Annotated in this window: 198 protein-coding genes and 2 tRNA genes (2 of these 200 only partly in view); 117 read left to right on the forward strand and 83 right to left on the reverse strand. The window is 40.1% G+C overall.

Going from position 1 to position 230,686, the window contains the following annotated elements:
• The 4 genes from MR041_RS01790 to MR041_RS01805 form a co-directional block, all read right to left on the reverse strand.
• Positions 1 to 1,042 carry the 5' portion of a glycosyl hydrolase gene (locus MR041_RS01790; RefSeq protein ID WP_242091867.1) on the reverse strand. It extends 329 nt beyond the left edge of the window, so the window shows 1,042 of its 1,371 coding nt (coding positions 1-1,042); the start codon lies at positions 1,040 to 1,042; its stop codon lies beyond the left edge, outside the window.
• 22 nt (positions 1,043 to 1,064) lie between these two features.
• Positions 1,065 to 2,612: a RagB/SusD family nutrient uptake outer membrane protein gene (locus MR041_RS01795; protein WP_242091868.1), complete on the reverse strand. Its 1,548-nt coding sequence runs from the start codon at positions 2,610 to 2,612 to the stop codon at positions 1,065 to 1,067.
• 4 nt (positions 2,613 to 2,616) lie between these two features.
• Positions 2,617 to 5,700, reverse strand: a complete 3,084-nt coding sequence (locus tag MR041_RS01800) for a SusC/RagA family TonB-linked outer membrane protein (RefSeq protein WP_242091869.1) — start codon at positions 5,698 to 5,700, stop codon at positions 2,617 to 2,619.
• A 507-nt stretch (positions 5,701 to 6,207) separates the two neighbouring features.
• Positions 6,208 to 10,209, reverse strand: a complete 4,002-nt coding sequence (locus MR041_RS01805; protein WP_242091870.1) for a hybrid sensor histidine kinase/response regulator transcription factor — start codon at positions 10,207 to 10,209, stop codon at positions 6,208 to 6,210.
• A gap of 309 nt (positions 10,210 to 10,518) precedes the next feature.
• Between MR041_RS01805 and MR041_RS01810 the strand changes: the two genes are divergently transcribed.
• From MR041_RS01810 to MR041_RS01865, 12 genes are all read left to right on the forward strand, one after another.
• Positions 10,519 to 11,916 (forward strand): sulfatase-like hydrolase/transferase, encoded by a 1,398-nt coding sequence (locus tag MR041_RS01810; RefSeq protein ID WP_242091871.1) that lies wholly within the window; start codon positions 10,519 to 10,521, stop codon positions 11,914 to 11,916.
• Positions 11,917 to 11,935: 19 nt separating this feature from the next.
• Positions 11,936 to 13,504, forward strand: coding sequence for a sulfatase family protein (locus MR041_RS01815; RefSeq protein ID WP_242091872.1), 1,569 nt, complete (start codon positions 11,936 to 11,938; stop codon positions 13,502 to 13,504).
• Between the two features lie 101 nt (positions 13,505 to 13,605).
• A complete protein-coding gene (lacZ, locus tag MR041_RS01820; protein ID WP_242091873.1) occupies positions 13,606 to 16,782 on the forward strand; it encodes a beta-galactosidase, LacZ type in 3,177 nt (1,058 codons plus the stop codon).
• A gap of 199 nt (positions 16,783 to 16,981) precedes the next feature.
• On the forward strand, positions 16,982 to 18,910 hold the full coding sequence (acs, locus tag MR041_RS01825; protein WP_242091874.1) for an acetate--CoA ligase: 1,929 nt from the start codon (positions 16,982 to 16,984) through the stop codon (positions 18,908 to 18,910).
• A 175-nt stretch (positions 18,911 to 19,085) separates the two neighbouring features.
• Positions 19,086 to 19,421 carry an arsenosugar biosynthesis-associated peroxidase-like protein gene (locus MR041_RS01830; RefSeq protein ID WP_242091875.1) on the forward strand — a complete coding sequence of 112 codons (336 nt, stop codon included), beginning with the start codon at positions 19,086 to 19,088 and terminating at the stop codon, positions 19,419 to 19,421.
• 115 nt (positions 19,422 to 19,536) lie between these two features.
• Positions 19,537 to 20,592 (forward strand): arsenosugar biosynthesis radical SAM (seleno)protein ArsS, encoded by a 1,056-nt coding sequence (arsS, locus tag MR041_RS01835; protein WP_242091876.1) that lies wholly within the window; start codon positions 19,537 to 19,539, stop codon positions 20,590 to 20,592.
• Positions 20,593 to 20,602: 10 nt separating this feature from the next.
• Positions 20,603 to 21,160, forward strand: a complete 558-nt coding sequence (locus tag MR041_RS01840) for a rhodanese-like domain-containing protein (RefSeq protein ID WP_242091877.1) — start codon at positions 20,603 to 20,605, stop codon at positions 21,158 to 21,160.
• A complete protein-coding gene (locus MR041_RS01845) occupies positions 21,138 to 21,779 on the forward strand; it encodes a TIGR04282 family arsenosugar biosynthesis glycosyltransferase (RefSeq protein WP_242091878.1) in 642 nt (213 codons plus the stop codon). The genes MR041_RS01840 and MR041_RS01845 overlap by 23 nt, the downstream gene beginning before the upstream one ends.
• The gene (locus MR041_RS01850) at positions 21,776 to 22,588 is read left to right on the forward strand and encodes a purine-nucleoside phosphorylase (protein ID WP_242091879.1); all 813 of its coding nucleotides are present in this window, start codon (positions 21,776 to 21,778) and stop codon (positions 22,586 to 22,588) included. Before MR041_RS01845 ends, MR041_RS01850 begins: the two co-directional genes overlap by 4 nt.
• Before the next feature lie 87 nt (positions 22,589 to 22,675).
• Entirely contained in the window at positions 22,676 to 23,644 is a 969-nt protein-coding gene (gene arsM / locus MR041_RS01855) for an arsenosugar biosynthesis arsenite methyltransferase ArsM (RefSeq protein ID WP_242091880.1), read from the forward strand.
• An 82-nt stretch (positions 23,645 to 23,726) separates the two neighbouring features.
• Complete coding sequence (locus tag MR041_RS01860; RefSeq protein ID WP_242091881.1) at positions 23,727 to 24,605, forward strand: DUF547 domain-containing protein; 879 nt, start codon at positions 23,727 to 23,729, stop codon at positions 24,603 to 24,605.
• Positions 24,606 to 24,637: 32 nt separating this feature from the next.
• The gene (locus tag MR041_RS01865; protein ID WP_242091882.1) at positions 24,638 to 25,339 is read left to right on the forward strand and encodes a TIGR04283 family arsenosugar biosynthesis glycosyltransferase; all 702 of its coding nucleotides are present in this window, start codon (positions 24,638 to 24,640) and stop codon (positions 25,337 to 25,339) included.
• A 10-nt stretch (positions 25,340 to 25,349) separates the two neighbouring features.
• Here MR041_RS01865 and MR041_RS01870 read toward each other — a convergent pair whose 3' ends face one another.
• Positions 25,350 to 26,078, reverse strand: coding sequence for a metallophosphoesterase family protein (locus MR041_RS01870; protein WP_242092487.1), 729 nt, complete (start codon positions 26,076 to 26,078; stop codon positions 25,350 to 25,352).
• Positions 26,079 to 26,087: 9 nt separating this feature from the next.
• Complete coding sequence (locus tag MR041_RS01875) at positions 26,088 to 27,095, reverse strand: glycoside hydrolase family 113 (protein ID WP_242091883.1); 1,008 nt, start codon at positions 27,093 to 27,095, stop codon at positions 26,088 to 26,090.
• Positions 27,096 to 27,230: 135 nt separating this feature from the next.
• Here MR041_RS01875 and MR041_RS01880 point away from each other — a divergent pair, with 135 nt between their 5' ends.
• The 7 genes from MR041_RS01880 (at position 27,231) to MR041_RS01910 (ending at position 36,212) form a co-directional block, all read left to right on the forward strand.
• On the forward strand, positions 27,231 to 28,550 hold the full coding sequence (locus MR041_RS01880; RefSeq protein WP_242091884.1) for an NAD(P)/FAD-dependent oxidoreductase: 1,320 nt from the start codon (positions 27,231 to 27,233) through the stop codon (positions 28,548 to 28,550).
• Positions 28,551 to 28,552: 2 nt separating this feature from the next.
• A complete protein-coding gene (locus MR041_RS01885; protein WP_242091885.1) occupies positions 28,553 to 30,154 on the forward strand; it encodes a 4Fe-4S binding protein in 1,602 nt (533 codons plus the stop codon).
• 121 nt (positions 30,155 to 30,275) lie between these two features.
• Positions 30,276 to 32,075 carry a tetratricopeptide repeat protein gene (locus MR041_RS01890; RefSeq protein WP_242091886.1) on the forward strand — a complete coding sequence of 600 codons (1,800 nt, stop codon included), beginning with the start codon at positions 30,276 to 30,278 and terminating at the stop codon, positions 32,073 to 32,075.
• A 100-nt stretch (positions 32,076 to 32,175) separates the two neighbouring features.
• Complete coding sequence (locus tag MR041_RS01895) at positions 32,176 to 32,931, forward strand: sterol desaturase family protein (protein WP_242091887.1); 756 nt, start codon at positions 32,176 to 32,178, stop codon at positions 32,929 to 32,931.
• A 4-nt stretch (positions 32,932 to 32,935) separates the two neighbouring features.
• A complete protein-coding gene (locus MR041_RS01900) occupies positions 32,936 to 33,862 on the forward strand; it encodes a homocysteine S-methyltransferase family protein (protein WP_242091888.1) in 927 nt (308 codons plus the stop codon).
• A 170-nt stretch (positions 33,863 to 34,032) separates the two neighbouring features.
• Complete coding sequence (locus MR041_RS01905) at positions 34,033 to 34,725, forward strand: glycosyltransferase family 2 protein (protein ID WP_242091889.1); 693 nt, start codon at positions 34,033 to 34,035, stop codon at positions 34,723 to 34,725.
• Positions 34,722 to 36,212, forward strand: coding sequence for a cellulose synthase family protein (locus MR041_RS01910; RefSeq protein WP_242091890.1), 1,491 nt, complete (start codon positions 34,722 to 34,724; stop codon positions 36,210 to 36,212). Before MR041_RS01905 ends, MR041_RS01910 begins: the two co-directional genes overlap by 4 nt.
• A gap of 31 nt (positions 36,213 to 36,243) precedes the next feature.
• Here MR041_RS01910 and ggt read toward each other — a convergent pair whose 3' ends face one another.
• On the reverse strand, positions 36,244 to 37,929 hold the full coding sequence (gene ggt, locus MR041_RS01915) for a gamma-glutamyltransferase (protein ID WP_242091891.1): 1,686 nt from the start codon (positions 37,927 to 37,929) through the stop codon (positions 36,244 to 36,246).
• Between the two features lie 100 nt (positions 37,930 to 38,029).
• Between ggt and MR041_RS01920 the strand changes: the two genes are divergently transcribed.
• The gene (locus tag MR041_RS01920; protein ID WP_242091892.1) at positions 38,030 to 39,442 is read left to right on the forward strand and encodes an MptA/MptB family glycosyltransferase; all 1,413 of its coding nucleotides are present in this window, start codon (positions 38,030 to 38,032) and stop codon (positions 39,440 to 39,442) included.
• A gap of 28 nt (positions 39,443 to 39,470) precedes the next feature.
• Here MR041_RS01920 and MR041_RS01925 read toward each other — a convergent pair whose 3' ends face one another.
• The 14 genes from MR041_RS01925 to MR041_RS01990 all read right to left on the reverse strand — a co-directional run bounded on the left by MR041_RS01925 (position 39,471) and on the right by MR041_RS01990 (position 50,255).
• Positions 39,471 to 39,968, reverse strand: coding sequence for an RMD1 family protein (locus MR041_RS01925; protein WP_242091893.1), 498 nt, complete (start codon positions 39,966 to 39,968; stop codon positions 39,471 to 39,473).
• A complete protein-coding gene (locus tag MR041_RS01930; RefSeq protein WP_242091894.1) occupies positions 39,965 to 40,246 on the reverse strand; it encodes an RMD1 family protein in 282 nt (93 codons plus the stop codon). Before MR041_RS01930 ends, MR041_RS01925 begins: the two co-directional genes overlap by 4 nt.
• Complete coding sequence (locus MR041_RS01935; protein ID WP_242091895.1) at positions 40,247 to 40,657, reverse strand: VOC family protein; 411 nt, start codon at positions 40,655 to 40,657, stop codon at positions 40,247 to 40,249.
• Positions 40,658 to 40,668: 11 nt separating this feature from the next.
• A complete protein-coding gene (locus tag MR041_RS01940; RefSeq protein WP_242091896.1) occupies positions 40,669 to 40,890 on the reverse strand; it encodes a hypothetical protein in 222 nt (73 codons plus the stop codon).
• 14 nt (positions 40,891 to 40,904) lie between these two features.
• A complete protein-coding gene (locus tag MR041_RS01945; RefSeq protein ID WP_242091897.1) occupies positions 40,905 to 41,231 on the reverse strand; it encodes a hypothetical protein in 327 nt (108 codons plus the stop codon).
• A gap of 26 nt (positions 41,232 to 41,257) precedes the next feature.
• A complete protein-coding gene (locus MR041_RS01950; RefSeq protein WP_242091898.1) occupies positions 41,258 to 42,232 on the reverse strand; it encodes a deoxyhypusine synthase family protein in 975 nt (324 codons plus the stop codon).
• Positions 42,233 to 42,385: 153 nt separating this feature from the next.
• Positions 42,386 to 43,783: a type III PLP-dependent enzyme domain-containing protein gene (locus MR041_RS01955; protein WP_242091899.1), complete on the reverse strand. Its 1,398-nt coding sequence runs from the start codon at positions 43,781 to 43,783 to the stop codon at positions 42,386 to 42,388.
• A 324-nt stretch (positions 43,784 to 44,107) separates the two neighbouring features.
• A complete protein-coding gene (locus tag MR041_RS01960) occupies positions 44,108 to 44,947 on the reverse strand; it encodes a pseudouridine synthase (protein ID WP_242091900.1) in 840 nt (279 codons plus the stop codon).
• 129 nt (positions 44,948 to 45,076) lie between these two features.
• Entirely contained in the window at positions 45,077 to 45,979 is a 903-nt protein-coding gene (locus MR041_RS01965; protein WP_242091901.1) for a geranylgeranylglycerol-phosphate geranylgeranyltransferase, read from the reverse strand.
• 59 nt (positions 45,980 to 46,038) lie between these two features.
• Entirely contained in the window at positions 46,039 to 46,968 is a 930-nt protein-coding gene (locus MR041_RS01970) for a mevalonate kinase family protein (RefSeq protein WP_242091902.1), read from the reverse strand.
• A 61-nt stretch (positions 46,969 to 47,029) separates the two neighbouring features.
• A complete protein-coding gene (locus MR041_RS01975) occupies positions 47,030 to 48,163 on the reverse strand; it encodes a diphosphomevalonate decarboxylase (RefSeq protein ID WP_242091903.1) in 1,134 nt (377 codons plus the stop codon).
• A gap of 3 nt (positions 48,164 to 48,166) precedes the next feature.
• Positions 48,167 to 48,703, reverse strand: a complete 537-nt coding sequence (locus tag MR041_RS01980; protein WP_242091904.1) for a DUF1697 domain-containing protein — start codon at positions 48,701 to 48,703, stop codon at positions 48,167 to 48,169.
• Positions 48,700 to 49,389: a glycerophosphodiester phosphodiesterase gene (locus MR041_RS01985; RefSeq protein ID WP_242091905.1), complete on the reverse strand. Its 690-nt coding sequence runs from the start codon at positions 49,387 to 49,389 to the stop codon at positions 48,700 to 48,702. The genes MR041_RS01980 and MR041_RS01985 overlap by 4 nt, the downstream gene beginning before the upstream one ends.
• Complete coding sequence (locus MR041_RS01990) at positions 49,386 to 50,255, reverse strand: acyl-CoA thioesterase (RefSeq protein WP_242091906.1); 870 nt, start codon at positions 50,253 to 50,255, stop codon at positions 49,386 to 49,388. Before MR041_RS01990 ends, MR041_RS01985 begins: the two co-directional genes overlap by 4 nt.
• A gap of 131 nt (positions 50,256 to 50,386) precedes the next feature.
• On the opposite strand from MR041_RS01990, the gene MR041_RS01995 reads away from it, so the two are divergent.
• Complete coding sequence (locus MR041_RS01995) at positions 50,387 to 51,184, forward strand: hypothetical protein (protein WP_242091907.1); 798 nt, start codon at positions 50,387 to 50,389, stop codon at positions 51,182 to 51,184.
• On the opposite strand, the gene MR041_RS02000 is transcribed toward MR041_RS01995, so the two are convergent.
• The 3 genes from MR041_RS02000 to msrB form a co-directional block, all read right to left on the reverse strand.
• Positions 51,181 to 54,885, reverse strand: coding sequence for a metallophosphoesterase (locus tag MR041_RS02000; protein WP_242091908.1), 3,705 nt, complete (start codon positions 54,883 to 54,885; stop codon positions 51,181 to 51,183). The two genes, MR041_RS01995 and MR041_RS02000, sit on opposite strands and share 4 nt — an antisense overlap.
• A 382-nt stretch (positions 54,886 to 55,267) precedes the next feature.
• Complete coding sequence (gene msrA / locus MR041_RS02005) at positions 55,268 to 55,807, reverse strand: peptide-methionine (S)-S-oxide reductase MsrA (RefSeq protein ID WP_242091909.1); 540 nt, start codon at positions 55,805 to 55,807, stop codon at positions 55,268 to 55,270.
• Complete coding sequence (gene msrB / locus MR041_RS02010; protein ID WP_242092488.1) at positions 55,797 to 56,258, reverse strand: peptide-methionine (R)-S-oxide reductase MsrB; 462 nt, start codon at positions 56,256 to 56,258, stop codon at positions 55,797 to 55,799. The genes msrA and msrB overlap by 11 nt, the downstream gene beginning before the upstream one ends.
• Before the next feature lie 125 nt (positions 56,259 to 56,383).
• Between msrB and MR041_RS02015 the strand changes: the two genes are divergently transcribed.
• Positions 56,384 to 57,682: a Pycsar system effector family protein gene (locus MR041_RS02015; protein WP_242091910.1), complete on the forward strand. Its 1,299-nt coding sequence runs from the start codon at positions 56,384 to 56,386 to the stop codon at positions 57,680 to 57,682.
• Here the strand turns inward: MR041_RS02015 and MR041_RS02020 are convergent.
• A complete protein-coding gene (locus MR041_RS02020; protein WP_242091911.1) occupies positions 57,649 to 60,033 on the reverse strand; it encodes a GAF domain-containing protein in 2,385 nt (794 codons plus the stop codon). The two genes, MR041_RS02015 and MR041_RS02020, sit on opposite strands and share 34 nt — an antisense overlap.
• A 263-nt stretch (positions 60,034 to 60,296) precedes the next feature.
• Between MR041_RS02020 and MR041_RS02025 the strand changes: the two genes are divergently transcribed.
• The 37 genes from MR041_RS02025 to cysC all read left to right on the forward strand — a co-directional run bounded on the left by MR041_RS02025 (position 60,297) and on the right by cysC (position 116,063).
• Positions 60,297 to 62,549: a GH92 family glycosyl hydrolase gene (locus MR041_RS02025; protein ID WP_242091912.1), complete on the forward strand. Its 2,253-nt coding sequence runs from the start codon at positions 60,297 to 60,299 to the stop codon at positions 62,547 to 62,549.
• A 49-nt stretch (positions 62,550 to 62,598) separates the two neighbouring features.
• Positions 62,599 to 64,476 (forward strand): sodium:solute symporter family protein, encoded by a 1,878-nt coding sequence (locus MR041_RS02030; protein ID WP_242091913.1) that lies wholly within the window; start codon positions 62,599 to 62,601, stop codon positions 64,474 to 64,476.
• A 1-nt stretch (position 64,477) separates the two neighbouring features.
• Positions 64,478 to 65,449 carry a glycoside hydrolase family 130 protein gene (locus tag MR041_RS02035; protein WP_242091914.1) on the forward strand — a complete coding sequence of 324 codons (972 nt, stop codon included), beginning with the start codon at positions 64,478 to 64,480 and terminating at the stop codon, positions 65,447 to 65,449.
• A gap of 7 nt (positions 65,450 to 65,456) precedes the next feature.
• Positions 65,457 to 66,530, forward strand: a complete 1,074-nt coding sequence (locus MR041_RS02040) for a carbohydrate-binding family 9-like protein (RefSeq protein WP_242091915.1) — start codon at positions 65,457 to 65,459, stop codon at positions 66,528 to 66,530.
• 10 nt (positions 66,531 to 66,540) lie between these two features.
• Positions 66,541 to 67,707 (forward strand): glycoside hydrolase family 18 protein, encoded by a 1,167-nt coding sequence (locus MR041_RS02045; protein WP_242091916.1) that lies wholly within the window; start codon positions 66,541 to 66,543, stop codon positions 67,705 to 67,707.
• Positions 67,708 to 67,711: 4 nt separating this feature from the next.
• Complete coding sequence (locus MR041_RS02050; protein WP_242091917.1) at positions 67,712 to 68,854, forward strand: putative glycoside hydrolase; 1,143 nt, start codon at positions 67,712 to 67,714, stop codon at positions 68,852 to 68,854.
• Positions 68,855 to 68,964: 110 nt separating this feature from the next.
• The gene (locus MR041_RS02055; protein ID WP_242091918.1) at positions 68,965 to 71,205 is read left to right on the forward strand and encodes a GH92 family glycosyl hydrolase; all 2,241 of its coding nucleotides are present in this window, start codon (positions 68,965 to 68,967) and stop codon (positions 71,203 to 71,205) included.
• A gap of 4 nt (positions 71,206 to 71,209) precedes the next feature.
• Positions 71,210 to 72,232 (forward strand): isoaspartyl peptidase/L-asparaginase family protein, encoded by a 1,023-nt coding sequence (locus MR041_RS02060; RefSeq protein ID WP_242091919.1) that lies wholly within the window; start codon positions 71,210 to 71,212, stop codon positions 72,230 to 72,232.
• Positions 72,233 to 72,242: 10 nt separating this feature from the next.
• Positions 72,243 to 74,564, forward strand: a complete 2,322-nt coding sequence (locus tag MR041_RS02065) for a beta-N-acetylhexosaminidase (protein ID WP_242091920.1) — start codon at positions 72,243 to 72,245, stop codon at positions 74,562 to 74,564.
• Between the two features lie 159 nt (positions 74,565 to 74,723).
• Positions 74,724 to 77,075, forward strand: a complete 2,352-nt coding sequence (locus MR041_RS02070) for a PSD1 and planctomycete cytochrome C domain-containing protein (RefSeq protein WP_242091921.1) — start codon at positions 74,724 to 74,726, stop codon at positions 77,073 to 77,075.
• 3 nt (positions 77,076 to 77,078) lie between these two features.
• Positions 77,079 to 78,539, forward strand: a complete 1,461-nt coding sequence (locus tag MR041_RS02075; RefSeq protein ID WP_242091922.1) for a DUF1501 domain-containing protein — start codon at positions 77,079 to 77,081, stop codon at positions 78,537 to 78,539.
• 1 nt (position 78,540) lies between these two features.
• The gene (locus MR041_RS02080) at positions 78,541 to 79,584 is read left to right on the forward strand and encodes an NHL repeat-containing protein (RefSeq protein WP_242091923.1); all 1,044 of its coding nucleotides are present in this window, start codon (positions 78,541 to 78,543) and stop codon (positions 79,582 to 79,584) included.
• Positions 79,581 to 80,384 carry a chitobiase/beta-hexosaminidase C-terminal domain-containing protein gene (locus tag MR041_RS02085; RefSeq protein WP_242091924.1) on the forward strand — a complete coding sequence of 268 codons (804 nt, stop codon included), beginning with the start codon at positions 79,581 to 79,583 and terminating at the stop codon, positions 80,382 to 80,384. Before MR041_RS02080 ends, MR041_RS02085 begins: the two co-directional genes overlap by 4 nt.
• 9 nt (positions 80,385 to 80,393) lie before the next feature.
• Positions 80,394 to 82,508, forward strand: coding sequence for a c-type cytochrome domain-containing protein (locus MR041_RS02090; protein WP_242091925.1), 2,115 nt, complete (start codon positions 80,394 to 80,396; stop codon positions 82,506 to 82,508).
• 18 nt (positions 82,509 to 82,526) lie between these two features.
• The gene (locus tag MR041_RS02095; RefSeq protein WP_242091926.1) at positions 82,527 to 84,830 is read left to right on the forward strand and encodes a GH92 family glycosyl hydrolase; all 2,304 of its coding nucleotides are present in this window, start codon (positions 82,527 to 82,529) and stop codon (positions 84,828 to 84,830) included.
• 65 nt (positions 84,831 to 84,895) lie between these two features.
• Entirely contained in the window at positions 84,896 to 86,539 is a 1,644-nt protein-coding gene (locus MR041_RS02100) for a DUF4091 domain-containing protein (RefSeq protein WP_242091927.1), read from the forward strand.
• A gap of 13 nt (positions 86,540 to 86,552) precedes the next feature.
• The gene (locus tag MR041_RS02105) at positions 86,553 to 88,049 is read left to right on the forward strand and encodes an alpha-L-fucosidase (RefSeq protein ID WP_242091928.1); all 1,497 of its coding nucleotides are present in this window, start codon (positions 86,553 to 86,555) and stop codon (positions 88,047 to 88,049) included.
• Positions 88,050 to 88,079: 30 nt separating this feature from the next.
• Complete coding sequence (locus tag MR041_RS02110) at positions 88,080 to 90,527, forward strand: hypothetical protein (RefSeq protein WP_242091929.1); 2,448 nt, start codon at positions 88,080 to 88,082, stop codon at positions 90,525 to 90,527.
• 104 nt (positions 90,528 to 90,631) lie between these two features.
• Positions 90,632 to 92,797 (forward strand): GH92 family glycosyl hydrolase, encoded by a 2,166-nt coding sequence (locus MR041_RS02115; protein ID WP_242092489.1) that lies wholly within the window; start codon positions 90,632 to 90,634, stop codon positions 92,795 to 92,797.
• Positions 92,794 to 94,992, forward strand: a complete 2,199-nt coding sequence (locus MR041_RS02120) for a DUF4838 domain-containing protein (RefSeq protein ID WP_242091930.1) — start codon at positions 92,794 to 92,796, stop codon at positions 94,990 to 94,992. Before MR041_RS02115 ends, MR041_RS02120 begins: the two co-directional genes overlap by 4 nt.
• Positions 94,993 to 95,002: 10 nt before the next feature.
• Complete coding sequence (locus tag MR041_RS02125; RefSeq protein WP_242091931.1) at positions 95,003 to 95,845, forward strand: endonuclease/exonuclease/phosphatase family protein; 843 nt, start codon at positions 95,003 to 95,005, stop codon at positions 95,843 to 95,845.
• 79 nt (positions 95,846 to 95,924) lie between these two features.
• Entirely contained in the window at positions 95,925 to 97,721 is a 1,797-nt protein-coding gene (locus MR041_RS02130) for an alpha-L-fucosidase (RefSeq protein ID WP_242091932.1), read from the forward strand.
• Complete coding sequence (locus tag MR041_RS02135; RefSeq protein ID WP_242091933.1) at positions 97,721 to 99,820, forward strand: discoidin domain-containing protein; 2,100 nt, start codon at positions 97,721 to 97,723, stop codon at positions 99,818 to 99,820. The genes MR041_RS02130 and MR041_RS02135 overlap by 1 nt, the downstream gene beginning before the upstream one ends.
• 115 nt (positions 99,821 to 99,935) lie before the next feature.
• Positions 99,936 to 101,270, forward strand: coding sequence for an L-fucose:H+ symporter permease (gene fucP, locus MR041_RS02140; RefSeq protein ID WP_242091934.1), 1,335 nt, complete (start codon positions 99,936 to 99,938; stop codon positions 101,268 to 101,270).
• A gap of 90 nt (positions 101,271 to 101,360) precedes the next feature.
• On the forward strand, positions 101,361 to 102,983 hold the full coding sequence (locus tag MR041_RS02145; RefSeq protein ID WP_242091935.1) for a beta-N-acetylhexosaminidase: 1,623 nt from the start codon (positions 101,361 to 101,363) through the stop codon (positions 102,981 to 102,983).
• 127 nt (positions 102,984 to 103,110) lie between these two features.
• Positions 103,111 to 103,890 carry an SDR family NAD(P)-dependent oxidoreductase gene (locus MR041_RS02150; RefSeq protein ID WP_242091936.1) on the forward strand — a complete coding sequence of 260 codons (780 nt, stop codon included), beginning with the start codon at positions 103,111 to 103,113 and terminating at the stop codon, positions 103,888 to 103,890.
• A 21-nt stretch (positions 103,891 to 103,911) separates the two neighbouring features.
• Positions 103,912 to 104,769 carry a fumarylacetoacetate hydrolase family protein gene (locus tag MR041_RS02155; RefSeq protein ID WP_242091937.1) on the forward strand — a complete coding sequence of 286 codons (858 nt, stop codon included), beginning with the start codon at positions 103,912 to 103,914 and terminating at the stop codon, positions 104,767 to 104,769.
• A gap of 21 nt (positions 104,770 to 104,790) precedes the next feature.
• Positions 104,791 to 105,756, forward strand: coding sequence for a metallophosphoesterase family protein (locus MR041_RS02160; protein WP_242091938.1), 966 nt, complete (start codon positions 104,791 to 104,793; stop codon positions 105,754 to 105,756).
• A 3-nt stretch (positions 105,757 to 105,759) separates the two neighbouring features.
• On the forward strand, positions 105,760 to 107,220 hold the full coding sequence (locus MR041_RS02165; protein WP_242091939.1) for a sulfatase family protein: 1,461 nt from the start codon (positions 105,760 to 105,762) through the stop codon (positions 107,218 to 107,220).
• Positions 107,220 to 108,044: an amidohydrolase family protein gene (locus MR041_RS02170; RefSeq protein ID WP_242091940.1), complete on the forward strand. Its 825-nt coding sequence runs from the start codon at positions 107,220 to 107,222 to the stop codon at positions 108,042 to 108,044. Before MR041_RS02165 ends, MR041_RS02170 begins: the two co-directional genes overlap by 1 nt.
• 10 nt (positions 108,045 to 108,054) lie before the next feature.
• The gene (locus tag MR041_RS02175) at positions 108,055 to 109,488 is read left to right on the forward strand and encodes an alpha-L-fucosidase (protein ID WP_242091941.1); all 1,434 of its coding nucleotides are present in this window, start codon (positions 108,055 to 108,057) and stop codon (positions 109,486 to 109,488) included.
• Entirely contained in the window at positions 109,488 to 110,267 is a 780-nt protein-coding gene (locus MR041_RS02180) for an L-fucose dehydrogenase (RefSeq protein ID WP_242091942.1), read from the forward strand. The genes MR041_RS02175 and MR041_RS02180 overlap by 1 nt, the downstream gene beginning before the upstream one ends.
• Positions 110,268 to 110,275: 8 nt before the next feature.
• Complete coding sequence (locus MR041_RS02185) at positions 110,276 to 110,608, forward strand: L-rhamnose mutarotase (RefSeq protein WP_242091943.1); 333 nt, start codon at positions 110,276 to 110,278, stop codon at positions 110,606 to 110,608.
• A 474-nt stretch (positions 110,609 to 111,082) separates the two neighbouring features.
• Positions 111,083 to 114,094, forward strand: coding sequence for an aminotransferase class III-fold pyridoxal phosphate-dependent enzyme (locus MR041_RS02190; RefSeq protein WP_242091944.1), 3,012 nt, complete (start codon positions 111,083 to 111,085; stop codon positions 114,092 to 114,094).
• 159 nt (positions 114,095 to 114,253) lie between these two features.
• Positions 114,254 to 115,060: a 3'(2'),5'-bisphosphate nucleotidase CysQ gene (cysQ, locus tag MR041_RS02195; RefSeq protein ID WP_242091945.1), complete on the forward strand. Its 807-nt coding sequence runs from the start codon at positions 114,254 to 114,256 to the stop codon at positions 115,058 to 115,060.
• Positions 115,060 to 115,476 (forward strand): DUF2061 domain-containing protein, encoded by a 417-nt coding sequence (locus MR041_RS02200; RefSeq protein ID WP_242091946.1) that lies wholly within the window; start codon positions 115,060 to 115,062, stop codon positions 115,474 to 115,476. The genes cysQ and MR041_RS02200 overlap by 1 nt, the downstream gene beginning before the upstream one ends.
• Positions 115,473 to 116,063: an adenylyl-sulfate kinase gene (gene cysC, locus MR041_RS02205; RefSeq protein WP_242091947.1), complete on the forward strand. Its 591-nt coding sequence runs from the start codon at positions 115,473 to 115,475 to the stop codon at positions 116,061 to 116,063. Before MR041_RS02200 ends, cysC begins: the two co-directional genes overlap by 4 nt.
• A gap of 263 nt (positions 116,064 to 116,326) precedes the next feature.
• On the opposite strand, the gene MR041_RS02210 is transcribed toward cysC, so the two are convergent.
• Positions 116,327 to 116,408: transfer RNA gene (locus MR041_RS02210), tRNA-Leu, on the reverse strand.
• Between the two features lie 115 nt (positions 116,409 to 116,523).
• Here MR041_RS02210 and MR041_RS02215 point away from each other — a divergent pair.
• Together MR041_RS02215 and MR041_RS02220 are read left to right on the forward strand one after the other, a co-directional pair.
• Positions 116,524 to 117,915, forward strand: coding sequence for a dipeptidase (locus tag MR041_RS02215; RefSeq protein ID WP_242091948.1), 1,392 nt, complete (start codon positions 116,524 to 116,526; stop codon positions 117,913 to 117,915).
• A 39-nt stretch (positions 117,916 to 117,954) separates the two neighbouring features.
• Entirely contained in the window at positions 117,955 to 118,839 is an 885-nt protein-coding gene (locus MR041_RS02220) for a DMT family transporter (RefSeq protein WP_242091949.1), read from the forward strand.
• Positions 118,840 to 118,882: 43 nt separating this feature from the next.
• On the opposite strand, the gene MR041_RS02225 is transcribed toward MR041_RS02220, so the two are convergent.
• Positions 118,883 to 120,085: an NAD(P)/FAD-dependent oxidoreductase gene (locus MR041_RS02225; RefSeq protein WP_242091950.1), complete on the reverse strand. Its 1,203-nt coding sequence runs from the start codon at positions 120,083 to 120,085 to the stop codon at positions 118,883 to 118,885.
• Positions 120,086 to 120,337: 252 nt separating this feature from the next.
• Between MR041_RS02225 and MR041_RS02230 the strand changes: the two genes are divergently transcribed.
• Positions 120,338 to 121,438 carry a DUF4407 domain-containing protein gene (locus tag MR041_RS02230; protein ID WP_242091951.1) on the forward strand — a complete coding sequence of 367 codons (1,101 nt, stop codon included), beginning with the start codon at positions 120,338 to 120,340 and terminating at the stop codon, positions 121,436 to 121,438.
• Between the two features lies 1 nt (position 121,439).
• On the opposite strand, the gene MR041_RS02235 is transcribed toward MR041_RS02230, so the two are convergent.
• Positions 121,440 to 121,718, reverse strand: coding sequence for an STAS domain-containing protein (locus MR041_RS02235; RefSeq protein ID WP_242091952.1), 279 nt, complete (start codon positions 121,716 to 121,718; stop codon positions 121,440 to 121,442).
• A 193-nt stretch (positions 121,719 to 121,911) separates the two neighbouring features.
• On the opposite strand from MR041_RS02235, the gene MR041_RS02240 reads away from it, so the two are divergent.
• A complete protein-coding gene (locus tag MR041_RS02240; protein ID WP_242091953.1) occupies positions 121,912 to 122,343 on the forward strand; it encodes a YybH family protein in 432 nt (143 codons plus the stop codon).
• Positions 122,344 to 122,466: 123 nt separating this feature from the next.
• Complete coding sequence (locus tag MR041_RS02245; RefSeq protein WP_242091954.1) at positions 122,467 to 122,604, forward strand: hypothetical protein; 138 nt, start codon at positions 122,467 to 122,469, stop codon at positions 122,602 to 122,604.
• A gap of 148 nt (positions 122,605 to 122,752) precedes the next feature.
• On the opposite strand, the gene MR041_RS02250 is transcribed toward MR041_RS02245, so the two are convergent.
• From MR041_RS02250 to MR041_RS02280, 7 genes are all read right to left on the reverse strand, one after another.
• Positions 122,753 to 123,553, reverse strand: a complete 801-nt coding sequence (locus MR041_RS02250; protein WP_242091955.1) for a hypothetical protein — start codon at positions 123,551 to 123,553, stop codon at positions 122,753 to 122,755.
• 169 nt (positions 123,554 to 123,722) lie between these two features.
• The gene (locus tag MR041_RS02255; protein WP_242091956.1) at positions 123,723 to 124,091 is read right to left on the reverse strand and encodes an MmcQ/YjbR family DNA-binding protein; all 369 of its coding nucleotides are present in this window, start codon (positions 124,089 to 124,091) and stop codon (positions 123,723 to 123,725) included.
• A gap of 4 nt (positions 124,092 to 124,095) precedes the next feature.
• Positions 124,096 to 124,452 carry a DUF4260 domain-containing protein gene (locus MR041_RS02260; RefSeq protein WP_242091957.1) on the reverse strand — a complete coding sequence of 119 codons (357 nt, stop codon included), beginning with the start codon at positions 124,450 to 124,452 and terminating at the stop codon, positions 124,096 to 124,098.
• The gene (locus tag MR041_RS02265; RefSeq protein WP_242091958.1) at positions 124,449 to 125,201 is read right to left on the reverse strand and encodes a cyclase family protein; all 753 of its coding nucleotides are present in this window, start codon (positions 125,199 to 125,201) and stop codon (positions 124,449 to 124,451) included. The genes MR041_RS02260 and MR041_RS02265 overlap by 4 nt, the downstream gene beginning before the upstream one ends.
• Positions 125,202 to 125,371: 170 nt before the next feature.
• The gene (gene hemW / locus MR041_RS02270; protein ID WP_242092490.1) at positions 125,372 to 126,568 is read right to left on the reverse strand and encodes a radical SAM family heme chaperone HemW; all 1,197 of its coding nucleotides are present in this window, start codon (positions 126,566 to 126,568) and stop codon (positions 125,372 to 125,374) included.
• Between the two features lie 82 nt (positions 126,569 to 126,650).
• Positions 126,651 to 127,211: a crossover junction endodeoxyribonuclease RuvC gene (gene ruvC, locus MR041_RS02275; protein ID WP_242091959.1), complete on the reverse strand. Its 561-nt coding sequence runs from the start codon at positions 127,209 to 127,211 to the stop codon at positions 126,651 to 126,653.
• Between the two features lies 1 nt (position 127,212).
• The gene (locus MR041_RS02280; RefSeq protein ID WP_242091960.1) at positions 127,213 to 127,851 is read right to left on the reverse strand and encodes a cell envelope biogenesis protein OmpA; all 639 of its coding nucleotides are present in this window, start codon (positions 127,849 to 127,851) and stop codon (positions 127,213 to 127,215) included.
• A 132-nt stretch (positions 127,852 to 127,983) separates the two neighbouring features.
• Between MR041_RS02280 and MR041_RS02285 the strand changes: the two genes are divergently transcribed.
• Together MR041_RS02285 and MR041_RS02290 are read left to right on the forward strand one after the other, a co-directional pair.
• A complete protein-coding gene (locus tag MR041_RS02285) occupies positions 127,984 to 129,108 on the forward strand; it encodes a glycosyltransferase (protein ID WP_242091961.1) in 1,125 nt (374 codons plus the stop codon).
• Positions 129,109 to 129,159: 51 nt separating this feature from the next.
• Positions 129,160 to 130,029: a hypothetical protein gene (locus MR041_RS02290; RefSeq protein WP_242091962.1), complete on the forward strand. Its 870-nt coding sequence runs from the start codon at positions 129,160 to 129,162 to the stop codon at positions 130,027 to 130,029.
• Here MR041_RS02290 and MR041_RS02295 read toward each other — a convergent pair.
• The gene (locus MR041_RS02295) at positions 130,026 to 130,448 is read right to left on the reverse strand and encodes a hypothetical protein (protein ID WP_242091963.1); all 423 of its coding nucleotides are present in this window, start codon (positions 130,446 to 130,448) and stop codon (positions 130,026 to 130,028) included. The genes MR041_RS02290 and MR041_RS02295 overlap by 4 nt on opposite strands.
• Before the next feature lie 177 nt (positions 130,449 to 130,625).
• Here MR041_RS02295 and MR041_RS02300 point away from each other — a divergent pair, with 177 nt between their 5' ends.
• Positions 130,626 to 131,123, forward strand: coding sequence for a DUF456 domain-containing protein (locus tag MR041_RS02300; protein ID WP_242091964.1), 498 nt, complete (start codon positions 130,626 to 130,628; stop codon positions 131,121 to 131,123).
• Positions 131,124 to 131,340: 217 nt separating this feature from the next.
• On the opposite strand, the gene MR041_RS02305 is transcribed toward MR041_RS02300, so the two are convergent.
• The 5 genes from MR041_RS02305 to glgP all read right to left on the reverse strand — a co-directional run bounded on the left by MR041_RS02305 (position 131,341) and on the right by glgP (position 137,414).
• Positions 131,341 to 132,015 carry a response regulator gene (locus tag MR041_RS02305; protein WP_242091965.1) on the reverse strand — a complete coding sequence of 225 codons (675 nt, stop codon included), beginning with the start codon at positions 132,013 to 132,015 and terminating at the stop codon, positions 131,341 to 131,343.
• 8 nt (positions 132,016 to 132,023) lie between these two features.
• Complete coding sequence (locus MR041_RS02310; RefSeq protein WP_242091966.1) at positions 132,024 to 133,856, reverse strand: tetratricopeptide repeat-containing sensor histidine kinase; 1,833 nt, start codon at positions 133,854 to 133,856, stop codon at positions 132,024 to 132,026.
• Between the two features lie 118 nt (positions 133,857 to 133,974).
• Positions 133,975 to 134,121 carry a hypothetical protein gene (locus MR041_RS02315; protein WP_242091967.1) on the reverse strand — a complete coding sequence of 49 codons (147 nt, stop codon included), beginning with the start codon at positions 134,119 to 134,121 and terminating at the stop codon, positions 133,975 to 133,977.
• A 348-nt stretch (positions 134,122 to 134,469) separates the two neighbouring features.
• Positions 134,470 to 135,489, reverse strand: coding sequence for a LacI family DNA-binding transcriptional regulator (locus MR041_RS02320; RefSeq protein WP_242091968.1), 1,020 nt, complete (start codon positions 135,487 to 135,489; stop codon positions 134,470 to 134,472).
• Between the two features lie 284 nt (positions 135,490 to 135,773).
• A complete protein-coding gene (gene glgP / locus MR041_RS02325; RefSeq protein WP_242091969.1) occupies positions 135,774 to 137,414 on the reverse strand; it encodes an alpha-glucan family phosphorylase in 1,641 nt (546 codons plus the stop codon).
• Positions 137,415 to 137,837: 423 nt separating this feature from the next.
• Between glgP and MR041_RS02330 the strand changes: the two genes are divergently transcribed.
• From MR041_RS02330 to MR041_RS02345, 4 genes are all read left to right on the forward strand, one after another.
• The gene (locus tag MR041_RS02330) at positions 137,838 to 138,191 is read left to right on the forward strand and encodes a DoxX family protein (RefSeq protein ID WP_242091970.1); all 354 of its coding nucleotides are present in this window, start codon (positions 137,838 to 137,840) and stop codon (positions 138,189 to 138,191) included.
• Between the two features lie 7 nt (positions 138,192 to 138,198).
• Positions 138,199 to 138,501 (forward strand): hypothetical protein, encoded by a 303-nt coding sequence (locus tag MR041_RS02335; protein WP_242091971.1) that lies wholly within the window; start codon positions 138,199 to 138,201, stop codon positions 138,499 to 138,501.
• A gap of 108 nt (positions 138,502 to 138,609) precedes the next feature.
• Positions 138,610 to 139,035 carry a nuclear transport factor 2 family protein gene (locus MR041_RS02340; protein ID WP_242091972.1) on the forward strand — a complete coding sequence of 142 codons (426 nt, stop codon included), beginning with the start codon at positions 138,610 to 138,612 and terminating at the stop codon, positions 139,033 to 139,035.
• Positions 139,036 to 139,317: 282 nt separating this feature from the next.
• The gene (locus MR041_RS02345) at positions 139,318 to 140,724 is read left to right on the forward strand and encodes a S1 family peptidase (protein WP_242091973.1); all 1,407 of its coding nucleotides are present in this window, start codon (positions 139,318 to 139,320) and stop codon (positions 140,722 to 140,724) included.
• 97 nt (positions 140,725 to 140,821) lie between these two features.
• Here MR041_RS02345 and MR041_RS02350 read toward each other — a convergent pair whose 3' ends face one another.
• Entirely contained in the window at positions 140,822 to 141,634 is an 813-nt protein-coding gene (locus MR041_RS02350; RefSeq protein ID WP_242091974.1) for a T9SS type A sorting domain-containing protein, read from the reverse strand.
• A 374-nt stretch (positions 141,635 to 142,008) separates the two neighbouring features.
• On the opposite strand from MR041_RS02350, the gene MR041_RS02355 reads away from it, so the two are divergent.
• Together MR041_RS02355 and MR041_RS02360 are read left to right on the forward strand one after the other, a co-directional pair.
• Complete coding sequence (locus tag MR041_RS02355) at positions 142,009 to 142,389, forward strand: cupin domain-containing protein (protein WP_242091975.1); 381 nt, start codon at positions 142,009 to 142,011, stop codon at positions 142,387 to 142,389.
• A gap of 87 nt (positions 142,390 to 142,476) precedes the next feature.
• Positions 142,477 to 142,980 carry a VOC family protein gene (locus MR041_RS02360; RefSeq protein ID WP_242091976.1) on the forward strand — a complete coding sequence of 168 codons (504 nt, stop codon included), beginning with the start codon at positions 142,477 to 142,479 and terminating at the stop codon, positions 142,978 to 142,980.
• 148 nt (positions 142,981 to 143,128) lie between these two features.
• On the opposite strand, the gene MR041_RS02365 is transcribed toward MR041_RS02360, so the two are convergent.
• The 3 genes from MR041_RS02365 to MR041_RS02375 form a co-directional block, all read right to left on the reverse strand.
• Complete coding sequence (locus tag MR041_RS02365) at positions 143,129 to 145,345, reverse strand: APC family permease (RefSeq protein WP_242091977.1); 2,217 nt, start codon at positions 145,343 to 145,345, stop codon at positions 143,129 to 143,131.
• A 249-nt stretch (positions 145,346 to 145,594) separates the two neighbouring features.
• Positions 145,595 to 146,848: a hypothetical protein gene (locus MR041_RS02370; protein WP_242091978.1), complete on the reverse strand. Its 1,254-nt coding sequence runs from the start codon at positions 146,846 to 146,848 to the stop codon at positions 145,595 to 145,597.
• Between the two features lie 378 nt (positions 146,849 to 147,226).
• The gene (locus MR041_RS02375) at positions 147,227 to 147,676 is read right to left on the reverse strand and encodes a YybH family protein (RefSeq protein ID WP_242091979.1); all 450 of its coding nucleotides are present in this window, start codon (positions 147,674 to 147,676) and stop codon (positions 147,227 to 147,229) included.
• Positions 147,677 to 147,980: 304 nt separating this feature from the next.
• Between MR041_RS02375 and MR041_RS02380 the strand changes: the two genes are divergently transcribed.
• Positions 147,981 to 148,433: a hypothetical protein gene (locus MR041_RS02380; RefSeq protein WP_242091980.1), complete on the forward strand. Its 453-nt coding sequence runs from the start codon at positions 147,981 to 147,983 to the stop codon at positions 148,431 to 148,433.
• 1 nt (position 148,434) lies between these two features.
• A complete protein-coding gene (locus MR041_RS02385; protein WP_242091981.1) occupies positions 148,435 to 149,967 on the forward strand; it encodes an FAD-dependent oxidoreductase in 1,533 nt (510 codons plus the stop codon).
• A gap of 27 nt (positions 149,968 to 149,994) precedes the next feature.
• Here MR041_RS02385 and MR041_RS02390 read toward each other — a convergent pair whose 3' ends face one another.
• Positions 149,995 to 150,813, reverse strand: a complete 819-nt coding sequence (locus MR041_RS02390) for a hypothetical protein (RefSeq protein WP_242091982.1) — start codon at positions 150,811 to 150,813, stop codon at positions 149,995 to 149,997.
• 389 nt (positions 150,814 to 151,202) lie between these two features.
• Between MR041_RS02390 and MR041_RS02395 the strand changes: the two genes are divergently transcribed.
• The 6 genes from MR041_RS02395 (at position 151,203) to MR041_RS02420 (ending at position 156,641) form a co-directional block, all read left to right on the forward strand.
• Entirely contained in the window at positions 151,203 to 151,487 is a 285-nt protein-coding gene (locus tag MR041_RS02395) for a hypothetical protein (protein WP_242091983.1), read from the forward strand.
• 269 nt (positions 151,488 to 151,756) lie between these two features.
• Positions 151,757 to 152,914: an alpha-hydroxy acid oxidase gene (locus MR041_RS02400; protein WP_242091984.1), complete on the forward strand. Its 1,158-nt coding sequence runs from the start codon at positions 151,757 to 151,759 to the stop codon at positions 152,912 to 152,914.
• A 39-nt stretch (positions 152,915 to 152,953) separates the two neighbouring features.
• Entirely contained in the window at positions 152,954 to 154,687 is a 1,734-nt protein-coding gene (locus MR041_RS02405) for a thiamine pyrophosphate-binding protein (RefSeq protein ID WP_242091985.1), read from the forward strand.
• 241 nt (positions 154,688 to 154,928) lie between these two features.
• A complete protein-coding gene (locus tag MR041_RS02410) occupies positions 154,929 to 155,351 on the forward strand; it encodes a hypothetical protein (protein ID WP_242091986.1) in 423 nt (140 codons plus the stop codon).
• A 442-nt stretch (positions 155,352 to 155,793) separates the two neighbouring features.
• Entirely contained in the window at positions 155,794 to 156,174 is a 381-nt protein-coding gene (locus tag MR041_RS02415) for a DUF2784 domain-containing protein (RefSeq protein WP_242091987.1), read from the forward strand.
• A 119-nt stretch (positions 156,175 to 156,293) separates the two neighbouring features.
• Positions 156,294 to 156,641 carry a hypothetical protein gene (locus MR041_RS02420; RefSeq protein ID WP_242091988.1) on the forward strand — a complete coding sequence of 116 codons (348 nt, stop codon included), beginning with the start codon at positions 156,294 to 156,296 and terminating at the stop codon, positions 156,639 to 156,641.
• Between the two features lie 178 nt (positions 156,642 to 156,819).
• Here MR041_RS02420 and MR041_RS02425 read toward each other — a convergent pair whose 3' ends face one another.
• Both MR041_RS02425 and MR041_RS02430 read right to left on the reverse strand, forming a co-directional pair.
• Complete coding sequence (locus MR041_RS02425; RefSeq protein ID WP_242091989.1) at positions 156,820 to 158,163, reverse strand: lysophospholipid acyltransferase family protein; 1,344 nt, start codon at positions 158,161 to 158,163, stop codon at positions 156,820 to 156,822.
• Between the two features lie 212 nt (positions 158,164 to 158,375).
• A complete protein-coding gene (locus MR041_RS02430; RefSeq protein WP_242091990.1) occupies positions 158,376 to 159,227 on the reverse strand; it encodes a choice-of-anchor V domain-containing protein in 852 nt (283 codons plus the stop codon).
• A gap of 392 nt (positions 159,228 to 159,619) precedes the next feature.
• On the opposite strand from MR041_RS02430, the gene MR041_RS02435 reads away from it, so the two are divergent.
• From MR041_RS02435 to MR041_RS02445, 3 genes are all read left to right on the forward strand, one after another.
• Positions 159,620 to 161,893 (forward strand): T9SS type A sorting domain-containing protein, encoded by a 2,274-nt coding sequence (locus MR041_RS02435; RefSeq protein WP_242091991.1) that lies wholly within the window; start codon positions 159,620 to 159,622, stop codon positions 161,891 to 161,893.
• A 413-nt stretch (positions 161,894 to 162,306) separates the two neighbouring features.
• Entirely contained in the window at positions 162,307 to 163,995 is a 1,689-nt protein-coding gene (locus MR041_RS02440) for a BspA family leucine-rich repeat surface protein (RefSeq protein ID WP_242091992.1), read from the forward strand.
• A 417-nt stretch (positions 163,996 to 164,412) separates the two neighbouring features.
• On the forward strand, positions 164,413 to 165,174 hold the full coding sequence (locus MR041_RS02445) for a M23 family metallopeptidase (protein WP_242091993.1): 762 nt from the start codon (positions 164,413 to 164,415) through the stop codon (positions 165,172 to 165,174).
• Between the two features lie 16 nt (positions 165,175 to 165,190).
• Here the strand turns inward: MR041_RS02445 and MR041_RS02450 are convergent, their stop codons facing one another.
• Positions 165,191 to 165,727, reverse strand: coding sequence for a hypothetical protein (locus MR041_RS02450; RefSeq protein ID WP_242091994.1), 537 nt, complete (start codon positions 165,725 to 165,727; stop codon positions 165,191 to 165,193).
• A 474-nt stretch (positions 165,728 to 166,201) separates the two neighbouring features.
• On the opposite strand from MR041_RS02450, the gene MR041_RS02455 reads away from it, so the two are divergent.
• From MR041_RS02455 to MR041_RS02465, 3 genes are all read left to right on the forward strand, one after another.
• A complete protein-coding gene (locus MR041_RS02455) occupies positions 166,202 to 168,367 on the forward strand; it encodes an ATP-binding protein (RefSeq protein ID WP_242091995.1) in 2,166 nt (721 codons plus the stop codon).
• Between the two features lie 134 nt (positions 168,368 to 168,501).
• Entirely contained in the window at positions 168,502 to 169,068 is a 567-nt protein-coding gene (locus MR041_RS02460; RefSeq protein WP_242091996.1) for a hypothetical protein, read from the forward strand.
• Between the two features lie 413 nt (positions 169,069 to 169,481).
• A complete protein-coding gene (locus MR041_RS02465; protein ID WP_242091997.1) occupies positions 169,482 to 170,093 on the forward strand; it encodes a hypothetical protein in 612 nt (203 codons plus the stop codon).
• A gap of 195 nt (positions 170,094 to 170,288) precedes the next feature.
• Here the strand turns inward: MR041_RS02465 and MR041_RS02470 are convergent.
• From MR041_RS02470 to trxA, 5 genes are all read right to left on the reverse strand, one after another.
• Positions 170,289 to 170,362, reverse strand: a tRNA-Asp gene (locus MR041_RS02470).
• A complete protein-coding gene (locus MR041_RS02475) occupies positions 170,340 to 170,606 on the reverse strand; it encodes a GIY-YIG nuclease family protein (RefSeq protein ID WP_242091998.1) in 267 nt (88 codons plus the stop codon). Before MR041_RS02475 ends, MR041_RS02470 begins: the two co-directional genes overlap by 23 nt.
• A 215-nt stretch (positions 170,607 to 170,821) precedes the next feature.
• Positions 170,822 to 171,751 carry a DUF58 domain-containing protein gene (locus tag MR041_RS02480; protein WP_242091999.1) on the reverse strand — a complete coding sequence of 310 codons (930 nt, stop codon included), beginning with the start codon at positions 171,749 to 171,751 and terminating at the stop codon, positions 170,822 to 170,824.
• A 23-nt stretch (positions 171,752 to 171,774) separates the two neighbouring features.
• Positions 171,775 to 172,320, reverse strand: coding sequence for a ClpP family protease (locus tag MR041_RS02485; RefSeq protein ID WP_242092000.1), 546 nt, complete (start codon positions 172,318 to 172,320; stop codon positions 171,775 to 171,777).
• Positions 172,321 to 172,513: 193 nt separating this feature from the next.
• Entirely contained in the window at positions 172,514 to 172,831 is a 318-nt protein-coding gene (trxA, locus tag MR041_RS02490) for a thioredoxin (RefSeq protein ID WP_242092001.1), read from the reverse strand.
• A gap of 364 nt (positions 172,832 to 173,195) precedes the next feature.
• Between trxA and MR041_RS02495 the strand changes: the two genes are divergently transcribed.
• Together MR041_RS02495 and MR041_RS02500 are read left to right on the forward strand one after the other, a co-directional pair.
• A complete protein-coding gene (locus MR041_RS02495; RefSeq protein ID WP_242092002.1) occupies positions 173,196 to 173,624 on the forward strand; it encodes an SRPBCC family protein in 429 nt (142 codons plus the stop codon).
• Positions 173,614 to 173,937 (forward strand): ArsR/SmtB family transcription factor, encoded by a 324-nt coding sequence (locus MR041_RS02500; protein WP_242092003.1) that lies wholly within the window; start codon positions 173,614 to 173,616, stop codon positions 173,935 to 173,937. The genes MR041_RS02495 and MR041_RS02500 overlap by 11 nt, the downstream gene beginning before the upstream one ends.
• On the opposite strand, the gene dnaE is transcribed toward MR041_RS02500, so the two are convergent.
• Positions 173,934 to 178,322, reverse strand: a complete 4,389-nt coding sequence (gene dnaE / locus MR041_RS02505) for a DNA polymerase III subunit alpha (protein WP_242092004.1) — start codon at positions 178,320 to 178,322, stop codon at positions 173,934 to 173,936. The genes MR041_RS02500 and dnaE overlap by 4 nt on opposite strands.
• Positions 178,323 to 178,734: 412 nt before the next feature.
• Here dnaE and MR041_RS02510 point away from each other — a divergent pair, with 412 nt between their 5' ends.
• From MR041_RS02510 to rimM, 14 genes are all read left to right on the forward strand, one after another.
• Positions 178,735 to 179,913: a hypothetical protein gene (locus tag MR041_RS02510; RefSeq protein ID WP_242092005.1), complete on the forward strand. Its 1,179-nt coding sequence runs from the start codon at positions 178,735 to 178,737 to the stop codon at positions 179,911 to 179,913.
• A gap of 92 nt (positions 179,914 to 180,005) precedes the next feature.
• Positions 180,006 to 180,383, forward strand: coding sequence for a hypothetical protein (locus tag MR041_RS02515; RefSeq protein ID WP_242092006.1), 378 nt, complete (start codon positions 180,006 to 180,008; stop codon positions 180,381 to 180,383).
• A 16-nt stretch (positions 180,384 to 180,399) separates the two neighbouring features.
• Positions 180,400 to 181,293, forward strand: coding sequence for a DUF5777 family beta-barrel protein (locus MR041_RS02520; protein WP_242092007.1), 894 nt, complete (start codon positions 180,400 to 180,402; stop codon positions 181,291 to 181,293).
• A 6-nt stretch (positions 181,294 to 181,299) separates the two neighbouring features.
• Positions 181,300 to 181,566 (forward strand): hypothetical protein, encoded by a 267-nt coding sequence (locus MR041_RS02525; protein WP_242092008.1) that lies wholly within the window; start codon positions 181,300 to 181,302, stop codon positions 181,564 to 181,566.
• Between the two features lie 21 nt (positions 181,567 to 181,587).
• Complete coding sequence (locus tag MR041_RS02530) at positions 181,588 to 182,589, forward strand: 4Fe-4S dicluster domain-containing protein (protein WP_242092009.1); 1,002 nt, start codon at positions 181,588 to 181,590, stop codon at positions 182,587 to 182,589.
• Positions 182,590 to 182,591: 2 nt separating this feature from the next.
• On the forward strand, positions 182,592 to 183,908 hold the full coding sequence (nrfD, locus tag MR041_RS02535; protein WP_242092010.1) for an NrfD/PsrC family molybdoenzyme membrane anchor subunit: 1,317 nt from the start codon (positions 182,592 to 182,594) through the stop codon (positions 183,906 to 183,908).
• Between the two features lie 134 nt (positions 183,909 to 184,042).
• On the forward strand, positions 184,043 to 184,777 hold the full coding sequence (locus MR041_RS02540; protein ID WP_242092011.1) for a hypothetical protein: 735 nt from the start codon (positions 184,043 to 184,045) through the stop codon (positions 184,775 to 184,777).
• Positions 184,778 to 184,787: 10 nt separating this feature from the next.
• Complete coding sequence (locus tag MR041_RS02545; protein ID WP_242092012.1) at positions 184,788 to 185,186, forward strand: c-type cytochrome; 399 nt, start codon at positions 184,788 to 184,790, stop codon at positions 185,184 to 185,186.
• Between the two features lie 192 nt (positions 185,187 to 185,378).
• A complete protein-coding gene (locus MR041_RS02550) occupies positions 185,379 to 186,293 on the forward strand; it encodes a 4Fe-4S dicluster domain-containing protein (protein WP_242092013.1) in 915 nt (304 codons plus the stop codon).
• Positions 186,290 to 187,627 carry an NrfD/PsrC family molybdoenzyme membrane anchor subunit gene (nrfD, locus tag MR041_RS02555; protein ID WP_242092014.1) on the forward strand — a complete coding sequence of 446 codons (1,338 nt, stop codon included), beginning with the start codon at positions 186,290 to 186,292 and terminating at the stop codon, positions 187,625 to 187,627. Before MR041_RS02550 ends, nrfD (MR041_RS02555) begins: the two co-directional genes overlap by 4 nt.
• Positions 187,628 to 187,630: 3 nt before the next feature.
• The gene (locus MR041_RS02560; protein ID WP_242092015.1) at positions 187,631 to 188,227 is read left to right on the forward strand and encodes a hypothetical protein; all 597 of its coding nucleotides are present in this window, start codon (positions 187,631 to 187,633) and stop codon (positions 188,225 to 188,227) included.
• Positions 188,228 to 188,646: 419 nt separating this feature from the next.
• Complete coding sequence (locus tag MR041_RS02565; protein ID WP_242092016.1) at positions 188,647 to 189,708, forward strand: lactonase family protein; 1,062 nt, start codon at positions 188,647 to 188,649, stop codon at positions 189,706 to 189,708.
• 108 nt (positions 189,709 to 189,816) lie between these two features.
• Positions 189,817 to 190,335, forward strand: coding sequence for a 30S ribosomal protein S16 (locus tag MR041_RS02570; RefSeq protein ID WP_242092017.1), 519 nt, complete (start codon positions 189,817 to 189,819; stop codon positions 190,333 to 190,335).
• 131 nt (positions 190,336 to 190,466) lie between these two features.
• On the forward strand, positions 190,467 to 190,991 hold the full coding sequence (gene rimM / locus MR041_RS02575) for a ribosome maturation factor RimM (protein ID WP_242092018.1): 525 nt from the start codon (positions 190,467 to 190,469) through the stop codon (positions 190,989 to 190,991).
• Here the strand turns inward: rimM and MR041_RS02580 are convergent.
• A complete protein-coding gene (locus tag MR041_RS02580) occupies positions 190,980 to 191,453 on the reverse strand; it encodes a DUF2383 domain-containing protein (protein WP_242092019.1) in 474 nt (157 codons plus the stop codon). The genes rimM and MR041_RS02580 overlap by 12 nt on opposite strands.
• 224 nt (positions 191,454 to 191,677) lie before the next feature.
• Between MR041_RS02580 and MR041_RS02585 the strand changes: the two genes are divergently transcribed.
• The 5 genes from MR041_RS02585 (at position 191,678) to MR041_RS02605 (ending at position 196,310) form a co-directional block, all read left to right on the forward strand.
• Positions 191,678 to 192,358: a tRNA1(Val) (adenine(37)-N6)-methyltransferase gene (locus MR041_RS02585; protein WP_242092020.1), complete on the forward strand. Its 681-nt coding sequence runs from the start codon at positions 191,678 to 191,680 to the stop codon at positions 192,356 to 192,358.
• A 91-nt stretch (positions 192,359 to 192,449) separates the two neighbouring features.
• On the forward strand, positions 192,450 to 193,628 hold the full coding sequence (locus MR041_RS02590) for an acyl-CoA dehydrogenase family protein (RefSeq protein WP_242092021.1): 1,179 nt from the start codon (positions 192,450 to 192,452) through the stop codon (positions 193,626 to 193,628).
• A 96-nt stretch (positions 193,629 to 193,724) separates the two neighbouring features.
• Positions 193,725 to 194,456, forward strand: coding sequence for an SGNH/GDSL hydrolase family protein (locus MR041_RS02595; protein WP_242092022.1), 732 nt, complete (start codon positions 193,725 to 193,727; stop codon positions 194,454 to 194,456).
• Between the two features lie 246 nt (positions 194,457 to 194,702).
• Positions 194,703 to 195,404, forward strand: coding sequence for a formylglycine-generating enzyme family protein (locus MR041_RS02600; protein ID WP_242092023.1), 702 nt, complete (start codon positions 194,703 to 194,705; stop codon positions 195,402 to 195,404).
• 6 nt (positions 195,405 to 195,410) lie between these two features.
• Entirely contained in the window at positions 195,411 to 196,310 is a 900-nt protein-coding gene (locus tag MR041_RS02605; protein ID WP_242092024.1) for a metallophosphoesterase family protein, read from the forward strand.
• On the opposite strand, the gene MR041_RS02610 is transcribed toward MR041_RS02605, so the two are convergent.
• From MR041_RS02610 to MR041_RS02675, 14 genes are read right to left on the reverse strand one after another with little or no spacing between them, the layout of a single operon-like run.
• A complete protein-coding gene (locus tag MR041_RS02610) occupies positions 196,307 to 196,648 on the reverse strand; it encodes a hypothetical protein (RefSeq protein WP_242092025.1) in 342 nt (113 codons plus the stop codon). The two genes, MR041_RS02605 and MR041_RS02610, sit on opposite strands and share 4 nt — an antisense overlap.
• Before the next feature lie 3 nt (positions 196,649 to 196,651).
• Positions 196,652 to 198,079 carry an NADH-quinone oxidoreductase subunit N gene (locus tag MR041_RS02615; protein WP_242092026.1) on the reverse strand — a complete coding sequence of 476 codons (1,428 nt, stop codon included), beginning with the start codon at positions 198,077 to 198,079 and terminating at the stop codon, positions 196,652 to 196,654.
• Between the two features lie 21 nt (positions 198,080 to 198,100).
• The gene (locus tag MR041_RS02620) at positions 198,101 to 199,588 is read right to left on the reverse strand and encodes a complex I subunit 4 family protein (RefSeq protein ID WP_242092027.1); all 1,488 of its coding nucleotides are present in this window, start codon (positions 199,586 to 199,588) and stop codon (positions 198,101 to 198,103) included.
• 12 nt (positions 199,589 to 199,600) lie between these two features.
• Positions 199,601 to 201,517, reverse strand: a complete 1,917-nt coding sequence (nuoL, locus tag MR041_RS02625; protein WP_242092028.1) for an NADH-quinone oxidoreductase subunit L — start codon at positions 201,515 to 201,517, stop codon at positions 199,601 to 199,603.
• Between the two features lie 10 nt (positions 201,518 to 201,527).
• Entirely contained in the window at positions 201,528 to 201,845 is a 318-nt protein-coding gene (nuoK, locus tag MR041_RS02630) for an NADH-quinone oxidoreductase subunit NuoK (protein ID WP_242092029.1), read from the reverse strand.
• Complete coding sequence (locus MR041_RS02635) at positions 201,842 to 202,366, reverse strand: NADH-quinone oxidoreductase subunit J family protein (RefSeq protein ID WP_242092030.1); 525 nt, start codon at positions 202,364 to 202,366, stop codon at positions 201,842 to 201,844. Before MR041_RS02635 ends, nuoK begins: the two co-directional genes overlap by 4 nt.
• A 6-nt stretch (positions 202,367 to 202,372) precedes the next feature.
• Positions 202,373 to 202,849 (reverse strand): 4Fe-4S binding protein, encoded by a 477-nt coding sequence (locus MR041_RS02640; RefSeq protein WP_242092031.1) that lies wholly within the window; start codon positions 202,847 to 202,849, stop codon positions 202,373 to 202,375.
• A 2-nt stretch (positions 202,850 to 202,851) separates the two neighbouring features.
• Positions 202,852 to 203,910 carry an NADH-quinone oxidoreductase subunit NuoH gene (gene nuoH / locus MR041_RS02645; RefSeq protein ID WP_242092032.1) on the reverse strand — a complete coding sequence of 353 codons (1,059 nt, stop codon included), beginning with the start codon at positions 203,908 to 203,910 and terminating at the stop codon, positions 202,852 to 202,854.
• A 15-nt stretch (positions 203,911 to 203,925) separates the two neighbouring features.
• On the reverse strand, positions 203,926 to 205,047 hold the full coding sequence (locus MR041_RS02650; protein WP_242092033.1) for an NADH-quinone oxidoreductase subunit D: 1,122 nt from the start codon (positions 205,045 to 205,047) through the stop codon (positions 203,926 to 203,928).
• A 4-nt stretch (positions 205,048 to 205,051) separates the two neighbouring features.
• A complete protein-coding gene (locus MR041_RS02655; RefSeq protein ID WP_242092034.1) occupies positions 205,052 to 205,594 on the reverse strand; it encodes an NADH-quinone oxidoreductase subunit C in 543 nt (180 codons plus the stop codon).
• A gap of 2 nt (positions 205,595 to 205,596) precedes the next feature.
• Positions 205,597 to 206,166, reverse strand: coding sequence for an NADH-quinone oxidoreductase subunit B (locus MR041_RS02660; RefSeq protein ID WP_242092035.1), 570 nt, complete (start codon positions 206,164 to 206,166; stop codon positions 205,597 to 205,599).
• Positions 206,157 to 206,507, reverse strand: a complete 351-nt coding sequence (locus MR041_RS02665; protein WP_242092036.1) for an NADH-quinone oxidoreductase subunit A — start codon at positions 206,505 to 206,507, stop codon at positions 206,157 to 206,159. Before MR041_RS02665 ends, MR041_RS02660 begins: the two co-directional genes overlap by 10 nt.
• 10 nt (positions 206,508 to 206,517) lie before the next feature.
• Positions 206,518 to 207,528 (reverse strand): 2-oxoacid:ferredoxin oxidoreductase subunit beta, encoded by a 1,011-nt coding sequence (locus tag MR041_RS02670; protein WP_242092037.1) that lies wholly within the window; start codon positions 207,526 to 207,528, stop codon positions 206,518 to 206,520.
• Between the two features lies 1 nt (position 207,529).
• Positions 207,530 to 209,386, reverse strand: a complete 1,857-nt coding sequence (locus MR041_RS02675) for a 2-oxoacid:acceptor oxidoreductase subunit alpha (protein ID WP_242092038.1) — start codon at positions 209,384 to 209,386, stop codon at positions 207,530 to 207,532.
• Between the two features lie 168 nt (positions 209,387 to 209,554).
• Between MR041_RS02675 and MR041_RS02680 the strand changes: the two genes are divergently transcribed.
• The 3 genes from MR041_RS02680 (at position 209,555) to MR041_RS02690 (ending at position 214,304) form a co-directional block, all read left to right on the forward strand.
• On the forward strand, positions 209,555 to 209,905 hold the full coding sequence (locus tag MR041_RS02680; RefSeq protein ID WP_242092039.1) for a 4Fe-4S binding protein: 351 nt from the start codon (positions 209,555 to 209,557) through the stop codon (positions 209,903 to 209,905).
• Between the two features lie 382 nt (positions 209,906 to 210,287).
• On the forward strand, positions 210,288 to 213,818 hold the full coding sequence (gene nifJ, locus MR041_RS02685) for a pyruvate:ferredoxin (flavodoxin) oxidoreductase (RefSeq protein ID WP_242092040.1): 3,531 nt from the start codon (positions 210,288 to 210,290) through the stop codon (positions 213,816 to 213,818).
• Between the two features lie 105 nt (positions 213,819 to 213,923).
• Positions 213,924 to 214,304: a HEPN domain-containing protein gene (locus MR041_RS02690; protein ID WP_242092041.1), complete on the forward strand. Its 381-nt coding sequence runs from the start codon at positions 213,924 to 213,926 to the stop codon at positions 214,302 to 214,304.
• Here the strand turns inward: MR041_RS02690 and MR041_RS02695 are convergent.
• The 5 genes from MR041_RS02695 to trmB all read right to left on the reverse strand — a co-directional run bounded on the left by MR041_RS02695 (position 214,301) and on the right by trmB (position 217,440).
• Positions 214,301 to 214,543 (reverse strand): NifU family protein, encoded by a 243-nt coding sequence (locus tag MR041_RS02695; RefSeq protein ID WP_242092042.1) that lies wholly within the window; start codon positions 214,541 to 214,543, stop codon positions 214,301 to 214,303. The genes MR041_RS02690 and MR041_RS02695 overlap by 4 nt on opposite strands.
• Positions 214,544 to 214,546: 3 nt before the next feature.
• Positions 214,547 to 215,683, reverse strand: coding sequence for an Mrp/NBP35 family ATP-binding protein (locus MR041_RS02700; protein ID WP_242092043.1), 1,137 nt, complete (start codon positions 215,681 to 215,683; stop codon positions 214,547 to 214,549).
• A 116-nt stretch (positions 215,684 to 215,799) separates the two neighbouring features.
• The gene (locus MR041_RS02705; RefSeq protein ID WP_242092044.1) at positions 215,800 to 216,132 is read right to left on the reverse strand and encodes an MGMT family protein; all 333 of its coding nucleotides are present in this window, start codon (positions 216,130 to 216,132) and stop codon (positions 215,800 to 215,802) included.
• Positions 216,129 to 216,764, reverse strand: coding sequence for a lysine transporter LysE (locus MR041_RS02710; RefSeq protein WP_242092045.1), 636 nt, complete (start codon positions 216,762 to 216,764; stop codon positions 216,129 to 216,131). Before MR041_RS02710 ends, MR041_RS02705 begins: the two co-directional genes overlap by 4 nt.
• Position 216,765: 1 nt before the next feature.
• Positions 216,766 to 217,440 (reverse strand): tRNA (guanosine(46)-N7)-methyltransferase TrmB, encoded by a 675-nt coding sequence (gene trmB, locus MR041_RS02715; protein WP_242092046.1) that lies wholly within the window; start codon positions 217,438 to 217,440, stop codon positions 216,766 to 216,768.
• A 181-nt stretch (positions 217,441 to 217,621) separates the two neighbouring features.
• On the opposite strand from trmB, the gene MR041_RS02720 reads away from it, so the two are divergent.
• Positions 217,622 to 218,668 (forward strand): glycosyltransferase, encoded by a 1,047-nt coding sequence (locus MR041_RS02720; protein ID WP_242092047.1) that lies wholly within the window; start codon positions 217,622 to 217,624, stop codon positions 218,666 to 218,668.
• On the opposite strand, the gene MR041_RS02725 is transcribed toward MR041_RS02720, so the two are convergent.
• Entirely contained in the window at positions 218,648 to 219,694 is a 1,047-nt protein-coding gene (locus MR041_RS02725) for a sensor histidine kinase (RefSeq protein WP_242092048.1), read from the reverse strand. The two genes, MR041_RS02720 and MR041_RS02725, sit on opposite strands and share 21 nt — an antisense overlap.
• A complete protein-coding gene (locus tag MR041_RS02730; RefSeq protein WP_242092049.1) occupies positions 219,694 to 220,374 on the reverse strand; it encodes a response regulator transcription factor in 681 nt (226 codons plus the stop codon). The genes MR041_RS02725 and MR041_RS02730 overlap by 1 nt, the downstream gene beginning before the upstream one ends.
• A gap of 204 nt (positions 220,375 to 220,578) precedes the next feature.
• Here MR041_RS02730 and MR041_RS02735 point away from each other — a divergent pair, with 204 nt between their 5' ends.
• Both MR041_RS02735 and MR041_RS02740 read left to right on the forward strand, forming a co-directional pair.
• Entirely contained in the window at positions 220,579 to 220,905 is a 327-nt protein-coding gene (locus MR041_RS02735) for a T9SS type A sorting domain-containing protein (protein WP_242092050.1), read from the forward strand.
• Positions 220,906 to 220,996: 91 nt separating this feature from the next.
• A complete protein-coding gene (locus MR041_RS02740; protein WP_242092051.1) occupies positions 220,997 to 221,977 on the forward strand; it encodes a LuxE/PaaK family acyltransferase in 981 nt (326 codons plus the stop codon).
• A 306-nt stretch (positions 221,978 to 222,283) separates the two neighbouring features.
• Here the strand turns inward: MR041_RS02740 and tyrS are convergent, their stop codons facing one another.
• A complete protein-coding gene (gene tyrS, locus MR041_RS02745; RefSeq protein ID WP_242092491.1) occupies positions 222,284 to 223,585 on the reverse strand; it encodes a tyrosine--tRNA ligase in 1,302 nt (433 codons plus the stop codon).
• 87 nt (positions 223,586 to 223,672) lie between these two features.
• On the opposite strand from tyrS, the gene MR041_RS02750 reads away from it, so the two are divergent.
• Positions 223,673 to 224,683 carry an NAD-dependent epimerase/dehydratase family protein gene (locus MR041_RS02750; protein WP_242092052.1) on the forward strand — a complete coding sequence of 337 codons (1,011 nt, stop codon included), beginning with the start codon at positions 223,673 to 223,675 and terminating at the stop codon, positions 224,681 to 224,683.
• Here MR041_RS02750 and MR041_RS02755 read toward each other — a convergent pair.
• The 3 genes from MR041_RS02755 to MR041_RS02765 are packed head-to-tail and all read right to left on the reverse strand — an operon-like array spanning position 224,649 to position 227,273.
• Positions 224,649 to 225,200, reverse strand: coding sequence for a DUF4296 domain-containing protein (locus MR041_RS02755; RefSeq protein ID WP_242092053.1), 552 nt, complete (start codon positions 225,198 to 225,200; stop codon positions 224,649 to 224,651). The genes MR041_RS02750 and MR041_RS02755 overlap by 35 nt on opposite strands.
• Entirely contained in the window at positions 225,197 to 226,537 is a 1,341-nt protein-coding gene (locus tag MR041_RS02760; RefSeq protein ID WP_242092054.1) for a dihydroorotase, read from the reverse strand. The genes MR041_RS02755 and MR041_RS02760 overlap by 4 nt, the downstream gene beginning before the upstream one ends.
• 13 nt (positions 226,538 to 226,550) lie before the next feature.
• Complete coding sequence (locus tag MR041_RS02765; RefSeq protein ID WP_242092492.1) at positions 226,551 to 227,273, reverse strand: polyprenol monophosphomannose synthase; 723 nt, start codon at positions 227,271 to 227,273, stop codon at positions 226,551 to 226,553.
• Between the two features lie 109 nt (positions 227,274 to 227,382).
• Between MR041_RS02765 and MR041_RS02770 the strand changes: the two genes are divergently transcribed.
• Positions 227,383 to 228,030, forward strand: coding sequence for a DUF4271 domain-containing protein (locus MR041_RS02770; protein WP_242092055.1), 648 nt, complete (start codon positions 227,383 to 227,385; stop codon positions 228,028 to 228,030).
• A gap of 22 nt (positions 228,031 to 228,052) precedes the next feature.
• Positions 228,053 to 228,802, forward strand: a complete 750-nt coding sequence (locus tag MR041_RS02775) for a uroporphyrinogen-III synthase (RefSeq protein ID WP_242092056.1) — start codon at positions 228,053 to 228,055, stop codon at positions 228,800 to 228,802.
• Positions 228,803 to 228,858: 56 nt separating this feature from the next.
• On the opposite strand, the gene pckA is transcribed toward MR041_RS02775, so the two are convergent.
• Positions 228,859 to 230,475, reverse strand: a complete 1,617-nt coding sequence (gene pckA / locus MR041_RS02780; RefSeq protein WP_242092057.1) for a phosphoenolpyruvate carboxykinase (ATP) — start codon at positions 230,473 to 230,475, stop codon at positions 228,859 to 228,861.
• 58 nt (positions 230,476 to 230,533) lie between these two features.
• On the reverse strand, positions 230,534 to 230,686 hold the end of the coding sequence (locus MR041_RS02785; protein ID WP_242092058.1) for a DUF423 domain-containing protein. The gene runs 249 nt beyond the window's last position; the window shows 153 of its 402 coding nt (coding positions 250-402); its start codon lies beyond the right edge, outside the window — the gene reads right to left on this strand; the stop codon is at positions 230,534 to 230,536.

Here is a 230,686-nt window from a genome sequence, read left to right on the forward strand (position 1 = left end):
TGCCCGCAAAATTACCGGTATGGGTATCGGCCGTGTACAGTCCGTTTTTAAAGCCTTGCCATGGCGTGATCTGTCCGGTTTCGAAACCGCCGTTGACGATGAGTTCGTCCTCATCAATGGGCGGGATATATTCCGTGTCCTGACCCGGACCAATGTCAGCGTTGGGCTTATTGTCGGCATACAATTGACCCAGTGAAGTGATCTCATCCTCTTCCTCATCAAACAAGGCCGAGGTGTATAGGGGATTTCTACCGGAGCCATCGAACCAGGCATAGCGGTGCACCCAATCGATATCATCCAAGGCTTTCAATACTTCTGTCATAAAATCCATCACCTGGGCCTCACTGTACCTGTTGGATTCAGGAGATGTCGCGCTCCAATCCGCCACAGCGAATTCAGTGATCCATAGAGGCTTTTCGTAGGTATTGTATACCCCTTTGATATTGTTTATAAAACTCAACACATTGGCGCCGCCGTAACTGTGTACTGTAATAAAATCGACCCGCAATCCCTGGGCGTCGGCCTTTTCCATGAACTCGGTGAGCCATGAGTTGTTAAAGCCCACCACCGCAGGTGATCCAAGAGGTACGCCAAGGGTTTCCAGTTGTGGCCAAAGGGCAATCGCCTCATCGACCGTCATATTCGCCTGATCGGCCCCGTCGGGCTCGTTAAAGCCCAGTACGTATTTTACCTTTCCTTCGTCTATGTATTGCTTTACTCTGGCCAGATTCTCTTCAGAAACTGAACCTTTGCCCCAAAACATGGGGACGTATTCGACATTTTCAGGGATTTCCTCGCGTAACTGGTTCCCCCAGCTGTACATCCAATGTACATTCAACGCACTGGTTTTATGCGACCATGCCCTCGTTCTGTTGGCATAAGCCGCTCCCTTTTTTGTCAATTTCGCTTCTTCAGATATGAGTTCACCGCCATCCCCGGATGTTACCGGATCGGCTGCAACCCCTTCAAAATCGCCTATAATGTTCTTTTCACAACTCGTAAAGGCTAATACGAGCAGGAATAAGGTGATATACTTTTTCATTGTTTTCATTTTTAAAGGTTAATTATTGCCAATCCGGATGTTGTACCAGGTTAGGGTTGACATCCAATTCATCCTGTGGGATTGGAAAAACTTCCGATTTCCCTCCTCTATAAGTAGGGTTATATCCACTGGCATTATCTAAACTCGCCCTGTTAAAGGCCGCTTCAATCTCGCCCCAACGTTTTAAATCAAAGAAACGCAGCCCCTCAAAGGCCAGTTCCACACGTCGCTCATGACGTACGATTGCTATCATTTCCTGTTGGTTAACGGCACCCTCAACATCCTCTACATGCGGCATATTCACCCGATCCCTGATCTGATTAATCAAGGCCGTCGCACCTCCAATATCACCCGTCTCGGCCATAGCCTCGGCGCGCATCAACAGAATATCGGCATAGCGAATCACATAAAAATCCTGTGAGCCTTCACCAAACACGGCATTACCCTCTGCATCCGGACCCGTTCTGATGTATTTCTTTTGTCCGTAAGTAGTTGGTCCGTTACTTCTAAAGGTTCTAAGAGGTTCTGTTAAATACACCTCACCACCATAGTAAATCGATGCTGTGGCTCTGGGATCTCTGTTAGCTCCTCTGTCTCCCGGATCGAATAAAGGTGATTCCGTAATGGGCAGACCATCGGTACAGTAGTAGTCCTCAGCGAGGTTTTTCATAGGCCTGACATCGCCCTTTGGAAATCCATTAAAGGTCCCTGAAAATATTTCGCCATTGCTGGTATCCGCACCCCTTAAAAAGCGTACTGAGAATACAATTTCAGGAGACATTTCATTATCAGGTGTAAACAATGCGGCATAATCAGGATGCAGGCTGTAACCCAGACCCATAGCCTGTTGGGTAAGGTTCAACACGCCAAATTCGCCATCATACACCTTATTGTATAACTGTACGCGAGCAAACAGACCTAAGGCAGCTCCTTTAGTAGCATACCCGTACAGGTCACTGGGGTGACTCGTTGGCAGATAATCTACCGCCAATTTCAGATCCTCCCGAATCTGCTCTGTAATTTCGGCATAGGTATTTTTAGGTACATAGGCGTCTTCCAGGGTTTGCGGTTGCGTAATTAGCGGGGCATCTTCCCAGTAAACGGCCAAATTAAAATACAATAGGGCTCTTAAAAAATAAGCCTGGCCAGACAAGGCCTGCTTCGTCTCCTGTGGTACCAAATCTTCAGAAATCACTTCAACATTCTTGATCACGGAGTTGACGCGGGCGATACCCCGATACAAATCATTCCAGATGGCTTCAATGGGGCCGTTGGACGGATCGACATTACCTTCCATAAAATTACCCAGGCCCTCCCATTTGAAATTGTTAAAGGAGTTGTCTCCCAGTCCGTCGAAACAGGGAAAGCCCTGCCATCCGTTAAGGTTACCGCCGTACATGGATCTGCCCTGAAGCGCTGAATACACCCCGTTCAATGCTAAAAAGGCATCTTGTTCACTCTGCCAAAAGTTGTCCTCTGCAATTTGGGTCAGGGAGGAACGGGAAATATAGTCGTCCGTGCAACTGTTTATTGTAAATGCTATACAAACTAATATTAATATCTTTTTCATAGTCCTATAATTTTGCGTTTATACCAAAGGTGATTGTTTTATACAGAGGTACATTTCTGTTACTCTGATTACCGATACCTCCCTCGGGATCGAAATATTCCAATCCAGTAAAAGTCAAGAGGTTCTGAGCACCCAAATACACTCTGAGCTTGGTCATTCCTATTTTATCCAGTACAGCTGTGGGAACTGAATAGCCCAACTCTACAGATTTTAACCGCAGGTAAGATGCATCCTGGATATAAAATGAGGAGACCCTGTCGTTGTTCTGACCTCCCACCCGGGGTAGATTGATACTCGGGTTTTCCGGGGTCCATCGGTTGATCCAATACTTTAGAACATTACTGCGGTCGTCTCTCATCGGTAAATTACCATTTCCCATCAGCAACCGATCTACACCACTGACCCCCTGGAACATAAAGTTAAAATCAAAACCGTATAATTCCAACGATCCATTAAAATTAACTAACAGATCGGGATTGGGGTTACCGATAATGGTTCTGTCATCATCATCGACCACGCCATCAGGCACACCATCCGGGCCGGAAACATCAGCATATCTGAGATCGCCAGGTGCCGTATTGATATTTCCAAATTGTGTGGGGGCATTGGCGATCTCCTCCAAGCTCTGAAACACACCAATGGCCTTTAGTCCGTAATACGAACGGAAAGGTTCACCAATTCGAATGATGGTCGTATTGGTAATGGTTTCCTCGCCTCCGTCGCCTAAGCCTGTGACCTCGTTCTTTAAAAATTTGGTCATGTTGGCACCAACGCTAAATTTTACATTGTCGCTCAGGTTACCGCGATAATTTAAAGCCATTTCCAATCCTCTGTTAATCATGGATGCGGCATTAATGGCACCTAAATTGGTAACCCCCAGAGTATTGGGTATAGGGAAATTGTCGTAGAGTATATCCTGACTGTCCCTGTTGAAATAGTCGGCAACGAATTCTACCTTGTTCTTAAAGAGGCTCAGATCCAAACCGATATCATACTGTTCTGTTTCCTCCCATCTGATATTGGGGTTTGCAATACCCGTTACGGCGACACCGACAACATTAACATCGGCACCCAACACATAATCCTGATCCGGATTATAGGTTTGTTCATAAATGTAACGGCCTATTCTGTTATTACCACTGATACCCCAGCTTGCTCGTAATTTAAGGTTGTTAACCACATCGGCCTTGTCCATGAACTTCTCTTCTGAGATCCTCCAACCTACAGAGGCCGATGGAAAATTACCGTACAAATTGCTCAGCCCAAATCTGGAAGTACCATCTCGCCTGAAACTAAACTGCGCAAAGTACTTGCCTTCATAGTCGTAGTTCAATCGACCAAAAAAGGATTGCAACACATCTTCGGCAGCACCACCCTGTACGGCTGGATTAACGATACCCCCGCCATTGAATTCCTCTATGTTATTGGTAGGAAATCCACTTAGGGTACCGGCAAAATTATCCGTTCTAAAGTAAGACGCCGAATGCCCGATTAATGCCCCTATATTATGTTTGTCACTGAAGGTTTTATTGTACTTCAATACATTTTCATTCAGGAGGGTGTAGTCCAGATCGGTACCGTTATCCAGATTGTTCAAAGTTCCGACAATAACAGGTGTCCCATCGAAAGAAAACAGGGTTTCCACGGGTGTGAAGTCTGAGGTATTGGTATACACGATATTGGCACTGCCACTGGTTTCAAAGGACAGGTTTTCAGATAATTGAAAGGTCATCCCTATACGCTGACTGATGTTTACCTGATCATTTATATAGTTCCCCAAATAGCCTCTTCGCAGCGGGTTTTGAGTTAAGAATGAGGCATTGGAGTTTTCCCAGGCCCCATCGACCACACCGTATTGCCCATTGCTGTAGAACAGTGGAATGGTAGGTGCCGATCTCTGGAAGTTATAAATAATCCCGTTATCACCGCTAAAGGCATTCTGACCTCCGGTAGGACCCTCAATACGTCTCCAAAAGGTGTTGGTTACGCTGCTCAGCGTAAACCACTCCTTCAATTTCGAGTTGATGTTAAAGCTTATGTTATAGCGTTCGTTCTTAAATTTACTTTTCACAATGGCATCCTGTCCCAGATACCCCAAAGAAACTCTGAAAGTGGTTTTTGCACTTCCCCCTGAAAAGGACAGGTTATGACTTGTTATGGAAGCTGTTCTTAATACCTCATCCGCCCAATTGGTATTGGCGAACTGATCAGGTAAGGATCCTGTCCTTATGGCTTCCAGTTGCTCCGTGGTATATCTGGGGAGAAACCCGGGACCATCTTCATTTCTGAATTTCTCATTCATCAGAATGGCATAGTCATAGGATTCCAAAAATTCCGGGGTCACTGTAGCCTCCTGGAACCCGTAATAGGAATTGTAGTTGATTTCAAATTTGTCCTCGGTGCCTCGTCTGGTAGTTACAAGGATCACACCATTAGCGCCTCGCGCACCGTAAATGGCTCCGGCTGAGGCATCCTTCAATACCGATATGCTTTCAATATCGGCAGGAGACAGGCTGTTAAAGGCCGCTAAGTCGTCGTATTGAATATTATCTATAACGATCAAGGGCAATGTCCCTCCAAAGGTTCCGATACCTCTGATCACGATCGAGGAACCATCGGCCCCAGGGTTACCACTTGTCTGATTCAGCTGGACTCCGGAAAACCGACCGTACAAAAGCTGACCGGAATTGGTAACCGGTTGATTGACTTCTTCCCTGAAGGATACCGACTGAACGGAAGAGGTTAAATCGACCTTCTTCTGCGTTCCATATCCTACAACAACCACCTCATCAAGGGAGGCTATATCTTCCTGTAAGACAATGTTAATTGTGGTTTGATTGCTTACTGCTACCTCTTTTGTGAGATAGCCTAAATAAGAAACCACCAGTACGGCATTATTGGAAACGGTCAAGGCGTAGTTCCCGTCGAAATCGGTCTGGGCCCCATTTGAAGTTCCTTTTTCAATTATGTTTGCACCGGCTAGCGGAAAACCACTTTCGTCTGTTACCGTTCCGGAGATAGCATTTTGTGCAAATGCCATTGGCCCGAGTGGAATGAGTAACAGAACATAAACGAGTAATGTTTTCATAAAATTAAAGCGTTAGTTATTAGTTTGAGTTAAAAGTTTAAGAGGTTATTTGGCCTCTATACAAAGGTGTTGAGAATTCTACTTATTTAGTAGGTGATATAAATCATTTAGGGGTTTAAATAATGCAATCCCAGTAAAAATGGGCTTTTACGGGGCAAAGTTACAGATACCTGCGATTGTCGAGGCTGGTAATTTATAAAGCGCCGTATAAAAAATAATGCGCCTGGTTTTGGCTGGAATGGAGAAGCAGGTTTATAGAGAGTTCTCGATACGATCCCTCCCAAACTGACAAACAATCCTATAAATTTAATAAGGACCGATATGTCACTTCGAGTGAATTTGTGAAGCAAAGCGGAACAAATTATTATCGAGAAGCATCCCAAACCAAAAGTTCTCGATACGACCCCTCCCGAATCCTCGGGATCGGGGTCACTCGAACTGACAGTGCTTTCAATAATTTAAAACAGTAACGCATTTGTCACTCGAAGTGACAAAAAATCACCAAGCCTATGACTTACTTATCAAAGCCTTATATTTAGAAGGCACACAGTTGAATTGTTTTTTAAAGGAGTTTTTGAAGTACTTATAGTCATTAAATCCAACCTCGTAGGCGATTTGATTCAGGTTCAAATCTGAGGACAATATGAGCTGGGCCGATTTCTTTAAACGTATGGAGCGTATGAAGGCCGTTAACGATAATCCGGTTAATGACTTTATCTTCCTGTATAAGGTGGATTGACTCATGCACAGTTCGTCAACCATCTGATCGATACCAAACCTGGGATTATCCAAATTATTTTCAACCAGTAGAATAGCCTGATGAATAAAGGTGTTCTCAGTATCCGCGTCGTGTTCTATTGATGCCGCTGTTGGCTCGAAGCGCACCTTATTCAGAAAATGAGCCCTAATTTTTTCCCGGTTTTCCAACAGACTCTCAATTCGGGCCCTGATGACCTTTGCATTAAAAGGTTTGCTGACATAATCATCGGCTCCGGTTTTGAGTCCTTCAATTTCAAATACCGTCGAAGTCCTTGCGGTCAATAAAATAATTGGAATATGTGAGGTCGTTAACTGGGATTTTAATTCTTTGCACAGGGTAATACCATCCTTTCCGGGCATCATAATATCACTAACAATCAAATCCGGGATATCACTGGAGGCCTTCTGATAGCCCAGATCACCATTATCCGCCTGGATGATATTATAATCGTCCGATAAAATGTCCTTTAAATAGGCCAGGATCTCTACATTGTCATCAATAACAAGAATGGTGTGTTCCTTGGCTTCCAGGCTCAAATTTTCCACTTTCTCAGGCAATTCAATGGTGTTATACCCATTCATGTTGTCCGAGGTCATAAAATGCTCATTGAAAAATCCCCTGTAAAGTTTTGGATCCATTGCTAACTTGATGATAAATGTCGATCCCTCGCCCGGTTTACTCTCAACTGAGATACTGCCATGATGCAACTCAATAATTTTTTTTGAAAATGACAAACCGATACCGCTGCCTACCATCCTGGCGGAGTTGGCCGATTTTATCTGAAAGAACCGATCGAATATCTTTTCCATATCCTCAGCACGTATCCCAATACCCGTATCCATTATGGCAATAACACAAAACTCAGCATCCTTATCGATCTCCATGACTATGGCATCTCCGGATTCTGTATACTTTATGGCGTTCGACAATATATTGCACAGGACGATTTCCATCTTGTTCCTGTCAAATGGAAACAGGATGTCATCATGGTAAGACTTAAAATCATAGGCAACACCTTTGGCCTTGGCAGCTTCCTTAAAATATAAGAAGACCTCCCTGGAAAATCGAACAAAATTGCCCTGGGACACACTAAGTTTAAGCAAGCCATGGTCCGCTTTTCGGAAGTCTAAAAGTTGATTGATAAGGTTGAGCAGCCTGTTCGTGTTCTTATCGATATAATGCAAATTCTTGTTGACCTTGGCCGGAAGGTTCTGGATGTCCAACAATTCTTTAATCGGACCTACTATCAAGGACAGCGGACTCCTGAATTCATGGGAAATATTGGTAAAAAAGTTCAGTTTGGCTTCGGTAAGTTCCATTTCCTTCTCCCGATCTATCCTGACAATTTCCAACTTGTTCTGGAGTCGTAATTTGTAGTTATTCGATTGCACCAAATAGACGATAATTGCCACTAATACAACCACATAAAAAATTAAAGCCCAGGCACTTAACCATGGTGATCCCGATAAGGTGATCGTTAAGGCCTTAGGTTCACTCCAGTGCTGGTTATCTCTTGATGCTATGACCTTTAGGGTGTAGGTCCCGGGCGACAAGGCTGCGAAATTAATTTCATTTCTGTTTTGAAGTTCGATCCATTCGTCCTGATGGCCTTCTAAAATATATTTATACTTCACATTGAGTTTCCCGAGAAAATCGTTTGAAACGAACTGGGTTGAAAAGAAATCTTCCCTGTGGGTTAATTTTATACTGCTGGCATAATTGAAATTTTCATCGAGGATGGGATTACCCGTCTTGTACTGAATGACCTCATTATTTACTCTTAGCGTTGTGAATATAATTTCGGGAACCGTATTAAAATCCTTTATATCACCGGGATTAAAAAACGTAATGTTATCAATGCCACCGAAATAAATCTCCTCATTCTTATAGTTAAAAAAGCTTTTGTTATTGAAGGAGGTCGACCGCACCCCGTTGATATCGCCATAGCTAATGATGATCTTCTCGTAAGGATTATATCGCACAATCTCGGTGTGCGTACTTAACCATAGATTCGATTTTTCATCGAAGGTCAGGGAACAGATAAAATCACTGTTCAAACCGTCATTTTGCGTTATAATGTCCTCTATTATAAGTTGGTTGCCGTTATAGTTTAATTTAATTAAACCATTTGGAGTGGCAAGCCATATATTACTCCCTTTTATCTCTGTGGCATTTATAATGACACTGGGTAATTTGCCCTCCAATATCCTGGACTGGTGGATGAATGTTTTACTGTCTCTGTCGTACAAATGCAAGCCGTTATAGGAACTCACCCAAATATTGCCAAAATCATCCTTCTTTATGGAGGTAATCCTGTTGCTTTCAATTTTATTGGCATTCTCCAGTTGTTCCGAGTAGATGGTATAACGGTCTTCATCATCCAATTGGTTTAAATTCACAACAGCCAGCCCCAATTGCTGAGATCCGATATAAAGCGTACTGTTTTCAATCAAAAAAGAAGTGACCTTATTCAATCTGCCCTTGGAGTTGTAGATAAGGATGTCATTATCCAGATCGTATATGTGGAAACCATCTGCTGTGCCGATATACAACTTTCTTTGGTGCTCATATAAGACGTTCACCTTAACAATACCGATCCCCTCAATTAAAGTCAAGTCGGAAAAATGCTTCCCGTGATATAAACCATAAAAGGTTCCCACAAAAAGGGAGGCTTCATTCTTATAAATACTGGTACAATTTAAATTGCTCTTTAAATTTTTATCCGTAATAAGCTGATCTGCATTTTCAAATCCATTTCCTTCCAATAATTTCACAACCCCGCCATTGGCAGTTGCCAGCCAAGTCACGTTATTTCTGTCGTGATGAATGCTTAAAATGGTATTGTAATTGGCACTTATCTTATCTGAACTGCTTGAAATCAAATCAATCTTGCTGAAGGCTGTCATCGTTTCATTGCTCCTGTAGACGCCTCTTCCCCAGGTTCCGATCCATAATCTATCGTACTTGTCCAGGGATAATTTCCTTGAAAAATTGCTGGGAACATGAGTCTCTAAAGTATCTATGGATGTTGTACTGCAGTCATAGCTGTAAAGTTTGGTATCATCTCCGGCCACGGCAATCCAAATCCTATTGCGACTTTCATCTGAAAGGACATCCGTAACCTGCTTTCTCAGATTATGGGATACAATGGTTTTCTTCTTCCAGTCGAACATGTGAACCCTGTTTCCGCTACAAAACCACATGTTATCATGAAAATCACGTTCTATGCTGTACACCGCCTGATAAAACTGATATTGGTTCACCAGAACATCATTTTTAAAATCGATAACAAAAACGCCGTTCTGCCAGGTACCGACCCAAATGTGACCGTCCTGATCCTGGGAGATCGCTGTTATTCTCAAATCACCCTCATTGTCAAGGTCGATTAAATGGTTGTAATTCTTTATGGCATTATTCTTTATGTCGAAATAAGACAATCCGCCACTTTTGGTACCGATCCATAAATTGGATGCCTCATCCATAAAAAGCACTTCAATATTTTCATTCAACAGGGCATCATATGTGTCACTCGGTTTTATATATTCGTAATCATAACCATTGAATTTGGTAATGCCATTTTCGGTTCCTATCCACTTCATATTTAAATCATCGCTCACAATGCTGGGCACATAATTGTGCGATAGACCCTGCTTGGTTGTTATAAAATCAATGACGTAGTTCGTCCTATTATCCTGCGATAACATGGACAGAGAAAACAAAACAAAGCACAGGATGAATATGCGATTCATGTGATACATTCTATTGTCAAAACGTTTATAATTCTATGGTAGCATGAAGCACCCCTCCGAGGGTAATCATGTAATAAATGTAATGAGATAATTTAAAATAACAGATTTAATTCATAAAATTAAGATACTTGACTGCCAATTCATCATCATGAATTGCTCTGCTCTATGATCTTGAAAATTTAATTTTTTTCAAATGACCGTTTTGTTACCCTAAATTGAGCCCATATTACCCTCGATTTAACGCCTTAAACCATATCTTTGATGCAGATACCCTTTTTAAAAGGTATGCCATTGTCTAGTTTATTAAAGATGAAAAACATATTCGCTCTGCTTTTATTAATAGGATGGGCAACACTGACATCCGAGGCTCAGAATTCGCCTAACGTGATCATAATTCTTGTTGATGACTTAGGTTATGAAGATGTCGGATTTAACGGATGCCTGGACATCCCGACACCGAACATAGATACGATTGCCGCCGAAGGTGTAACATTCACCAATGCCTATGTCAGTTACGCCGTGTGTGGGCCAAGTCGCGCAGGTTTAATTACAGGGCGTTACCAGGACCGTTTCGGATTTGGAAGAAATCCTTTGTTCGCTCCAAACGATGCGAACATGGGTTTACCGCTTTCTGAAGAGACCTTAGCTGAGGCCTTAAAAAAAGCCAATTACAAGTCCGTAGCTCTTGGAAAATGGCATTTGGGTGCCCATGAATCCCTAAGACCACTGAAAAGAGGCTTCGATGACTTTTATGGCTTCTTAACCGGAGGACATTACTATTTTCCGGAATACTGGACCTTACAGGACGAATACGAAGTGAAAAGCCAGTTTGATGCCTATAAGACCAAATTACTTCGAAATGACACGCGTATAGAGGAAGACGCGTATTTAACGGATGCGCTATCCAGGGAAGCCGTTTCCTATATTAAAAAATACAAAGACCGGCCTTTCTTCATGTATCTGGCCTATAATGCACCTCATGGCCCATTGCAGGCCACGGACCACTATTTAAAGCGGTTTGACCATATTAAGAATAAAAAAAGAAAGACCTATGCCGCCATGGTTAGCGCTGTGGATGATGGTGTTGGGGAAATTCTGAACACCTTGGACGCCCTGGGAATTGCAGACAACACCATGATCTACTTTCTATCGGACAACGGTGGTCCTGAAAAAAAGAATGCCTCTGATAATGGTCCGCTTAGAGGAGGCAAAGGAGAGGTTTTCGAAGGCGGTATCCGCGTACCTTTTGCCATGCGCTGGCCGAATAAAATAAACGGGGGGCTGGTCTATGAGGCACCGATCATTTCACTGGACATCTTTGCCACAGCTATCGCACAATCAGCAACTCCGATACAGACTAAAAATAACATTGACGGGGTTGATTTAATCCCTTATTTAACCGGAAATGATAAAGGTGTGCCGCATGGTTTCTTATTCTGGAGGAAATTTGACGCCAACGAGCACGCCATCAGGCAGAGCGATGGGGCGAAAATGGTTTCCTTAAATGATAAAAGCATGCTCTTTGACCTAACCACCGACCTGTCTGAGGCCCATGCTGAAATCGATCCTCATGGTCCGGATTCGGAAACTATTGAAGCAGAGTACAGCTCTTGGGACAACAGCATGATGGATCCTGTTTTCATGGGGCTCCAGGAAGACAAGGCTTACAGCGCGATGCATCCGGATCGATTTGAAAGAAAGAAATAGTAAACTACATTGTGAAAACATGGAATTTAAAACCTTAATTTATCCGCTCATTGCCATTCTTTTATTGAGCCACTCGTGCAAAGAGCATAAATCTGAAACGGATACCGGGGTATCCGATCAAACCGGAATCGAAAAACCAAATATCATTTTTATCTATGCCGACGATCTGGGTTATGGCGATGTCAGTGCCTATGGGGCTACCGAAATCAATACCCCAAACATGGATCGCCTCGCTCAAAACGGTGTTCGCTTTACCAATGGATACGCCTCCTCTGCAACATGTACTCCCAGCAGATATGCCTTGCTGACCGGCACCTATCCCTGGCGGAATAAAGATGCTAAAATATTACCCGGTACAGCACCCTTGCTTATCGATACGACTCAAATGACCATTCCAAAAATGTTAAAGACAAAAGGCTATCATACGGGTATTGTTGGCAAATGGCATTTGGGATTGGGGGACGGTCAGGTAGACTGGAATGCACATATCTCACCGGGCCCGAATGAAGTGGGGTTTGATTACAGCTATATTATGGCAGCGACTCAGGACAGGGTCCCTACGGTATATATCAAAAATGGAAAAGTCGATCATTTAGATCCTGAGGATCCTATTGCAGTGAACTACCGTACGAATTTCGAAGGCGAACCCACAGGAAAGGACAATCCGGAATTATTGAAAATGAAATGGCATCACGGCCATAATAATTCCATTGTTAACGGGATCCCCAGAATCGGCTTTATGAAAGGCGGTGCATCGGCCAAATGGGTGGACGAGGATATGGCGGATACATTTTTAAAGGAAGCTCAAGACTATATAAGGCGTCAAAAAAACAATCCCTTTTTCCTGTATTATGCCTTGCAGCAACCGCATGTGCCAAGAACCCCTCACGAACGCTTCGTAGGGGCTTCCGGTATGGGGCCTCGCGGCGATGTGATTGTTGAGGCCGATTGGTGTATCGGCGAACTGTTAAAAACGCTGGAAGAAGAACAATTATTAGAAAACACCCTTATTGTTTTTTCAAGTGATAATGGCCCGGTTTTAAATGATGGCTATTATGATGATGCCGTTGAAAAGTTGGGCGACCATGAGCCGGCAGGCCCGCTGCGCGGTGGTAAATACAGTCTGTTCGAGGCGGGAACGCGCGTTCCGTTTGTGACGTATTGGAAAGGCACCATAGCACCCAGGGTATCCGACGCCCTGGTATGCCAGCTTGATCTTATGACATCTTTGGCCTCATTGGTTGACAGTGAACTGGAAGGCCCTGACAGTAAAAATCTAATCGAGACCTTACTCGGTAAAAGCGATACAGGCAGAAGCCACCTGATCATTGAAGCTACCACAAGAACAGCTCTAAGAAAAGGCGACTGGGTGCTGATCCCGCCTTATAAAGGAAGTCCGCTTAACCAGCAGGTGAATATTGAAACAGGTAATTCCAAGGATTTTCAATTATACAATCTAAAAGACGATCTCGGTCAGGAAACGAATCTTGCCGATTCTAACCCCGAGAAGTTGGCCGAACTTCTTGAGGTTTTCAAGACGGAACGTGGAGCAGGTTATAACGAAACGGAAGCCTTAGAATTAAAATAAATTAATCTATAAATGATACGATCTAAACATGAGGATTTTATGAGGCATTCTCATCAGTTTAGGCTTAAATTTTAACCCACTAACCTAACGAGAACATTTTGATGAAACCGAAGCTCTTTTTTTATAGTGTAATGGCACTGGTTCTTTTTACCTGTGCAGATAAACGCGTGGAAAAGCCGATTTACCTCGCCGAAAAATGGGACAACCCCGAATGGGAAAATCCTGAGGTCTTTCAAATTAACAGAGAAGATCCTACGGCTAGCTTTTATAAATACCCCAGCATAGAATTGGCACTAAAAAATGAAGGTTGGCAAAATTCGGCCTTCTATAAATCCTTAAACGGCACGTGGTCCTTTTACTATGCCGATAGTGTTCAAGCCAGGCCGGCTGACTTTTTTAAAAAGGACTTCAATATCCAGGGGTGGGACACAATTTCTGTGCCTTCCAATTGGGAAATCAAAGGTTTTGGTATACCTGTATATACCAACGTTGTATATATGTTTCCCCCCAATCCGCCTTATATACCTCATAACATTAACAATAATGGTAGTTATAAGCGCAACTTCAACATTCCGGAAGACTGGACAGGAAAAGACATCTATTTACATTTTGCCGGTGTAAGTGGTGCCATGTATGTTTGGTTAAATGGTGAATTTGTAGGTTACAACGAAGGAAGCAAAACCGCAGCAGAATTTAATATCACCAAATTCGTGAAACCGGGAACAAACGCCATTGCCGTACAGGTGATGCGATGGTCGGACGCCAGCTATATGGAAGACCAGGACTTTTGGCGCCTGTCGGGTATTGAACGTGATGTTTATGTGTACGCCACCGATAAAATCACACTGCGTGATCTTAAGGTGGTCGCCGATTTAGAAAATGACTATAAGGATGGTCTGTTTAACTTAAATCTGGAACTGCATAACAACAGTAATGATGCTGTTGAAAAACCAATTGAAGTCAAACTGTTGGACGGCGACACTGTCGTGTACCAAGAAGAACAAACTATTGCGCTGGGTATTGGTGAGAATCAATTGGAATTCAGCAAAACCATACCGAATGTCAGATCCTGGAATGCGGAACATCCGAATTTGTATACGCTGTTAATACATTTTAACAATGAAGCCACAGCCATTAAAGTAGGCTTTCGAAATATAAAAATTGAAAACAGCCAGTTTTTGGTCAATGGGAAACCCGTACTGCTAAAAGGTGTTAACCTTCACGACCACAGCGACACCGAGGGGCATTATGTGACTGAAGATTTAACCCTGACAGACCTGAAAGTGATGAAACAAAATAATGTGAATGCCATTCGCTGCAGTCATTATCCGAAGAATCCCTTTTTTTACAGGATGTGCGATACCTATGGCTTTTATGTTATAGACGAGGCCAATATCGAATTACACGGCATGGGTGCAACCAACCAGGGTTTGGATACCAATTTGGAAAGACAATCCATACACCCGGCGTATTTGAAGCAATGGCATGGTGCCTTTATCGATAGAACCTCCAGAATGTTCGAACGCGATAAGAACCATCCGTCCATTGTCACCTGGTCTTTGGGAAATGAAGCAGGAAACGGAGCGAATTTTTATGCCACCTACAATTGGTTAAAAGAACACGATAAGACCAGACCAACGCAATATGAAGGGGCCTTGAATTACGAAAACACAGACATTCAGCCACCAATGTACTGGACCATCGAACAGATGAAGAATTATGTTGAAAACGATGGGTCAAGACCGTTGATACAGTGTGAGTATGCCCATGCCATGGGTAACAGCGTAGGCAATCTTCAGGACTATTGGGATGTCATAGAATCGTATCCTACGATGCAAGGCGGATTTATATGGGACTGGGTCGATCAGGGCATTTTATCAGAGACCGCTTCCGGTGAATCCTTTTGGGCTTATGGGGGTGACCTGGGAGGGTTCCATTTACAGAACGACAAAAACTTTTGTCTGAATGGCATCGTCAATCCCGACAGATCGCCTCACCCGGCACTTCACGAGGTAAAAAAGGTCTATCAGTACATCAAATTTGAACCTGCTGACCTGGAACATAAAGAAGTACGTATTGTAAATAAATATGATTTTACGAACTTAAATAGGTTTGATTTCAAATGGACCCTACTGGAGAATGGTCAGGAAATTGCATCAGGACATTTACCTGAACTGAACGTCGCTCCATATGATTCGGAAACGGTAAAAATTAAATTACCGGAAATGTCAAAGACCTCCTCGGAATACCATTTAAATCTATATGCCCTGAATACCATAGAAACTGATGTGTTACCCCTCAATCACATTGTGGCTTATGAACAGATGCCATTGAAGGAAGTAAAGAAAGTGACCGACTTTCAACATAAGGGTAATGTATCTATAGCCACCAATGATTCCATTGCAACCATATCCAATGCGCATTTTGAAATCAAATTCAACCTCAACACTGGACGCCTAATGACCCTGGACTATGGTGACGGCAACCTCTTAATTCATGGCTTAAGCCCAAACTTCTGGAGAGCTTCCACCGATAACGATTTTGGAGCTAAATCTCCCCAAAAATTAGCGGTGTGGAACGACGCCACAAAAGATCAGGCTTTAGCCGAAGTTACTTTTTTAAGTGGAGGTGAACACATGGATCTGAATACAAACGGATCGGTAAATGACTTCACTATTAAAACGGTATATGATATACCTGCAGTTGAAGGCCAGATTACAATCCACTACAGTATCAATGAACTTGGATACATACGGGTCACCAACCAATTAAGTCAGATTAAAAGCAGCCTGCCCCATTTACCTCGATTTGGAAATAACCTCATCCTCAAAAAGGATTATGATCAGGTGAACTGGTTCGGCAGAGGACCGCATGAGAACTACGCCGACCGAAAGACCTCTGCCCTTGTCGGAAGGTATAAGGCATCTGTGAGCGATTTATATTTTCCTTACATCCGTCCTCAGGAAAACGGGTATAAGACCGATGTGCGATGGGTGAGTTTTACGAATTCTAAAGGGAAGGGATTAAAAGTTCATGGCATGCAACTACTGAATTTTAGTGCACACCACCAGTACAATGTCGATTTCGATGCGGGCAAAACAAAACAGCAGCGACATACCACGGATATTAAACAGAGAGACCTGGTCAATATTAATATCGATTATGGTCAAACCGGTGTTGGCGGGGACAACAGCTGGAGCGAAAGGGCGTGGGCCCATAAACAGTATCGCATTCAACCGGAGGATTTAAACTATTCGTATATCATAAGCCCTCTGTAGTTGGCATATCAACCTTGTTTTTATCATGCCCTGATCGGGTATTTCCGTCATTGAAGGGTTTTTTAAAAAATGACAACCTCATGGTGGTATCAGCGTGTTCGTTATGCTACTTATACCTCGTATAGCCCTTTTGTTTGATAAAAATTTAGTAAAATTGTATCTTTCTTTAACTAAATTAAATCAGACAAATCCATAACTAATGAGTAATTACCACATCAAGCATTTAGAGGAATACTATCAAGTGTACAGAAAATCGGTCCGAGAGCCTGAAAATTTTTGGGAAGAGGTCGCTGAAGAACATTTTATGTGGCATAAAAAATGGGACAAGGTGCTTGAATGGGATTTTTCAAAACCGGAAATTAAATGGTTTCAGGGCGCACAATTAAACATTACAGAGAATTGCATAGACCGACATCTTGCAACGAGAGGTCATAAAACAGCCATCTTATTTGAACCGAATGATCCGAACGAAACTGCTGAACACATTACTTACCAGCAATTAAGTGAGCGTGTTAATAGGTTTGCCAATGTTTTAAAGGATCAGGGGATTAGCAGGGGCGATCGGGTCTGCATTTATTTACCCATGATCCCTGAACTTGCGATTTCGGTTCTGGCCTGTGCCCGAATAGGAGCGATTCATTCAGTAGTATTTGCAGGGTTTTCTTCTACCGCGCTTTCGACCCGAATAAACGATTGCTATTGCAAAATGGTGATTACCAGCGATGGCTCTTACCGGGGGTCTAAAACGATAGATCTTAAAGGTATTGTTGATGAGGCATTGGAAAGCTGTCCCAATGTGGAATCGGTACTGGTGGCTAAACGCATACACAGCGACATACCAATGAAAGCGGGCAGGGATCACTGGCTGCAACCGCTGCTGGACCAGGCCTCATCCGTTTGTAAGGCCGAAGTTATGAATGCTGAAGACCCCTTGTTCATTCTATACACCTCAGGCTCTACCGGAAAACCGAAAGGTATGGTACACACCACTGCCGGTTATATGGTTTATGCAGCGTATACCTTTAAAAATGTATTTCAATACAGAGAAAATGATGTGTATTGGTGTACAGCCGATATAGGCTGGATTACGGGACACAGCTACATTGTCTATGGCCCCCTGGCCAATGGGGCGACCACCATTATGTTTGAAGGCGTGCCGAGTTACCCGGATTTTGGACGTTTCTGGGACATTGTGGAAAAGCATAAAGTCAACCAGTTCTACACAGCGCCCACGGCAATACGAGCCCTCGCAAAACAAGGTGTCGAACTGGTAGAAAAATACGATCTGACTTCTCTAAAAGTTTTAGGTTCTGTTGGGGAACCCATAAACGAGGAGGCATGGCACTGGTATAACGACAATATCGGTAAAAAGCAAAGTCCGATTGTCGACACCTGGTGGCAAACCGAAACCGGAGGCATTATGATTAGTCCGATTCCCTTTGTTACGCCGACAAAACCAACCTATGCCACACTGCCTTTTATCGGTATTCAACCTGCACTGATGGATGAAAACGGACAGGAGCTCAAGGGCAATCAAGTGAGTGGCCGACTCTGTATTAAATATCCCTGGCCCAGCATGGCGCGGACCATTTGGGGAAATCACCAACGCTATAAGGACACCTACTTCTCGGCTTTTGACAACAAGTATTTTACGGGAGACGGTGCGCTGAGAGACGAAGTGGGATATTACAGGATTACAGGTCGTGTGGATGATGTTATTATCGTTTCAGGGCATAATTTGGGTACAGCCCCGATTGAGGATGCCATCAATGAACATCCTGCAGTGGCTGAATCGGCCATTGTCGGTTTCCCTCATGAGGTCAAAGGGAATGCCTTATATGGCTATGTTATTTTGAAGGATGTGGGTGAATCCCGGGATCAGAACAATCTGAGAAAAGAGATCAATCAAATTATAACCGAACATATTGGCCCGATTGCAAAATTGGATAAGATTCAGTTTACAGAGGGATTACCAAAAACACGTTCGGGTAAAATTATGAGACGTATATTGCGTAAGATTGCCCATAACGATACAGAACATCTTGGTGATACCAGTACCTTGCTTAATCCTGAAGTCGTTCAGAGTATCATTGAAGGTGCAAAACATATGAAGAACACAAACTGGTAAGACATCAAATGATTATTCCTAAAACAGACCCTGTTCACTAATTAAGGATGGGGTTATTTTTTATAATACCCACAAGGTGACATTTATCCTGTCCTTTGATCAGATGACATGTTAGGAATCCATTTTTTTTCGACTACAAACATTTAGATTTATATCTTTAGAGAAAATATTTTTTATGCAGAAAACCTATTATGATCCGGCAGATTTAAAAAAATTTGGAAACATAAGCGATTGGAACCGGGAATTAGGCGATAAATTTTTTGATTACTACAGTAAAGTATTCGAGGAAGGATCGCTAACAGCTCGTGAAAAATCCTTGATTGCGCTAGCCGTTGCGCATACCATTCAATGTCCATATTGCATCGACGCCTATACTGGCGACGGCTTACAACGCGGTATTACAAAGGAGGAAATGATGGAAGCCTTGCATGTAGCGGGAGCCATTCGCGGTGGTGCTTCCCTGGTTCATGGTGTTCAGATGATGAATAAAGTGAATAAATTAGATATGTAAAACGGTGCTGGGACAAGCCTTTTGAAAGCATCCTCCCAAAACCTATGGCATAGTCAAATGCATTCATGAGCGGATATAACATCTTCCAGATCTTTTAAATCTATAATCAATACGAATGGCTCTAAAGTCTCTACATAAACGACAAAGTGATTTAGCAAATAGTGAACGGCAGTTAGAAATCCTGTCAAATGGTATTTTCCGGAACGGGGACCTGCCTACCTTTAAGGAAAAAATTTCTGAAACCGGTCAATTTCCGCTTAAAACAAGGAAATTAGAAATACTGCAGATCAATTTGGGTTATATGTGCAATCAGGTGTGTTCCCATTGCCATGTGGATGCCGGTCCTGACCGGAAGGAAATTATGACCCGGGAAACCATGGGCTATTGTCTCGATGTTATTAAACAGACCGGTGCACATACGCTGGACCTCACCGGTGGTGCTCCGGAAATGAACCCTCATTTTCGCTGGTTTGTAGAAGAGGCTTCAAAAGCTGGAATTAAAGACTTTATTGTCCGTTCGAATTTAACGATTATTGAAGCCAATAATGGGTATCGTGATCTCCCTGAGTTTTTTAAAATGCATCAGATTCATGTCGTGAGTTCCATGCCGCACTGGACCCGCGGTAAAACGGACAAACAACGTGGTGATGGCGTATTTGACAAATCAATTCTCGCTCTGAAAAGATTGAACGCTATTGGATACGGCATACCGGATAGCCCATTAAGGCTCGACTTGGTGTACAACCCATCAGGCGCTTTCCTGCCGGCCAATCAGACTGCCATGGAAAACGATTTCAAAAATGCCCTCTTAAAGGATTTTGGTATACATTTTCATAATTTATATGCCATAACCAACTTACCTATCAGTCGGTTCTTGGATTATCTCATTGCCTCAGAAAATTATGAAGATTACATGTACCAACTGGTTGAATCCTTCAATCCCAATGCGGTTCAAAACGTCATGTGTACGAATACGCTTTCTGTGAGTTGGGATGGCTATTTATTTGATTGTGACTTTAATCAGATGTTGGAACTTCCTGTAAATAGCAAGGTAAAACATATTTCGGAATACAACGAAGCCTTGCTTGAAGGCAGATCTATTGTTATTTCTCAACATTGTTATGGATGCACGGCGGGAGCCGGCAGTAGCTGTCAGGGTACGGTAGCATGATCTTTTTAATATGACAAAACACCTCACAAACAGCTCCTTTAAGTTCAGGTCGTTTCAAGTCCTTGGTCCCCTGCTAAAGAACGCGATGCTGTTGCTTTTTCTACTTGTATTTTATACCCTTAATGCCCAGGAAACACTGTCCCAACTATTAAAAAAGAATAACACACACAGCATTCCGTATATTTCAGTTCAAGAATTGGCCATGCCTAAAACTGAAGCGATTGTTCTTGATGCGAGAGAAAAAAAAGAATTTGACATCAGTCATATCCGAAATGCCATTCATGTGGGCTATGATTTTTTTAATCTCGATACCGTAGCGCTTAGAATACCAGATAAAAAATCCATTATTGTTGTATATTGCTCCATTGGTATCCGGTCTGAGGATATCGGGGAAAAGCTTAAAAAAGCCGGATATGAAAATGTCCGGAATCTCTATGGCGGTATTTTTGAATGGAAAAACAGGGATTTTCCCATATATAATCGCGATCAGATAGAAACCGATAGCGTTCATGTTTTTTCTGAGGCATGGCGTAAATGGCTTACAAATGGCATTACGATTTATGACTAAGGATTTACTTATCATATTTGTTAAAAATTTGGTCCTTGGAAAGGTTAAAACCAGATTGGCGCATGCCCTCGGTAAACAGGCAGCTTTCGAGATATACAGGGCGCTTCTGGATCTGACCCGGAGGGCAACCCTAGACGTAAAAGCAGATGTGCGCATTTTCTATTCGGACGCTATTGTTGAGGATGGCTGGACTACTGCCTCAAAACACATTCAAAAGGGGAACACTATTGGGGAACGTATGATGAATGCCTTTAAAGAGGGGTTTGAAACAGGCTATGAGCAGATCATTTTGATCGGCTCCGATTTACCGGATATGAATTTAAACCTGATAGAAGAAGGATTTAAATCATTAAGTAAAGCGGACTGCATTTTTGGGCCTTCTGCTGATGGGGGGTATTACTTGGTAGGATTAAATAGATTACACAAATTTATTTTTGAGGACAAACCTTGGAGTCAACCGCAATTATTGGAAGAAACACTGAGGGAGTTGCGTTCAAAAAACCTGAAATTCAAAACCTTAATGACACTGAATGATATTGATACTGTCGAAGACTTGAAAACATCGAACTTCTTTAAATCGAATTTTAAATTACAAGCAAAACTAAAAGCGATGTCATGATTAAATATATTGAAGAAACGGTAGACTATTTAAAAGGGAGAGGCTTTGATGCTCCTGAGATTGGAATTATCCTGGGTACAGGTCTTGGCCAGCTTCTCGATGACATTACCATTTTGCAGGAAGTCAGCTATAATCATATTCCAAATTTCCCAACGGCAACAGTCGAATTTCACAAGGGCAAATTAATTTATGGCAGGTTAGAAGGTAAAAAGGTAGTGGTCATGCAAGGACGATTTCATCTGTACGAGGGGTATACCTTACAAGACATTACCTTTCCTGTTCGAATTATGGAAAAATTGGGTATAAAAACACTCTTGGTATCCAACGCTGCGGGCGCTATAAATTTAAATTTTAAAAAGGGGGATCTCATGCTTATTAAAGATCACATTAACCTTCAGGGCAGTTCTCCACTTGCATTTAAGGGTGTCGCAAAACTTGGAGAACGGTTTACAGATATGAGCTCGCCCTATGATGTCAAGGTTAATACTGCTTTAAAGACCATTGCAAATACCCATGGGATAACTTTACATGAAGGGGTTTACGCAAGTGTAGTGGGCCCGCAATTGGAGACCAGGGCAGAATACAGAATGCTTAAGATTATTGGAGCCGATGCCGTTGGAATGAGTACCGTTCCCGAAGTCATCGTTGCCAACCATTTAAACCTGAAGGTAGCCGCAGTATCGGTATTAACGGATGAATGCGATCCGGATAATCTGGAGCCCATTAGCATACCGGATATACTCGATGCCGCAGCCAGGGCAGAACCGCATATGGTGGTGCTATTCAAAGAACTAATTAAAACCTTATAAAGATCAGGTCACAATTACAGTCCCTCAGCTTAGAGTAACACCAATTGGCATAACGGTACTGAATTTTGAAATTTAAAAACAGAACACATGAGTTACCTGGAAACCACAAAAAATGTTTATAAAGCAGCCGCATTGACGCCTGATGTGGGTTTATGTTGCACGACGAATCCGGTTTGGGAATTACCCGGCTTAAAAATTCCCAACATCATGCAAGAGATGAACTATGGCTGTGGAAGTACAGTTCATGCCCGTGATCTCATGCATAACCCTAAAATTTTGTACGTCGGTGTTGGCGGTGGTATGGAATTGCTTCAGTTTGCCTATTTCTCACGACAAAAACAAGGGGTTATCGGAGTTGACGCTGTTGATGAAATGCTGGACGCCTGCCGTAGAAACTGTGTTGAAGCTGAGGCGATGAACGATTGGTTTAAATCTGAATTTATCGATCTTCGTAAAGGCGATGCATTAAACCTTCCGATTGCGAATAATAGTATAGACGTGGCAGCTCAAAATTGCCTGTTTAATATTTTCAAGGAGGATGATCTCAAACAGGCTATTCACGAAATGTATCGTGTCCTGAAGCCGCATGGTCGTCTGGTAATGAGTGATCCCATCTGCGAACAACCTATGAACGCCGTTTTGCGCGACGACGAACGCCTTCGTGCCCTCTGTTTAAGTGGCAGTCTGCCTCTCGACAACTATGTAAAGATGCTCACAGATGTCGGATTTGGAACCATAGAAATTCGAGCGAGAAAACCGTACAGAATACTTGATTCCAAACATTACCCGACTGATGAACTGATCTATATAGAATCGATTGAAGTTGCCGCAATTAAAGATCCGATGCCGGACGACGGGCCATGTGTTTTTACGGGAAGAACAGCGATATATTTTGGTAGTGATGCCTTTTTTGATGATGGGAAAGGCCATGTTCTGCTCAAAAACCAACCTGTGGCTGTTTGCGACAAAACCGCCCGGGCACTTTCGGATCTGAACCGGGATAATATTTTTATCAGTAATGCCACCTATCATTACGATGGTGGGGGTTGTTGTTAAACGAAACGCCTGCGGCAGAGATATAAAAATAAGTGTTTGGCAAATTCATCAGTGGGCAAAATTTTTAAAAGGTTGACCTGTCATGTTCGATTTTAAGTTATGTTTTATTTCCGTATTACTTTTCACCAGCACGCCTGCCAAAAGCAGTGCCGATATGGACTTGCACATTCTGGAAATTCCGCATGAGGACCCTGAAACCTGCTCTATAAACCTGCTGACTTTACCTACTATCCACGTTGAAAATCGCGCTAAGAATAAGGTGAGGCCATTACCTCCTCATATGGTTTTAAAGCATCGTGACATTGAACAAACATCTGGTCCTGTAGACCATTCGATTTGGGACGGTCTTCTGAAAGCGCATGTTACCGCAAATGGAAATGTGGACTATAAAGGGTTTAAAAATAATTGGAAAACGCTGTTGGACTATATAAGCTATTTAGGTGATAACCCTCCGAAGGCGAATTGGACTCAGGAGGAACAACTTGCTTATTGGATAAATGCCTATAACGCCCTGACCATCGATCTGGTGCTCCGACATTACCCTTTGGGAAGCATAAAGGACATTGAAGATCCGTGGAAACAAAGGCTCTGGAAACTGGGAGGGAAATGGTATCATTTGAATGAGATCGAACATCAGATCTTACGTAAAATGCATGAACCCCGTATCCATTTTGCCATTGTCTGCGCCTCACAATCCTGTCCGAAATTACAAAATGAAGCCTATACCGCATCACATTTAGAGCATCAGTTGCGCGCTGCCACTGAGGCATTCTTAAACGATCCTGAAAAAAATTCGATTGCCTTTCAAAACCTGGAACTGTCGCAATTATTTAAGTGGTTTGCCAGGGACTTCAAAAAAAATGGTACGCTGATCGATTTTTTAAATCAATATACCGATGTGACTATTTCAGAAAACGCCAGGATACGATACAAAGCATACGATTGGGCATTAAATGAATGAGCGCATATGCAGTTTTAATTCTTTAACTATTTATGATCAGCATAATAATTCCCGTATTAAATGAAGCCAGCTTTATCGGTAGGTTGCTAACTTATCTCACCGAAAACTTTTCAGTGGATTACATTTCGGAAATCATTGTGGTTGACGGGGGCAGTACAGATGCCACGCCGGCCATTGTTAAAAATTTTGATCCTATAAATAAGCACCGCATAACACTCGCGAAAACGGATACAGGACGAGCGAAGCAAATGAATTTCGGAGCCAAAAAGGCTTCGGGAACCATATTGTATTTCTTACATGTGGATTCCTTACCTCCCATCGGTTTTGATGCCTTAATTGTGAACGAAGTAAAGAAGTCGAATGAAGCAGGTTGTTTTAGAATTCAGTTCGACAGCAGCCATTGGTGGCTCCAGCTTGCAGGCTGGTTTACCCAATTTAACTGGCGCTTATGCAGGGGAGGTGACCAGAGTCTGTTTATTACGAGAACCCTTTTCAATAAACTAGGCGGGTATGATGAGGATTACCTGATTTATGAGGATCAAATCTTGATTCATGCATTGTATTCCAGAAAACAATTTGTAGTGATCGACAAGAAATTGCAGACCTCGGCCCGAATGTACAGAAAACACGGTATCTTCAAATTACAATACTTTTATTGGCGCATTTATTTAAAACGATGGTTAGGTGCCGATGCCGATGCCCTATACAAGTACTATAAAAAATGGGTCGCCTGAAGTGTCAACACTACCTGTTCCTCCCCTTTTCATCGGGGTACAATTCGGTTAAAGGATCACTCTGATACACCACCTTGGTCACCACATCAACGGCAGATAACTTACCTGTGAAAGCGGCTCCTGTATCAATATTCCAAACGTTTATGGCCTGCATGGGTTTGGATTCACCGTAATTAATGGTCGGTGTGTGGCCGATAAAAATTTCATTGTAATGTTTAAGGCGATTAGGATATATTCTGGAGTCCCTTTCAATAGCCTTATCCATGGTCAAAGCCATTTCCCATAGGGTCCTGTCGAAATACAGGACTTGCTCAAACACTTCCTTTTCTGCACCGTGCATCGAGGTAAATCCGGCATGTAAAAATAATCGATTCGACGCATCAATATAATAGAGCTTCATCTGTTCAAAGAATTTCAGATGTGCTTTCTTATGCGTGTCATTATACTCCTCATAACTCGCTATGGTTTCCTTACCACCATGCATGTACCAAACCGGATTCACGGTGCCATCTTTAAGCCATTCCTCACACCATACATCATGATTGCCTTTTATAAAAATGCAATCGATGTTTTGAGACAATTCCATTAAAAATTGTATCACCTGGGCCGATTCACTCCACCCATCAACATAATCTCCTATAAAAATGAGTCGATCATCATCTTTCAACTCCAGTTGGTTCAAAACCTGAATTAGGGCCTTTAAGCCGCCATGAATATCTCCAATAGCAAAAGTGCGCATCAATACGTATTATTTAAGTCCATAATGCCTTTTTATCAATTGTTCCGCAGGTTTGTTTTGAGGGGTAAACATACTGTTTGTTCTACCACCGCTGTCATCATGGTTTGTGAACCATTTCCAAACGAATCCTCCTGCAAACCAGGGCTCATCCCAAAAGGCCTCATACAGTGCCGATGTGGTATTTACCTGAGCAGCGAGATTTACCTGATTAAAACTTCTATCACTCTTCCAAGGCGCCATTCCCGTATAATCAACACTTCTATATCCGTACTCAGTAAATAAAATAGGTTTATTGTACTGACTTGAAATGCCTTCCACACCCGGCTTGTGCCTGCCCCAACCTTGAAGTGCTTCCTCGGTTGTTGGCGTTTTGCGGTCACTGACCGGAAAATAAGCGTCAATCCCAATAAAATCCAACGCAGACCAAAAAGGAGTTTGTTCAAACTCATTCCAGTTGGCCGCGTAAGTTAACGCACCATCGTAGATAGATCTAATCTTTTGGATCAGTGAAAACCAATAGTCTGGTCTGTGGTTGACGAAAGTTTCCAATTCGGTCCCAATGCAAAAAATAGGGACATCCAGATCCTGTGCTAAGGCGGCATAATCCAATATATAGTTCGTGTATGTCGTCTCCAATAACTGCCAATCCTTCTCATCCTGCATTTTTATTTCACCTGTAAACTTACCGCGCCACACCCATATCTGCGGTTTGAGCATGACCTTAATGCCATGTTTTTTAAGTTCTCTAATATATTGACTTACCCCGGATTTTGTCTCTCCAAACCATTGGTTTCCGGAATCATATTGTATCTCAGGATGGTTTAAGTCCTTTAGGAATCCAAAGGGCATAATGGCCGCATAATTGGCATGAATGGCCAATACGGGTTTAACATGATTTTCATCAATAGCATGTTTCGAGGCTACGAAACTAATCCCGTTGATTTTAGAAAATTGAGGTGCACAGGATGACATTGACACAAAAAGAAGAATAAGACAGCCCGTTATTGCTTTAGTCATTTAAAGTCGTTTTGAAATAGCGCAAATACAATCTTTCAACGCATCGTATAAAATTAAGAAAATGGATGTTACGCATCCATTATCGGTTACGTTTTTTATTATTAACTTGGACCTCATCAATTACAGCTTAACGGCATGGAGGACATTGTAATTATTGGAAATGGTATTTCAGGGGTAACCGCTGCCCGTCACATTAGAAAGATATGTAATCAGTTTCCCAATATCCCGAATAAAACGATTACGATTATCTCTTCTGAAACAGATTATTTTTTTTCCCGTACAGCCCTCATGTATGTCTACATGGGCCATATGACCTTCGAGCAAACGCAACCTTACGAAAAATGGTTCTGGGAAAAGAATAATATCGGTCTTAAAAAAGGCCGTGTAACACATATAGAAACCGATCGCAAAACCCTGATATTAGATGATGGTAGTGAGATGCCTTTCGACAAATTGATTATCGCCACCGGGAGTAAGCCCAATAGGTTTGGGTGGCCGGGACAAGATTTAAAAGGAGTGATGGGCCTGTACCATAAACAGGATCTGGATAACCTTGAATCGTACGCCCCTAATAACCGGGTGTGTAAAAGAGCGGTTGTGGTTGGCGGTGGACTAATTGGTATTGAACTTGCCGAAATGTTGAATTCAAGACATATTCCGGTGACCTTTCTGGTTCGGGAAGACAGCTTTTGGAACGCCGTGCTGCCGGATGGCGAAAGTGCCATGATTAACCGTCATATCAGGAACCATCATATTGATTTGCGTTTGGGTTCTAATCTAAAGGAAATCAAAGCCGATGAAAACGGGAAGGTACGGTCGGTGATCATTGCCGAGACCGGTGAGGAAATCGCCTGTGATGTTGTGGGACTAACAGCGGGTGTATCTCCTAATATTGATTTTATAAGAAGCTCGGCTATTGAAACCAACAGGGGTGTAAAAGTGAATCGGTTTCTCGAGACCAATATCCAGGACATTTATGCCATTGGCGATTGCGCTGAGCAACATGAAGCCATTGGAAACCGAAAGCCGGTTGAAGCGGTCTGGTATACGGGAAGAATGATGGGCGAAACCGTGGCTCAAACCATCTGTGGTAACCGTATGGCCTATGATCCAGGGCATTGGTTCAACTCTGCAAAATTTTTCGATATTGAATATCAAACCTATGGTTGGGTATTTGCAAAGCCCGGAACCCACGAGAAGCACTTTCACTGGAAGCACAGTGACGATACCAAGTGCATTACCGTTAGCTATAACAGCTTAACCCGTGAATTTTTAGGGATCAACACCTTTGGGATTCGCATGCGTCATGAGGTATTCAACAGATGGCTGAATGAAAAACGGGATGTGGACTATGTGATGACCCATTTATCTGAAGCTAATTTTGATTCGGAATTTTTTGCCCGTTATGAATTGGAAATTCTATCGGCTTTTAACAATCAATTACAATCTGTTTAGTGATGCCTCATAAATTAAATTATAGTATGTCCCTGACAACACCGGATGCCCAAACCCTAACCTTTTTACAGAAGGTGGCTCTGCTTTCAGGAATTGCGGGTTTATTCATTATGTTGCTGGCGGCATTTAACATCCATTTCCCAAACAGGGCCTTGTTTTTAGCCCTTTCACTGGGACTTATTGCCCTGGGTACCATTGTTTTTGCAAGGCAGATGTACCTGAAGAAATCAGAAGGCATCAAAAATGATGGTGTGTGGTTCAAATCCATTTCTTCAAGAGGTCTTATCGGTTGGCTCACCGGAGTTGTCATTACAGGGTTTTACATCGTACTATATTTTTACCCGCAATATCTCGGGCTCGCTACTGCCAATGGGGCTAACACTGGGCTTATCTCATTATTCGATCCACTGAGCATTATTTTGAACGGCAAACCGGCCAGCCAATGGTTTGTTTATGGTACACTTTACACACTGGCGATATTGATTTTTGGATATAAATTCATGCTGAAATATCGCCACAACCGTTACCAGCAATTACGCACCGTGTCGGTTATGTTTTTCCAACTGGGTTTTGCTTTTTTAATACCAGAGTTTATGGCCAGACTTAATGAAAGCCCGGATTATAATTTACCCTATTACGATCTGAAAAGCATCTGGCCCTTAAATTATTATCTCTTTGACAGCTGGTCCATCAAGGGATTTTTGTCCTCCGGCAGCTTAGGACTATCGCTACTCATCTTCGGCATACTGTCAATTTTTGTCATATCACCCATACTCACTTACAAGTATGGTAAACGTTGGTATTGTTCCTGGGTATGTGGCTGTGGTGCTCTGGCTGAAACAGTAGGAGATCCGTTTAGGCATCTATCCTCTAAAAAACTGAGTGCTTGGAAAATTGAACGCTGGTTGATCCATACGGTTTTGGTTTTTTCGGTCATCATGACAACAGCAATAATATACACTTATTTAGGCAATGACCCCAATCAATACTGGCTAACGCGACAGACATTTCTATTTAGCGTCGGTGGTTTTTTAACCGTGTTGTTTGTTGTTGTTATGCTTTTTAAACGGCATGAATTCGGTAAAGACGCCTGGTATGGTGCCATAGGTTATTTTACGGTCATTGCCGCGCTATTTATCCTCTATTATAGTGGAACCACCGATCATGTTTTTTTAATAAAATCAAGTACTTTACGCACTGCGTATGGATTATATATCGGTTCGATTTTTTCTGGTGTTATTGGGACCGGATTTTATCCCATTTTGGGGAATCGTGTTTGGTGCCGTTTTGGGTGTCCTATGGCTGCTATTTTAGGATTTCAGCAGCGGTTATTTTCGAAATTTAGAATTTCAACGAATGGCGGTCAATGCATCTCCTGCGGGAATTGTTCGACCTACTGTGAAATGGGTATTGACGTCCGTGCCTACGCCCAAAAGGGAGAAAATATTGTACGTTCCAGCTGTGTAGGTTGTGGAATCTGCGCTGCCGTCTGTCCCAGGGGCGTTTTGAAACTTGAAAACGGCAGTTTAAAAGGTCGTGTAACCTCGAATGAGAGGCTTCCAGGTAATGCTGTCGATTTGATGACCTTAATCCATGAGAAATAACCAATGCTGATGATCTACTGATGGCATTCTAGTGCTATCCGGATTAATGCAACAGTGTATGTCAAGAAATCTATAAAGGACTAATTATTGGATATAATTAGTACTTTAGTGGGTGTATTTGATGAATCCGTTTTCAGATCTGATGCCAGTTAAGAATAAGAATATCACCATCGCGGTATTGCCGTTTCAAATAACGAGCAATGAAGACCGTATAAAACAGCTATTTTCAGGTTTTGTAGAAGATCTGATCACCCAGTTTTCAAAATTTATTGGGCTATCGGTCGTCTCTTCTTATTCCACACAGCGGATTAAAGATATTAGCAATGAAAAGGAAATTCAGCAATTAGGTGCCGATTTCCTTATTTATGGATCCGTGAGATATGTTAAAGACATCCTTCGAATTTCCATACAGCTGATAAAAACTGAGGATCAGAGTCTGGTATTTGGTAATCAGTACAATGAAACATTAGATACCTTATTGGAGACCCAGGACGAGATCATACAACAGATCGTGACCGTACTCCAGGAGAAAATCAATTACAATCTCCTATCTCATTCTTACAAGAAAAGCTCGGTGGAACTCGCTGCCTATGAAAACTACGTAATGGGCATGCATATCCTGCAAAAAGGCACAGGAGATAATGATATCAAGGCAAGGCACTATTTTGAAGCTGCTTTACATATTAATCCCAACTATTCCTTAGCGTATACTGGATTATCTTTGACCTACTTCAACTTCTGGTCCTGCCTGATTTGGAATCGCTGGGATGAGAGTATGCAGGGCGCTCATAAATATGCCCTGAAAGCCATTGAGTTAGACCCAAATGATTACACGGCTTTAGGCGTTTTGGGCAGGACCTATGCCTACATGGGTGAATATGAAAAGGCAGAGCACTATCTGCGAAAGTCCTTACGGATGAACTCCAATGATTGCTCGCATTTGCTGAGAGTCGCTTTTACCTTAATGTATCTTGGGTATGCAGAGGAATCGGTAAAATTGTATCACAAGGCAATAGATCTCAATCCCTTCCATAATGACCATTATTATGCCCATGGATCTAATTATTATCTGGCTATTGGTGATTTTGAAAAAAGTATTGCCCTCAGTAAAAAAGTTGATTTTAATTCCTGGACGGATTTCCCTGCCTATGTTGCAGCAGCTCATTTACAACTAAAAGATTACAAAAGCATGTGGCATTGCTGGGACATCTATTTGACTCAGTTTAAAAATGCGGTTTATTCCGGCCAAAAAGAGCTCGAAGAGGAGGCCCTGGAATGGCTCATGATTGTCAATCCGTTTAAAGGATTCACCTATTTAACCCCCTTGGTGGAATTTATAAAAACTGAAAAAAATTCGGGTAGCCAAACTAAGGAAGTTAGGGCAAAGCAGCATATCAGTAATGTCTTTCAACTCAATGGAGACATATGGGAAATGTGTTATCAGGGCGATGCCATAGCATTAAAAGACACTAAAGGACTCAATGATATTCACAAGTTGTTAGGTCATCCTGAACAGGAATTTCATTGTATGGATCTCATGAATGCCGCAGTTGATGAACACACTTCTACTAAATCTTTGGACCAGAAGGCCAAAATGGCCTATCAAAAGCGCATAAAGGAGCTTCAAGAGGATATCGCAGAAGCTGAAACTCTGAATCAAATTGAAAAAATTACCCCTCTGAGGGCTGAATATGATGCCATTTTAGAGCATTTGTCCCAATCTTTGGGCCTGGCCGGCAAATCCAGAACCTCAGGATCGACCTTAGAAAAGGCGCGATCTGCGGTAACATGGCGCATCCGAAGCAGTATAAAGAAAATTGAAATACTGCATCCGGGCTTGGCGAATCATTTATCAAAATCCATAAAAACAGGTTCTTTTTGTTCTTACAGTCCTGAAATTGAAGTCGATTGGGAATTATAATCCGATCAACTTACACATCAAAAATTCTAAACTTACATTGTAAGGTGAAAACTTACGCCCATAATAGTGAACATAAAGATTAACTATTAAAACTTTTATTATGCCAACACCGTTAGACATTTTATTGGATCCCATTTCCTTAGTGGCATTAGCCATGTATTTCTTATTAATTATTTGGGAGGCCCTATTCCCGGCGAGAACCCTGCCAAAAGTGAAGAACTGGAGGTTTAGAGGACTTCTTTCTTTTGCCGTGTTTTTTTACCTATCCTCGTATTTGCCTTTAATAACAGATCCGTTTTTATCGCAATATCAATTTTTCGATTTAACCGGTCTTGGGCATGTGGGCGGAGGAATTTTAGCCATTCTCCTATACGAATTCGGCGTATTTGTTTGGCACAGAGCCATGCATAAATCTGACCTTCTATGGCGGGTATTTCATCAGATGCATCACAGTGCCGAGCGTATGGATACCTATGGCGCCTTTTATTTTAGTCTTTTCGATATGATAGGATTCACTTTCCTGGGAAGCATTTGCTTGGCCTTATTGATAGGGGTAACACCACAGGCGGTCACCATTATGTTACTCGCCACCATGTTTCTGGGTATCTTTCAACATACCAATATTAAAACACCTCAATGGTTGGGTTACATCATTCAACGTCCGGAAAGTCATACGGTGCACCATGCCAAGGGAATTCACAGGCATAACTATTCGGATTTACCTGTATTTGATATCATTTTCGGGTCATTTAAAAACCCGAAGACCTATGAGCATGAAACCGGTTTTTACGATGGTGCATCATCCGAAGTGATCAAAATGCTGACCTTCCAGGATATTAACAAATCGAAATCCTAATCTCATGGACATCATTGAAAAAATTAACAGTTCCGTCTTTTTAACGGATGGCGGTCTTGAAACTGACCTCATATTCAATAAAGGTATTGAGTTACCACATTTTGCAGCCTTTACGCTGCTGGATCAACCCGAGCATGAAAATACCTTAAAGGACTATTACAACGACTATATAGAGGAAGCTATAAAACACAATGCCGGTTTTATTCTGGAGAGCCCTACATGGCGTGCTAATCCCGACTGGGGTTATAAATTAGGTTATTCTCAGGACGAATTAGTACAGGTTAACCAAAAGGCCATTGCACAGTTAATCCAATTGAAAAGCCGTTATGCCGACTTTGATGATACTTTTTTAATTAGCGGATGTATCGGTCCCCGAGGCGATGGGTATTCCATTATTGAAACGATGACGGTTAAACAGGCCCATGAGTATCATAACCTGCAAATAAGGGCTTTGAAAAATGCCGGCGTCGATATGATTTCGGCCATTACCATGACCTATTGCGATGAAGCCATTGGGATAGCGGAATCGGCCAAATCAAACAACATCCCGGTAGTGATCTCCTTTACAGTTGAAACCAATGGGGACTTGCCATCAGGAGAAACTTTAGAAAAGGCCATTTTAAAAATTGATGCGGTTACAGACCATTATCCGCTTTATTATATGATCAATTGTGCCCATCCATCCCACTTTATGGACAAATTAAAATCTGGTGGATCGTGGAAAAATAGAATTCGAGGAGTTAGAGCCAATGCCTCATGCAAAAGTCACGACGAATTAGACCAATCTGTTGAACTTGATACAGGAAATAAAGAAGAATTAGGTAAACTCTATCATATCCTTAAAACACAATTACCTGATTTAAAGGTATTCGGAGGATGCTGCGGCACAGATGTCTCTCATATTAGAACGATCTGCGAGCATGTACTGTAATGTATGCCATACATGAATGACCATAAAGACAGGAGGCCTGTCCTTGGAAACGTATAACAGGTAAAAAAATTAAGAACATGCTTTTGTGTGTTCTTTTTTTTACAAGATACTTTGTTATGATTTCATGATCCATTGCCGTTGTTGTATTTTTGCACTTTAGCAGCTCCCGTATGACTAAAATTAGCGTGATCATTCCGGCATTTAACGAGGCCGAATCCATAGCCAAAGTTGTAGAGGCTATTCCTGAATGTGTTGACCAGATCATTGTTGTAAACAATACTTCCACGGATAACACAGAATACATTGCCAGAAACGCCGGGGCCACCGTGGTAAATGAATCCAAGAAAGGCTATGGCCATGCCTGTTTAAAGGGTATGGCCTATATTTCAAAATGCGGCGAGCTCCCTGACATCATTGTATTTCTCGATGGGGACTTCAGTGATTATCCCGAGGAGTTGACAAAATTGGTGCAACCGATAATCGACAAAGACCTCGATTTCGTTCTTGGGGCTCGCGTTAAGCACTTGCGCGAAAAGGGATCAATGACGATTCCTCAAGTATTTGGAAACTGGCTTGCTACAAGCCTCATGAAATTGCTTTTCAATGCAAAATTTACGGACCTGGGTCCCTTCAGGGCAATTAAATACGATCGGCTTTTAGCCTTAGAGATGAAGGACAAAACCTATGGTTGGACGGTGGAAATGCAGTTAAAAGTTTTAAAACAAAAATTAGCATATATCGAGATACCAGTTCATTACAGAAATAGAATTGGTAAATCAAAGGTGTCAGGTACAATAAAAGGTGCTATATTTGCAGGCGTAAAAATACTGTTTTGGATTTTTAAATACAGTTTTAAAAAATGATTCTAGAAACAACAATTATAATTCTTTATTCTACAGCGCTATTGCTCATATTTATGTATGCCCTGGCGCAATTGAATTTGTTGTTTAATTATCTGGGTTCCAAAAAGAACGACGAGGATTGTGAACGGTTTGATCTTTCTAACCCCGAGGAAGTCCCCTACGTGACTATTCAACTGCCGGTGTATAATGAGATGTATGTCATGGAACGTCTTTTGGATAACATATCCAAAATTGAATACCCCAAAAACAAACTGGAGATCCAGGTACTGGATGATTCTACCGATGAAACTGTTGAAAGTACACGATTGCATGTAGAACGGCTTCAAGCAACCGGTCTGGATATAAAACACATGACACGCACCAATAGAAAGGGATTCAAAGCAGGAGCCTTAAAAGAAGGATTGAAAGTTGCGAAGGGTGAATTTATTGCCATTTTTGATTCCGATTTTTTACCTCAACCGGATTGGTTAAAACGAACCATACCTTATTTTAAAGATAACCGCATTGGAGTAGTTCAAACCCGCTGGGGACATCTCAATAGAAACTATTCCATTCTTACACGAATTCAGGCGTTTGCACTTGATGCACATTTCACACTTGAGCAGGTTGGTAGAAACAGCAAAGGTCATTTCATTAATTTTAATGGAACGGCAGGTGTATGGAGAAAATCCTGCATTATCGATGCCGGTAATTGGGAAGGGGATACATTAACCGAGGACCTCGATTTGAGTTATCGGGCCCAACTTAAGAACTGGAAATTTAAATACCTTGAGGATGTGCAGACTCCGGCCGAATTGCCCATTGTGATCAGCGCAGCCCGATCCCAACAGTTCAGATGGAATAAAGGAGGGGCCGAAAACTTCAGAAAAATGCTTTGGCGCGTATTAAAAAGTCATAATATATCGGCTAAGACCAAGGCTCATGGATTACTCCACCTCTTAAACAGTACGATGTTTTTAAGCATTCTCGTTGTTGCGGTTTTAAGTATTCCCATGCTCTACATAAAGAATGAGTATGAGCATTTAAAACCCTACTTTTTTGCCATGAGTTTTTTTGTTGTTAGTACCATTATATTTTTTATCTGCTACTGGTTTATGTACAGAGATATTTATGGCAAGGGTATTAAAAACTTTATTGGATATATTGGTATGTTCTTTGTCTTTTTTTCTATTGCAATGGGATTTTCATTACATAACTCCATTGCCGTTTTAGAAGGCCATTTCGGCAAAAAAAGCGAATTTGTGCGCACTCCGAAATTTAACATCAGTAAGCTTAAAGAAAGCTGGAAAAAGAATAAATACATTAAGAGGACCATCTCCAAGCATGTCGTTTTTGAAGGATTACTCATGCTGTACTTTGGCTTTGGAATGTACAGTGCATTCGTTGTAGGTAATCAGGGTGGCGATTTTGGTCTATTCCCCTTTCATCTCATGCTCTTTGTTGGTTTCGGTTATGTGTTCTTTAAATCGATTGCCTCCAAGGTTTAGGTAGGCCTAACCACAATCTGGGAACCAGGGACTAATATCCGGCAACCTGACCATCTTTCCGACTCTCGGAGGCGCCATGGTAGACTTTGTTTTTCCCATCCCATAATATGGCCTGATACCCTCCATAATACCCTAATCCAAATCCAACTTTATGACCTCTGAACATCAGATCTCTGACGGTTTTATAGGGAATTCCTGATTCTACGTGAATTTCTCCTCTGCCATCGGCAGGTTCACCCGTCGGCGAGGAGGATCCACTATGGTCCCAACGTGGAGCATCACCCGCTTCCTGCACATTCATCCCAAAATCAATAATATTCATGACGATCTGTGTATGCCCCTGAGGCTGAAAATCGCCACCCATAACTCCAAAACTCAAAAACGGTTCACCATCTTTAGTAATAAATGCCGGTATGATAGTATGGAATGGTCTTTTATTAGGCTCGTAGGTATTGTTATACCCCTTCTTTAAATTGAACAGTTCGCCGCGGTTTTGAAGCATAAAACCCAATTTCGGTGGTACCATTCCGGAACCCATTCCCCGATAATTACTTTGGATAAAGGAGACCATATTTCCTTCTTTATCTGCCGTGGTCAGATAAATTGTTTCACCGGAACTTATCTCACCGGCTTTGTGGGCTGAAGCTCTGTCTGTTATTAAGCCTCTCCGTTTCTCTGCATAAACATCGGAGAGTAATGTCTTTAAAGGGACATGAGCGAAATCCATATCGGCATAATACTTTGCCCTGTCTTCAAAAGCTAATTTCTTGGCTTCAGTAAATACGTGTAAATGTTCCGCACTACCAAATGGGATGTTTGAAAAGTCATAGCCTTCCAATATCTGCAGCATTTGCAGGGCTGCGATACCCTGACCGTTGGGAGGAAGCTCCCATATATCGTAACCTCGGTAATTAATGGATACCGGTTCGACCCATTCAGACCTATGGTTAGAAAGGTCTTCAACGGATAAAAATCCGCCCTGACTTTGTATAAAGTCACTTATCGTTTTAGCAATTTCACCCTTGTAAAAAACGTCCCTTCCCTTCTTCGCAATTTTTTTATAGGTCTCTGCGAGATAGGTATTCCGAAAAATTTCACCCTCCTGTGGTATTTTCCCGTCTCTTAGATACGTATCCTCAATATTGGGAAATCCATTGGACAAATGTCTTGAAACACCCCCGTTAAAATACATACCAATAAGTTCCGTCATCGGGAAACCATGTTCAGCATAATGGATAGCCGGTTTTAAAATAGAGGTCATGGGTAAGACACCAAATCTATCATGTAATTCAAACCAACCATCAACTGCACCCGGAACGCTTACCGGTAAGGGACCGTACGAAGGAATTTCAGAAATCCCCTGCTCTTCAAAGTATTCCAAGGTTAATCCACTCGGTGATCGTCCACTGGCATTGAGACCATACAACTTTTTTGTTTTTGCATCCCAGAGGATAACGAATAAATCGCCGCCAATACCGCAACCCACCGGTTCCATTAAACCCAGGGTAGCATTGGCTGCAATGGCAGCATCAATGGCATTGCCACCCTGTTTTAAAATATCCAGCCCGACCTGAGTGGCTAATGGATGGCTCGTGGCCACCATCCCATTTTGAGCGATTACCTCAGATCGCGTTGCAAAAAGCGCACCGGTTACGCGATCTTGTGCGAAACTGGTGGCATATAATAGAATGAAGAAAAAAATGAACCGCCTTGTCATAAATGAATTTTTATTTGTGATTTTTAAACGAATACAAGTTAACCGTTTTATTTAAGACTATCAACTTATACCGAACAACCAATTAATACTATATTTGAATATGTTCCTGAACCCGAGCATCCAAAAAAGTGGTATACTTAAGCTATTCCTGGTGTCTTCCAGTGCGCTGCTTTATTTTGTTTTTGCATATGATTTAATTCGGACAGATTACACAAAATTAATAGGGCTATATACCTTGCTCTTTTTTTTATTTTATGGCCTTATAAGATACGCCGAGAACAGCACCAGTACCTTAACCTATGTTGCATTTGCCTATCGCGCCCTATTTTTTCTTGCCATTCCCAATTTATCTCAGGATTTTTATCGTTTTATATGGGATGGCAGAGTATTGCTTGAAGGTTTTAATCCCTATTTGCATTCTGTTGTATCATTTATTAAAACTGTTGATTTTCCTATACCGCAGGCAGGAGAACTGGTTTCAGGTATGGGGTCTTTAAACGCGAGTCATTTTAGCAATTACCCGCCCATGAACCAGTTGTGCTTTGCTGCTGCTGCATTATTCTTTAAGAACAGTATCCTGGGATCTGTGATAGTTATGCGGCTTATTATTATTGCAGCCGACTTTGGAACCCTTTATTTTGGTAAAAAATTGTTACAAAAATTAAACCTTCCCGTTAATTCTATTTTTTGGTATGTATTAAATCCCTTTATTATCATTGAGCTTACCGGAAATCTTCATTTTGAAGGTGTGATGGTATTCTTTTTTATTTGGAGTCTTTACCTGCTGCATAGCGGGAAACGGTCTTGGGCAGCTGTGGTATTGGGACTCTCAATTTCCGTTAAATTAATTCCCTTGCTATTTTTACCCCTATTTTTGAAGTGGTCTGTATTCGCAAACCCTAAAAATAAAGCTATTAATGCATTTGAATCTACTAAAAATGGGGTGGTGTCTGTGCAAGCCCTTAAAAACCTATTTTTCTTCTATGCTATTGTCTTCTTCACAGTTATAATCCTCTTTGCCCCTTTTTATTCCAACGAGTTCCTAATGAACTATTCGGATACCCTGGCTTTATGGTTTAAAAACTTTGAGTTCAATGCCAGTTTGTATTACATTGCCCGAGCCATAGGGTATACCTTTAGAGGTTACAATGAAATTGCAATCATTGGAACGTATATTCCATATGTGGTATTACTCTTTACCTTTCTGATGACCTTCCTTAGAGCTAACAGACATACCCAACAGGTCTTTACAACAATGCTGTTTGTTTTAACATTCTATTTCTTTTCATCAACTACCTTACATCCGTGGTATCTTTCTACCCTATTGGCATTATCGCTGTTTACACCTTATAAATACCCCCTGGTCTGGAGTTACGTTATCATACTCAGTTATCTGGCCTATGTAAATACAAATACTGGTGATAAAACTGAAAATCTATGGATTATTGGATTAGAATACACCATCGTTTACAGTGCATTGATATGGGAAATTTTTATAAAAAAGAAGGTTTGAAAAAGGTATGATTTACGATTATCTCAAGTTATAAAATTTTTGATATCAATAGATCAATGACTTCAATAACAATTAAAATAATGATGGTCCACTCTAAAAGACTGCTTTCACGCTGATCCATAATATCTTTAAAAAGCTCTAAATTCTCTTTAATGATTTCAATGCGATCATGAATCAATCGGTAGCGATCCTTGAGATCGAACGATTGTTTCAAATCTTGATTTAGTTTATTGAGTTCCTTATTTTCCCAGGCGACTTCCGGTGAATCAAATATGTACAAATTCTCTGAAATCTTATTTTTAATATTCAGTATTTTACCTATAAAACGCTTTAACTTATTTCCAGATATATCCAATTTACCATGTTTCTCAAGGTATACCGTATGTTTATTTGTTTCAATAAGTAAGTCTTCCGTAATCTCCGAATATCTCTCTAATGCGACGGATTGTGAAGTGTTTAGCATTACCAAACGAATCATTTCTTGATCCAAATCGGGAAGGATAACCTTATCAAACTCTACCTTCAAGGTATGCGGTTGAATGTCAACTTCGACATAATCTGATAGCTTTTGTTTAAAATAAGTAAACAAAAAGGTTCTATTTGTTCAATTACCGTTTCTATTTCAGATTCAGACATGTTGAAAAAGCTCACCATGCCATACTGAAAGATGTAAATATATTTGTTTGTGGAAGGCGTGTAGTAAAGTTCGTCGCTGTCCTGAAACAATAAACGCCATGACAACTGCTGCCTACATGCTTTAAGGTTTATAGCACTGGCCAACTGATAAGCAACTACAGGATACATTTATATGCTGAAAATAGAATTTGGATCCATAAAGGTTTTAAATTCCAACATATAATCGTTGGGATCCTTTACAAAAAAGGACCGGTGTTCACCAACTTTCTCCTTTAAGAAGGTCGATTCGGTAACCAAATCCAATTGCTGCTCTTCCAGTTTTTTATAAACGGCCTTCCAGGCACCGGTATCAAGTATGATCCCAAAATGAAAAGCAGGTAAAATCTTACCTTCAAAAACGTAGTTTGGACTGCTGAAATTATATTTATCCGTTTCAATGAAAGTAATCTGATGACCAAAAAAATTGACATCGACCCAACTTTCGGTACTTCTTCCAAAAGACGCTCCAATGTGACTGTAAAAATCCCTCGTATCTTTAGCGCTTAAACAAGGCAAAGACATATGAAATGAAGCTTCCATAAGCCTATATTTTATATCGGTTTTAAACTTTCTACACGATAGATAACATCGTCATCATCGCCATCTTCAACAAAAGTAATACGAAAGTTTTTATCGATTAGACTTTTGTCATTTTTTAGATCGAATTGCTTCAGAACCCGAGGATGGACCTCTTCAAATTCCAACTCATCTCCATTGTCAAACCAAAATTTGTAATAACCGTTTTTGTAAGACTTAAAAACAGCTGTTCTCATAACTATATAATGTATTATTCGTTATCGTCCTCTGTGTCTTCATCAGCAATCTCAGGATCTTGAACTGCCTCAGGATCGTCGTTATCAAAATCTTCATAATCATCCTCGTCATAGTTCTCCATTGTAATTGCAAGTTTCGTACTTACCTTGACCAAATACTTTGTATCGGATGTGGTGACCTCTACGGCTTCAATAATTTCATTATGCTGATTTCTAAATGATATAATTTGGTCATCATCGTATCCATCGGGATACTTCTCAACCAATAAGGCCAATATTTCCGGGGTCAACTTTTTAAAGTCTACGATAATGCGTTTTAAATTATCATTTCTATTTTTCATTTAAATAGCAATTAATGGTTTAGGTTTTACAGGTCTAAAAGATAGGCAAAAATTAGAGGCGCAACAATAGTTGCATCACTTTCTATAATAAATTTCGGTGTATTGATATCCAACTTACCCCATGTAATTTTTTCGTTTGGCACGGCTCCGGAATACGAACCATAACTCGTTGTGGAGTCACTTATCTGACAAAAATAACTCCAAAACGGTGTATCGGTGCGTTCCATATCTTGATATAACATGGGCACAACACAGATTGGGAAATCACCGGCTATACCACCTCCAATTTGAAAGAATCCAATGCCTTTTTTAGAGTTTTCAGTGTACCAATCGGCCAAAAAGGTCATGTATTCAATACCCGATTTCATGGTACTGGCCTTTAATTCACCTTTCAAGACATAACTGGCAAAAATATTTCCCATGGTGCTGTCCTCCCAACCCGGACATACTATGGGTAAATTTTTTTCTGCGGCAGCATACATCCAGGAATCCTTCAGATCGATTTCATAATAGTGTTCCAATACACCTGATAAAAGCATTTTATACATATATTCATGCGGTAAATAGCGTTCACCGTTGCTTTCAGCTGCCTTCCAAATTTTATATATGTGCTCTTGCAGACGTCTAAAGGCCTCTTCTTCGGGAATGCAGGTGTCAGTTACCCTGTTCAAACCCTTTTCGAGTAGGTTCCATTCTTCCTGTGGGGTTAAATCGCGATAATTTGGCACGCGCTTGTAGTGCGAATGGGCCACTAAGTTCATAATATCTTCCTCGAGGTTTGCACCGGTACACGAAATAATATGTACTTTGTCCTGTCGTATCATTTCTGCCAAACTCTTTCCCAACTCTGCAGTACTCATGGCACCGGCCAATGAGATCAGCATTTTCGCCCCTTGATTCAATTGCGCCTCATAGGCTTTAGCAGCATCGACTAAAGCGGCAGCATTAAAATGTAAATAATGTTTTTGAATAAATTGGGATATTGGACCCTTAGTACTCATAGCCCCTGTTAAATTTAGTTACCTGTTATTTACTTTACTTCTTGAGCGTATCATAATTAATCTCAACGATTATAAATGTATAACTTAACATTTTATAATACAATTTTGTCCTGTTTTAATTTTATGAACCGGTTGGAATCCTCACTGCCAAAATTAATGGTCATAACCTAATATCTTAAGTAAGTCTTCGCTCCTTTGCTGTTCGCTAAATAGTTCAGTTGAAAGCTTACCCTCAGCATCTCGGTCGATCAGTATATGTTTGGGAGACGGAATTAAGCAGTGCTGCAATCCACCAAATCCACCGATAGTTTCCTGATAGGCACCAGTATTAAAGAACCCTATGTACAAGGGTTTTTCCTTGTTAAACTTAGGCAAATATATGGCGTTCATATGCTGCTCACTGTTATAATAGTCATCACTGTCGCAAGTTAAACCGCCTAATAATACACGCTCGTAAGTATCATTCCAACGATTAACAGGTAGCATGATAAATCGCTTGTTAATGGCCCAGGTATCAGGTAATGTGGTAATGAACGAAGAGTTGATCATGTTCCACTTTTCGCGGTCGTTCTGCTGCTTTTGGTATAAAATTTCATATATGGCCCCTCCACTTTCACCCACCGTAAAACTTCCAAATTCAGTAAAAATATGCGGCACCTCCACTTCTTCTTCTTCACATGCCAATTTTATTTGATTGACGATCTCATCAATCATATATTCGTAATCAAAATCGAATGCCAGAGAGTTTTTTATAGGAAATCCTCCGCCTATGTTGAGGCTGTTCAAAGATGGACAAATCTTTTTTAAGCTGGTATAAACTTTTAAACATTTTGAAAGTTCATTCCAGTAATAGGCATTATCCCGAATACCCGTATTTATAAAAAAATGAAGCATGGAAAGTGTTACCTTTTTGTTGTTCTTAATCTGATTCCTATAAAAAGGCACGATATTTTTATAACCAATTCCCAGTCGTGAGGTGTAAAACTCGAATTTTGGCTCTTCCTCTGAAGCAATCCGTATACCGATGTTAAAACTTTTTTGAATTTCGTTGGAGAGCAAATCAATCTCCTCGTAATTATCAATAATAGGTATGCAATTCTTATGTCCGTTATTAATCAGACGTGCAATATTCGTAATATACTGAGCACGTTTAAAACCATTGCTTAAAACAAAGGTTTCATCTGTTATTTTACCCTCTTTCTTTAATCGCTCCACAATGTCTATATCGAAGGCAGACGAGGTTTCTATATGGATATCGTTTTTTAAAGCCTCACATAAAACATGTTTAAAATGCGAACTTTTAGTACAATAGCAATAGCTGTATTTGCCTCGGTAACCATTGTTCTGAAAAGCCTTTTCAAACCACCTTTTTGCTTTCTGTATGTTTACAGATATTTGGGGCAAATAGGTGAATTTTAGCGGTGATTTATACGTTTCTATCAATTGCATTAAATCGATATCGTGAAATTGAAGCGAATTATTTTTCAGTGTAAATTCTTCCTGCGGAAAATCAAAGGTCTGATTGACTAAATCAATGTACTTTGTATTCATCTATTTTGAAAATTTAAATATGTAGGATGCCTATTAAATACTCTTTATAATTAAGACATTAATGCCATCAAATACGAAATTGATTTTGATCTATGGTCACAATAGCAACTTGATGCCGGAGAGCAACAATTGGAGTAATGGAAGTTAGCTTTAAAAATCGATTACTTAACCGGTAAGCCGCTTTAGAATATAACTTCCCAATATTCAAGAGCTCGAAAGTAAAAACAGTGTTCAATATGTTCAGCTAAATACAGTACAAATGAAAAACAAAAAATTTAATTTCATCCCCATTTCATTTATTTTTTTGATTTTTTTTTACAACATCTAAAGCATCTTCAAATTGTTAAGTTCCTGTGCGGTAAGGTGTTTCCAATGACCTCGTGGAAGATCCTTTTTAGTAAGATGTGCTATAGCCACGCAATCGATACTCAGAATATCGTAATTAAAGTGTTCAAATATGGTACGGATAATTGTATTTCCTGTATTTTTAATTTTGAGACCAATTTCCTTTTTACTGGCACCTGAGATATAGCTAATCTCCTCAACTGTGATTAACTTACCATCCACTTTAAATCCATTTTGGATGTTTTTAAAATCCTCGTACTTTAGATTCTTATCTAATTGAATATGGAATAATCGAGGTACACCGTGTTTGGAGTTCGTAAACTTATTGATAATTACTTCGTCGTTGGTAAACAACAATAATCCTTTGGAATTTCTGCCAAGACGACCTATAGGCTTAATGCGTGATGATGTCGCATTAGCCACCAGATCCATAACGGTGCTACCTTTACCTTCGCTAGTGGTAGTGGCAAATCCTTTAGGTTTATTCAGCAGCACGTAAGCCTTCTTTTCCGGATTAACTCGGGCACCGTCATAACGTACGTCGTCGTTGAGCTTGACTTTATAACCCATTTCTGTAACAACTTTACCGTTAACGGTCACCAATCCAGTGGCAATATGAACATCGGCTTCTCTGCGTGAACAAATACCTGAATTAGCAATGTACTTGTTTAAACGTATTTCATTAGGGTTTGAATCATTGCTCACTGTTTCCCTTTTTTTTATAGGTGAATTACCCCTTGCATAACTTGTTTTACGATATGTGTTTTGCCCTCTTCCTGACGGTTTTCCTTTTCCCCTACTGCCTTGATGCCTATTCATTTGGATTAATTTTTGTACAAAGATATACTTAAAATTACGATTGGAAATTTTTGATTACTGATTTTTCTATAACTGCTGAATCTTTTGGAGGATTGCCAGCTGAGATGATATTTCAACCCTCGAATGCCCTCATATTCTATTTAATACGACGTCCACATTAATAAGGACGATACTAAATACGCCAAGGACAATAATAAATTTTAGCATATTATGCAGCAATAGATAGTGCGTTTTTGTTCGAGATTTCCAAAGCAAGATCAAAAATAAAAATAACAAAACCAGACTGAAGTAAAAGAAAATATTCATAAGCCCCACATCAAATCTGTATAACAATAAATAACATGGGATTAAAGCCAAACCAATGAGTACGGTTAGCATTAGTTTCGAGATCCTTTCCCCATACACTACGGGTACGGTATTATAGCCAAGTGCCAAATCACCTTTGATATTTTCCAAATCCTTGGTCAGTTCACGCATGGAAATCATTAAAAACAAGAAAAAGGCATGCACAAAAATGACGCTTTCAAAGTTTTTATAATACATGAATATGGCAAAAAAGGGTGCTATGGTCAGCACGGCAGAGGTCAGGTTTCCAATAAAGGGTAACTTTTTCAATTTATGAGAATACAACCAGATACAAAAAATATAAATGGAAAAGAAAACAACAGCACGAAATGACACATAACTAGCCATAATGGCCGCCATAAAATTAAGTATAAAGTAAAATGATAGTTTGGTGTTTTGACTTACCAATCGATCCAAATGGGATTTTATTGGTTTATTAATGAGGTCTTTTTCTGAATCATAAAAATTATTAATTATGTATCCTCCGGCTATTGTTGCAGATGAGGCCATTACAAGCATCAATAAATTAAGATCAAAAACAACATGTTTCAAAGGCATGTCATGGGCAAGAATGTATATAGAAGTTAAATATTGGGCAATGACAACGACTAAAATATTATAGCCGCGTATAACAGAGAACATACTGAAAAACTTGATTAAAATATGTTTCTGCCTTCGAGATAACATTGAAGTAAAATTGATGACCGATTGATTCCCCTTGGGACGACCTAAAAGTGTATAAAAATTTAGAAGTTATACACTACCTCTAATTTGTGTCCGGAAAGTGTCTGTCTCGCTTTTTCAATATCTTGAGTGAACCCAAGAATATAACCACCACCTCCGGATCCGCAAAGCTTTAGATAATAATCGTTCGTTTCAATACCCGTTTTCCAAAGTTTGTGAAATTGTTCTGGAATCATAGGCTTAAAATGATTTAAAACGATCTTTGACAATTTCTTTGTATTATGGAACAATGACTTTATATCACCCTTTAAAAAATCGTCAACACAGGCATCGGTATGCTTAATAAATTGGTTCTTAATCATGTTTCGGAACCCTTCCTGCTTCATTTTTTCCATAAAAATACTGACCATTGGCGCCGTTTCACCCACGGACCCAGAATCCAACAAAAATACCGCTCCTTTACCTTGGCTTTGCTGTGCAGGTATTCCAGTGGCCTCAATATTGTCCTTGGAATTGATAAGAATTGGGATGCTCAAATAACTGTTTAAGGGATCCAGACCGGATGACTTACCATGGAAAAAAGATTCCATAGCCGAAAATATAGTCTTTAATTTTAACAGCTTGTCCCGAGTTAAATTCTCTAAAACGGTTATTTTATCATGTGCGTATTTATCGTAGATGGCCGCTACCAAAGCACCACTACTTCCTACGCCATAGCCCTGAGGTATGGAAGAATCAAAATACATACCGGCATCAACATGTTTTTTAAAGGACTCTATATCAAAAGTAACTAAATTGGTGTCGACAGATTCTAAGTAGGTGATAAAACGCCTAAGGTTTTCATTCGACCTCTTCGCCGTTTCCGAAAGTACCTTATCACTCTTTAAAGCCCCTTTATAAAAGTTATACGGAATCGATAGACCCTTCGAATCCTTAATAATGCCATACTCTCCAAAGAGCAAAATTTTTGAATAAAATAACGGACCCTTCATAAATAATCATTTTATTTTGTTCAAAAATATATAAAATTTATTAAACAAAATAATTAAAGTATTAGATTTTTTTTGCTCCAATACCGATTTGGTCACAAATATAGTTTCCATTTTCACAATATACAACTAATTCATTGTTAATGAAATCAAGTACCTTTTGGGTCTCATTCCCCGGGAATAAGACATGAACATTGGCACCCGCATCTAATGTAAAACACAACTTTGAACCTGTTTTCTTCCTGAAGTCCCATATGCTGTTAATAATTTTTAAGGTATTAGGTTTCATCAAAATGAAATAAGGCTGACTTGTCATCATCATTGCATGCAAGGTTAAGGCTTCACTTTCAACAATGTTAATGAATGCATCAACATTGCCTTCTTTTAAAATAGTTTTTAAATTAGATATATTGCGATTTGCCTGCTTAAAACGCTCCTGAGCAAAAGGATGTCCATGCATTAAGTTGTGACCAATTGTACTACTCACTTGTTTCTCTCCCTTATCGACCAATAAAATTACATCCTGATAATCCCTGAAATGCTTATGAACTTCAAAGGGATAGCTGACACCAAATAAATCGGTACTTCCTTCTATCTCATCGTGATGACCCCACACCACTAACGGTCCTTGTAAGCTTCTACAAGCACTACCCGAACCTAACCGTGCTAAAAATGAGGCCTTTTTTAAAAAATAATCATCCAGGAGTGACTTCTTGTCTGAACTTAAATCTCCATTAGCGGAAAAGCCCTCCATGTCGTTTAATTGTAACAGCTCCTTTTCCAGATCGACCAGACAGAGGGCCAATGCACTCATTCCTGAAGCGGAAGAAGCAATTCCTGAGCTATGGGGAAAGGTGTTTTTGGTTTCAATCGTAAAATGATAATGCTCTAAAAACGGCGCATACGCTTTTATTCGATTAAAGAAGGTCTCGATCTTATGTTTGAAATCATCCTTTTTTTCACCATCCAGAAAGATCTCAAATGAAAAGTTTCCATCGTTTTTCTTTTCAGAGTATCTCAAAGTGGTAATGGTTTTACAATTTCTGAGTGTAAAACTTATGGATGGGTTTTCCGGGAGTTGCGGTTCTCTTTTCCCCCAATATTTGACTAAGGCAATATTACTAGGTGATGACCAGGTCGTACTGCCGCTACTTATGTGTTTAGAAAACGGCTTGGAAATAAAATCTTGCGCTATCATGAATTATTTATCTAAAGTCAAAGATACTAACTTTAACATTGTTTTATAGTTTCTCGTAGTGGCGGTGACATTTAATTGTCGTTCAAAAAAATTGTTGTTGAATTTTGATTTACCATAGCCCATCTCACTGTAGAAATATATGCATTCCCTGGTTATAACAAACCGTTCCTTTTCATTGGTTAAACGCATTAAATTATGAGCCAAAACTTTATCCGGCGCCTCAAAAAGGAGCATGAAATAACTTAGCGTTTTCTCTAACTGGCCAAACGGACAGGCATGAACAATCTGATGCAGTTCACCAGGCCTTAAAATAAGAACAGGAACATGGAAGCCAAATTCGGTTGTAATGGATTTATAGATCGCTAATTTTAATGCATTTATATCCTCTTCGAAACTTTCGAATACCACATTACCGCTTTGGATATAGGTCTGAACCTTTTGAAAACCAAGTGAAGTGAACATATCTCGGAGCTCGGACATTGGCATTTTTTTCTGTCCACTTACGTTTATGCCACGTAACAAAACAATATAGGTGTTCATAAGATGTCCGGTTTGTCTGAAATTATACCATCAACACCATATTGCTTCATGCGTTTTATAGTAGCCATCTCATTTACAGTCCAAGTAATTACTTTATAGCCCTTCGCCTGGGCATATTTTACATCTTCAGAAGTTAAAAGTGTATAATTAGGATGTATGGACCAGGCATTTATGGTTTCTGCAAAATCAATTGCCTCTATCAAATTTGCTTCAGTTAACACGCCCAAAGGAATCGCTTTGTCAATCCTGAACACCTGTTCCAACTCGCCATGCTGAAAACTGGACACTAAAAAATTACTGTAATTCCAGTATTTAGTTTTGACAAAATCCTGAATAATTTCACAGGTTTTAAGAGCCGTCGATTTACCCTTTAACTCTATATTTACAAGGTACTTATCACCAACCAAATTTAAGATTTCCTCCAGAGTTGGGATGTAAAACGCACTATCAACTTTCAACTGTTTTAAATCTGACAGCGTCCATTTAGATATTTCTCCTGAACCATTGGTCATCCGATCCAAAGTAAAATCATGAAACACGACCAACTCACCTGAACCACATACATGGACATCCACCTCGACACCATCGACACCTAATTCCAATGCCAGATGAACGGCCTCCATGGTATTTTCGGTGACATAGCCCATGGCACCTCTATGCCCCATTTTTAAAAACATGTCACTCATCTTTGGCCCTTTGGTCTCATTAACCCCTCTTGTGCCACCGAAGCCACGAGCTTACCATCCCTCGTAAATATATCTCCTCGAGCAAATCCTCGTGCACCATAGGTATTTGGCGATTCCATTGAAAACAACAACCAATCGTTGTAATTAAAATCCCGAAAAAACCACATCGAATGATCTAAACTTGCCGTCTGAGTATTTCCCCAATGCGCTTTACTGGCATGCGGATTAAAGGCCGAAACCAATAGATTATAGTCCGAAATATAGGTCAAAATTTGCTGTTTTGTTGGTAAATCCAATTCTTTTACGTTTCCCTTTAACCTGAACCAAACATCATTAAAAGGTGGTAAATCTCTTCTGTCAAGTGGATTGGCTATTACTGTAGGCTTAAAATCAATAGGGCGTTCAATTTCAAAAAAGGACTTAATATTATTGGGTAAAAAGTTGTTGTACTTTCGCAAAATATCCGTCCAGCTTAGCAACTCTTCAGGCTGCCTTAAGTTGGATTTCATTTCAATGTGATGATTGTATCCCGTCTCTGTTTTATGAAAAGAGGCGGCCAAAATAAAAATAACTTTCTTCTTTTGACTCGCCGTTACTCTGCGCACGGAAAAACTGCCCCCGTCCCTTAAAACGGTAACCTCGTAATGAATTGGAATTTCTAAATGTCCGGACTCCAAAAAATAGGCGTGTAAAGAATGTAAAGTTCTATTATTTGTAATGGTTCTATATGCTGCATTAATGGCCTGTGCCAATACCTGACCTCCAAAAACATTGGGGCTTCCCGCACTTTTACTTAATCCAATGAATTCATTATTGGATAGTTTATCTAAAACCAAAAGACCAAGCAAATCATCAACTGACGTCATATTATCGGAAGTTTTAAAATATAAAACTAAAAAAATCAAATATGCTTCTACTAATTTTTGATAAATAGTTTTAAATTTTATCTTTCAACTTTTTAATCACCTTAAATCTTAAGGGCCACGTGCCATAACAAATGAAGTATCTGCTCTTTTTAAGTGTCGTGTTCTTATCTTGCGACACTGGCAAGCTGAATTTAGTTGCCAGTTTAAACAATCAATTGGATGAGTCTTCTGCCATAGAAATTGTTGAGGGATCGTCGTTGCTTTGGACCATTGAGGATTCAGGAAATAAAAATAACATTTACGGAATCGATTTAAAAGGCAGGATTGTAAAAGATATTGATGTCAGTAATTCAAAGAATATTGACTGGGAAGACCTGACTTCGGACCAGTTCGGGAACTTATATATTGGTGATTTTGGTGACAACAATAAAAAACGAAAAAATTACACAATTTATAAGGTAAACAATATTAAAGATGTAAAAAATAAGGCCAAAGCACAGGTTATCAATTTTAAGTTGCCAAAAGGATTTAAGTCCAAAGATTTTGAAGCCTTTTTTCTAATGGATAAGAAATTCTTCATTTTTAGTAAAGCCGACAACAAGAATATTTTAATAACCGTCCCAAACGTTATTGGTAATCACACAGCTGAATTTTTGACCGATTTCAATTTAAAAGGCAAGAACAACAAAATAACTTCAGCTGCTATCAGTGCGAATGGTAGGACTATTGTTTTACTGAATCATGATAAGCTTTGGAAACTGACAAATTTTAAAGGAAGCGCTATTTTTGACGGCACAATTGAGGCCCAGGTGTTTAAACATCGATCTCAAAAAGAAGGAATTTGTTTTAAGAATGACGTCACGGTTTTTATTACCGATGAACGCAACGGCCCTGAAGGCGCGAATCTCTACACCTTTCATCTGGACTAAAAACTCATCCCAAGCCCAAATGAAAATCGCAAGCCTTCCACACTATTAAAAAAGTTAAAGGTCCCGGAAAGGGTTTCTGCAGCTGTAACCCAAAAGCCACCGCCATAATCGTTATGCCATTTATCTGAAACATCATCTTTAAGCCACACTCTGCCAACATCAAATCCTCCAAAAATACCTATTTGCAGTGGCAATATATTTGTTTTAAATGAGGGGAAACCATATCTTAAATCCGCACTTCCAACAAACGAATTTCTCCCGGTAAAGCGTTCGGTTCTATAACCGCGCAAACCATTTCTTCCACCTATATTGGCAGCCTGGTAAAAAATAAAATCATCCCCAATTCTCATTTGTACTCGAGCATCCGTTTTCAAAACTAACTTTCTGTCTTTGCTCAAAGCATTGTAAAAACCTAAATTCGAATTGATAAAACCAAAGGTGTTTTGTGTATCGTTGAACTCCGTTTTCCCTCCGAGGTTCAATAAGAATGTCATTCCTCTCGAAGGATTGGTCTTATTATCAAAACTGCTATAATTAAATTCAGCCTCAAGTCCACCGAAATAGCGTCGTTTATAAAAATCAGTGCTGCTTGCCGGCATGAAATCAGTTATAAACCGATTGGCAGTACTTTCAATTTCAATGCCTTCAAAAATAGAATTGAAGCCAAAGTTACTTCCAAAATCTCCCTTTTTAATCAGGCCAATTTTCAATGCATATATCCCTGTTTTCACCCGGTTATAATCCAGATCCAGGACCTCATCATTATTAACAGTTTCATTTCCATAGCCAAAGAAGTTATTGGTAAAATTCTCAGAGGTCAGGGTAGCACCAACTGCCAAATTCCAGTCGCCAATGACGTTGGCAAACTCGCCGTCGTAGTTTAAGGAAAACCCCTTGGTTGCAAAATAATAGCCTCCTCTTAATCGATGTTGTTGAGAAAATGGATTTCGCTGAAAGCCACTTATGGTTCTCACAAAGGACATCCCGAGTAAAAATCCATCATCCGGATTGAATCCCATAGAGGGTGTAATTATATTGGCTCGAACAATATGCTTGTTAAAATCGAATAAATTCAAATTATAACTATCGGTAAACTTAATATGCGCCCCTTTGTTTACTTCAACTGTATTGGATTTGCTTTTGTGATCGTACACCTTAATTCGTCTACCATTGTGCAGTCTATAAGTGTCATTTTCCTGTCCCCCGATAAGACGAATAAAAATTAAATTAGTCCCGTCTCCAGAGACCTCAAAAACATCCTTATCATCTAATCCATAAATCCAAATTTCTTTGGTTTCGTCTTGATGAAAAACCCGATCTACCATAACTTCCCCTTTTTCACCTTTAATAATTCTGGATATAACAATCCGGGTGGTATGGTCACCCTGCCTGTTAATTTCGATAAAGTCATCCTTGTCCGTCCCGGACAAAATCACCAGTTCACTCATGTAATCGTAGTAACGTGTTGCAATGTCAACAAGATTTTTCTTTCTTCCCTTTAATTTTTCCTTTATATCGGCTAAGCTTTGATCCTGTACTTCCTCAGGCACCTTTTTAAAGGCCATGTCAATAACAGCATCGGTGATATTTTCCTGAAGAAATTTTGCGTTCTCAAGCCAGGTTTCCTTTCCGGCCTGTTGAATTAAAACGCGATCTAACCTAATGCCCGCGGCATTCATCCATTCAATATGCTTTAATTCTTCATCATAAACCTGCAACTGTTGCGTAGCTCCAGAAATTTGTCGCAGTACATCGAGAAGAGCACCATCAAAGTTTGAAAAAACCTGATCGCGATCCCGAGGTATCGGTCGGTAAATTTTATCGCCATTTTCCTGATCGAATTGTGCCCATCTCCATTGATCCTGATGGCGGTCCCAATCGCCTAGTAGCATATCAAACAGTCGAGCCCTGACAAAGTTATTTTCATCGATTTTATATTTTTCATCTTTGCGTATTTTTTCGATAATATCGTGGGTGCTCTCAATATCGTCGGCAAAACCAAAACTACGTTCGTCCGAGTAATTGTCTTCCGGACGCTCTTCTATCAGGTATAATTCACCACCATATTCAGCATTATACTTTCCTAAATGTTTATGTTTGGGAATAAAATACAGTTCGGGATTCGTATGATAGACCTCAGCAACATCTGATAAATCAGGAACAACGGCAAAGGCATAAGGATGAGCCGCTGTATAAAAATCAAAAATAAGTTCCTCTATCTCCGTTTTTTCGAAATCATCCTGAATATAATTTTCCTTGAACAATACGGTTTGTAAATATTGGGTAGCACTTTTACGCAATGCCCGCATATTTAACTCTTTGCCATCTTTTGTTTTCAGCCGGAGCGATCTGGTTTGGTGCCCTCCGCCTTTTCTCACCACTTCCAGCCCTCCATAGAGGGTGTCTAAAGTTGCCACTTTTGCTTTTATTCTGGTGCTGTAAACATCGCGATAATGGTCCCCCCAAACCGACTCGAAGAAACCGGTTACATCTGTCTCCTCTTTAGAATAAATGGAAACCTCAACTTCTTGTGGAAAAGACTCCGGAAGATCTGACACGTCATAAGTTTTATCCGCTTGAAAAATTTCCTTGGTAAACACTAATTTGGGAATGCCATTGTTCGCATCAAAAAACTTTACCCAGGTACTGCCATCTTTAAAAATGGTAAGCTCCGCAAACCCTTGTCTTCCTGAAGCAAAAAGTGCATTGTTACCTAAAGCCACCTCTGCTTCTTTTGCACCGGAACCTGAAACAATCTGTTTTATAGTTTCGTTTTCGATATACTGTAAGGTATGCTCATGACCGGAAACAAATACCATATTTTTGGCTTCATGAGTCAAGGTTTCCAAACGACTCATGAGTTCATGATAGCGCTCATTATAGCGATCCTGAACTGAAACACCTCCCTGAGTCCTGACTTGTGCAATTAATGAAGCCATACCGGGTAGAGGAATTTTCTTTTGAGTTGGAAACAGATGCTTCGACAATGGAATCTTTCCGCCATGTATCCCATTTGTATACATCGGATGGTGCATGGCAATGACCGTTGTTTTGTTTTGGGCTTTCTTAAGCTCCCCCTCGAGTTCTTCAAAAAACCGTTCCCTTGTCTTAATTTCACAATGGTCATTAATCGTGGGGTTATGGTTCCAGTTTTCCAGATACCATTGTGTATCTATTAGAATCAGTTGAACCTTCTCTCCCACATCAATTCGTTCCAATGGACAGCCATTTTCAGGTAAAAATGTATTCTTACCCAAGGCCTCTTCGACATATTTTTCCTGCCGTTTTAATCCCTTTAATCCGTTCGCATACCAATCATGGTTGCCCGGAATGAAAATGACCCTCCCCTTAAAATTTGAGACAGCAGAGATCTGCGCATTTAAACTGTTTTCGGCTTTAGTTCGATTATTGTCCTCCTTTTTTGGCATTCCAGCGGGATATATATTATCCCCGAGGAATAAAACGAAATCCCGGGTGGTTGTTTTACCCTGTAAATGCTGATTTAAGGCAGTTAGAGCCTCAGACATCCCGCCCATAGGCGAAATCCCGGCGTCTCCAATGAGATAAAAAGTAGTTTCTATGGCCTTATCTGGGATGTCATTTTCTTGGGTGTAAGGCTCGGCATACTTTGGCTTATAAGTGGCACAAGAACTTAAAAGCACCAATGCAAAAAATAATGTTTTAAAGTTAAAAGCCTTCATATGCTTACTCAGTTTACCTTAGAAATCACATAAATATAAAGCTAATATTTAAATAATGATTTCAAAAACTCAAGTTATCGTTTCATTTCATGAATTACCCCGCTTTGAACTTTTTTACTATTGTTTTTGCCAGTACACCTCCTGATTCACTACATATGTTCTGATACCAACATCAAAAAGAGCATCCGTAACCATATCTTTAAGCGTTAAAATCGAGAATAACATAGACCTCTTTACAATAGGTCATTTAATTGTATCATGAAGATTATGTGTCATACTCCTGACAATTATGCTGGAAGATTAAACAAAGTATAAACTAAGGAAGAATGAAAAACAGCATAGGTCTATCGTCCCTTACTCTGGCAATAATCACCTTTAAAAATTATGGTTTTAACTTACTATGGTGCATTTTTCTGAATTTGGTCAGTTTTGGTGTAATCACATAATTACAATAGCCTTGTGACGGATTATTATTATAATACTCCTGATGGTATCCTTCTGCTTCATAAAATCGCTCTAAGGGCTTTACTTCGGTTACAATCTTATTATCGTAAAGACCTGATAAATCGTCAATGACCTTATCAGCTATCTCCTTCTGGATCTCATCATGATAAAAAATTACAGAGCGGTATTGGGTTCCTTTGTCTGCACCCTGACGGTTTAATGTAGTCGGATCGTGAGTGGTCATAAAGATGATTAAAATGTCTTCAAATGATATCACATTCGAATCGAATGCTATTTGCACTACCTCAGCATGACCAGTTAATCCTGAACAAACTTCCCTGTAAGTCGGGTGCCCCGGTGCAAGACCTCCTGAGTAACCTGAAACGACGTTCTCAACACCCCTGACTTCATGGAATATGGCCTCTGTGCACCAAAAACAGCCACCACCCACCGTTGCTAATTGTATATTACCGCTCATCAACCCTTTCTTTTTCTAACCATATCGATTCCGAATTCACACAGTAGCGCAAACCGCTTGGTTCCGGTCCATCGGGAAACACATGTCCCAAATGGGCATCACAGGTATTACACATCACCTCAACGCGCACCATGCCATACGAGGTGTCTCTTTCGTATTTAATCGAATTTCTCTTTATCGGCTGCGTAAAACTGGGCCAACCTGTTCCAGAACTATATTTTATGGTCGAATCAAACAAAGGGGTGTTACAGCATATACAATTGTATTTTCCAGCTTCATAGGAACTGCATAAGGCTCCTGTATGTGCTCGTTCTGTTCCTTTTTCCCTCGTTATACGAAACTGTTCCGGAGTCAAAAGTTCTCGCCATTGTATTTCTGTTTTTTCTATTCTTGAATCCGGTTCCGGATTACCATTAACGGCGTAATTCATAACGTCTTTCCATGTTAACATAGACACAGTAAATAATTAATTAAACAACAAATATGTACTTTAACAGATATAAAAATTTCTTTTCAGATATCGCTCTTAATATATTCAAATTTTAGTAATTTGTGAACATAAATCTATAATACCTTATGTCGGAATTAATCGAAAAAACTGAAAAGTTTGTTTTTGATTTGTTTAAAAATGAATTGGATCAAACGTTCATATACCATAACTACACCCATACCCAAAGGGTATTAAGAAGCCTTAGGGAGATTATTGAACATATTGATATTGACAAATCCGATGCGGAAATACTTGAGCTCGCGGCATTGTTACATGATACCGGTTATACGAAAGCAAGGGAAGACCATGAGGAAGAGAGTGTAAAAATTGCAACTGCCTTTTTAGAGGATAACGGTGTTGACTCCAAAGTGATTGCATCTGTTAACCATTGCATCAGGGCCACAAAATTTAATGATTCTCCAAAATCAGAACTCGGTAAAATTATTCGTGATGCAGATGCTTCCCATTTTGGTAAACCCTATTTCAGTGAGGCCAGTGATTTTTTAAGAAAAGAACTCGAAATACAAGGAATTGCAACCTATTCGCCAAATGAATGGCTGGACAAAAACATTGAAGTGCTCACTAAAAAGCACGAGTATTATACGGATTACGCCATTAAGAATTGGCAGCCTACAAAAGAAAAGAACCTGGCCAAACTCATTAAGAGGAAAAAGAAAAGAAAAAAGAAGATAAAAACAGAGCAGTTAAAAGCAAAATACAAAGCCCAGTACAAGAATGAAAGCCCTGAAAGGGGGATTCAAACATTTTACCGCGTGGCATTAAGAAACCATATAAAGTTGAGTGATATTGCCGATACCAAAGCGAATATATTGCTTTCGGTTAATGCCATTATCATATCCCTGGTTTTGGCCAACTTAATATCTAAATTAGACAACAATGCGTATCTGGTCTATCCTACTGCTATTTTTACACTTTCTTGTGTGATATCGATGGTACTTTCCATAATTGCCACTCGACCAAATATTACGAGTGGAGAGTTCACTAAGGAAGACGTTGCGAATAAAAAGGTAAATCTTACCTTTTTTGGTAATTTTCACAAGATGAAGCTCAATGAATTTGAATGGGCAATAGAAGAACTGTTAAAAGATAAGGATTACGTCTATAAATCACTCACCAAAGATCTTTACTTTCTGGGTAAAGTCTTGGAACGCAAATACAGAATCTTAAGATTAACATACACCATTTTCATGATTGGTATGATTGTTTCTGTATTGGCCTTTGGTTGGGCCCTTAAGACCAATGATGCTGCACTCAATGATGTGTTGCCTGCTGAAAATCCCTTGGGTAGTATAATTAATGATTACAAGGAAATTAAGTCTGATAAAAACGATTACACTTTTATCTCTTTCATTAAATCATCATAGGTGTAAAAGGTTTTATCATCTCCGTCCTTCTTCTGATAAATGAGGCTCACCCGTATAGCCTTTAATCCTGTAACCCCTTGCAGGTCCTGCAACTCTAAGATTTCAATGTCATTGGCTAACATGTTTTTAGATTGCATGAACCGGACATATTTTAAATATTCTAATTCATCCTCCCTTTGAGAATAAATGATACTCATTTTACCCTTGGTCGTTACGCGTTCCTGAGTCCCTTTAATAAATGCCTTGTCCACACGCTTTTTAACAACCTCATATCTTGCATTATAAGTGCCGTCCACGTCAAATTGCTTTTCGTCCATTCTAAATCTTATGGAGAGCGGCTGATTGAATACCAAGATCATCGAAGCAACATCCAAGCCAATGGGGTAAGCGTCCTGATTTTGATAAAAATCATTCTCCATTTCATACATGACCTGCATTTGCCATAACCTTAAATTGTATAAATAAATGAGGTTAAAGCTATCTTCCTTCGTAATGGCCTCACCAATGTACATATTATGTTCAACACCATCGGTTTTAAAACGCTCAAAAAAGTGAGGGTACATAGCCTGAGCTTCTTCCTGCTTACTATCGATCAATGCAGACATATTCTTATTGATAAGAGATATGGTATTATCGTAATTCTTACGATGATAATAAACAACACCTAAAGTACTATCAATTTTATTAAAATAATCTGTAATTTCAGATTTGGCAAAATTCATTTTTTCTATAAAATAATTAAATAGTGGCTCGATATCTTCTTTAAAGAAACGTATCAATTCCTGTTCCGTATCAACTTTAAAATTGGTTTCAATTTCTTCGATATAAGATTCAATTTGAAACTTTAATTGCTCATAAATGGGTAATTGCTCTTCTTTAGGAAGTTCATTTAAGACATTTTTTACCAAAGAAAGCTGTAATGCTAAATCCTTTTGAGTAGCAGAATTTCTCGCGTTTGATGATCCCTTAACATCAATTTGACCATAAAGAGGATAAACATTATCAAATACGATCTCACCAAAGGCTGGTTTTATCCCTTTATTTTTCTGGAATTCTATTAAAAACTGTTTTGCTGCCTTTTTAAATTTCCATGACACACTCGGATGAATTGATGTACACTCCTGCTGAATGATGGCCTCAATTAAGTTTTGTTCTTCATTAATTGAGCGTTCAACTGCCGACACGATGAATGGCATAACATCAACCAGCTTATTAGCGTTAATACTGTTGAGCTCAAATGGTTTATATGAAACTATTTCCATTATACCCATAAGACCCTCATCATTCGCCACAGGAGCAAAAATCGCACTTTTGATACCTTGGTCATGCAAGGCTACAATTTGTGGCACCTTATCCTTTAACTTTGCATAAGCCTTATCTACATCTGAAACGGAGAAGTACTTTTTTTCATTTAAAAGCCGGTTATAGGACCATTCACATAAGCAGTCTTCACAACGAACACAGTCTACATTATTAATCAAAAAACTGTTGGCACCAACTCCGTAAACACGTTCAAAAGTGTTTTCCTCCCTATTGTAACTGGAAAAACCTACTTTGATACCTTTAATTCCTAAAAGAGAACTGAAAATATCGTGAAAACTATCGACAAAAGTCTCTTCAGTACACGTTTCGTCAATTATTAAACTCGACTTAATATTTGAAATGGATTGATCTTCTGTTACATCAAAAATATTTGAAATTACGAAGCCCTTAAAAATGTAACTGTTTGGGGGAAACAACTTCTTCCAGAGCTCAATGTTCTCAAAATTATCCAACAAGGCTTCATAATCCTGCCGCGTAATTGTATTGGCTTTTTCCGTCGGGATTATTTCACAAAAATCGGCATTGTATAATATCTTGTAATATCTGAGGATGCCATTCGCATCTGGGATTTCATAATAAAAAGGCCTTTTAAAATTGATATTATAGCCATAACAAAAATTTAAGATAATGGTACATGCGATAATGTAAATATCGTCCTGAGGCATGTTTTTAATATGCAGGTTAAAACCATCACCAGCTGTTTCAATAATAGTTTTAAATCGCTCTGAGGCGTTAAAGATTAAATCATGAAACGGAACAGAAGCCGTTTTTATTTCATTTTTTGACAACAATGGACTAAACGTATCCTGCAGAATGGACTGAATTTCTCTTTCCCTGGTGGTCAGTATGGACAAATCACTAAAGCCTTCTCTTAATTCCGGATAGTCATTGGCAATTTTTAGCAATTCATTGGCCTTTGCTGCCGTTACCGGGTCATCACTTTCAGCCATTGCTTCGTATTGCTCCAGGAGCTTACTAAAGCTAATTTTTAGTTCGAGAGGAGAAATAATGTTGTCGTTGATGTCCATTTCTTCTGAATATGAGATAACAAAGATACTAATAAATGATTTGGTCGTTGATTACAGGACGAACTAACACTGAAAAGGTTACAATGCCCAGGTTTAATTTTGAAGAAGGGTTTATCCATTTTCAATGCACTAATTAAGAATTAAATTTTTAAAAGTTTGCCCCCTAAATCAATGTAAACACGACATTGTTGTTGTTTAGCTTCATATCGCAGTTATTAGTCTAAAATAATTAGTCGTCATCACTAAAATAAGGATATTAGTATATGCTAAAAAAATACACGATTGTAAGTCTGCTATTGCTGTTATGTTTGTCCTGCAAAAAGGACCTCAATAGATCGGATAAAAAGGTTTTAGAAAAAAATAGACTATCCTATGTTGACCCCTTCATTGGAACCGGGGGTCATGGACACACCTACCCTGGAGCGACAGTGCCTTTTGGCATGTTACAAGTTACACCTGTGAATGGAATTAGCAGTTGGGATTGGTGTTCAGGTTATCATTATTCCGATTCCATTGCCGCGGGTTTTAGTCATTTGGCTCTGAGTGGCACCGGCATAGGAGATTTAGCGGATATTCTCTTTATGCCTGTTAATAAGGAAGTGGACTTATCGCATAAACCTGCTTCTCGAGATGAATTAGCTTATAAATCGAAATATAGTCATAACAACGAAACGGCCTCACCAGGATACTATCAGGTCTATTTAGAGGACCATAATGTCAACGTAGAATTAACAAGTTCTGAAAGAACTGCGTATCACCGCTATACGTTTAAACAGAATGACCTCCAATCCATGGTGGTCGATTTGGGTTTCGCGATTAATTGGGATCAAGCTGTTGCCACGGCCATTACCGTAGAGGACGAGCACACGTTAAGCGGCTTTCGTTTTAGTAAAGGATGGGCCAGAAACCAAAAAGTATTCTTTATAGCAAAATTTTCGGAACCCATAAGTAGCTTTAACAGTTTTGCTGATGGCCAGCAAATTGATTCCAATAGCGCTGAAGGCGTGAACACTGCCATACAATTATTCTTTAAGGGCAACCTGAGTTCCGAAGTTGAAGTAAAAGTGGCATTATCTTCTGTTAGCATTGAAAATGCAAAATTGAATTTGGATACCGAAGGATTTAATTTTGATGATAGAAGGTTCGAAGCAGAAGCGTTATGGAATCAGGCCCTTTCGAAAATAGCTGTTGAGACGGATATTGATTCCCTAAAGACGATATTTTACACGTCCTTATACCACACCCAGTTGGCTCCAGTCATATACAGTGACAAAAATGGAGAATTTAGAAAAGAAAACGACAGTATTGTCAGAGCAAATAATTTTACAGCGTATTCTACTTTATCGCTATGGGATACCTTCCGGGCAGAACACCCTCTGCTTACCTTAATAGCTCCTGAAAGGGTTCCGGACATCATTAATTCGATGTTGGCATATTATGAGACCAATACGATACTTCCGGTTTGGACACTATATGCCAATGAAACCAACACAATGACAGGTTATCATTCGATTCCTGTAATTGCGGAGGCCTATTTGAAAGGGATTACCGGATTTGATGCCGAATCAGCATTTGAAGCAATGAAAACGACAATGATGCAAGATGCACGCGGTTTGGAACAGTATAAAAAATATGGGTATATCCCCTATAATCTCCTGGATGAGTCTGTAACCATTACCCTGGAATTTGCCTACGACGACTGGTGTATTGCACAAATGGCGAAAGCACTTGGAAAAGATGATGATTTTAAATTTTTTAACGATCGCTCGAAGGCCTACCAAAACCTTTTTGATAATAAAACCGGATTTATGAGGGGCAAATCCGAAGATGGCAAATCATGGAATGAGCCATTTGATCCCAAATTTTCGAGTCACAGAGAACATACAGATTATACAGAAGGTAATGCCTGGCAACACAGCTGGTTTGTGCCGCATGCTGTAACCAATTTGGCGCAATTACATGGTGGAAACGATCTATTTACAGACCGATTGGAACAACTTTTTACCGAAAGTTCGGAAATTACAGGTGATAATATTTCGGCTGATATCTCAGGTCTTATAGGGCAATATGCACACGGCAATGAACCTAGTCATCATATAGCTTACATGTTTAATCACGCCAATAAACCGTGGCGTACCCAGTATTGGTCAAGACATATTATGAACACTCAGTACAATACTTCACCAAATGGTTTGAGTGGCAACGAGGATTGTGGACAAATGAGTGCCTGGTATGTTCTAAGTTCAATTGGTATTTACCCTATGAATCCCGCATCAACAGAATACGAAATTGGAAGTCCCGTATTTGAGACATCTACAATAAACTTAAAAGAGGGAAAAACATTTTCCATAAGAGCTGAAAATGTTTCAATTGAGAACATCTATATTCAATCTGCTACACTGAATGATGAGCCTTTTAATAAAACGACCATTTCCCATGAGCAAATTCTAAATGGTGGGACGTTACATTTGGTCATGGGAGATCAGCCCAACACGAATTGGGGCAAAAATCAATAGCTGAAAATTAAAAAAATAACTGACAATTTAGATTCCTAACCAAGCATAAATGAATTTTGTTGACGTATTAATAATTACCATATATATCACGCTGACCTTAGGTGTTGGCATTTGGATATCCAAAAAAGCTTCCAAAGGTTTGGACTCCTATTTTTTAGGTGGCAATAGTATCAAATGGTACTATCTGGGACTCAGTAACGGATCTGGAATGTTCGATGTTTCCGGAACCGCCTGGATGGTGGGCATTTTATTTCTGTATGGAGCAAAAAGTTTCATGTTCATGTGGATTTGGCCCATCTGGAATCAAATATTTATAATGATATTCCTGGCAGCCTGGATAAGGAGATCGAACATTATGACAGGTTCCGAGTGGATCTTAACAAGATTTGGAGACGATAGAGCTGGCAGGGCCTCACATCTCATTGTCGCCATTTTTGCCATTATTGCCTCCATAGGGTTTATCGCTTATTTCTTTGAAGGTGTCGGGAAATTTATGACCATTATATTACCATGGGATTTAACCTTAGCGATGGGAGAACACATTTGGTTGACCTCAGAGCAGAATTACGCTTTAATTATTATTTTTCTAACCACGATTTACACGATAAAAGGAGGCATGTTTTCTGTAGTTGCGACCGAAGTGCTGCAGTACCTCATCATGGTTTTAGCTGGTATTTTGGTTGCTATTTATGCCTTTGTAACCATTAGCGATGCACAGATACAGGCCATTATTCCCGCTGAATGGAATTCGATTTTCTTTGGCTGGGAATTGGAAGGGTTTTGGGATGGCAAACTTCAATCCTTTAATGACCTCATCGACTCCCAAGGGTATAAAATGTTTGGCGCTTTTATTGGTATGTCTTTATTCAAAGGTGTTTTTGCAAGTATTGCAGGGCCAACTCCGAGTTATGATATGCAGCGTATTTTATCTACGCGCACCGTAAAGGAAGCAGCCTACATGAGTGGATTTACTAATCTTGTTCTTTTTATTCCACGTTACTTACTTATAGGTGGTATTGTCGTTATTGGTTTGGTTTTTTTAACGCCAGAGCTAAGTAATTTATCAGGAATTGACTCCAACGATCTTGAAATCATACTTCCAAAAGTAATTAACTTTCATGTTCCCGTTGGCGTAAAAGGATTATTATTGGCAGGATTACTGGCAGCCTTTATGTCTACATTTTCTGCCTTTGTCAATTCTGGTCCCGCATATATTGTTAACGACATTTATAAAAAATATTTCAAGCCTGAAGCATCGCCTAAACACTATGTGAAAGCCAGTCATTTAGCGTCCTTTGCTATCGTTATTGTTGGAGTGATTATGGGCTTTTTTGCAGAGTCAATAAACTCATTAACTTTATGGATTACCAGTGCCTTATACGGGGGTTATGTTGCCGCTAATTTTTTAAAATGGGTTTGGTGGCGCTTCAATGGTTGGGGTTATTTTTGGGGTATGCTGGCAGGTTTAATCATTGCTACTCTGCAGTTTTTATTGGATCAGAATAAGGCGAATTTTGAAACAGGGTCTTGGCTTTTTGAATTGGCCCAAATACCGGCCATTTATGTCTTTCCAATTCTTTTCTTTGTTTCACTTTTAGGAGCCTTTTTAGGCACTTGGTTAACCCCGGCCACGTCGATGGAAACCCTAAAAAGTTTCTACAGCAATGTCAGACCCTGGGGCTGGTGGAATCCCGTTTATAAACTATTGAAAAGTGAAGATGAAAACTTTACCAAGAATACAGGGTTTGTAAGCGACATGCTTAACTGTGCAATCGGTATTATTTGGCAGTCCAGCATGATTTTATTGCCCATTTACGTCATGGTGAGAGATTACCCAAAGGCCTTATGGACCTTATTGGTTTTTATCCTGACATCAATAATATTGAAGTTTACCTGGTTAGATAAAGTGAAAAAATATAAAAATTAGAATGAAAAACAGACCTTTTCCTTGGCAAGAAAAACCGAAAGGATGTCAAGATGTTATTTGGCGGTATTCTGACAATCCCATAATTAACAGATATGATATACCGACCTCCAATAGCATTTTCAATAGTGCCGTTGTCCCTTTTGGCGATGGTTACGCCGGAGTATTTCGATGTGATAATAAGGCGGTTCAGATGAACATTTTTGCCGGATTTAGTAAGGATGGTATTCATTGGTCGATTAATCATGACCCCATTAAAATGCAACCGGGAAATACCGAAATGATCGATTCCGATTACAAATATGATCCCCGGGTTGTTTTCATAGAGGATCGTTACTGGATAACCTGGTGTAATGGATATCATGGCCCTACTATAGGTATTGGTTATACTTTTGATTTTAAAGCATTTTATCAGTGTGAAAATGCCTTCCTGCCATTTAATCGAAACGGTGTTTTATTTCCAAAAAAGATAAATGGAAAATATGCCATGCTTAGCCGCCCGAGTGATAATGGCCATACCCCTTTTGGCGACATCTATATAAGTTATAGCCCGGACATGAAATACTGGGGTGAGCATCGCTGTGTAATGAAAACAGCTGCCTTTCAAGATAGTGCCTGGCAATGCACAAAAATTGGTGCCGGACCCATACCCATTTTAACAAATGATGGATGGCTTATGCTATATCACGGGGTGATTCATACCTGTAATGGGTTTCGATATGCCATGGGTGCTGCCATATTGGATGAGAATGAACCGGATAAGGTGAAGTACAGGACACAGCCTTACTTGTTAGGACCAGCGGTTAATTACGAAATGGTAGGCGATGTACCTAATGTTGTATTTCCATGTGCCGCACTTCATGATATAGAAGAAGACAAACTAGCTGTCTACTACGGCGCTGCAGATACTGTGGTGGCCCTAGCTTTTGGTAAACTGAGCGAAGTGCTTGAATATACCAGGGAAAATAGCTTATAATTAAACCATGAACTATAGATTTACTTTTTTTAATATCATTTTAGGTTTTGTTGTTGGTTTAAGTCATGCTCAACACCTGTCACATATTATTCCACAATCCTATGTCGCTCATAAAACCTCGGAAGCTATGGTGATAGATGGTTTGGCGAATGAAGATTCCTGGAGCAAGACCCGGTGGACTCAGGATTTTATCGATATAGAAGGCGATGTAATCCCTACCTACAAAACAAATGTAAAAATGTTATGGGATGACACTCATTTTTATATTTTGGCCGATATTAAAGAACCTCATATTTGGGGCACATTGAAACAGCGCGACACTGTTATTTTTTATAATAATGACTTCGAAGTCTTTATAGACCCTGATGGCGATACACACAACTATTACGAACTGGAAATCAATGCCCTTAACACAGTTTGGGATTTATTTATCGGAAAACCTTACAGAGAACCTAACAATATTGTCCTTAACGACTGGACTTTAACTGCTTTAAAATCGGCCATTAGTATTGATGGCACCCTTAACCAATCAAACGATACCGATCAAGGTTGGTTGCTTGAAATAGCCATTCCCTTCAAGGCTTTAAGAACCGGGCGACGGCATAATAACGTTCCCTATAACACCTATTGGCGGGTTAATTTTTCTCGAGTCAATTGGGATTTCGATCTTAAAAACGGGACCTATTCTAGGAAAAAAGACAATTTTGGGAAATTTTTACCCGAATATAATTGGGTGTGGTCACCCACTGGCGTAATTAATATGCATCTTCCTGAACTTTGGGGTTATGTCTTCTTTTCCACAAAAGAAATAGGGGCAAATGAAACCTTTGAAATTCCTGACGATGAAAAAATAAAATGGAAATTATACGACCTTCATCGTGCTCAAAAAGGCTACTATCATAAACATCATAAATGGGCAAATTCTCTTCAGGAATTAAGCCCATCATCCATCAAGGCAAACAATAGATCATTAAACCCAGTTTTTGAAATCCACAGCTATGGTTATACTATTTCAATAAGGAGTCCCTTTACGGGAGATCTTTTAATCATTGATGAAGAAGGCAAATTCAAAAAGCGCTAAATTCAAACTCATGATCAAGGTACCAGCATATATAAAAACCGTACTCTATTGCAGTGTTTTAGTATTATTTTTTGATTGTTCCAAAACACAAAAAACAGAGAATCCCGGAGTTGAAAATCTTAAAATTATAGGATATGTCGCGGGATATGAAAATTTCGACCCTGCTTTAGTCGATGCTGCCAAACTAACCCATATAAATTATGCCTTCGCCAATATTGTTGATGGTAAACCTCAATTTGAACTTGATATCGATTCCTTAAATATTTCGAAACTCATAGCACTTAAAAAAACGAACCCTAACCTTAAACTACTTTACTCCATTGGTGGTTGGGTGTGGTCCAATAACTTTTCTCATATTGCTGCCTATGCGGAGAACAGGGAACTATTTGCGAAAGGGTGTATTCAACTGATGAAAAAGCACGGGTTCGATGGTATAGATTTAGATTGGGAATATCCCGGACAGCGCGGTGAAGATAACGCATTCAGACCATCGGACAAGGATAATTTTACACTACTTCTTTCGGAAATTCGTAAACAATTGGATAAAATAGAAAGCAATGATCACAAAGAATATTTGTTAACCATTGCGACAGGAGCAGATCAATCTTATATCGATCACACCGATCTTGGTAAAGCACATGTCTATTTAGACTTCATTAATGTGATGTGTTACGATTATTATCATGGATGGCATTACCAGACAGGTCATCACGCTAATTTATTTCAGTCAGATAAAGAACGGTATACAGGAAATAGCGGAGAAGAAGCTATAAACAGGCATATAAAAGCAGGAGTACCGGTGCATAAACTTGTTTTGGGCATTCCGTTTTATGGACGACTCTGGGAAAAGGTCATTCCTCAAAATAAAGGATTGTACCAAAATGCCATGTCTACAGGAATTATTATACCTTATTGGGATATTCTGAAACGAATGGAATCAGGGAAATATATAAAAGAATACGACCCTAAAGCGAGGGCGTCCTATCTCTGGAATGCTTCCGACAGCATTTTTATTTCATGGGAAACACCTCGGGACATTCAATTAAAGTCGGATTACATCATACAAAAAGGTTTGGGAGGTGCCATGTTTTGGGAATACAGTCTTGATAAAAATCAGGAATTGCTTAACACCCTCTTTGAAAGTATACAAAAAGAATCAACATCTAAAACACAGTAAAAAAATGAACATCAAACAATTACTTCTATCATTTGTATTCGTATCCACGCTTGTTGGATGCCGTCAAAATGCGGATACCCATAATAAGGCTCATCAGGAAGCTTCTCATGACATGAGTAATGCGGACATTAAAGAGGCATCATTCGATTTTGGGACATGGATAACATCGAACAGAAGGAAATCTAATGACGATTATGTATCTGAATTCAAACGATACAAATCAGGAGGTATCGATGAGATTTTAATTAATACAGGAACAGATCCAAAGGAATTGGAACGATTGGTTCCCCTGGCAAAAGCCGAGGGTCTAAAAGTACATGCCTGGATTATGGCCATGAACCGTCCCGGTGATTCCATTGCATTGCAACATCCGGAATGGTATGTTGTGAGCCGAGACGGAAAGTCATGCTATGACACACGCCCTTATGTGAATTATTACCAGTGGTTATGTCCTACAAGAGAAGCGTCAAGAAACCATGTTTTGAGTTTAGTGGAAGGACTTGCCAAAGTAGAAGGGATCGAAAGTGTGCATCTGGATTACATACGATTCCCGGATATCTTTTTACCCATTGGATTGTTGCCTAAATACAATTTGGTGCAAGATGAAGAATTACCTGAATTCGATTTTTGCTATTGTGACGAATGTATTAATGCTTTTGAAAAAGTACATCATAAAAATCCGAGAAAAATCAAAAACACTGCCATAGACATGGAGTGGAAAAATTTTAGGCTCAATGCGATAAAATCGGTTGTCGATGATGCCTATAAAATTGTTCACAAATACAATAAGAAATTAACGGCTGCAGTATTCCCTTATCCCGAAATGGCGGACCATATGGTACGTCAGCGTTGGGATAAATGGGATATAGATGAAGTCTACCCCATGATTTATCACGGTTTCTATAATGAAGAAATTGATTGGATTGGCTATGCCACCAAACAAGGGGTAACCGACATCGAATCCGAAAACATAGCATTACATACCGGTGTGTACTTACCACCTTTTAAATCTGCCGAGGAATTAAAAGAGGCCATAGTCCTGGCAAAGGAAAATGGAGCAAAAGGGGTCACATTTTTTGATGGGAACGGATTAACTGATGCCTATTTAGAGGCTATTCAAGACGTAAAATCTCAAATGGATTTGTAATACATACTTTTGAATGCGCTATCCATATCGGGAGATTAATCAATCGGTCTGCAGAAAAGGATCTGAGAAGTTCCATTAATATATAAATTTGTTTATTCGGATAATTATTCATGAAAAACCCTTGCTTCATTATTTTGTTTTGTCTGGTACACCTATTTAGTTGTACCGGTAACATAAATGAAAATGATACCTCACTGACAGCATTGGTGAACCCCTTTGTTGGCACGGATGGACCGGGCAATACCTATCCGGGTGCCTCCCTTCCTTTTGGTATGGTACAGCTAAGTCCTGATATAGGTATACCGGGATGGGACAGGATCGCTGGCTATTACTATCAGGACTCCATAATTTCAGGATTTTCGCATATGCATTTAACAGGTACAGGAGCAGGCGATTTGTACGATATTCTGGTGATGCCAACCAATAGTCGCTTTTCAAAACGCATTAAGGAAAACAACTTTAAGCCATTTTCATCTTTTTCACATGATAAGGAAAAAGCAACTCCCGGCTATTACGGTGTAGATTTACTAGACTTCAATATAAAAGCTGAACTCACCGCAACGTCAAGAACAGGAATTCATAGATACACCTTTCCTGAAGATTCTTTATCCCAAATTCATATCGATCTGGGATATGCTCTAAATTGGGATGCTCCGGTCGACACCTATATAAAAGTGGTTAACAATACCACAATAGAGGGTTACCGTAAATCAACAGGATGGGCAAAAGATCAGAGAGTCTATTTCCAAATGCAATTATCAAAGCCATTCAAAGGGTATCACCTGTTTCAGAATGATACATTGGTAACAGGCTCAGCGAGGAGTAAAAACACCAGAATCGTATTGGACTATGAAACCTCCAAGGAGGACGTCATTGTTTTGAAGACCGGAGTATCTTCTGCGAATATTGAAGGTGCTCGTAAAGCTATTGCCATCGAAGCTCCAGATTTCAATTTCGATGCATATAGAACAAAAGCAGACCGCATTTGGGAAACGGTGCTTCAGAAGATTGTCATAGAGTCCTCGGACACGGACAAGAAATCTATATTCTATACAATGCTGTACCAATCTATGTTGGCCCCTACCCTGTTGAGTGACCTTAATCAAAACTATAAAGGCGCTAACGATTCTATAATGACAGCTCAGGGATATGATCGTTACGATACTTTTTCGCTATGGGATACCTACAGGGCAGCTCATCCACTTTATACAATTTTACACCCAAATCGGGTTTCAGACATGGTAAAATCAATGTTAGCACACTACAAGGAAACCGGTTTGTTACCGGTTTGGTCTTTACAGGGAAACGAAACCAATATGATGATTGGTTACCATGCCGTCCCCGTTATTGTTGACGCTTTCTTTAAAGGCATTGATTTTAATTATGATTTGGCTTTTGAAGCCTGTAAAGCCAGTGCGATGGACAATTCCCGGCAAATCGATGTCTACAGGCAAAACGGCTACATCCCCATTGATGAACACCACGAAAACTGGTCGGTTTCAAAAACTCTTGAATACGCTTACGACGACTGGTGCATTGCCCAGTTAGCTAAAGCCTTGAATAAAGAAGAGGATTATCATTATTTTTTAAATCGATCTGAAAATTGGAGAAACGTTTTTGATCAGGAAAGTACATTTATGCGTCCAAAATACAAGAATGGGACATTTTTAGAAGACTTTATCCCCAAGGCCTACACGCCTTATTTCTGTGAAAGCAATGCCTGGCACTATATGTGGAATGTTCCTCAAAACATCGAGGGTCTGATACAGGCCGTCGGAGGCAAAGAACGCTTTGAACAGAAATTGGATTCCATGTTTACGCTGAACCCCCTTCCGGATGATAAACTGCCTATATTCAGTACAGGTATGATCGGGCAGTATGCCCACGGGAATGAACCCAGTCATCATGTAGGGTATTTGTATAATTATATAGACAAGCCATGGAAAACGCAAAATATAGTAAGGAACATCCTGGTTACCCAATATAAAAACGAGCCCAACGGGCATTGCGGGAATGAGGATTGCGGACAAATGTCATCGTGGTATGTGTTAAGTGCCTTGGGATTTTATCCGGTTAACCCGGCACAAGGGATGTATAGCATCGGGTCTCCCCTATTTGACAAAGCAACCATTAATCTGGAAAATGGTAAACAATTTAGTATTCAGGCAAATAACAATTCATCAGAAAACAAATACATTGAGTCCATATTTTTAAATGGAGAGGCCCTCCACAGGAATTACATTACACATCAGGATATTACGGAGGGAGGCACTCTGGTTATTCAGATGAGTAATCGACCAATGAAGGACACATTACCTGAAAAAGGGATTTCATCAAAAGTATATCATTAAAGTTATGACGAACAGAAGGAATTTTATAAAAAAAACAGCATTGGGCACCATTGGATTTAGCAGCCTAATAGCATGTAAACAAGACACAAAGCAAGCCCATGACCATTCGGTTACAGCGCATCAGAACACGGGTCTGAAACCTTTAATTATTTCCACATGGAAGCACGGATTCTCAGCAAATGAAGCTGCCTGGGAGACCCTTATCAATGGAGGCTCAGGAATAGATGCCGTCGAATCGGGTGTTATGGTTTCGGAAGGAGATCCCAATGAACGCAGTGTCGGTTATGGAGGTCTGCCGGATAGAGAGGGTAAAGTTACCCTGGATGCCTGTATCATGGATCATAACAGCAATTGTGGATCTGTTTCATTTTTACAAGGCATAAAACATCCCATAGCGGTGGCACGCAAGGTTATGGAAGACACCCCTCACGTTATGCTAACAGGAGAGGGTGCCCTGAAATTTGCATTGTCCAAAGGATTTAAAGAAGAAAATTTACTCACTCCCGAATCCGAGAAGGATTGGAAAAAATGGCTTGAAAAATCGAACTACGAACCGATCATAAATATAGAAAATCACGATACGATAAGCATGCTGGCATTAGATGAAAATGGAAACCTTTCCGGAGCCTGTACAACCAGTGGGGCAGCTTGGAAAATGCACGGCCGTGTGGGTGATTCGCCTATTATAGGAGCAGGTTTATTTTTAGACAACGCGGTTGGAGCCGCCGCAGCAACCGGATTAGGTGAAGCTGTTATTCGAACGGCGGGAAGTGCCATGGTGGTCGAACAGATGCGAATGGGCAAATCACCCGCCGAAGCTTGTAAAACTATCGTAGAGCGCATTTATAACATCCATAAAGACCATGAGGATATGGCCTACCTTCAGGTCGGCTTTATCGCAATCAACAAGCAAGGACAATATGGCGGATATAGTTTGCGATCGGGATTTGATTTTGCAGTTTGCGATAACACCAAAGGGAATCGAATGGAAAATGCCTCATTTAAAATGGAATGGAATGAGAACTAAAAACAATATCATGAGCAAATCAATTATTACTCTAATTTTAATGATGTGTTGCCTGGGATGCCAAAACAAGGCTTCAAAGGTATTTACGGAAGAAACTATTCAGATCATCCCAAAGCCTAAGGAACTAATGTTGAATTCAGGCAGTTTTATTTTTAACGATAAAACACAGCTATACCTTCCCGATAAACGGTATTTTAGAACCACAGACCCCTTACGCGCGAGATTCAAAACAACCGCAAACTGGGATTTAAAAGTGGCAACTGAATTGCCACCCTCTAATGTCATCCGGCTTACTGAAAATAAAAATTTAGCAGAAGAGGCTTACACACTGAATGTCAACAGCAATGACATCTCCATTGAGGCTAATAGTTATTCGGGATTTCTGTATGGACTTGAGACACTTCGTCAGCTCTTGCCTTCTGAAATTGAGCGTCAGGATGAAGTAAAAGATATGGTTTGGGAAATTCCGGCAGTTCAAATTCATGACGCACCGCGCTTTAAATGGCGTGGATTGATGTTGGACGTGTCGCGTCATTTCTTTGATAAAGATTACATCAAACAAACGATTGATCGCCTGGCTTATTTAAAAATGAACACCTTACACTTGCACTTGGTTGATGATCAAGGCTGGCGTATTGAAATAAAAAGGTATCCCAAGCTCACCGAAATAGGCGCCTACAGAGTAGATCAGGAAGACAAGCCATGGAATGGCAGGCCCACCCAGCCCGTGGATGGAGCAAAAATGTATGGTGGTTTTTTTACTCAGGAGGAAATAAAGGAGATTGTGGCATACGCCGAAAGTAGAGGTATAACTGTAGTTCCAGAAATTGAAATGCCGGCCCACGTCACGAGTGCCATTGCATCCTATCCCGAATTCTCCTGTTTAGAACAGCCTGTAACGGTACCTTCAGGAGGATTGTGGCCCATAACAGACATCTATTGTGCAGGAAAAGATTCCACGTTTGAGTTTTTGGAAAATATCCTGACTGAGGTTATGGATTTGTTTCCTTCAAAATACATTCACGTTGGAGGAGATGAAGCTACCAAGACCAACTGGAAAGCCTGTGTCCATTGTCAAAAACGAATGAAAACAGAGGGTTTACAAAATGTGGAGGAATTACAGAGCTATTTCATAAAGAGAATGGAACGGTTCATAAGTTCCAAAGGTCGTATTTTAATTGGATGGGACGAAATTTTAGAAGGCGGTTTAGCGCCGGGTGCCACGGTAATGAGTTGGCGAGGTGTTAAAGGAGGTCTGGAAGCTTCCGCTGAGGGACATGATGTTGTAATGAGTCCCGGGTCTCATTGTTATTTTGATCATTATCAGGGCCCGATGGATACCGAACCAAAGGCCTGGGGCGGATTTACACCGATAAGTAAAGTGTATGAGTTCGACCCTGTTGTAGATTCCATGACCGAGGATCAGGCCCGGCATGTACTGGGCGGTCAGGCTAATTTATGGGCCGAGTATATTCCAACGACAGCGCAGTCGGAATACATGATCTACCCAAGAATAGCAGCATTATCGGAAACTCTTTGGAGCCCGAAGGCCAATAGAAGTTGGGATGAATTTTCATCACGATTAACCACTCTATTTAAACGCTATGAATACCAGGATATAAACTATGCAAAAAGTGTCTACACGGTTACGGCGGATACGAAAGTCAATGCAGCAACAAACGACTTAACCGTGTCATTGGATACGGAATTTCCAAATACTGATATTCGGTACGTGTTAAATGACAATGAGATGGTATCCTCTGCCGAGCCTTACAGCGCACCAATAGAAATACATGCAACAACCACGATAAAGGCCTCGCGATATGTCGATAATAAACCCGTTGGGAAAGTTTTTGAAAAAACCTTTAACTACCATAAGGGTGTAGGTAAAAAAGTAACCTACAACACGATGTACAGCGATAGCTATAAAGGAAGAGGCGCAAATAATATGGTGAATATTATTCGTGGAACAAAGAATTTTCACGACGGGCAGTGGCAGGCATGGATCGGTAATGATATGGATCTCATTATAGATTTGGAACAACCGACAGAAGTATCTGAAGTAAAAATTGGTGCTATGGAAAACCAGGGGCCGGACATCTATTTCCCAACACGAGTGGAAGTGTTGTTGTCGACAGATGGAAAATCCTTCAAAACTGCAGGTATCATTGATCGTCCCTTTGAAGTGAACCCGGTAATTGTTCTAAAGGACTTTACACTTCAGTTTAATAAACAAATGGCAACTCATGTACAGGTTAAGGCCATAAGCTTAAAAAAATCTCCGGGTGGAGGCGGTGCCTGGTTATTTGTGGATGAAATAACAATAAATTAATGAAATGACTTCCAGCTATGTACTGGAGTTATTCGTCGAAAATTTTTTGATTATTTTAGCTGTAATGGCATCTTAGGGCTCATTTGTTAAAATGCGTCATTTATTTTAACGAAATTGATATTTTTTTTAAATTATTCTACTAATTAACAACGTATTACAATGTTCAAATTCAAAGACATAAAATCATTAAAATTGGCATTGTATTTTATTTTACCATTTGTACTTGTATTACTGCTAAAATATAACTACAGTAAAAAAGAAGGTGGTTATTTAGCTGTGAGTCATGGGACCTCAGCATCAAGTTCATCTCAAGCCAATGTAAAACTACCAGAAACCATAGATTATATATTTCATGTAAAACCGATACTCTCCGACCGCTGTTATTTATGTCACGGACCAGATGAAGGAACCCGTGAAGCAGGATTGAGATTGGATACAAAAGAAGGAGCATATGCAGCTATTGGTGAACATTTAGACAGATATGCTATTGTCCCCGGAGATATTGAAGCGAGTAGATTGGTATATAAAATCAATACTCAGGACCCGGAACAGGTCATGCCTCCTCCGAGCTCTAATTTGAGTCTTTCCGAATATGAGAAACAAATCTTAACGAAATGGATAGAGCAAGGCGCTGTTTGGAAAGATCATTGGTCCTTTATACCCCCTGCAAAAAAAGACCTGCCTAATGTGTCAGACACCAATTGGCCCAGCAACGGCATAGACTATTTCATATTAAAGAAATTAGAGGAACAGGGATTGCAACCCTCGGAAAAAGCATCGAAAGAAAAATTAATTCGAAAAGTCTATTTCGATATTACCGGTCTGCCTCCTACCTTAAAAGATATCGATGCATTCCTTTCCGACCCCGATGAAAATGCCTATGAAAAAGTAGTCGACAAATTACTTGGGTCGAAAGCCTACGGCGAAAGAATGGCATCCAACTGGTTGGATATTGCCCGATATGCTGACACCCATGGTTATCAGGACGATTTAGAACGCATTATGTGGCCATGGCGAGATTGGGTAATTCACGCTTTTAACAAAAATTTACCTTATGATGAATTTATTCGATGGCAGTTAGCAGGTGATTTATTGCCCAATGCGACATTGGAACAAATTGTCGCCAGTGGATTCAATCGTAACCATAAGATCACTCAGGAGGGTGGTGTTATTGATGAAGAATATCGCGTGGAGTATGTCGTAGACCGAACTATTACCACATCGACGGCAATTCTGGGCTTAACCATGGAATGTGCCAGATGCCATGATCATAAGTATGACCCGATTTCTCAAAAAGAATTTTACAGTATGTACGGCTTCTTCAACAAGGTAAACGAGAAAGGGCGGATTGAATACGGCGAAATCCCGGAGCCTAATGTGCTTATTACAGATAAGGAAATTGATGAACACCTAAGGTTTATCAACAAGCCGGATTCCATTCCTGACATCAAGCTCATGGTTATGGAGGATGGCGCTCCCGATCGACAAACTTATATATTAAAACGAGGGCAATACGATGCCCCCACTGAAGAAGTCGATCTTGGAACTCCCGAGACTATTCTGCCATTTTCAGAAGCCTTCCCTAAAAATAGATTAGGTCTGGTCCAATGGCTTTTCGATGAAGACAATCCGTTAACCGCTCGAGTGGCAGTGAACAGGTTATGGCAGCAGATATTTGGTATTGGCATTGTTTCTACAGTAGACGACTTCGGTAATCAAGGGGCTTTACCCACACATCCTGAATTATTAGATTGGCTGGCCGTTACGTTTAGAGAAAATGGCTGGGATATGAAGCAGATGATTAAAATGATGGTCATGTCAAGTACCTATCAACAAAGTTCCAAGGCGAGCCCGAAACTTTTGGAAATAGATCCGGATAACCTCCTCCTGGCCAGAAGTTCGAGAAACAGATTAACAGCTGAAATGGTTCGTGACAATGCCTTAAGAATAAGTGGCCTTTTAGTAATTAAAATTGGAGGTCCGAGCGTCAAGCCCTATCAGCCGGAAGGTCTTTGGGCAGAAACAACATCGGGTCAGGGCCTTACAAAATATATTATGGATTCGGGCGAAAGCCAATACAGACGAAGTTTATATACCTTTTGGAAACGTACCGTACCTCCCCCGGCCATGATTACTTTTGATGCCGCCACCAGGGATATGTGTTCCGTTAAACGACAAAAAACAAGCACGCCCCTTCAAGCTTTGGTCATGTTAAATGACCCCCAACTTATTGAAGCATCCGAGCACCTGGCGCAGGACGTACTCAATGAGGAATCGTATGATGATGAAGAGCGTATAAAAACAATATTTAGGAAAATTACCTCCAGATTTCCCGATCAGGATGAAACCATGACCTTATTGGAATATTTAGAATCTTCGAAGGAAAATTACAGTAATTCCACTGAGGCATCTTCGAATCCTGATAATGAACTCAAGGATAAAGAACTCTATGCCCTCACGACGCTAACCAGTTTGATTTTTAACCTAGACGAAGCAATTGTAAAAGGATAAACCATGGAAGAACTCAATAAGCATTTCATTAATAATAACCGAAGGCATTTTTTAAAAAAACTAGGTTTTGGCATTGGAGGTTTAGCCGCAGCTTCTTTGTTAGATCCCTTTTCTAGTTTATCGGGTCAGGAACAATTAAATCATGCTACCGGATTAAACTTACCTCATTTTGCGCCAAAGGCCAAACGCATCATTTATCTATTTCAAAGTGGCGGTCCATCGCAGTTGGAACTGTTCGACTATAAGCCCTTACTTGATAAAATGAGAGGGCAGGATCTTCCTGATTCTGTGCGACAAGGGCAACGACTCACTGGAATGACTTCAGGGCAAGAACGCTTTCCATTGGTAGGCAGCAATTTTAAATTCAATCAATATGGTGAATCGCGTGCCTGGGTAAGCGACTTGATGCCATACACCGCTAAAATTGTCGATGAGCTGTGTTTCATTAAATCGATGCATACCGAAGCCATTAACCACGATCCTGCCATTACATTTTTTCAAACGGGTTCGCAACAAACGGGTAGACCCAGTATGGGTTCCTGGTTCAGTTATGGACTGGGCAGTTTAAATGAAAATTTACCGGCATTTACTGTCCTGTTATCCAGAGGGACCGGACGTCCGTTTTCACAACCTTTATATTCTCGTCTATGGGGCAACGGATTTTTAAGTTCCTTACATCAGGGGGTTCAATTTAGATCCGGCAAAGATCCGGTGTTATATCTGAAAGACCCTGAAGGCATGACGCGTGCGGAACGTAGAAAAATGCTGGATTACATCAGCGAACTCAACTATAAGCAAGAGGAGGAATTTGGCGATCCTGAAATTAACAGTAGAATTGCACAGTACGAAATGGCCTATCGCATGCAAACCTCGGTTCCGGAAACTATGAATATTGACGATGAACCGGAACATATTATTAAATTGTACGGGGCTAATGCTTCAACACCGGGAACATACGCAGCCAATTGTTTACTCGCAAGGCGATTGATTGAAAAAGACGTAAGGTTTGTACAGCTTTACCATATGGGTTGGGATCAACATTTTGATTTACCCTCTCAAATAGAACGACAGGCAAAAGATATCGATCAGGCTACAGCGGCGCTGATATTGGATTTGAAACAAAGAGGTTTACTGGAGGATACGCTCGTGGTATGGGGTGGTGAATTTGGCAGGACCAATTATAGTCAGGGTACTTTAACCGAAACCAGTTACGGGCGGGACCATCATCCAAAATGTTTCACCATGTTCATGGCCGGAGGAGGTGTAAAACCCGGATTTACTTACGGTGAAACTGATGATTTCGGCTATAATATTGTTAAAGATCCTATGCACGTTCATGATCTACAAGCGACTATTATGCACCAAATGGGTATTGATCATACCAGGTTCACATACAAACATCAAGGTAGACGATTCCGATTAACAGACGTTTCCGGTCATGTCGTTAAAGATATTTTAGTCTAGGATGAATCGAAAAACTTTCCTTAAACAATCATCCTGTGCTTCACTGGGGATTCTTTTATCTCCATTATACAGCAACGCTTTCTCATTTTCCGATAAGAAGGATGTTATTATCGGGCATGGTACCCATCGCTACAAAGTCGATATGAACTGGGGAAATCTGGACCCTACAAGAACACCTGTAAAAGATTGCCATGAAATGGTCCAGGATTCAAAAGGACGTATTGTCTTGTTAACCAATCACACTAAAAACAATATTATTATTTATGATAAGTCGGGTAAATTATTAGAAACCTGGGGGACCGGGTTCCCTGGTGGCCATGGATTGACCCTCTGCAAAGAGAATGGTGAAGACTTTTTGTTAATTACAGATTATGAAAGGCACCAGATTATCAAAACCACGATTGACGGCAAGATTGTTTTTGAATTGGATTACCCGAAGGACACCGGTAAATATGATCGTAAGGAAGATTTTAAACCAACTGAAACAACAGTGTTGGAGAACGGCGATTTTTATGTTGCAGACGGGTATGGTAATCAATACATAACCCATTACAATCACAAGGGTGAACTTTTGAATATTTTCGGTGGACGCGGTACCGGAGATTCACAATTCTTGAATGCCCATGGTATTTGTTATGACAATCGGGATAAAGACAACCCTTCTCTTTTAATTACAGCACGGGAAATGAATATCCTTAAGCGTTTCAGTCTGGACGGGGACTATCTTTCTTCCGTTCCTGTTCCCGGCGCCCTGATCTGCAGACCTGTCGTGCATAAAAACCATATTTATTTTGCCGTATTGAAATCCAAAAATGCGCCTAATAGCGATTCTGGATTTCTTCTGATAATGAATCATAAAAACCAGGTGGTCTCTTGCCCCGGTGCAACCGCACCAACCTACCAGGACCAAAATCTTGAGGAACTCTATCAAACGATTCGGCTTTTTCAACACCCCCATGACGTTTGTATAGATGACGATGAAAATGTATATGTTGCGCAATGGAATTCAGGACAAACCTACCCCATTAAATTAATAAGAACATGAAGCTAAAAGTTATCCTATCCCTTTTGGCGATACTCTTATTCAACTGTGAAAAAAAATCTGAAAACGTATTTTTACAACCAGGTGATATTCGCATTGCTCAACCGAGATTGGAAGCGACCAACCAATTTATTGATTCGTCAACTTATCTTACTGCAAGTTTAAAATTAGAAGGAACGAAAATATATTATACTTCCAATGGGGCCGTACCTACTCAAAAGGACCAGGAATATACGGAACCTATTCAGGTGAAGACACCAGGTGTATACAAGTTTAAAGCCATTCATCCCGATTGGAAAGAAAGTGATATTTCAGAAATTGTGTTTTATGAAAAGGGGATTCCGATAGATAGTATCATTTGGAAAAGCAATCCACATCAACGTTATAGCGGCACCGGGAAATTCACCTTGAGCAACAATAAAAAAGGGTCGTTAAATTTTCAGGACTCGCAATGGTTGGGTTTCGATACCATTGCCAGGGCATCACTATATCTGGACCATCCTGAATTTGTTAATTCATTAACCATTGGCTATTTGAGCGATCCCGGATCCTGGATATTTCCACCGGAAAGTGTAACGGTACAATCCACTTCAGATGGTATAATTTACAAGGATAAAACCGTTGTGCTCACACCTCTGGAAAAAGGATCTCCGGCAACGTTGAAAACAATACAGGTTCCCATTGAAGATGTCATTAATGAATTGCATGTAGAAGTTAAAAATGTTTCATCTATTCCACAATGGCATGAAGGCAATGGCACCAAGGCCTGGATTTTTATGGACGAGTGGGTTCTAAACAAATAACGGTATTCTATGAAATTCTTAAGTACAAAAAATAGTCTTTTAATTGTCCTATTGTTTACGGTCGTTCTCGTTGCCTTCGTAGAGCCATCGCGATTTATCTTATTCCTGGGACGCTTTCACCCGGTCATTCTGCACCTCCCTATAGGTGCGTTAATCCTAACACTGTTTATAGATATTGTTGGGCGAATAAAAAGCAACTATCCAACACAGGTTGTACAATACGCCTTAGGGTTTTCGACATTTTTTGCCATACTGGCCTGTATACTGGGCTATTTTCTCTCGTTTGAAGGGGGTTATGACGAAAACACTTTGAATAATCACTTGTGGTTGGGCGTCATCTCTACCGTTTTAATTACGGGTCTCCTTTTATTGAGCCGATCGAAAAGTAAAGTCGGGTCTAAACTGTTTTTACCCTTTTTCATTCTCACCTTTATTGGCATTACCGTAACGGGACATTATGGAAGTATTCTAACCCACGGTAGCGAATTTTTGACCCAATATGCAAAGGCGCCTCCAAAAATAAAACCGATCACCCAAATTGACAGCCTGAGAATTTATGACAATGTGATCGCCAATATACTTGACGAAAAATGTGTGCAATGCCATAATACGACAAAAAGAAAAGGCGAATTGGCTTTAAACGCTCCCGTCCATATTTTAGAAGGAGGAGAACATGGTGAAGTCATCTTAAGAGGAGATGCACAAAACAGTCCACTCTATAAAAGCATCAATTTACCGCTATCAGATGATTACCACATGCCTCCAGAAGGGAAACCACAACTAACCAATGACGAAAAGTGGCTTATCGCCTACTGGATAAACAACAATGCCGATTTTAATACTAAAATGGCCGGTCTACCCCGGAACGATACCTTGAATAAAAAGCTGGAAAAATATCTCGTTTTCCAAGATCCTGAAATCGATGCAGCCTCATTGAGCGTGATCAATAAAGTTAGAGCTGCAGGCTTTTCTGTGTTTGAATTGGTTCCTGAGCAACCCGAATTAAGTGTTAAATATGAAAACGCTGAAATAACAGATGATGCCCTTAAAGTATTAGAAAAATTGAGTGATCAAGTTGTAGAATTAGACCTAAGCCATACCAGTTTAACTGATGATATGACCGCACGTTTGAAAGCCTTTAAACATCTGAAAAAGTTATACATCAACAACACTAAAATTACCGATGGTACACTTGAGAATCTGTATAACTCAAAATTTCTAAATGTTCTAAATGTCTATGGCACCGGGATAACAAATACGGGATTAGATGCCCTTTTACAACACATCGTCCCCAAACGTATTTATGTTTGGCAAACTGAGGTTGACAATGAGGCCATTGCCGCTTTGGAGTCCGAATATCAGACCGATATCCTCTCCGGAGTCGACGACGATTTTGTTGAAATGACGAACTTAGAACCCCCTGCTTTTAGTTCTGATAAAAACTTGTTTGTCGATACCATGTCGGTGAGGTTGATCTCAAAAATTAAAAATATAAAAACCTATTACACCGTCGATGGCACTGAACCGGATTCGACATCCTTATTGTATAAGGACAGTATATTTTTAAACCGCCCGCTACACCTAAAAGTTAAAGCGTATAAAGAAGGCTGGTTACCCAGTGAAACTATAGAAAAACATTACTTTAGAGTAAAACAGGAAGTAGCGAACTACACCTTGGTTAATCTACCAGACGACAGGTATCCGGGAAGTGACAAACTATTCGACTTAAAAGAAGGCTCTTCGCGGTTCAGGGATGGAAATTGGATTGGTTTTTCGGGAGATAACGTTGATGCCACCATCGATTTGGAGTCCATTACATCAATTGACAAAATTTCAGTAAATTGTTTGGAAGATGTCGGTAGCTGGATTCTATTTCCAAAAAAACTCAGTGTCTATTCCTCCCTGGATAAAGATTCGGGATTTAAAAAAATGGGTGAGTTGAAAATTAACAGAAAGGGGCGTTACGGTAATGGGACTGAAATAAAAAAGTATACTGTCGATATTCCGGATACAGAAGCCAGGTATCTAAGAGTTGTTGTAGAGAACTATAAAACACTCCCCAGTTGGCATGAGGGTGCCGGCACCGATGCCTGGTTGTTTATTGATGAAATCCTTATCCAGTAATTAAAAAAATGATTAACGATGTTAAAATCTCTTAGTGTAAGTCTATTAGTTATTCTCAGTCTCTTTTCATGTGTAAATAAGGAAACTGAAAAAACGTCCAGTATATCTTATTTGGACTACGTCAACCCACTAATGGGGACCGATTCCGAATTTAGCTTATCAAACGGAAATACATACCCTGCCATAGCAACACCCTGGGCCATGAATTTCTGGACACCTCAGACGGCCAAAATGGGTGACGGCTGGACCTATAAATACGACGACCAGACCATAAGAGGGATTAAACAAACCCATCAACCGAGTCCGTGGATAAACGATTATGCGGCTTTTTCGCTTATGGCAGTGACCGGCAAAATGAAATTTCAGGAAGACGATCGTGCCTCTTACTTTTCTCATAAGGCAGAACATGTAAAACCACATCATTACAGTGTCTATTTGGCAGACTACGATGTCACTGCCGAGGTATCCTCGACCGCGCGTGCGGCTCATTTTAAATTTACTTTTCCCGAAGCCGATTCATCCTACATTATGCTCGATGCTTTTTTTAAAGGATCTATGGTAGAAATCATTCCGGAGGAGAGAAAAATTATAGGCTACTGCAGAAATAACAGCGGCGGGGTCCCGGATAATTTTCACAACTACTTTGTGGCACAATTCGATAAAGATTTTGAAGTTACCCACACCTGGGAAGACAACTGGACGCTCAATGAGCATACTACCAAAAGCAGCGGACAACATGTGGGAGCCATTGTGGGGTTTAAAACAGAAAAAGGAGAAGCAATCCATGTAAAAGTAGCTTCATCATTTATAAGTCCGGAGCAGGCAGAACTAAACCTGACTACTGAAATAGGAAACGACAGCTTCGAGCAGACCATGGCTAAATCACAATCGGCCTGGGAAAAAGAACTTGGTAGAATTAAAATTGAGGATGATAATATCGATCATATAAGAACCTTTTACTCCTGTCTTTATCGCGTGCTCTTATTTCCCAGAAAATTTTATGAATACGATAAAAATGGAAATATCGTGCACTACAGTCCTTACAATGGTGCAGTTTTACCAGGCTACATGTTTACGGATAACGGCTTTTGGGATACCTTTAGAGCGGTTTTTCCCTTTTTTAATTTAATGTATCCCGAATTGAATGCCCAAATTATGGAAGGTCTGGCCAACACCTATAAGGAATCCGGCTGGTTACCGGAATGGGCAAGTCCGGGACATCGGGATTGTATGATTGGTTCTAATTCGGCACCCATAATTGCAGATGCCTATTTGAAGGGTAATGTTAAGGACAAGGATGTTGATATATTACTGGAAGCCATTTTGAAAAACGCACAGGTTGAAGCCGGTCGCCCAGTAAATTCCGTGGGACGTGAAGGCTTAGAATACTACAATACCCTTGGTTATGTTCCCTATAATGTAGGCATAAAAGAGAATGCCGCCAGAACATTAGAATACGCTTATGCCGATTTCACCATAGCGAAAATGGCAGAGAAATTGGGTAAAAATGATTTGGCAGAATCCTTTTACAGGAAATCAAAAAACTATACCTACCTATTCGATGCTTCGAACAATCTCATGCGCGGAAAGAATGAAGATGGACAATTCCAGGAACCTTTCAATCCATTGAAATGGGGTGATGCCTTTACTGAGGGTAACAGTTTACACTATACCTGGTCGGTATTTCACGACGTACACGGGCTTATCGATTTAATGGGCGGAAAGGCAAACTTCATTTCAAAATTGGACGAGGTATTCAGTATGCCACCGGATTTCGATAATTCCTACTATGGGTTCACGATACACGAAATACGCGAAATGCAAATAGCCAATATGGGCAATTACGCCCATGGGAACCAACCCATACAACACATGATCTATTTGTATAATTATGCGAATGCCTCCTACAAAGCACAGGAGAAAATCCGTGAAGTATTAACCAAATTATACAGTGCTGCTCCCGATGGCTATTGCGGTGATGAAGATAATGGACAAACCTCTGCCTGGTACGTCTTTAGCGCACTGGGTTTTTATCCGGTAACACCAGGAGTCGATCAGTATGTTATCGGATCTCCGCTGTTTAAAAAAGCGACATTATCTCTTGAAAACGGGAATACATTCACTATTTCCGCACCGAACAACAGTCCTGAAAACAGGTATATCAGTGCCGTAAGCCTGAATAATCAGCCATGGAATAATAGCTTTGTCGAGTTCGAATCCATTCAAAATGGAGGACATCTGATTTTTGACATGAGTGAAACACCAAACAGGGATTGGGCAAACAAATTAGAAAACACACCCTATTCAATGAGTAAAGAATAAATGTGAATTAAGACCTAATCACGGATAAAGCACACAAAAGAATTCTAAATTATTTGGAAATTTTAATGAAAACCGTTGCTACTGTAATCCTTCTTTTATTCACTCATGGCGCCATGGCCCAATTATGGCTTATCGATCCTCTGGAGGCCATTTATCCGGATAGTAATCCCGTTACGGACAGCTACAGTTCAAGCTTAAAACAGGACGTCCCTCTGGGAGGTATCGCTGAGGTTCATCTACTCATAAAAATTCCCATTGGCGAAACATTTACGGTAGTAGCCTCAAAAGATGGTCATGTGCTGAAAGGTGTTTGGAGTGAGCTGGTAGAAGTTCCCATAGAACAAAATACGGGTCTGGACAGTCGTACCGAGCAATTTTCAAACCAGATTAACCCCTATGTCATTCGAAGAGCCCCGTTTCGGAAATTCGAAGTTATCAGACCATTATCGGATCCTAAGCTAAGCAGTAAAACCATTTTTACGGCCCTGCGTTTAGCTATTCCCATGTCATCAAATTTGACTAAAGGCAATCATAAAATCGATATTCTGGTAAATTCAAATACAATGCATCTTAACGGTACCTTAAAAGTTAAAGTGCATTCTGCTGTACTTCCAGCACTTGATAAAAGTCAATTTTTCTATACCAATTGGTTTAATTTAAGACAAATGGAAGAACAGCATGATCTGATCCGGTGGTCCGAATCGTGGTTTGCCATGTTAAAAAAATATGCCAAACTCATGGCCCATGGCAGGCAAAATTCCATTACAATTCCTCATGATCTCATTCGATTTGAGGCGGGTACCTTTGTTTTGGAACATGAAAAAATGAAGCGTTATATAGATGTATTCAAAAACGAAGGATTCAAATATTTTGAAGCGCCACACCTCATGTACCGCGGTGATAATGATGATTGGAGTGACCCGGAACTAAAGGTTGTATTCACCAAAAAAGGGTATTTCTCTGAAGAAGGTAAAGCCGATATTGAGGCCCTTATTAGGGTTATTTATGATTTTGTGAAAGCCAATAACCTGGAAAAGCATTGGTTACAGCATATTGCCGATGAACCCACCTCAGCCAATGCGGGCTGCTATCAGCAGGTAGCTCAGCAAATAAAATCATTATTTCCGGAGGTTCAGATCATGGAGGCAACAAATGACAGGGATGGTCTCGTAGGAGCTATCGATATCTGGTGCCCTTTGATTAACGACTTCCAGGAAAATGAATTGTTCTTCAGGGAGCGCGAAAAACATGGTGAAAGGGTATTGGTATATACCTGTTTGGTTCCTGGAGGGAAGTGGTTAAACAGAACCTTGGATATGGAACATTTACGTCAGGTCTACTTTGGCTGGGGTGCGGCATTTTATGATACAGCAGGTTATCTGCATTGGGGATTGAATCAGTATCAGGCCGATCCCTATGTTCAGAGTGTGGTACATCATCCCTCCCCTGCCGCATCAGCGAACAATTTTTTACCGGCGGGAGACACGCATATCATTTATCCCGGGACGCATGGTCCGCTGTCCTCAATTCGTTTTGAGGCGCATCGTCTGGGGTGCGAAGATTACGATGTCCTCCAGCTATTGAAACAAAAAAAGCCCCGAAAACACAATCGATTGGTAGAAAAATTATTTAAAAGTTATACCGATTACAATGTATCGATTCAGGACTATCGAAAGACTAAAAAAAAACTACTGAAATCTATTGAATAACACCATTAAATTTATGACCCTTCCTAAAAACAAAAATGTATACATTGCTATCCTTTCCATATTCATGTGTCAGGCCTTATGGGCACAGGCTGTCTACGAAGATGAACGCTATGTGCCAGAAACAGACACTGTGGTTTTAAAAAAATTGGAACAGTGGCAGGATCTAAAGTTTGGCCTGCTTATGCATTGGGGCACTTACAGTCAATGGGGTATAGTTGAATCCTGGTCCTTAAGCCCTGAAGAATACGGATGGTGTGAACGCAAGATGGGAAGTAATCCTCAGGATTATTTTGCCTATAAAAAGGAGTACGAGGCACTTCAAACTACATTTAACCCAATAAACTTCGATCCGGAAAAATGGGCAATTGCTGCAAAAAATGCAGGAATGAAATATGTGGTCTTTACCACCAAACATCATGATGGTTTCTGTATGTTCGATTCAAAATATACCGATTATAAGATCACATCACCAAATACGCCCTTCTCCTCGCATCCCAAAGCAAATATTGCAAAAGAAATTTTTAATGCCTTTAGAAATAAGGGGCTATGGACCGGAGCTTATTTCTCAAAACCGGATTGGCACGTAAAGAGTTACTGGGATCCCTATTTCCCGCCGAAAGATAGGAATGTTAATTATTCACCTGAGGAAAATCCGGAAAAATGGAATGACTTCGTTAATTTCACACATAACCAAATCATGGAATTAATGACGGACTATGGGAATATGGATATCCTGTGGTTGGACGGCGGTTGGGTGGCCAAAACACCAAAAGCCGAAATCAGTGAATGGTATAAGCACAGGATAAACAATTCGCCCGAAGGTTACCTAAAGCACCGTATTGTCAATCAGGATATAAAAATGGACGAATTGGTGGTGAAGGTTCGTAAAAAACAACCGGGTCTTATTGTAGTAGATCGGGCTGTGCATGGTAAAAACCAGAATTATTTAACCCCCGAGAACCGTGTTCCTGAAAAAACACTGCCCTACCCATGGGAGTCCTGTATCATCTCGGGAGGCGGTTGGTCTTATAGACCAGATGCTACCTATATGAGTGGCAGGGAAGGTATCCATATGCTCATCGACATCGTTGCTAAAGGAGGTAATTTATTGCTCAATATTGCACCTGGTCCTCAGGGTGATTGGCAGCAGGGGGCCTACCACCTTCTCAATGAATTTGCCGATTGGATGGAAATAAATAGCAGCGCCATATACGGAACCAAACCCATTGCACCTTATAGAGAAAACAACATCTGTATGACCCAAAACGAAAAGGGCAATGTGTTTTTGTTATATTTGGCCAAAGACGGGGAAACTAAGATCCCGGCAGAAATTACGCTGACATCCATAAATCCCAAAAAAGGCACCCGAATACGTCTTTTGGGATCAAAACAAAGGTTAAAATGGCTAAAGCAGAAGGAAGGCTTTAAAATAGTAATTCCCCCATCCCTGCAGGACAATCCGAGCTGCAAGTATGCCTGGACCTTTAAAATTGAACAAATTGACCAGTAAACCCACACGCTTAATCATTAAAACACAATCATGGCATTGATCAGGTTCTCAAAATATATCCAAATAAGTCTATTGATAATTTTATGTTCGTGTAACGATCAAACCCTAACATTAACATCTCTAAATGGTGAGCTCAAATTCGAATTTGAGAAAAATGGGGCCTTTAGAGGCATATTAGATCATAAAAGAGGCATTAATTATCTGGACACCTCTGAAGCATCCTATCTCATGTCGATAAGAAAAGACAGTAGCTTCCATTATCCCGAGGCCATGGAAATGCATGACAGCGTGATTACCCTGAAGTATGCTCCGGATATGTCCGTTAAAATTAAATACGCTATCAAGGACGATTATTTCACCTTTGAACTCAAAGAGGTGCATAGTGCAAAACCCCTCGATTTAATAACCTGGGGCCCTTACCCCACCACTATAGGGGATATCATAGGGGAAACCGTAGGAGTGGTGAGTAATGATGAATTTGCCCTGGGTATTCAGTCTTTAAATCTCAAAACTTTAGGAGGTTTTCCGTATCAGGAAAATGACTGTATGCCTGAATTCGATGCCTTTTCCCAGGATGACATCACAAATGTTAATCCCGAAGACCAACCCCATGTGTTATATCGCATTGAAGCAGCCAAACCAACACAAAATGGATCCAGTTTGCAAACCTATTGTCGAAACAGGCACCGAGACAGGATCATTGAGAACCTGGGTCATGACCTTTTTCTGGCCCCTAAATATGATGATGGTGGTGTAATAGGCTCTAAAATTGCATTTTTTGGAGTTAGCTCAGAAAAGGCACTGGAAACTATAGGTGAGATCGAAATAGCTGAAGGCCTGCCCCATCCTGTGAAAGACGGTAAATGGATGAAGCTTTTACCCGAAGCCGCTGCATCATACATTATCATGAATTTCAGTGAAGCCAATATCGATGCTGCGCTAGAAGTCACCCAAAAAGCCGGTTTAAAACATCTCTACCACTACGGTAAAACCTTTGACAGCTGGGGACATTTTAAATTATTTGAAGACCAGTTCCCAAATGGATATGACGGATTGAAAACCTGTGTCGAAAAAGCCAAAAATAAAGGCATCTCATTGGGGATACACACGCTTTCCAATTTCATTACAACCAATGACCCCTATGTAACACCCATACCGGATAAACGATTAGCTGAAGTTGGCCGTTCCATAATAACAGCAGATTTAGACGAACACCAAACAGATATCCCAATTGCTTCCCCTGAGTATTTTAATCAGTTTAAAAACAATAACTTAAAAACGGTTCGCATAAATGACGAACTCATACGCTACGGGTCGGTGAGTCAAGAAGCGCCCTGGATGTTATTGGACTGCCAAAGAGGGGCTTTTAATACTGCCCGTGCCAACCATAAAAAAGGAACTGCCATCTCTAAATTATTAGATCATTCGTACAAGGTTTTTTTATCGAATACCGAATTAACAAAGGAAATTTCAAAAAATATAGCTAATTTATACAACGAAACCGGGTTGAAACAGATTTCATTTGACGGATTGGAAGGAAACAAATCTACAGGTTTGGGCAATTATGGTGAGTCCATGATGCCCTATGTATGGTATGAAAATTTAAAGGAAGAACGAAAAGATGGATTGATAATTGACGCCAGCAGGACCACCCATTTTTTCTGGCACATATACACGCGCATGAACTGGGGAGAACCATGGTATGCCGGTTTTCGCGAAAGTCAAACAGAATATCGGATGAAAAACCAACCTTATTTTAGGAGAAATTTTATGCCTGGTATGTTGGGATGGTTCCAAATGACCTCTGAAATTAGTCTCGAGGATCTGGAATGGATGTTAGCCAGATCTGCTGCATTCGATGCCGGCTATGCCTTTATAACCTCTGAACAGACTTTGAATACACATGGGCAGTCCGACGCCATTCTCAACCTTGTAAAACAATGGGAAGCAGCAAGATTGGGAGGCGCTTTCCCAAAGCACCTTAAAAAGGAAATGGAAGACTTGAACAATGAGTACCATCTTGAAAACAGATCAGAGAACAGCTGGCATCTCTTTCCAACAAACTTTGCCTCATTTAATCATACTCAAAAAGTGAGACAGCCCGGAGAACCATTACACACCACTTATAATTTTGAAAATCCTTATACAGAACAGCCTATTCAAATTACAATCAAACTAGCAGAGGAAACAGTTTGTAAGAATATTGTAGTTGAGTTGGACAATTATAAAAAAATAGAATTCCCGATAACCTTATCCGATAATCAAATCCTGAGGTATGAAGGCGGCGATAAAGCCACGGTATACGACCAACACTGGAATGCGATAAAAACGATCACCATGGAAGATGATGCCATTTTAATTTCCAATGGGAGCCACACGCTAACGGCGGATTGCACCTTCCTGAGTAGTAAGGTATCTGAAATTCATATTGAACTAAAAACTTTTGGAGAACCAACAGTATTGAACACAACAAATTGATAACCAAATAAAATTCCATTTTGATTAAAACAGCATACCCCGCACAAAAAGCCATTGTCATCATCATATGCCTTCTCGTTCATGGAACCCACATTACGGCCCAGGTGGATTATGTGAACCCTTTTATTGGTACCTCCAATTTTGGGGCGACCAATCCGGGGGCCATTGCTCCCAGGGGGATGGTAAGCGTATCCCCTTTTAATGTGGCAGGATCGCAAAATGCCCCAATGGAAAAAGATAGCCGCTGGCTTTCCAACCCATACGTATATGAAAATTCATTTTTAACAGGCTTCAGCCACGTGAATTTAAGCGGTGTGGGGTGTCCGGATTTGGGTGTCATTTTAACTATGCCAACTACAGGTGAATTAGAAACCGATTATCAAAAATATGGCTCTACCTATGCCTTCGAGATTGCCAAACCGGGCTATTATAGTACGACATTAGAAAAATATAAATTAAAAGTCGAAACCACAGCCTCGACGCGCGTCGGGGTATCCAATTACGCTTTCCCCGAAGGACAGGCCAACATATTAATCAATTTAGGCCTGGGACTGACCAATGAAGAAGGAGGTATGTTAAAGATTGTATCGCCCACTGAAATTGAAGGCATGCGAAACGTCGGCTCCTTTTGCTACTATAAACCCGATGAATCCTACCCGGTTTATTTTGTCGCTCGATTTAGTGAGCCCGCTGATGACTTTGGTATTTGGAAGACTCCGAGAACATACGATGGTTTGGAAGGACAGTGGATGGGTTACAATGGTAAAAAGCGCTTTTATAAACAGTACCGAAAGGAGGTTATCGGAGATAGCATAGGCAGCTATTTTACATATCACTTTAAAAAACCCACCCAGGTGGAGGTTAAAATAGGGATTTCCTATGTGAGTATTGCTAATGCAAGGGAAAACCTGGAAAAAGAAACAAAAGACCTCAGCCTTATTGATATTTATAGAAGAACCTCTGAGCAATGGAACAACCTTTTATCCAAAATTGAAGTCGAAGGCGGCACCGAAGACGACAAAACCATTTTTTATACAGCCCTGTACCATACGCTGATCCACCCGAATACCCTGAATGACATCAATGGCGAATATCCCACCATGGCCAAACGGGAAACGGCCAAAACAGATGGTACCAGATTTACTGTTTTTTCTTTCTGGGATACCTACAGAAATCTACATGCGCTGATGTCGCTCGTCTATCCAAAGCAACAATCTGATATGGTCAAAAGCATGCTGCACATTTACGATGAGAGTGGATGGTTACCCAAATGGGAGCTCAATGCCACTGAGACCACTACCATGGTTGGCGATCCCGCGGGTATTGTATTGGCAGACACCTATCTGAGAGGGATAAAGGATTTTGATGTACAGAAGGCCTATGAGGCCATGCGCAAAAGTGCAGTTCAGTTGGAAGACAATCCGCTTCGTCCCGGAATAAAGGATTACATTCAAAAGGGATATCTCACCACAAAAACCACCCAAAGCGGTTCTGTGTCTACAACCCAGGAATACAATATTTCCGATTTTGCCATTGCACAGCTTGCTCAAGCTCTGGGTAAGACCGCCGATTACAAACTGTTTTCCAGGCGTGCCGTAACCTATAGAAACCTGTTCGATAAAGAATTTAATTTACTGCGTCCCAAAAATCATGATGGGACCTGGTATACACCCTTTAATCCTGATAAAGGCGCTAATTTTGAAAAGAACCTCGGTTTTATAGAAGGCAATTCATGGCAGTATACCTTTATGGTGGCCCACGATATTTTATGGCTTATGAAAAGTATGGGCGGGCAAAATTCATTTGTGAAAAAATTAGATGAGGTCTTTGAAAAAAACCAATTCGATATGGCCAATGAACCCGATATCGCCTATCCGTATCTTTATAATTTCACCAATGGTTTTGAATGGAAAACACAGGATCGCGTTTCGGATTTAATTCAGAAGTATTTTACCAATAAACCGGATGGTCTGCCTGGCAATGATGACACGGGGACCATGTCGGCCTGGCTTATTTACAGTATGATGGGCCTATACCCTGTTCTCCCGGCTAAACCTTTATACACCATCACCACCCCTGTTTTCGACAAAATCACCCTCCATCTCGATGATACCTACTATAAAAATAAAAACCTTATCATTGAAAAAAAGGGTGAAGGCCATATTGAATCGATCTTTATTGGAAATACCACACAAAAAACATGGTTTGTCAGTCATGACGAATTAGTCAATTCCGGCAGACTTTTAATTAATTTAAAAAAAGTAAGATGATCAGGTATAGTCTTATTTCAATAGCCTTGTGCTTGATATTAAACTCCTGTGGAGACAAAAGCCTAACCCTTGTTAAAGATGGCAGCTCAGCATATGCTATTGTATATTCTGATGCTCCAACCGAAGCCAACTATCGGTCTGCAGAACTCCTCAAATCGTATTTATATGACATCAGTGGTGTCCATTTGGATCTTGTCGATGAGAACACGCCGCATAACAAGCACAAAATTTATGTCGGGAATTATGAGGATGCGCCTTTAGATGCGCATCACATAAAGATAAGTACTGTAGAAAAGGACATCTATATTTCAGGGGGATCGGCTGAGGCGACAAAAAATGCCGTCTATGAATTCTTAGAGCGGTATCTTGATTGCAGGTGGTATGCGCCCGGAGTAGACGATATCCCCGAAAGAAAGACAATAGCATTACCATTACCGCTGTCCTATAGTTATACCCCTGAAATTAAAACCAGAACTGTTCATTCCAGATTATTTTATTCAGACAGTGCTTTTGCTGAAAAACACAGAGTAACCGCTGAAGCCTTCCCCAATTATGTTCCGGAAGGCAGGGTACATACCTTCCACAAATTCATACCCGAGGCCAGCTATTACGATACACATCCGGAGTATTTTGCTCTTAGAGGCTCAAGGAGATTACCAACCCAATTGTGTTTGACCAACAGTGAGGTTCTAAATATTGTGAAAGATTCCGTTCGTGCATTGTTTATGAGATATCCCGAATCGACCGTCATATCGGTAAGCAGCAATGACAATACCCAGTATTGTGAATGTGACAATTGCAAAAGAATAGATGAAGAAGAGGGGAGTCATGCTGGGACGATGATACGATTTGTCAATGAGGTAGCCAGGGAATTCCCCGATAAAACCATTTCCACACTGGCTTACCAGTACACGAGGAAACCTTGTAAAACAAAACCTTTAAAGAATGTCCTCGTTACCCTTTGTTCAATAGAATGCGATCGAAGCGCTCCTATTGAGGATAAGTGTCAAGATTTTGCGAATGACTTGAAAGGCTGGGGTCAGCTCACCGATAACATAAGAATCTGGGACTACACGACGCAATTCACGAATTTTTTGGCCCCATTTCCTAACTTACATACACTTCAACCCAATATTCAGTTTTTTAGAAACAACAGTACGCGATGGGTATTTGAACAGCACAGTCATAATCCGAGTGAATTGTTCCAGCTGCGTTCATACCTTATGGCCAAACTGTTGTGGAACCCCGATGAGAATGTTGACGATCTTATAACTGGTTTTACCAATGGGTACTATAAGGAAGCAGGACCTTTTGTTAAAACCTATATCGATACCATTCACGCTGAAATACAAAACCATCCGGATTTCTTTTTATTCTTATATGGCGATCCTTCACAAGCTTTTGATACCTACTTAAATACAACCCTTCTAAACTATTATTCATCATTGTTTGATGAGGCAGAGGTGGCAGTGGCAGATCGGCCTGAAATCTTAAAACGCGTTAAAGAAGCACGTTTAGGAATCGATTATGCCGTTTTAGAGGCCTGTAGAAAAAATAGCCATGACGCGTTCCGTTTAAATGAGGATGCCAAGCAATTAATGGAAAACTTTATTAGTACATGCACACAGGCCAACATCACCCTGATGAATGAGATGGGATATACGGTAAAGGAATATGGAGCGTCCTATTTAAATTCAGTGGCCTTGGCCATGCGACCGAACAAGGCCTCGGGAAAGCCGGTTTCTTTGCTAACAACACCAAAAAAATATGCAAATGAAGATCCTCAAGCCTTAACGGACGGGGCTCTGGGTGGCAGTAATTTTTATGCTAACTGGCTGGGGTTTGAAGGCAATGATCTGATCGCTGTTATAGACTTGCAAAGCAGGGAGGATATAAGTTCCTTGACCACAACATTCTTACAGGTTACCAATCACATTGTTTTTTTCCCGAAAGAAGTCAGGTATTATGGCTCGATCGATGGCACAAACTTTACGCATTTAGGTACGGTCCATAACAGTACACCTTTGAGTAAAACGAGTAAGGTGAACGACATAAAAACGTTCAACCTGGATATCGATAAAACCAAAATGCAATACATTAAGGTTATTGCTGAAAATCATAAAAAAGCTCCGGTTTGGCATAATGCATCAGGCTTACCATCATGGGTTTTTGCAGATGAGATCATTATTAATTAGAATACGATACATGAAACATATTGTCATAATCATGAGCCTTTTTTGTTCAAGTCACCTGTTGTTAGGACAAGCTTATAAAGTAATGACCTATAATATTCGTTACGATACCTCAAATGACGGGGAGAACCAATGGTCTCAGAGAAAATCCTTTTTAGGTCACCAGATTGGCTTCCATGAACCCGATGTATTCGGAATTCAGGAAGGACTGGAACATCAGGTCCGGTTTTTAGATAGTGTACTTTTGAATTACAAGTATATTGGCGTAGGCAGGGACGATGGAAAAACAAAAGGAGAATACAGCGCTATTTTTTACAATGCCAACAAATTAAAACCATTAAAAACGGATACCTTCTGGCTCTCTGAAACACCGGAAACGATATCCGTGGGCTGGGATGCTGCCATGGAACGGATTTGTACCTATGCCTTGTTTGAAAATGTTAAGACCAAAGAGCACTTCTGGGTATTCAATACCCACTTCGACCACAGGGGCGAAGAGGCTCGGATAAACAGTGCAAAATTAATTTCAAAATCGATTGAGGACATTAACAAAAACAATTATCCCTTTATTCTTATGGGGGATTTAAATCTAAAACCGGAAAGCGCACCGATTCAATACCTTTCCTCCGTGTTTAATGATGCAAAAATGGTAAGTCTGACACCTCCTTTCGGTCCGGATGGTACTTTTAATGGGTTTCAATTTTTTGAACCGGTGACCAATCGAATAGACTATATTTTCACCAGTAAAAGCAATATTAAAGTCCTTAAATATGCGGTATTGAGTGATTCCAGGGACTGCAAATACCCGTCCGATCATTTACCTGTATTTGCTGAAGTCTTATTAAAGCCTAATTAAAAAATCAGAATAAAAAGGAAAGGAATTTGCGAAGGTTACTTTTTTAAAATTATTTAGAACACATGTTAATATGAGATCCATGCGAAATAGAATACTGTTATACGCCCTGATCCTGGGATTGAGTTCAATGGTCTTTTCCCAAAACAATACGATCAATTATACCAAAGAAATTACCGAGCGTCCTTACCCAAAATGGTTCAAAGATGCCAAGCTGGGCATTTTTATACATTGGGGACTCTATTCCGTGCCTTCCTATGGTGGTAAGGAATCTTACGGGGAATGGTATCTGAGAGGTCTGCAGATGAACGATAGTCTGCGTACCACCTTTATGAAAAACACCTATGGCCAACATTTCACTTATAAAGATTTTGCCCCCTTGTTCAAAGCAGAGCTATTTGACCCTGATGAATGGGCCGAGCTATTTCAAAAGGCAGGTGCCAAATATATCATGTTGGTTTCCAAGCACCATGATGGCTATGCCCTTTGGCCGAGCAAATACAACAGAAACTGGAACAGTGTGGATGTAGGTCCTAAAAGGGATATTGTCGGTGAGTTAACCGAAGCCATTAGAAAGACCAATCTTAAAATGGGTCTCTACTATTCCCTGGCCGAATGGAATCACCCGTTACACCGTTGGTATACCGATCCGCATGACAGCATAGGCAATTATGTAGATCAGTATATGATTCCGCAGTTCAAGGAATTAATCAGCACCTACAAACCAAAGTTAATTTTTGCCGATGGCGAATGGTTCAACTCGGCGAAGCAATGGCACTCGGCTGAACTCATTCATTGGTATTACAATTTGGTGGGTGAGGAAGCGATTGTGAACAACAGATGGGGAAGCGGTCTCGATGTTGGTTTTTTAACTCCTGAATACAGTGCCGGTATCAAGGTAACGGACAGACCATGGACTGAAGTCCGGGGTATTGGTCGTTCTTTTGGATTAAATCGCAATGAAGATCTCGAGGCTTACGGGACGTCCCAGGAATTAATCCAACGCTTTGTACAGACCGTGGCAAATGGGGGTGGTATGATTTTAAATGTGGGCCCAAAGGCGGATGGACAGATTCCATTGATTCAACAGGAGCGTCTGATGCAGCTGGGGAAATGGTTAGACATAAACGCCGAGGCTATATATGGTGCCGAGACCTACGCCATAACGGAGGTAGAAAAAGAAGTTAGTAAAGAACGTACAGACAGAAACATCAGCTTCAACTGGGTTAGAAATTCACCTATGAAAGGCATCAAGGAAGATCACTTTGCTGTGGAATGGAATGGGTTTATTGTCGCTCCGGAATCTGGCACCTACACGTTCGAAATGGCGGCAGACGATGAGGCCTCCCTCTTTATAGCGGGTAAACCTGTTATCGCTTTAAACCGAACAGATAAAGGTTCGCAATCGGAAGTCATGGGCGCGAATAACAGTGCAGCCAATCAGGGTGTCCTAAAATTAAAATCAGGGGTGCCCTACCCCATTAAAATCCAATACAGAGAAATAGACCTCAGCGCCTCAGTGAGACTATTTTGGAGCAGTAAGACTATAAAAAAGGAGGTCGTTCCGGGGTCAGCACTTTATGTGGATAAAGACCAAACGGAACATGGGTTAAAGGGAAACTACACCTCCCTTAAAACCTATCTCTGCTATACTCAAAACAAGGGCAATCTCTACGCCATCAGTTTTGAATGGCCGGAGGAACAGCTGCTTTTGAAAATACCACATCCCGGTGATAAAGCAAAAGTGAAAATGCTGGGATTGGACAGGTATTTAGACTGGAGCTACGAAAACGATACCCTGATTATTCACACGGAATCCATAACCTATTCAGAATTACCATCACATGATGCATGGACTTTCCAAATAAACAAAAACTAATGTACCGAGCCTGTATTATTCTTATCGTTTTATTTTTCTTTCAATCCTGTGACACCACTCCGGCACCGGAACCTCATGGTCCACTGCCCTCACAGCGCCAATTGGATTGGCATGATATGGAGTACTATGCCTTTATTCATTTTAACATGAACACCTTCACCAACATGGAATGGGGAGATGGAAGTGAAAAACCGGAACAATTTAATCCTACGCAACTCGATACCAGGCAATGGGCTAAGACCATTAAAGATGCCGGAATGAAGGGCGTCATCCTAACGGCCAAACATCACGATGGTTTTTGCTTATGGCCATCAGCTTACACGGAACATTCCGTAAAGAACTCGCCCTGGAAAAATGGCAGTGGTGATGTTTTAAAAGAATTAGCCGAGGCCTGTAAGGCCTACGATTTAAAAATGGGGGTGTATCTGTCGCCCTGGGATAGAAACCATGCAGCCTATGGCAGACCAGAATATGTCACCTATTTTCACAACCAATTGCGGGAGCTGCTTACACAATACGGCGCTATTTTTGAAGTTTGGTTCGATGGAGCAAATGGGGGCTCTGGCTATTATGGAGGTGCCAATGAAACGCGAAAAATAGACAACAAAACCTACTATCAATGGGATAAAGTGATCGCGATCGTAAGAGAATTACAGCCCAATGCGGTTATTTTCGGAGATGGTGGCCCCGGAGTGCGATGGGTGGGTAATGAAGAGGGCTGGGCCAACGAAACCAATTGGTGTTTGTTGCGTCGAGATGAAATATATCCGGGAACACCCAAATACGTTCAGTTGCGATCTGGTCATGAGGACGGTACCCATTGGATTCCTGCCGAGTGCGATGTCTCGATTCGGCCGGGATGGTATTACCACGCCGCAGAAGACTCCCAGGTAAAATCATTAGATCATTTGGTCAGGATCTATTATGAATCCATTGGTAGAAATGCCTCCCTTCTTCTCAATTTACCGGTAGATGACCGTGGCTTGATTCATGAAAACGACATCAAACAACTCATGGCACTTAAAGCTCAAATTGATAAGGACTTTGCTGAGAATTTGGCCGTGAAGACTCAGGTCACAGCCAGCAATGTTCGTGGAGACAGTCGGAAGTTTCAGGCATCTCATCTCATTGATGGTAACCCTGAGACCTATTGGGCTACAGACGATGGTATAACATCCTCCTCAATAACGCTAAGCTTTGACCAGCCTACCAGAGTAAACCGTATCCTATTGGAAGAATATATTCCTCTGGGGCAACGTGTTAAGGCATTTACTGTTGAAGCCAAAGTGAATGGCACCTGGAAATTAATCGACGAGCAGACCACCATCGGTAACAAACGCATTCTGAGGTTCGATACGGTTGAGGCCACAGAAGTTCGGGTTGCAATTACTTCTGCGAAGGCAGCAATAACACTATCGAACATTGCACTGTATCACGCTCCAAACCTTTTAACACAACCTGAGGCAACACGCGATGTGGATGGTGAGGTAACGCTGTCTGTGGCCGATAAAAACATTGAAATCTATTACACTACGGATGGTTCAGAACCCACGACAGCGTCAATGAAGTATAACAGCCCTTTTTTGATTGACCATCCCACAAGATTGAAGGCCATGGCCTATAATCCGGAGGATCAAGAGAGCACTAAAGCATCCTCATGGGATTTTGATATTATCAAAAACGATTGGAAGGTTTTAGAACCCCTCCCCGGCGAGAGTACAGATGCTGGAAAAATTATAGATGAGAATAAAAACACGCATTGGGTGTCAGCAAAGGGTCCCGATTCGAAACATGTTGTTGTCGATCTGGGCCGAACACATCTCTTAAGGGGATTTACCTATGCCCCCATGCAGGGTCGCTGGCCCACGGGTATTATTACGCATTACAGATTTTATGTGAGCAATGATAACAGTAACTGGACCGAAGTTGCCCATGGAGAGTTCGGTAATATAAAGAACAACCCAATTGCACAAGTGATTCCATTTAGCCCTGTAAAGGGACGTTTTATAAAGTTGGAGGGCGAAAAAATAGTGGATAACGCCCAACACATGTCCATCGCGGAATTAGGTGTATTAACAGGTGGTGACAAACAGAATTAAAAACTTTATAGTGCGATTGCACATATCGATAGCTCAATCTGAGTTGTTCAGCGAAAAAAATTAACATTAACCCATGGGTTTACTATTTTAACCCCGCAATCCCGATAATACATTTATGGATACATACAGTAAAATTCCGGTGGTATCAAAAAAGGTTTTGATTCCTTTTATTTTAGTAACCTCCCTCTTCGCCCTTTGGGGCTTTGCCAATGCGGTTACAGATCCCATGGTACAAGCTTTTAAAAAGGTATTGGAACTGTCTAATTCGCAAGCGGCCTGGGTTCAAATGGCCTTTTATGGAGGTTATTTCTGTATGGCCCTTCCAGCTGCCATGTTTATGCGTAAATACTCCTATAAAGTAGGTGTTCTTATCGGATTGGCATTGTATGCTACCGGAGCCCTTTTATTTTATCCTGCTGCCCAAACAGAGAGTTTCTTATTTTTCTGTGTGGGTTTATATATTTTAACCTTTGGCCTGGCGTTCCTCGAGACGGCTGCAAACCCTTATATCCTGGCCATGGGAGCCAAAGAAACGGCGACCCAGAGATTGAATCTTGCCCAGGCTTTTAATCCTGTCGGACTTATAGCCGGTTTATTGGTTGCCCAGCAATTCGTATTGAAAAATTTGCAATCCGATGACGTTGAGAATTTCCGTTCCCTGGATGAAGCCTCCAAGGTATTGATACGCACTTCCGACCTGATGGTTATCAGGAATCCTTATGTCATTCTGGGTCTGGTTATAACAGCGGTATTTATCATCTTTTTATTGAGTAAAATGCCCCAATCCAAGGACAAAGGCGGAATGCCAAGTATAGGCGAGACCTTTGCCACCCTTGCAAAAAATGTAAAGTACGTTTTAGGGGTATTGGCACAAATATTATACGTTGGTGCACAAATTATGTGCTGGACCTACATTTACCAATATGCCGAGGCTATAGGCATAGACAGCGTAACTGCCGGAAGCTATCAACTCTTTGCATTTGGTTTGTTTATTGTTGGAAGAGCCGTTGGAACCTATATGCTGCGTTTTTTTAGTTCCGGAAAATTACTCATGTATTTCGCGCTATCGGCATTGACCTTTGTCTTGGGCACCATGTTCATCCAAGGGAATTTTGGCCTGTACTGTTTGGTCGGCATCTCTTTCTTCATGTCCCTGATGTTCCCTACGATTTATGGTATCGCCCTGGGCGATTTAACGGAAGAACAATCAAAAATCGGATCTGCCGGATTGGTTATGGCCATTGTTGGAGGTGCCTTAATGCCAAAGCTGCAGGGTATCATCATTGATGCCGGTGGTACTGGAGTCGCAGATACGAAAATTTTAGGAGTATCGGAGGTTAACTTCTCCTTTATCCTGCCCCTGCTTTGCTTTCTATATATTGCCTGGTATGGTCTGAGGGTGTTTAGAAGGCATGAAGCAGCCGATGACATTTTGCACGAATCGAATTAAAATCAATGATCAATTAATTAAAGAATGAGAATAATCCTTTTAGTATGCATATGCCTGGTAAGCATCTCTTGTGCCAATAAATACAAAACTATGGTTAATAGTGCACAGGACTACCAAATTATACCTAAGCCTGTCTCCCTGGAAACAGCAGACGGAAAATTTGTCGTGAATTCAAAAACCGCAGTTACGGCTCCTGAAGTGTTGGAAAATGAAGGTCAACTATTAGCAGAAATGATAAGCCTTGCCTCAGGTGTTGATATCCCTTTCGAGATTAATGGTTCCGGTAACATTCATCTAAATCTTGATGATTCCATCGAAAATGAGGAAGGCTATACACTTTCCGTTTCATACGACCAGGTTGTTGTTTCCGGTAAAACACCCAAAGGTGTATTTTATGGCATCATGACACTGAGACAGTTACAATCCGGTGCGACGGGAACAGAAACAACCGCAGTGAGCGAAGTCACCATTCCTGCGGTGACCATTAAAGATCATCCGAGATATCAATACAGAGGTATGCATCTGGACGTGGCCCGACATTTTTTTCCTATGGATTTTATTAAAAGATATATCGATTTAATTGCCTTGCACAAAATGAACACCTTTCACTGGCATTTAACGGAGGATCAGGGATGGCGTATAGAAATAAAAAAATATCCGAGATTAACCGAAATCGGGGCTTATCGAAACGGTACAATAGTTGGGCATCACCCTGGTTCTGAGAATGACCAGAAACGGTATGGCGGTTTTTACACTCAGGAAGAGATCAAGGAGATCGTCGCCTACGCCTCCGAAAGACATGTAACGGTTATACCGGAAATTGAATTGCCCGGACATAGCAGTGCTGCTATTGCTGCCTACCCGGTCTTGAGTTGCTTTCCTGACGAACCAACTGTAGTTACTCACGATATGATATCCGATAAGAGTAAGGCGATTCAAGCCGCCGGCACACCTAAAATAGTCCAGGAGACCTGGGGAGTCTTTCCTGATGTCTATTGTGCGGGAAAAGAAGACACTTTTGCGTTCTTGCAGGATGTATTGGATGAAGTCATCCCATTATTCCCGTCGGACTATATTCATATCGGCGGTGATGAATGTCCAAAGGCCAACTGGGAACGCTGTCCGAATTGTCAGAAGCGGATCAAGGACGAGGGCTTGCACGATGCCCATGAATTGCAGAGCTATTTTATTACGAGGATTGAAAAATACCTGAATGCTAAAGGCAAAAATATTATTGGTTGGGATGAAATTCTTGAGGGAGGCTTGGCGCCCAACGCCACCGTCATGTCATGGAGAGGCACGGAAGGTGGTATTGAAGCCGCCAAACAACACCATGATGTCATCATGACACCGAATCACTCCTGCTATTTCGATCATTACCAATCCGAAGATCATGCCAATGAACCACTGGCTATTGGAGGTAATACGACGGTAGCTGAAGTCTATGCCTATGAGCCCACTCCCGACGATCTCAATGAAGAGGAACGCAACTATATTCTCGGGGCCCAGGCGAATCTGTGGACGGAGTACATAAAGACTACCGATTATGCCGAATATATGATATTGCCGCGAATGACAGCTCTGGCAGAAGTGGTTTGGTCTCCAAAAGAGCAGAAAGACTGGGATGATTTTTACACGAGGTTACAGCATTTCACCCATATCTATGATGCAATGGGCTTAAATTATGCGAAACACAGTATAGAAGATAAATAAGTTTGATTTAGTTTTTAGTTTGGGCAATAAAAGTATAGGCATTTATACTTTTATTGCTTTTTTTTTAAGACGTCCGTATTAAAAGTATTACCTTAACGCATATAACTTGATACCTAAAAATAGTCACATGTCAAAATTCAGTCTGAAAGGGAAATCAGCTGTTATCACTGGGGGTGCCAGCGGCATTGGCGAAGCCATTTCCATGACATTCGCTCAACAGGGTGCCCATGTACATATTTTGGAATACGACGAGGAACGCGGTGAGAACATTGTGAAGACCATTTTGGAAAAGGGTGGTAAGGCCGACTTTTATCCCTGCGATGTTTCCAAACACAACCAGGTAAAATCGATCCTTAGCACCTTATCAGAGACGCATCGTATAGATATATTGATAAACAATGCGGGAATAGCCCATGTCGGTAATGTTGAGAACACCGGGGAAGAAGATTTAGATCGGGTGTACAAGGTCAATGTTAAAGGCGTATACAACTGCATACAAGCTGTAATTCCCGCTATGAAACAACAAGGGAGCGGGGTTATAATAAATATGGCATCCATTGCATCTTCCGTTGGTATTGCCGATCGATTTGCATATTCCATGTCGAAAGGTGCCGTGTTGACCATGACCTATTCCGTGGCGAAGGACTATGTCGGCTTTGGCATACGTTGCAATAGCATATCACCGGCGAGGGTACATACCCCATTTGTTGACGGTTTTATAAAAAAGAACTATCCTGGTAGGGAAGCCGAAATGTTTGATGCCCTTTCTAAAACCCAACCCATAGGAAGAATGGGAAAACCTGAAGAAATTGCGAGTTTGGCTTTATATTTATGTTCGGATGAGGCGGCGTTCATAACGGGAACTGATTTTCCCATTGATGGCGGATTTATTAAGCTGAATGGTTAAAAATACAAAACACAGAGTCTTATGAAATTAATACGATTTGGAAGATTGGGACATGAAAAACCGGGTGTGCAATTGGAGCATGGAGCACGCATAGATGTATCGGGATTCGGGCAGGATTATGACGAGGCCTTTTTTGGAGGCGATGGTTTGGAGCGACTCCGGGCCTGGTTAAGGGAAAACCAGGACCAATGCCCTAAGGTAGACGATCAGGAGCGATGGGGAGCCCCTTTGGTACGGCCGTCAAAAATAGTCTGTGTGGGTTTAAATTATGCCATGCATGCCAAGGAATCGGGTATGGCCATTCCGAAAGAGCCGGTGCTGTTTTTCAAAGCGACTTCAGCCATGGTGGGTCCCCATGACGATGTGATTATACCCAAAGGCAGCATAAAAACCGACTGGGAAGTCGAATTGGCGATCATCATCGGCAAAAAAGCTTCTTATGTCACAGAGGAAGACGCTTATCAGCATATTGCGGGTTATGTGCTTCATAATGATATCTCGGAGCGTGCCTTCCAGATTGAAAAAGAAGGCCAATGGTGTAAAGGTAAAGGTTGCGACACCTTTGCTCCTGTAGGTCCCTTTATTGCGACGAAGGACGAGATTCCCGATCCCAATAATCTGAACCTGTGGTTAAAGGTTAATGGTAAAACAGTGCAAAACTCATCGACCTCCGATTTTATTTTTAATGTTGAAGCGGTGGTCTCCTATATTTCCCAATTTATGACCTTACTGCCCGGTGATATCATATCGACGGGAACACCATTTGGCGTAGGACTCGGTCTGAACCCGCCAACCTATTTAAAACCCGGAGATGTTATGGAGTTAGGTATTGACGGCCTGGGGGTATCAAAACAGGAGGTTAAAGCATATAGCGGTTAAAACGAATATGGGCCATTAGTAATGAATCGGAGAACCTTTATAAAATCAACTTCATTGGCCGGTGTAACCCTCACCCTGCCTAACGCTATTTTTTCTCTGGATTCGACAAGAAAAGGTGTGGAATTCGGATTAATTGCTGATGTCCATAAGGACATCATGCATGATGCCGATTACAGGTTAAAGGCATTCATTGCTGCGGCGTCCAAAAAAGACCTGGATTTCATTTTACAGTTGGGTGATTTCTGCAGACCTTACGATTACAACAGATCCTTTTTAAACATTTGGAACAGCTATAAAGGAGACAGATACCATGTTTTGGGAAATCATGATACCGATGGTGGTTTTACCCGGGATCAAACGAGAGCCTTTTGGGGCATGGCTGAGAACTATTATGCCTTCGATAAAAAAGGAATCCATTTTATCGTTTTAGACGGAAACGATCCCAACCCAAAACCGTGGTCCGGCTACAACCGTTATATCGGGGAAAGGCAAAAACAATGGCTTATCGATGATTTAAAACGGACAACTAACCCAACCATTATTTTCAGTCATCAAACCTTGGAGCTGGAATCCGACGGGGTATCCAATATGAAGGAAATTCGTCAAATTATAGAAGATGCCAACAAAGATGCGGGATATCATAAAGTCATGTGCTGTATAAGCGGACACACACATACCGATTTTATGACCCAGATCAACGGGGTATACTACGTTCAAATTAACAGTGCGTCTTACAGGTGGGTGGGCAGTAAATATAAAGTGATAAGATACAGTAAGGACATTGATAAAAAATACCAGTGGATCAAGTATACCATACCCTATAAAGACCCGCTGTACACCTTCGTTAAAATTAAACAAGACAGCATCATTATTGCCTCTAAAAAAACACGTTTTGTTGGTCCCGGACCAAAAGAAATGGGCTTATCTCAGCCTGGCCCTCACGATCCCATTGTGCCTACCATTTCTAACTTTAAAATGAAACTGTAATATATGAATCGCGCTTTAATCTTTAAAATAGCATTCGTCTTAATACTCTCAGGCTGTAAACAGCAGTCTGAAAATCCATCTGCTCAAAACGAATTACATAATAAACCCAATATTGTCTTTTTATTTACAGACGACCAGAGTTTCAAGGCTGTTCATGCTCTGGGCAACCAGGAAATTAGGACTCCTACCATGGATAAACTGGTGCAGGAGGGCGTTACCTTTACGCATGCATTCAACATGGGGGGATGGAATGGTGCCATATGCCAGGCATCTCGTGCCATGCTCATCAGTGGTCGGTCCATTTGGAGAGCCCAGAAAATTTCCAGGGCCTACTCCAAAGATGACGCATTGGATGCGACCTGGCCACGCCTCATGCAAACGCAGGATTATGATACCTACATGACCGGCAAGTGGCATGTGGAGGCCAAGCCAGACAGCATATTCAATCATGTCGGGCATGTGCTTCGCGGTATGCCTTATGATACTCCTGAAGGCTATTATCGCCCCAAGGATAAAACCGACACCTTGTGGCAACCCTGGAAAAAAGAGTTTGGCGGATATTGGAAAGGGGGTAAACATTGGAGTGAACTGGTAAAGGATGATGCGGTCGCCTTTATTGACAGTGCCGCTCAGAAAGACAAGCCCTTTTTCATGTACGTGGCCTTTAATGCCCCTCATGATCCCAGGCAATCTCCGAAGGAATATGTAGACGGGTACCCACTGGAACATATTGCTTTGCCCGAAAGTTACCTCCCTGAAAATCCGTATGCCGAAATTATGGGCGCCGGTCGTGACTTAAGAGATGAAAAATTGGCGCCGTTCCCGAGAACTGAATATGCGGTTAAAGTCAACCGCCAGGAATATTATGCCATTACAACGCACCTGGACGATCAAATAAAAGCCATTTTGGATGCCCTTGAAAAACAGGGCCTTCGGGATAATACCTATATCTTTTTCACTTCCGATCACGGACTGGCGGTAGGCGAGCACGGCCTGATGGGAAAACAGAGCATGTATGACCATAGCATACGAGTTCCCTTAATGGTAGTTGGCCCGAATATCCCCAAAAATAAGAAGATTAATGCTCCTGTTTACCTGCAGGACCTCATGCCAACTGCTCTAGAAATTGCCGGTGTACAACAACCGGATTACGTTGAGTTCAACAGTCTGCTCAGTGCGGCTAAAGGTGGTGGTGAAAAAAGGCATTACGATGCCATTTATGGCATTTACGAAAAGGGGTCACAACGCATGATTAGAAACGAAAAATTCAAACTTATTCTGTATCCCAGGTCTAAGGAGATTTTGCTTTTCGATTTGATAAATGACCCTTTAGAGTTAACCAATATAGCCTCAGATAAAGAACATTCAGAGGTCATTCGGAACCTTTTTAACGAATTAATAGCGCTTCAGAAGGAGAAAGAAGATCCCTTTGATTTAGTGTCCATTTATAAAGATACCATCTAATGACTATTGATAGCCATCAACATTTTTGGATATATGATCCCGTTCGCGATGCCTGGATTGATGATTCAATGGAGGTCATTCGCAAAGACTTTTTGCCAGACGATCTTGAATCCATTCTTATTCAGAATGGTATCGAGGGCTGTGTAGCTGTTCAGGCGGACCAGTCGGAGGCAGAAACTGATTTTCTTCTGGAATGTGCTAAAAACAAGACATTTATCAAAGGGATCGTAGGCTGGGTCGATTTGTTGAACACCAATCTTGAAGACCGCCTCGAGGTCTACTCAAATAACACCTATTTCAAAGGCGTGCGGCATATTGTTCAGGCAGAACCGAATGATTACTTGCTTCGTAAGGACGTTCAGAATGGAATCGGTAAATTGGGAGTCTACAACCTGACCTATGATATTTTGGTTTACCCACCACAGTTAAAGGCTGCCATTGCCCTGGTCAATAGGTTTCCCAATCAAAAATTTGTCTTGGACCATATGGGGAAACCCCAAATTAAAGATGGACTAATAGACTCCTGGAAACGAGACATTATGACCCTGGCCAAAGCGCCCAATGTGTATTGTAAAGCATCCGGGATGGTAACCGAGGCCAACTTAGAACATTGGAAAACTGAGGATTTCACGCCTTATCTGGATGTGGTTTTTGAGGCCTTTGGAACCGATCGCGTCTTGTATGGCTCAGATTGGCCCGTCTGTCTTCTAGCGGCAACCTACGAAAAACAACAGGCTATTGTACTTCAATACATCAATTCATTTTCAACTGCAGAAAAGGCAAACGTCATGGGACGCAATGCCTCTCAATTTTATAACCTCTAAAACGAATCAAATGACACGACGTAAACGTATTACCACTTCGCTCCTATTACTGTCTATCCTCTTAATGACCCTGTCTTGTAAAAATCAGAACAAAAGTCAGGAGCTACAGGAAGCCGTCGTAAAGGTGAACTATTTAAACGAATCTGAGGCCGATTTCGACAAGCGAATGGCCTGGTGGCGCGATGCCCGGTTTGGCATGTTTATCCATTGGGGACCTTATGCGGTGCCTGCCGGCATACATAACGGTGAGAAAATTAAAGGTATTGGCGAATGGATCATGGAAAGGGGTAAAATTCCGATTGAAGAATATGAGAACTATGCCAGGGCTTTTAATCCTGTGGATTTCAATGCTGATGCCTGGGCCAGACTCATGAAGGACGCCGGAATGAAATATGTTGTGATCACTTCAAAACATCACGATGGCTTCGCCCTTTGGGACAGCAAGGTGTCTTCATACGACATGGTCGATTTTACGCCTTATGGTAAAGATATTTTAAAGCAACTTTCGGAAGCCTGCAGAACTTACGGCATTAAATTCGGAACCTACCACTCCATTATGGACTGGCATCACCCCATGGCCCAAGGCGACACCTATACTGGAAATCGCGACATCACTGAGGAAGACAAGATAGAATTTGAAGCTTATCTGGAGCAGTACCTGAAACCCCAGGTAAAGGAGCTCATTACAGCATACGACACCGATATCCTTTGGTTCGATGGCGAATGGGTTAAAGAATTTACCCATGATCAGGGAAAAGCCCTTTATCAGTACGTGCGGGAACTCAAGCCTGATATCATTATTAATAACAGGGTAGATAAAGGCAGACAGGGGATGCAAGGTATGAATAAAGAGGATGCGGATTATGCGGGAGACTTCGGTACACCGGAACAGGAAATCCTGGAACAGGCGTCGAGTTTAGATTGGGAATCCTGCATGACCATGAATGACACCTGGGGATTCAAGTCTTACGACCACAATTGGAAATCAACTTCCACACTCGTTCACAATTTAATTGATATTGTGTCCAAAGGGGGTAATTATTTATTGAATGTGGGACCAACTGCCGAGGGTCTTATCCCGGAACCCAGTGTTACCAGACTAACGGAAATGGGATCCTGGCTGGCCGTAAATGGTGAGGCCATTTACAACAGCGAACGATTTCAAAATAATTTCAAACAAGGCGAATCCATTCGTTTTACAAAAACAAAAGGGACTAATACCTTATATGCTATCACTCTTGAAAAGCCGGAATCGGTTTTAACCATAAAGCATATGGTCCCTGAACCAAATAGTTCCATACAACTGTTAGGTCATCCTGGCGACTTAAAATGGGACTATAGCGAAACCTCAGGCTTAAGTATCCATCTCCCGGAAGACCTCCTCTCCGGATGGAATGACACAACCTATGCCTGGACATTTAAAATAACAGGTAAAGAGATCTGATGGATTTAAAATTAAAAGATAAGGTCGTTATTGTAACCGGCGGTTCCAAGGGTATTGGTTTAGGTATTGTTCAGACCTTAATTCAGGAACAGGCGATTCCGTTTTTGGTGAGCCGGAATGAACAGAGTTTGGCAGCAGTGGTCGCTGCCTTTAAGAAAGAAGGCATTACCCTTAATTACGCCGTTACCGAACTCACTGATAATGCGCAGTGTAAAGCTGCTGTTGCAGAAGCGATTAAAACCTACGGGCGTATCGATGGACTGGTAAATAATGCCGGTGTGAATGATGGTGTTGGTCTGGAAAACGGTAATTACGATGATTTTATGAGATCGCTCAAGCGCAACCTGGCACATTATTATGCCATGGCCCATTATGCGCTGCCTGAATTGAAAAAAAGTAAGGGTGCCATTGTGAATATCGGTTCCAAAACATCGGTTACAGGACAGGGAGGCACATCGGGATATGCCGCAGCCAATGGCGGAAGAAATGCCCTGACACGTGAATGGGCTTTGGAACTATTGCCTTATGGCATTAGGGTGAATGCCGTTATTGTGGCCGAATGCTATACCCCGCTGTATGAAAAATGGATCGAGACCTTCGAGGACCCACAGGCTAAACTCAAGGACATAACCGATAAAATTCCTCTGGAAAACAGGATGACAACAGCAGAAGAAATTGGAGATACCGTGGCCTTTTTGCTTTCCGAGAAATCGAGTCACACAACGGGTCAGCTTATTTTTGTTGATGGAGGTTACACCCATTTGGATAGAGCACTATAATTGATGTCATGAAAAAATACTGCCTAGCATTAGACCTTAAGGACGATCCCAAACTTATAGCCGAATATAAAAAGTACCACGAAGCGGTTTGGCCGGAAATTACCGACAGCATCAAAGCATCGGGTATAGAACATGCAGAGATCCATTGCGCGGGCAATCGCTTGTTCATGATTCTGGAAGTCAACAACAGCTTTTCTTTTGAAAAGAAGGCAGAGCTGGATGCCGGTAACCCTAAAGTGCGGGAATGGGAAACCTTAATGTGGAAATACCAAAAGGCTTTACCTATTGCCAAAAAGGGCGAAAAATGGGTGTTGATGGAAAAAATATTTGAGCTTAAATAAGGGGCGTGATAAGCACCCTTTTTCGGATTCGAATTGGATATGGTTACCCTATATCGCAATAACAGTTTAGATGTATTGTACAGATAAGCGATCGCAATAAAGGGACTATGGCCCATAGGGTTGAAACCTGTTAGGCATTACTCGATAAAGCTATCACTGCGGAAAGATAATCTCGCAAGCGTCCATTGTCCAAATTGTCTTGTGAATTTTGAAAATTCACAGGACAATTTCAAAAATTCACAGGACATTTTTGTGTCATCTTGCCTACAATACAACAGTTCCCTGGCCAATGCATGAATAGATCATACCCATGTGTTTAATGGAAGGCTGCCAAAGATTTCAACAACACTCCGGGGAAGGTAAAATCTTTACCCAAAAAACTATACCAGATAATAAAGGAATAGTTTAAATTTAATGCCCGGCACCAGTTAAACAGGGCATGAGCAGGAACTAATGGCATCGAAACATCTTAATATGACTGCAGAGCAAAGTGAAGCATTGCTGTTAGATCTCTACAATATAAAAGGGTCTGCATCTCCTTTACCAGGTGAAATCGATTCTAATTTTAAAATAAAGGTTTCCGATTCAGAGGCGTATATTTTAAAAATAGCAGCTCCCAATACACCGTCGGACCATCTCGAGTTTCAGAATGCCTTGTTGCAACATATCGCAACCCATGGCAGTCATCTCAATGCGTCAAGGGTTATCGCAAATGCCCTCGGCGGACTGATTTCCGAATGTTACGATTCCAATGAAAACAAGCGGTATGTGAGATTGATTACCTGGGTCCCGGGAAGGGTATGGAGTGTGGTTAATCCGCAATCGGATAATTTACGCTTCAATTTAGGGAGACATTGCGGTACGCTGACCAAGATCCTCCAGGAATTCGATCATGAAGAGGCCTATCGTGATTTCGAATGGGATATCGCCCAATCGCTCTGGACAAAGGACCATCTTCATCTGTTCTCAGAGGAAGAACAGGATATCCTTCATGGTTTTCAGGAACAGTTCGAAGCTGCACTGGAACCCTATTCCAGGTTAAGAAAAGGCCTTGTCCATAACGATGCCAACGACAACAATATCATTGTCTCCGAAGATCTTAAACACCCCCAGGTTCGTGCCCTTATCGACTACGGTGATGCCATTCATACCCAAATAATCAATGATCTGGCCATTGCCTGCAGCTATGCCATGATGCACCACATGGATCCTTTGGAAGCTGCACTTCCCATTGTAAAAGGCTATCATAACAGCTTTCCCCTGCTTGAGGAAGAATTGGAACACTTGTATGTGGCCATTGCCATGCGGTTGGTGATTTCGGTAACAAAATCAGCCATCAACAAAATCAAAGACCCCGACAATGACTATCTGAATATCAGTGAACAGCCTGCCTGGGACCTTTTGAAAAAATGGAGGCTCATCTCGAAAGAATTCGCGACCTGCAGTTTCAGAAGTGCCTGTGATTTCAATGCACATCCGAAAGAAGTCACATTCAGCGAATGGGCCAACAGTAATACCTTCTATGTAGCGGACCTGTTTCCGAATGTGGAAATCAATGACATCCATCACTTGGATTTAAGTGTGTCAAGCGAGTGGATGGGACATCGCAAGGACTTTGATGATTTGGAACTATTTGAATTTAAAATCCGTAGACTTCAAAAATGCGTTCCGAATAAAATTATTGCAGGAGGCTATTTGGAACCACGTATTATTTACACCTCTTCGGCCTATGATAAAATTGGCAATAATGGAAAAGAAAGTCGCACCATCCACCTGGGTGTTGATTTCTGGTTACCCGCCGGAACACCAGTCTCGGCCATCTGTGATGGTGAAATAGTTATAGCCATTAACAATGCCGGCGATAAGGAATATGGCGGTTTAGTAGTTATCAAGCATTGCACAGATATCATGGATTTTTACACCCTCTATGGCCATTTAAGTGTGCAAAGTGTCACGATGCATAAGGTAGGCGATCACATTAAAAAAGGAGATATTATTGGCTACCTGGGTTCCTATCCGGAAAATGGCAACTGGGTTCCGCATCTGCATTTCCAAATACTGCTGTCATTATTGGACTATAAAAACGATTACCCCGGAGTGGCCTATTACTCTCAGATGGGCATTTGGAAGAGTATATGCCCTGATCCGAATCTTCTGTTCAAAATAGAATCCCTTCGAAAGCCATCGGCCATTTCTGATGAAGAACTGATGCAATACAGACAACAGCATTTGGGTAAAAATATCAGCCTTCAGTACGATACCCCGATAAGAATGGTTCGTGGTGATGGCGTATATCTTATCGACCCATTTGGCCGAAATTATTTGGATACGGTCAACAACGTGGCTCATGTGGGTCATGAGAACTTCAGGGTGGTAAAGGCCGGGCAGGATCAAATGGCCCTTTTAAATACCAATACCCGCTATTTACACGAGCATATTACCACCTTAACAAAAGAACTCCTGGCCACCCTGCCATCACCCCTGGCCGTTGTGTATTTTGTGAACTCCGGAAGTGAGGCCAACGATCTGGCCATTAGAATGGCAAAGTGTGCCACAGGGGAACGCGATTTTATAGTTTCAGCATCGGGATATCATGGCCATACCGATACCTGCATTGGCCTGTCGTCCTATAAGTTTGATGGCGAAGGTGGTGAGGGCGCTCCGGAATACACCCATACATTTGTGATGCCCGATGCCTACCGGGGTACCTATCGGGGTTCGGATACAGCGGCCCTCTATACTGCTGAAGTACAAACGCTAATAGATGCCGTACATCAGAAAGGGCGGGGTGTCGCCGGAGTGCTATTAGAGCCTATATTAAGCTGTGGCGGCCAAATCGAACTCCCCAAAGGCTTTTTGAAAAGCGTATATACGAACATCCGAGCGGTTGGCGGGTTGTGCATTTCAGATGAAGTCCAGGTGGGCTGCGGACGCGTGGGAAAAGCGTTTTGGGGCTTTCAGTTGCATGATGTCGTTCCGGATATCATTACCATTGGAAAACCTTTGGGGAATGGTCACCCTTTGGCAGCGGTGGTTTGCACCCGGGAGGTGGCCAATTCATTTGCCAACGGAATGGAATATTTTAATACGTTTGGAGGTAATCCCGTGTCCTGCGCGGTAGGCATTGAAGTATTGCGGATTGTAAAGGAAGAGAAGCTGCAAGAACAGGCGTACAGGGTTGGATCGTTTTTAAAATCTAAATTACAGGAACTGGCATCGCTTTATCCCATTATTGGTGATGTGCGTGGCCAGGGTCTGTTTCTGGGAATTGAATTGGTGAACAGGCATCTCCGACCGCTAAGCGACCAAACACGATACCTTATTAACCGCATGAAGGACTTTGGAATTTTAATGAGCAGTGACGGTCCGGACAGAAACGTGTTGAAAATTAAGCCCCCAATGCTCTTTACGGAGGAACATGCCGAGGAACTTATCTTTTACCTGAAGAAAATTTTGGATGAGGATGTTATGAAGCATGCCTATTAAAAATACCGCTATGCCTATAAAAACATTTACTATTTTTGAATACCGTTGTAACACATATTCAACCGCTTAATCACATTTTGATGGAATATCGCGTGACAATGTAATTCTTAAACATACTTTAATAGCCCAATACGATACATGGCAGACTAAAACCTTTTTATGTTAACCTACGGTAAATATTTAAATACAGCAATTAGGGCCTCATTATTGGCCGGAGCAGAAATCCTTAACATCTACGAATCCGATTTTTCGATCAGTTATAAAGAGGACGCCTCTCCTCTGACAGAGGCCGATATCGCCTCGAATAACATCATTAAAGCCCATCTTGAACCTACAAATATTCCAGTTATTAGCGAAGAAAGCCGACAGATGCCCTATGACAAAAGAAAGCAATGGCAGGCGTGCTGGATTGTGGATCCCATTGACGGCACCAAAGAATTTATAAAAAGGAATGGTGAGTTTACCGTAAATATTGCTCTTGTTGTACAGGGCCAACCCATGCTCGGCGTTATCTATGTTCCTGTAAGCTCCGAACTATATTATACCGATGGTACGAAGACAAAGGCGTATCGATCGGTTGTACATCATCATAATGAGGAGCTGAAAACTCTGTTATTTAAAGAAAAGGACGCGTTAAAGCCCCGACTTGAAAAAGGGAATACACTGCGAGTAGTCGGGAGCCGATCGCATATGAATGCGAAAACATTACAATACCTCAATGTGCTGAAGCATGATCATGATGCCATTGAAATAGTTTCCAAAGGCAGTTCACTAAAATTTTGTTTGATGGCCGAGGGGAAGGCAGATCTGTATCCGCGGTTTGCGCCAACAATGGAATGGGATACGGCGGCTGGTCAGGCCATTTGTGAGGCTGTTGGATTAAAGGTCATCGACCAAAGAACCATGCAGCCTATGGTTTATAACAGGGAAAGCCTTTTAAACAACCACTTTTTGGTAAGTTACTAATGTCGACATCCATTCATAAAAGACATATTGCCAAATCAATTACCTGGCGCATGTTAGGGACACTGGATACCTTTATGCTGTCATGGATCATTACGGGAAATGCATTGGCCGGTCTTAAAATTAGCGGTTTGGAACTCTTTACAAAAATGATTTTGTATTATTGCCATGAGCAAGTCTGGTATAGAAAAGGCACAGCCAACAGCAAAAAAAGACATGTATTCAAGACCTTTACATGGCGCATGTTGGGAACACTGGACACCATGTTCCTGGCATGGCTCATCACGGGAAATCCACTCACGGGATTCCATGTTGGCCTAGCCGAAGTCGTTACTAAGATGGTCTTGTATTATCTGCATGAACGTAGCTGGTACCGCTTCGATTTTGGGCTGGAGCAACGCAACACCACAAAAAAATGAAAAAACATTTAACAGATCACAACTATAGGATTAGCAGAGCGGAACGGCAAAAGTTAAATGGCCATAATGCTTTCCTGGTTTTCTTTACGGGATTGTCAGGCTCGGGTAAATCTACCTTAGCCAATGCCTTGGAAGTCAGACTTAACCACATCAAGGTGCACACTTATGTTCTTGATGGGGATAACATAAGGCGCGGTATCAATAAAAATTTAGGATTCTCTCCCGAAGACCGATCTGAAAATAACAGGCGCATTGGGGAAATATCGAAACTGTTTGTCGATGCCGGGTTGGTCGTTCTCGCTGCTTTTGTTGCCCCTTATAAAAAGGACAGGCAATTTATCAGAGACACCGTAGGCCGGGATAATTACATCGAAGTGTTTGTGAACACCAGTTTGGAAGAATGTGAAAAAAGAGATGTTAAAGGCTTATATAAGCTGGCCAGGGCGGGTAAAATAAAGAATATGACCGGTATATCGGCGCCCTATGAAATACCTGAAGAACCCGATATTGTGGTCTCCCATCTCAACACGATTGAGGAATCTGTCGACATGGTATTTGAGCATATAAAAGGAAAATTGAGTTTGTGATCAAGCTCCCCTATCTCCGTTTCTATTTTTGTCAACGCAATTTTATCGAGACCTGTAAGGCATGGCTCTCTAAGAATCATTTTAAAATAAAAAAGCCTCTTGTTTCCAAGAAGCGCTTCGGTGCGGGCGGGGAGACTCACTTCCCTTCGTCTAAGCTCAGGGTAAACTCGCTCAGTATAAACTTCTCGTCTCCCCCATGTAGCCTTGTAATTTGAATAATCTCAATAAATAAAAAAGCCTCTTGTTTCCAAGAAGCTCTTCGGTGCGGGCGGGGAGACTCGAACTCCCACACCTCGCGGCACTAGATCCTAAGTCTAGCGTGTCTACCAATTCCACCACGCCCGCTATATCCCAATAAATATCGGGATGCAAATATAATCAAGATTTTTAAATTGCAAACCTGAAAGCCTTAAAAACATTCTTTTTTTATACTTTTGAAATCAACTATACACAAACTCATATGGACACTATTCAATCCTACATCAAGGCGAACAAGGATCGTTTTATAAATGAACTCGTAGAACTTCTTAAAATACCCTCAATAAGTGCAGATTCCAACTATAAAAACGAGGTTCTAAACACGGCTCAGGCCGTTAAACTGAGTTTGGAACGGGCGGGGTGTGAGCGTGTTGAAATTTGTGAGACCGATGGACATCCCATTGTTTATGGTGAAAAAATAATACACACGGATTTACCCACCGTTTTGGTTTACGGACATTATGATGTACAACCACCGGACCCATTGGACCTATGGCATTCGCCACCATTCGAACCGGTAATACAAACGACGGACAAACACCCTGAAGGTGCCATTTTTGCCCGAGGTGCGAGCGATGATAAAGGTCAAATGTTTATGCATGTTAAAGCCATGGAACTGATGACATCAACGAACCAGTTACCCTGCAATGTTAAATTCATGATTGAGGGTGAAGAAGAAGTCGGAAGCTCCAACCTCTCCATTTTTGTAAAAAACCACCGGGAGAAATTAAAGAATGATGTCATCCTTATTTCCGACACCGGGATGATCGCCAACGACACGCCGTCAATTACAACAGGACTGCGCGGTTTGAGTTACGTGGAAGTAGAGGTTACAGGACCCAATCGCGATCTGCATTCCGGCTTATATGGTGGTGCCGTGGCCAATCCCATTAATATTTTATCCAAAATGATCGCGTCAATGCACGACGAGAATAACCATATCACCATTCCCGGATTTTACGATAAGGTAGAGGAACTCTCTGATATGGAAAGAGCTGAAATGGCAAAGGCACCCTTTAATTTGGAAAACTATAAAAAAGCCCTGAATATTGATGCGGTTCACGGTGAAGCAGGTTATTCCACACACGAACGGACGTCTATCAGACCTACTTTGGATGTCAATGGTATCTGGGGCGGATATACGGGTGAAGGGGCTAAAACGGTTATCCCCAGTAAAGCCTATGCTAAAATTTCCATGCGGTTAGTACCACATCAAAACTGGGAGGAGATCACACGACTGTTCACCGCCTATTTTGAACGTATTGCACCCAAAGGCGTTACAGTAAAAGTTAGTCCGCACCATGGTGGTCAGGGTTATGTAACACCAATAGATCACATTGGATACCAGGCCGCCAGCAAGGCTTACACAGACACCTTTGGCAAAACGCCCATTCCACAGCGCAGTGGTGGCAGCATTCCCATAGTGTCCCTTTTTGAAAAAGAATTAAAAAGCAAAACCATTCTCATGGGATTTGGTCTGGACAGTGATGCCATTCATTCCCCAAACGAGCATTTCGGTATTTTTAACTTCTTAAAAGGCATAGAAACCATTCCTTTATTCTTTAAGTACTTTACCCAACTTTCTAAAGAATAAATGGGAATGCATTGAGGGTAGTACCCCGATCTCGTATACATGAAAGACAATCACTTTAACCAGCTTCTCCTGCTTTTATTGGCGACCTTATTTATAAGTTCATCAGGGGCCCTGGGTAAGTTCATAGACATGCCTGTTCCGGTCATCATCTGGATGCGCTCCATCATCGCTTCTGTATTGCTGTATGGATTTTGCCGCTATAAAAAATACCGTTTGGCCCTAAGGACACGAAAGGACCTGATCCTCTTCATTATCAGCGGGCTCTTTTTAGCAACACACTGGATCACCTATTTCTATGCGTTGAAACTCTCGAATGTAGCCATTGGCATGCTGTCTCTGTTTGTATATCCTATATTGACAGCTCTGATAGAACCCCTGTTTATAGACACGAAATTTGATCCTATATATATTGTACTGGGAGTTATGGTCTTATTCGGGATTTATATCCTGGCACCGGAATTCAATCTGGAAAGTGCTCATGTAAAAGGTGCCTTATTTGGGTTGCTCTCGGCGCTGTTCTATTCTATTCGAAATATCATTTCCAAGCAAATGGTGTCGCGTTACAACAGCACCTCCATCATGTTCTATCAAATTACGATAATCAGTATCGTATTATTGCCTGTTTTATGGCTTCAGGACAGTTCGAATATTGAGACGCAATACCCGTATATAATTATATTGGGCGTCATTACTACCGCCGTTGGACACACCATGCTGGTGAATAGCTTAAAGCACTTTACAGTGAGTACGGCAAGTATCATTAGCAGTGTTCAACCTATTTTAGGTATCATCATTGCATTCATTTTCCTTAGGGAAATTCCGACCTGGAATACATTTTTTGGAGGAACAGTAATTCTTCTTACGGTAGTCATTGAAAGCCTGAGATCCCAAAAGAAAAACAAGGCGCTGTTCAAATCAAAATAGCAATTATTTTGTTTCGATAGCGCCTTGTTTCAATCAAACCACACTACGGCAATTGAGAGTACCCGTGCTTCGTTTTCCAAAGGAAATATTTCTCGAACAAGACCTTTGAAAAGTCAAATATGACATTGGGAATCATAATGGCAAAAGCACGTGGCTTAAACAAATTATTACTCAAAATAATCACCTCTTTTTTACCAGCATCCATTACACAAATACCGGGTATTTTACCCCACGCTTTCTTTTTTAGTTTCGTTTTTCCTCGAGACACCCTATAAATGTTTTCGGCTACGATTTTGCCGGTTTCATCTGAAGGATATCCTGTTTTAGGTGTGGAGAAAGGTACCTTACCTGGTGTAAATGGTACCTTGACATCCACAGCTATGCCCGCGGCCCAGACATTTGGTAATTCCGTATGTCTGTAATCATCGTTTACCGGTATATACCCATTCGCCGTAGCTTTTAATCCCTCAGATTTAGAGACAAAATCCACACCTACAAACGGAGGCATGAGCATGGTAAACTTGCTATTAATCGTTTCGCCGGAGCTCAGAATAACTTTATCTTTTTGCACTTCTTCTACACCTACTTCCGTTCTGTAGTGAATCTTAAACATCTTCATGAAAGATTTCAGCATTGTTTCTCCCCCCGTCATACCATCAATACCAAAATGGCCCAGGAAGGTTTCAGGTGTAATCCAATATAGATTTACTTTTTTTCTTATGTTTTGCTCACGCAGCCATTTTTCAACATTGAATAAAAACTCGTAGGCTGCGCCCATACAACCCGCATTTTGGGTCGCTCCAATAACGATATTGCCCGGGTCTTTTTTGAAGGCCTCCAGAGCGGCTCTCGTTTTCATAGCCCCATTTGGGGTTCCTATATAATGGGCAAATTCCTTTACCCCTGGTGCTACATCGTATTTTACCTTTGGTCCGGTAGCCACGACCAAATGATCATATTTTACATCGCCCTTGTCTGTAGATACAATCTGATTGTCTGTATCGACCTTTAAGGCTTCAGCATGCATGAATTCCACACCTTTCTTTTCAAGAATGGTATCCTTTCTAAAGGCTATATCCTTTATTTCGCGTCTTCCAAAAGGTACCCAAATCAGGGATGGAATAAATAAAAATAATGGTGACTTATCTACCATTATTACGCGGTGTTCTTTTTTTCCTTTACGCTTCAATTCGAGGGCTGCAGTCATCCCTGCAAAATTCCCTCCTATTACTACAGTTGTGGTCATGATTTTTAATTTATACCATCAAAATTAAATCATTCATTTAAAACAGAATGTGACAAATGTCACACAAGGAAATGGCCCCGCATAACCACTGTAATCCTAAAAACATATCCCGGTTACGCCTTTTACCTGATAAAAAATTGTAACATTTCAGCATTTTTAACGTTCTAATTGATAATCAACCGCTTTGTTAGCTATTATTAATGAATTTTAAGCTAAGGAAGCGGTATTAATCAATCAAAAATCAAACATCTTATGTTAAAACGTTTTTTCATTATCTGCTCGGGTAGTGACCCGGAAATTCTCGAAGCCTGTTCGTCCGGCGAACAAAACAAATATGCCGGTATCGGGGCGACAGTTTTCTTTACCGCGCTTATGGCTTTTATTGCTGCCAGTTATGCCCTTTATACGGTATTCGACAATTTATATGCTGCCATTTTCTTTGGTTTTATATGGGGATTACTCATTTTTAATTTAGACCGGTATATCGTGTCCACCATTAAAAAAACGGGGCGTATTATGGATGAACTCATTCAGGCCTCACCACGAATTATTCTCGCGGTAATTATAGCGGTTGTCATCTCTAAGCCTCTGGAACTTAAAATCTTTAAAAAGGAAATTGACCAGGTGCTGCTTACAGAAAAGAATGAAATGACCCTGGCGAATAAAAATCAAATCGAACAACAATTTAGTCCCAATATTGCCGCATTGAAGTCCGATATCTCCGCATTACAAAAGGACATAGAAACCAAGGAGGCGGAGGTCAATGCCTTATATGACACTTATATTTCGGAAGCCGAAGGAACGGCCGGGACCATGCTTTTAGGCAAAGGCCCAGTTTATAAGGAAAAGCGAGACAAACATGATGCTGCACTGGCGGAGTTACAACAACTAAAACTGGATAATAAGGCGAAAATTGCAACGCTTGAAAACCAAATCGCACAAACCGAAGTACAACTGCAGAACCAAATTACGAACACCCAACCTATTATTAATAATTTCGATGGTCTTATGGCCCGTGTCAATGCCCTGGGGAAGCTGCCATGGCTACCGTCGTTCTTTATATTTCTGCTGTTCCTGGCCATCGAGACCTCTCCAATTTTTGCGAAACTCTTATCGCCAAAAGGCGCTTATGACTACAAACTGGAAGATCAGGAAACGGCTATAAAAACACATGTACTACAAAATACAAAGCAAAGAGACGTCATGTTGAAAGCAGACTATGCAATAAATGACCGTATATTTGAGGCTATAAAAACAGAGGAGGAACTTTACAATTACAAGCGAAAGAAAGCCAGGGAGCTCATGCAACTGCAAGCGGATGCATTTTTTAAAAAGCACAAGAGTGCCTTGTAGTCTATGCGGCAGTTTCAGACTTAAACTTAGTATACAATCGTGTTGGCCCACTGCCTATAATGGAAATGCTCTTCTTGTTGTTTACAGAGGATTTATGCAGCGCTAACAGGCTTTTTATACCGTAGCGATCGATGTACTCAATCCCCTCAACATTGACCACAATGCTGTTTTCTCTATTCAAGATGGCCTGAAGTTCATTTTCAAAAAGATGAAAATTGCGTTTGTTTAAAACGCCTTTGATTTTTAAAAATTTTCCGTAGCTGGTAATTCGAAGGTCCATATCACATAACAATTAGGTTAAACGCGTTTGATTAAGGGTGCAATAAATTGATTAACAGTCAAATATACCTAAAAAACGAATTACTTTGCAGAATTTTCGATGAATGGAGGTATAAAACAGTTTTGACATGCTGTTAATCGATGAAATCCTAATTCGTATATTTAGTTCACCTTACATTTTAAATTTATCCATTATGAAATATGCTATTTTCCTGTTCTGTGCCATGATCGCTTACCCTATGAACGCTCAAAATACCGAACAACAGAATTTTCAGGCCATAAAGAACCTATTGGAAGAGCAAAGGTTGGCTTGGAATAACTATGATTTAGAAGCCTTTATGGAGGGCTACTGGAAAAGTGACTCCCTGAAGTTCTATGGGTCCAATGGCGTGACGCATGGCTGGAAAAATACCCTGGAGCGTTATCAAAAAGGTTATCCCTCAAAGGCCCATACCGGGGAGCTTGTGTTTAAAATTAAGAGTATCTCCAAAATTGAGGATACATCCTATTATGTTATGGGTGCCTTTTTTCTATATCGTGAAGTGGGTGATGCCAATGGCATTTTTATGATTGTTTTAAAAAAGATAGATGGGCAATGGAAGATCATTGCCGACACCTCCTGCTAATACATCGCAGTAAGATCGGTTGATTGCCTCACCCTGTTGGAATGGACAGCAACAGGTTTCAAATAGCAATTAAATCTCCTTATCCCCGTTTTAATATTCGCATGCTTCAATTACTTTTGTAGGATGAGTTACAATTCAAAAATGCTGTTAATGGTGATTTTAGCGGTTATTACCATATATGGCATCGTAACGGGTAAATACCTGTTTCTAATTTTCATGATCCCATTGGGTTTTGATTTCTTTAAAAAGAAAGATAAATAGGGTGGCCTTCCGAGATTAAAAATCACCAATCCCTTTAATAGATTACATATAGACCGCAATTTGTTTGTGAAAGTGCAGCTGCAATCGTTGCTCCGTTAAAAAGAAAAAGGACGCCCTGAAGCGTCCTTTGATTTCATCTTAACCTGTTTTAATACTTCAAAGGGGCATATAAATAATCGCCATGGGATTTGAAGTATTTACCATAGGCCTTACCTTCTTCTTCTGTTAAGGCTTCTTTCATTAATTCCTCATATCTATCGAACATATTCTCCAACGCGCTCATGGAATCGAGCCAAATCACCTGGTTAAAATCTCTTCTGTCCGAACCCCAGGCATGCATACTGGGATAATAACCCTTGACATACTCATTTTTATGGATCACATCTTCTGTGACTTTCTTATTTAGAGTGGTCCACTCGTCCCAGGTACCATCTTCAGGAAATGCCATTTTATTAAGACGCCAATACAAGACCATATCCTCTGTAATTTCAGCATCCATTGGCTTCGCACCCGGCAAGGTCGCATAAATTTCATCGGAATGATAGATGGAATACGCCGAATTGAGTTTATCCAAAAAAGCATTACGGGCTTCTTCATCCGGCCAGGCCTCCTTTTCCAACTCCGCATTTCTTGCAGCCGCCTTACCTATGGCTTCCCAATTTGGATAGGTTTGAACGTAAAGTACCTCGTTGCTGTTTTCAGTAAAAAGGTGCATAAAATGCATGGACCACATAATGTACTCGTTCTTAGAGGTGACCTTGTCCCTATATTCCTTCTCTGTAGCACGCCACTCGGCAGGTGTACCTTCATAATTACTACTCCAATACGACTTGGTTACACTATAAAATTCAGGTCTTTTGGGCTCTTCATCCTGAGCAGAAATGGTCATTGGCATGACCAGTAAAAATAGCATTAGTAATGCTGTAAGAAATTGATTGGTTGTTTTCATAATTTGATTTAAATTAAAGTTAGTATAAAGTTATAATTAAAAACTCAGCTCTTCGATTAGGGGAATATGACCTTAATAAAGTCCAGCTTATATAAGGCATGTTTTAATGTGCTATCAATCAACATGCCCAGGGAGAGAAATTAAATATACAATAAAATTCCGAATAACCTTAATAGCCGCTCAATATATCACGTTGTTTTTTCGTCATACCCTTCACGACCATATCATAGGAGTGGTCTATCAATTCTAATATAAACTGGGGTTTTAATTCCCCTTTGTGTATAGCCACTGTATTCCAATGCCTGTTACTCACATAAGGGCCCGGATAGATGCTTGCATAGCGTTCACGCAAGGCTATCGTGTATTCCGGATCACATTTTAAAGTAATGGAGGCCTCGCCTTTATCCCATTTATCCAACGGGGCGATGACAAACATCTTACCCAGAACTTTAAAGACCAAAGTACTGTCATCAAAGGGAAAAACTTCCGTTGCGGCCTTTTTATTTAAACAATAGTGTCGAAGCTGCTCGATATCCATGGTGTTAAAATGATTTCCCTATATTCCCTAAATGGGTGTGCTTAAAATCACTGAAATACTTTAATCCATAACCGAAGATCCGGTCTAAGGAGGCATGGGCAAATAACATTATCCCGGCCAATTGAAGTCCCTGGTTTTGTAAATAGATCCCTATGACATATAATCCAATTGCCAGACCCTTATGGTGGAGGAGGTTATAGGTTATGGCTCCTGTTTTAGGATTGAAAAGATAGCCCAACATACCAATATCCGGTGCCAGAAGTAAAGCCAAAAACCACCACCAGTTAAAATCCAATTGACCGAAAAGAACGATCCCCAGCAGGAACATAAACAGTTCCTCGATTTTTAATGCTACTTTCATGCGTCTTCAATTTTATATAAAACAGGTTTACTGGGCGCGGCATCATTTTCAAAAGGCGCAATTTGCAGATTTAAGAAATAGGTGCCATCCTTGATACTATTGGGTACATAAATGAACTCCGTAATGGTGGCGTCTAAACGCAATTTTCCTTTCGTATTCCAAAATGCGTGGTGAGCCAGCAGCTTGCCTTCATCCTTTTCTTTATCAATGCTCGGCTGATCAATGAGTAAATGTTTGATTCCTTTTTTAACCAGGTAGTTCACGGCTTCTTCGGTTAAGTAAGGCCAATTGGTATGGGAATACTGCCTGGTTAATTTTTCCTTAGTATTGGGAATAGTTCGTAATACTACGGCATCTCTTTTTTTATTTCCCAGGGCGAACTGTATCTGTTTTTTGGATATGATTTCATCTCCATTTAAACGTTCTGATGCCACAGTGATGAGTTCGGCCAGGAAAAAATACTGCTTTAAGTGTTTATTTATGGAATATACCCGTTCTGTAATATGACCGGCACATTCGGTATGGGTGCCATGCGCATGCGGATTAAAATGGATCGTGTTAAAGTTAATGCTGGCCCCTTCACTTACCGCCGCAACCCATTCACCTTCCCTTACCGGCTCAATCTTGGGTTCTTCCAGGTACCACGCATTAACGTTGGTCTTAGACGCCCTTAAGGGTATGGATATATCCAAAGGTTTGGAGAAATCTATTTTAAGTTTTCTGGAATGGTATTGAATTGTGGCTAACATAAAAATGTAAATTGGGATTAAAAGTTATTGTTCTGAATGCACTTTAATATATAAATTTAATCCTTTTCTGAAAGGATTTTAATTGTTAATTAAAAGGTATGTGATGTTTGATGCGGTTTTGATGTCATGTCATGGATTAAGGCAATTCCTGTTCTGGAGCGCCTTAAGAATTAATCCAGTACAAACAGATCAGAGGCCATCCCATCGATTAAAAATTTACCTTTTGGGGTGGTTTTAAGCATCCGATCCGAACCCTTTACCCCGGATCCCGGAACGGACATTTGGAGGAGTCCGCTATCTATGAATTTTTGTGAGCCCCTTTCCAAATGTTCTGCATAATCCACTCCGAAGTCGCGTTCTATCTTCTTAAGGGATACCCCCCACATGGTGCGTAACCCGATCATGACAGACTCATTATACCGATCTGTAAGTGATAAATTCTCGACGGTCCTGGGAAGTGTCTCTCCTTGAATGGCTTTTATGTATTCGGTATTGTTAGACACATTCCAACTGCGTTGATTCTCCTTGAAGGAATGTGCCGAGGGCCCTATCCCCAGGTAAGGTTTCCCTTGCCAGTAGCTCGTGTTGTGTTTCGAAAAATAGTTTGGCCTTCCAAAATTTGAAAGTTCATAGTGCAGGAATCCTTGCTTTTCGGAGCGCTCAATCAAATGCCTGAAATGTTCTAATGCGAGATGGTCATCCAAAGGCGGATACTTGCCCTGTTTAATAAAATGATCCAGAGCCGTTTTGGGCTCTACCGTCAGGGCATAGCTCGATATATGGTTAATCTCATAGGCGAACGCCATATCCAGATTGGCGTTCCATTTTTTCAGATCCATATCAGGCATGCCATAGATGAGATCGATGGTTACATTATCGAAAAACGACCGTGCCTCCTCTAAACATATTTTAGCATGATGCGCTGAATGTGCGCGATTCATAGCCTTTAAATCATCGTCGAAAAAAGACTGGATCCCAATACTCAGTCGATTGACCCCAATGCCCTTGAGATCCCTGAACACAGTACTCGACTGCATTAGGCCTGATGCCTGACCAGGATGACGCAAACTGACCAGATCATCGGGATTGGCCTCCAATGTTATTTCCGGGTCCGTTGATACGGTGTAATTCTTATAAATGGCATCCGTCAATATCTGCAACTCTTCAACAGCTAATAAGGAGGGTGTTCCACCTCCAAAGTAAATGGTCTCTATCGTTTGGTTCTCAAACTCATTTTTCCTGAGCTGCAGTTCTTTCGCCATGGCCGATAAAAGTTCCTTTTTCTTTTTTAAGGATGTTGAAAAATGAAAATCGCAATAGTGGCACGCCTGCTTGCAAAAAGGGATATGAATGTAAATACCGCTCATGTAGTGATCAAATGGCCTTGTCATGTGTGGGCTGGCAGTTAGCAGTGTCTATTGTTATAGCCTCCTACTGCCTCAAATGGCCTTACCGTTTACTGTTTAATTTATCGGGATTCTGTTTTACAAACGCCGCCCATCCGGAGTAGCTTTTACCGACATTCACTTTGCCCAGGTTATAATAGTGGCACACCGCAGCAGCCAGGCCATCTGTGGCATCAAGGTTTTTTGGTAAGCTTTTCAACACCAAAAGATGCTGCAGCATTTTGGCCACCTGTTCTTTACTCGCATTTCCATTACCGGTTATGGCCATCTTAATTTTCTTTGGCGAGTATTCCGTAATGGGAATTTCTCTGCTCAATCCTGCTGCCATGGCCACCCCCTGAGCACGTCCCAACTTTAACATGCTCTGCACATTCTTTCCAAAAAAGGGAGCTTCAATGGCTATTTCGTCAGGTTTGTGGGTATCTATAAGCTCCATGGTCCGTTCGAATATGAGTTTTAGCTTTAAATAATGGTCATCGTATTTCTTTAAATCCAGTTCATTCAATTGCATAAAATGCAGTTGCTTTCCAACCACTTTAATAAGTCCGAAGCCCATAATGGTTGTCCCCGGATCTATTCCTAAAATGATACGCTCTTCAATCATATTAATCACAATAATAACAGCCACTTAACGATATGGAAACCCCCAGTGTTAAGGTCCATAAATTTCCATTAAAAGATCCATACCCATCTGAAGGAGGGTCAAAATCAGAACTAAAACCATTGATATATGAGCCGTCAAGATAAAGCGAAAAGGCATCAGAGATACCATAATGCAACTCTATTCCCGCCATAATATTCAGGTAACTTGTATCATTCTCAGTATAATTACCCAAGGGTTTGATCAGGCTTAGCCCTGGTCCGGCATGTACAAAGGTTCCCATTCGAGCGCCTAAAAAACCAAACACCCTTGAGGCATCATATACGAATTGGGCATTGACCCTGGAATAATTCACCTTAAACTCCTGTGTTCCATCCTGATGCGATATCCGATTGAATCCATAATCAAGTTTAGCTCCTAAACGTGGTTTAAACATGTATTGTAACCCCAAATTTACCGTTGGGAAATTGAGCTGTTGTCCCTCAAAACCGGGAACAAAACCCTCTTGGGAGGGACCATTCACGCCCAAAGCAATCTGTGCTTTAAATGTACTGGTGTCCTGAGCAACGGCACCTTCTACCAAAACGATAAAAAAGAACACCATGCAGGATTTAACATAATACCGTTTAAAATTTGAGGCCATAACATGCAATTCGTTTATTTTGCACCCTATAATGGATACACTTTCGTACAAAGCTAAACAATTCTTTTTTGTAGCTATGACTTTTAATGTTGTATTCTTAACGATTTATTCGGTATTTACAATTCATAAGTCATGATAGTAACGGTTTTTATCATTTCCCTGCTTTACTTATTATTGATTGGGGCCTTCCTTTGGGGATTTCATAAAATCCGAAGGTTTCGCCCCAAAGCTGTGAACCCGAAAACGACATTCTCCATAATCATTCCGTTTCGCAATGAAGCCGGGAATTTACCGCGTATCGTATCCGCTCTGCGGGAATTGGCCTATCCCAAGCATCTGTTCGAGGTGATATTTGTTGATGACGCCTCCACTGACAACTCGGTAGATCGCCTTAATGAAGTGCTGTCTCCTAGCCCGCTGGATACGACCATAATAAAGAATAACCGCATGACACCTGCGCCCAAGAAAGATGCCATAACAACAGGAATTGCCACTTCGAAATACGAATGGGTAATCACCACAGATGCCGACTGCGTGTTACCCAGGTATTGGCTGAACAGTTACGATGCTTTTATTCAACACACAAACAGTCAATGCATTGTGGGGCCTGTCAGGTTTTATACCAAGGCCAACTTCTTCAATAGCTTTCAAGTCCTGGATTTCCTGAGTCTGCAAGCTACGGCAATTGGTGCCTTTGGCATCCGACAACCCTTCCTGTCCAATGGGGCCAATCTGGCCTATACAAAAAGCTTGTTCCATCAACTTCAGGGGTTTGAAGGTAATGATCATATTGCCAGTGGTGATGATATTTTCCTTCTGGAAAAAGCGGTTAGAACACATCCCGGGGCAGTGCATTATATGAAATGCAAGGCGGCCATTGTAAACACCTTTCCCGAACCTACCTGGCGCAATTATCTGCAACAACGGATACGATGGGCTTCAAAGGCGAAAGCTTACAACAATTGGTTCGGAAAATTTACCGGCGCCGTAGTTCTGTCTATGAATGCCTTAATTATAATAGTGGCAGGATTTTCTGTCACCGGATTGCTCAGCTTTGAATACGTCGTGTTTCCTCTGATCTTGAAACTCTCGATTGATTTCAGCCTGCTTTATGTTACGGCATTATTTTTCGATCAGCAAAGGCATTTAAAACAGTTCCTAATCAGCTTTCTAATGTATCCGTTTGTTACTGTTTATAGCGCTCTAATGGCCCTTTTTTCGTCTTATTCCTGGAAAGGAAGAACCTTTAAAACTTAAGTTCATATGATTATTTTTAGTACTTTTACTTCAGCTCAACAGCCCTGAACCATGATGAAACGCTTTCTTTTACTGGCTTCGCTTTTTATGTATTTCTTAAATACCTCGGCACAGCAGACCTATACCGTGAACGGGGAATCTCTTGAATTAAGCTTGGAGGTGGAGGGCGATTTGGATTTACTCCTTTTGAAACTGGACAAAGGCTATCGCTTTTTTGTTAAAGATTCCACCGAACAGGTACAGGAACTTATCAATACCAGGGACATCGATGGGACGCATTTCAGTGAGTACCGTCATACTTTGGAAACATTGACCGCAGGTTCGGGGATGACCACCGAACTGGTCGCCTTCAGTAAGTACGGTCTGAAAGAATTTATAAAAGCCTACAATAGAAAAGGACACAGACGCTATGCCTATACGACGGACAAGGTGAAAACCCAAACCCGATTGGGTGTCTTTGGCGGCCTGACGAACCACCCATTGATCGAAAACACGAATAACGACAAAACCGGACTTTTTGGTCTCGAATTTGAACTTTTAGAAAAAAAAGAATCCCCCAGACAATCCGGTTTTCTGAGTATAGAACATACGCTGAAACACAATGACTTCGACTATGTTTCTACCATCATAGCCATAGGACACAGATACCGATTTATCAACCGTTCAAAATTTAATATCTATAGCAACCTTCAAATTGCCACCTATACCTTTTCAAAGGAAACTTCAGTGATGAACACGGAAGACATGACGGTTAAAAACAACAGCTTGAGGGTGCCGTTCATTCTGGGCATTGGGAGTGATATCAAAGTTTCAGAAAGCAGTTATATCACAGTTATCTACAATGAGATCGTTTCTGTTTTTGTGAAAAACAATGGGCATTTCCCCTTACACTTCTCTGTGGGATACAAGTTTAATCTTTAGGGCTCGGTATTGCGAATAATAACAGGCAATTGAAATTCCGATTTTACCTTTTGGCTGCGTTTTACCGCAGGAAAAATTTCAGGCAAGGAATCCAAACTACGGGTGAGCAGCGCTTTTATATTCGGAATTTCCCGCAGTGTTATGGAATCCATCTGCAGGTCCCGAAGTATTAATTCCCCGATTTCCGAAACCTGAAAATCCAGGATCAGGGTATCGTTAATATCCTGAGTGACCACAATCATTTCCTTTTGCAGATTGTTCATAATATGCTTTCTCAATACACCTTCAAAACAGTGTTTCTGCTCGGGCTTGGTCGAAAGCGAATCACAGATGGTAAAACTGGGATACGCATCTACCTCATCCCAATTAAAGGTTTTGAGTTCCTCATTTAAAATGGCTTCCGGAGTTGTTTTCTTCACATTAAAATACTCACAGGAACACAGTGAAAGACAGACTAAAAAAATACAGATTTTGGTCATGGATTACTCTATACCCGAAAAATACGATTTTTTTAGTTTTTAAACCCTTTTAAAGAAAAAAAGGACCAAGTAACTTTTAACCCTGTTTAGCGTCATATTTCTAAACCTAATGATCACATGGATATCCTTTTAATTATTACAGCTTCTTTATTGATGCTCCTGGGTCTTATAGGAAGTTTTCTCCCCGTTCTTCCCGGGCCACTGACCAGTTGGTTTGGATTATTACTTGCCCATTTTACTACCGCCATACCCATGAACAAGCCCTTTTTAATAATTACTTTGATCATTGCGGTACTCATTTGGTTACTGGATTATATCATTCCTGCTATAGGAACCAAATATTTCGGGGGTAGTCGTTACGGGATGATCGGTGCCACCCTGGGGCTTCTTTTTGGTTTGTTGGCCCCCATTCCCGGAGGCATCATTATTGGTCCATTTGTTGGTGCATTAATCGGCGAACTTCTTAACAATAACAGTTCTAAAATTGCTGTAAAAGCCGCCTTTGGTTCCTTTATCGGTTTTTTAAGCTCTGCATTTATCAAATTCGTTGTCGCACTCATTTATTTAGGGCTTTTTATTCGCCTGGTCCTACAACATCCGGGGAGTATGATGTAAGGCATAAACAAGAAGAGGCCCCGTGGGTCTCTCACCTCCACAGGGCCAATGTAAATTGCTATTATCAACAAAAAATTTGAGGGATTAATTAAATTGTAGTGTTGACAATCCAAATGTAAACATAAGTTTTCACTTTGTGCTGTGGGAAAACCGTAATGACATTATGGTTTAATTGTAAAATACAGGTATAGCCTTAGTTCCGAGCTGCAAAAAAGTTTTAAACAAAGCCCTGTTTCCTGGCCTCCGATAACAGGGTTTCGTCCTGACCATCCTCGATACAAAAGAGCTCCTTGAGTTGTTTCTTTCTTTTTTCCACGGCACTTAAGGAGATGTCCAAATGCGAGGCCAAGTTTTTTGTCTTTATGCCCTGGGACAACAAATGCAGTATTTTTCTGTTCTTCTCGTCGATAACGATATCGCTGGTTATGGTTTTTCTGATATGACTGTTTACGGTACCACTGTAAAAGGGCGGATTGTACAATACGGCCTGAAAGGCACTGGCCAACTCGCTTGAGGTGAGATCACTTTTAATCAGGAAGCCTTCGGGATCTATAGTTTTAATGATGTTATGTATTCTGAATGCCTCGTTGAACATGGTCAGTATCACAATCTTGGCCCTTGGTAAAACCTTTCGGGCATATTCGGCAAGGTCCTCACCCGAGTTCATACTGCCATCCGAAGAAGGCGGCAGACTTATATCCACAAAAAGGACATCGTAAGGTATGGTTCTCGATACCGAAGTATCCATATATTTTATGGCCTCATCACAATTGTTGGCAATATCGATGTGCAATTCCTGATGTTCGGCTTTGGTGAACTGCAAGGTGTTCTGATACCCCTCAATAATCATGGGGTGGTCATCGATCATCAATATTCTAATTTTCTCTGTCATGCCTTGTGTCAGTCTATGGGTACTTCAATCCTAACTGTGGTGCCTTTATTTAGTTCCGAGTTAATTTCCAGCAGGCCCTGTATTTCGCTGATCCTCGAATTCATATTCTTTAATCCGATACCCGATTTGGCCTTGTTTACATCAAAACCGGAACCATCGTCCTCGATCTCCAGGCAAATTACATTATTTTTTAATTTAAAGCTAATTTTAATGTTTTCGGCCTTCGCGTGTTTGTAGATATTATGCAGGGCTTCCTGTACCAATCTGTAGATATGGATCTTCTTTTTATTGGATACGGCATCCCAGTTGATCACCTCATCGTAGTTCAGCCTATAGTGTAACCCATAGGCGATGCATTGGGTATCCACCAGTGTTTTCAATATATCGATAAAACCGGCACCGGAGACAAAATCAGTACTCAATTCATGAGACACCTTCCTGATGTCCTCTTCGATGGTTTTGAGCTCCTGAATGTACTGGCCTCTGGTTTTAACTGCCTCAGGACTCGGGTTCATGTTCAAACTGTCCAGACTCAACCGCGTACCGAACAGACGCCCCAGAACACCGTCGTGCAATTCTTTTGAGATCCTTTGTTTTTCGAGAGCTCGGGCTTCCTCAATACTTTCATTCTGGGAAAGCATGAGATTGTAAATTTCCTCGTTGGCCTGTTGCTGCTCCTGAATAAACTGCAGTTCCTTGTTCTTGTTGCGTTGCCGAATCACCAGGTAAAGCAATAGGGAGGCGATGATGACGATGATGGAAATAATCATCAGCCACATGCGCTCCTTGGCAATCTGTCGGTTTTCCTGCTCCACGCGCTGGGTGTCGAATCGGATCCTTGCAAATTTATCACGGATGGCGCGCTCTGCCTTTTGCAGGCTGTCATTCAATTTGATATAGGATTTTAAATAGGCAGCCGCCTTATCGCTGTCCTCGATCTCGGAAAGGATATACAGGGACTTTAACAGATCATCATTATTGTATTTTTCAGAGATCTCCTTGGCCTTGTAGGCATAATACAGGGCCGAGTCCTTTTGCTTTTTGTAGTCGTAATACTCTGCTAAGCGCTGGTGAATAATGATGGAATGGTATTCCTGATTCGTACTATCGCAAATCTCTAGGGTTTTTAGATAGAGCTCAGGCAATTGATCAAACTCCTTATTGAGATATAATGTGTGGGCATAATTCCCTAAAGCCGAAACGTATATATCAGGATTTTTACCGATTAAATCTGAATTAGTTAAAATCTTATTGAATTGTGCCTTTGCTAAATCATATTTTCCGGCTTCTATATATACAAAACCCAAGTTATTCTCAGTCGTACCAATACTTCTTTCAAAATCACCCTCCAAATCCCGTTTTAATTCCAGAGATCTGTTATAATACTTTTCAGACTCCTCAAAATTACCTAGCTGATCGAAAATAATTCCTAAATTATTATAATTAAAGGCCTTATATTGGTTAATCTCATTGCTCTCATTAAAATCATTTAACAGGGTCAGAGATTCAATGGTTGTGACCTCGCTGCTAGTGTAGTCTTTATTATTTGTTTGGCATACTGCAATTCCGTATAGCGTCAGCGCCAATTCATACTTCAGATTATTCTTCCGAAATACTCTTTCAGCTGTCTGATAGTAATAGTAGGCCGTGTCGCTCAACTGTGATTTGCGATAAATTTCCCCAATTTTGTAATATTCTTTAGCAATGAAAACTGAATCCGAAGAATTGCTTTTTGAAACATGACCAAGGATGGAATCAATCTTACTTATATTTTGCTCCAACTGCGCATGCAAATTAACAACACCAAAAAAAAGAATGATATAGAGTGTTTTATACTTCAATTAAAGCGATTTACCTTCTTCACTCCCAAATGTATTTATAATTTTCGTAAAATCATTTTAAAACAAAAAAAACCCATACAAAATGTATGGGCCAATATTCTTTTAGTCATTCTTTATTCTAGTCATGTATATGACCACCTGTATCTAAGATTTCCATGGCATCAGGAGATACTAATACATCATCCTCATTTAAATCCTGCTTGGTACATGATGTCAGGGCTGCTGCGCATACAGCTACAAGTAACGTTAATTTTAGGGCTTTCATATTAAATCGATTTTAAGGTTATACAATTTTTCTCTATTATTTTTTAAAACATTTAAAAACGTATCGTGATAAAGGTTCCGAATACGAGGAATCTTTAACGAGGGAAAAAATGGATAATTAACTTTAAAATCGAAGGCACAACAAGGCCCTGATTTCATTTAAAACTGTGTTGAGGGAATTTGACCTTTCGGTCTAAAATGGATTAATCTGTTTAACGGAATTGAGGGGACTACTATTTTATCCGTTAAGTGCTACTAAATTAGGTTAAAGTGATTTCGGTATAGCAAAAATTAGATGAAATGCATATTATATCGATGAAATACAAATAATCGACGAACGTATGGGTATTTAACTTACAGATTTCAGGGTGGACTGGTTGTTCACCAGGCTGGTTTTTACAATAGTGGTCTTATAATCCAGGTCCTCATCATGCTTTTTTTCCAGTCGATTGATCAGTAAATCCGCCGCACTGGCCCCTATCTGTTTGGCGTGTTGCCTGATGGTGGTGAGCTTTGGCATGGAGAGCATGGATATGGATTGGCTTGTAAACCCGATCACCGACAGGTCTTCGGGCACCTTAAACCCGAGATGTAAAGCCGTATTTATGGCAATGACTCCCGAGGCATTATCAGCAGACAATATCCCATCCACATCCCGATGTGCTTCAAAGAATTCCAAAATCTTCTTCTGGTAATCGTCTCCTTTTTTCATTTTCAACTCCAAAAGGTCCTGACCACCCTGCTCCTGAATGGCCTTTTTATAGCCGTGGTTTCTCAACTTACCAACACTCAACTCATCAACACTGCTGAAAAAAGCAATTTTCTTACGGTTTTCAGACAATAAACTCTTGGTTGCTCTGTAGGTGGCATCGAAATCGTCTACAATCACCTTGTCGCAAAACACGTCATGTGCCACCCTATCGAACATTACAATAGGCAGCCCCTTATTTATGGTTTTCTTAAAATGTTCAATTTCGTTCTTGATCTGTGTTTCTTCGGCCATGCATAAAATGAAGCCATCAACACTGCCATTGGCCAATAAGGTTAAAGCTTCCTTTTCCTTTTCTAAAGATTCGTTTGAAATACAGGTCATGATATGATAGCCTCTCTGGGTGGCCTCGCGTTCTATTCCAAACAGCACTTTGGCTAAAAAATGATTGAGAATGTCCGGAATGATCACACCAATGGTCTTGGTCTTATTCTGCTTCAGACTCAGTGCCACCTTATTTGGAGAATAATTGTAGCGTTCGGCTAGTGCCTTCACCCGTTTTATTGTTTCCTCCCCTATTTCCTCGCTGTTATTTAAAGCCTTGGAAACGGTTGAGATGGACACGTTTAACTCTTTAGCCAGTTGTTTTAAAGTAACCATATGATGCTATCCTATTTTAGCCGATGCAAGTTACAAAATACATTTATAATTCATCATTTAAAAAAGCGCCCCATGAATTCATATTCACATCACAACATAAGCCTAAAATTCCGCTACGTATCCTTTAGAAATTTCATGCCTATGATTTCCTATTTCCCTGCGCAGGAAATGCCAAAAACATGCCTATATTTTCAGCATTTCCTAAGCATGTTTCTTAAGCCCTATAAACACTGGGGTTTCAAGGGTATATTCACTTCAAACAGAGGTCGTCTTCACCCTATAATTCAGAAGAGCTTTTTATAGTAATCGTCTGCCATGCGTTGTGTGGTAAATTCAGGAATCACATCATCCATAGCCTTAAACACCATCTCCTGCCATTGGTCCGGCTTATCGTAATAGATTGGAATGGCCTTGTTCTCTAAAATATGGTATAAATTATCGGCATCGCTCTTATCCTGATCCCAGGTCGGTAACCGGTAATCCAGAGCCGGTAGAACAAAACAATTTTCCTCGTCCTTTTGAAATTCCGGAATCCAGCCATCGTTCGTCGACACATTCACCGAACCATTCATGGCTGCGGTCATACCACTGGTACCGGAGGCTTCACGTGTAATTCGCGGTGTGTTCAACCAAATATCCGAACCGCACTTTAACAGCCTGGACAATCCGATCTCATAGCCCACGAGGACAGCCAGATTGGATTCGTTCTTTGCATGGAATACCAGGTGATTAAACAAATCTATGGCCCCATAATCAAAGGGATAGGGTTTTCCCGCCCAAATAATCTGAACCGGACGGTTAGCATTGGAAATGAGTCGCTTGAAGCGGTCAAAATCGTGTAACAGCAAATCGGCTCTTTTATAGGCCGCAAATCGTCTGGCCCAAACAATGGTTAACACATTGGGATCAAAGGTCTTGCCGGTTTGTTTATGAACTTCTTGAAACAGGGCTTCCTTCAAGGCTTTCTTTCTGTTCTGATAGGTCATGGCATCGCGATCCATCCAGGCCTGCTTAATAACCTCGTCCTGCCAGAACTTCTGATTCTGCGCATTGGTGATGGGTATGATTTCTGAAACACCATAATAATCCTTCCACATATCGTTGGCCACCCGGGCATGTAATTTTGAAACCCCATTGGCTTTTTTAGCCATTCTCAAGGCCGACACCGTATAATTGATATTCCCTCCGTTGACCATTTCCCGTTCCAACTCTTCATTAGAATACGATCTGCCAAAAAAACCACAGCGATTTAAATGCCGGGCCTCGCGTTCTTCATTACCGGCCTTCTCCGGTGTATGGGTTGTAAACACCATCTGATCTTTTGTGACACCCCGGTCCCTTAAATAATAAAATGCCGGTAGCGCATGCCCTTCATTTAAATGATAGGTATCGGCGCCGCCCAGGGCTTCCACAACCTTTGCACCGCCTATACCCAGGACAATGCTTTGCGACACCCGTGTTACAGGGTTTCTATCGTATAAATGATAGGTGATCGTTCTGGACAGGTGGTCATTGCCATCGATATCGGTACTTAAAAAATACATGGGAACCGTTCCAAAGATTTCAGGTTTCAGGACATAGGCCCTCAACTTGACATGCGGGTTATCATGAAGTTGTATTTCAACTTCAATACCCGTATCCTCAAGAAAATCGAAATGTTTTTCATTGAATTCCGGTCTCAGAGTCTGGTCTTCATTTCGTGCCTGATCGTAATATCCGTATTTCCACAGCATCCCAATGCCAATCATGTTCTGCTTTAACTCGTAGCCGGAGCGCATATGAGACCCTGCCAGAAATCCCAGTCCACCAGAATAAATATTGAACGATTGGTCTATTCCGAATTCCATGCTGAAGTAGGCCACCCGCTTAGTGTAGGCCGCTGCGGGCGTATAAGGATGATACCAGGCTGTATATTGATTTTCCATTATAGTCTTGAATAAAAATTAGCTCCAAATGTAATGAAAATCACAGGGATGTCAGGTATTTTAATTCTGAAATAAACAGAAGATTACACCGGCCCATTTCTCGGGTCAAAGCAACACGAATTACCGGAAGACAGGTTCGAACACTAATACGATTATCGCTATCCGAACATTAAAATTCGCAGTCTTCCAGAGGTCAGGGTGAAAAGGACTTGACGCCGGCTTTTGCATCTGTGCAAGACCATTTCTAAAATCGAGGTCATCATAAAGGGACCTGAAGGCGTAGTCGAAGGTGATCTCCGGGGACATCAGTTTGGATCCTATTCATTAATCTCTTATGTCAAACCCTTGCTCGATCATCCTGGAGTTATAGCTATTAATTGACATTTAATTTGTAGCTTTCCTGTATCCAAAACATATAATATTATGATTAAAACCATTCTATTAGTCCTATTAGGTGTTTTTTTCATCCTCAATGGGATCAGCCATTTGATCAATAATGAAATTTACGAGGAATACTCCTCTAAAAGAGGTTTGATTGCCCCGAAACTCATGGTAAGGCTCAGCGGGGTTCTGCTTATTTTTGGCGGGGTTGCCCTGGCCTCAGGATATTTGTTAATGATCGGTATTGTTGGTCTTTCCTTGTTCCTGGTCATTGCCTCCTTCACCATTCATCAATTCTGGAAGGAGCGGGGGAAGGAAAAAAAATTACTGGAAGGCATGCACTTTGCCAAGAACATGGCCATTCTAACCGAATTGATCTACATCGCCTATTCGTAAAACTGCCATGACACCTAAACACCTCATGCTTTTGGTTATAGGCGTACTCCTTACAGATTGTAAGGAAGACGAAGACGCCATTGGGCCCTGCGCTGATGGCTATCACATCATTGTCCACCAGGAGAACTGTAGTGGGGACTTCAATACCATCCGGGTCTCCAGACAGGAGCACAATCGCATTATGGAGCTTATTCTGAATACGGAAGTTGAATGCCTTCCTGCTGCCGTTACTCCTAAAGATGGCGGAGCTCCTGTTGAAGGCTATGTAAAGGCTGTATTGGGTCTCTGTGAGATAGGCGGTGCATTTTAGTAGGCTCAGGCTTTGCTGATCCTGCCTATCAGAAACTGCGATAAAATGCGTATATTGAAGTCTGCTTCACTATCTCGAGCGCAGCTCCTGCTTTTAAAATCATTAATTATGAAGTCATTAGTTACGCTTACCGTACTTGTTTTAAGTATGGTATCCTCCTTCGCACAAACCGCTGAAAGTCTGAAGGCCAGAATTCAGGAGCATTACAAAACCATTCATTCCGGCGATTTTGATGCCGTTTGGTCCGATCATTTAGAAGACTTTTCCATGTATATGTATGACGGTTCGGCCCTGAATGAATCCGGGATTACAACCACCGCCAAAAATATGGGAACCAAAATGACATTACCCAGTCCGAATGTGGTTATGAAACATTTTAACGCACAGCTCTACGGTAATGTGGGGGTAGCTACCTTTTATCTGGATGGCGATTATGCAGACGATGCCGGTTTGTATCGGGTGTCGGCAGTCTGGGTATGGAAAGACGGGGTATGGCGAGAGGCGCACCATCATGAATCGAAATTGATCAATTAGGGCTTCAGGACCTGGTACCGCTCAGAACACATGAGGCTGACACCTGACCGAGGGGTAGTTTCGTCGTTCTAAATGAAAATCATCTGAGAATCGAATACGACCAAAAGGGCTTGGACTTCAAATCAAATTTAAATTGGGCCCTGGTGACCGAAGACACCTTCAGTGCTGAGATCAACCTGTATTCTGATCTTTCAGATTGCGAGGTCATTAATAAATAATTATCTTTAAGAGTTCATTTTTGAAAAAACCAATCGTTAGGATAGCTTTATATAATTGGGGGATATGAAGATTTTAAAACACACTTTTGTTTTTCCACTGCTTTTTATAAGCTTTATTTTCTTGTGGTCCTGTGGTCCCTCGGGGTTGAATACCAAGAAGATCGTTTCCAAATACAGTGAGAGTATCGTAAAAATACTATTGCTGGATTCGGTTCAGGAAAACATCAAAAAAGGCAGCGGATACTTGGGCAGAGGCTCAGGATTCTTCGTTACCGAGGACGGCTATATCTTTACGAATCGTCATGTTGTGGACATGTGTGTGAAAGGCTATATCGACTATGACTACAAGGACAACTCCGGCAAAACGAGAAGCAATCTCACTACCTATTCGAAAGACATTGTGAATGACAAAAACCTGGTGAAAGCCTATCACACCGGATACACCACACCGATTATACAGGTCTATCACGGTACCAATGAAGACGATTATAAGTTGTATGTTGCCGAGGTCGTGTCCATCGGTATGGGTGCCTTTGACGGTGCCATATTAAAGGTGGTCAGTGATATTGACGGTCATCCAGTTGATGAAAAATTTACGGCAATTCCCATTGGAAACTCGGATGACATCCAGCAGGGGGAACAGCTCTGTGTTTACGGATTTCCCCAACAATTTCAAGGCGACAAGGAACTCATGATGTTGGATATGAGTACCTTGAGTATTGGTATTATGAGTGGATTTGATTATGTTTTCAACAAGGATTACGGCTATATTAAAACCGATGCCGAGATCCACGGCGGGAACAGCGGGGGTCCCGTATTTGATGAAAACAACGAAGTCATCGGCATTGCCACCGCCAAAGGTGTGGAGACCAATATTGGCCTGGTGGGTGGTATAAACGGGATGTATTTTATTGCCGCCAGTACTATTGAGCTTCAGGAACGGTTGAAAAAGAAAGGATTAAAACCCCCTAAACGGTCATTTTCCATCAATACCACATCGGGTGAAAAGCTGCCGATTAAAACTGTATCGCAAATCAATGCCATTGTAAACAGTCGTAAGAAACCGGTAACTCCAAAATATAATTATAGCTCATATACCCAGAATTACAAGAACGCGAAGGTGTATTTCTCCACCATTTCACCCAAGGACAATAACAATACGCTTCCACCGGCGTCGAAACGCTATAGCAGTTTTAAGTTTTACAAGGCAAAGGGAGGAAAGATTTGGGTTTACGTGGATAATTCAACTCAAAAACTGAACACCTCCCAGGTAAAGGTATACGTCTATAAAAAGGTTTATACCAGCTACATCAGACAAAAGACCTTAAGCTACAATACCACGGGCAGTTGGAAAAATATGTATTTCCCCTTTACTTTTTATGAAGCGGGATCCTATAAGATGATGGCCTATTCCAAGGAAGGTAAATATATTGGAACAGGTTATTTTTCAACCAGTTTGATTCCGGATTAAATCAATCGCCTGACTGTATCATAGCGTTCATTGTAAACTGCAACGCCTTCCAGGCTTTACCCATAGCGTGTGCAATGGGTTAGGTTTAAGCGGCTTTTTAGCGGACGATTAAGCGCTTCGATAACACGCTCTGGTCCTGGTTCATTCTCAGAAAATACATACCGGGAACCAATTTGGAGACATCGAGACTCTGGTGCTCCACCATTTGTTCTAAAACAAGTTGTCCGGAGACGGTGTACAATTTCACCTGAGGCGTGGTACTTTCACGGTGTACTATGTTCACGAACCCGTTCTTTGTAGGGTTGGGGTACAAGCTGAATTCCGGGATATCCTTCCGGTCATTGGATAAGGTATAGGTACCATTCGGATAAGGGTCAGTACAACTGGAATTCGGACTGCAGCCTATAAAGGCATCATCCATAATAGTCCATTCGGATAGGGTAAAGGTCGCATTGGGCCCAAAACCGGGTTTGCGATAGGCCCATCCTCTTGAATATTCCCAGGCCGTTCCGAAACCATCAACGCCAAGCGCCCCATAAATATCAATAACGGTACCGTTCATATCTTCAATGGTTACCGTGTCGTCACCGTTAATATAACCAACATTAGAATAGGGGTCAGTAGGTGCAAAATCAAAAAACGGTTGAAAATAAAAATCATCCTGAGCCAGGTAATAATACGTTCCCCCCGTTAATGGGGAATACAGGGTAGTTTGCCCTAAAACACTATTATCGGGTCTTGTTGCCTTTATGGTATAAAAATCTGAGTTAATATCATTTACTATATATAATTCAACAAGTCCTGCATTCCTGCCGTCATAACCGTGACCAAGACCGGTAATAAGTATATCTTGTGGTAGGACAGTCAGAGAATTAAATAATCCCAGAAGTAAAGCTAAACAAGGTTTCATCGTATTGCATTTAGTAAAGCAGGTGGTTATGGTGAAACCCGTACATGGATTCTCAAATAGATCATTGAGCCTTAGAAAGATACAAAAAAAATTGTTACACATGACAAGAAGGTCCGACATTGCCCAATCCGGTTTGCAAAGGGTGTCGTCCCGAGAAACAAGGGCGCTGGTATAAACCGTTTCCATTGTCATGGTTTTCATGCACATTTTAAGACTTGATGTACGAGAATTAAGGTGTTCACTTATTTTTTGTATCTTAAGAGGGAATTAATCAACCACATCGTATGAAAACACACAAATTCAAGCTGGCCCTGAAATCCCTTTTTTTTATTGCGCTGTTCCAGTTCACTGTTGTTCACGGACAAGGCGATGGGGTGCTGTCCTCAGAACATTCCCTGGCGATGTCGCCCGATGATGACAGTCTGACCTGGCTCCCTGCTCCCGATTTCTTTCCAGACTGTTCCTTTACCATTCTGCATGGGGACATGGCGGCACCCAATCTCGATCTCTTCTTTAAGATCGAAGCAAATACCGAGGTCGTTAAACACACGCATAAGTCCGCAGAGCGCATGATTTTAATGAGCGGTGCACTCGAGGTGGAATATGAAGGAGAGGACCCTGTTGTCGTGAAGGCCGGTTCCTATCTGTATGGTCCTTCGGGTAAACCCCATCGGGCCAAATGCCTTGATAAGGGACCCTGTGTCCTGTTTATCGCCCTGGTGGAAACCTTTGACGCTGTTGTCGTTGAAGACTAATCCGATTTTTGCAATCTAAACAAACCCTGTGGGAGGGTATGGTGATCCTCCCTCTTTTGGGTTGTCATATTTTAATCAAAAACTTTTATGATGTTAAAAATTCAAGCGTTCACCCTCAAGGTTATCCTGTGTCTCTTTTTTTGTCAAGGACATACGCAAAACAGCCCTGCAGAAAATGGTACCGATATAGCGACTTCCTATAATTTGACCTTGCAGCACACTACCCTGGTGGTGAGCGACTTTGCTGTGAGTAAACCCTTCTATACTGAGGTGCTTGGTCTGAAGGATTTAAATGCCGATTGGCTGCCCGACAAGCAGATGTTTTTATCGCTGGGCAATAATCTGGAATTACATGTCGGAGAAGTTCCCGGAGTTGAAATCAAGCCCAGCAACTTCAATCATTTTGCCATTTCCACCAATGATCTGGATGGGTATCTGTCCCATTTAAAGGCGCATGGCGTGACCTATTCTAATTTGGGCGGCGGACAGCCTTATTTTATTCAGAAAAGACCGGATGGGGTAAGACAAACCTTTATCCAGGATCCGGATGGTTATTGGATTGAAATTAACGATGCCAATGAGGGCTATTGAAACCCTAAGGCCTAGTCTATGGCTCATTCATTACCCTTCACATAAAAGGGCCCGACGATTATCATTGACAGAATCTTTGAAATTTGCATTTGACCAACTCGGTTATACTGTACAAAGTTTATTAAGTACCAAGGGTTTTAGATAGGGGTTATTTTATGAATTTAGGCTTTAGGGTATTGACAAACAGGATGTTGCCCACATCCTCATAGCCTTCGAATATGGTATGCTCATCCGTTTTAACATGGCCTTCATGAAAACCGATTAGCGTCAGGTCGGCATCCACAGAATAGGCATTAATCAAATCGTTTTTACTTTTATGTTCCTCTATGGGAATAACATTGATATTGTTTGGCGATATGGGAAGCCTTCCGGTGGCACACAGTTGTATAAGGTTCTCCTGCTCCTTAGCAATACTCTCTTCCGGGAAAGCCGCAAAAATCTTTATCTGACCCTTTTTCCAATCGGAATGACCTAAGATAATATAGGAGAGCAGGATCATCAAATTGGCGTTTTCATAATCCTCTTTTTTAATCCAGATGTGGATATTCTTTCTGAATCCGAAGCCTTTATCCGAACTGGCAAGAATGCATAAATCATGACCTGCTGTTTTTATCAGATTGTAGTTGTCAATGACTTCTGACAACCATGCCGTTTCTCCCTTTTTGTACTCAAAAAGGGCCATATTGTTAGGTTGTCCTGAAATACCCGGCAGCTGAATAATAAATGCAATGGCCGAGGTGGTTGATGGGGACACCAGGGTCTCCACAAAGACATTGGAATTGTTATTTGACACATAGTCTATGAGCCGTTCCAATTTTTTATCTGCCGCCAGTTTTGAGGCACTCGAAAGGTAATCATGTTCGAGATGCACATACATCCCAAAACCATAGCTATGTGAAATCCATTTCATCAACTCGAGGGTGTCCAAGCGCTTAAAACTATCAACAGACAGGCAAACGACCGACGGCCTCCAGTCTTCTTCGGTATTGGCCTTCTCGGATTTTTGAAGAAACACCTGCAACCTTCTGCTCAATTGCTGGATCACCCCCTGAAATATATTGGCCATGCCTTTATTGACATCGCTTTTAGAGGAAATGTATAAGTACAGTAAGATCATGACGACAATGGCTGAAAGGGCGTAGGGCGTGTTGATCTTGAACATTAAATACACGCACATAACGGCGCCCAGAAGCGAGAGGTACCATTTCGATTTGAAGGATGGCCTGTATGAGGGATCGGCGGCAAAATGCTGGAGAAATGAAATTAGGCAAAGCGAACCGTAGGTCACCATAAAAAACATAGAAATGATTTCAGCCACCGCGTTGACATCCCCCAATACAACGAACACGAGGGCAATAATGCTGGTTACGATAGTCGCATTTCTCGGTTCATTGTTTGCTTTATTGCCCCTGGCCACCCAGCGGTTCAGGAATTTGTTTGGAAACACACTATCGCCGCCAATGGCCTGCAGGGTGCGCGGGGCCACCATAAATGACCCTAAAGCCGAGGAAATGGTTGCAGCGGCCAGACCAATTGGAATAATGGGACCCCAGATGGCAATGTCTCCCATAATCAACTGATTTTCTATCAGGTCGGCCGGTGAGGCTGATGAGGCCAACTTATAGGCAATAAAGAAATAGATCACCATCCCCGTAACTGTAGCCGTCAGGGTGCCGAGCGGTATGGCCTTTTTCGGATCTTTCAGATCACCCGAAAGCCCAACCCCCGCTGTCATCCCGGTAAAAGCGGGAAAGATGATGGCAAAGACATAAAAAAAGCCATTGTCCGGACTTATGCTTTTAAACAATGAGGAAGGGTCGAAGGTTTCTGAATAGCCTGTATGGCCAAAGAAAAAAAGGAACAGGGAGATGCCCAAAAGAGACACGACCACATATAAGGCCTTCATCCCCAAATCGGCGCCCCTCCGCACCATGAGCCATATCAATAACAACAAGGCAGGAATACTGAACAAGCGGTTATCATAAATAATATACCCTAATTCTGATGCCATCCAGGGCTTAAGGACTTCGAAAGCCTCTGCAAAGGCAATGACATAGAAGGCCACACTGATGGCCTGAGAAAAATAAAGGGCGATGCCGATGGCAGCACCAATATTGATCCCGAAGGACCTGGAAATTATAAAATACTCACCACCGCCTTCCACTTTCTGATTTGTAGCTATTTCGGCCAGGGCCATTGCCGTCGGTATGGTTACCATATGCCCGATCAATATGATAAAGATGGTTCCTAAAAATCCAACCGAACCTACGGCAAAACCAAATCTAAGAAACATGATCGCTCCTAATATTGTAGATATTGCAGTTAAAAAAACCGGTAAGGTGCTAAACTTCCTGGGTGCTGCCATCGTATTTTTGTCTAGAATGCTGAAAGAATAACTAAAGATACTTAAAAAGAGCGTCCGAATTTTTAATTATCGCCATTAATACAACTGTACACCACGTTATTTTATCACAAACATCCCGTTACAGCATAGCCTTCTGTGAGAGCGGCCACGCCACCTCCTGGTTCAAAATAAGGAACGCTTGTCAAAGGGTGGCCATAGTGCTTGTTTTAACAGCTATCCACTTCGCCCAGGAAAGAACTTAAACCTGATTTAATAGTAAACGATGGTTCTTTCCACAAGGAAGTACAAGGGGTCGTCTTTCTGATTGTGGTAAAGCAGGCATGTCGTCCAATCCCCATGGTCATTATAGGTGTATCTCGCGGTGGATTCCGAGATCTTTTTATTTTTCCTCAATACGATATGAACCGTATGATCTCCCCTTTCATTATATCTGTCTATAGATTTTCGCTTGCCATAGTCTTCTACATATTCAATTAATTTATCGTCACTACCATACACTCTGGTAGTGCTGTACTCCAAATTACCTTTATCATCATAGGTATAAACGATATGCTTTTTACCGTTGTCCGGGTACTCATGTACCCGCCTGAAGGTCTTCATACTTCCTTTTATTTTAATGAATCCTGATTTACTCGGTAGTTGTTCAACCGTCTTTATTTCTTCCCTGACCTTGTCGTCATCGTTATAGGTGTAATTGAATGTCACGATACTTTTGTCATAGGATTTTACGTTAGGCAGGCCTTTTTGTAAGGACCTTTTCTCGACACTTCTTTTATCTGTTTTCAGGAGGCCACTGCTCGTATATTGATATTCCCGCAGTACGGTGATGGTGTCGATGATTTTTGGTTGTAAGGGCCCCATCTGGGTGGTGTCTATGTACCTGTATTTTTCCTTCAGCAGATTCCCCTGTGCATCCCTTAACTCAAAATAATGATCGTTCTTTGGGATGCTATTGTTAAATTCGGTTTCTGTTAACTGATTGAGACTATCGTTGTATGAAAGATAGTATCTGTGGTAGTCTTCATCAGTCAGGTCCTTACTCCAATACTTATAGAACAGTTTGTGCAACCACCCTTTTACAGGAAAGGTATGTTTGTTCCATCGCGTTTTTTCAATTCTGCCCAGGGAATCGTATGCGATATTCAAAATGATGCTGTCCTGTAATTCGAACAGGGTCATCTTGGCTTTGACGACCTGATCTTTTTCATTATAGGTATAGGTGTCCTTTATGTGGTAGTCCCCCTTATTATTCGGGTAATAGATGGCTGTTACCCGGCCATAGGGGTCGTACTCGATCTTACCGGTATTGAAGTCCCCGCTAATAGGGTAGCGTGGCCTTATTTTATAAATGGGGTCTCCCTTAATGACCTGGTCATTACTGACATTGGCCTTGTACAGTTTAATTTCAAGGCTGTGTATTTGATTTTTGGTGTATTCCGATTGCGCCCATGACACCAGGGCTGCCATTAACAGTAATGCGCTTATCCGGTATGCGGTTTTCATTCTCTGCTGATTTTCTGGATCGTAAGTTTCGCCTTTTCATGTCACGGCCGCAACGACATATCCCTTAATAAACGGGCTCATGCATTAGACTGACTAGAGGTTTACAATTGCATCCAAAAATGTATGCATTTTAAGACGGTCCTAAAATGATATTCATCATGTCATTTACCCGCATGAGACAGGTGCCAGGTGTTTTTATGAATAAAATACAGCCCATTACAGAAAGAACTTATTTGAGATCAATAGTATACCTATGACGCATCATAAGTTCTAAAAGATACGCCTTGCAGGGCGGCAACTTAAGGAGCCATTATACGCATATGAAGTAATAATAACTTTTAAAGTAACACATACCGCCAGAGGAGACAGGATTACACGCTATTCCTTGATCAAAGACCAGTTCGCATGAACCACCTTCCATTTTCCCTCGATCAATTTATATATCGACGTGGCTTTCCACGGCGGTCCCGGTTCATTGTCCGTGGTTTTCGCATTGTATCTTAAGGTGAGAATAGCCATGTTATCATATACCTGGACTTGAGGGTTGACCAGCTCATAGCGATGCGGAGGAATCTTCCCTTCAAGGGACTTAAAATAGCCTTTCAAGGCCTCTGATCCTGATACGCGATTTTGCGCTGCAATATCATCAAAATAAGTCGCATCTGCAGCAAAGTTCTCTGCAAAACCAACAGGATCTCCCCCAGCCCATTTGTCCAACGCCATTTTTTCGAGATTAAGAACCTCCTGTTCTATCTGGGCCTTGGATTGATTGGAATTTGAACAGGATATAAAAAATGTTAAACCAATCAGTAACAATTTAATTTTCATGACTTAAGCTTTTTATTATTTATATAAAGGTAATTAAAAATTAAGTTCCTTATACCTCGCCTAACTATGAATTACGCATTGACATGCCTATTTAAACTCGACTCTATCCTTTTATTCCTTAGAGCAGTCGTGCTTATAACTGAGAACGATTTATTGAGAATCTTTGATATTCAAAGGATTAGAAAAGCACATTACAAGTCCTGCAACAGAATTGTAACACTGCAACACTTTTGTGAACAGGCCATTTTAGCCCATTCCAGTTGGTGCTGATTTTATTTAGGATTATTCACTTTAAATTTCTACCTTGGAAACTACATGGCCGCCTGTCCAAAGCACCGCTAACCGCCTTATAGGACTGTTGTCAGAACGATATATGAAACGACGCGTATTTACAAAATCCATGATACTGGGGTCACTTGCCATAACGACGCCATTGGTGACTGTAGGCTGTAAGCAAATTGACTATGATCCGGCTGATCTTGGAAATCATGCTTTGCCCTTAATATGGAAGGAGGACATCCTAAGTGACATAGGGAAAATGTATTTGGAAACCCATCCGAAGGAAGGACGTGAAAAAAAACTTATTCGCCTCCTTACCAAAGAATACAAAGACGAAACCATGTCTTTAAAGGACCATTTGAAGCAAAACATCATTCAGGATTTCAAATCAAAAAACACCCTTATTATCGCGGGTTGGATCTTATCGAAAACCGAGGCTCGGCAATGTGCTCTGATGGCATTAACTAAAATTAATTAAAATGCATATAGACGCAAGGCATCTTCCGAATAACAGCATTATAGAAGGCGATTTATGTATTATTGGGGCAGGAGCGGCCGGAATCAGCATGGCCCTGGACTGGAATAACTCCCGGTACAAAGTCATTCTTCTTGAAGGCGGGGGCTTTGATTATGATGATAGCATTCAAGACCTATATTCCGGAAAGACAAGCGGGCAAAAGTATTATCCCTTACGCGCCAGCAGGCTTCATTATTTTGGAGGAACCACCGGGCATTGGGCCGGGATGTGTGCTCCTTTTGATCCCATCGATTTTAAAGAACGCCCATGGGTGCCTCACAGCGGATGGCCCATTACCTTGGCGGATCTGGAGCCATATTACGCCAAGGCCAATGAGGTACTTGAAGTTGGGCCCTACAATTACAGTTACCGTTACTGGAATGAACAGGTCCCCAACCTTAAACCTTTTCCCCTTGATGACACTGTAATTTGGAACAAAATATGGCAGTTCAGCACGGCCCGCTACAATACATTATACAGAGATACCATTATTAATTCGAAGAATATTCATCTGTATACCTATGCCCAGGCCACAAACATTCTGACCAATGATGGCCTCTCGGAAGTCTCGGACATTATCGTAAAAAATCATGAAGGGAAAACCCATACGGTCAGAGCAAAACAGGTCATACTGGCTTGCGGTGCCATTCAAAATGCACGCTTACTGTTAGCTTCTAATTCACAGGCTCCTAAAGGTATTGGGAACCAGAACGACCTTGTTGGAAGATTCTTTATGGAGCATTTAGAGGTTGCCATCGGGGAATTGTGGTTATTTGAGCCCTTTATTTCCGACCTGTATTCCTGGGATTATGGAAAGACCAGGGCCAGTGCCGAACTTGCCATTACTGAAGACCTCCAGGAACAGGAGAAAATATTGAATGGTACCGTTTCCCTTACCCCTCTTAAAGTGGCGCAATATATGAAACCAAGAATGGAAACCTGGCAAAATGAAGATCCCAGAAAAAGCATGGACAATGTGTTTGCGAATTGGGGAGAGGCCGATGAAAAGGGACGCAATGCGTCCGGTTTTATTGAAAAGGCCCACCAGTTAAATATCCGTATTGAACAGGCGCCCAATCCCAATTCACGCATTACCCTGGATGGTAAAAACGATGCTCTGGGCGTTCCGGAAGCCCATTTGCATTGGGCCCTTACACGTTTAGACAAACACAGTGTGCGTACCATAATCCATATTCTTGGACAGGAATTTGGCAAATCCGGACTGGGAAGGGTGAAAATGAAAGCCTTTCTCAGAGATCCGGATGATGATCTGTTCCCTGAAGAGACCAATGGGGGATGGCATCATATGGGGACGACACGAATGGCTGATGACCCCCATAAAGGGGTGGTCGATTCGAACTGCAAGGTTCATGGTATCTCCAATCTGTTCATCGCCGGTTCAGGATGCTATCCTACTTCCGCGGCACCCAATCCGACACTGACCCTAACCGCGCTGTCCTTGCGTCTCTCGGACCATTTAAAAAAGAAGGTTTAAGCAACATGTACAGCGTCGTTGATCATACTAAAGAAATAAACTTCCCCCAAGGGTGAAGGTTGGAAAGCGCTGTGAACCAATTTTAAGGTGTTCATAGCCGCCAATAACCTTGTATCGTTTTATATGAAAGTTAAGCATCAGATTCAATTTGTTGACGGTTTCCGAATTTATAAAGGTTTGTTTAAAATTAACTTCCAGGCTTAGCGGGTTCGCAAAAAAGAGTTCAGTACCCAAACCATAGGTAAATCCAAATTGATCAACATTCCCATCAATATAGGTTGTTCCGACACCCCACCAGGCATCTATTTGTTCAGCGCGTATGCGGTAGTATTTCGCCATCAGATTATAAAATGCCAACTGATCATTGCCGAAATTGAAATTTCGTTCCCATAGCTGATGGTAGTCGAACTCAAAACCCATACGTTTTAGAAATCGCATATCCAAGGTTACATTCATCCCTTTCATGGCCTTGTTTTCAGAAATATACCTGCCGGTGATTTCCGCTCTAAATGGACTGTAGGCCTCGTCCATAGAAAATGTATAGTTTCCTTTTTTAGGATTTGTGTAGGGATAAGGGGTCAAAGGGGCCTGACTGGCAGGGTACTGCGTTTCAAACGGCGTTTCTATGAGTGTATAGTAGGTCATATACATCAAGGCCTCTACGATGATCCCGCCAAATGTTTCAACGAAAAAACCATCACCATCACTATCATCATCGTCATAATCTCTCGAGGAACTCCGTTCACTGCTCCTGCTTACACTGTTTTCAGCTTTTCCTATTTTGGATTGCGAATACCCATTCGTCATAAGACCCATGATGCAAAAGCACATTATAATGTATTTCATCACAAATAAATTTATTTCACGACAACCTGTAATATGGCTTCCGGTAGTCATGAATAGTTTAGTTAAAGGTATACATCCTATAGCCATTGTATATCCTGAAAAGACGTTGAACGCATTATTCGGACAGATCCTTCAGGCTTAAAAAAGCTAAGCCAAAAATTAGGTATTTCCAGCAAGAAATAACATGATAATTATCAGCCGAAAAGACCTTACTGCAAGGTAAAGAATTCCATGAGTGTATCCTAAAAGGACCTTAGCTCACTTAGTTGGCCAATACAAGATCATTTGCCGCGGACCATGCGGCCCTTTAGCTAAAATAGCCCTTAACTTTTAATACTGGTAATTTGGGAATTGTTTTCATTGTTTTTAACTTTAAGAAAAATTGACCAATGCGTTTTTCTATAATTTTTGGATTACTTGCCCTCATTGCGCTTTGGTATAACCTTTATGTGAGTATTTCCATTATAAAATATCTCAAATCAAATGGTAAGGAAGCCAGTTTGTTCACCAAAGGGTTTTACGTAAAAGGAAAAATATTTAAGTACCTTCCACTATACAAAGAAACGACTTTGAAGAAGGAAGGTAAAGTGGGGCATTTGTACGCTGAGTTTTACTACTCATTCCTTTTGCTCCTTTTTTTCCTGATTACAGGTCTCATTAGTGTTTCGCGTTAGAAATTCCATTTTCCCTGATTTGTTCAAACGAGGTAAAACCAGAAACCGCCCTCGATAGAAATAGACTTTCACTTATTTATTTTTAAATGACCTTGTCACATTTTCGGATCCCCTTTTTTTGAATTATCACGCTACAACAGGGATGATATTAATCATTTTATACCTCTTTATTATTCGCTAATTTATTCCCCTTGAGTTGGTTATTCCTGGAGTGCTGCTTCATATCAACTTCGCAACAATTGTTTTGTCGAATTAAAAGTATTTATAAAATGTCTAAAATAAGTCATTGCATATCCATTGGGGATATGAAAGCATTAGCCCGAAAAAAAATACCCAGTGTGATGTTCGATTATATCGATGGTGGCGCAGAAGACGAACGTACTCTGAATTGGAACCGCAACGCTTTTGAAAAGTATGAATTTATACCGCGCGTATTGAGAGATGTAAGCGAAATTGACCTATCCGCTAAAGTACAGGGTAGACCTTTAAAGTTACCTCTCATCGCGGCACCCACAGGTATGTCCTGTATGTTTCATTACAGGGGGGAGAAGGCTGTTGCAAAGGCTGTACATAAGGCGGGTGGTGCTTATACATTGTCTGCCGTTGGGACCACCTCTATTGAAGATATCGCAGCCTGTTCTGACGGGCCAAAGTTTTTCCAGATATACGTTTGGCACAATAAGGCCATGGTTCAGGATTTTATTTTGAGGAGCCGTCAGCAAGGTTATGACGGATTAATGCTGGCCGTTGATCTCGCCACACTGGGCAAACGGGAACGCGACATCAGAAACGGACATGGAAGGCCGAATCTGCTCAAGTTAAAGACCGGGCTTTCGGCACTCAGCAAACCGGCATGGCTCTACCATTACCTGACCCAACCAAAATGGAGAATGGCCAATATGACCGCGCATCTGCCGCATGGTGCTCTTGCTGTAAAAGTCATAGATGAAGTCAACGAACAGTTCAGCGCCACCGTGGATTGGAAGGATGCGGCGGCTTTGTGCAAACAATGGAATGGACCTTTTATATTAAAGGGAATTCAATGTGTGGAAGATGCTGTAAAGGCAGCTGAAATCGGAGCAACAGGTATTGTTATAAGCAACCACGGCGGAAGGCAATTGGACGGTGCACCGGCCACTCTGGACTTACTGCCGGAGGTGGTGGAGGCCGTGGGTACCGATCTGGAAGTCCTTATAGATGGGGGCATAATGAGAGGTGCTGATGTGATAAAAGCGATCGCTCTGGGAGCAAAATCCGTTTTAGTAGGCAGAGCTTACCTGTATGGATTGGCGGCAGGTGGACAGGCCGGAGTATACAGAGTATTTGAAATATTAAAGGATGAAATGACCCGTGTCATGCAATTAATTGGATGCACATCCATTAAAGCGCTGGATAGTAGTTATATTAGACTGAGGAACTCATTTTGAAAAACCGTGTTCTATAATTCCTTAAAATCACTTTGAAAAATGAAAAAATCCGGAGCCGAATTACTTGTTTATGCACTGGAACAAATTGGGGTGCAGTACACTTTTGGAATACCAGGTGTACACAATACCGAAATTTATGATCAACTAAATAGCAGTGAACAGATTGAACCTATCCTTGTTACCCACGAAGTTGGTGCAAGCTTTATGGGTTTGGGCGTGTCATGTACAAGTCATTCTGTTGGTACCGTTGTAATTGTTCCTGCTGCGGGTGTAACCCATGCTATGAGCGGTATAGGGGAAGCTTTTTTGGATGGTATTCCGCTCCTGGTCATCAGTGGAGGAACGCGTCGGGATTCCGGGAGATCTTACCAGTTGCATCAACTCGATCACAAAACACTGGTACAGGCCATCACAAAAAAGTACTACCTGATTGAAAATCATTCTCAGATCATTCCAGTGGTTTACAAGGCGTATCAAGACGCTATACAGGGGGAACCCGGGCCGGTTTTCATCGAAGTCCCGGTTGAAATACAATTGTTCCGTGGTTCCGTTAATGATATGCCTTCTTTTGAACCATTAAAACAACCCAAAACGGTTGATGAAAAACAAATACATGAGGCGGTGGAACACCTCATTAAGGCTAAGAATCCCGGGATATATGTTGGTTGGGGTGCCGTTGACGCCACTGAATTCACCATTAAAATAGCTGAAACCCTTTCAGCACCGGTATGTACAACCCTGCAAGGGAAAAGCGCATTTCCTGCATCACACCCCCTGCATACGGGTTTCGGATTCGGTCCTAATGCCGTCCCTGCCAGCCAGAAGGCGTTTAAGCATATGGATCTGATGTTGGCCGTTGGTGTTCGATTTTCGGAAATAGGCACCGGAAGTTATGGTGCCAAAGTGCCTGAAAATTTGATTCATGTCGATATCAATTCCGATGTCTTTAACAAAAATTACCCTGCTATTTTATCCATTGAAGGTGACGCATCCGAAGTCTTGAAGTTAATTGCAGAAGGGTTATCTAAAAGCAATTCTTTCCAGGAGCCTGACAAGAAACTTATCGAATACATAAAAAAAGCAAAAGAAGACTATGCGAAGGCATGGAAAAAAGGACTCCAAAAAGACATCGTTTCACCAGGGTACTTTTTTGAAAGCCTTGAAAAATACACGGACAATGACACTTATATTGTGGTTGACGATGGCCTGCATACGTACCTGGCTGCCGAATTAATGCCTGTTCAAAAAGGCCGTCATTTTATTTCGCCAACCGATTTTAATTGCATGGGGTTTTGTGTACCGGCGGCCATCGGAACTAAATTATCGAATAGAGACAAAAAGGTTGTTGGTATCGTTGGGGATGGTGCTTTCATGATGACCGGAATGGAACTCATTACGGCGGTCACACACCGTTTATACATTATTTATTTTGTTTTTCACGATGGCGAATTGGGACAAATTGCGCAATTACAGGAAATCCCTTTAAATAGAAAAACGGCAACCGTTATTGGGGATTTAAATTTAAAGGGCATTGCAGATGCTGTCGGCGCCTATTTTGTCTCCATAGACCATGATCTGGAATTAGATGAAAAAATGAAAAAGGCATTTGACCTGGCCAGCACCAATCTGCCTGTCTTGGTCGATGTTAAGATCGATTATGAAAAAAAGACATTCATGACCAAAGGTGTGGTGAAAGCCAACCTCAGCCGTTTCTCATTGAGTGAAAAAATTCGTTTTATCAGCCGGGCCATTAAAAGGCGTGTTGTGGGATAAGAATCAACTTATGCCGCCATTGGTGGTTTTTTCTTTTGGTTTTTCAAGATTCCCTTTTTAAGTGTTCTGCCCTAACCCATGAAATACCAAGGCACCTGCTTAAATCAAAACGCCTTGACAGGACCCTGTAGTTATTAATTATATTACAAATTACATTGTTCATAAATTTTTAACCCTTTTTTTATCTATATCGTATTTTTATATACTTTTGTTTGCGTATTAACCAATTAAAATCTTAATTATGTTTTCAAAAACGAATTTAATTTCAACCTTGGTAGGTGCAGTTTGGTCCTACCTTGGAGGGTATTTGCTATGGAACACGATCGGAACTCCACTTTTTGAAGGTCATGAAGGCACTGCAACCGGGCTTTGGAAAGAGGCCCCTGATCAAGTGCATAACATTATTGCCGGTCTGATAATGGCATTTGCTTTTTCCACAATTTATTCCAAATTAGCTAACAACGGGCACAGCATATCCCATGGGGCCACTTACGGCTTGCTGGTTGGTCTCTTTGTGGGTTTTGGAGAACGCTGGTATGATCTCGCTTTTGCAAACATGACGGATATGACCGGAGCCATTATTAATGGGGTATTGAATCTTGTCTTTTACTGTATTTTAGGTATCCTAACAAGTATTGTCTACAATAAGGTAAAGAGCGCTTAAAACCGTCTTATAAAAACAAAAAAGCCTGGTTAAGTTTGGTCTTGATCGGGCTTTTTTTATGTATTCTATGTGGTTAAAGAATAGCTCGCATACCTTTGCATATAGGATCAAACCATTTTATAAAATATATGTTAGAGTGAACCCGAGTCTTTGGATAGGGTCGCCTGCCTTCCACGGCAGGGTGGGTGTTGAATACTATTTCACAGACTCAAATTCCGATTCTCGATACAACCCCTCCTAATCCCGAGGATTCGGGAGGGGTCACTCGAATTGACGGCATTTTATAATAATGCAAAACGGGTCTATCATGTACAGCTTTGTAGTTTTAAATTTGACTTATTCTATAAAACTGTGGGCCTGTCGGGATACTTTTATTGAAGAAAAACGCCTAATCCAATTCTTTTTGAATTAGTTTTATGCTCCTGATAAAACGGTAAATAAAATGCCTGAACCGATCCTTAGAATTCTTGACCTTTTCTTTTTTGTGTTTCATACCATCGTTATCCTATTCAATGTATTTGGGTGGCTCATTCCGAGGTGGCGTCTGGCCAACCTTATTGTATTATCGCTCACCGCATTTTCATGGTTCATCCTCGGCATCTGGTATGGCTGGGGCTATTGCTTTTGTACAGACTGGCACTGGCAGGTCCGTGAGTTGCTCGGGTATTCTAATATGAGTACATCCTATATACATTTTCTTTTATTACAATTAACCGGTGTGGATCTATCTGTTTCATTTGTCGATTCGGCCACCGTCTTCATTTTTATATTCAGTTTTGCCATAAGCAGCTACTTAAATGTCAGAAAATGGACGCGGAAATAAATTGCCTTAAAGATTTAAAAGCCCTTCTGCCAAACAACAGACCGCTCGATTCGAAATGAAGAACATGGAGGAACTTCAATATGAATTAAATGCTTTATTTTTACCAGTAAATGAAACTCATGAAATCTAAACTCTTATTATTTACTGGAATTATTTTTTTAGTGGTTGGTATTCTTCTAAAAAAAATAACAGAAATGGCCTCTTTTGGATTACTGTTAATTATTATTGGCGCTTCATTTAAGTTGCTTTATATTCTTTTGAAAATTAAAAGTGGAGCCTATAAGCCTGGAAAAGAACTGTTGTTTTTAGTTCTGGGTTTATTACTGTTTTTTTCAGGCTTATACCTAAGAGGACAGGATGAATCCTTTATTAATCCTGTTTATTTAATGGTACTTGGAATTACCTTAAAATTTATCTTCATCATTAAATTCATTCAAATCATTAAATCTAACAAACCCGTTACCTGATTCTTTTGCGTCCTTAAAACAATAAATCGGATGCGTCCTTAGACCCGGTCGAATGGTCATCCAAAGAAAGCTAAAGGAATCTCGTTGCTAAACTTCAGACCATATTTAACTTGTCCAGCTTCACATAAGTCAGGGCAACCCTTTAACTTATTTTTTACCACTCCATTTTTGCCATGTTCTAAAGCTTCTCTTTTAAGGATTGTGCGTATAATGTATTACCAATTTCCAATTCGTACAGGAGCTCCCTTCTTTTTCTCTTCAGTTTCTCTATGAGTTTGTTGTGATTGAGATTTAGCTGATAATACCTGATTTTTTCCTTATAGAGATAAAAGCTCTTAATATAATTTAGCGTGAACAATCCCGTTGGGTAGAGCATGAGTAAAAAAACAAGTGCGTAGATCGTATGTATGTACACTGCAAATAAGGCGGTTTCAATACAATAGAAAACCAAAAAGACAAACATGCCAAAGGCAATCTTCATAGAACCCACAAAATCTTTGCGAACAATTATGCGTCGTGATAAGATTTCCGAAACTTTATAAGGCACAATATTAAAGACATAACCAAACAGGAAAACGGGAAATCCCAGAATAAAATAAAGCAGGTCGGACCAAAACCGGAGCCTCATTTTCATCGATCCAATCGTCTTGTCCCGAAGCTTCAGACGATCCAGGCTTTTAAGATAAGCGTTTAGTTTGATCTCAAATGCCACGGTCTCTCTGGGTCTCGTTTTTAAATTATAGGCTACGGCCTTTACAATTTCCCTGGACACTAAAAACTTTTGTACGGCCTTATCATCTGTCTCTTTTTGATCACTCAATTGGCTGTCATAGAGTAATTCGATCTGTCGGGTAAGTGCATCCAATCTTTCATTCTTCACAATAACGACCAGGTCCTCAAGGCGTTTTTTAATCTGATCTGTAAGCTGTAAAACCGCTTGTTTTTCATTATCATGATACACGGCTTCAAAGTCTGAAACCTGTATTGGCGCACCTATATTGATAAAAACATGGCTTCTGAAATAATGCGGGTTGGAATAATTGATCCCGATGGGTATTATTTTTAAATTGAGTTGAAATCCATTTTGACTTTCTGCTCCCAATGCAATCCGCGCCGCCCCTGTTTTTATCTTCCTAAGTCGGCGTTCTGTTTTACTCACCCCTTCCGGAAAGATCATTAGTGATTTTTGAGCTTTAAGATGGTCAAAGCAACTTTGAAAAACGGCTTCATTCTTATACACCTTGTCCGGCGTAATCTCTGGCCTGTATATGGGGATCATATGAAACCGATTAAATATCCAGCGTGTGAGTCTGTATTTGAATGATTCGCCTCTGGCCAGGAAATAGAGGGGGCGCTTTAAATGCACTGCCAGGAGAATGGGGTCCATAAAAGCACTGTTATGATTTGCAACGAACATAACAGGACCTGAACCGGGAATATGATCGCTTCCTTTAATATAGATGGATCTGAAATAGCCCCTTATAGTCAGGTAAAACAACCATTTAAATACGTGATACAGCACAACCCAATGTTTATGTTAAAACAAATCTCCGGTCAACTTTTGAGCAGAAGAAGCCAGCCCTGCAAAGTGAGGCATTTTATTGACAGTAGTGACCTCACTATAAAGATATTAATAAAACTGGCTAAATCAAAAGACGGCAAACCGGAAGGGAGGTCTCTACATCCTCTGGAAAAGAAACAAAGGATAGTTTCCCAAAAGCTAGCCCAATGCTATTATTCTTTGATTATTTTTTTAAAATCTGTTTTACCGTTCGAGGTCACTCTTAGAATATACATTCCGGTTGCAAGGGCTTCAAGATTCAATTTCTTATCAATACTGTTAATTTCAGACGCTTTTACTAATTTTCCGGAGAAATCAAATACTTCAACCCTTCCTGTGGACAGCGCATCAGGTAACTTTATGGTTACATAATCCCTTATTGGATTTGGGAAAAAGTCAAATGTCAATCTATTCGTTTCTTCCAGACTTAATGTAGATGGACTAACGACTTCGGAAGTAGTGACTACCTGGTCTCCTCCTGTTCCGCTTCCATTTGCAGCCAGTGCGGCAGCATAAAAAGTGATATCCCCCTCATCAACTCCAGGCGCTGTCCAACTGAAACTCCATGAGCTAAATGTTTCATTACTATGTGTCACAGATCCCCCTGAAGTAATTATTTTCGGCGCACCCGATGCTCCTGTTACATCATAAACACCCACTTTGGTTCCTCCGGCTTTTTCAGCTGTTAATTCAAAACCCCAGCCACTTGCACCCGAACTGCTGGTCATAACATTTATGGTATAGGTTTCTCCTAAGACATAACCCGTAGCAGGTATATTGGTTGTTATTGAAGCATTCAAGCCAAAATTTCCCGGACTATTACTATGGCAATCTGTGCAATCAACAAATTCATCACCAGGTGAACCTGTAGAACTGCCCGGGGAACCAGATGATCTCAAAAAACTTGAAGCCTCCAGTGAAGCAGTGGGCAAATAATGTGACCTGTTCATCTCAATAGTCCCCATAAAAGCAAAGCAGCTAATAACAATGAGAGCAAAATAAAGTTTAGTAATAGTTTTTTTCATGACTGATATGTTTTTAGTTCTAGATATTGTGACCTCTTAAGTTATTACATCCTGGTCACCTGTAAAATGAGATTCATCAGTCAAAAAAACCAAAAACGTCGGTCTACCGACAAGCAGGCATCTTCATTTTGTTGAAATGGAAAAAGGAAAGCTTCTCTTTGGGTGGTCAGGGATGACTTTACTTTCACTACGTCCCCGAATTTAATTCGAGAAACAGCGCAACATATGAGTTAGGATCTGGGCCATATTCAAAAAATATTATTGGCAAGACATAACTGTCATATGAATACTTTAACTGACAAAAATCATATTATAAAATGAATAATTGTAATATTTTGATTGACTTAATTCTACCCTATCTGGACTACTGAATACTTCATAACATATCAGACATGAAAAAAAAATTACAACATGCTGCTATTATTGTAATTGCCATTGTATTAATAGCCGCTATCCCTACCACTATTGAAGATTTTTTTATGCCGGGATCACAACCAGGTCAATCCGGCAATATTGAACACCCAAACAAATGCGATAACTGCCATGGCGGATATGATCAGGCTGTTGAGCCCGCCTTTAACTGGAGAGGAAGCATGATGTCCCAGGCCATAAGAGATCCCTTATTCAGAGCCTCTCTTGCCATTGCAAATCAGGATGCTCCTGATTCGGGGGATCTATGTATTCGATGTCATGCTCCCGATGGCTGGCTAAATGGCAGGTCATTACCCACGGATGGTTCCGCCCTTAACAACAACGATATGGAGGGTGTGCAATGTGATTTTTGCCATAAATTGGTCAAACCGGCTCAATTGGGAACCAATCCCTTCCCAGACAATACCTTTTACACCTCAGAAACCTACAGTTCTGATCAAGACTACCTGGGGACGCTGACCATCATACCTCCCCAATCCGGAAATGGAATGTATATCGCTCATTCAGAAAATGCCAAACGTGGTCCTTTCTCGGATGCCGAGGCAAAACACAAAACAAAATATTCCCCATTCCACAGTGAATCCGATTTATGTGCCACTTGTCATGATGTTAGTAATCCTGCATTTAGCAAAGCCCCGGATGGAACCTATCAGCCCAACAGTTTAGGTGAGGCAGCCCCGTCTTTTGAAAGCTATAATCTGTTTCCAATCGAACGCACCTATAGTGAATGGAAAATGAGTGCCTATAATTCTCCTGAAGGTGTTTTTTCTAGCGCCTTTGGCGGAAATAAATCATATGTGTCTTCATGTCAGGACTGTCATATGCGAGATGTCTCCGGCTATGGTGCCAATAAAAGAGGTATACCCCATCGAAATGATCTTCCTTTGCATGACATGACAGGTGGAAATACCTTTATGCCCGGAATAATAGCGGAACTTTTCCCGGGTGAAGTTGATTATGCCGCCCTTCTGGCTGGTGTTGAAAGAGCACGATATATGCTCCAAAATGCAGCAACAATGCAGGTTGAGGTTGATGAGGTAAACCACAAAGCCCATGTAACCATCACAAATGAAACCGGACATAAATTACCCTCAGGTTATCCAGAAGGAAGACGTATATGGTTAAATGTTTCAACTTATGACATCAATGGCGACTTACTTACTGAATCAGGTCATTATGACTATGACACTGCAGTGTTGACGAAGGATACAAAAATTTATGAGGCTAAAATAGGCATGAGTGAAGCCGTAGCCCAGGCAGCCGGAGACGGTTATGAAGCTGGTGAATCCTTTCATTTTGTGCTTAACAATGTAGTGATTAAAGATAACAGGATTCCTCCGCGAGGATTTACCAATGCCAATTTTGAAGCCATTCAATCCCCTCCGGTCGATTACACTTACCCGGACGGACAATATTATGATATTTCAACATATGATTATCCTGCAGACACTTATAAAATTACGGCCAAACTATTCTATCAAAGCACTTCAAAAGAATTCATAGAGTTTTTAAGAGATAAGAATGTAACCAATTCGGCAGGAACAGAAATGTATGCCCTTTGGGAAAGTCATGGCAAATGCGCCCCGGAATTAATGGCAGAGCAAACTGTATATTTGGGAGAACCTCCTGCACCTAGCAATGATGAAATTTCTGTTGATCAAATCACCTTAGACAGAAGTTATACGTCTTCAAAGGGAGGAAAATATGTTATGACGGCTACCGTTACTGTAGCGGACAACCAGGATCCAGCCAATTTTATTGCTGGTGCCGAAGTGTTCGGGCAATTCTCAGGACCTACATCCAACTCAGTTTCGGGTGTTACAGATGCCAGTGGAAAAGTCGTGTTTACGGCTACATCAAAACGTGCAAATTCCGATTGGTGCCTTGACATAAGCAATATTGTTTATAGCGACTACACTTTTATTGCCACCCCTATGGTTTGTGAAAATCAAGGTTTTGCAAAAGCAGGAAGCTCAATTGAAGATGCGATAAAAGTATATCCAAACCCCTCAACTGAGTACGCAACCATTGAAGTCAATTTAAAAGCGTCACAAGATCTGATAATTGAAGCCTATGACTTTAATGGAAACAAGGTTGAAACTTTATTTAATGGCTATACTCAATATGGCATTTCAAAACTCGAGTGGAACACCAGAACCTTACCAAAAGGTATTTATTTCTTAAAGATTCATTCAAACAAAAGGACTGTAACAAAACTGATACTTATTAATTAATCGGTACTAATTAAATATAAAAAATTAATGGTCTGAAGAACATTCCATTATTTGAATAATATAGAGCCTGTCTGGCGACAGACAGGCATCCCTTTCTTTAACCAAGAAAAAGAAAAGCTTCTCATTGGGTGGTCAGGTACAACTTGGCTTTAACAATATCCCTGAGGTTAATTCAAGAAACAGCACAACATTTGAGTGGTGGTCAGGGATGTAAAGGACCTATTCCAAAGATTATAACTATTTTAATAAAAATTGTATCTTTAATCTAAGGTTTTCTTAAATGCACCATAGATGCGATACGATTATTGCCTTAAATCTTGCATTTAATCTTGAACATTACCCCCCCCCAATCCTATTTAAGCTCTGGATTTCCATTTTTACCGCTTTGAAACAAATTATTAAAATCCTTTAGTATGAAAACAAATTTACCTGCTAAAATCCTCCGAAAAAAGGGTGCCATCACTCTATTACTTTTTACATTATGTTTAAGTTTATTCTCTCAGTCGGAAACTTATTTTATTACTACCTGGAAAACCGATAATTCCGGTTCGTCAAATCCTACATCGATATCCATCCATACTAACGGAGAAGGCTATAATTATGATGTTGACTGGACTTATGATGGTATTACTTTTAATGCAGAAGACTCCGGTGTCGTTGGAGATATTACACATGACTACACTGTGGCAGGCACCTATACCGTTGCCATTAGGGGTACATTCCCACGTATTTATTTTAATTGTTCGGGAGACAAAAATAAAATTCTTTCCATTGAGCAATGGGGCACAAATGCCTGGTCATCAATGGAAGGTGCCTTTTGTGGTTGTCTGAATTTAGTTAGTAATGCAACAGACACACCTGATCTAAGTGGTGTAACCAATATGTCCAACGCGTTTTGGACCACTTTGGCTTTTAATGCAGATATAAGCGATTGGAATGTAAGTAGTGTCACCGATATGAGCTATGCCTTTGGCGTATCGGCAATTACAGGAGATTTGAGTGGCTGGAATGTAAGTAATGTAACCAATATGTATGCTATGTTTTCAACAACAAATGTAAATAGCAACTTAAGCACTTGGAATGTAGGCAACGTGATCAATATGGCATACATGTTTGAAGGTTCTAATTTCAATGGAGATATCGGTAACTGGAATGTGAGTAGTGTGACTGACATGAGCAGTATGTTTGAAAATAACACTTCTTTTAATGGGAATATCAGTGGTTGGACAATCGTTAATGTATTAGACATGTCGAGTATGTTTAGGGGCGCTACTGCTTTTAATCAGGATATAAGTAACTGGGATGTGAGTAGTGTAGAAAATTTAGGTGGTATGTTTGCTGAAGCCAACGCGTTTACCGCCGATATAACCGGCTGGGACGTTGGTAGCGCAACCAGTTTAGGTGGTATGTTTTCCGGGAACACCACGTTTAACCAGGACATAAGTGGCTGGGATATAAGTAGTGTAGAAAGTTTGAGCGGTATGTTTGCCGGTGCAACAGCGTTTAATCAGGATATAGGCGTATGGGATGTCAGTAATGTTAAGTTTATGAGCACAATGTTTTCTGGAGCTACATCTTTTGACAGGGATCTGGGAAATTGGGATATTAGCAGTATAATTTCAATGGAGGATATGTTTTTAGACGCTGGCCTGTCAACTGCCAATTTCGATAATACAATTATTGGTTGGAACACTTTATCTGTTGGAGAAATTAAAATACCAATGAATGTCACCTTTCATGCAGGAAACAGCACCTATTGCACTAGTGAAGCTGCTATCTTATCACTGATTAATGATTATAATTGGTCCTTCTTTGGAACGGGTGTGCAAGATTGTTCAGGACTTGGGTTAAATGATCTCAATCAAAACCTATCGTTAAACATATATCCAAATCCTGCTGAGCAGATTTTACATATTTCATCTGACATTCCCTTAAATCGTATTACCATCAACGAATTGAATGGTAAAATTTTGTTGGACATTACAGTAACGGACGGGAAAATGGAATTCGAAATTCCAATAACAGCACTAAGAAGTGGTTTTTATTTTGTTAATACCCGATCAGATCAAGGTCATGCTGTAAAAAAGTTTATTAAGCTTTAGATGAATTCTGTAATTAAGTTTCTAAAAAATACTTTTTAAAACAAAAATGCATCCCAATCTTCTTAAAAAGAAAAAAGAAAAGCTTCTCATTGGATCATCAAGCAAGGCTTGACTTTCATTACATCCAAGAAATTAATTCGGGAAACAACACAACATTTTATGCCAGCGCGCCAATTGGCCCCATCGCTAAAAACATCCACAGGATGTTTTTTTAACGCTCGGTCATGATCTGGCCGGCGTATCTTATTGTCCAATTGATAATTCCCGAATGAATTGAAATTCATTATATATTTGTCCGTCAATAAAGATTACATTAAAACTGCACATATTAAAACAATAAGCAAGCACCCTATGAGATTTAATCTATTCGTACTTCTAATAGTTATTTTTATCAGGCCTGGTTTCTGTCAAAAACAAATGGATGAACCAACACATTATAAGGATGATTTATCCATTGATTGGAAAAAAAGTGACCCTCATTTAAAACTGGTTGCAAATAATAAATTATTAACTCCAATTCAGATCTATTTTCACTCAAGGAAGGACAGCACTGAGTTAAAATCATTCCTGCTTTTACCCAAAGATAGTCTTGACCTGATGACCTACTCGGGAAAGCTGCCAGATTCGATATTCACATCAAAATTTAATGACAGTATCCGAATTAGCTATTTCTGGGGACACAAATCACATATTCATCCTGACCTAAATTATTTGTACCGATTACCATTCAAAAGAGGAAAGAAATATGAAGTCAGTCAAAGTTTTTATGGCAAGGCATCCCATTTCGATGAAAAATCCAAATATGCCATTGATTTTCAACTTAATATTGGAGAACCTGTTTATGCGGCAAGGGAAGGCGTAGTTATTAAAGTTATTGATTGGTTTACTAAACAAGGCGGAAAAGAACTATTGAATTCAGCCAACAGAATAGTGATCCTTCATTCCGATGGAACACTTGGTTCCTATGTTCATTTAGATTATAAAGGAAGTTTTGTAAAAGAAGGCCAATTGGTTCGTCGAGGTCAAAAAATTGGAGTTTCAGGCTTAACGGGATACACCAACGGACCGCACTTACATTTTGTGGTAAGGAAAGAAAATGATATCGCCATCCCAATTTATTTCAAAGGCTATGAGGGGAAAATACTTAAAAAAGGAAAACGATATAAAGTCGTTGAATAAAAACGATTTAACAATTCTATTCTACTTTTGAATATTTTTGAACTTCGTCATTATTTCCCTCTTTTAATAAGAGTGCATTCTCTTTTATTTCAAATATGTAAAATTCTTCTTGATGAAATTTGCCAAACATAGGATCTCCCGGATAATACCATTTGACTTCATCATAAAATTCCATTTTCATCAATTCCTTTTGCATAGAACCTGCTTTTATTAAACTTGTTCTAATAGTATTGCCATCAACAAAAAAATCACTTACCAAAACAGCAACTGTAATATATTTTGGATCTTCTTTCCTTTTAAACAACCAGTGGAATTCACTTTCTCCGTTATTACCGGAGGTTTTATTAAATACCCACCTGAATATTTGACTTGGAATTTCCCCTTCCCCCGGCAAAACTATCTCCCAGGTACCTGTTAGTTGGTCAGGTATTTTTTCAAGATCATCCGTTTTGTTTTGAGAAAACAGTAATGTGGTAAGTAAAAATAATGGAATGATTAGGGTCGTTTTCATTGCATTTAATTTTAAGTTTAAAAAATTAATCATCTCTTCCATTATATAAAATGATATATATCATAAGCATATTATCAGAATGATAGGGATTTCATAAGAGGAGTCTAAAAACAAAAAAATATCCCGATCCGCGAGCACTCGGGAAAGGAAAGCTTCTCATTGGATGGCCAAGCAAGGCTTGACTTTCACTACGTTCCCGAAATGAATTAGGGAAACAACACAACTTTTCAGCTACGGTGTGTCCCAGATCTTTGAATATATTAAAAAATCATAATTTTTAATATTTATCCGATTCATTACAAGTCAATAATCACCTCTTCTCTTAACTGATTATTATCATTATATAACGCTAATAGTTAATATATATTTATCAAATTGATCTTAATGGTTAGGCGTATTACTTTTATTTCATGTTTAAAACAATAAAATAATATCTTTTAAATAATCCATATTACCCTATGAGGGATATATCTTGAATGAAAAATCAAAAGATTAAAAATTAACCATCTGTAAAGTATGAAACGATTAACAGGGAAAAAGTTGATCGCTCGGATTGATTTGCTCTTGGCTGATCCACGATTGGAACCAGAGGCACTTTTACGCAAGCGATGGACCTGGCTATATATGATCGTCAACTTTATTGGCTTAACCTGTATGACTAGTCTTGGATTTGTATGGGAAATATGGCCAATTCTTTGGTTTGGTTATGCTTTAATGATTACGCAAATTGTAGCTATCCCTCTTTTTCGCATTACAAAACGGTTTGATCTTGTCCTGAACATAAGTTATGGCATTATCGTTATTCTGGCTTTCGCTGTAATGTTGCAAATTGGTGGCCTGACAACTTCCATGGGATTTGTGTTTATAGGAATGAACTGTGCAATGGGTTCTGTTTTGGCCGGCAATATTCGATGGACTATTGGGATGTTTGGCTTGTATTGCAGTACAATCATACTTTTAGGTATACTCCAGCCCTATCTCGTGACTCCGGATTATATAACTCCTGAGGTCAATTCGTTTTATTTCGTCACTGATGCCGTATGGGTTAATGCATGTATACTTTTTTTGGTCATATTGTTCATGAAAGACAAAAGCCGATATGAAAAGTCTGAAGCAGAGAAATTAAGAAAAATAGATGAGGCTAAAACCCAGCTTTATACTAATGTATCTCATGAATTCCGAACACCTTTAACAATCATTTCAGGTATAGCAGACCAAATGGAACAACACAAGGAAAAGTGGTTGCAAAATGGACCATATAAGATAAAAGCTCAAAGTCAAATACTACTGAGATTGGTAAATCAGATGTTAGATATCTCCAAAATAGAAGCAGGAAGCATGCATTTAAACTTAATTCATGGGGACATTAAGAAATTTGCCCGATATGTGGTTGGAACGTTCAATAGCCTTGCTGAATGCAGGCATATTGACTTGAGGATTAATATAAACAATGAGTCTCTCTATGCTGACTATGATCCTGAAAAACTAATGCATGTATTTGGCAATCTAATATCCAACTCAATAAAATTTACGTCTCGAGGCGGAAAGATTGATGTCAGCGTTTTTGGGAATAACAGGAGAGGCCAGGACATGCTATGCATATCGGTAAGGGATAGTGGAAAAGGAATACCAAAGGAGTCTATCAGTTATATCTTTGACCGCTTTTACCAAGTTCCTGACGAATATGATCAGATACAAGGTACCGGTTTGGGTTTGGCCCTAACCAAAGAGCTTGTAAAATTGATGAAAGGAGAGATTACAGTGAAAAGTACAGTAGGAGTTGGAACAGAATTTATCATTACCTTGCCCGTCACCAAAGAAGCCAGAAAGAAAAATGACCATGGCGTCTCTATGATCCATTCAGATACTATTAATTCTATTGTTCCAATACATAAAAGAGATGGGGAGCAAAAAACTAATCCTCATATATCTATAGAAAAACCAATCCTTTTAATAGTTGAAGATAATAAGGATGTTGTGGAATACCTTATTACAATCCTGAAGGATTATTATATTCTTGAAGTTGCCTTCAATGGTAAGATTGGACTCGAAAAAGCATTGAAAATCATCCCGGATATCATCCTAACAGATGTTATGATGCCACAAATGGATGGCTTTGAAATGGTCAGAAATCTTAAAAATGATATCAGAACAGATCATATTCCAGTAATAATCCTCACCGCAAAAGGAGACTTCCACTCAAAACTTTCAGGACTGGAAATAGGCGCCGATCACTACCTCATCAAACCATTCAGTGAAAAGGAGCTATTACTTAAACTGAGCAACCTGCTAAAGGCAAGACATAAAATGCAAAAAAGGCTCGGCTCACTAAAAATGCTTTCCCATCATGGAAATATGCACTACAAGGATGAGATGCTGTTTATATCGAAGATTAACACCCTTCTTGAGGAGAAAATGGAGAATGAAGATTTTGGAATAAAAGATATTTGCAGCCACCTCAATATGAGCAGACCTCAGTTGTATCGGAAATTTTCCGCATTAACAGACAATTCTATCGGTAAATATATTAGAACTTATCGTCTTCACAGAGCAAAATCAATGATAGAAAGTCAGAGCAAAAATGTAACGGAAGCTGCAATCGATTCAGGGTTTAAAAACCTATCTCATTTTAGCACGAGTTTTAGGGAAGAATTCGGTTATTCTCCAAGTGAGCTTCTTTAATCCACCAATTGATTCATTATTGAGCAGATTACCAAAATTTTTGAGATTCTCACCAAAGTACTTCTAATGATGACTTATTAATTTTAATAAACAGTTGAGATACTCAGATATTTTTAATTCAAATATGATGGATCATGAAAACAAAATTAATAAGTCTTGCCCTGATTGGTTTATTATTATCGATCACGGTAAATTGTAGCCATGACTACACTATGAAAAGCGACGTCCAACAAGACGTGATGGAATCCCCCTTAGCCAACTATGAATTCATTGGCAATCCTCTCGGTAAAACACTGATGAAATCAGATAATGGTGTTACGAAAACAATCAAATTCTACGACGGAACAGGTCCTTTTGGATTTGATTTCAATGTAGATGGTTGTGCTCCAGATCCTTATTTAACAATTACTGGAAACGGCAATGCCTCTCATATTGGCTATTACACGGTTGAGAATTATGGGTGCTATGATGGCGTGAGTCCTATATTAGGCATAATAACCGCGGCCAACAGAGATAAAATATACACCTATGTGGCGTCGGCGGTTCAAAATCAGGATACTGGTATCTGGACTTACCACTATGTTGTATATGATGGCACAGGACGATTTACAGACGTTTATGGTGACATTTATATGCACGGCAACATTGATTTTGACAATTGGACCTGGGCTATGTCCGGCGAAGGAGAAATAACCTATTAATATCACGCAGGAAATATGGAAAAAAAAGATTCCAGTCTCTTTTCTGAGGCTGGATTTTTTATTGTTGAGGTAAGCCGGAATTAATGTGCGAAAGACTGGTATCCCGATCCCCGAGTACTCGGGAAAGCTTCTCATTAGATTGCCAAGCAGATCCTGACTTTCACTACGTCACGCCATAGGCGTGAGCAACACCACATTTGTATTGTGGTCTTGATGCGCCTATAGAATAGTACTTACACCCCTTTCAAACATTATTGGGATTATTTATCATTGAACAACAGCCTTTTCACGCAACTGATTTACATCATACCTTAAGATAAGCTGATGGGCTATCTTTAAAGTTTAAATTAGGATAGAAAAATACCAGAGTGTTTATACCTTACTTAACTCACACTAAATAAATTTAGAATATCATGAAGAATAATATAAAGTTGACGATTTGGACATTAAACCATCTATGGGTAATATTTTTCAGCTATTTATTGAGCATTTTTTTTGTGTTATTACCTATTCATGGTGCATTTGGATTCAGTATGGATGATGATGGAACCTATCTTTCCAATGCACTTATGCATATTGGCAGTGGTGCTGTTCTTGCACTGGCCACAGGTCTATTGCAATATTTATCCTTAAAGCGTTACTTTAAGGTGTCGTTTAAATGGGTGTGGGCGTTATTGACTGGATTTGTGTTTGCCGAAATTTTTGCTGGTGTTGTATTGTGGAAATTGGAAATCTACAGAGGTTTAATTAATGTATTTAATACTTCTAATCATATACCTGAGGCTTTAATTTTTGCCTTTGCAGGACTAATTACGGGAATTCTACAATTCAGATTATTAAAACCCCACTTTAAGAAACATTTTTATTGGATCGTATCAAGTACTTTGGGCTGGGGGTTTTTAATTTTATCAACATCTCTTGGTCTCTTCGCTTTTCTGTTAGGTGCGATCTTATATGGCTTCGTGACTGGATTAGTTCTGTTTACAATATTGGAATTAAAACCACAAAACAAAAATGGGGATTAATGAGTATATATTTAACGGTTGTATTATCACTTGTACTGGGTTAAATAAGAATTTCTTGAATATCGCCCAAAACAAAAAAGCATCCCGATTTTCTTAAAAAGAAAAAAGGAAAGCTTCTCATTGGATTGTCAAGCAAGGCTTGACTTTCACTACGTCCCCGAAATGAATTCGGGAAACAACACAACATCTTAGTTGCGGTCTGGACGGGACTCGAACCCGCGACCCCCTGCGTGACAGGCAGATATTCTAACCAACTGAACTACCAGACCGATTATTTTCAATTAATCTAAGATAAAAATTTCTATTCTTCTGACGTTTTAAAAACTTCTCTCTTAGTATTGCTTCTCGCTTTGTTGTAAATGCCTCAACATATACGATCTTCCAAGGTTTCTTCTTTTTTGTATAAGCAGATAATCCCACATTATGCTCAGATATTCGCTTATCCAAATGTTCTGTATAACCTATATAAAAGGAACCATCTTGTTCACTTTCTATGATATATGTATAAAACACTTTAAGAACTTATGGCCTTTATGTATTCAATATGCTCGCGCTTTGCGTGACAGGCATCCCGAGTACTCGGGATAACCAACTGAACTACCAGACCGTTGCAAAACTGCACGCCTGCAAGATTAACCCGTGTTAATCACGCTATCAGGCGGGTGCAAATATACATGGCTTTTTTTATAACTCAAATCTTTTTTTAATTTTTTTAAGCAAACACGTATTCAAGCAAATTTTTGACGCTCAATCAAATAGGTTGTAAGTATGGTGTTAAAATTTTTGGTGATATCCGCTTCAACATATTTTATTTTATACTGTGCGCATTTTAATCGGATGGCATCGAAATAATTTGCCACCATCTCCTGATAACTGTCTTTAATATTATGTGCATACAAATTAATGGATTCACCTGTTTCAACATCTATAAACCGACGTGGATTGTTATCGAAATCAAAGGTGAACTCTTTCTCCTTATCAAAAACATGAAACAGGATCACTTCATGCTTATTATATTTTAAATGCCTCAACGCCTCAAACAACTTTGTATCATCCTCAACAGTCTGAAACATATCCGTGAATACGAAAATCATGGAACGCCTATGAATCTTTTCTGCTATTTCGTGTAAATATTTATAGGTTTCCGTGGGTTTGTGTTCAGGCTCTGACAGGATCGCTTCACTTAAATGATTCAATAACATCTGATGGTGGCGTTCGCTGCCCTTTTCCGGTGCATAATAATCATAGGCATCACTGTAAATACTTAAGCCAACCGCATCGCGTTGTTTCTTTAAGAGCTGCATAAGTGCTGCGGCCGCCAGTGCTGAAAAACCGATCTTATTTAAACCATCGAGAGAAAACGAATTCATCCTGGGGTAGTGCATTGAACTGCTGTTATCCAAAATAATGTGACAACGTAAATTGGTTTCATCGTCGTAACGTTTCGTATATAATTTATCTGTTTTGGCGAAAAGTTTCCAGTCAATATGACGCGTGCTTTCTCCACGATTGTAAATCTTGTGTTCGGCAAACTCAGCCGAGAACCCATGAAAAGGACTTTTATGCATGCCAGCAATAAAGCCTTCAACCACTTGTTTGGCAAGCAATTCTAAATTCTTAAACCCTTCTGTTTTATTGAGTTCGGCCTGTAAGTTCATATCCGTTCGTGCCCTCTCCTAAATTAACTGTTAATGGCATCGACAATCCCATAGGCTACCGATTCTTCCGCTCCCATCCAATGGTCCCGATTAAAATCCTTCATCACCTTTTCGACCTTCTGACCACAGTTGTCTGCTAAAATCTGGGCGCTGATTTCTTTTGTCTTCAAGATTTCCTGGGCCGTAATTTCGATGTCACTCGCCTGTCCGCGCGCACCTCCACTGGGTTGGTGTATCATAACACGAGCATGTGGCTGAATGAAACGTTTCCCTTTAGCACCGGCAGAAAGTAAAATCGAACCCATAGAAGCCGCCAAACCAGAACAAATGGTAGACACATCGCTTTTAAGTGATTTCATGCAATCATAAATGGCAAAGCCGGAGGTGACATAGCCTCCAGGACTATTAATATACAGTTGGATGTCCTCAGTCCCCAAGGCATCCAGATAAAGCAACCTGTCTATGACATGCTTCGCGGAAGTATCATCTACCTGCCCCCATAAAAACACCTTACGCTCATCGAGAAATTTAGAATCTATAAGGTCCTGTACTTTTGTTTTTTTACTCATAATTTGAATTTTTAAACTATTCTTGAAGATTATTCAATGGATACACCTTCCTGAAAAATGATCAGATGCCATGAACAAAAACAATTACCCTATGATTTTGATTCTGTTTTTGATAGCATAGGTTTCAATGCATCTAAAATAAAAAAAGGTTTGCCAATTCGGCAAACCTTTTAATATTTCTTTTTCGCTGCAACTATAGGAGTGAATCTATGGCATCGGTATAGGCGTTTTTAGGTGCAACACCGACCTGTCTACCAACGACCTCTCCATTTTGAAACACCAACACGGTTGGAATGTTTCGTACACCATATTTAGCGGCAAATTCCTGATTAGCATCAACATCTACCTTTCCTACGACAGCCTTTCCTTCATATTCGCTGCTAATTTGTTCTATGATTGGACCAACCATTCTACATGGACCACACCAGGCAGCCCAGAAATCTACCAAAACAGGTTTATCGCTGTTCAAAACCGTTTCTTCAAATGTTGCATCTGTTATTTCTAATGCCATAATATCTAAGTTTTATTTTTTTACTAATTCAATGCGACAAAATTAGTCAAAAAAAACACGAAACCTTACAAAGTGACAATTTGTTTTACTTATGGTGAAATCACATTCGTTTATCTAACGCGCTGCTTACCACAACAGGAAGTAAATACCTTTCTTTTTTAGCCGCTCTATAAAGACGCCCCCTCCTTATTAATGATAAGACGCTTTGCAATGATTTTGCCTAAACATCGATTCGAATCCGTTCCTGTATCGGATCGCATTTCATCAATCTCATTCACAAAAGCAACCAAATAGTTGCGTATTAGAAAAATTTGATTTACATTAGCAACCAAATAGTTGCATAACAATCAAAAAGCAAACACTTATGAAAGACCTTATTACAAAAGAAGCCCATTTTAATCATCCTATTGAAAAGGTTTGGAATGCCATTTCTAAGGCTGAAGAGATTTCCACCTGGTTTATAAAAGCTGATTTTAAGGCTGAATCAGGATATCATTACACCTTCATTGCAAGTCAAAAAAATGATTGTGTCAATATTACCGGCGTGGTGATAGAGGCTACGCCTTATACCCTGATCTATACCTGGATAGTGGCCCATACCGAAGTGGAGACCACCGTAAAATGGGAACTTGAAGCCACCGACAATGGGACCAGACTCTACCTGGAGCATTCCGGTATTTCAAAATACAAAGGCGACACCGCCATTAAAATGTTTGAAAGTTTTAACGGTGGCTGGGCTGGTTGTATGACTGAACTCAGTGATTATTTAAAAAAATTGGTCAATGCAGGATAAGATCACCAGGCTTTTTAAAGCCATTTCAGACCCGACAAGGCGTGATATTTTTCACGCCTTGGTCATAGCGACATCGGCGCTCTCTATTTCTCAAATATCAAATCAGTTTGATATGACCCGACAAGGTGTAACCAAACATATTAAAACGCTTGAGGAGGCCGGACTTCTGAAAATTCAAATCCAAGGAAGAGAACGATTTTGCCTGGCTCAACCAAATGAACTTGAAGCCATTAACAAGTGGCTGAAATTTTACGAACAATTCTGGGATGACCACCTCGACCGATTAGGAGATTATTTGGATCATCAGACTTAGTTCAGTATATAAGGTACATGCTGCTCCTCCAATTCCTGTAATAACTCCTGACTCACTTTTACCTTTTGCTTTCTGCTACCCATGCTGAGTTTAATTTTTTCTTCGGAATCGTAAATCAAAAAATTAAGTGCCTGATTGCCCGGATGTAATTTTAGCAATTCCTTTAAAGCCAGTATTTTTTCTTTTTTCAAATCATTGATATCAACCTGTATGGACAATTTCTTGGCATAGGCATCCATGACATCATGAAGCAACTGGAAATTATTAAACTGTAATCGGGGTTCACCACGCTGGCCGGTATCCTTATTTATCCAACCCTCCCGGACAAATGTCTTCACAAACACGAAATTATTCTTCATTAAAAAATGTCTGAACTTAAGATATTCCTCCCCAAAAATTCGAAACTCAAAGCTGTCGGTATAATCTTCAACGGTGAATAGCGCCCATCCTTTTCCCTGTTTACTCACACGATGTTGTACGTCCGTAACCACACCTCCAAATATGAGTTCGCGATTCACAAAAGGTTCCAGGTTATTGAATAAACCCACCGTGGCATTGCAAAAGGTATTCATTTCGGTCTTAAAGTCATCCAGGGGATGTCCGGAAATATATATGCCAACGACCTCACGCTCCTTACCAAGTTTTTCCATGGTGCCCCACTCTTCGCACGGTGGCACCTGGGGTTCGGCTATTTGTACCGCACTCGCATCTCCAAACAGACTTACCTGTGCAGAATTTTCATTTTCCTGGTGCTTCGCTCCATATTTAATGGCCTTTTCCAGAAACGTGATTCCATCGCCGTCATCATGAAAGTACTGTGCACGATGCGTCGATTTAAAACAATCGAATCCTCCCGCAAGGGCTAAATTTTCAAATGCCTTCTTATTCGCCGCTCGCAAATCTATTCGCTTTGCCAAATCGAAAATGGACTTGTAGTTTCCATCCTTCTTTCTGTTCTCAACAATCGTCTTTACCGCACCATGCCCAACGCCCTTTATGGCTCCCATACCAAACCGAACCGCGTTATCCTGATTCACTGAAAACTTATAGTAGGATTCATTAACATCAGGCCCCAGGACTTTCAGCTTCATTCGCTTGCATTCTTCCATAAAAAAGGTCACCTGTTTGATGTCATTCATGTTATTCGATAACACTGCGGCCATATACTCTGCAGGATAATGCGCCTTTAAATACGCCGTCTGATAGGCGATCCAGGCATAACAGGTGGAATGGGACTTGTTGAATGCATAACTCGCAAAGGCCTCCCAATCTTTCCAAACCTTTTCCAAAATGTCCGCATCATGTCCATTCGCACTTGCCTGCTCGATAAATTTTGGTTTCATTTTATCGAGTACCGCGATTTGCTTTTTACCCATAGCCTTTCGCAATACATCGGCTTCACCTTTTGTGAAATTGGCTAATTTTTGAGACAACAGCATCACCTGCTCCTGATAGACCGTAATGCCATAAGTTTCCTTTAGGTATTCTTCCATGGCGGGCAGATCGTACTCTATCGCCTCATCACCATGCTTTCTCCTTACAAAACTGGGAATGTATTCCATTGGCCCGGGTCGGTACAGCGCATTCATGGCAATCAGGTCTTCGAAGACGGTAGGCTTTAAATCGCGAAGGTGTTTTTGCATACCCGGAGATTCGTATTGAAAAACGCCGACCGTTTCGCCACGCTGAAACAAATTATAGGTCATTTCATCATCCAATGGAAATGCTTCCGGATCAAGATCTATACCGTGCCTTGCTTTTACAATTTTTACAGTATCCTTTATTAAGGTCAACGTTTTTAACCCCAGAAAGTCCATTTTCAACAATCCGGCCGCTTCCACGACAGAATTATCGAATTGGGTTACGTAAAGCTCAGAATCCTTCGCTGTGGCCACCGGTACAAAATTGGTAATGTCGTCCGGCGTAATGATGACACCACATGCATGTATTCCCGTATTTCTTACAGAACCTTCAAGTGTTCTGGCCGTATTTACCGTTTCGGCCTCCAAATCGTCACCTTCCGATATATTTAAAAGTTGATTTACTTTTTCAAGGTCTTCTGCCCGAAATTTACTGCTTAAGCCTTTCTCGTCTAAGTCGAATATTTTGTTGAGTTTCGACATGTTTGGAATGAGCTTGGCAATTCTGTCGGCGTCAAATAAGGGCAGATCCAGCACACGAGCCGTATCCCTTATCGAGGATTTCGCCGCCATGGTACCGTAGGTGATGATCTGAGCGACCTGATTACTACCGTACTTTTTAATAACATAATCCATAACACGACCACGGCCCTCATCATCAAAATCGATATCGATATCCGGCATACTGATACGGTCCGGATTTAGAAAACGCTCAAAAAGCAAATCATACTTCAGTGGATCGATATTCGTGATCCATAAACAGTAGGCCACCACCGAACCCGCTGCAGAACCACGTCCCGGCCCCACAGAAACATTCATGTTTCGAGCTTCACGGATAAAATCCTCTACAATTAAAAAATACCCCGGATATCCCGTATTTTCAATAACACTGAGTTCAAAATCTATACGCTCCTTGATGTCTTCAGAGAGTACCTCTCCATAACGTTTTTTGGCGCCTTCATAGGTTAAATGTCTTAAGTAGGCATTCTCCCCCCGTTTACCCCCGTCAATCAGATCCTGTTCATGTTTGAACTCTTCAGGTATATCAAATGCCGGCAACAGGACCTCTCGAGCCAACTCATAGGTTTCAATCTTATCGACGACCTCCTGAATGTTGACAATGGCTTCAGGGAGGTCCTGAAACAGCTGTTTCATTTCATCAGAGGATTTAAAATAATATTCCTGGTTGGGCAGTCCGTATCGGTAGCCTCTTCCACGACCTATAGGTGTAGCCTGTTTTTCTCCATCCTTAACACAAAGCAGAATATCGTGTGCATTGGCATCCTCCTTACTTTGGTAGTAGGTGTTATTTGTAGCGACTATTTTGATATTGTGCCTTTTTGCCAGTTGTATCAGTGTTGGATTAACACGATCCTCATCTTCCTGATGGTGCCGCATTACTTCCATATAAAGGTCGTCCCCGAATTCCCCTTTCCACCATAGCAGGGCTTCCTCGGCCTGTACCTCCCCGACATTGAGCACTTTACTCGCAATTTCTCCGTACAAATTGCCGGTCAGGACAATGAGATCTTCCTTGTATTTCTGCACCAATGCTTTGTCGATTCTTGGAACGTAATAAAAGCCATCGACAAAGGCATGTGAGGATAACTTTGCCAAATTGTGATAGCCATTTTTATTTTTTGCCAAGAAGACCATTTGATACCCATTGTCCTTTCTGGTTTTGTCCAAATGGTTATCACAGACAAAAAACTCACAGCCAATAATTGGCTTGATCCTATTTTTTTTAACAATCTCCCCCTTTTTTTCAGCTTCCACAATATCGGCCTTTATCAGGCTGTTTTGCCTGTTTACGGCATTTATAAAATGAAATGCTCCCATCATGTTGGCATGATCGGTAAGGGCTACAGCGGGCATATTGTTTGCTGCAGCTACTCCAACCAATTCTGAGACACTCATAGTGGATTGCAGAACAGAAAACTGGGAATGGTTGTGCAAATGCACAAAATCGACATCAGCCAATTCGGAAACATTCTGACTTATTTCTTCCGATGAGATACTATCGGCTTTTTTGGAGGATAAACGCTGACGTATTTTGGAACTTTCCGATTTAAGATTTACATGATTTAAGCCAATGAGCTGAATGGTTCCTGGATGTTCCTCGGTAAACTTTTCAAAATACTCCGGAGTAACATCCAACTCCTCATCTGTATATTCCCGCAATCGGACCAACTCAAGGAAACACCGAGTGGTTGCCTCCACATCGGCAGTTGCATTATGCGCTTCGGCAAAGGCTTCATTAAATAAATGATGGTATAACTCAGTTAGGGTTGGCAATTTAAACTTCCCCCCGCGACCTCCGGGAATTCTGCATAACTCTGCAGTGTGTTCTGTACAGGTGTCTAATACGGGCAACTCCTGTAAAGCATTAGATAGCTCAGCTCTCACAAATTCAGCACCCATAATATTAAGGTCAAACTTCACATTTTGACCAACAACAAATTTAGTCTTACCCAGTGCCTCATTGAATTTTTCCAATACCTCCCTGATCGGTCGACCGTTCTCCTGTGCCAATTCAGTAGAGATCCCATGAACCTTTTCCGCATCATAGGGAATATTGAATCCTTCAGGCTGAATTAAATAATCCTGATGATCTAAACAATGCCCCATGGCATCATGCAATTGCCATGCAATCTGTATGCATCTCGGCCAGTTTTCCACATCGGTAACAGGAGCATCCCAACGTTTTGGGAGGCCCGTGGTTTCAGTATCGAAAATTAAATACATGCTGTTGTTTTAAGGGTTGTTGAAATCCTGCATTTTAAGCAAAATGGAAAAGTTTAAAAATACACAGAATTTCAACTTTATTAAAGTGAAGTTATAAACAGTTGTAAACAGACGAAAATGTTCCGATTTTGTGCGAATTTTTTCAAAAAAATGCAGTTCAACTCCGCTAATTAGAAGACTGAAAATCCATTTCCCCGGCATGTCTGCAAAAATTAGTGGTAAAAATCAATGTATCTGGAGAGGTCATAAAACGCTCAAAATCTTGATAATCAGTTACTTTATTTAAAATAAAACAAAAACTTTTCCCTACCCTATGAAAAATATTCTAATAAACTAAAACCTAACATTTGTCATAGTTTCGGGTAGGTTAAATTAATATTTTTCGTCCATCATATAATTAACAAATATCGTCATGAAAAATTTAAAGCTCATCATTAACTTGATCGTTATCACAACAAGTTTAATGTTATTCCAATGTACAAGTGATTACACCGCAATTGAAGGCCCAGCAGGTATTGATGGCATTGACGGGGTTGATGGCATCGATGGTATTGATGGCATTGACGGGGTTGGTGTTCAGGAATGTATCGACTGTCACGCCTCATCGCATAGAGCAGGCATTTTTGATGCATACTATATGTCAAATCACGGTGGCCAACCAGGGTATTCTTATGGATCATGGAGTAGAGGCACCAGAGAAAGTTGTGCCGCATGCCATAACAATGCTGGTTTTATTGATTATATAGAGACAGGAGGTGTAGCCAAAGGTGGTTATAATGAATCCAAACCACTAAACTGTACTGGCTGCCACAGTGTACATCGTTCATTCGATTTTGAAACCGACGGTAATGATTATGCTGTAAGAACCCTGGATCCAGTAGACTTCAGAGTATTTGCTGAGAATGATGCTCTTCCGGATTATATTTTAGATTACGGCAATGCCAGTAATATGTGTGCCAACTGTCATCAACCAAGAAGGGGAACGCCTGTCGCAGATGAATATCCCGGTAAATATTTACAAACCAGCGGTCACTGGGGACCACACCACGGTCCGCAAACGGCTCTGCTGGAAGGACTTTTAGGTGCCTACTCTACGTTCACATTAGTTGAAGATATCCCCGCCGTCAAACAAGCAGCCCACAGGACCGATACAGCCGCATGTATCGATTGCCATATGCGGCATACCACAGATGGTTCATTTGGACACAGTTGGAATCCTACAAGAAACAACTGTAATGACTGTCATGGTGGCAATGCACAAGACCTTGAAGTTGCCGGTTTGGAAGACGATTGGCTAGCATTGGGACACCTGTTAGAGCAAGTCGTAGGTCAGGCTATTGACGACGACGACCAACCTATGTTTGAAGCTGACGGCGTCACTCCGGTTCCAGTTGTAGGTATTGTTCATTACGAAGAACCAGATGATCCAAGTGAGGAAGGTGAATGGCATCCGCAAACCGGTCTATTTGACTTGAAATATGCCGAAGCCGCATGGAACTTCCTGTTTATCTATGAAGATAGAAGTATGGGTATCCATAATCCTGATTATGCAAAATCATTAATTAAGAATTCCTTAGCTAACATACAATAATTGAGGTTGATTACAATAGTTTGGTCTCAAGACCAAACTATTGTAGCTCCTCGAATGAAGTTGGCAATGAATTTTAGATAAAATTAATTACAATGAAAAAACTATTTAAAATAGTTCTCGTGAGTATTATCCCATTGGTCGTATTTTCATGTTACTATGACGAATTCCCGGAAGAAATAGTACAAGATGATGTGGTTATTGATCCTGACATTGTTGTCTCTTTTGCAGATGATATTGCACCCATATTTGTAAACTATAACTGTACACAATGTCATGATGCTTCAGGACAAGCTCCAGACTTAAGCCCAGGAAATGCATATGCCTCTTTACTAGCAGGATATGTTAACCCCGGCAACAGCGGCTCGAGCACACTATACATTCAATTGAATGATCTTGGTCACCAAAATGTAGATCCTGATGCGATAGCTTTAATTAAAAAGTGGATTGATGATGGCGCCGAGAATAACTAACCCTAAAGATGTTACAATGAAAACGTATAATATATTACTGTTTGTCTTATTAATTATTCCTGTTTTGTGCTTTTCACAGAAGAAGGCAAAAGACTCCATTGTTGAGCGACCCGCCCGTCCTGCTTTTGAAAGCGCTTCATTAATTGACAATGCCACAAACGTGTTATTTTCGAAAAATACTTTGGAAGTGGTAATGCAGCACAGATTTGGGCGTATAGAGGAAAAGAATTCTTTAGCCGGAATATATGGAGCAAATTCCAATATCAGAATCGCCCTGGCCTATTCTATTTTAGATTGGTTATCTGTAGGCTATGGTATCACTCAAGAAAATAGAACGAGTGACTTTAGCTTAAAAGTTGGTTTGGCAAAACAGACCCGTTCCGGTAGTACACCCATTAGCATTAGCTATTACGGAAATATAGCCATAGACGGTCGCTCTTTTGATACAAAATACCCTAATGGAGACTTTATTCCTCCTGATGCCGACAACGGTCCGTTCTTAAAACAACAAGACCGCTATTCCTATTTCCATCAGCTGGTTTTTACCAAACGATTTAGTTCAGACATCTCGTTCCAAATTGCACCGAGTTTATCGCATTTTAATGCGGTAAATTATGGTGGAGAGCATGATCGATTTGCCATAGCATTTGGTGGACGGTTTAAAGTAAGTCCTCAAACAGCACTGATTTATGATATTAGTGCCCCGATAACCCAGTTTGATAATAATAAATATAATGTAACAGGCTTTAGTTTTGGCGCAGAATTCTCAACTTCAGCCCACACATTTCAAATATTTTTAACCAATTTTAATGGCCTATTACCTCAGTATAATTACATGAAGAACACCAATAATTTTTTCGATGGTGGCGCCAGAATTGGGTTTAACATAACCCGTAATTATAATTTTTAAGACCATATGAACAACAAATCTGAAAAGAAAAGTCAGCTTTCACGAAGAGGCTTTCTACCCATTTTAGGTGGTAGTTTATTGTTGCCTTTTTTCGGAATGGGCAGTTCCAAAGATGCCTCGATCAAAACTCCGGAAGAAGACAGCTATCAAACCTTATTAAAACCTGACGGCACAACCGTGAAGGTAAAAGTGAGCACCTTAAAAAAATCAAAAATTATCAAGAAGGATGTATCCAATACATCCTTGCTTAAATGGCTCGGTAAAAAGCTGTAACCTAAAGTTGAAAATTCATTCATGATGGAAGATAGTAAAAACTCCAGACGTAAATTTCTTGATAAAGGGCTGAAAATAGGATTCGCATCTGCTATTGGAGGGCTTGGTTTGTCTCAGCTTTCAGAAAAATTAGGGGCTTCAAACAAGGCAAATGACGGAGAAAAAATAGAGTTAATGACCACAGATGGTTCTCTAATTCAAGTGGATGCCTCGGAGGTTATCGAAATAGAGCACTCAGAAGACCATGATACCAAATACAATGTTCGAGAGGGTTTTCCGAATCGAAAATTTGTAATGGTTATTGATCTCGCCAAATGTAAAAACGCCTTAAAATGTGTTGTTGCCTGCAACAAGCATCACTATGTCACCGGTGAAAATGCCTGGCTTAAAGTTCATAAAATGCAAGAGTCAAAAGATACGGCACCCTATTGGATGCCGAGAACTTGCATGCATTGTGATCAACCGGCATGTGTTACGGTTTGCCCTGTTGATGCCACCTTTAAAAGACGCGATGGATTGGTGCTGATCGACAATGAGCGTTGTATTGGTTGCCGGTTTTGTATGGCGGCATGCCCTTATTCAATTCGTGTTTTTAACTGGAGTGAGCCGGAGCAAGGTGAAATGAGCGAGATTACGCTAAACATGGTTGATTCATGTCATGACAATCCATCTATAGAATATGCAGGTGTTCCGAGTAGAAAAGGGACTCCTGATAAATGTGATTTTTGCCCTCATAAAATACATGAAAATGAATTGCCACACTGTGTAACGGCCTGCCCTAATGGTGTCTTTTACTTCGGCGATAAATACGAGGATACGGTAACCAATGGCGAGGAAACATTACGTCTAAGCAAATTACTCAAAGATAAAGCAGGTTACCGATTATTAGAAGAATTAGGGACTTCTCCAAGCGTTTACTATTTACCTCCTGTAAATCGTTTAGTCGAATTTGACAAAGGTCTGGAAAATTACAAGGAATTTGAATCGGTTGATAAACCCTATACTTTTGAAAATCCTGAATGACTATGAAAAATTATGATATCCTTGTAGAACATTTAGCCCCTAAAAAATTTGGAAAAAGAGGTAGAATTTGGGTTATTTTTTTGGTTGTTGTTATTGTTTTGGGACTCATTGCATACATTGATCAAATAAGACAAGGTCAGATTGTTACCAATATGCGCGATTATGCGCTTTGGGGCATATACATCTCAAATTTCGTCTTTTTTGTCGCAACCAGTTTCGTAGGATCTGTTACCGTGGCCATTTTAAGATTAACGAATAATTCCTGGAGAACCCCTTTAGTTCGAATTGCTGAAATCATTACGTTCGCATCTATTGTGATGGCCGGTTTAACCATTATGATTGATATGGGGCGTCCTGACAGATTATTAAACCTATTTATTCATGCAAGATTGCAATCCCCAATCACCTGGGATGTCATTATAATTCCAACAACCATTGCCTTGAGTTTCCTGTTATTGTATTTTCCTCTTTTACCCGATTTGGGTATACTTAAAAAATATTACGAGAAGACGAAACCCAAATTCAGCAAATGGTATGGGAAACTTTCGCTTAACTGGACCGGCAGTGAACGTCAGAAGTCAATACAAGAAAAATCCATTAAGATCATAGCTATTTTAATTATCCCTGTTAGTATTATTCTACAAACTATAGATGCATGGTTGTTTTCGACCACCTATAGAATTGGATGGGATAGCACCAATATGGGGGCCTATTTTATCTCAGGCGCTTTTGTTGCGGGATTAGGCGCATTAGTTACCATGGTTTACATTATTCGGAGGGTTAGAGGTTTGGACCATTATATTACAGATTATCATTTTGATAAGCTGGGGAAATTTTTGGGCCTGGCCTGTCTAACATACCTCTATTTTAACATCAATGAGTATCTAATCCCAATTTTTACAGCACCTGTTGAAGAAGACATCCATTTAAATTCCTTGGTTTTTGGTGAATGGGCCCCCTTATTTTGGTTCTCACAGATCGTTGGTCTTGTTTTACCTCTGGTTATTTTATTATTTAAAAAAGGCCGAAGGCCCGGACCTATGTTCATCGTTGGCTTAATGGTTGTTCTTGGTTCCTGGTGGAAACGATACATTATCGTTATACCGACACTTTTGCATCCTTTTTTACCTATTGAAGGTGTTCCTGAGTCCTGGCACCATTATTTCCCAAGTGCCCATGAATGGATCATCACGTTTGCAACTTTGGCGATGGCTTTATTGATTATTACGCTATGCGTCCGTTATTTACCGGTTATCCCCATACAACGAACAGCAGATGAAAAGAATATGACCACAAACAAGAAAACTACGGAATCATGAAAAAGATGTTAAAATTTCCTGTTGTTTTTTTCCTAATCATCGGAATATTTATATCGTCTTCCGGTATATCATCAGTTTATGCCCAAAAAGCTAAAAAAAATACTGTACGGTTAAGAGTAGACTATATTAAAATTATGGACAGTATATCTTATTTTAATATAAAAGCGTTTTCGAGGGTGAATCGTGAAAATATTGATGTCTCCGACATCGATTTAACCGTTTACAACGAAATTGACGATGAGAATATCGAATTAGGTTCGACCACAACTGACAGGAATGGTGAATGTAAATTTATTTTGAAAAATTTTAATACCATTGCATCAGACTCTACTGGCACTTATAATTTCGTTGTGAAGTTTAAAGGAAATGACACCTATAAAAAGGCTTCTAAAAGCGTTAGCTTCAAAGACGCCAGTATTGAAACAAATTTAACAACCAAAGACAGCATCAATTATGTTAGTGCCATTCTTAAAGAAACAATAACAGACAGTGTTTTAAGTGACAAATTGCTTAATGTTCAGGTTCAACGATTGTTTAGACCTTTAAAAATTGGAAAAGAATTTAACATGACCGATGAAAATGGATCGATTATTGTAGCTGTAGATAATGACATTCCAGGAATTAATGGAAATTTGATGATTGAAGTGACATTAAGCGATAGTGATTCCTATGGTACAGTTAAGGCCTTAGTTAAAGCGCCATATGGTACTCCCATAGTTGAGGAATCGACCTTTGATAAGAGAACTATGTGGTCGCCGCGAAATAAAACACCGTTATTTTTGTTAATATTTCCGAACTTAATAATTTTTGGAATATGGGGTTTTATTCTATTTTTATTTTATAACTTATTCAAAATATCTAAATCTTAATTATATTATCATGAAAGTATTGAAAACATTAACATTTATAGGAATTTTAATACTGAGTTTATATTCATTTACATCAGTATTTCAGGATGGCTGGAATATACCCGAAAAATATGTAAATATGGAAAATCCGACGAATCCTGATGAAGATCTGGCCATAGGAAAAGCCCTATACAGTAAGCATTGTAAATCATGTCATGGCAAGGAAGGCTATGGTGATGGCCCTAAAGCTGCTGAAATGGATGGAGACTTAGGAGATTTTTCCAGTGAAGAATTCCAGGAGCAAACGGATGGCGTACTTTTCTATAAAACATCCTTTGGAAAAGATGATATGCCGGAATACACAAAAAAAATTCCTGAGGACGAGGACAGATGGCTAATCGTTAATTATATGCGAACACTAGCCGAATAATTTTTTTGCTTCCATTTTAAAAAACCGAACCTGTCGTTCGGTTTTTTTATTTTCACAGAATTCAAAGCAGTTGATATCACATTTTTATCATTTACCAAATATGCCAAACATGACATAAGTCATCAAATTTCAGGGTTTTACATGCTATATTTAGTCTTCGTGAAGATTGTTGGTTTAATTCAAAAAGTAATTATGGAAGACAATAAACTAAGATCTGATTCAAGGAGAGGATTTTTAAAAAAACTCTCCTCCGGAAGTATTCTTGCCGCAACAGGGCTGGCATTTAATTCACTTTCCTCCTGTAAGGATGAATCAACAGAAAAAACCACCTTATTAACACCTGAGGGTAAACTTGTTCAAGTGCCAAATTCTGAAATTGAAGCCATGGAACATTTGCAGCATGGTGCACCTCCTGAAGAAGCACGTCAAGGCATTCCGGGCAAAAAATATGTAATGGTTGTAGACCTGAGCAAATGCAAGAATGCCAGAAAATGTATTCATGCCTGTGATAAGCATCACAACCTCACTCCTGAAAGACCCTATATAAAGGTTCTCGAAATGAAAGACAATGAAAAATCCTCCCCTTATTGGATGCCTAAAAAATGCTTTCAGTGTGACAACCCGCCATGCGTAAAAGTTTGTCCCGTTGGTGCTACCTACAAACGCACAGATGGGATTGTACTAATAGACAACGAACGCTGCATAGGCTGTCGCTTCTGCATGGCTGCCTGTCCCTATTCTGCAAGGGTATTCAATTGGGGCAACCCTCCGGAAGGCAAATTAGATATCCCCTATTCTCCTGAGACAAGTCTTCCGAGCAAACAGGGCACGGTAGCGAAATGTGATTTTTGTCCGGATATGCTTCGCCAGGACAAACTGCCGCATTGCATTACTGCCTGTCCTAATGGTGTAATCTATTTTGGAAATGAACTTGAAGACGCCGTAACCAACGGTGAAGAAACCGTCAGATTAAGTACCCTTTTAAAAGATAAAGCAGGTTACAGGTATATGGAAGAACTTGGAACAAAACCTCGTGTTTATTATTTACCACCTGTAGATCGACTCTTCCCGTTTGAAAAAGAAAATTCTGAAAACAGCACATCATGAATACACATGTCAAACATCAGCAAGAGTTTAAAGACAGGAGAGAAAAGGACCTTTTAAGACATATTTTAAAGACCTCATGGCGTTATAAGCTATGGATAGCTTTTTTAGTTCTTGTTATAGCAATAGGGATGTATGGTTATTACAGACAGTTAAAATACGGATTGATTGTCACGGCGATGCGAGATTATACATCATGGGGCATTTACATATCGAATTTTGTATTCTTCGTTGCCATTAGTCTCGTGGGATCTCTCTTTAGTTCCATTCTAAAGCTAAATAAGAATGAATGGTCTAAACCACTGACACGGATTTCTGAAATTATTGCTGTATCCGCTATTATATGTGCCATTGTCATTATCATTGTGGATATGGGAAGACCGGACCGGTTCTTTTATGTAATTAAATATTTAAGAATTCAGTCGCCAATTATATGGGATGTGATTATTATCTCTACCTATCTGGTCATTAGTTTAATATTACTTTATTCCTCGTTGCTCCCGGATCTTGCCCTCTGTCGGGATCGATTAACGGTAATTCCTAAATGGAAAAAGAAATTATACAGAATTTTGGCCATTAACTGGCGAAACCACCCTAATCAACTAGCCATGCTTCAAAAGGTGACTAAAATTTTAGCCATCTCTGTACTCCCGGTAGCATTTGCAATACACACGGTAACTTCATGGCTTTTTGCAACCACCTGGCGACCAGGATGGGACAGCACCAATTTAGGCCCATACTTTGTCTCTGGGGCTTTTATGGCCGGTGCAGCGGCAATAATTATTGCCATGTACTTTATACGGAAGTCGCTTCATCTTAAGGCTTATATTACAGAAGCTCATTTTGATAAAATGGGCAAATTACTGGTTCTATTATCATTGGTATACCTCTACTTCAACATTAACGAATATTTGGGTCCTGCATTTAAGATGGTTGGTGTTGAAGGAGAACATATTATTGAGTTATTTGTTGGTAAATATGCACCAATGTATTGGTTTGTTCAATTAGGCGGTCTTGTATTACCTATTGTATTCTTGCTATTTAAAGGCATGCGTCGGTCGTTCCCCATCTTTATAATTTCAACTTTTATAATTTTAGGGGCATGGTTTAAACGGTTTTTGATCGTCATTCCATCACTTCAGCATCCCTATTTACCAATTCAAGGTGTTGATGAATCCTATTTACATTACGATCCGACATGGGAAGAATGGGCCATAACCCTTGCTTCATTTGCCTGGTTTTTATTAATTATTACGGTCCTTATAAAGCTATTTCCAGTAATACCGATAAAAAAGCACGAGCATGTCTCAAAACGTCACCCAATTCTAAATTTTTAAAATATGAAAACTAAAATTCTTCATAGTGCCTGGGGTTTGAAAATATCATGTTTGGTTTTTATTATGATATTTAACGCTAATATAGTGTGCGGACAAGACGATGAAATCAAGGAAGAGGCAAAAATAGCCTTATCTTTTAATGAAGATGACAGATCTAAAATAATAGTAGCCACAGCAACCAACATAAGTAACGAACCTATTGAAGACCTTGAATTATATTTTTATATCAAAAGATCCTTCAGTAATTTACCAATTGGTGATTTTTTTAATTCTACAGATGAAACCGGGGTTGTTGAAGTTGAGTTTCCAGCTGATCTTCCCGGTGATTCTGAAGGAAATGTTACGATTTTAGTTAAATTAATGGATTCTGATCTTTATAATGATCAGACTATTGAAACTGTCAAAAAATGGGGTGTTCCATCGCCTTCACCAGATCATATAGACGAGAAACGATCGCTATGGGCCGCGGCAGCGAATGCTCCAATCCCGCTTATCATCATTATTAGTGCTTTAATTTTTTCTATTTGGTTTATTATTTTTTATATCATCTATATACTCTTTAAAATAAATAAAATCGGAATCATTGATTCAAAACCTTAATAAGAGAAATAATTTTATCCTAACATCAAAGTCTTTTTTTATAACCCGTTCTTCCAATTTGGATATGGTTGGTCATTGCATTACTATTCATGCTTATTTTCACGGCAAGTTATAACAAACGCCGTATGGATAACCAGTTTGAATTGGAAGATCGTTAACATTTGATTAATACAAAAAAAAGAGCAACATTTCGTGTTGCTCTTTTTCTATTATAAGTTAAAAATCTATGACACCAGTTCCTCATGGACTCTTTCAGCCTTTATAGTATCCTTAATAGCGTTTTTCTGTTTTAATAACATATAGATAGATTGAATGCCAGTCAATTCTGTTAACTTACTTTTTCTATTAAAGCAGATCTTAACAGAAATGCAATGAATTATCTTAATTTATCATAAATTAGAACTCTAAAACAACTACCCATGAGAATCTGGCCTTTTTTAATTTTTCTTATTTCCTTTTTTTACCTGAGTTGTGACGACAAAACCACTCCGCTCTATGTTGGAACCTATACCCAGGGCGAAAGTGAAGGAATTTACAGCTTTGAGTTCAATACCAAAACCGGAGAACTTACGCACAACTATTTAGTGGCTAAAACTGATAATCCCTCTTTTTTGACATTTGCCCCAAACCGAAAATTCCTCTTTGCGGTAAATGAAGGAGAAACTCCAACCGTTTCTTCCTTTAAGGTTGAGGATAGCGAACTTTCTTTTCTAAGCAAAGTCTCGAGTCATGGTAACAGTCCCTGCCATATCGCCTTAAACGAAACGGGTGATAAAGCGGTTGTTTCTAATTATGGTGGAGGAAATTTTGCACTATTCTCAATTAAAGACAATGGTGAAATCGATGAGGCCTTTCAAGTTGTGGAGCATCAGACCGACTCTATTAGCTCTCATGTGCACTCCGCAGAATTTATAGAAGATCATTTATACGTTGCTGATTTAGGGAAAAACGCAGTTTATGATTATGAGCTGCGAAACAGGAAGTACGTGCTCAGAGATTCATCTATTGTAAATATGGCTCCTAATTCCGGTCCCAGACATTTCACATTTACAAATGACAATAATTTCATATACATTATAAACGAACTGTCAAGTACGATTACTACAGCCAAAAGAACTGACGAAGGGTTTAAATTCATTGAAACAGTTTCAACTCTGTCTAAAGATTTTAAAGGCGATAGCTTCTGTGCCGATATTCACTTGTCGAAAGATGAGAAATTTATTTACGGATCGAATCGCGGTGAAAATTCAATTGTTGTATTTAAACGTAACAACAATGACGGAACACTTGAAAAAATTCAAAATATAAGTGTACACGGGGATTGGCCAAGAAATTTTACAATAGATCCATCAGGTAATTTTCTGTTGGTTGCCAACCAGAGAAGTCATAATATTACTGTATTTAAAATAGACAAATACAATGGTAGACTCACTTTTTTGCATGAAGTAGAAGTGCCATCGCCTGCCTGTCTGCTGTTTTAAGTTATATTGTTTTTTCGAACCGAAAAAACATTTAATAATGAAAAAAATATAGTATCTTTGCGGCCTTATTAATAACCCGGGGTCGTGAACCTCAACTAATTAATTATTATGTCAGTAAAAATTAGATTACAAAGACACGGTAAAAAAGGAAAACCTTTTTACTGGATCGTTGCAGCAGATGCACGAGCAAAAAGAGATGGTAAATACCTGGAGAAATTAGGTACTTATAATCCCAACACCAATCCGGCAACCATCGATTTGAGTGTTGATGATGCCGTAAAATGGTTACAAAATGGTGCTCAGCCTACGGATACAGCGAAAGCTATTTTATCTTACAAGGGGGCATTATTGAAAAATCATCTTGCTGGCGGTATTAAAAAAGGGGCTTTAACGGAAGAACAGGCCGAAGAAAAATTTAATGCCTGGTTAGAAGAAAAAGCTGCAAAAATTCAAGCTAAAGCTGATGGTTTATCAAAAGCAGAAGCAAAATTAAAGGCTGAAGCTCTTGCCGCCGAAAAAGCAGTTAATGAAGCGCGAATTGCTGCTGCCGCGCCTGTTGTTGAAGAAGAAGTTGCGGAGGACGATACTCCTGCGGCTGAAGCAGAAACAACAAAAGAAGAAGAATAAAAAAGTTATTTTTTATACTTTTAAACTCCGATAGTCTTATCGGAGTTTTTTATTTTGAAATATCGAAATCATCGATTCGATGACTCATTTAACTCCTGAACTGTTCCCGACCGTGTTCGAATAGTTGTAATATGAAAAAAGACGATTGCTTTTATTTAGGCCGAATAATTAAAAAATATAGTTTTAAGGGTGAAGTTTTGGTAAAACTTGACACCGATCAACCTGAGCTTTATGAACATCTGGATGCTATTTTTGTAGATCTTAGAAATAACCTGATCCCCTTTTTTATAGAACATTCACAATTACATAAATCCGAATTGCTTCGCATAAAATTTGAAGATGTAGATAACGAAGCCGATGCAGAGGCTATTTTAAAAAGTGACCTTTATCTACCCCTTAATTTACTTCCAAAATTAGAGGGTAATAAATTCTATTATCACGAAGTAATCGGTTTTACCGTTAAGGATAAGAATTATGGTGATGTAGGTATTATAACATCGATTAATGACAGTACAGCCCAGGCACTGTTCGAAATACAACATAAAGGGAAGGAAGTCTTAATTCCAATGAACGATGAATTTATCCTAAACGTAGATAGAGTAACTAGAACTATTTTGGTTGAGACTCCTGAAGGATTAATAAATCTATACCTTTAATCTGGATACCGTAAGCGCTCTGTTGGCTTTAATGGTATTCATAGTCACATGAAGTTTATCACGCTGACCCACCAATAATTTGCAGAGAGATAAACTCAGATTAATTTCTTGCAATAAACTATTGTAATTGTCTATACTCCACTGCTTAACATTGCAAACCTGATCGAGTAATTCACGCTCAGCACCCTCTTTTAAGAGTGGTCTGACATTTTTCCATATCATATGGTATCTGCTGCTGAGTCTATTCAATCGATCGAAATCTTGTGGTTCTTCACCAAGCTTGGTAATTTCCTTTTTAAGTGCTCTGATAAAATCATTTCTTTCAAAGCTTTGTTCTCTAAAAAAAGTCTTTAAATCATCATCCATGACCAGGTCCGAAGCATCCGAATAGATCTTTTCAGCCTCATAATTCATCATCAATACATTATTAATTTTCGTAATAACCTGTTCTGAGATTTTCATATCCTCAATCCTACTTTATACTCTAATTGCGTAAATATAACTAAAAACAAAGGCTGTAAGTATAAATTTTAACAGAGTTTATTTACAGGTTTTTAACATTTACCTGAAGAAACTTTTATATTCTTTATACATTTAGCCATCAAAAAACGCCCTTCCTATAACTAAAAATGTCTCAAAAACCCTTTGTTTTTAAACGTTTTCGCGTTAAACAAGATAGATGTGCCATGAAAATTGGCACAGATGCAGTCCTGCTCGGGGCATGGACACCAATAAAGCACGAGCTTCATTCTATTTTAGATATCGGCACAGGTACAGGAATACTAAGTTTAATGTTAGCACAACGTACTCAGGCCAAACGAATTGACGCCATAGAGATTGATGAAAACGCCTATGAACAGTGTGTTGAAAATTTTGAAAACTCTAATTGGAACCATCGCCTGTGTTGTTATCATAGTTCAGTCATTGATTTTACCGCTGATCCCCCAACGGATGCCGTTGGAAAAAAGATAAAATATGGTCTTATTGTTTGTAATCCTCCGTTCTTTTCGGCGGAATATAAAACGAACAGCAACCAACGAAATATAGCCAGATTTCGAGACGCTTTGCCCTTTGATCAATTAGTGGCATGTGTTTCAAAACTGTTACATCCAGAAGGTGTCTTTTCTGTCATCATTCCATATCAGGTCGAGGATCAATTTGTTAATTATGCTTCAAAACATAAACTTTATCCAAATGCTATTGTTCATGTCAAAGGAACAAAAAGCACCAAAACGATACGAAGTTTAATAGCCTTTTCATTTCGCAAAAGTAAGACACAGGCAACCGAATTAATAATCGAAATTCAAAGGCATGAATATTCCCGGGAGTACATAGATCTTACAAAGGAATTCTACCTGAAAATGTAGTGCTCGAACCTTTTATTATTCGTAAAAAAAGGCTGTTTTAATTATTAATTTTAAATAAATTTGCCTGTATACTGATTAAATTTTTATCCTTATGAAACCGGACTTATTTGAAGCACCTGATTATTACAATCTAGACGAACTGTTAACTGAAGAACATAAATTAGTTCGTGATGCAGCGCGTGAATGGGTAAAACGTGAGGTATCACCTATTATTGAAGATTATGCTCAAAGGGCTGAATTCCCGACACACATCATAGGAGGCTTGGCAGAAATAGGTGCATTCGGGCCTTATATCCCCATGGAATATGGTGGTGCAGGCCTCGATCAAATTTCTTACGGTCTCATTATGCAGGAAATTGAACGTGGTGATTCCGGCATTCGCAGTACAGCTTCTGTGCAATCATCACTGGTTATGTATCCGATTTGGAAATATGGAACTGATGCTCAGAGGCAAAAATACTTGCCAAAATTGGCCAGTGGTGAATGGATGGGCTGTTTTGGCTTAACTGAACCCGATCATGGTAGTAACCCTGGCGGGATGACTACCAATTACAAAGACAAGGGGGATTTCTATTTGCTGAACGGTGCAAAAATGTGGATTAGCAATGCACCCTTTGCTCACATTGCAATTGTCTGGGCAAAAAATGAGGAAGGCCGCATACATGGATTAATAGTGGAACGAGGTATGGAAGGGTTTTCAACACCTGAGACCCATAACAAATGGTCTTTAAGAGCTTCTTCAACAGGTGAACTTATCTTTGACAATGTCAAGGTCCCAAAAGAAAACTTACTGCCTAACAAATCAGGTTTAGGGGCGCCTTTAGGATGTCTGGACTCTGCACGCTATGGAATTGCATGGGGGGCTATTGGTGCGGCAATGGATTGTTATGACACTGCTTTGCGTTACAGTAAAGAACGTACACAATTTGGTAAACCCATTGGACAATTTCAGCTGCAGCAAAAAAAACTCGCTGAAATGATTACCGAAATTACTAAGGCACAATTGCTCACCTGGCGACTCGGTGTCTTACGCAATCAGAACAAAGCGAGCTCAGCCCAAATATCAATGGCCAAGCGAAACAACGTTGATATGGCCATACATATTGCCCGGGAGGCAAGACAAATTTTAGGCGGTATGGGTATTACCGGTGAATACAGTATAATGCGTCACGCCATGAATCTTGAAAGTGTGATAACCTACGAGGGAACACATGATATCCATTTATTAATTACAGGTTTGGATATTACCGGACTGAATGCTTTTAAATAATTTTTAAAGTCGAGATTGTAGAATATACAGGGCCTCGAGAACTCATGTTATGTAGTCAAAAGGTATAATTATTTATATCTTTACATAAAAAGCAAAATGAAAAAGATTATTTATATGCTGGTATGTTGTGCCTTAACATATTTTGGGTGTACTGCAGAACAAATGACCGAAAATAAGGTAATGAACCTAAATGAAGAACTCAATGACACCCAGGAACCCCGAACAGCATTCAAAATTTTAGCATTAGGTGACAGTTATACCATTGGAGCAAGTGTTTGTGAAAGTTGTAGATTTCCTGAACAATTGAAGGCACAACTGGAAAGTCATTTTGGGACAGATTACAATTTTGATTTAAAGGTAATTGCAGCTACAGGATGGACCACAACAAATTTAATTAATGCTATTGAAGATGAAAGCCCTGAAGATTCGTACGACTTGGTTACGCTCTTGATCGGGGTTAACAATCAGTATCAAAACAAAGCTTTTTCACTTTACGAAACTGAATTTCCAGAACTTGTAAATACCGCAGTCAATCTCGGGAAAAAAGACAAAAACAATTGCATTGTTATTTCCATACCGGACTATGCTTACACGCCATATGGAAATGGAAACAGGAACATTTCAGCTGCTATTGATAAGTACAATAATTTCGCGGAAAATTATTGTATATCAAAGGGAATAACCTATGTTAACATTACTGCTATAACGCGATTGGGATTAGACCAACCAGAGTTAGTAGCCTTAGACGGGTTGCATCCTTCTAAGTTAGCCTACAGTAGGTTTGTCGAGCTTATACTTCCGTACGCCATTAATAAACTCAAATCATAGGAATGGAGCATAACCCCTATTATTCTTTTTTACTTCATTAAAGTAAAATCGTATCTTTATTTCAGTGAAGATCTCCATTGCTAGATCTTATATTCCAGCCAATAAATTCTATTGTACAATAAGATATTCACACATTTTAGTTAATCCAATTTTCAAACTGCTTTTATGAGGGCTTTCCTTGTTTTATTATCAATCTTCATTCTTCCCCTTTGCATCATGATGAGTGGCTCTTTGAAAAAAGGTGTCATGAAGAAAATGAATAACCAGCTCAAAGAAGGAAAATCAGGTTTTGAAATGGTTTTCGTTAAGGGTGGCAGTTACATTATGGGAGGCGAAGATGCCATTAATGATGGTGGAGACCAGGCATTACAAATTGCTGATGAATGTCCACACTCCGTTTCGGTTTCGGATTTTTATATCGGTAAATATGAAGTGACTCAAGCCGATTGGAAAGCAGTTATGGGCGCTTACTCTAACGATAATAACCAATGTGACGAATGTCCTGTAAGTCTCGTGTCATGGGATGATATTCAATTATTTATTAATACCTTAAACTTAAAGTATGCCGAAAATTACAGGCTTCCAACAGAAGAAGAATGGGAGTTTGCCGCCAAGGGAGGGAATTATGGTCAAAACTACAGGTATAGCGGTAGTAACATAGTGGAGGAAGTAGCATGGTTTCAGGGGAATTCAAAATACACCGTGCAACGCGTCGGACAACTAAAACCTAATGCGCTAGGTATTCATGATATGAGCGGTAATATTTGGGAATGGTGCACTAATTTTAAAACGCCTTATCCTTGTGATACTCTTGGAAGGGCATTTGATTCCAGAGTTCTCCGCGGTGGTTCTTATAATCATAGAAAAGAAAGTGTACGGATTATCGATAGAAATGCCAGGCATTCATCAATGCGTTTATTAACTTTAGGGTCCAGACTTGCTAAATAGCAACTTATGTTTTCATCTCATAAAAGGCTCGACAAGGCCTATCGACATGCCAAGATCATCAGTTTTGATGATGACGATAAATTTATATTGTTTAGTGATTGTCACAGGGGGGATGATAGTTTTGCAGACGATTTTGCTAACAACAGAAATATATATTACCATGCGTTGAAGCACTATTATACCGAAGGATTCCAGTACATAGAAATTGGTGATGGCGATGAACTATGGGAAAATAGATCATTTAAGGCCATTTTCAGGGCACATAAGAATGTCTATTTGCTCCTAAAATCATTCTATCAAGTCAATCGACTACATCTCATTTGGGGGAATCACGATATGGTCTATCGCGATTCCAATTATGTTGAGAAACACTTATCCACCTACTTCGATCCCAAAACCGGAAAGGAAATCGATCTTTTTAAGAATATCACCTTTCATGAAGCGATAATTTTAAATCATCGGAAAACCAAGCAAAACCTTTTTTTAACACATGGACACCAAGCAGATTGGTGGAATTTTGTGTTTTGGAAATGGAGTCGATTTTTAGTTCGGATTCTTTGGAAACCTCTTAACGTTATGGGCATTGCAGACCCGACAAGTCCTGCTAAGAATTACAAAGAATTGATAAAGATAGAGAGAAGAATAAAAAAGTGGATAATCAAGAAAAATGATCTTTTAACTATTATTGGACACACGCACAGACCACGGTTTCCACAACCTGGTGATATTCCACTTTTTAACGATGGCAGTTGTGTGCATCCAAGATGTATTACGGGCATTGAAATTGAAAACGGAAGTATTTCATTAGTTAAATGGCAAATAGACACCACGGAAGATGGTGTGCTACAAATTGTAAGGATATTACTTGAAGGTCCGCAAAAATTATCGGATTATAAATCCGATTAAGGATTCGGTGTTGATGATCCGTTATTCCAATATTGCGGTTTGGTGTCTTCTGTTTCCTGGTTCCAATATCCTCTGGTTACTTTACGCCCATCAAAAGTTTCTAATTTACGCTGAAAGACCCAGATTGTTGGGTTAAAAACCATATCGGTAACGCCCACTGTATACAACTGCGGATCTTCCTCTGATTTTCTTTTATCTTCGTCAATCAGAACTTCAAAGCCATTGTATTCCAACAGATTTTTTAGAAATTCTTTCCTGTCCTCCGTGACTCCCTTTTCTACGAAAGTAACCCTTGTATCGCCAATACTACCAAACATATGCTTTCCTGATAATGACATAATCTACTGTAGGTTTGCACTTAATTCATAAATATACTCATATACGGGACTATAGATCCCCAACACTAAAATACCAATCACTGCGATCAACAGACCGAGCCTCATATAAATTTTGTTTTCAAAATAAGGTATCGCATTATTACTTTTTCTTAAAAACATTGCGCGTACCACCAATAAATAATAGTACAATGAAATAGTAACGTTAAACACTGCCAAAAACACTAAAAAATAATATCCTTCACTCGCGGCGGCAGTAAATAAAAAGAACTTTCCAAAAAAGCCTGCAACAGGCGGTATCCCTGCTAAGGAAAATAATGCAAGCATCATGATCAAACTTAAGTTGGGGTTCGTTCTGTAAAGTCCTTCATAGTCGCCCATAAGTTCCTTACCTGTTTGAAGTGATATGGCTTGTACGACACCAAAAGCTGCCAAATTTGAGAAAATATAAATTAAGACGAAATACATAACTGTAGCAGCTCCCAACTGATTTCCTATCATTAATCCTAAAAGAATAAATCCTGCCTGGGCAATTGAAGAGTAGGCTAAAAATCGTTTCATGTTTTGTTGTCTAAGGGCAAACAGATTGCCCAAGAACATGGTTGCAACTGCAATACCATAGAGCAATTTATCCCAAATTTCCATTAAGGGCTTAAAGACAGTAAATAATAAAATCATCAAAATAAACACAGCTGCTCCTTTTGATATGACCGATAAATACGACGCTATTGCTATTGGGGCACCTTCATATACATCGGCCGTCCAAAAATGAAATGGCACTAAGGATATCTTAAAAGCAAGACCGGCTATAAATAATACAAATCCTAAAAGGGTTAAATTATTCGCTCCAACAGTTAGAATGATATCATTGAAATAAATGGAACCACTTGTGGCATACAAAAATGAAATTCCCATAAGAGCCGTTCCTGAGGCCATCGCTGCAGAAAGTATCAGTTTAATTCCTGACTCACTTGAAATCCTTTTGGTGGTCTCATAGGCCGCCAAAGCTGCCACGGGAAGCGTTGATAATTCCAATCCGAGATAAAACATTAAAAAATCTCCGGAAGAAATCATAAAGTACATTCCTAAAAGAGAAGAAAACAGAAGGATGAAAAATTCCGTTCCCCTACTATTCTTCATTATTTTTTCCTTTACCCAATCTCCAGATTGCAATAACAAAATTAAAACACCAATATTCAGAATGTTTTTAAACAATTCAATCATGGCATTCGTATGGAACATCCCCCCGAACAATCGCCCCTCTTCCAGATTAAGAAACCCTATGGCTGTATGCAGGCCAAATAAAAAGATAGATAAATGAATCACCGCATCTTTTTTAGCCTGTGAAATAAAAATCTCACCAACTATCAGCAGTAAAATAACTACTAAAAGTATGACCTCGAATCGCATTAATAAAATGTTACTTAAATCCATTTTTGGTTATATTCATTGTTCCTATAATAATCCTTGTATAAAAGGCTGTAAACTTTCCAAAATCATATCACTAATCCAAAGTGGTGCGACACCTATACCAACTATGGGGAGAAGCAATAACAGTATGCCCAATTTTTCGAACCACGTGACCTTATTCAATTTCAAAAAAGACTCATTTCTCACCGGGCCCATGAGCATTATCCCAACCACTCTTAAAATATATACCGCTGTAATAACAATTACCGTTACCGATAGAATTGTAGCAATTCTAATGAATAAACTCTCATCCTGAAATGCGCCAACGAATATGTTCATTTCAGCAACAAATCCACTAAAACCGGGAAGACCAAGAGAAGCCAGTCCTGCGATGACATATATTGTTGAAATAAATGGTATTACTTTTAGTAATCCTCCAAGCTCGGTTATATTTCTTGTGTGCGTTCTTTCATAAATCATTCCTATTAAAGCAAAAAATAGTGCCGTCATAAATCCATGCGATAACGATTGAATTATGGCACCGTTCCATGCTGTTTTATTTAACATTAGGAGCGCAAAAAGCACAAGTCCCAAATGGCTTACTGAAGAATACGCATTGATATACTTCAAATCTGTTTGCTTTATCGCACTAAAAGCACCATACACAACTCCAATAACAGAAAGGATAATAAAAATCCAAGACCATTCTTTAGCACCTTCAGGTAACAGATACATGGCTACTCTAAATACACCATAACCACCTAATTTCATCAGCACACCTGCATGTAACATTGATACGGCCGTAGGAGCAGATGCATGTCCATCGGGCGACCAGGTATGGAAGGGGAACAATGCACCAATTACGGCAAAGCCCACAAAGGTAAGCGGGAAAAATAAGCGTTGGGCTTCAATCGGTATATTGGCCTTTGCTATTTCCAAAATATTAAAGCTCAGAACGCCTCCATCCGCTCCAGAATTAAAATAAATACCTAAAATCCCTATTAATAAAACCGCTGAAGCTCCCATTAACATCAAGGTTAATTTCATAGCTGAAAACTCCCTCGGTCCAGAACCCCAAATACCGATCAACAAATACATGGGGATAACTGCAACTTCAAAAAACACAAACATGGTAAACAGGTCCAGGGATATAAAGAACCCGTAAACACCGATTGAGAGTACAATCAAAGAGATAAAAAATTCCTTTGGTAAATCGAATATTTTCCATGATATAAAAACACCTGCCAGGACAACAATGGAAGTTAGCAATAACAAGGCAACAGAAATACCATCCACCCCAATGCTATAATGGATATTAAAGGGTTGAAACCAAACCACATCCTTGGTAAAAACCATGATGTCATCGCTCACAGCCCGCTCTTTTAAATAGGCGAATACGAGATTAATAGCCATGCCCAGCTGCAATAAGCTGCCCGACATTGCTATAATTCGAGCCTGCCTTAAATTTTTACTGAATAACAATGCTACAATGGTAGCTACTGGAACAATAATAAAAAGTGATAGAATATCCATATTAAATTGTTATCATGTCCATAAATAAATAAAAATCAAACCAATGATCACAGCACCTCCTATAAAGGCAAAGGCATAATCTTGCACTCTTCCGGATTGTAAGCCTTTAATTTTTCTTGATGTCGCCACCGTTGTATTACCTATACCAACCATGGTGCCATCAACATACTTTCGGTCAAATTTTGCAAAGGGTTCAGAGACCCTCTTAAAGAATATTTTTTTTGCAATGAACATATAAATCTCATCAAAATAAAACTTATTACTGGTCCATTTATAAAGCATACCAAACCTGTTTGCCCATATATCCCCTAATTGATTCTCCTTTTTATAAAAAACCCAGGCTGTCGCAATACCTATCAATCCCACCGCTGATGCAATTGCCGCTAACGGATAATTTAAATGAGCTGTGAATCCCATTTTATCCGGGGTCACAAATTCACTAAATGGGATAAAACCTACCGTAATACTTAAAAATGCCAGAACTAATAATGGAAAGGTCATGGATAAGGGAGATTCCTTGGGCTTATGATGGTAAAGTCTGTCCTTACCCCAAAATATGCCAAAGTAAATCCTAAACATATAAAAAGCGGTTAGACCGGCAACAAAAACGCCGATATAATAAATTAACCTATTGTGTTCATAAGCAGCCACCAAAATTTCATCTTTACTCCAAAAACCGGCCAATGGTGGCACCCCGGCAATGGCCAATGCTGCTATTAAAAAAGTGATATTGGTAATGGGCATATACTTGCGCAACCCTCCCATATCTTTTAAAAAGTTACTGTGTACAGCATGAATTACAGAACCTGCACCTAAGAACAGCAAGGCCTTAAACATGGCATGAGTGAACAAATGAAACATGGAAGCCATGTAGCCTACGCCACTATGACCTTCAAATCCAGAAACTCCGAGACCTAACATCATATATCCAAGCTGGGACATGGTGGAAAAAGCCAAAACTCGCTTTATATCTGTTTGTGTAATGGCAATTATAGCTGCAAATAATGCCGAGAAAGCACCCACATAGGCTACTATCTGGAGTACAAACCCATCATCCACAAAATAGTACATAGGAAACAATCTGGCCACTAAAAACACACCGGCGACAACCATGGTAGCCGCATGAATCAAAGCCGAAACCGGCGTTGGCCCTTCCATAGCATCCGGCAACCAAATATGTAAGGGAAACATAGCTGACTTTCCTGCACCACCAATAAAGATCAATATGAGAGCCCAGGTTAGAGCCGACAATCCCATGAAGGAGTAGGATGCCCAATTTAAAATAGCACTTCCTTCAGGGTTATTTAAGGTCTCAAAATCAAAGGTTCCAGTATAGTAACCAATTATTAGAATACCTATTAAAAATCCAAAGTCGGCAAATCGTGTTACAATGAAGGCTTTTTTGGCGGCTGCAATAGCTGATGTCTTCGTGTAATAGTAGCCTATCAACAGATAGGATGAAACACCAACCAATTCCCAAAATATATAAATCTGAAATAAATTTGTTGCTAAAACTAAACCATACATTGAGAATGTAAACAAGGAGAGAAAGGCAAAAAACTTGGTGTAGCCCTCATCTCCATGCATGTACCCCCGACTGTAAATATGGACCATAAGAGATACCGTGGAAACAACGACCAGCATCATAACTGAAATAGGGTCGACCAATATACCCATATCGATGTGAAGGGAATCTGTAAAATTCATCCAAACTATCTTTTCAGATAAAGTTTGAAAAACACCATCCACTTTTCCAAGCACAAAAAAGTACTCAAATGCTGCATAAAAGGACAACACAGCCGAAACGAGCAAACCAAACACACCAACATAACCTGAAACTGAAGGTTTTATCTTTCTATTAAAGATCCCTAGAAGTAAAAAAACAACTAACGGAATAACTGGAATTAATATAATATAGCTAATGTTCATAAGCTCAGTTTTAAAACTTCATCACTTCTGTGTCCTTCACTTCCACCGAACTTATTTGCCTGTAAAGGTTTATAATTATAGCCACAGCAAGGGCTGTTTCAGCCGCAGCAACCGCAATTATAAAAATGGAAAATAAAGTTCCTTGAAGTATATCGGGATATAAATATTTATTGATTACTACAAAATTCACCACCGAGGCATTCAAAATCATTTCAACCGATATAAGAATTGAAATAAGGTTCTTTCTGGTGAGAAACCCATATACTCCAATAAAAAACAAAATTGTAGTTAGGGTTAAAATATCATAAATACTAATGCCTTCTATCATGGTAAATCCTTAGTTTTTTCATTTAACTTCTTACCTTTTGCAATAATAATTGCTCCAATCATGGCTGCTAATAGCAATACACTAATGACTTCAAATGGTAAAATGAACCCTCCATCTTCAACACTTAAAAGTCGCTTACCAATGTCGGAAGTCAATGTTGTTGTATGTTCTCCAACAACATCGAACGAATGGGAATAAATAGTCGAAATAAAAACACCTATCCCCAACAAACAAAGTATACCTGTTAGGATCCTTCTTTTGGGTTTAGCCATTTCTAACTTCAATTCAATATGGTGCACCAGTAGGACAGAAAATATGATCAGAACAATAATACCTCCGGCATACACTGTTAACTGAATAGCTGCGAGAAAGTTATAGTCAATCAGAAAAAACAGACCGGCAACGCCAACTAAAACAAAAAGTAAATAGATTACAGAGCGAAGCATTTTTCTGCTACTTACTGCTGCGATGGCAAATCCAACCATACTCAAGGCCAAAATGTAAAATAGAATGCGTTCCATAAATTTCTAGTCTTCTATGCCCGGTCTCAATTTGGAGCCTGGTTTATTTAATACACGTGTTAATTTCGTTCTATCATAAACTGAGTTTTCAAAGTTTTGTCCCCATTCTATGGCATCTGTTGGACAAACATCAATACATAAGCCACACATAGTGCATAGACTCAAATGGTAAACGAACTTATCGATCTTCTTTTTCTTTTTACCTGAATATTCATCTATACCTCTATCCCAAATAATCTCGATCGTTCCATTGGGGCATGCAATCTCACACTTCTGACATCCTGTACAGGCGTGTTCGTTATTTTCATCATGGGGCATGATAACTTCTCCTCTAAACCGTTCAAACATTTTCAGAGTGTCCCTATTATCCGGATATTGTTGGGTAATAGCTCCTTTCCTGGAATTAAGGAAATACTTTCCGGTAACGCTCATCCCTGTTAATAGGGTTTTAATGCCATGATATATGTTTGAAAAATATCCCATAATTATATTTGAATCGTTAAATTTTGCCAGACTACCCAGGCCATAATGACTATATTAACCAAGTTGATAGGCAACAAGTATTTCCACTCTAAAGTCAGCAACTGGTCAACTCGTAACCTGGGAAACGTCCATCTAAACCACATCATTAAAAAAACCAAAGCAAGGGTTTTTAGGAGAAACCAAAATATCCCCAGCCAAGGCAAAGATTCAGTAATTCCAAATGGTGAAAGCCAGGCTCCGAAAAATACCGTAGTGGCAATCGCAGCAATTATGAACATGTTAATGAATTCAGCTAAGAAAAAATAGGCGAATTTCATTCCTGAATACTCTGTATGGAAACCTGCCCCCAACTCCGATTCAGCTTCAACCATATCAAAAGGCGCCCTGTTGGTTTCTGCTGTTCCGGCTATTATAAATATCATGAAAGCAATGATTGCCGGTATATGACCCTGAACAATAAGCCATCCGTTTTTTTGAACTTCAACAATTTCCGAAAGCTGTAAAGATCCTGTTAATACTATCATCGTCAATAGCGACAGCCCCACAGAAAGTTCATAACTAATGGTCTGAACCCCACTTCGCATTGCTCCAATTAAAGAATATTTATTATTACTGGCCCATCCACCAAGCAAAATTCCGATAACACCTATTGAAGAGATTGCAATTAAAAAGAAAATACCAATGTTAATATCGAAGGCCTGAAAATTTTCAGTGAAGGGAATGAGACCAAGTGCCATTAAGGAAGATATTATAACAAAATAGGGCGCCAAATTATATAAGAATTTATCAGCTCTTTCGGTCCCTGTAAGTTCTTTTGATACCAGTTTCAAGGCATCTGCAATGGTCTGTAACAACCCTTGATAGCCCACACGGTTAGGTCCGATTCGCAACTGAAACCAAGCAGCTACCCTTCTTTCCATCAATACCAGAAACAATCCTGCTATTGAAAAAATTCCCAGATAAATCAATGCTATGATAACCATTTCTAAAATATGAGCCGTTGTTTCGGGCATCATGGTACTTAGCCATTCTCTTAAACTATTGGATATGTTTAACACCATGTTCATTTCATTTAATTATCTATCAATATCAGGTATGACCAAATCTAATGTGGCCATTGTAGCCACTAAGTCTCCTATTTTACCTCCAACGGCTATATGGTTCAATAGGGATAAATTTGAAAATCCCGGAGATCTGAACTTTAACCTGTATGGGTTCTTTGTGCCGGTACTTACAATATAAACACCTAATTCGCCCCTTGCCGTTTCGACCTTTTGATAATATTCCCCTTTTGGTAATTTTATGACCGCATTAGTAGCTATGCGGTGTTCTCCTTCCGGTATATTATCTATTAACTGTTCCACAATAGAGAGGGATTCCCACATTTCTTGAATGCGCACTTTATAACGTGCGAAGGTATCACCCTCGGTTTGCAGGGATTCATTAAAGGTTACCCTATCCAAAGCACTGTAAGGGTGATATTTTCTAACATCACAGGAATAACCGGAAGCACGACCAACCGGTCCGGAAGCCCCAAAAGAAATCGCATCCTCTTTTGAAAGTATGCCAACACCCTTTGTCCTTTTCTGAAAAATGATATTCTCAGTTAAAAGCCTGTCAAATTCAGGAATTTTAGTCTTAAAGTGCGCGATAAACGTTTTCACCCTGTTCACAAAATTGGGATGAATGTCCCACATCAGACCCCCCGGGACATTATAGTTCATGGTCAATCTCGCACCACAAGTTTCTTCAAAAATATCGTTGATCATCTCCCGATCCCTAAACCCATAAAAATAGGTGGTCAAAGCACCAACATCCATACCCATAACGCCCCACCATAAACAATGAGAAGCAATTCGAGTAAGTTCACCTATAATGGTCCTAATAACTTTAACGCGATCAGGAATCTCCAGTTCAAGCGCCTTTTCAACGGTCAAACAAACGGCCTCATTATTGATATGAGATGACAGGTAATCCATTCTATCCGTTAAATGCACGATTTGTTGGTAACTATCGCGTTCACACATTTTTTCGATAGAGCGATGAATATATCCCAAATCTGGTTCAACCCTTTTAATAATTTCACCGTCAATAGTCAATAATAGCCGAAGTACTCCATGTGTTGCCGGATGTTGCGGCCCCATGTTAATAAAGTATTCCTCTGATTTAAAATTATTTATGGTTGTTGATTCTTGCATACTGTTATTTTATAACCATATTTATTTCATCTACATAATCTTTTCTGAGTGGATAGCCATCCCATTCATCTGTAAGAAACAATCGTTTTAGATTAGGATGATTATTAAACCTTATACCAAAAAAATCATAGACTTCTCGTTCATGAAACTCTGCCGTTTTCCATATATCAGAGACGGAATCGAAACTTGGATGGTCTCGATCTTCCGTTTTAACTTTTACAACCACAATATGTCTGTGTTCAGTAGATTCGAGATGATAGACTACTCCTAAAGCCGGTTCCCAATCCATTCCTGTTAAACAGAACAAATAATCGAAATGGGTTTCAGGGTGCGTTTTTAATTTTAGCATGAGCTCATGTAACAGTGCTTCAGGAACCTGAATATTTAAGAATTCCGAACCTTCCTCCGTAAACTCCAAAGGGTTCTCGATAGGAGATTCCTTGTTGTCGTTACTATCAGAATCACCATCTGAATTTTGATGATCCATATCTGCTTTCGCATTTGGAAACCAGCTCGCTATTAATTCTTTTAAGGCTGCATTTGTCATAATTACTTCTTATATATACCATCGTCAAATCCGTCAATAGGGTCTTTCTTGGATTTCATACTTTCCGCCCTAATTTTATCTTGTAGCATCAGCATTCCCTCAAGAAGAGCTTCGGGACGCGGAGGGCAACCAGGAACATAAACATCAACAGGAATAACATGGTCTGCTCCCTTAACAACGGAATAGGTGTTATAAAAAAAAGGTCCACCTGAGATGGCACAGGCGCCCATAGCTATTACATATCTGGGCTCCGCCATTTGCTCATAAAGTCTTCTTAATACCGGGGCCATTTTATTCACAATCGTACCGGCAATTATAATAAGATCTGCCTGCCTGGGACTGGGTCTGGCTACTTCAAAGCCAAATCGGGAATAATCATGTCTTGCCGCTCCAGTCTGCATCATTTCTATTGCGCAGCAACTGGTACCAAAATACAGGGACCAGAGGGAATTAGCTCTTCCCCAATTGATAATTTTATCAAGTGATGTAACCACAATATTGGCTCCATTACCTGCTGGTATAACTTTACCCGGAAAATCTTCCGGTATTTTATATGTATTGTCTACTCCCATTTTAACGCTCCTTTTTTCCATGCATAAAGCAATCCAAGTCCTAATATGAACAAGAATATAAATATTTCAATAAAAGCCAAACCCCCAAAATCACCAAAAACTACTGCCCATGGCACGATGAAGGCCACTTCTACATCAAATATCAAAAATAAAATAGCAAACAGATAATAGCCTACTTTAAACTGAACCCATGTCGGGCCAATAGTCTTCATTCCACTCTCATACGGATCCCTTTTTTGGGGACTATCTGATTTTGGAGAAACGAGATTAGAAAGAAAGTTTGCACCGGCTACTAAAACAACACCAGCTATAAAGAATACTATTATGGCTTCAGAACCCATTGTGATTAATTTAGAATACTTGATATATATCTCCTGAAAAGAATAAATCGTCGGTCTTTACAAATCGAGAATCCTCCTTCACTTGCTTCGTGACATCCATTTCTCTTTCTTCGAAGGTCTGGTCTTCAAAACTTCTGATAATTCCCGTTACCAATGGGTATTTTAACCTGACCAACATTTGATGCAAAGTAGGATCTTCTGTCTTCGCATCATGAACCAATATATCGTCCTCTGATATACCATGTTCGCCAATAGTTACAACTTCAAGTTTAAGTCCGTTTAGAACTAACCCTTTATCCTTCTCCTTTCCAAAAATCATAGGTTTACCGTGCTCAACAAATAATTGCCTATCCTCTCTCACAGCCCGATTTGTGAATTGATCGTAAGCCCCATCATTAAAAATAGGGCAGTTTTGAAGCACCTCGATTAAGGAAGTCCCCTTAAATTTTTCTGCCTCAATGAATAGTTCCGACATATCTTTTGGTACATTCCCTCCTATTCGCGCAAAGAAACGGGCATTAGCACCCAAGGCCAGCTCCCCTGCAGAGAAGGGTGGCTGGGTATTGCCATAAGGCGACGATTTTGTTTTTTGACCTACTAATGAAGTAGGTGAAAACTGTCCCTTGGTAAGACCGTAAATCTCATTATTGAACAAGATCACATTTAAATTCACGTTTCTTCTCAATACATGAATAAAATGATTACCCCCAATTGCCATGGAATCGCCATCACCTGTAATAACCCAAACACTTAAATCCGGATTAGCCATTTTAACCCCGGTTGCTATAGCCGGAGCACGTCCATGAATACCATGCATACCGTATGTATTCATATAATATGGAAATCGTGATGAACAGCCTATTCCAGATATGAACACGACGTTTTCTCTTTTCACCCCGATTTCAGGCAATGCCTTTTGAACGGCCCTTAAAATAACATAGTCATCACAACCTGGGCACCATCTTACCTCCTGATCGCTTTCAAAGTCCTTATACGTATATTTTTCTAATGTCGTTTCCATATTATTTTAATAACTGTTTGAACTTTTCAACCAACTCCCCATTACTGAATGGAAGCCCTTGAATTTTATTATACTTTAAAATATCCAATCCAATAAATTTGGACTTCAGTACGGAAGCAAACTGACCCGTATTTAATTCACATACAACTACTTTTTTAAATTGCTTTAAAATCTTTTCGGTATTCTTCGGAAGTGGATTTATATAGTTAAAATGAGCATAACCTATAGTTTTAATACCTTGCTCATTGAGTTGTTTCACCGCAGTATGTAATGACCCATAAGTACCTCCCCATCCCACTACTAATAAATCACCTTTATCGGCGAACTCTGTAGAAAGTTCAGGTATGTAATTTTCAACCCGTTGCACTTTTTCTGCTCTGATTCTGGTCATGTACTCATGATTTTCAGGCACATAGGATACATTCCCGCTCACTCTGTCTTTTTCCAATCCTCCCACCCTATGTTCAAATGTAGGCGTTCCAGGAATCGCCCAATTTCGGGCCAAAGACTGTTTATCCCTATCGTAGGGATGCCAATTTTCCTTTGGTTTTGACAGCACCTTATTCTTTATATCCGGCATATCATTTACTGACTTAATCTTCCAGGGGGCCGATCCATTAGCGATATAGCCATCCGTTAAAAGAATAACTGGTGTCATATGCTCTAAACTCAGCTTAGCCGCCTCATAGGCAAAATCAAAGCAATTGGCCGGTGTACTCGCTGCTAAAATTATTAAAGGACTTTCACCATTTCGTCCATACAAGGCTTGAAGTAAATCGGATTGTTCCGTCTTGGTGGGCAGACCGGTAGACGGTCCACCACGTTGGACATTGACAACCACTAACGGCAATTCCAACATCATAGCCAACCCTACAGCTTCACCTTTAAGCGCTAATCCAGGCCCAGAAGTGGTGGTAATGGCCAAATCCCCTGCAAAGGAGGCCCCGATTGCCGAGCTTATACCAGCTATTTCATCTTCAGCCTGTAAGGCTTTAACACCAAAGTGTCGATGCTTCACCAATTCATGCAAAATATCTGACGCGGGGGTAATGGGGTAAGACCCCAAAAATAATTCCATACCCGCTTTTTCTGCTGCAGCCAAAAATCCCCAGGCGGTTGCCGTGTTACCCATAATTATTCTATACGTCCCTGCATCCATTTTAGCAGGAGAGATAGTGTAGGCATTAGGAATAAGTTCTAAGGTTTCAGCGAAGTAATACCCCGTATTCAGGACTTTTGTATTCGCTTCAATAATTGCAGGTTTGGATTTAAACTTTTTATTGAAAAATTCAATAGTATGGTCCAGCGAACGATCGTACATCCAATAGACCATACCAAGGGCAAACATGTTCTTGGTCCTGGTTATACTCTTATTATCCAATCCCTCAATATCTTTTAAGGCTTCTTTGGTCAGTGAAGTCATGGCAACTTCAATAACTCTGTAATTGTCTAAGCTCCCGTCTTCTAAAGGATTGGCTTCATATTGGGCTTTTTCCAGATTCTTTTTTGTGAACGCATCCGTATCCACGATAATAGTATGCCCTGGTTTTACAGCGTGTAAATTAGTTTTAAGGCCAGCAGGGTTCATGGCTACCAATAAATCAACCTCATCGCCTGGCGTGCTAATCTCTACACTACCAATATGCACTTGAAATCCAGAAACCCCATATAAACTTCCCTGTGGAGCTCTAATTTCTGCTGGATAATTTGGAAACGTTGCAATATCATTTCCAAACATTGCGGAAGTATCTGAAAACTGAGTTCCTGTTAATTGCATGCCATCACCGGAGTCTCCAACGAATCTTATAATTACGGCTTCCAGAACTTCAGGCCCTGGTTTAATACTTGGTGTCATCATACCGCAGAAAGAATTAAAATTTATAAAAACGTACTAAATCCTAGTCAACTTAAAATGGAGTTTCAAAAATAAATTCACTTTTTAACAATATTTATGACATTTATCACCTAAAAGTTACAAATGAAATTTTATTTTTACATCAACTTATTTTTCAAAAATAAAGATATTATGGCGATTATTATAACAGACGAATGCATTAATTGCGACGCATGTATTTCAGAATGCCCAAATAATGCAATTTATGAACCGGATCAAGAATGGTCTTACTCTGATGAAACTGCACTATCGGGTACGATAACATTACCTAATGGTGAAGAAGCCGATGCCGATGCTGAGAATGATCCGATCTCGGACGAATTTTATTTCATTGTTCCAGATAAATGTACCGAATGTAAGGGATTCCATGACGAACCCCAATGTGCTTCAGTATGTCCGGTAGATTGTTGTGTTCCTGACGACGACCATGTGGAAACTGAAGAGGAACTTCTGTCTAAAAAGGCATGGCTTCATGCTGAATAGATTAAATTCAATGATGTAATCATTTCTATTCGTTTTTAAACTCGAAAAAGCACATCCAATAATTATATTTTGGATGTGCTTTTTTAATCTCTTTATACCCTCCCTTAGCATATCTAATTGTGCTCCAGGCAGAATTTATTTTTCGTTTCAATTTATAATTGAACGCATTTCCTTTAAGGGACATTCCTAAATTCTATTTTTGGTTTTTAAAAAAGCAGGTTTCCCAATGTATTTATGGTATTCTAATTTCCAGAGTCTAACGACCTCCTGCACCATCTTCATCATTCTATATAAAGTACTGAATTAGCAGACCTGACATATGTCATAGAATATATACACCATTATATTTACTTTTCAACACAATTTTATAAAGTGTAATATCATGGAAGAAAAAACAAAAAAGCTTATATGTGACGCCAACGAGGCGGTGGCACGAATAGCGCATAAAACGAATGAAGTCTGCGCCATTTATCCCATAACACCTGCTTCTCCAATGGGAGAGCACGTGGATGTTTTTAGTACGAATGGCAAAAAAAATATCTGGGGTAATATTCCGAGAATTGTGGAAATGCAAAGTGAAGGTGGCGCCTCTGGTGCTGTTCACGGGTCCTTACAAGGAGGGGCCTTAACGACCACTTTTACAGCGTCACAGGGTCTTCTATTAATGATTCCCAACATGTACAAAATCGCAGGGGAGTTACTGCCAACCGTCATTCACGTTGCAGCACGAACCGTAGCCACCCACGCACTATCCATATTTGGGGATCACTCCGATGTTATGGCTACCCGTCAAACCGGATTTTCAATGCTTTTTGGTGGTTCAGTGCAAGAGGCTCAGGATTTTGCTTTGATTTCTCAAGTTGCAACTTTAAAAAGCAGGGTTCCGTTCTTAAATATATTTGATGGCTTTAGAACATCACATGAGATTTCAAAAATCGATGCCATTTCGGATGACATTATTAGCTCCATGATGCCTGAAGAAGATATTCTGAAACATAAAAAAAGATCCTTAGATCCTGACAACCCGGTAATTCGAGGTACGTCACAAAATCCAGATGTTTTTTTCCAAGCCAGGGAGGCCGCAAATAGACATTACGAAAAGGTACCCAACATAGTAGAAGATACTATGAATGAATTTTACAAACATACTGGAAGACGTTATAGCCTATTCTATTACATTGGTCATCCCGAAGCAGAAAAAGTGATTGTCATCATGGGTTCAGGTCAAGGTCCAGTTATTGAGACCGTTGATGCTTTGGTCAAGAATGGTGAAAAAGTTGGAGCAATCATTGTACGTTTATTTAGACCATTTTCAATGCGTCATTTTATAAACGCCCTACCAGAGACCGTAAAGAAAGTTGCTGTATTGGACAGAACTAAAGAACCTGGAAGTATGGGAGAGCCCCTGTACCAGGAGATTATTACAGCTTTTACAGAAAGCGATCGCAGTATGCCGATGATTGTCGGAGGGCGATACGGTTTATCCTCTAAAGAATTTGACCCGGCTATGGTCAAAGCTGTCTATGAAAATTTGGATTTGGAGCAACCTAAAAACCATTTCACCGTCGGTATTAATGATGATGTATCATATACAAGTTTAGACATTGGTGAACGATTTAAAACAGCAAAAAACACCTTTAACTGTATGTTCTTCGGATTAGGATCTGACGGTACCGTTGGAGCAAACAAAAACTCCATTAAAATTATTGGTGAAACAACCGACAATTATGTTCAAGGCTATTTTGTGTATGACTCGAAAAAAGCAGGTGCTCAGACGGTGTCGCACCTTCGCTTCGGTCCGGATCCTATTTATTCGACTTACCTCATCCACAAAGCAAATTTTGTTGCTTGTCATCAATATAATTTTATTCATAAATATGATCTATTAAACCATGTGAAAAAGGGTGGAACATTTTTGTTGAACTCCCCTTATGACAAGCATACAATTTGGGATGAACTTCCCAAGTTAATGCAGGAGGAGATTATAAAAAACAACCTTGAATTCTACGTGATAGATGCTTCTAAAGTGGCCCAGGATGCCAATCTTGGAAAACGAACCAACACCGTTTTACAGACCTGCTTCTTTGCGATATCAGGAATATTGCCAAAAGATGAAGCGATACAAAAAATCAAGGATGCTATCGTAAAATCCTATTCTAAAAAAGGGGAAAGGGTAGTACAAATGAACTTTAATGCTGTAGATAAAGCTCTGGAAAACCTCCAAAAAGTAGACTATCCAAAAGAGATCACCAGCAACGAAGCATTGAAACCTATGATGACTGGTACAGACGATCCATTTGTACAAGAGGTATTGGGTAAAATTTTAGCCGGTAAAGGTGATGAATTACCCGTTAGTGCCTTCTCTGTTGACGGTACATTCCCAACAGGCACAACACAATTTGAAAAGCGTGGAATAGCAGATTTTATACCGGTATGGGATGATGAAACATTGTGTACCCAATGTAATAAATGTGTGGTTATTTGTCCCCATGCTGCAATAAGGGCAAAAGTTGTTTCTAATGAAGAATTAACTGAAATGCCATCTGGTTTAAAAGCTGTACCCGCTAAAGGTAGACCATTTGATTCCAATAAAGAATCTTACATACTTCAGGTTTCACCTCAAGATTGCACAGGCTGTGATCTTTGTGTAGCTGTATGTCCCGCAGTAAGTAAGGAGAACCCCGATTTTAAATCCATTAACATGCATAGGAAATTGGAAGTAGAAACGACTGAAAATGTGAATTGGGACTTCTTTGTCGACCTTCCTGACTACAATAGATCCGAGTTACAGATTTCAAACATCAAGGGCTCACAGTTTCTTGAACCGCTATTTGAATTCTCCGGTGCTTGTTCAGGCTGTGGTGAAACACCCTATATTAAATTATTGACGCAACTGTATGGTGATAGTATTCTAATCGCAAATGCCACTGGTTGCTCATCCATTTATGGCGGTAATTTACCAACTACTCCTTACAAAAAGAATGCCTTTGGCAGAGGTCCGGCATGGGCAAATTCATTGTTTGAAGATAATGCTGAATTTGGTCTTGGCATGAAATTGGCCCTGTCTAAGAAGCAGGAAATTGCCATTAAGCTTTTAAAGGAACTTGAAGGTGAAATTGGCAGTGAATTGATTGATGCCATTTTAAATAATCCTGAAAAAACCGAAGCCGAAAAAGCAGAAAATTTTGAGAATCTAAGTAAGCTTAAAGCTAAGTTGGCAACGATGGATAGTGAAAATGCTAAAAAATTAGCTCAATTTACAGATTACTTGCGCAAAAAATCGGTCTGGATACTCGGTGGTGATGGTTGGGCCTATGATATTGGTTATGGTGGTGTAGATCACGTTTTAGCCTCTGGCGAAAACATAAATATCATGGTTCTCGACACCGAAATATATTCGAATACCGGAGGTCAAACATCTAAAGCAACACCATTAGGAGCAAGTGCTAAATTCTCTGTTTCGGGTAAACGTACCGGAAAGAAAAATTTAGCTTTACAGGCTGTTTCCTATGAAAACGTTTATGTGGCGCAAGTTGCTATTGGAGCAAAGGACCTGCAAACTTTAAAAGCTATTGAAGAGGCCGAGGCCTACGATGGTCCCTCATTAATTATTGCATACTCCCACTGTGGAGATCATGGTTATAACTTAAGAGATGCAGCAGACCATCAGGATAAAGCGGTGAAAACAGGCTATTGGCCGTTGTTCAGATTCGATCCTTCCAAACCTAAAGGCAAGAAGTTTAAGTTAGACTCCAAAGCTCCTGCAGCACCTCTAGAAGAGTTTATGTATACAGAAACACGTTTTTCAAGAGTGGCCAAGGACTATCCTGAATTGGGAGCCGAACTTCTTAAAAAAGCCCAGGAAGAGGTCGACTCTAAATGGGAACGATTAGAGCTCTTCAGAGATCTATAACATATCGAAGTTAATTATTTCTGCTTGAAATAAGTGTGTTAAACTATATCCAGAGTACTTGATTGCAGTACTCTGGATTAGTTCCTAACTTAATTTTAATTTATCATGAAAGATACAGCTGCTCATTTATTCAATAGGGCTTCTGAAAACCTTAATGAAGCAAATAAAGAATTATACAGACCCGAAGAAGATATTATTTCTTTCTCCGTTTGCAAAAATTCACAGATGGCAATTATGAATTTTTTAAGAGGTTATTTATCCAGCAAAGGTATAAACCCGTATACTTTTGTAACTATTAACCAACTGTTCGAGGAATGCAAGAAACTAAATAAACGATTCGAAAAGATCGATTTATCCGATTTCAACTGTACCAACCATGAAATTGATTCACGGTATTGTAACGAAGTTTCAAAAGTTAATACCTGTTTTGCAACAGCACACAACCTGTATGCATTTTTAAAGGAAGAAAAAGAAATTAAGGCTTAAATCCCAATATTAACAACCTTCTCAATTTGAGGTGCATATTTTTTTATGGTCATCTCCACACCGGACTTTAGTGTCATTTGATTGACACTACAGCCCACACATGCCCCTTTCAGCTGGACTTTAACCAACTTATCATCTTCAATCGATAACAAGGATATGTCGCCTCCATCACTCTGTAAGAATGGGCGTATCTCGTCAAGTGCCTTCTCAATATTTACTCTAAGTTCCTCAGTTGTCATGACTTATTTTTTTACTGCCGAACATCCAGCCATGGTCGTAATTTTTATCGCTTCCGTAGGGGGAAGGTTGTCATTGCGCCGCACCACTTCACTCACCACATTTTTTGTCAATTTTTCAAATGCCTGTTCCGAAATTGTCGCAGTTTGCAAGGCTGCAGGACGACCAACATCTCCGGCTTCCCGAATACTCTGCACAAGAGGAATTTCTCCTAAAAACGGGATCTTCAAATCATTCGAAAGGTTTTTGGCTCCTTCTTTTCCAAAGATATAATATTTATTATCTGGTAATTCTTCCGGTGTAAAATAGGCCATATTTTCTATCAGGCCTAAAACGGGGACGCTTATGCTTTCTTGTTGAAACATAGCCACACCCTTTCTCGCGTCTGCCAAAGCCACATTTTGAGGCGTACTTACCACAACAGCTCCCGTAATTGGAAGCGCCTGCATTATACTTAAATGAATGTCTCCGGTACCGGGAGGTAAATCAATTAATAAAAAATCCAATTCGCCCCAATGTGCGTCAAAAATCATTTGATTCAAGGCTTTAGCTGCCATAGGACCACGCCATACCACCGCCTGATTGGCTTCTGTAAAGAAGCCTATGGATAACATTTTAACGCCATAGTTCTCTATGGGTCTCATTTTTGATTTGCCGTCAATATTCACAGCTAAAGGTCTTTCGGCCTCCACATCAAACATAATGGGCATTGACGGACCGTAAACGTCGGCATCCAAAACACCAACTCTAAATCCCATTTTAGAGAGCGTCACAGCTAAGTTCGCTGTAATAGTAGATTTACCAACACCTCCTTTACCCGAAGCAACGGCAATTATGTTTTGAATTCCTGGAATAGGATTACCCTTTATTACATTTACTTTCGGTTGCGCTGGTGCTTCAACTTTTACATTTACCGTTATTTTTGCTTTTTCATAAACCCTATCATGTATGGTCTTTAAAATGTCGACTTCAGTACGTTTTTTAGCCTGCAAACTTGGGTTTTTAATCGTAATATCTACGATAACTTCATCTCCAAAGACAATGACGTTCTTAACCGCTCCGCTGTCTACCATATTCTGCCCTTCTCCCGGCACTGTAATGGTCTCTAATGCCTTTAAAATATCTTTTTTATTGAGTTTCATTTATTTTATTAAGAATCATTCTAAAATGCAAATATATAGAATAATGCAATAGGACAGAATATTGGAGTTAGAAGTTTTCTTTATCCCCTCATTAAATACTTTTATAATCTTTCGAATTATCCTATTTCTTGAGAGGGATCCCAGAAGACTTTATCGAAATTTTGAATTTGGTTATCGATTACTTGAATACCTTCACTTTCCAGAAGCTGTTGCATCAAATTAGAACCACTAAAATGAAATTTACCAGTGAGAAGTCCTTTTCTATTTACGACACGATGTGCCGGCACATCTTTACCGGAAGAACTGTTCATTGCGTATCCTACCATACGCGCACTCCTTGCTGCTCCAAGATAATTTGCTATAGCCCCATAACTTGTTACACGCCCATAGGGTATGCGTTTGGCGACAGCATACACCTTTTCAAAAAAGTTTAAGGTTTCCTCTTTCATAAATTTAAATCTTTAATAATATTTATTAAAGTTATAATTGAAATCGTACCTGTTATGGTCCCAATAATATAATTCATACTTTTTTGTGAAGTAAATGATCTGCTCTTTATCTTATCAAAGAAAAAAATGTACATATAGAGCATAACAAAAGTTCCCATTGATGCACCAGAGACATACGATATAATACTTATTTTGTCAAACTCGAGCCATCCAAAAGAGGCCAATGTAACCGTCATATAAGCTTGAAATGGAATTGGAAAAACATTTAGTGCCGATAGAAACATACCATGAAAAAGTCTACTTTGATTACTCCTTATTTTGGGCGTCATATTTTGTTTTGGCTTTGATTTGGCGATAAATAGATAATAAATGGTAATTAAGACAAAAACGACAAAGGCCACACGCTGTAAAATTTCGACGACTTCAACATGATTGCTTAGGTATCGTGCAAAAATGGCGGCAATATAAGTTTGCGCAAAAACAGTCAAACACGCCCCAATAGAGAACATAATGCCCCTAATATGACCATCCTTCAGACTTATTTTCGCCGCAGTCATGTTGAGAAGTCCCGGTGGGATAACTCCGATAAGAGCAATAATTAGCCCCAGAAAAAAAATAATAGTGAAATCCAAATTAAGTAATTTTAAAGCTAATATAAGTTATTGGTTTATCTTGTTCTAAATATTGCAGCTCATAAAAGGTTTGAATACCAGTGACTTCCTCGGGACTTCCCTCTTGTCTGTATACATCGTGGTTCGCATAAAGCACCTCATGTCCCAAACCGTGCAAGAGGCCTAGCGTGTAACCATGCATAAATTCACTATCGGTTTTTAAATGAACTATCCCGTCTGGTTTCAGAATAGATTTGTAACGATCCAGAAACTGGATATTGGTCAATCGATGTTTGGTACGTTTATATTTAATCTGAGGATCTGGAAAGGTAATCCAGATTTCATCTACTTCGTTTTTTGAAAAGGCATATTCAATAAGTTCTATCTGGGTACGTAAAAAAGCCACATTTGTGATATTTTCCTCAACAGATGTTTTTGCGCCTCTCCAAAACCGGGCGCCCTTTATGTCAATGCCAATAAAATTTCTATCAGGATATCGCTGTGCTAAGGCCAGTGAGTACTCCCCTTTACCACAACCCAATTCTAACACCAGGGGATTTTCATTCTTGAAGACTTTGGTTCGCCATTGTCCCTTTAAAAAGTAATCGTTATTTACCAGTTCGTTACGATTAGGTTGAAAGACATTTGGAAAAGTTTCGTTTTCTTTAAATCGTTTTAACTTATTTTTACTACCCACAGGTTTTTCCTTTATTTAATTATTTGGTAAAATTAAGGAAATATGTGGGAGTATGAATATCTCTAAATTTGAATGTTTTACATGGGAATTGAGTTATTTAAGAGACCTAATATAATAGCATTTTTTAGTGCCCAAAACCTCGTGTAGCATTTAATTTAAGCAGACTTTTAGTAAATCCAAGATGAAACGTATTTTAGTCGCACCACTTAATTGGGGGTTAGGACATGCCACGCGAAGCATCCCAATTATTCAGGCGTTAATAGAAGAAGGATACGAACCTGTTTTAGCGAGTGATGGTGCTGCCTTATTTCTTTTGCAGAAGGAATTTCCGAGTTTGACTTCAATTGAATTGCCTTCCTATAATATTAGTTACTCAAAAAAAGGAAAAAACTTTAGGTACAAGCTTTTAAAGGTGTCTCCAAAATTAATCAAGGCTATTCGGTCTGAAAAAAATGCCACACAAAGGATTGTAGAATCCATGGGGATAGATGGAATAATATCTGATAACCGCCTCGGCATATGCAGCAAAAAGTGCCCAACAGTTTTTATGACTCATCAATTGAACGTCCTGAGTGGCAGCACCACATGGCTTACTACAAGAATACATCACTATTTTATTAAGAAATTTGACGCCTGCTGGGTACCTGACCTAAAAGAAGACCATAATTTAAGCGGAAAACTAGGGCATTCCGATTCATTAGATTGTCCGATAACATATATAGGTCCATTAAGTAGGTTTTCAAAGGATTCAGTAGAAATTAAATATGATTTAATGGTTTTAATTTCTGGACCGGAACCTCAACGGACTTTACTGGAAGATAAATTGTTATCTGAATTGAAACATTACCCTGGTAAAATTGTTTTCGTTAGAGGTGTGTTAGAACAGGAAAAAACCATACAAATGAAAGGGCACATCACAATTTATAATTACATGACATCAAGCTTACTGGAACAGACCATAAACGAAAGCGCCGTCATTCTTTCAAGGTCCGGATATACTACTATAATGGATTTGGCCAAGTTAAATAAAAAAGCGTATTTCATTCCTACCCCGGGTCAATACGAACAAGAATATTTAGCGAAAAGATTAACAGATTTAAAACTGGTTCCAAGTTGCGATCAATCCGAATTCTCTCTAGATAAGCTTAACGAAATTCCTCAGTACAAAGGGCTCAGTTTAACAACTTCTGAAACCGATTTTAAAGCATTATTCGCCAGCTTTTTCTAAGGTAAATGAAAATTCACTCCCTACACCAAGCTCACTTTCGACATAAATTTTTTCGTTGTGGGCCTCAATAATATGTTTAACTATGGATAGACCTAATCCAGATCCTCCTTCACTTCTTGAACCGCTTTTATCTACCCTGTAGAAACGTTCAAACAAACGTGGTAAATGGGTTTGTGCAATTCCTTCACCATTATCCGTAACGCGCACTATAACCTTGTTCTTTATCAGATTCTCTATACTGACTTCTGTTGTCCCTTTTTCATGTCCATATTTAATTGAATTGACAATAAGATTGGTCAACACCTGTTGTATTCGTTCCTTATCAGCCTTTACCAAAATTGGTTTATTATAATCGATATCGAAGGTTAATGTTATCTTATTCTTATTGGCACGCATCTCAAACATCTCAAATACATTCTTAACCAATTCAACAATATCAAATACTTCAATATTTAGACTAAGATCACCAATCTCTAACTTGGTAATCATATCTAAATCCTTTACAATATAGATCAATCGTTCCACACCTTTACTAGCACGCTTCAGATATTTTTGACTTACTTTTTTATCATTAATGGCCCCGTCGAGCAAGGTTAAAATATAACCCTGAACTGTAAATAATGGCGTTTTAAGCTCGTGGGAAACGTTGCCAAAAAATTCCTTACGGTATTGCTCCCTCACTTTTAAGGTTTCAATTTCCAGCTTTTTATCCCGGGCAAATTTATCTATTTCCTTGGTTAAGGTCCCCATATCTGTAGTGATGGACTCTCTATTGATACTGGCGGACTCCAATAAGGTAAGATCATCGTAAATCTGTTTAACACGACGGTAAATCAATCGCTCGATACGAAATTGAATCAGAACAAAACATATGGAATAACTCGTTATGAGTATGAAGCCTATTAACCCCCAGTTAATCTTAGAAAAATAATATAAAAAAACACTCGTTATGAGTGTTAATGACAGTGCTATATAAAGCGACGTTTTTGCTGAAAACCTGTACGGTTTTTTTAATTTAACTTGCATTAATCTACAAACTTATAACCTACTCCTTTAACGGTTTTAAAACTATCATCACCTATCTTTTCTCTTAGCTTTCTGATATGAACGTCGATGGTTCTACCTCCAACAACAACTTCATTACCCCATACTTTGTCCAGTATTTCATCGCGTTTAAAAACCTTCCCCGGTTTAGAGGTTAACAAAGATAGTAATTCAAATTCTTTTCTCGGTAAAATAATTTCCTCTCCATTCAGGCTTATTTTATATTCCTCCCGATCAATTACTAAATTACCAATCTTAAGCGTTGTATCCCGCTCTTCGTGTTTAAATCGTCTTAATAATGCTTTTACCTTACTAACTAAAACTTTAGGTTTTATGGGCTTCGTAATATAATCATCGGCACCCGCATCAAACCCGGCTACCTGAGAATAATCTTCACCTCGCGCCGTTAAAAACGTAATAATGGTATCCTTTAAACTCGGGATTTTTCTAATCTGCTCACAGGCTTCAATACCATCCATTTCAGGCATCATTACATCTAAAATAATCAAATGAGGTTGCTCTTTTTTAGCTTTTTTTACCGCTTCTAAACCGTTTTCTGCAGTAACAATCTGATAACCTTCATTGGACAAATTATACCCAACAATTTCAAGAATATCTGGTTCATCGTCGACCAATAAAATTTTAGTGTCTTTTTTATCCATCCCGGAAATTATAAATTTTTTTATCTCTATGAATAAGTAAAGATAAAACTAATATAGCAACTTATAAAAAATTAAAAACATATAACGTTTTGGTAACATACGGGTTACGCGATATTAATCTTAAATGACGTGATAAAATCTTTTACAATTAATTGGTATAACTTTTGATATTTATTATTAAATTTAACATATCAAAATCCTACTATGGCGAAAAACTACATTGTTACACTTATTGTATTACTATTTTTTGCATTTGCTCCCAAGGCATTTGCACAGGAGATTGCGCAACCTAAAATCGAAAATCTTTCAATTTATCCCAACCCTGTAAATAGTAATCGACAATTTATTTTTATAACCTCTAAGCATAATTTAGTCAAGCAGATAGAATTCTTTAACGCGATTGGTAAAAAAATATATGCGACTACGCTTACAGGAAAAGAGCTAAATATTTCGAGATTGGCAACAGGAGTTTACTTTTTAAAAATTACCGAAAACAATATTACTGAAACTCGAAAATTGGTGATTAAATAAAATAGCATTTTACCTTATTAAAATAAAAAAGCATGGCCAATGGCCATGCTTTTTTTGTATACTTTTGTTTGACCGATTCCTAGCTTGTAAAATGATAGATGCCAATACCATCTTTAGTGTGAAGACCCGAACTGACTTTGAACACCTGGCTCTCAAAGTGTTTAAATTTCAGTTTGAAAAAAATCGGGTATATCGCTCCTTTTGTGATTTGTTGTATAAACATCCAAGTGAAGTAACATCGCTAAAAGACATTCCTTTTTTGCCCATTCAATTTTTCAAATCACATATCATTTTAAGCACGCAGAACCCCGTTTCAAAAACGTTTACAAGCTCTGGAACAACATCCGAAGGAATAAGTAAACATTGTGTCAGTAATTTAGAGATTTACAAACAGAGTTTCACGAAGGCTTTCCAAGGTTTTTATGGGACAATTGAAGACTATGTTATCCTGGCCCTGTTGCCTTCCTATCTCGAACGTACGGACTCTTCTTTAATTTATATGGTAGATCACTTAATTAAGGCATCGAAGGAACCTGCCAGCGGATTTTACCTGGATAATTTAAAAGAATTAAAAACGGCCTTAACCAGTTTGGATGCGAAGGGGAAGAAAATTTTACTTATAGGAGTTTCATTTGCTTTGCTCGATCTGGTCGAACAATACCAATTCAATTTAAAAAACACCGTTGTAATGGAAACGGGCGGCATGAAAGGCAGACGAAAGGAGTTGATCAGATCTGAACTTCATGGCATTTTAAAAAAAGGGTTCGGGATAGAGCGTGTTCATAGCGAGTATGGAATGACCGAACTGCTCAGCCAGGCATATTCGACCGGAGATGGAATATTTAACTGTCCCCCATGGATGGGAGTTTTGACACGAGATCCAGAAGACGCCTTAACTATTCAAAATTTTGGTAAGGTTGGCGGATTAAATATCATTGATTTGGCCAATATCAATTCCTGTTCTTTTATCGCAACACAAGATTTGGGGCGCGTATTCTCAAATGGCAGTTTCGAGGTCATTGGTCGCTTTGACCATTCCGATATAAGGGGATGTAACCTGATGGTGCTCTAGCCCAAGTTTATACAACACTGTAATTCTGAATTTTCCGCACCAAGAACATTTAACGTAGGTGAATGCACATTTTACTTGATGTGTAATGCACGGAGTATAAATACCCTTGATCTATGGAATAAGGGGCTAGGAAGACATAATAGTTATGTGTAAACTAAACTGGGAAAAATAAAAATTAAAGATGAGGTGGAGCGCAATGAAAGGTTCGCACTTGCTCTACGTCAAACGTAATAACTAAGAAAAAGAAAAGTTTTTTAGTTATTTGGTTGGTTAAGGAAAGACCCGATTTTTCTAATTCGGGTCTTTTTATTCTTTCAGAGTTAGAATGAAGTAATTCTTCTTACCTCGTTGCAAAAGCACAAATTTGTTATTGATCAAATCGTTTGCAGAAATAATAAACCCTTCATTCACTTTTTCCTTATTCACTGAAATGGAATTTTCCTTTAATGCACGTCGCGCCTCTCCATTGGATTTTAAGAAACCTCCTTTTTCGGCCAAAGCCGCAATAATATCCAATCCATTTTCAATATCGGAAATTGAAATTTCGGTTTGAGGCACCCCATCAAATACATCTAAGAATGTTTGGGTATTTAATTCTTTAAGATCAGAGCTGGTAGATTTTCCAAACAAAATGCGACTTGCTTTAATGGCGTTGTTCAAATCGTCTTTCGAATGCACCATTGCCGTAATTTCTTCAGCCAACCGTTTTTGTAGTGTCCTTAAATGAGGTGCTTGTTTATGTAACTCTGTCAAACTCTTGATTTCTTCTCTATTTAAGAAGGTAAAAATTTTAATATACTTCTCGGCATCCTCGTCACTCGTGTTTAACCAATACTGGTAGAATTTATAAGGCGAAGTTCTATTGGCATCGAGCCAAACGTTACCCCCTTCAGATTTACCAAATTTTGAACCATCCGATTTTGTTATCAAAGGACAGGTAATTGCGAAGCCCTTACCACTACCAATACGCCTTATTAATTCGGTTCCTGTTGTAATATTGCCCCATTGATCACTACCACCCATCTGAAGTGTACAGTTATGCGAATTGTATAAATGAAGAAAATCATACCCTTGAACTAACTGGTAGGTAAACTCCGTAAAACTCATACCTTCGGCTGCGTCATCGGAGGCTATTCTATTCTTAACAGAATCCTTGGCCATCATGTAATTTACGGTAATATGCTTTCCAATATCACGTATAAAATCCAAAAACGAAAAGTCCTTCATCCAGTCATAATTATTTACCATGACCGCTGCATTTTGAGCATCGCTATCGAAATCCAAAAAATGAGACAATTGTATTTTTATGGCCTCTTGATTACGACGCAGGGTGACCTCATCCAACAGGTTACGCTCATTTGATTTGCCTGAGGGATCGCCTATCATTCCCGTGGCGCCACCAACCAGTGCAATAGGTTTATGTCCACAACGCTGATAATGCGCCAATAACATAATCGGCACCAAATTTCCAATATGTAAAGAATCTGCCGTCGGATCGAAACCAACATAAGCACTGCGCATACCGCCCATTAAGTGCTCTTCCGCTCCAGGCATTACGGTATGGATCATACCGCGCCATGTTAATTCTTCAACAATATTCTTCATTATAATCCTGATTTATTTATAATCTCTGGCAAATATAAAAATACGCTAATAATTACTCCGGCATTCTTAATATTTCTTTACATTAGTCACATGATTTTAGTAACTGGAGGTACCGGATTGGTTGGAGCGCATTTACTATTCAATATTGTGAATAAAAATGAGCAGGTGAAGGCCATTTACAGACAGGAAGAATCACTTAAAAATGTCAAACAGGTCTTCTCAACATATACAGAAAATTACCAAACAGCATTCGATAAAATTGTTTGGGTGAGAGCCGATATCTTGGATATCCCCGCATTGGATAAAGCTTTCGAAGATATTACAATGGTATATCACTGTGCTGCATTTGTTTCCTTTGAAACAAGCAAATACCACCTTCTGAGACGCACAAATATTGAGGGCACAGCAAATATTGTAAATCTTTGTATCGACAAAGGCATAAAAAAGCTGTGCCATGTGAGTTCAATATCAACATTGGGACAGCCAACCAATGGTGAAACCATAACTGAGAATGTGCACTGGAACCCTGAAGGAGATAACAGTGTGTATGGCATCAGTAAGTACGGTGCAGAAATGCAGGTATGGAGAGGGGCTCAGGAAGGTTTAAATGTGGTCATTGTCAATCCCGGAGTTATTTTGGGAGCAGGGATTTGGCATTCCGGAACAGGGCAGTTATTTAAAAAAGCACATCGCGGACTGAGTTTCTACACCAGGGGAACGGTGCCCTTAATAGATGTAAAGGATGTCGTAACCATAATGATACAATTGATGGAGAGGAACATTGAAAATGAACGTTTTATTTTGGTGGCCGAAAATTGGACATATAAGCGGTTTCTGGACAGTTTATCCAGATCCGTAAAGCAGGGACCCCCTCAAATATTGGCCACAGAATTTATGTTGAATATGGTTTGGAAACTGGATTGGATAAAACACGTCTTAACGGGTAAACCAAGAAAAATTACAAAACATATTGCAAAAGTGTTGCAAAAGGAAAAATATTACAGCAGTTTAAAAATCGAAAAGACCTTGGATTACACATTTGTACCCATTGACAAAACCGTTTCTGTTATTGGCCTACAGTATCTGAAACAGGCGCAATAAGGCCTTTCTGTGAATCAAGGTCATTCCTATTCAGATCTAATTTCTTGGTCAATGAGTCATTTATTTTAATGGCGTCAATAAGATCCTTCCCTTTTTTCACACCCAAGGTATCCATTTTTAACAATGCATCTAAAGAGTCTTTTTCCCTTTTTTGTTCGAGTTCCTTCACTTCCAATTCTTGGTAGTACGATTTTAAAGCACTTAAACTGTCCTTCACCTTTGCATAAATATCATCATACGTATCAATATGATACGTATAATAGGCGTTACTTTCGGCAAACTGTAAACTATCAATGTCGTATTTGTTGTAGATATAGTCTTCCTTATCAATAATATGATTATCCAATGTACGCTTATTAGTTCCTGTGGTGGAAGACATTAACCGGATATCTATTAAAATATTAACCATTTTATCTTCCGAAATCAAATTATCCGGTTTCTTCGGGTTTTTTAGTTTATAACAGCTAATCACCATTAGCGGCAACAACAAAACAACACATATTTGTTTTTTAATCATCTGTTAAAAGTTAATCGTTTCGCAGCTCCGGAGTTAAAAAACTTAAAGTTATTATAAATTAAACTTCCATTTAGGAAGGTATGAGTGATTCGCGATTTAAAAGTTGTCCCTTCAAATGGAGACCATCCGCACTTATACAAAATATTATCCTTTGTAACCGTCCAAGGATTATTCAAGTCAACCAAAACCAAATCGGCAAAATACCCCTCTTTAATAAACCCTCTCTTTTCTATTTGAAATAGGATAGCCGGATTATGACACATTTTTTCAACAATTTTGTCAATTGAAATTTTCTCCTGGTGGTACATTTCCAGAATTGCAGGCAAGGCATGCTGCACTAATGGGCCACCGGAAGGCGCCTTGGTATACGGATTTTGCTTTTCTTTTAAGGTATGAGGGGCATGGTCTGTAGCAATCACATCAATCCTGTCATCCAATAAGGCCTCCAATAATTTCTTTCGATCCATTTTTGTCTTTATGGCAGGATTCCACTTGATTAAAGTCCCTTTTTTATCGTATTCTTCATCGGAAAACCACAAATGATGCACACAGACTTCAGCGGTTATCTTTTTCTTTTTAAGAGGTATTTTATTCGTGAATAAATTAGTTTCTTTACCGGTTGACAAATGAAATACATGCAATCTTGCCCCTGTTTTTTTAGCCAGTTCAATGGCTCGCGACGATGACAAATAGCAGGCTTCCTCACTTCTTATTATGGGATGTTTATGTATAGGAATGGCTTCACCGTATTTTTCGATGTGCTCCTGGAGATTCCGCTTTATAGTTTCTTCGTCTTCACAATGTACAGAAATCAACAAGTTTGTACTTTTAAAAATCTTCTCCAGCACTTCAGGATCATCTACCAGCATGTTTCCTGTTGAAGAACCTAAAAACAACTTTAAGCCGGCAACTGTTTTCGGATCCACTTTAAGAATTTCATCTAAATTCGTATTGGTTCCTCCAAACATGAATGAATAATTGGCAAAGGAGGTTCTGGATGCGATGTCAAACTTCTCCTCAAGCTTTTCAATCGTTGTGGTTTGGGGGTTCGTGTTGGGCATTTCAATAAATGAGGTGATGCCTCCCGCAATAGCAGCTTTCGATTCGGAGGCGATATCGGCCTTATGTGTTAAACCCGGCTCCCTAAAATGCACCTGATCGTCTATTACACCGGGCATTAATAATTTTCCTTCGGCATCGACAACGACCACATCGGCAGATTTAGCACTAATGGATGTGTCAATCGCTTCGATAAATTCACCTTTAATAAGAACATCACCTTCAAAAAGGGTTCCCTCATTTACAATTTTTGCATTCTTAATTAATGTTGTCCTCATACCCCTATCATGTTTACTTGCGCAACAAACTTTTGACTTTCATTGAAATGACCCCAAAAATAGCTTCGGAAATAATCCCCGAACTCAATTTTGATTCACCCTTGGTCCGATCCGTAAAAATAACCGGTACTTCTATAATTTTAAAACCCTTTAAATAAGTTTTAAACTTCATTTCAATTTGAAAGGCATAACCTATAAATTTAATGGCATCCAAATTTAAAGTTTCCAGAACCGTTCTTTTGTAACAGACAAATCCAGCAGTGGTGTCATGAATTTTCATTCCCGTAATGACTCTAACATATTTGGAAGCTAAATAGGACATCAGCACGCGACTCATTGGCCAGTTAACCACATTAACGCCCCTTATATATCGCGATCCTATAGACATATCTGCACCTTCAACATGACATGCCTTATAAAGTCTAATTAAATCTTCCGGATTATGAGAAAAATCGGCATCCATTTCAAATATGTAATTGTAATCCCGGGCTAGACACCATTTAAACCCATGAATATAAGCGGTCCCCAGGCCGGATTTCTCCTTTCGAGTTTCCAAAAACAAACGATTCGGGAATTCAGTCTGTAACGATTCTACCTTCTGTGCAGTTAAGTCTGGAGAATTATCATCAACGACTAAAATATGGATCGCCGAAGACTGAGAAAAAACAGCCTTAATAATAGCATCTATATTTTCTATTTCATTGTATGTTGGAATAATGACAATTGCGCCCTGCATCATTATCTAGCTTGTAATTTTTAGCAAATGTAAGGTATTAGGCTTTTATTTATTTTAAATATTCCTTAATAATTAATACGGAATTGAATAATTATAATAATTTTATTGCATGATTCGTGAGGTGTCTTCAAATGAACTGTATACGTTGCTATTAGTGTGCTGTTTACTTATTGTGGCCGCTGCAAAACTTGTTTCTGAAAAGCGTTTCAATGATTTTATTTACATCTTTACAAATTGGAAATATCTCAAAATATACGCCCGGGATCAGAAGTTTTTCGATAAATTCGACGCCCTTTTATTTGTCAACCTCATTATTTCGGGTAGCTTATTCATTATCATTGCCTATCAACATTTTAATTCAATAAGTGGTACAGTCATCAATGTATTATTTAAAATAACAGTTGGTCTGGGTTCATTTTTTTTAATAAAGGTTTTGTTAGAACGCCTTATTGGAAGTCTCTTCGAAATCGATAAAATAATAGATGATTATCTCTTTCAAAAAATAACTTACAAGAATTATCTTGGCATGATATTACTACCTATTAATGCACTTTTAATCTATAGTATACGCCCAAACAACTTACTCTTTTATATGATATTCGGCATTTTATTAGTTGTCACTTTTACCGGATTAATAACTTCATTTAAAAGGCATCAAAGTTTAATAAAAAACAATATTTTCTATTTTATTTTGTATCTTTGCGCTCTCGAAATAGCACCTTGTGTAATTTTATACAAGGTTTTTATTTTAGATTAAAAAGAACAAACTGCTTGTGCCTATGAAAGTGAAAACGATTTTGGTTTCTCAACCAGAACCTAAAATAGAGAATTCTCCTTACTTCGATTTAATAGAAAAGCAAAAGGTGAAGATCGATTTTCGACCCTTTATACATGTTGAAGGGGTATCAGCAAAAGAGGTAAGACAGCAAAAAGTAGATTTAAACAATTATACTGCAATTATTTTGACCAGCAGAAATGCTGTCGATCATTTTTTTAGGGTAGCTGAAGAAATGCGTTTTAAAGTACCCGATACCATGAAGTATTTTTGTCAGTCGGAAGCTGTAGCCTATTATCTTCAGAAATATGTGGTATACAGAAAGCGCAAGATTTACGTTGGAAAACGAACCTTCGCAGAATTGTCTCCCTTGATCAAAAAATATAAGGATGAGAAGTTTCTTTTACCAAATACGGATAAGATAAAACCCGAGGTTCCTCAAACTATGGATGCCCTGGGTGTTAATTGGAAACAAGCTACTTTTTACAAGACTGTAGTAAGTGACCTCTCTGATTTGGCCGATGTATATTATGATGTTCTCGTCTTTTTTAGTCCTTCGGGTATTGAATCCTTATTTCAAAATTTCCCGGATTTCAAGCAAAACAATACGCGTATTGCCGTCTTTGGTAATACGACCATAAAAGCGGTTGAGGACAAAGGTTTACGTGTAGATATTGCTGCACCGACACCCGAAACGCCTTCGATGACCATGGCATTAGAAAAATATATAGAAAAAGTGAATAAGGGAAGGTAAATTTTCCTAACGGAATATAAAAGGGATGGTGTTACGTACCATCCCTTTTTTTTGTACTAAAAGGCATACCGCTGAGGGCCTCCACGCCGAATTTCTTCACTGCAGTGCATCTCAAACTTTTTAAAATTTTCACGAAAGGCATTCGTTAATTTAAATGCCGTTTTATAATAGGCTTCGTCATCATTCCAGGTTGCACGAGGACTCAATACACTTGTGGGAACCCCGGGACAGGTTCGGGGTTGTGCCACCCCAAATACCGAGTGAATATGGTAATCTTCATAATTGTACAATCCGAGATCACCATTTAAAACGGCATTAATCATAGCGCGAGTGTATTTCAATTCCATTCGCTTTCCGACCCCGTATGGACCACCGGTCCATCCCGTATTTACCAACCAGACATTTACCCCCGCCTCAATCATTTTTTTACTTAACATTTCGGCATATTTGGCAGGATGTAATGGCATAAAGGGTGCTCCAAAGCAGGCTGAAAATGAGGGCTGAGGTTCTATTACACCGGCCTCGGTACCAGCCACCTTTGCCGTATAGCCAGAGATAAAATGATAGGCCGCCTGACTTGGTGTCAATTTGGATATCGGCGGGATCACACCAAACGCATCGGCGGTTAGAAAGAATATATGTTTAGGATTCTTACCAGTGGATGGCGTTTTGATATTGTCTATATGGTAAATAGGATAACTTACCCTTGTGTTTTGGGTGATAGAAGTGTTACCAAATTCTACAAAACCATTTTCATCCAGAACAACATTTTCCAACAGAGCCCCTTTCTTAATGGCTTTAAAAATTTCAGGTTCATTTTCTTCCGACAGGTTGATAACTTTTGCATAACAACCGCCTTCAAAATTAAATATGGTATTCTCACTGGTCCAACCATGTTCATCGTCTCCAATAAGACTGCGGTTAGCGTCTGTGGACAAGGTGGTTTTACCGGTACCTGACAAACCAAAAAATATAGCTGTATCGCCGTCAGCTCCTACATTGGCACTACAGTGCATGGGTAAGGTGTTTTTAAATACGGGCAGTATAAAATTTAAGGCCGAAAAGATGCCCTTTTTAATCTCTCCAGTATAACCGGTACCTCCTATTAGGGCAATTTTCTTCGAAAAATTTAAAATAGCAAAGTTATGTTGACGCGTGCCATCGGCTTCAGCATTGGCCATAAAACCGGGAGCATTAATAACTGTCCATTCCGGAGAAAAATGATCTAATTCTTCTTCGGTGGGCCGTAAAAACATATTGTAGGCAAAAAGGTTACTCCAGGGGTATTCATTAATTACCCGAATATGCATTCTGTAATTGTCATCTGCACAAGCATAGCAATCCCTTACAAAAAGGGACTTATGGCTTAAGTAATCTGTAACCTTTCGATAGAGTTTTTCAAATTTATCCGGATCAAATGGAATGTTAATTTCACTCCACCATACACGGTCCTTCGTGATAGCATCCCTAACGATAAATCGGTCTTTAGGTGAGCGTCCTGTGAACTCTCCGGTATTAACCGCCAAAGCCCCTGAAATGGCTTCTATACCCTGTCCCTCTTGAATAGTGATGTCATGCAGTTCTTCCGGTGAAAGCTGATAATTAATCTCAGCACTCTCAATGCCATATTTGTCTAACGAAATAGCCTTCACAGGTGCACTATGATTTTCCATAAATAAAGAATATAATTAACTATTCCTCAAAATTAGAACAATTATTTTAATATATTCATTATTTTAGACTGTTTTTAGACTGTTTTTTTAACAAATTAATAATTATCAAAAGCCAGCTGCTGATGAGTAGGAGCCCTCCAATGGGGGTAATGAAACCGATTGATTTAAAATTAAATGTAGTCAAAGGATTTGTAGACAGCCCATAGATTGA

Origin of the sequence: Aestuariivivens sediminicola, from assembly GCF_022662015.1 — a bacterium.
GTDB classification, from domain to species: Bacteria; Bacteroidota; Bacteroidia; order Flavobacteriales; family Flavobacteriaceae; genus Aestuariivivens; species Aestuariivivens sediminicola.

Excerpts from the sequence above, each read along its gene's own strand:
- MR041_RS01795 (WP_242091868.1), bottom strand. The coding sequence starts at position 2,612 with ATGAAAAAGATATTAATATTAGTTTGTATAGCATTTACAATAAACAGT.
- MR041_RS01800 (WP_242091869.1), bottom strand. The coding sequence starts at position 5,700 with ATGAAAACATTACTCGTTTATGTTCTGTTACTCATTCCACTCGGGCCA.
- MR041_RS01805 (WP_242091870.1), bottom strand. The coding sequence starts at position 10,209 with ATGAATCGCATATTCATCCTGTGCTTTGTTTTGTTTTCTCTGTCCATG.
- MR041_RS01810 (WP_242091871.1), top strand. The coding sequence starts at position 10,519 with ATGAAAAACATATTCGCTCTGCTTTTATTAATAGGATGGGCAACACTG.
- MR041_RS01815 (WP_242091872.1), top strand. The coding sequence starts at position 11,936 with ATGGAATTTAAAACCTTAATTTATCCGCTCATTGCCATTCTTTTATTG.
- lacZ (WP_242091873.1), top strand. The coding sequence starts at position 13,606 with ATGAAACCGAAGCTCTTTTTTTATAGTGTAATGGCACTGGTTCTTTTT.
- acs (WP_242091874.1), top strand. The coding sequence starts at position 16,982 with ATGAGTAATTACCACATCAAGCATTTAGAGGAATACTATCAAGTGTAC.
- MR041_RS01830 (WP_242091875.1), top strand. The coding sequence starts at position 19,086 with ATGCAGAAAACCTATTATGATCCGGCAGATTTAAAAAAATTTGGAAAC.
- arsS (WP_242091876.1), top strand. The coding sequence starts at position 19,537 with ATGGCTCTAAAGTCTCTACATAAACGACAAAGTGATTTAGCAAATAGT.
- MR041_RS01840 (WP_242091877.1), top strand. The coding sequence starts at position 20,603 with ATGACAAAACACCTCACAAACAGCTCCTTTAAGTTCAGGTCGTTTCAA.
- MR041_RS01845 (WP_242091878.1), top strand. The coding sequence starts at position 21,138 with ATGGCATTACGATTTATGACTAAGGATTTACTTATCATATTTGTTAAA.
- MR041_RS01850 (WP_242091879.1), top strand. The coding sequence starts at position 21,776 with ATGATTAAATATATTGAAGAAACGGTAGACTATTTAAAAGGGAGAGGC.
- arsM (WP_242091880.1), top strand. The coding sequence starts at position 22,676 with ATGAGTTACCTGGAAACCACAAAAAATGTTTATAAAGCAGCCGCATTG.
- MR041_RS01860 (WP_242091881.1), top strand. The coding sequence starts at position 23,727 with ATGTTCGATTTTAAGTTATGTTTTATTTCCGTATTACTTTTCACCAGC.
- MR041_RS01865 (WP_242091882.1), top strand. The coding sequence starts at position 24,638 with ATGATCAGCATAATAATTCCCGTATTAAATGAAGCCAGCTTTATCGGT.
- MR041_RS01870 (WP_242092487.1), bottom strand. The coding sequence starts at position 26,078 with ATGCGCACTTTTGCTATTGGAGATATTCATGGCGGCTTAAAGGCCCTA.
- MR041_RS01875 (WP_242091883.1), bottom strand. The coding sequence starts at position 27,095 with ATGACTAAAGCAATAACGGGCTGTCTTATTCTTCTTTTTGTGTCAATG.
- MR041_RS01880 (WP_242091884.1), top strand. The coding sequence starts at position 27,231 with ATGGAGGACATTGTAATTATTGGAAATGGTATTTCAGGGGTAACCGCT.
- MR041_RS01885 (WP_242091885.1), top strand. The coding sequence starts at position 28,553 with ATGCCTCATAAATTAAATTATAGTATGTCCCTGACAACACCGGATGCC.
- MR041_RS01890 (WP_242091886.1), top strand. The coding sequence starts at position 30,276 with ATGAATCCGTTTTCAGATCTGATGCCAGTTAAGAATAAGAATATCACC.
- MR041_RS01895 (WP_242091887.1), top strand. The coding sequence starts at position 32,176 with ATGCCAACACCGTTAGACATTTTATTGGATCCCATTTCCTTAGTGGCA.
- MR041_RS01900 (WP_242091888.1), top strand. The coding sequence starts at position 32,936 with ATGGACATCATTGAAAAAATTAACAGTTCCGTCTTTTTAACGGATGGC.
- MR041_RS01905 (WP_242091889.1), top strand. The coding sequence starts at position 34,033 with ATGACTAAAATTAGCGTGATCATTCCGGCATTTAACGAGGCCGAATCC.
- MR041_RS01910 (WP_242091890.1), top strand. The coding sequence starts at position 34,722 with ATGATTCTAGAAACAACAATTATAATTCTTTATTCTACAGCGCTATTG.
- ggt (WP_242091891.1), bottom strand. The coding sequence starts at position 37,929 with ATGACAAGGCGGTTCATTTTTTTCTTCATTCTATTATATGCCACCAGT.
- MR041_RS01920 (WP_242091892.1), top strand. The coding sequence starts at position 38,030 with ATGTTCCTGAACCCGAGCATCCAAAAAAGTGGTATACTTAAGCTATTC.
- MR041_RS01930 (WP_242091894.1), bottom strand. The coding sequence starts at position 40,246 with ATGTATCCTGTAGTTGCTTATCAGTTGGCCAGTGCTATAAACCTTAAA.
- MR041_RS01935 (WP_242091895.1), bottom strand. The coding sequence starts at position 40,657 with ATGGAAGCTTCATTTCATATGTCTTTGCCTTGTTTAAGCGCTAAAGAT.
- MR041_RS01940 (WP_242091896.1), bottom strand. The coding sequence starts at position 40,890 with ATGAGAACAGCTGTTTTTAAGTCTTACAAAAACGGTTATTACAAATTT.
- MR041_RS01945 (WP_242091897.1), bottom strand. The coding sequence starts at position 41,231 with ATGAAAAATAGAAATGATAATTTAAAACGCATTATCGTAGACTTTAAA.
- MR041_RS01950 (WP_242091898.1), bottom strand. The coding sequence starts at position 42,232 with ATGAGTACTAAGGGTCCAATATCCCAATTTATTCAAAAACATTATTTA.
- MR041_RS01955 (WP_242091899.1), bottom strand. The coding sequence starts at position 43,783 with ATGAATACAAAGTACATTGATTTAGTCAATCAGACCTTTGATTTTCCG.
- MR041_RS01960 (WP_242091900.1), bottom strand. The coding sequence starts at position 44,947 with ATGAATAGGCATCAAGGCAGTAGGGGAAAAGGAAAACCGTCAGGAAGA.
- MR041_RS01965 (WP_242091901.1), bottom strand. The coding sequence starts at position 45,979 with ATGTTATCTCGAAGGCAGAAACATATTTTAATCAAGTTTTTCAGTATG.
- MR041_RS01970 (WP_242091902.1), bottom strand. The coding sequence starts at position 46,968 with ATGAAGGGTCCGTTATTTTATTCAAAAATTTTGCTCTTTGGAGAGTAT.
- MR041_RS01975 (WP_242091903.1), bottom strand. The coding sequence starts at position 48,163 with ATGATAGCGCAAGATTTTATTTCCAAGCCGTTTTCTAAACACATAAGT.
- MR041_RS01980 (WP_242091904.1), bottom strand. The coding sequence starts at position 48,703 with ATGAACACCTATATTGTTTTGTTACGTGGCATAAACGTAAGTGGACAG.
- MR041_RS01985 (WP_242091905.1), bottom strand. The coding sequence starts at position 49,389 with ATGAGTGACATGTTTTTAAAAATGGGGCATAGAGGTGCCATGGGCTAT.
- MR041_RS01990 (WP_242091906.1), bottom strand. The coding sequence starts at position 50,255 with ATGACGTCAGTTGATGATTTGCTTGGTCTTTTGGTTTTAGATAAACTA.
- MR041_RS01995 (WP_242091907.1), top strand. The coding sequence starts at position 50,387 with ATGAAGTATCTGCTCTTTTTAAGTGTCGTGTTCTTATCTTGCGACACT.
- MR041_RS02000 (WP_242091908.1), bottom strand. The coding sequence starts at position 54,885 with ATGAAGGCTTTTAACTTTAAAACATTATTTTTTGCATTGGTGCTTTTA.
- msrA (WP_242091909.1), bottom strand. The coding sequence starts at position 55,807 with ATGAGCGGTAATATACAATTAGCAACGGTGGGTGGTGGCTGTTTTTGG.
- msrB (WP_242092488.1), bottom strand. The coding sequence starts at position 56,258 with ATGTTAACATGGAAAGACGTTATGAATTACGCCGTTAATGGTAATCCG.
- MR041_RS02015 (WP_242091910.1), top strand. The coding sequence starts at position 56,384 with ATGTCGGAATTAATCGAAAAAACTGAAAAGTTTGTTTTTGATTTGTTT.
- MR041_RS02020 (WP_242091911.1), bottom strand. The coding sequence starts at position 60,033 with ATGGACATCAACGACAACATTATTTCTCCTCTCGAACTAAAAATTAGC.
- MR041_RS02025 (WP_242091912.1), top strand. The coding sequence starts at position 60,297 with ATGCTAAAAAAATACACGATTGTAAGTCTGCTATTGCTGTTATGTTTG.
- MR041_RS02030 (WP_242091913.1), top strand. The coding sequence starts at position 62,599 with ATGAATTTTGTTGACGTATTAATAATTACCATATATATCACGCTGACC.
- MR041_RS02035 (WP_242091914.1), top strand. The coding sequence starts at position 64,478 with ATGAAAAACAGACCTTTTCCTTGGCAAGAAAAACCGAAAGGATGTCAA.
- MR041_RS02040 (WP_242091915.1), top strand. The coding sequence starts at position 65,457 with ATGAACTATAGATTTACTTTTTTTAATATCATTTTAGGTTTTGTTGTT.
- MR041_RS02045 (WP_242091916.1), top strand. The coding sequence starts at position 66,541 with ATGATCAAGGTACCAGCATATATAAAAACCGTACTCTATTGCAGTGTT.
- MR041_RS02050 (WP_242091917.1), top strand. The coding sequence starts at position 67,712 with ATGAACATCAAACAATTACTTCTATCATTTGTATTCGTATCCACGCTT.
- MR041_RS02055 (WP_242091918.1), top strand. The coding sequence starts at position 68,965 with ATGAAAAACCCTTGCTTCATTATTTTGTTTTGTCTGGTACACCTATTT.
- MR041_RS02060 (WP_242091919.1), top strand. The coding sequence starts at position 71,210 with ATGACGAACAGAAGGAATTTTATAAAAAAAACAGCATTGGGCACCATT.
- MR041_RS02065 (WP_242091920.1), top strand. The coding sequence starts at position 72,243 with ATGAGCAAATCAATTATTACTCTAATTTTAATGATGTGTTGCCTGGGA.
- MR041_RS02070 (WP_242091921.1), top strand. The coding sequence starts at position 74,724 with ATGTTCAAATTCAAAGACATAAAATCATTAAAATTGGCATTGTATTTT.
- MR041_RS02075 (WP_242091922.1), top strand. The coding sequence starts at position 77,079 with ATGGAAGAACTCAATAAGCATTTCATTAATAATAACCGAAGGCATTTT.
- MR041_RS02080 (WP_242091923.1), top strand. The coding sequence starts at position 78,541 with ATGAATCGAAAAACTTTCCTTAAACAATCATCCTGTGCTTCACTGGGG.
- MR041_RS02085 (WP_242091924.1), top strand. The coding sequence starts at position 79,581 with ATGAAGCTAAAAGTTATCCTATCCCTTTTGGCGATACTCTTATTCAAC.
- MR041_RS02090 (WP_242091925.1), top strand. The coding sequence starts at position 80,394 with ATGAAATTCTTAAGTACAAAAAATAGTCTTTTAATTGTCCTATTGTTT.
- MR041_RS02095 (WP_242091926.1), top strand. The coding sequence starts at position 82,527 with ATGTTAAAATCTCTTAGTGTAAGTCTATTAGTTATTCTCAGTCTCTTT.
- MR041_RS02100 (WP_242091927.1), top strand. The coding sequence starts at position 84,896 with ATGAAAACCGTTGCTACTGTAATCCTTCTTTTATTCACTCATGGCGCC.
- MR041_RS02105 (WP_242091928.1), top strand. The coding sequence starts at position 86,553 with ATGACCCTTCCTAAAAACAAAAATGTATACATTGCTATCCTTTCCATA.
- MR041_RS02110 (WP_242091929.1), top strand. The coding sequence starts at position 88,080 with ATGGCATTGATCAGGTTCTCAAAATATATCCAAATAAGTCTATTGATA.
- MR041_RS02120 (WP_242091930.1), top strand. The coding sequence starts at position 92,794 with ATGATCAGGTATAGTCTTATTTCAATAGCCTTGTGCTTGATATTAAAC.
- MR041_RS02125 (WP_242091931.1), top strand. The coding sequence starts at position 95,003 with ATGAAACATATTGTCATAATCATGAGCCTTTTTTGTTCAAGTCACCTG.
- MR041_RS02130 (WP_242091932.1), top strand. The coding sequence starts at position 95,925 with ATGCGAAATAGAATACTGTTATACGCCCTGATCCTGGGATTGAGTTCA.
- MR041_RS02135 (WP_242091933.1), top strand. The coding sequence starts at position 97,721 with ATGTACCGAGCCTGTATTATTCTTATCGTTTTATTTTTCTTTCAATCC.
- fucP (WP_242091934.1), top strand. The coding sequence starts at position 99,936 with ATGGATACATACAGTAAAATTCCGGTGGTATCAAAAAAGGTTTTGATT.
- MR041_RS02145 (WP_242091935.1), top strand. The coding sequence starts at position 101,361 with ATGGTTAATAGTGCACAGGACTACCAAATTATACCTAAGCCTGTCTCC.
- MR041_RS02150 (WP_242091936.1), top strand. The coding sequence starts at position 103,111 with ATGTCAAAATTCAGTCTGAAAGGGAAATCAGCTGTTATCACTGGGGGT.
- MR041_RS02155 (WP_242091937.1), top strand. The coding sequence starts at position 103,912 with ATGAAATTAATACGATTTGGAAGATTGGGACATGAAAAACCGGGTGTG.
- MR041_RS02160 (WP_242091938.1), top strand. The coding sequence starts at position 104,791 with ATGAATCGGAGAACCTTTATAAAATCAACTTCATTGGCCGGTGTAACC.
- MR041_RS02165 (WP_242091939.1), top strand. The coding sequence starts at position 105,760 with ATGAATCGCGCTTTAATCTTTAAAATAGCATTCGTCTTAATACTCTCA.
- MR041_RS02170 (WP_242091940.1), top strand. The coding sequence starts at position 107,220 with ATGACTATTGATAGCCATCAACATTTTTGGATATATGATCCCGTTCGC.
- MR041_RS02175 (WP_242091941.1), top strand. The coding sequence starts at position 108,055 with ATGACACGACGTAAACGTATTACCACTTCGCTCCTATTACTGTCTATC.
- MR041_RS02180 (WP_242091942.1), top strand. The coding sequence starts at position 109,488 with ATGGATTTAAAATTAAAAGATAAGGTCGTTATTGTAACCGGCGGTTCC.
- MR041_RS02185 (WP_242091943.1), top strand. The coding sequence starts at position 110,276 with ATGAAAAAATACTGCCTAGCATTAGACCTTAAGGACGATCCCAAACTT.
- MR041_RS02190 (WP_242091944.1), top strand. The coding sequence starts at position 111,083 with ATGACTGCAGAGCAAAGTGAAGCATTGCTGTTAGATCTCTACAATATA.
- cysQ (WP_242091945.1), top strand. The coding sequence starts at position 114,254 with ATGTTAACCTACGGTAAATATTTAAATACAGCAATTAGGGCCTCATTA.
- MR041_RS02200 (WP_242091946.1), top strand. The coding sequence starts at position 115,060 with ATGTCGACATCCATTCATAAAAGACATATTGCCAAATCAATTACCTGG.
- cysC (WP_242091947.1), top strand. The coding sequence starts at position 115,473 with ATGAAAAAACATTTAACAGATCACAACTATAGGATTAGCAGAGCGGAA.
- MR041_RS02215 (WP_242091948.1), top strand. The coding sequence starts at position 116,524 with ATGGACACTATTCAATCCTACATCAAGGCGAACAAGGATCGTTTTATA.
- MR041_RS02220 (WP_242091949.1), top strand. The coding sequence starts at position 117,955 with ATGAAAGACAATCACTTTAACCAGCTTCTCCTGCTTTTATTGGCGACC.
- MR041_RS02225 (WP_242091950.1), bottom strand. The coding sequence starts at position 120,085 with ATGACCACAACTGTAGTAATAGGAGGGAATTTTGCAGGGATGACTGCA.
- MR041_RS02230 (WP_242091951.1), top strand. The coding sequence starts at position 120,338 with ATGTTAAAACGTTTTTTCATTATCTGCTCGGGTAGTGACCCGGAAATT.
- MR041_RS02235 (WP_242091952.1), bottom strand. The coding sequence starts at position 121,718 with ATGGACCTTCGAATTACCAGCTACGGAAAATTTTTAAAAATCAAAGGC.
- MR041_RS02240 (WP_242091953.1), top strand. The coding sequence starts at position 121,912 with ATGAAATATGCTATTTTCCTGTTCTGTGCCATGATCGCTTACCCTATG.
- MR041_RS02245 (WP_242091954.1), top strand. The coding sequence starts at position 122,467 with ATGAGTTACAATTCAAAAATGCTGTTAATGGTGATTTTAGCGGTTATT.
- MR041_RS02250 (WP_242091955.1), bottom strand. The coding sequence starts at position 123,553 with ATGAAAACAACCAATCAATTTCTTACAGCATTACTAATGCTATTTTTA.
- MR041_RS02255 (WP_242091956.1), bottom strand. The coding sequence starts at position 124,091 with ATGGATATCGAGCAGCTTCGACACTATTGTTTAAATAAAAAGGCCGCA.
- MR041_RS02260 (WP_242091957.1), bottom strand. The coding sequence starts at position 124,452 with ATGAAAGTAGCATTAAAAATCGAGGAACTGTTTATGTTCCTGCTGGGG.
- MR041_RS02265 (WP_242091958.1), bottom strand. The coding sequence starts at position 125,201 with ATGTTAGCCACAATTCAATACCATTCCAGAAAACTTAAAATAGATTTC.
- hemW (WP_242092490.1), bottom strand. The coding sequence starts at position 126,568 with ATGAGCGGTATTTACATTCATATCCCTTTTTGCAAGCAGGCGTGCCAC.
- ruvC (WP_242091959.1), bottom strand. The coding sequence starts at position 127,211 with ATGATTGAAGAGCGTATCATTTTAGGAATAGATCCGGGGACAACCATT.
- MR041_RS02280 (WP_242091960.1), bottom strand. The coding sequence starts at position 127,851 with ATGGCCTCAAATTTTAAACGGTATTATGTTAAATCCTGCATGGTGTTC.
- MR041_RS02285 (WP_242091961.1), top strand. The coding sequence starts at position 127,984 with ATGATAGTAACGGTTTTTATCATTTCCCTGCTTTACTTATTATTGATT.
- MR041_RS02290 (WP_242091962.1), top strand. The coding sequence starts at position 129,160 with ATGATGAAACGCTTTCTTTTACTGGCTTCGCTTTTTATGTATTTCTTA.
- MR041_RS02300 (WP_242091964.1), top strand. The coding sequence starts at position 130,626 with ATGGATATCCTTTTAATTATTACAGCTTCTTTATTGATGCTCCTGGGT.
- MR041_RS02305 (WP_242091965.1), bottom strand. The coding sequence starts at position 132,015 with ATGACAGAGAAAATTAGAATATTGATGATCGATGACCACCCCATGATT.
- MR041_RS02315 (WP_242091967.1), bottom strand. The coding sequence starts at position 134,121 with ATGAAAGCCCTAAAATTAACGTTACTTGTAGCTGTATGCGCAGCAGCC.
- MR041_RS02320 (WP_242091968.1), bottom strand. The coding sequence starts at position 135,489 with ATGGTTACTTTAAAACAACTGGCTAAAGAGTTAAACGTGTCCATCTCA.
- glgP (WP_242091969.1), bottom strand. The coding sequence starts at position 137,414 with ATGGAAAATCAATATACAGCCTGGTATCATCCTTATACGCCCGCAGCG.
- MR041_RS02330 (WP_242091970.1), top strand. The coding sequence starts at position 137,838 with ATGATTAAAACCATTCTATTAGTCCTATTAGGTGTTTTTTTCATCCTC.
- MR041_RS02335 (WP_242091971.1), top strand. The coding sequence starts at position 138,199 with ATGACACCTAAACACCTCATGCTTTTGGTTATAGGCGTACTCCTTACA.
- MR041_RS02340 (WP_242091972.1), top strand. The coding sequence starts at position 138,610 with ATGAAGTCATTAGTTACGCTTACCGTACTTGTTTTAAGTATGGTATCC.
- MR041_RS02345 (WP_242091973.1), top strand. The coding sequence starts at position 139,318 with ATGAAGATTTTAAAACACACTTTTGTTTTTCCACTGCTTTTTATAAGC.
- MR041_RS02350 (WP_242091974.1), bottom strand. The coding sequence starts at position 141,634 with ATGAAACCTTGTTTAGCTTTACTTCTGGGATTATTTAATTCTCTGACT.
- MR041_RS02360 (WP_242091976.1), top strand. The coding sequence starts at position 142,477 with ATGATGTTAAAAATTCAAGCGTTCACCCTCAAGGTTATCCTGTGTCTC.
- MR041_RS02365 (WP_242091977.1), bottom strand. The coding sequence starts at position 145,345 with ATGGCAGCACCCAGGAAGTTTAGCACCTTACCGGTTTTTTTAACTGCA.
- MR041_RS02370 (WP_242091978.1), bottom strand. The coding sequence starts at position 146,848 with ATGAAAACCGCATACCGGATAAGCGCATTACTGTTAATGGCAGCCCTG.
- MR041_RS02375 (WP_242091979.1), bottom strand. The coding sequence starts at position 147,676 with ATGAAAATTAAATTGTTACTGATTGGTTTAACATTTTTTATATCCTGT.
- MR041_RS02385 (WP_242091981.1), top strand. The coding sequence starts at position 148,435 with ATGCATATAGACGCAAGGCATCTTCCGAATAACAGCATTATAGAAGGC.
- MR041_RS02390 (WP_242091982.1), bottom strand. The coding sequence starts at position 150,813 with ATGAAATACATTATAATGTGCTTTTGCATCATGGGTCTTATGACGAAT.
- MR041_RS02395 (WP_242091983.1), top strand. The coding sequence starts at position 151,203 with ATGCGTTTTTCTATAATTTTTGGATTACTTGCCCTCATTGCGCTTTGG.
- MR041_RS02400 (WP_242091984.1), top strand. The coding sequence starts at position 151,757 with ATGTCTAAAATAAGTCATTGCATATCCATTGGGGATATGAAAGCATTA.
- MR041_RS02405 (WP_242091985.1), top strand. The coding sequence starts at position 152,954 with ATGAAAAAATCCGGAGCCGAATTACTTGTTTATGCACTGGAACAAATT.
- MR041_RS02410 (WP_242091986.1), top strand. The coding sequence starts at position 154,929 with ATGTTTTCAAAAACGAATTTAATTTCAACCTTGGTAGGTGCAGTTTGG.
- MR041_RS02415 (WP_242091987.1), top strand. The coding sequence starts at position 155,794 with ATGCCTGAACCGATCCTTAGAATTCTTGACCTTTTCTTTTTTGTGTTT.
- MR041_RS02420 (WP_242091988.1), top strand. The coding sequence starts at position 156,294 with ATGAAATCTAAACTCTTATTATTTACTGGAATTATTTTTTTAGTGGTT.
- MR041_RS02430 (WP_242091990.1), bottom strand. The coding sequence starts at position 159,227 with ATGAAAAAAACTATTACTAAACTTTATTTTGCTCTCATTGTTATTAGC.
- MR041_RS02435 (WP_242091991.1), top strand. The coding sequence starts at position 159,620 with ATGAAAAAAAAATTACAACATGCTGCTATTATTGTAATTGCCATTGTA.
- MR041_RS02440 (WP_242091992.1), top strand. The coding sequence starts at position 162,307 with ATGAAAACAAATTTACCTGCTAAAATCCTCCGAAAAAAGGGTGCCATC.
- MR041_RS02445 (WP_242091993.1), top strand. The coding sequence starts at position 164,413 with ATGGATGAACCAACACATTATAAGGATGATTTATCCATTGATTGGAAA.
- MR041_RS02450 (WP_242091994.1), bottom strand. The coding sequence starts at position 165,727 with ATGGAAGAGATGATTAATTTTTTAAACTTAAAATTAAATGCAATGAAA.
- MR041_RS02455 (WP_242091995.1), top strand. The coding sequence starts at position 166,202 with ATGAAACGATTAACAGGGAAAAAGTTGATCGCTCGGATTGATTTGCTC.
- MR041_RS02460 (WP_242091996.1), top strand. The coding sequence starts at position 168,502 with ATGAAAACAAAATTAATAAGTCTTGCCCTGATTGGTTTATTATTATCG.
- MR041_RS02465 (WP_242091997.1), top strand. The coding sequence starts at position 169,482 with ATGAAGAATAATATAAAGTTGACGATTTGGACATTAAACCATCTATGG.
- MR041_RS02480 (WP_242091999.1), bottom strand. The coding sequence starts at position 171,751 with ATGAACTTACAGGCCGAACTCAATAAAACAGAAGGGTTTAAGAATTTA.
- MR041_RS02485 (WP_242092000.1), bottom strand. The coding sequence starts at position 172,320 with ATGAGTAAAAAAACAAAAGTACAGGACCTTATAGATTCTAAATTTCTC.
- trxA (WP_242092001.1), bottom strand. The coding sequence starts at position 172,831 with ATGGCATTAGAAATAACAGATGCAACATTTGAAGAAACGGTTTTGAAC.
- MR041_RS02495 (WP_242092002.1), top strand. The coding sequence starts at position 173,196 with ATGAAAGACCTTATTACAAAAGAAGCCCATTTTAATCATCCTATTGAA.
- MR041_RS02500 (WP_242092003.1), top strand. The coding sequence starts at position 173,614 with ATGCAGGATAAGATCACCAGGCTTTTTAAAGCCATTTCAGACCCGACA.
- dnaE (WP_242092004.1), bottom strand. The coding sequence starts at position 178,322 with ATGTATTTAATTTTCGATACTGAAACCACGGGCCTCCCAAAACGTTGG.
- MR041_RS02510 (WP_242092005.1), top strand. The coding sequence starts at position 178,735 with ATGAAAAATTTAAAGCTCATCATTAACTTGATCGTTATCACAACAAGT.
- MR041_RS02515 (WP_242092006.1), top strand. The coding sequence starts at position 180,006 with ATGAAAAAACTATTTAAAATAGTTCTCGTGAGTATTATCCCATTGGTC.
- MR041_RS02520 (WP_242092007.1), top strand. The coding sequence starts at position 180,400 with ATGAAAACGTATAATATATTACTGTTTGTCTTATTAATTATTCCTGTT.
- MR041_RS02525 (WP_242092008.1), top strand. The coding sequence starts at position 181,300 with ATGAACAACAAATCTGAAAAGAAAAGTCAGCTTTCACGAAGAGGCTTT.
- MR041_RS02530 (WP_242092009.1), top strand. The coding sequence starts at position 181,588 with ATGATGGAAGATAGTAAAAACTCCAGACGTAAATTTCTTGATAAAGGG.
- nrfD (WP_242092010.1), top strand. The coding sequence starts at position 182,592 with ATGAAAAATTATGATATCCTTGTAGAACATTTAGCCCCTAAAAAATTT.
- MR041_RS02540 (WP_242092011.1), top strand. The coding sequence starts at position 184,043 with ATGGACAGTATATCTTATTTTAATATAAAAGCGTTTTCGAGGGTGAAT.
- MR041_RS02545 (WP_242092012.1), top strand. The coding sequence starts at position 184,788 with ATGAAAGTATTGAAAACATTAACATTTATAGGAATTTTAATACTGAGT.
- MR041_RS02550 (WP_242092013.1), top strand. The coding sequence starts at position 185,379 with ATGGAAGACAATAAACTAAGATCTGATTCAAGGAGAGGATTTTTAAAA.
- nrfD (WP_242092014.1), top strand. The coding sequence starts at position 186,290 with ATGAATACACATGTCAAACATCAGCAAGAGTTTAAAGACAGGAGAGAA.
- MR041_RS02560 (WP_242092015.1), top strand. The coding sequence starts at position 187,631 with ATGAAAACTAAAATTCTTCATAGTGCCTGGGGTTTGAAAATATCATGT.
- MR041_RS02565 (WP_242092016.1), top strand. The coding sequence starts at position 188,647 with ATGAGAATCTGGCCTTTTTTAATTTTTCTTATTTCCTTTTTTTACCTG.
- MR041_RS02570 (WP_242092017.1), top strand. The coding sequence starts at position 189,817 with ATGTCAGTAAAAATTAGATTACAAAGACACGGTAAAAAAGGAAAACCT.
- rimM (WP_242092018.1), top strand. The coding sequence starts at position 190,467 with ATGAAAAAAGACGATTGCTTTTATTTAGGCCGAATAATTAAAAAATAT.
- MR041_RS02580 (WP_242092019.1), bottom strand. The coding sequence starts at position 191,453 with ATGAAAATCTCAGAACAGGTTATTACGAAAATTAATAATGTATTGATG.
- MR041_RS02585 (WP_242092020.1), top strand. The coding sequence starts at position 191,678 with ATGAAAATTGGCACAGATGCAGTCCTGCTCGGGGCATGGACACCAATA.
- MR041_RS02590 (WP_242092021.1), top strand. The coding sequence starts at position 192,450 with ATGAAACCGGACTTATTTGAAGCACCTGATTATTACAATCTAGACGAA.
- MR041_RS02595 (WP_242092022.1), top strand. The coding sequence starts at position 193,725 with ATGAAAAAGATTATTTATATGCTGGTATGTTGTGCCTTAACATATTTT.
- MR041_RS02600 (WP_242092023.1), top strand. The coding sequence starts at position 194,703 with ATGAAGAAAATGAATAACCAGCTCAAAGAAGGAAAATCAGGTTTTGAA.
- MR041_RS02605 (WP_242092024.1), top strand. The coding sequence starts at position 195,411 with ATGTTTTCATCTCATAAAAGGCTCGACAAGGCCTATCGACATGCCAAG.
- MR041_RS02610 (WP_242092025.1), bottom strand. The coding sequence starts at position 196,648 with ATGTCATTATCAGGAAAGCATATGTTTGGTAGTATTGGCGATACAAGG.
- MR041_RS02615 (WP_242092026.1), bottom strand. The coding sequence starts at position 198,079 with ATGGATTTAAGTAACATTTTATTAATGCGATTCGAGGTCATACTTTTA.
- MR041_RS02620 (WP_242092027.1), bottom strand. The coding sequence starts at position 199,588 with ATGGATATTCTATCACTTTTTATTATTGTTCCAGTAGCTACCATTGTA.
- nuoL (WP_242092028.1), bottom strand. The coding sequence starts at position 201,517 with ATGAACATTAGCTATATTATATTAATTCCAGTTATTCCGTTAGTTGTT.
- nuoK (WP_242092029.1), bottom strand. The coding sequence starts at position 201,845 with ATGATAGAAGGCATTAGTATTTATGATATTTTAACCCTAACTACAATT.
- MR041_RS02635 (WP_242092030.1), bottom strand. The coding sequence starts at position 202,366 with ATGGAACGCATTCTATTTTACATTTTGGCCTTGAGTATGGTTGGATTT.
- MR041_RS02640 (WP_242092031.1), bottom strand. The coding sequence starts at position 202,849 with ATGGGATATTTTTCAAACATATATCATGGCATTAAAACCCTATTAACA.
- nuoH (WP_242092032.1), bottom strand. The coding sequence starts at position 203,910 with ATGGTGTTAAACATATCCAATAGTTTAAGAGAATGGCTAAGTACCATG.
- MR041_RS02650 (WP_242092033.1), bottom strand. The coding sequence starts at position 205,047 with ATGCAAGAATCAACAACCATAAATAATTTTAAATCAGAGGAATACTTT.
- MR041_RS02655 (WP_242092034.1), bottom strand. The coding sequence starts at position 205,594 with ATGACAAATGCAGCCTTAAAAGAATTAATAGCGAGCTGGTTTCCAAAT.
- MR041_RS02660 (WP_242092035.1), bottom strand. The coding sequence starts at position 206,166 with ATGGGAGTAGACAATACATATAAAATACCGGAAGATTTTCCGGGTAAA.
- MR041_RS02665 (WP_242092036.1), bottom strand. The coding sequence starts at position 206,507 with ATGGGTTCTGAAGCCATAATAGTATTCTTTATAGCTGGTGTTGTTTTA.
- MR041_RS02670 (WP_242092037.1), bottom strand. The coding sequence starts at position 207,528 with ATGGAAACGACATTAGAAAAATATACGTATAAGGACTTTGAAAGCGAT.
- MR041_RS02675 (WP_242092038.1), bottom strand. The coding sequence starts at position 209,386 with ATGATGACACCAAGTATTAAACCAGGGCCTGAAGTTCTGGAAGCCGTA.
- MR041_RS02680 (WP_242092039.1), top strand. The coding sequence starts at position 209,555 with ATGGCGATTATTATAACAGACGAATGCATTAATTGCGACGCATGTATT.
- nifJ (WP_242092040.1), top strand. The coding sequence starts at position 210,288 with ATGGAAGAAAAAACAAAAAAGCTTATATGTGACGCCAACGAGGCGGTG.
- MR041_RS02690 (WP_242092041.1), top strand. The coding sequence starts at position 213,924 with ATGAAAGATACAGCTGCTCATTTATTCAATAGGGCTTCTGAAAACCTT.
- MR041_RS02695 (WP_242092042.1), bottom strand. The coding sequence starts at position 214,543 with ATGACAACTGAGGAACTTAGAGTAAATATTGAGAAGGCACTTGACGAG.
- MR041_RS02700 (WP_242092043.1), bottom strand. The coding sequence starts at position 215,683 with ATGAAACTCAATAAAAAAGATATTTTAAAGGCATTAGAGACCATTACA.
- MR041_RS02705 (WP_242092044.1), bottom strand. The coding sequence starts at position 216,132 with ATGAAAGAGGAAACCTTAAACTTTTTTGAAAAGGTGTATGCTGTCGCC.
- MR041_RS02720 (WP_242092047.1), top strand. The coding sequence starts at position 217,622 with ATGAAACGTATTTTAGTCGCACCACTTAATTGGGGGTTAGGACATGCC.
- MR041_RS02725 (WP_242092048.1), bottom strand. The coding sequence starts at position 219,694 with ATGCAAGTTAAATTAAAAAAACCGTACAGGTTTTCAGCAAAAACGTCG.
- MR041_RS02730 (WP_242092049.1), bottom strand. The coding sequence starts at position 220,374 with ATGGATAAAAAAGACACTAAAATTTTATTGGTCGACGATGAACCAGAT.
- MR041_RS02735 (WP_242092050.1), top strand. The coding sequence starts at position 220,579 with ATGGCGAAAAACTACATTGTTACACTTATTGTATTACTATTTTTTGCA.
- MR041_RS02740 (WP_242092051.1), top strand. The coding sequence starts at position 220,997 with ATGATAGATGCCAATACCATCTTTAGTGTGAAGACCCGAACTGACTTT.
- MR041_RS02750 (WP_242092052.1), top strand. The coding sequence starts at position 223,673 with ATGATTTTAGTAACTGGAGGTACCGGATTGGTTGGAGCGCATTTACTA.
- MR041_RS02755 (WP_242092053.1), bottom strand. The coding sequence starts at position 225,200 with ATGATTAAAAAACAAATATGTGTTGTTTTGTTGTTGCCGCTAATGGTG.
- MR041_RS02760 (WP_242092054.1), bottom strand. The coding sequence starts at position 226,537 with ATGAGGACAACATTAATTAAGAATGCAAAAATTGTAAATGAGGGAACC.
- MR041_RS02765 (WP_242092492.1), bottom strand. The coding sequence starts at position 227,273 with ATGCAGGGCGCAATTGTCATTATTCCAACATACAATGAAATAGAAAAT.
- MR041_RS02770 (WP_242092055.1), top strand. The coding sequence starts at position 227,383 with ATGATTCGTGAGGTGTCTTCAAATGAACTGTATACGTTGCTATTAGTG.
- MR041_RS02775 (WP_242092056.1), top strand. The coding sequence starts at position 228,053 with ATGAAAGTGAAAACGATTTTGGTTTCTCAACCAGAACCTAAAATAGAG.
- pckA (WP_242092057.1), bottom strand. The coding sequence starts at position 230,475 with ATGGAAAATCATAGTGCACCTGTGAAGGCTATTTCGTTAGACAAATAT.